Raw genomic sequence first — 230,686 nt, 5'->3', positions numbered from 1 at the left:
TAGAATAGCATCATGTATATGACGATATTGGTGAACGTCAGCGCGTGCTTCTTCGCCTGTAATCCACTTACTTTCACCGGTTACAGTTGCTGTTTTTCCATCTAAGCTTATTGCTGTTTTTATTGTTACAAAGGGACGTTTCGTTTTCATATAGTGAAAAAAGTATCGATTTAATAAAGTGGCTTCCGCCTCAAGAACACCAGTAGTTACCTCGATTCCAACTTCTTCTAATCTCCTTTTTCCATTTCCGGAAACGAGTGGATTGCAATCAAGAGTAGCAATTACAACACGCTGAACTCCTTTTTCAATGAGTAATTCACAGCAAGGGGGTGTTTTTCCAAAATGGCTACACGGTTCAAGTGTTACATAAACGGTAGCGTCTTTTGCTCTTTCACCAGCCATGTGAAGAGCATGAACTTCAGCATGTTCTTCACCAGCACGCATGTGGGCACCCATTCCAACAATTTTTCCATCTTTAACAACAACGGCACCAACCATAGGATTTGGGCTTGTTTGTCCCGATGTTCCTTGTGCTAACTGCAAGGCAATCCTCATATATTCTTGATCTGCCATTCTTTTCACCTCTCCTGAAAAAATCAAAAAACCCCAAGGATTTTATATCCTTGGGGTTTGGGAGACGTGATTTCTAGAAATATAGTTCGAATACGAAAGTATAGGAAAGAAACCTAACGATGACTGATATTTTGGCATAAGGAAAAAACCTAGCAAAATATCAAATTCTTTCAACGCTAGTCGTATCTTTTTATTTCAGTATAGAAACATAACTATACAAAATAAAACATATATAAAGATTCAAAATGAAACTTTAAAAATATGCATACTGAAATAAAAGTGTATTCGCTATATAAAATTACTAGAAAACATATCCTTCTCCCATCCAGACTATACTGTCGGCCCTAGAGTTTCACTAGATCCACCGTTTTCGCGTTGAAAACGGGTCACGGACTTAGAAGCTATCGCTTCATCACCGCCGGTTGGGAATTTCACCCGACCCCGAAGGATGTTGTTTGCTCACATTATAGCACAAAAAAGAAAAAAGCATAGTAAAAAATGTTCGAATGTGAAGAATTGTTTGAAAATATATGCCGATTTGAATGGGGACGAAAGTAATAGAAATGTGGAAAGGGGAAGGGCTGTATAGGCTTTGATCAAAAGAAAAAACATACACAAATAAATGTGCATGTTCTTTAAATATTTATTCTGCCTCTGGTGCTCTAACAACAGACTCGAATTTGCCTTTATGCGAAGCATCGCAATAAGGCATGTTTTTTGATAAACCACAACGACATAAAGAAAATGCTGGTTTTGCTGGGAATACATTCCCTTGTGAGTCAACTAATTCCACGTCCCCTGTAACGCGAAAAGAGCCATTATCATTCACTTTAATTTGTACTTTTGCCAACGTTATCCCTCCTTTCCAAACGCTTACTCTCATCATATAATTAGGGAGAGTACTTGACAATATAAAAAGAGCACTTTGTTTGAGAGAGAAGAGAGTGTTATAATAGTTTGTATAACTGACTAGAGTAAGGTGACGAAAGATGGATAAAAAATTACACGCACTACAAAATATTGCAAATGAGCGCACATGGGCATCATTTTTGAATGATAATCATCCATATAGTTTACTTCATTGGTCAATCGCAGGTGTAGGACAAGAACCGAAAGATGTTTGGTTACTTCAAGATGAGGTAACTTTTCAAACGACGGAATTCCCAACGCTAGACGAGGCAGTAAAGTGGATTTCTGAAAATATGGAACAAGTTACAGACGTTTTAGCGCAGTAAAAAAACAGGCTTATGCAAGCCTGTTTTTTGTTTCTTTTACATATGTGTTTAAAAATTGATCGATGGCATCTTCGTACTCTTCTTTATTTTCATTATAAGAGCAAGCGTGTGCACCATGTTCTGCAATATAAAGCTGTTTATTATTTTCTTTCGCTTCATAAAGTGATTTCGTCATATCAGATAAAATATAGTCATCATCTTTACTATGAATAAAGAGAACCGGATTGTTAATATTTTTTATACAATCAATTGGTGAAACTTCACGAATTGTATAGCCATCACGAACTTTTAAAAAGGCATTTGCTAAAGGTAATAAAGGCCATTTTGGCAAATGAAACTCAACTTTCAAACGATGTTGTAACTGTCCATAAAAATCAGAGAAAGGACAATCAGCAATATAAAAATCAGCACCATCTTCTACAAATCCTGCATATTGAAGAAGAGTTGCAGCGCCCATAGATTCACCATGAATTCCGAGTGTAATATTCGTTCCGAAACGATCCTTTAGCCAGTCAACCACTGACTTTAAATCATGTTTTTCATAATAGCCATAACTTGTTGTTTTACCACCGGTTTTACCATGACGGCGATGATCATAAATAAATACGTTATATCCTCTATTTAAAAATAAGTTTGCATATTTAACGGAATTCATTTTATTTACAGTCACACCGTGGCAAAAAATCATAAATTTATTGGAATGACCAGCTGGCATGTAATATCCGTGAAGTTCGTATCCGAATTGAGAAGGGATGTGAACCTCTTCTTTTTGAATAGCCTTAAAATCGTCCAAATGAAAATGCTTTTTCGTTTCGCGTTCTAAAACTTCTTCCTCTGTTTTTTTCTTCAAGTACATAACTTTATTTGTAAAGAAAATCCCAATCGCAGTTAGTGCACCTAGTATAGTAAACAATGCTGTAAAAAAACGTTTCATACTTTACCTCATCCTCCAAATACCTCTACATGTGATACACTAACATTGTATCACAATGATGTGAAAAGGGGAGAAATCGTGTATGGTTCATATACAAAAAATCACACCAGAAATGAAAGAAGTAATTCAGGATTTTATGTGTGAAAACTGGGGAAGCTCAATGATGGTCTCGCGAGGCAGAGTACATCAATTAGAAGAATTACCTGGTTTTATTGCACTTAGAAATAACAGAATAGTGGGAATTATAACATATAAAGTGATAGAAAACATGTGTGAAATTGTATCGTTAAATAGTTTTGAGGAAGGGAAGGGGATTGGTACAAAACTGGTGGATTGTGTATTGCGAGTGGCAAAAGAGAACGAATGTAAAAAGGTGTGGCTTATTACGACGAATGATAATATGAACGCACTTCGTTTTTATCAAAAACGTAACTTCATGATGACGGACTTGTATATTGATGCGGTAAAGGAAGCACGAAAAATAAAGAAAGAAATTCCGTTTATTGGTTATGATAATATCGCGATTTCACATGAAATTCAGCTGGAGTATATTTTCTCCCGCATTAACGGGCAGTAAAACTCCTACCTCAAAATTCAGTTGGAGCAAAGAAGTTAGGTGGGAGATCCACTGCCCGTAAACGCCCGATTGGTTCAACTAATAATCAGTGGGGGATGAACAAAACCCCCACTGATTAAAGTTTCACTTTATGAGTAGAGTGGAAATTGTGTAACAATTTTCAGAAATATAAAACAATAACCTTGACGAATGTTATATTTTGGTTTAATTTAAAATTGTAATCTATTACCATATTAAGGGGTGACGATGTGGCAACTATACGTGATGTTGCAAAATTGGCCGGTGTTTCAGTCGCAACCGTTTCAAGAGTCATTAACGAAAAAGGATATGTCCATGAAGATACGGTCAAACAAGTAAAAAAAGCAATTGAAGAATTACATTATAGACCGAATGCTACAGCAAAGCCTTTATTTAAACAGCCTTCAACGGTGATTGCATTACTTGTAGATAATTTGCATAATCCATCATACATCACTTTGCTCCGTTTCGTTGAGGAAATAGCATACAAAGAAGGGTATCAAGTAATAGTTTGTAATATAGAAAATAAGAATAGATACATAGATATGTTGGAGCAAAATAACATTGCAGGCGTTATAATGACGAAATCTGTTTTTCGAAGTATAGGAGAAATCTCACTTCCTTTCGCTGTGCTTGAAGAACGACAATCTCTTATGAGCTATTATGAAAGTGGACAGAAAGCTGTTTCTTTATTAAAAGAGAAAGGCTGCCAGTTTCTTGCTTATATCGGTGAGGGAGTAAAGAGTGAAGAAATGGAAGAGCATGTGGCAGGATTTCTAGATACTGCTTGGAAAGAAGGACTTTCTTATCGAGAGGAAATTGTACAAGGGTATACGAATCAACAGTTTCTTGAATTGTTACAAAAGCATCCATACATAGATGGGGTTGTAGCTTCAAGTGATAAGGTCGCTATTGAGCTAATCAGGGCGGCGAAAACTCTTAATATTCATATACCAGGTAAGTTACAAATCATTGGATTTAACGGGAGTGTAGAGGGTGAATGGATAAGTCCATCATTAACGACGATTGGAAGTTATATCGAAGAAAATGGGGAAATAGCTTTTCAACAGTTAATAGGAAAAATAAAGAAGGAACAAGTGCGACAAGAAGAAGTGGAAACAGAATTTAGGTGCATTGAGAGAGAAACAACACTATAAAAGGTGCGTTTTTAAAACGCACCTTTTATAGTGTAATTGCGGCAATAAAGCCGAATATAAGTAACGGTATATTATAGTGTAGAAATGTTGGGACACATGTATCCCATATATGATGGTGCTGACCATCAGCATTTAAACCGGATGTTGGTCCAAGTGTACTATCAGATGCTGGAGAACCTGCATCACCAAGTGCACCAGCTGTACCGATAATTGCGATTGTAGCCATGGGACTAAATCCGAGCTGGACGCATAATGGTACGAAAATTGTTGTTAAGATTGGGATGGTTGAAAAGGAAGAGCCAATTCCCATCGTAACGAGAAGTCCAATAATGAGCATAAGAAATGCAGCAAGCGGTTTATTATTTCCGATTATATGTGCACTCGTTTGCACAAGAGATTCAACATGTCCAGTTTTTCGAAGAACAGCGCCAAATCCAGCGGCAGAAATCATAACAAATCCGATAAAGGACATCATACGCATTCCACTCGTTAAAATAGCATCGGCTTCTTTAAGAGGGAGGCTACCGCTAACTGATAAGACGATAATACCTGCTAAAGCACCAAAAATCATTGATTCTGTTGCTAATTGCACAGTTAATGTAGCGAGTATTGATAATAAACCCAAAGTAATGCTTCTTTTCGTATAGGGAACGATTTCATTCTGTGCAGAATGAATTTGTTCTGTTTCATATGTACGTGGTTTTCGGTATGTAATGAAAACCGCTACACATAATCCGATAATCATACCGATTGCTGGAATAGTCATCGCTTTTGGAATAAGTGCGACATCAAATGTAAGACCGCTTTGCGCAGCATTTGTTTGCAATACGTCATGATAAATTTTTCCGAACCCTGCTGGAACCCACATGTAAGGGGTAATTAACCCAAATGTAATAAGACATGTTACAAGCCTACGATCCACCCTCAGCTCATTTAATACTTTTAAAAGTGCTGGAATTAAGATTGGGATGAAGGCGATATGAACAGGGATAATATTTTGTGAGAAACAAGCCATTGTTAAAATGATAAATAATATAAGTATTTTAGAATAGACTTGTTTTTTCGTGTCTTGTTCGTTGCCGATCCATTTTAAAGCTGATTGGATCATTGCATCAGGAAGTCCTGTTTTTGAAAGGGAAATAGCAAATCCACCGAGCATTGCGTAGCTTAATGCGATAGGAGCACTGTTCCCAAGACCGGCTGTAAAAGTACTGATTGTTTCTGAAATACCGAGTCCGCCGATAAGTCCGCCTGTTAAAGCTCCAACGATAATGGCGACAATGACTTGGACACGTAACAAACTAAGCAGTAGCATGACTGCTACTGCGATGAGTACAGCGTTCATAATAAATGTAATCTCCCTAATTTTTATTCTGTTAAGGCAAGCAAGTGTTTGTAGTGACATATCATTATAAAATGTTTTCTATGAAATGTAAAAGCGCCTTTTGTTATTAATGTTGAAAAGATAGTTCTTGTTTAATTGATTGTAAAGATTTAGCGAATAACTCAGGCTCTTCTAAATCTGGAGAATGTGCCGAGTTTGGAAACCAAATCATCTTTTTAATAGGAGCTTGAATGATATCGCAATATTGTTGAACGAGTGCATAAGGAGTTTGATAATCATAGCGACCAGAACAAAAATAAACAGGAATAGATAAACTTGAAATAGATGAAAAGAAATCGATTGTCAGCATCTCTTCCCATAAAACTCCGGATTTTAAATTTCCTGCGAGAAATTTGAACCAATCTAATAGCGTATATTCAGGAGAAAAGAAGCCTTTTCGTATGAAAGAAAAGGAAGATCCATTTTGGATTGCTCCTCCAAATGTACCAAGCCACTTTCTTTGAATAATGAGGCGTCTCGTATCTAAAAAGGGTGGTTTCCCTAATTTTAAAAGAGAAGCTAATGCCTTTTTATGGTCATGTTTTTTGGCAGAGCTAATTAAATGTTGATATAGTAATTCTTCATTTTGCTTCATATGTACGATTTGACCGATGCCGATGTATGCTTCTATATATTCGGGACATTGATTAGCGATTTGTAGTCCGATAATACTTCCCCAAGAATGACCAGCGAGAAATAGTTTTTGCTTATTAAAGCGTTTGAGAAGATATTGAATAACCTTTTTTGCATCTGAAAAAAATTGATCAATCGTAAGATTTGTTTGGATGTCCCGCCATAAAAAGGATTTACCTGCCCCTCGCTGATCCCAATTAATAACGATAAAGTGCTTTTCTAACTCTTTTTGAAAATGGCGAATAAAGCCGATTTGTGCCATACCAGGGCCGCCGTGACAGCATAATAAAATAGGCTGGTCCACGTTTTGGCCGCGTATAAGGAGAGATTGTTTCCGGTCATTAATCATAACGCTTTCTATCGTAGCGATACTGTTAGGGATTAGTTGCTTCTTTTCGTTGTAAAACTGAGGGGTATGGCTACGGAAAAGCATATGTAAACCTCCTTTTCTTAAATGGTATGAATCGCACAGGCTCTTTCTTTTGCATATACTACTAGAAAATCATTGTATCATAACATACTGGTTTGATTTCAAGTTTAGGCGATTAAGAGAGGAGGGAGAATATGACGATTGGAGAAATTATTGATTCTTTAAATAGACGCGAATCAATCGCTATTATAGCGAAACGGCTTGAAATGAGCCCATATACATTATCAAAGAAATTAAGGGTGATTGGATATGAATATGATGGAGAGCAGAAAAAACGTATCTTTATAGGTGATGGTGAAGAGCCACGTCATTTGCAAATCCAAGAAGCTACTGCCCTTCAATATGCAAAAACAGACTATCAATTACTAATTTATGAACAGTTACAAAGCATTTATGAATTGCTAAGAAAAAGAGAAGAAGTAAGTGTTCAAATTATAAGTAAGAGCACAGAGAAAAAGAAACGAACCTTTTCGATTAATATAGAAGTATTAGCAAGACTAGATGTTATATCGGAATCAAAAGGGATTCAAAAGTCTAAAATTGTAGAAGAAGCACTACAGGAATTTTTGCAACGGTATGATGTTAATCATGAAACGTATCCAGAGAAATAAAAGAAAGGATACTATGTTCCATATAAGAGCGTGTATCCTTTCTTTTATTTCATTTTTTGTTTTGTTTCGAAAAGTAATATAGGAACCAAACGGCATGATTTTGTTCATCAGCTGCTGCGCGCCGAAATGTTTCTTTCACTTGTTGATTTGTCGTTTCGTCAGCAATTTCTAAGTGAAAATCAACTGTTCGTTGCTCATCTTGCCCAATTTCAAGGATTTGAGTTCGTTCATTTATGTCTGGAGCTAAAGTAGCTAATCTAGCATAAAAATGAATGGCGCTATATTCTCCGTTAATTGCTTTCTCAATACTACGAATGTGTTTGTCGTTTCGTCGATACAATGTATCGTCATTGTTTGATAGAAATACATACAAATCTTCCCGTTATAGTTTTCTATATACTACGAAGAAACAAGGGGCTATGTGCGTATCCTTTACTGCACTAGAAGAATGACAATACGTATGACTCTAAAAGAAGAAGCTCCTTGCATATAAAAGGAGCTTCTTCTTTCGAGTGTCACGCACTAGTTTGAATAGTATTTAATTGTTTTTTTGAATACGTCCATCAATAATCGGCTGAATTGGTTCTTTCACTTGTTTTACATAATCGACTAATGCTTCAAAATCGTTTGGACCAGTTTCAGCATTTTTTCCATTTTTAAAGGATACGAATCCATCACCGCCAGAAGCTAGGAAAGCATTTGCAACTACGCTATACGTTTTAGAGGGAACTAATTCTTCACCATTTGTTAAACGGATATTCGTAACCTTTTCGTTATTTGGTTTGTTTGCATCCCAAGTGTATTGAATACCTGAAATTTGAAGCATTCTCGTTGCTCCTTTTTGCCATTGTTGATTTAATATATCACGAATATCTTGACCTGTTAGATCTACTTTAATTAATTGGTTTCCGAAAGGCTGAATGCCGTATAATTCGCCCCATGTAATATCTCCAGCGTCTAGATCATTACGAATTCCACCAGGATTCATAAGAGCGATTTGTGTTTGCATAGTTTGGCGCTGGGCATCCGCAACTAAATTTCCAAGTGTAGATTCACCAGCATCGTTTTGTTTACGGTCGATAGGTGCTGTAGATTTTCCGACTACTTCATTTACAAGAGGTGCGATTTTTTCTTTATATTGATCTAACTTTTGTTTTACTTGTTTATCAGGCTCTACACCTTCATGGTACGTTGTAATAACTTCAGCTTTTTTCTTCACAATATCTTTTGTTTTTCTATCAATCGTTACATCTACATCAGAGAAAGCCATCCCGTAAGAGTTCGCTTGCACGATAAGTTTATTATTTACAGTACCATTTACGTACGTATGACTATGTCCACCGAAAATAACATCAACTTCTGGATCTGTTTCATTTGCAATTCGAGTGAGGTCTCCATTTGTTACACCAGACTCATCAGTTGTTCCGCCTACATGTGCAAGGACTACGATAGATTTAACGCCGAGACGCTTTAATTGTTGTGTGGATTTATTAATAGCCTCTACTTCATCAGTGATTTCTACATTTTTAAGCATAGTAGGCATAACGACATTTGGTGTATCCGTTGTAACAACTCCAATGAACCCTACAGGAACTCCGTCAACCATTTTTACAGTGAATGGTGGTAAAAATAAGCGGCCAGTTGATTTATTATAGAAGTTTGCAGCGACATAAGGGAAGTTTGCTCCTTTGAAATTCCCTGTTTTTTCGTGATATCCACCGTAAATGAGGCGTTTCATTTCATCGATACCTTCATCAAATTCATGGTTTCCGATTGTACCAACATCAAACTTTAAGTCATTTAAAAATTCAATTGTTGGTTCGTCTTGTAATAATGCGGAAACTGGTGGGCTGGCTCCGACAATATCACCGGCATGTACGAGAAGTGTATTAGGGTTTTGTTTTTTGCGTTCTTTTAAATAAGTAGCTAAATAATCAGCGCCACCAGCTTCTTTATTGTTAACTTTTTTTACAGTATCTAGTTGACCATGTAAATCATTAATACCAAGCATTTGTACGTCTATGTATCGGTTTTGTTCGGCAGGAGTCTGAGATGGAGGAGCGGCGAATACGCTTGAAAAAGTAATAGTACTTAAAACAGCAACAGCAGGAATAATTTTTTTCCACATAATTAATTTCTCCTTTTTTTATAATCTGACATCATACGACATAATTTTAATAGATTACTAGGATTATATCCATATAAAAATTTAGTTTTTTCGAAAAATTAACATATTTACAAAAGATAAATAATAGAGTAGGGAACCTTTTTTATTGTCGATTTCGCCATGTATCCTCTATAATGGAGAAAAAAGTAAAAGGTGAATAGTATGAAGAAAAAGAAGCAAAGACAAACACAAAAACACTCTCAAATGAATCAACCAGAGAAAGAATCACTTACACTAGGTGATCAATTGAACGATTCGTTAATGCAACAATTAAAGAATAAGAAAAAAGAGTTGCAAGTGAGAGAAGAGAAAAAAGAGGCAGCAGAACAAGAAAGAAAGCGTAAGGAACAAAAAGAACGTGAAAAGAATAAATCATTTGAAGAACTGTTAAGTGAAAGTAGCCTTACTTGGAAAGACTTTAAATAATAAAAAGATGATCAGTGAAATGCCGCTGATCATTTTTTTGACGAGTGTGTAAGAAAAGGGGAGTTAGAATGAGGAAAATTGTAGTCGTTCCGTATGAAAATCATTGGAGTGAGAAATTCCAAATGGAAGCCGAAAGATTAAAATCGGCGATGCCAGAAACGGTAAAAATCCATCATATTGGAAGTACGTCAGTGCCAGGACTGGCAGCTAAACCAATTATAGATATGATTATGGAAGTAGAGAGTATCGACAGAGTAGATCATTGGAATGAACGTTTTAAAGAGCTTGGTTACATCGTAAAAGGGGAAAATGGTATTTCAAGACGTCGTTATTTTATTCATGGGACTGAGGAAAAACGCTCGTATCACTTACACGTATTTGAAAAAGGAAATCCTGAGATAGTAAGGCATTTAGCATTTCGTGATTATATGATGGCTCATTGTGAAGAAGCAGAAGCGTATGCGACTTTAAAGAAAGAACTAGCTGAAAAATATACATATGATGGCACGTTGTATACAGAAGGAAAAAATGAATTTATACGTAATGTTGATGAAAAAGCGAAAGAATGGAAAGGAAATAAAGTGAATGACTGAGTTCACTTTATTTTTTTAAATGTGTATAAAAGTATTATGTAAACTGTACGTATGTTTTGACTTTTTGGATGAATCTTGTTGAAATAAAGTTGTGGTTTATAAAAATGTAACAATGAAAGGGAGAAAGACTGTGCATATTCCAACAACTACACTTCATAATGGTGTGAAAATGCCGATGATTGGTCTAGGCGTTTATAAAGCGAAAGAAGGCGACGAAGTTAAACAAGCAGTAAAAACAGCGTTAGAAGTTGGATACCGTTCGATTGATACAGCAACTGTATATGAAAATGAAAGCGGTGTCGGAGAAGCGGTTCGTGAATCTGGAATCCCGCGAGAAGACTTGTTTATTACAACAAAAGTTTGGAACGACGATCAAGGGTACGAGGAGACGCTCGAGGCGTTTGAAAAAAGTTTAAAGAAATTACAAATGGAGTATGTAGATTTATATTTAATCCATTGGCCGATAAGAGGGAAGTATGTTGATACGTACCGTGCTTTAGAAAAGCTATATGAAGAAGGTAAAGTGCGCGCGATTGGTGTTTCTAATTTTCATAAACATCATTTAGAACTGTTATTACCAAATTGTAAAGTGAAGCCGATGGTCAACCAAGTGGAACTTCATCCGATGTTAGCGCAATTTGAATTGCGTGATTTCTGTCAAGGTGAGCAAATTCAAATGGAAGCATGGAGTCCTTTAATGAGAGGCGGCGAAGTATTCCAGCATCCAATTATTCAGGCTATTTCTAAAAAATATGAAAAGTCACCTGCACAAGTTATATTAAGGTGGGATATTCAAAGTGGGATTGTGACTATTCCTAAATCTGTTACGCCATCTCGTATTAAAGAGAACCTTACTATTTTTGATTTCTCATTAACTGAAGAAGAGATGGATCAAATTAATACGTTAAATCGTAATTTACATGTAGGAACGAATCCTGATAAATATGATACGTTATAAAAAAAGACTGCCGCCTAGTGTTGGGGGGCAGTCTTTTGCTTTTATCGGTATCAATATTTTAGCGATGCAAAGCATATGAATCATACTTAACAATCTTTTGAAGTTGTACATATTCTTCTTTTGTTAAAGATAACTGTTGGCTAGCTTGTATATTTTCTTGCAATTGTTGAATAGAGCTTGCACCAGGTATAACAGCTGCAACAGTTTCGTTATGTAAGCAATATTGAATAGCTGTTCCTGTTAAAGAGCTTTCCCCGATTATTTCTTTTACACTCGCGAGTGTCGAATATAACTCATCGTAAGAATAAGAGAGGTAATCTTTTTCTTTTACTCTTTCTATCTTTCTTGCATTATTGTTAGTTAAAATCCCTTTTGCAAGTGGTCCGCGAGCAATAACGCTAATTTGCTGTTCATTAAGAAACGGGAACCATTCTTCAGGGCGACGATTTAAAAGGCTGTATTCCATTAATATGCTAACGATATTTGATCGTTTTGCATACTCACGAATGACATTTGGACGTATAGAAGAGATACCATAATGACGAATAATCCCTTCTTTTTTTAATTCTTCAAAGGCTTCAACTGTTTCATCTATAGGATCTTCAATCGTCCCGCCATGCAGTTGATATAAATCAATATAATCTGTTTGAAGTCTACGTAAACTCTCTTTTACTTCGGTCTTTATATAAGCTTTAGAAGGATCCCAAGACCAACCGTTTTTTTCTTCTGTCCATCGATTTCCAACCTTTGTTGTAAGAACAATTTGGTCGCGTTTTCCTTTCAGAGCTTTTCCAACAAATTCTTCATTTAATCCATAATCGTATAAGTCCGCTGTATCAAAAAAATTAATTCCTAAATCGATTGCCTCATCGATAATACGCATAGCTTCAGCCTCAGATGCACCGAGAGACATACAGCCAAATCCAATTTCCGTAACATATAAATCTGAGTTTCCTAATTGACGTTTTTTCATAGGTCAACCTCCTTACCTTTATTGTACGAAAGGGGAAGGAGGTTGACAAACGTTTACTTTTTATTTGCTGTAATCCACTCTTGTACAGTTGTATACTCTTTTCCATATTGTTTTAGCTTATGACGAATTTGCCATGCTTTGCCGACTAAAGTGACGCGATTTGGTAAAATGTAAACTTTCATTTCTATCACGCTCCTTTCAATGTGGTAAAATGTATGAAGAACGATTAGGAAATAGAACAGGGAGATGAAGTAGTATGAGTAATCTTGCAGAAAGAACAGTAAAAACTGAACCGATTTTTGATGGTAGGGTTATAAAAGTTCGTGTTGATGATGTAGTATTACCAAATGGAGAAATGAGTAAACGTGAAATCGTAAATCACCCTGGGGCAGTTGCTATTATTGCTATTACTGATGAGGGGAAAATTGTACTCGTTGAGCAGTATCGTAAAGCTCTCGAAAAGGCAATTGTGGAAATTCCTGCTGGGAAGTTAGAACCTGGGGAAAAGCCAGAGGTAACAGCAGTTCGTGAATTAGAAGAAGAAACAGGATATGTATGTGAAAATATGGAGCTTATTACATCTTTCTATACATCACCTGGTTTTGCAGATGAGATTCTATATGTATATAAAGCGACAGGATTAAAACAAAAAGAAAATAAAGCAGCTTTAGATGAAGATGAATTTGTGGAATTAATGGAAGTGTCATTAGAAGAAGCGATTGATCTTATGAAAGACCTTCGTATACATGATGCTAAGACGATGTTTGCAGTACAATATTTACAATTACAAAAATAAACACTCGCCTAAGGCGAGTGTTTTTAGTTGATTTTTGCATATACACGTGCATCGCGTAAGCTGCCATCGGGTGCTAGGAAATCATTTTCCATTGTACCTTCTAAAATAAATTCTAGACGTTCTGCTAAGTTACATGCGTTTATATTTGTTGCATCAGTACGAATTTCAATTCTTCTAGCACCTAGTTTATCAAATGCAAATTGAATCGCACCTTTAATGGCTTCTGTCATATAGCCATGCTTTGTATAAGCGCTATGTAGCCAAAAGTGAAGTGAAAACTTTGGAATATCCCAGTTTTCAGGCTTGAGCGTAATAGCTCCGATGAATGTACCAGATACTTTATCGTATAAGTGGAAATCAAGTGTTTCACGAAGTAAAAACTGTCCGTGAGCTTCGCGAACAATTTCTTCAGCACGTTCTTCTGTTTCAGCTGTAATTGGCATCCATGGTAATAAGTCTTCTAGCGAAGCTTGGATTGCTTCATATACCTCTGTTCCATCACCTGGAAACGGCTTACGTACTTGCAAGCGCTCAGTTTGAAATAATGTTGGAAAATCTAATAATAATGGTTTCAAGAGAAATCCCTCCTATTCTCTACTTTTTAGTTTAGCAAAGTAGAGCGGAATTTCAATGCTAATTCGTCATACTTTTTTTCTTTCTTTCATACATTTTTAGTAAGAGTGTGAACGGAGGGAAGGAAAATGTGGCGAAAAACGTGGCAAGACCGTGTAATGTCTCACATACAGGAAAATTCTTCACTATATATATTTAATGCGGTTTTATTACTGATGGGAGTAATATTTGGAGCGATTCTTGTGAATAGTTTACAAATAAACCAAAAGCAAGATTTATCATTTTATTTACAGCGTTTTTTTGGACAAGTTTCTAAAGGAGAATTTGCTGTCGCAGGCGAAATGTTCCGAGAAAGTTACTTTTCGCAATTAAAATATATCGGCTTTATTTGGATTTTGGGGATTTCAATTATTGGGTTGCCGCTCATTTTTATCTTACTATTTTTAAAAGGGGTAGTTGTTGGATTTACAGTAGGTTTTTTAGTAAGTCAGCACGGATGGAATGGACTATTATTAGCATTTGTATCTGTATTGCCACAAAATTTAATTATAATTCCTGTATTTCTCGTAATGACAACAATTGCTGCAAGTTTTTCCTTACGCATGATTAGGCATCAATTTATTCGGAAAATAACTGAGCCACTATTACCGTTATTAATTCGCTATACATGCTTTTTTCTCGTGATTGGAGCGGTATTAGCTATTGCTTCCAGTGTCGAAGTGTATGCATCACCAGTTTTAATGAAAGAAGTTGTGGAGGCTATTAACAAACAATAAATACTTTTTGAGAATAATTATCAATTTGTTTTTATTGTTTTTCTTTTGACAGGAGCCCTTCTTCTGATATAATGGTGTAAGAGTGGCGAGGAGGGAGTAGTACCGAATGGAAGAAAGAATTGAACGAATTAAGAAGCAATTACATGCAGCGAGCTATAAATTGACACCACAACGTGAAGCAACAGTTCGTGTGCTGCTAGAAAATGAAGAAGATCATTTAAGCGCAGAAGATGTATACCTCCTTGTAAAAGAAAAGTCGCCAGAGATCGGATTAGCAACCGTTTATCGAACTTTAGAGTTATTGTCTGAGTTGAAAGTTGTCGATAAAATTAACTTTGGAGACGGTGTTTCGCGTTATGACTTACGCCAAGAAGGTGCACAGCGTTTCCATCATCATTTAATCTGTACACAATGCGGTGCTGTACAAGAAATACAAGAAGATTTACTTGGTGAAGTGGAGAATAAAGTGGAACGAGACTGGAGCTTTAAGGTGAAAGATCATCGTTTAACATTCCATGGGATTTGTAAAAATTGTCAAGAAAATGAAACGGATGAAAAATAACCTTTTCCTATTTAACTAGGAAGAGGTTTTTTATTTGAATAAGGTATAAATTGGTGAAAGCTTGGCATATGTTGTAATAACTTATATTTTGGAGGAATTTACAATGCGCCGAGCTTTAAAATTAACTTTTGATGGGATGAAAGTATTTTTATTATTTACAAGTTGTACGATTTTGTTTTATTTCGCTATACTATGGATAAATGAAGAATATGAAAGTTACCATCGTTATGAAAAGCCAAAAGAAGAGACTGTAGAAAAAGTATCAGGGAATGAGGAGCCGGAAAAGGATGCTTTCGTAAATAGAATGATGTTTTTCTATGAAAATGGGGAGTAGTGTAGATTGGAAGATCAATTAAAAGATTTTATTCATTATATGATTGTTGAAAAAGGTTTAGCGAAAAATACAGTTGTATCTTATGAACGCGATTTAAAAAGCTATGTGAAGTATTTGCAAAATGTAGAACAAACGAAGACGTTTCATGAAGTGACACGCTTGCATATTGTTAACTTTTTGCAGCATTTAAAAGAAAACGGGAAATCTTCAAAAACATTGGCGCGTCATATTGCATCGATTCGTTCGTTTCATCAATTTTTACTTCGTGAACGAGCGGTGGAGCATGACCCATCGGTACATATTGAAACGCCACAAGGGGAACGAAAATTACCAAAAGTATTATCAATCGACGAAGTGGAAGCATTGCTTCAAACACCGAAAACGGCAAGTGCTTTTGGGATTCGTGATAAGGCAATGTTAGAGTTGTTGTATGCAACAGGACTTCGTGTTTCAGAATTAATTGCATTAAATTTAGAAGATGTGCACTTAACGATGGGATTTGTTCGCTGTATCGGGAAAGGGAACAAAGAAAGAATTATTCCACTAGGAAGCTTAGCGACAGAAGCGATTCAAAAGTATATTGAAAAAGGAAGAAGAGAATTGATGGGTAAAAAAGCAGTAGATGCGCTCTTTTTAAACCATCATGGTAATCGATTATCGAGACAGGGATTTTGGAAAATTTTAAAACGGCTAGCGAAAGAAGCAAATATTGCAAAAGAGCTTACACCGCATACGTTGCGTCACTCTTTTGCTACGCATCTATTAGAAAATGGGGCAGACTTACGTGCTGTACAGGAAATGCTTGGACATGCAGATATTTCGACGACACAAATTTATACGCACGTTTCAAAAACTAGATTAAAAGATGTATATAAACAGTTTCATCCGAGAGCATAGTCACTATGCTCTTTTTTCATAGATTAAGAAGAGTGAACCATTTCACAGAAACTTCACAAACATTTCGTACATTGTTTTCAGCAGAAGACTAGAATATTACAATGTATTTCCTCTATACTAAGGAAAGTATGAAGGAGGAAATGAAGATGAAAAAACTTATTATTACATTATTTATCGCGATGCTAGCATTGGCTGGCTGTAATACAAACAAAGAAGAACCGAAAAAAGAAAAGAAACTTGAAGCTATAAAAGTAGCGGTTCAAACGAATCCGAAAGAAATTAAACCTGGTGAAAAAACAGAAGTACAAGCACTTGTTACACAAGGAAAAGAAAGAGTAACGGATGCTGATGACGTAAAGTTTGAGATTTGGAAAGATGGCGACGAGAAACACGAGATGTTAGATGGTAAGCATAAAGGAAAAGGTGTTTATGCAGTAGAGAAAACATTTGAAACTGATGGAGTATATCATATTATTCCTCATACAAATGCACGTGATATGCACACTATGCCAGAAGAAAAAGTTACTGTAGGGAATGCGAAAGTAGAAGATGCGAAAAAAGAAGAAGGCCATGGGGATCATAAAAGTGATACGATGATACATCTTATGGCTGGTGATATTAAAGCAAATGCTGAGTCAACAATGAAGGTTCATTTAAAACAAAAAGAAGAAGCGTTAACTGGTGCTGAAGTACAACTTGAGATTTGGAAAGACGGCGTTGAAAAACACGAATTTATTCCGGCGAAAGAAGGGAATAAAGGGGAGTATGAAAGTAAACATACTTTCAAAGAGAACGGTGCTTATAAAGTGAAAGTTCATGTAAGAAAAGGTGAACTACATGAACATAAAGAAGAAACAGTAGAAGTAAAATAAAAAGTAGCTCTTTAGAGCTGCTTTTTATTTTTATATTAGGAAATATGTTATAAAATGATTAGCACTTCTTTGCAGAATGGATTACAATAGAAGGGTAAAGAAAATGAGGAATTCTACGAAAATGTATTAAAAAGAAAGCGTAAACATGTTATGATATCAATATCAGATGTCTGACATCTGACTTGGAAAAACCTAGAAATGTTTTTTATTCGTTTGAAAGTAAAACGAAAAAGTTAGAGAATGATTTAAAGCAGTACTGTTTAATAATGAGGACGAAAGATAATTCCCATTGATAACAGTTTCACTTTATAGCGTTTTGAACATACTACAAGAAGTAGAACTGAACATATAGGAGGTTGCAGTTATGAATAAATATAAACGTATTTTCCTAGTCGTAATGGACTCTGTGGGAATCGGTGAAGCACCGGATGCTGAGCAGTTTGGTGATTTAGGTTCTGATACAATTGGTCATATCGCTGAACATATGAATGGATTACACATGCCAAACATGGTGAAATTAGGCCTTGGTAATATTCGTGAAATGAAAGGAATCTCTAAAGTAGAGAAACCGCTTGGATATTATACAAAAATGCAAGAGAAGTCTACAGGTAAAGATACAATGACAGGTCACTGGGAAATCATGGGCCTTTACATTGATACACCATTCCAAGTGTTTCCTGAAGGATTCCCGAAAGAATTACTTGATGAATTAGAAGAAAAGACAGGTCGTAAAATTATCGGTAATAAACCAGCTTCTGGAACAGAGGTACTTGTTGAGCTTGGTCAAGAACAAATGGAAACAGGTTCTTTAATTGTTTACACTTCTGCTGATAGTGTATTACAGATCGCAGCTCATGAAGAAGTAGTACCACTTGAAGAGCTATATAAAATTTGTAAAATCGCACGTGAATTAACATTAGATGAGAAGTATATGGTAGGGCGTGTTATTGCTCGTCCGTTCGTTGGAGAGCCAGGAAACTTCACACGTACACCAAATCGTCATGACTATGCGTTAAAACCATTTGGTCGCACAGTAATGAATGAACTTAAAGATAGCGATTATGATGTAATTGCTATTGGTAAAATTGCTGACATTTATGATGGAGAAGGTGTAACTGAATCACTTCGTACGAAATCAAATATGGATGGAATGGACAAGCTTGTAGATACATTAAATATGGACTTTACAGGTATTAGCTTCTTAAACTTAGTTGACTTTGATGCCTTATTTGGTCATCGTCGTGACCCACAAGGGTACGGAGAAGCATTGCAAGAATATGACGCACGTCTTCCAGAAGTATTCGAAAAACTAAAAGAAGATGATCTATTATTAATTACAGCAGACCATGGTAATGATCCAGTACATCCTGGTACTGATCATACACGTGAATATGTACCGTTATTAGCATATAGCCCAAGCATGAAAGAAGGCGGACAAGAGTTATCACTTCGTCAAACATTTGCTGATATTGGTGCAACTGTAGCAGAAAACTTTAATGTTAAAATGCCAGAACATGGAACAAGCTTCTTAAATGAGCTAAAGAAATAGGGGGATAAACAGATGAATCGTGAACTAATTACAAAATCAGCTTCATACTTAAAAGAGAAATTTCAAGAGACACCACAAGTAGGACTAATCCTTGGATCTGGACTAGGTGTATTAGCAGATGAAATCGAGAACGCAGTAACAGTACCATACAGTGAAATCCCTGAATTCCCGGTTTCAACTGTAGAAGGACATGCAGGTCAACTTGTATTCGGTACACTTCAAGGTGTAACAGTAGTAGCAATGCAAGGACGTTTCCATTTCTACGAAGGATACGATATGCAAAAAGTAACATTCCCAGTTCGTGTTATGAAAGAACTAGGTGTAGAAACAGTTGTTGTAACGAACGCAGCTGGTGGTGTAAATACATCATTTGAACCAGGCGATCTTATGTTAATTTCAGACCATATTAACTTCATGGGTACGAACCCATTAATCGGACCAAATGATTCTGAAATGGGTGTACGTTTCCCTGATATGTCTACATCATATACGCCAGAACTTCGCGAAATGGCGAAACAAGTTGCAGCAGATTTAAATATTAAAGTACAAGAAGGTGTATATGTTGGAATGACAGGTCCTGTATATGAAACACCTGCTGAAATTCGTATGCTTCGTACACTTGGCGGAGATGCAGTTGGTATGTCAACAGTACCAGAAGTAATTGTAGCTCGTCATGCAGGTATGAAAGTACTAGGTATTTCTTGTATTTCAAATATGGCAGCTGGTATTTTAGATCAACCACTTCACCACGATGAAGTAATTGAAACGACAGAACGTGTTAAAGCTAATTTCTTAGCATTAGTAAAAGCAATTGTAAAACAAATGAAGGGGTGACTTCACAATGAGAATGGTGGACCTAATTGCAAAAAAACGTGATGGACATGCATTAACGACAGAAGAAATTAACTTTATCGTTGAAGGATACACAAATGGTAGTATTCCAGATTATCAAATGAGTTCACTTGCAATGGCAATTTTCTTCCAAGATATGAATGATCAAGAACGTGCAGATTTAACGATGGCAATGGTAAATAGCGGTGATACAATTGACTTATCAGCCATTGAAGGGGTAAAAGTAGATAAGCATTCAACGGGTGGAGTTGGTGATACAACGACACTTGTATTAGGTCCATTAGTAGCTGCTTTAGGTGTACCAGTTGCGAAAATGTCTGGACGAGGTCTAGGACATACGGGTGGTACAATTGATAAATTAGAAGCAGTACCAGGATTCCATGTGGAAATTGAAAATGATGAATTCATGCGTCTTGTAAATGAAAATAAAATCGCTGTTATTGGTCAAAGTGGAAACTTAACACCTGCTGATAAAAAGTTATATGCGCTTCGTGATGTAACTGCAACAGTAAATTCAATTCCTCTTATCGCTAGCTCAATTATGAGTAAGAAAATTGCTGCTGGTGCAGATGCAATTGTTCTTGATGTAAAAACTGGAGCAGGCGCGTTTATGAAAACGGATGAAGATGCAAAGCGTTTAGCAGAAGCAATGGTACGCATCGGTAATAACGTTGGTCGTAATACGATGGCGGTTATTTCTGATATGAGTCAGCCGCTTGGTGAAGCAATTGGTAATGCATTAGAAGTACAAGAAGCAATTGATACATTACAAGGTAAGGGACCAAAAGATTTAGAAGAGTTATGTTTAACACTTGGAAGTCAGATGGTGTACCTTGCTGGACAAGCTTCATCTTTAGAAGATGCACGTGAAAAGTTAATTGAAGTAATGAACAATGGTAAAGCGCTAGAATCATTTAAAACGTTCTTATCCGCGCAAGGCGGCGATGCATCTGTTGTTGATGATCCTTCTAAATTGCCACAAGCACAATTTAAAATTGAAGTGGAAGCGAAAGAAGACGGTTACGTATTGGAAATCGTTGCAGATGAAATCGGAACAGCAGCAATGCTTTTAGGAGCAGGGCGTGCAACGAAAGAGTCTGAAATTGATTTAGCAGTTGGTCTAATGCTTCGCAAAAAAGTAGGCGATAGCGTGAAAAAAGGTGACTCTCTTGTTACAATTTACGCAAACCGCGAAAATGTTGAAGACGTAAAAGCGAAAATTTATGAGAACATGAAAATCGCTAAAGATCACGTAGATGCACCAACTTTAGTACACGGTATTGTAACGAAGTAATAAAGTGAAACTTTAATCAGTGGGGGGCTTTATCCCCACTGATTATTAGCCTTCACCAATCGGGCATTTACGGGCAGCCCGACCCAGACCTAACTTCTTTGCTTTCGCTGAATTTTGAGGTAGGGGTCTTACTGCCCGCAAATAACGGGATAAAAAAAGCTGAGGAGATTTCTCCTTGGCTTTTTTTACTATTTTTTGTTTATAATAGTAATGGGTGAAATTATGATTAGAATTTGTGCAATAACGAAAAAAAATGAAGTTTTATATGATGTTTCGCTAGAAGAAACGAAAAAAGAGAACATCATATGGTATTGGCTTGATTTATATAAGCCAACGAAAGAGGAGTATACATATATTTTACAAGATCACTTCAAGTTCCATCCCCTTGCAATTGAAGATTGTGTAGAGTATGTACAGAGACCAAAGGTAGATTTTTATGATGGATATAACTTTTTAGTTCTTCATGCATTCGGAGAAGACGGATTAGAACCGCATGAAATCGATTTATTTATTAGTGATCGATATATAGTCTCTTTCCATTTCTCTCATAACAATGCGATTGAAAGAGTATGGAAAACGCTCGGTGAAAAGAAACGTATTAAGAAGAGCCCTTTGCATGTAGCACATACAATTATTGACCAAATTGTAGATGATTATTTCGCACCTGTTTATTACATTGAAGACCATTTAAATGCAATTGATGATAATTTAACGGGTGAGACAGCAGGAAGTGTGCTAGAAGAAGTATTTGATATTCGCGCAGATTTATCTAAGCTAAGGCGTACGATTATTCCGATGCGTGATTTATTGTATCGTATATTAAATTCAACACGTTTTTACGGTATAAGCGATCATGAAATTTATTTTAAAGATATACATGATCATTTGCTTAAACTGACAGAGATGATTGAAGCGAGCCGTGAATTAACAGCAGATATTCGAGATAGTTACTTTTCGTTGAATTCCCACCATATGAACAATATTATGAAAACATTAACTGTTTTCTCAACTATTTTCATGCCGTTAACATTTATTGCAGGGGTATACGGCATGAACTTTGCACATATGCCAGAGCTTGGCGGGAAGTATAGTTATTTTATTTGCTTAATTTTAATGGCATTAATTGGCGGCGGAATGATGGCTTGGTTTTATAAAAAAGGTTGGTTTAAGTAAAAAAACACCGAGGATTTCCTCGGTGTTTTTTTCTTAGCCAATAGCGTGTAATACGAACATGGCTAAGAATAAGCATGTAATAATATACATGGACGGTGCGACTTCTTTACGCTTTCCAAGTGCAACTTTCAAGATAGGATAAGCAATAAATCCGAACGCAATGCCATCAGCGATACTATATGTGAGCGGGATCATAACGATAATTAAAAACGCTGGAAATCCTTCTGAAAAGTCGTTCAGAGGAATTTGTTGAATGCTTGTAATCATCAGACCGCCAATAATAATTAAGATTGGTGCAATGGCGCTGTCAGGAATTATTTTGACAAACGGAAGCGCAAACAGTGATGCGAAGAATAACAACCCTGTAACGATAGACGTCAGACCTGTCTTTCCGCCTGCAGTAATACCTGCGGCACTCTCTACTGTTGAAACGGTAGGGCTTGTGCCAAATAGACCACATGTCATTGCTGAAATTGCATTTGCTTGGTAAGCACGTGGGAATTTACGATCATCTTCTAATAAACCATGTAAAAGTCCCATGTTCTCAAAAATAAGCACCATGCTTAAGGAGAATGTTGCAATCCAAAATGGCAAGGAAGAAAGTTTCCCAAATGACATAGCTCCAAACACATCGCCATAATTAGCGAATGAAAACGAACTATTTCCCATTTGACTCGTATCAACAAGACCAAACAGCCATGCAATACCAGTTCCAATTGCAATCGTCCATAAAAAGCTTCCACGTACGTTACGCGCAAATAGTACAAGTGCGACAATAAGAGTAAGTAGTGTGGCAAGAACGACAGGACTACTTAATTTTCCCATTGCAACAGCAGTATTAGGATGCGAAACGACTAAACCACCTTTTTGCAAGCCGATGAAAGCTAAAAACAACCCGATACCGACAGTGATCGCTTCCTTTAATGACTTTGGAATCGATACCGAAAGCACGCGAGCAATCGGTGTAAAAGCAGCAATTGCAAAAATAATACCGGCGATAAAAACAGCTGCCAATGCTTCTTGCCAAGTTAAACCGAGCGTATGCACAGCAGTGTACGTGAAGAATGCATTTACACCCATACCAGGGACAAGAATAGCAGGTGCATTTGCCCAAAATGCCATGAGTAGACATCCGACAAATGAACTAAAAACAGTTGCCAAAATTCCTGCCTCAAGAGGAATGCCGGCATCTGATAAGATTGACGCATTTACAATCATAATATAAACAATTGTGAAAAATGACGTGACTCCAGCTAAAACTTCTTGTTTTGGTGATGTTTGGTGTAAGTCTAATTTAAATGTTCTTTCAAGTATTCCTTTCATGTTAAACCTTCTTTTTCATATCCCTCTCCCACCCGTGATATCTCTTATGTAAGAGCTCACCGTCCTTTATTATATCAGAACATCGTGTTTTTACAACAACGAAAATGATAACGGTTACTTATAAATGAGTTTATTTATAAATACGTAAAAATTGCCCGGATAGATGAAATGATTTCTAGTTCTCCTGATTGAATGGGCGGAGCTGCTTGCGCATGCAAAGTAGCATATGATGCGATCTCCCGTGGTAATTGGGCAGATTCTTCAACGAGTGAGAGGGGAACAGGATTAATATTTAAATTGTAGGTACTCGCAATTGTACGAGCTTTGTCTACTGCTTGTTGCAGAGCTTGAATGAGAGCTTGCTCATAATATTTATTTGGATGAGATATTCGAAAACGTAATCCTTTTGCTACGTTTGCCCCATTTGTAACGGCTATATCATATACTTCCCCTGCTTTTTGCACATTTAAAACGGTAATTTCATACAAATGCTCCACACGGTAGCCTTGTAGTAATGCTTTATCATTTACATATTCGTATTGAGGAGTAATCGTATAAGAAATGGTTTCTATATCTTTATCGGCAATACCTAGCTGTTTGAGTGCATCAAGCAATTGTTTCGATTGCACTGCATTTTCTTCTTGCGCCTGTTTTACATTTTTACTATCTGTTCGAATGCCCAGTGTTAATATGACAACATTTGGTTTTGCCTTTATAATGCCTTCTCCTTGTACAGTAATAGTAGCTTCTTTACCAGTATTTGTCGTACGGATATTATGTAAATACGGATTCATTCCACTTTGCATTTATGCTCACCATCCTTTTTTATATGTATATGTGTGAACAAAAAAGAAAATCTTATGAAAAAAGTTACATAAATGAGAATGTTGAGGGAAGAAAGCATATACAATATAGGTATTTATAGATTATAATATGTGTAAATATGATAAAAAAGGGACGAGGCTAGTGAACGAAAATAGAGAAACACTGATTTTAGATTTATCTGCATCATTTCGAAAGATGATACGTTTATTACAAAATGATATTAATATACGTTTTTCAGAGCATATGCCATATAATGAATTCTCTGTATTACGTGCGTTATTTTTAAAAAGTCCACAGATGGCTTCGCAAATTGCGAGTGAAGTAAACGTAACCTCCAGTCATATTACAGCTGTAACAGATCGTCTCGTGCGAAAAGGGTTTGTTGAAAGAAAACGTTCAAATTCGGACCGTCGTATCGTATACTTAGAAATTACTGAAAACGGAAGAGAAGTAACTGAAAAGCTTGAAGCTGTGCGTAAAGAATATTATAAAGAGAAATTTAAAGGTTGGAGCGACCAAGAGATAGAAATGGTTTTAGAACTATTTGGCCGCGTATTATAATAAATGAGGATAGGAAGCGAGAGCTTTCCTATCCTTTTTCTTTTGAATAAAAATATTTTGAAACTCCGATACTTTAATTAAACAGATCGGAGGAAAGATTATGAAATATATTGCTGCACTTACCATTTTACTTGGAAGTTTTTTCTGCTTTCATACATTCATGTACGCTGATACCCCTATCCAAGTGGTGCAAAAAGAAGTGAAGTACATTGAAAATGATAATACTGTCCTGTATTCGAAATTATGGGTTCGTTCTATGCAAAACGCAGTATTATTTCATCATAGCGATAATGTTCGTAATCAGGACACTTTGCGTAATGTAACAAGTTCATCGCTCGTTAAAGCGAAGCAATTACCATTTAAGAAAGCATCAATGTACATTCCAAGATTATCGCAATACGTATCAAAAGCAGGGAAAGAAAATATTCAAGTGCACTACATTGCGGTGCACTATAATGTGAAAAAAGAAAATGCGTATCAATTAAATGGTATGAACTATTTTCTGCAAGTATTTGTGAAAGAGCGCGGCGAATGGAAAATTGCTGAAAGTGTAGTCGCACCAACAGAGCAAATTGTACAAAATGGTGATGGGTTTGGGATGAAAGAAGAGAGGGGGTATGGAGATAGGAGAGAGAATGTGAAATAACCTCCTCTTAGTGAGGAGGTTATTTTATTTGAAATTCCAAGAGACCTTCAATCTCAATATTTTAGATAGAAGAAAATAGCTAATTATGCTTGTTCCGAATAAACCAACGTAAAAATTAAGCAGCGAATGGGTCCCGCCAATTATTAAACCGCCGCTAATTCCAATACAGAAAATAGCGCAGACCATAAATGTTTTTTGAAGCTTTGGATATAGTAAGAAACTACCATTCCGCTCATTGGCTGAACGAACATATAAATATATACCGAGTGGTAATAGAATAATTATATTTACAATAGGTCCAATTAATGTTTTTGCTGAAGGGATTTTTGAAAAGTTTGGTTCGTTGTGACGCACTCCATCTGAATCGGTATAAGCGCTTTGTGGATCATAACTAAAGTTAATATGAAAATTTTCTGCTGGACCAGAAATACGTATGTTTTCCATAAGACGTTGTATATTGCCATTGTCCTTATGAAATTCAGTATTTGAGTGAACAGCAATGACTCCTGAAATAAGTGATGGAAGTAACACTGGGAACATTAATAGAGCTGCAGTAAGAAATCCTTGCGATATAATATTCCCGGCAATTGTTCCTATACATAAGGCAAGTGTATAAATAGCGATTAATACAATTAACATGTATATAAAGTAACTATGAAATGGAGAAAATACTTGATATTTATTATGAAAAGTCAACTTTTTCATAATAGCAAATAGTCCCCAGTTTAAAACGATCATCGCAACGATATTACAGATTCCAAACAACCACTTTGTTATATAGAGGTGTGACCGTTTAAATGGCATAGACCATAGCAAGTCACTAGAGTTATTTTGTCTTTCCCATCCAATTAACGTACAAGCTAGAATGATAAGTACACTACCTAATAATATGACAGGGTCTATAAGTGTTAAATCAAAGCGGTAATGATATACATAGTTCCACTGTTTATTTTCTTTTAGAAAGTATTGTTGTTGAATAGAATCCATATAGTATTTATATGACAAAGTATAGAAGCTGACGAACCAAAATAGCCATACAACATATTTACTTTGTTGATACGTTCTTAACCATAGTGCTTTTTGAAACATAGGATCTCTCCTTTAAAAAACTTTATAATTTGTTAGGCGTGATAATATAAAATATGTGATGATTCCAGCGGCAAATATACCAATATAGTAACTAAACAAGAAATTTAAACTGTATATTTTATAGCCACCAAGTAAAGCGAAATATAGTGTCGTTCCCCATATCCATATTCGTAAATATTTTTGGAAAATAAATATCTTTTGACCGTTTTCATTTGGCGATCGTGCATATAAATATGTCCCAAGTAGTAAATAAAATATTGTATAGAAAATGGGGACTAACATTGATTTGGCTGAATAATACGCATGAGATGCTGGATCTCTTAAAGTAGTTGGATCTTTCTCACTCTTACGGGATTCTGGATCATACTGATAAGTGATAGAAAAGTGATCAATTGGTGCAACTATATTCGTTTTTTGATTGATTTCATAAAGCTGTTTATATAAATTGGTATTTCTAGTATCTATAGCATTTAAATGGTTTATTGTGAAAGTGTATAATAACGTAGTAAATGTAACCCCCGCTAGTAGCCACGGAATACAAAAAACAATCTGTGAAACAACACTTCCAGTAAAAGTACCGATACATAATGCAGCTGTATATACTGCAACATAAGAAACAATCGCATAAAGAAAGTATCGATGGAATGGACTAAATGATTGATATTCAAAATGGAATGTTGTTCTATAAATAACATACATAAGGATCCAATTTATAAGTAATGAACCTACAATACAAAATGAACCAAAAGCCCATTTAGATAAGAAAATATCTTTTCTATTAAAAGGCATTGCCATAAGTGTGCTATTAGATTGGTTACTACGTTCCCATCCCATTAATAAACAAGCTAAAGCAATGATAAGAACAGTTAACCAAAAACTATTACTTTGCCCTGACCAAAAGGAATAAAAATAATAATAGTGCTTTCCTTTTTCTTGTAATTCGTAATACGTAGTAAGTTGTGCTGCGGCTGCTTTATAGTATCCGACAGATAAAATATAAAATGTACTAAAGAAGAACAGTAGTACAGCATATTTCCCGCGCTTCCAATTCCACATCCACAACGCCTTATGAAACATACCCATCCCCCTCAAGTGTCGTAACGAAGACATCTTCAAGTGACATTGATAATTCTTCAATGAGTATTGGTTGCTCTTTATAAAACTTCTCCAGTGTTGTAGCCACATTTTCCTCAATTAAGATTGTATATACTTTTCCTGTTTGGTTTAATATTTTAATATTGCTTAAGTTTTCTAGTTTTTGAGGTAATGAACGTTCATAAGCAACTTGTATTTTGGCAAATCGTGATTTTGCATCATCTAGTGATGTAATAGAATCTACTGTATGTCCTTTTAAAATAATGATTGTATCGGCAATTTTTTCAACTTCATCTAAATGGTGAGTGGAGATGAAAATTGTAATTTCTTTTTCTGCTACTTCTTCAACGAGAAATTGTAGAATCTGTCTTTTAACGATAGGATCAAGTCCGTTTGTCGGTTCATCTAAAATGACATATTCTGCTTTTGCAGCGAAAGCTAAAATGATCGCAAGCAGTGCTTTCATTCCTTTTGAGTAACTACGAATACGTTTGTTTGGTAAATTAAAACGTTCTAATATTTCATAAAAATATTGTTCATCAAATGCTGTATAAACCGCTTTATAAAACTTTACGATTTCCTTCACTGTATATCCGTTTAATATGTTAGTAGAATCTGGAACGTATACAACTTTTTGTTTAATTTCAGGATGCATATGAACATCTGTATCCTCATATGTAACAGTTCCTTCATCGGGGTCTAAAATGCCGACCATCGTTCGTAATAAAGTTGTTTTCCCTGCGCCATTTCTTCCGAGCAATCCGACGATACTACCTTTTTGTAATGTGAAAGAAACATCGTCTAAAATCGTTTGGTTATCAATTGTTTTCTTCAAGTTTGTCACTTTCAACATCTGTATTTCCTCCAATCTCTTTATAGTATGAATCTATCCAATCGTGAATTTTATCTTTCGTAATCCCAAGATAAGAGGCTTCTAGTAATAATTGATGAAATTGCTTTTCAACCATAGCGATTTTCCTTTCGTCTAATGTTGGGGTAATCGATTGGGCTACAAATGTTCCTTTTCCTCGTAATGTTTCAATAATCCCTTGTCGCTCTAATTCTTGATAAGCTTTACTTACTGTATTTGGATTTATAACGAGCAAAGAAGCAAGTTCGCGTACAGAAGGAAGTTTATCACTTGGAGCTAACATATTTTTTAGTACGAGCTCTTTTATATTTTGAACAATTTGTTCCCATATCGGAGTGTTGCTTCTTGGATCAAGTTGAATATGCAAGAGCAATGTCTCCTTCCTGATGAGTATTAAGTGTACTACTACGTGTAATACACTTAATACAATATAGGTAATGAATTTATTTGTCAACTGAAAATAATAGAAAAATATGGTATTAAAAATGTATAAATTGGAAAAAATAAGTTTGATATAGAATGGAGGGTTAGTCATGAAGCGAGTTTTTGGAATACTTGTTTGTTTCATGTTATTGCTTTCTGGTACTTCAGTTAGTTTCGCACAATCTGAGAAAACGAAGCAGGAAAAAACAGAAGAAACCACGCCGAAGTTAGCGGAACAAGCGTCGTCAGCGATCGTAATTGAGCAAGATACAGGTAAAGTTTTGTTTGATAAAAATCCGAATGAAAAGTTACCACCTGCTAGTATGACAAAGATTATGACAATGCTATTAATTATGGAACAAGTTGAAAAAGGAAAACTAAAACTAAACGATAAAGTTAGAGCGAGTGAACACGCAGCTTCAATGGGCGGATCACAAATCTTTTTAGAACCTGGGGAAGAGATGACTGTAAATGAAATGTTAAAGGGCATTGCAATTGCATCTGGAAATGATGCATCGGTTGCAGTAGCTGAGCATATCGCTGGTTCAGAAGAAGGTTTCGTAAATATGATGAACAAAAAAGCGAAAGATCTAGGATTGAAAAATACACATTTTCAAAATCCGACAGGTCTTCCAGCGAAAGATCATTATTCTACAGCGAATGATATGGCTATTATGGCGAAAGAGTTGATGAAGTATCCACTTATTCGAAAATACACAGGTAAATATGAAGACTATTTACGTGAAAATACGGATAAGAAGTTTTGGCTTGTTAATACGAATAAGCTAGTACGTTTTTATCCTGGAGTAGATGGAGTGAAAACAGGCTTTACGACAGAAGCGAAATATTGTTTAACGGCATCGGCTGAGAAGAATGGTATGCGTGTTATTTCAGTTGTAATGGGAGCACCTACATCAAAAGAGCGGAACAATCAAGTAACGAAGCTTCTTGATTATGCATTTGGACAATACATGACAAAGAAATTATATACACGTGGTGAGAAAATTAAGACTGTACAAGTAGGAAAAGGTAAGGAAGAAAAAGTAGATTTAGTTGCGTCAGACAATGTGTCTCTTCTTATGAAGAAGGGCGAAAATATGGACAAAGTTAAACAAGAAGTGATTGCTGAAAAGAAAGTGAAGGCACCGATTAAAAAAGGTGATGCACTTGGCACACTTGTTATTAAAAGAGATAAAGATGTTTTATTAAAACAAACAATTGTAGCGAAAGAAGATGTTGAGGCAGCGAGCTGGTGGGAGTTATTTAAAAGAAGTTTTGGGATGTTTTCAACATCAAAATAGCGGCGGAAATTTTGATGTTTTTCTGTTCGTATTTACTGAAATAATTGCTGAAAGGTTTCACTTTATGACGAAATAGTTCTTCTTTTGTCAGTAGGAAGGATTCTGATTTTATATCACGAAAATCTTATGTTAATGAGTAAAGTTTGAGCATAAGGAGGAAATCGTGTGAGTCTTTCCATGCATTTAGAAGTAAAACGTGACGTCTTATGTGTGAGGCTAGAGGGCGAGTTAGATCATCATACTGCTGAAGAGTTGCGAACGAAAGTCACAGATATGATTGAGACACATGGTGTTCATCATATTGTTTTGAGCCTAGAGAACTTAACATTTATGGATAGTTCTGGTTTAGGCGTTATATTAGGCCGATATAAACATGTAAAGGGATTAGGTGGAGAGATGGTTGTCTGTGCAATTTCACCGCCCGTTAAACGTTTATTTGAAATGTCAGGTCTATTCAAAATTGTTCGTTTAGAAGAAAGTGAAGCGCATGCGCTCGCTACGTTGGGGGTGGCGTAGATGAGAAATGAAATGAACCTTCAATTTTCAGCGTTAAGTCAGAATGAATCATTCGCTCGTGTTACGGTAGCTGCTTTTATTGCGCAATTAGACCCGACGATGGAAGAACTAACAGAGATTAAAACAGTTGTGTCAGAAGCGGTTACAAATGCAATTATTCATGGGTATGAAGGAAATGCAGAAGGTGTTGTTTATATTTCAGTGATTTTGGAAGAAGCGATGGTGAAACTCACGATTCGAGATGAAGGGATTGGTATCTTTAACTTAGATGAAGCAAGACAACCCCTTTTTACAACTAAACCTGAATTAGAGCGTTCCGGAATGGGATTTACTATCATGGAAAATTTTATGGATGAAGTAGAAGTTATTTCAAACGAATCTTTCGGGACAACAATCCATTTGACAAAATACTTATCAAATAGTAACGCTCTATGCAATTAAGGAGAATAGCCAATGGACATAGAGGTCAGAAATGAGAAGAAGAAACCTCAGTTAAAGGACCACGAGCTAAAAGCGTTAATTCAAAAAAGTCAAGATGGAGATCAACAAGCGAGAGATACAATCGTTCAAAGTAATATGCGTCTCGTATGGTCGGTTGTACAGCGATTTCTTAATCGAGGATACGAACCAGACGATTTATTTCAAATTGGATGTATTGGGCTCTTAAAATCGGTAGATAAATTTGATTTATCTTTCGACGTGAAATTTTCAACATATGCAGTTCCAATGATTATCGGTGAAATACAACGATTTTTACGTGATGATGGATCAGTGAAAGTAAGTAGATCTTTAAAAGAAACAGGAAACAAAGTCCGAAAGATGAGAGACGAGCTTTCGAAAGAATTTGGAAGGGCTCCAACGATTAATGAGGTAGCAGAGGCTCTTGAACTAACGCCGGAAGAAGTTGTCCTGGCGCAAGAAGCGAGTCGTGCTCCTTCGTCGATACATGAAACTGTGTATGAAAACGATGGAGATCCAATTACTATTTTAGATCAAATTGCAGATCAATCGGAAACGAAATGGTTTGATAAAATTGCTTTAAAAGAAGCAATTAGAGAATTGGATGAACGAGAAAGGCTAATTGTGTATTTGCGCTATTATAAAGACCAAACCCAATCAGAAGTAGCGGAGCGCATAGGCATTTCGCAAGTACAAGTTTCAAGACTTGAAAAGAAAATATTAAAACAGATGAAAGATCGAATAGATGAATAGCTATCTATTCGATTTTTTTTATTGTCACGAAAAGGAGAAGATTACAACTATCGCTAAAAAATTTACAGAATTTATTGGTAATTTAGTTAATTTAAACTATAATCCAAATATGAACTTGTCACAAAGGGGGAAGGAAACATGGAAACGAGGCAACAATGGGGAACGAGGGCTGGATTTATTTTTGCAGCAATCGGTTCCGCTGTTGGACTAGGGAATATATGGCGTTTTCCTTATACAGCGTATGAAAACGGGGGAGGCGCATTCTTTTTACCGTACTTATTTGCATTATTAACGACTGGTATTTCATTGTTAGCTTTCGAGTTTGCTCTTGGGCATCGTCATCGTGGTTCGGCGCCACTTACATTCTTCCGTATTCATCGACGTGCTGAATTTATTGGATGGTGGCAAATGTGTGTGACATTTATTGTTTCAACATATTACGCTGTAATCATTGCTTGGTCTATTTCGTATACGTACTTTGCAATTACTGGAGCATGGGGGAAAGACACGCAATCATTTTTATTTAAAGAATATTTACATGTTGCAGATAAGCCAGGACAATTCGGGGGGCTCGTACCAGAAGTATTAATTCCGTTAGCTCTCGTTTGGATTATTGTGCTTGGTGTTGCGTTTAAAGGAGTTAAAAAAGGAATCGAAGTTGTTAACCGCATTTTTATTCCTTTACTAGTTGTTATGTTCCTTATTATCGTTGTTCGTGCAGTGACGATGGAAGGTGCGATGCAGGGGCTAGATGCATTCTTTAAACCAGATTGGAGTCGTATTTTTGATGGGAAAGTATGGCTTGCTGCTTACGGTCAAATTTTCTTTAGTTTATCTTTAGCATTCGGAATTATGATTACGTATTCTAGTTATTTACCGAAAAACTCAGATACAACAAATAATGCTTTTATTACAGGATTTGCAAATTCAGGATTTGAATTATTGGCAGGTATTGGTGTCTTTGCAGCTCTTGGATTTATGGCGAATAACATGGGGGTACCGGTTGAGAAAGTAGCTAGTGCTGGTGTAGGACTTGCATTTGTAGTATTCCCGCAAATTATTAATGAGTTACCGATGTCGCCGTTATTTGGTGTATTATTCTTCTTATCTCTAACTGTTGCTGGAATTACATCACTCATTTCACTTGCAGAAGTATGCTTTGCCGCTGTATCTGAAAAATTCAGCTTGAGTCGTCAAAAGACGATTGGAATTATGGGAACGCTATTAGTATTAGTTTCTCTTGTTTTTGCAACACGTGGTGGACTTATGTTCCTAGATGTTGTTGATTACTTCGCTAACAATTTTGGATTGATTACAATTGCACTCGTTGAAGTAGTTACAATAGGACTAATCTTGCGCCGTTTACCAGTTTATCAAAATCATGCAAATTTTGTATCTGATATAAAGTTAGGAACGTTTTGGAGAGTGAGTTTACTCGTTATTACTCCACTTATGTTAGGGTATATGTTAATTGATGGTACAATCCAAAACATTAAAAAGAACTACGGAGGTTATCCAACAGAGTTTGTTGTAACGTATGGCTGGTCGATAGCGGCAGCGTTTCTTATAGTTGCACTAGTCATTAGTCTGAAGAAATGGAATGCACAAATACATTCAGACTCTGTCCAGCTTGAAAAAGAATGGAAGGACCGAGGTGTTTCATGATGAGTGGATCAGCGATTATGATGATGGTTATAGGTATGGTAGTCATTTGGGGAGGACTTGCATTAAGTATTGCAAATTTATTTAAGAAAAAGGCATAAGCTAAAAACATCTGTACCGAAATGGTACAGATGTTTTTTTTATGAAAAAATTGTATTAGAAAAAATTCCAATAACCATACTACAACTACGAGGAAGAGTGAAGGGGTGAATGAAAATTGGAACAAACGATTTATATTAAAATGCGCAATCGCTTAAAAGTGTCTCCTACGTATGAAGTAAAGCTGAGCGATGTTGCTCAACTTGCCGGAGATTCTTTTGTAGTTGAGTTGTTACAAAATGAAATAGTCTACAAAATAACAGCGCATGATAAAACACATGTTGTAATTGATGTTATGAAAGTGATTGAGATTATTCAACAAAAAGCGGCTCACATACAAATTAATTTACTTGGTTCTGGACAAACTCTTGTTGAAATTATATATGAAAAAAAGAAAGTGCATCCGGTTTTCTTCGGACTTGTATGGTTGTTACTTTTCATTGGAGCGGCCCTTGCGATCATTTATTTCCATGAAGATGTAAGTATGCAACAAGTACACCAACGGTTATATTACATGATTACTGGAGAATTTAAGGCGCAACCACTTTTATTTCAAATTCCTTATTCATTAGGTCTTGGATTAGGTATGGTCTTATTTTTTAATCATGTATTTCAAAAGAGAATTAATGAAGAGCCGAGCCCGTTAGAAGTTGAGATGTTTCAATATCAGCAGTCGCTTGATCAATATGTAATTGTTCATGAAAACAAGGATAATATGAAACAGATTGCTGATGATTGAGTGTGCATTTGTTGTATTAATTGGCTTAGCTGGAGGGATTGCAGTAGGTAGCGGATATGTCGCGTTTTTAGCTGTACTTGGTATAATCCCTCGTTTAGCTCAATTAACGAGAAGTGGAAAGCATATTCAATACTTTGAGTGGGCGGTCATTGCAGGTACTTTAACAGGGGCTTGGTGTAGTTTGAAAAATATTACATTTCAAACGTCACAATATTGGCTTGTTATATTAGGGATATTTTGTGGCACATTCATTGGAATGCTCGCTGCGGCGTTAACGGAAGTGTTAAACGTTTTACCTATTTTAGCGAAACGAGTAAGGGTAGAGGAGAAAATTATTGTTTTACTCGTTGCTCTTGTACTTGGGAAAGTAATAGGCTCGTTGTTTCACTGGATTTATTTCGTAAAGTAGGAGGCAATATATATGGCAGGGCGAAAATTGAAGGACGATTACATAAATAAAGTGAAGGAGTACCATCCAAAACCGAACTATTTCATAAATTGTGTGAAGGCATTTCTTGTTGGTGGACTCATTTGTACAGTCGGAGAAATATTGATGAAATTTTATATACATTATTTTCACTTTAGTGAACAAGAGGCGGGAAATCCGACAGTTGCAACGCTTGTTTTATTGTCGGCGATTTTAACAGGGTGTGGTGTATATGATAAAATCGGGCAGTTTTCTGGAGCGGGATCAGCAGTACCAGTTACTGGATTTGCGAATTCTATGGCGAGTGCCGCACTAGAGCATAGGAGTGAAGGGATTGTTCTAGGAATCGCTACTAACATGTTTAAGCTTGCAGGAAGTGTCATTGTATTTGGAGTCGTCGGTGCATACATTATCGGGTTAATAAGATATACATTTCAAATTTTAATGTCTTAAAGGAGGGGTGGGTATGAGATTGACAGGAAAACAAACGTGGGTATTTCAAAATGATATCTTCGTGAATGCAACTGGTACTGCTGTCGGTCCGAAAGAAGCTGAAGGCCCTCTTGGAAAGGATTTTGATATTTCATATTCTGACTTACATTGCGGAGAGGAAAACTGGGAACTTGCTGAACGAAGGTTAATGTCAGACTCAATTCAACAAGCGATGCAAAAAGGGAATATAAAAAAATCGCAAATTGATTTCTTTTTAGCGGGAGATTTATTAAACCAAACAGTGACAGCAAATTATGTTGCTCGTGAGTATGGTATTCCTTTTTTAGGGATGTTCAGCGCTTGTGCGACGTCAATGGAAACGTTGGCGATTGGATCAGCTTTTATAGATGGTGGATTTGCGAATCGTATTTTAGCTACAGTAAGTAGTCATAATGCGACGGCTGAAAGACAATTTCGTTCCCCAACAGAATACGGAGGACAAAAGCCAGGGACAGCAAACTCAACTGTTACCGGAGCAGGGTCAATATTAATTAGCAATGAGGAGAGTGCAATTAAAATAACAGCAGCAACAATTGGTAAAGTGCAAGATTTAGGAATTGCTAATCCTTTAGATATGGGATCAGCGATGGCACCAGCTGCTGCTCATACAATTCAACAACATTTTGAAGATTTGAGAAGAAGTGCAGCTGATTATGATCTTATTGTTACTGGTGATTTATCGGCTGTTGGGACACCAATTGCGAAACAACTTTTACTTGAGGAAGGGTATGATTTGGGGAATGTATACAATGATTGTGGATTAATGATTTACAATTCAAATCAAGAAGAAGTGTTTGCAGGGGGCAGTGGTTGTGCTTGTTCAGCTGTTGTAACATACGGCCATTTATTGCGTGAAATGCAAAAAGGGAATTTACAAAGAATTTTTGTCGTTGCAACTGGAGCTCTATTAAGCCCCATGATGATGCAACAGAAGGAAACGATTCCAACGATTGCGCATGGTGTTGTGTTTGAAAGCGTTAAAGGAGAGTGAATTGTGGATTTTATATATGCATTTCTTGTAGGAGGAGCTATTTGTGTAATTGGACAAGTGTTGCTAGATTTCGCAAAGTTAACACCGGCACATTTAATGGCAACTTTTGTAGTCGCCGGAGCTATTTTAGACGGATTCGGATTGTACGATCAGCTTATAAAATTTGCAGGTGCTGGGGCAACAGTCCCTATTACAAGTTTTGGACACTCACTATTGCACGGGGCAATGCATGCAGCAGAAAAACATGGATATTTAGGAATTGGAATCGGTATGTTTAGCTTAACGTCTGCGGGGATTTCAGCAGCGATATTATTTTCATTTTTTGTTGCACTTATATGTAAACCGAAAGGATAAATCAAATGAGACGAAGGGTTGTTTTGGTCACAGATGGAGATGAATATGCAAAGCGGACAATTGAGCTGTTAACAAAGGAATTTGGGGGGAGGTGTATTTCAGCATCGCAAAGTAATCCGACCAAATTGACAGGGAAGAAAGTTGTTGAGCTTATTATGCAAACGCCATATGACCCTGTATTTGTCATGTTTGATGACAGCGGATTTATAGGAGAAGGATCTGGTGAAAAGGCGTTAAAGTATGTCGCAACACATAAACAAGTTGATGTACTCGGTATTTTAGCAGTAGCATCTAATACACATCATTGGGAATGGGCGCGTGTAGATGTAAGTGTAGATCGGAATGGGAATTTGACAGAATATGGCGTTGATAAATTTGGACTCCCAGATGGTGAAATTGGCAGGATTAGTGGGGATACGATTTATTGTTTAGATGGTCTGAATGTTCCTGTCATAGTGGGGGTCGGTGATATTGGCAAGATGTGTGGAAATGATGAATGGGAGAGAGGATCACCTATTACTAGAAAGGCGATTCAATTAATTTTGGAAAGGAGTGGCTTTTATGACGAAGCCTAAAAAAGTGAATATCCCGATTTCATCTTTTTTAAGTGATAATGAAAATTATTTAAAGCAAACAGTTGGGCTTGGTGTTACATACGATGTTGGCATTCGTAAATTTCAAATTTTAAATAAAGAAATTGGTGTGTTATTTGTAAATGGACTTTGTGATACGAATTATATTATCCCTATTTTAGAAGAAGCGGTGGATACAAATGAAATAAGGGATGTAGAAGAAGATACAGTAAAGCTTTTAGAGAATCGTTTAATTCATCAACAAGTAAGTAAAGTAAAAACGATGGATGATGTAATGCTCCAAGTATTATCAGGACTCATTGTTATATTTGTGGAAGGTGAAACTGAAGCGTTCGCAATAGATGTTCGTAGTTATCCGGGCCGGACACCCACAGAACCAGATACAGAAAAGGTAGTGCGTGGTGCAAGGGATGGATTTGTTGAAAATATCGTTGTAAATACAGCGTTAATTCGTAGAAGAATACGCGATCCACGTCTTCGAAATGAAATGATTCGAGTAGGGGATAGATCGCAAACGGATATTTGTATTACATATGTACAAGATGTTGCAAATCCGGATTTAGTTAAGATTATAAAACAAGAATTAAATAATATTGAAGTAGATGGGATTACGATGGCGGATAAAACGGTAGAAGAATTTGTAGTGAAACAAGGTTATAATCCATTCCCGCTTATCCGATACACAGAGAGACCAGATGTAGCAGCAAATCATCTGTTAGAAGGACATGTGTTAGTACTCGTTGATACATCACCAAGTGCTATGATCACTCCAACAACATATTTTCACCATTTACAGCATGCAGAAGAGTTTAGACAAAATCCAGCTGTAGGTACATTTTTACGTTGGGTACGTTTTTTAGGTGTTATATTTTCGCTATTCTTACTGCCATTTTGGCTAGTTTTTGTTTTTGATCCGACTCTTTTACCGGAAAGCCTTGCTTTCATTGGACCAAATAAGATGACGCATTTACCGATTTTATTACAAATTTTGATGGCGGAAGTCGGACTCGAATTTTTAAGAATGGCCGCCATTCATACACCGACATCATTGTCGTCGGCAGCAGGATTAATTTCTGCCATATTAATTGGTCAAATTGCAATTGATGTAGGTTTGTTTGTACCAGAAGTTATTTTATACGTAGCCGTTTCTATGATTGGGTCATTTGCAACGCCGAGTTATGAACTTGGACTTGGAAATAAGGTCGGAAAATTGTTTGTCATTATTTTAACAGGCATATTTCATGAAATGGGATTTGTCATTGGAATGACGATGTTGATTCTGTTTTTAACATCTATAAGAAGTTTGCAAACACCGTATTTATGGCCGTTTTTACCGTTTGATTGGGGCGCGTTAACGAAAATTTTACTTCGTCCAACTATGTCTAGTTTAAAGGTTCGTCCAAGTATTGTAAGACCTCAAAATGTGCGAAGACAAAAATAAGCGGGAGTATGCTCCGCTTATTTTTTATTGAAAATTTATTGTTTTTTTAACAAAAATCAAACATTTTTTTTGTACAATTAGAGTAGATATTGTGTATGGAAGGGGAAGAGGACATGATTAAACTATTTGTAAGTGATTTAGATGATACACTCGTTTACAATATGAATGATATGCAAAAAGAAGATGAACGAGCGCTTTGTTGGCTAGCTGAAAACGGGACAAATATTTGTTTTGCCTCTGGCCGTTTTACTCACCGAATTGATGAGGCGGTAAAAAGGTTTTCGTTCCCGTATTACACAACTAGTTTAAATGGAGCGACAATGATACTACCGGATGGAAAAGTATTTCATGAATCGAGTTTTGAAGATGGGGTTGCCCAGGAAATATATCGATATATACATAAAAAGGGACTAGCAGATATTGTTTGTGCAAATGAGCAGCGATATACAAAAAGGAAGAATGAACATCACCATACTTTTGAAGAGTATATGGGAGTGCATATTGCTGAAATCGAAGAGTTAGAAGAGGAATTTGGGAAGACTGTACATCCTGCGAAATTATTTGTTTTTGGCGAAGAAGAAAAAATTGTAGCATTAGATCAAGAGTTGAGAGATACATTTCATAGCGAAGCGGAAGTCTTTATATCGGGTAAGCGATATGTTGACATTATGCCAAGAGGTGTAAGTAAAGGAAGCGCTCTGAAGCGGTTAATGGAACATTTACAAATTGAAGCAAATGAAGTTGCATGTATTGGAGATTCTTTCAATGATATTTCTATGTTTGAAGTAACCCCGCACTCCTTCACCCTCCATCATGCCCATCCGTATGTGAAGGAGAAAGCAAATCATGTTGTCCGTTCGGTTGAAGAAGCTATTATGAAATTACCGTTACTTGTATAAAAAAGAAGCTCGTCACTGGCGAGCTTCTTTTTTTACTTGAATAAAGATTTAACGAAATCAATGATACTAGAGAAGAAATCTTTTACTTTATCTAGGAAACTTTGCCCTTCTTCAGATCCTAAGAAGGCAGACACATGGTCTTTTGCTTTCTCTAATTGGCTACCAACTTGGTTCCAATCGATATTAAGATTTTTCATTTTATCAAATAACGATACTAAGTTATCCAACTGTTCATCTGTTAATGTAATACCGAGTTGATCAGCAATTTTTTTAATTAATGTACGTAAATCTTCAGTTGTTTTTGGCTGTTCTTTTGCAATTTCTTCTTTAATTTTTGCAACAAGTTGAACTGCTTTTTCTTCGCCGATTTTATCACCAAGCTGGGCTGTTTGTACCATTTCTTCATTGGCTACTTTTTTTACTTCTTCAGGAATGGCTTTGTTTGATGTTGTTTCATAGGCCTTCATTAAACCTGTTAAAGCAGCAGTTCCTGAAACTTTAAATGGTGCAGTAATTTGAATCTCTGCATCTTTCACACCTGCTGTAATAAGTGCATTTGTGTACATTGCATCTGTTATCGAATTAATGTTTTTTGAGCGTACAATGAGACCTGACCCTGGTTTTGTGTATGTAATCATAGAAGAGGAAATTGCTCTCGTACCAATTTGCGCTTTTGGAACGATGCCCTCTAGAAATTTATGTTCTTCCGCATTAGATACAGTAATAATTTGTGCATCTTTTGGTGCTTTCATTTCTTTCAAAAGATCTTGTTTCTGTTGTTCAGATAAGTTTTCTCCTAGTGTAACAATTGATTCTCCCTCAATGATGTCTGCAAATGAAGCTGTTGGCATAATAAATACGGCTACAGCTAATAGCAGAGCTAGTAATTTCGTTTTCACGAAAAATCGCTCCCTTTCTCTTTCTTAAATTTTCGGGCAACACAGTTATTATAGTATATTTTTCTTATTTGTCACCTAGCTTCTTCCACATTTCAAAAAAGAAGTATGCAGATTGTCGGATTCTTTTTGTTTCTCGTCATGAATATGGTAATATAGTGCTGAGATAGTTGAAAGGAGACATATACATATGAAAACTTTAGGATACATATTAATGGAAAATGGCGAAAAAATCGATTTAGAATTTTTCCCAGAAGAGGCACCAAAAACAGTAGAAAACTTTAAAAAATTAGCAGAGCAAGGATTTTATGATGGTGTGACATTCCACCGCGTTATTCCTGGCTTCGTAAGCCAAGGTGGAGACCCAACAGGCACAGGTGCAGGTGGCCCAGGTTACTCTATCCCATGTGAAACTGATGGAAATCCTCATAGACATCTTGTTGGATCACTTTCTATGGCACATGCTGGTCGTAATACAGGTGGTAGCCAATTTTTTGTTGTTCATGAGCCACAACCGCATTTAGATGGCGTACATACTGTATTCGGTAAAGCAACAAGCGGTATTGAAACGGTATTAAACATGCGTCAAGGCGATGCAATGAAAGAAGTTAAAGTTTGGGAAGAATAAGTTACGAGAAAAAGAGAGCGATTTTGCTCTCTTTTTTTATTTCCTATAAACAGGGATTGGTATATATTTTAAAGTATATGACACAAATAGGGCGGCTACTAACGTTAAATTATATTGTTCATGAGAACAAACTTTTAACAAAATACATAGGATGGAGTACGAATTATATGCTTCAATAAATGTATTTCTCTTAACATATTGCTTTTGGTAGAACTACTTTGTTCAAAAGTGGTTAATAAGTGAAATGTGATGAGAAAGGGATTTTTCTTTTAGTTCCTATATAGTATTGTCTCTTTTTTGAGCGGTGTAATAGAAAGAAATAGCGTGGAAACATATATTTGACTTTCTTCTTAACGCTTTGTATGATTATCAAGTTGTTTCAGCCCCTTCTCACTCTGGTAAAAATATTGTAGAATGAATGTGATATGAAAAGAGTGATTGAGGGGATAAATAGTTTGTAACTTTTGTAAGAAGGGATAAGGGTTATGTTAATTCGTTTTAAAAAAAGTTATGAAAAAATTGCAATGGGGCTTCTTTCATTTATGCCAACTGAAAAAGATGTGAAAACATTACAATTGACAATGAAAGAGTATGAGGCGAAAGAGGATTGGCAATTGTATTTGTGGAAACAAAATGAAGATTTTGTTGGGATAATGGGGATTATAAAAAAAGAAGATCAGGTATTGGAAATTCAGCATTTGAGCGTGAATCCGTCTCACCGTCATATGGGGATTGGGACGAAGATGGTTCAAGAGCTTAAGAGTAAATTTCTTGAGTTTACAATTTGCGGAAATGAGCAAACAGCAAGTTTTTGCAAAAAGTGTAAAGAGCTTGAACAAAATATACATTCATGAAAGCAGGGATAAGTAGTTTATTATCTCTGCTTTCTTTTTTGTAGTTGTTCGTGTCGTTCAGAAATGACGTCTGTTCGATCACGCAATGTGTGCTTATTTATGATGTATTCACCAGGAATGACGTTCGCATCTTTCCAAGAGAGGTTTTGTTTCTTACATAACTGTATGCATTGTTTTTCTAACGATACGTCTAATAATGGTAAAAATAACGGGGCGAAATTTTCCTTTTTGTGGATAGATTGTAATCTTTCATTTAATAAGAATGTAAGTTGTTTATGATCTATTCCGAATTGATGTAATTGCGCGCTGCTCTTTTCTAAAATTGTTATTGCGCTTTTTATCATCTTCTCTGCACCATTCCAATTGGATCGTCTATGATGGTATGAGGAAACAGCAATTTGAATGAGGCCGACTAAGTAATTGTCACGTTCTCCTCTAGGCTTTAATTTCCAATATTCTTCTAATATTTCATGACATTCAAAATAATCATAGTCTCCGTGAAAATGAATTAAAAATTGTATGTACTCGGTAGGATACATTTTTTTCGCTCCTGTCTAACGGTTATATGTACAGTGTATCATAGAAATATTAACAATAAGCGACTAGGGAAATATCCCTAGTCGCTTTATTGCTTCATATTAGCAGAAGCAAGCTGCTCCTACAATGATTAGTAAAATGAACAGTACAACTAGTAATGCGAATCCACCGCTAAAACCGCAATCAACGTGACCCATAGTTTTTTGACCTCCTACATTGTTCTTACTACATTGTTATCATATGAAGCGGTGGGCATTATGACATGGGCATAGGTCTATTTTTAATTAAATTTCTTAAAAAGGTTGGATAGAACATGAGTATGCTCTATACTTATGGTGTTATAGAAAAAATGTGGTGGGATGCTTTGTGCAGTATAATTTTAAAGTAGAGGCTTTTGAAGGGCCTTTAGATCTATTGTTACACTTAATAAATCGTTACGAAATTGATATATATAATATTCCTGTAGCGAAAATTACAGAGCAATATCTATCTTATGTCCATACGATGAAAGAATTACAATTAGATGTTGCCAGTGAGTATTTAGTAATGGCTGCAACGTTATTACAAATTAAAAGTAAAATGTTGTTACCGAAACAAGAAGAAGATGTACCTGATAACGGTGAAGACTTTATAGATGATCCTCGTCAAGAATTGATGGAGAGGTTAATTGAATATAAGAAATATAAGCAAGTTGCTACTGAGTTAAAAGAAAGAGAACAAGAAAGAGCACAGCTATATACACGTCCGCCAATTGATTTTACATCATTTCAACAAGAAGAGGAGACAAGCTTACCTCTTGATGTTACGTTATATGATATGTTAGCGGCATTTCAAAAGCTAATGCGTCGTAAAAAAGCAAAAACCCCCGTAACAACGCGAATTACTCGCCAAGAAATACCAATTGCACAGCGAATGACTGATATTCTACAACAGTTAGAAGTAAGAGGCGGTCGTCAAAGCTTTTATGATTTGTTTGCTGATGAAGAACGTGAAATAATGGTTGTAACATTTTTAGCGGTTCTTGAGCTAATGAAAAATCAACAAATCATAATTGAGCAGGAACATAATTTTGATGAAATTTTCGTATCAAGCTCTAATAAATCCGTATAGAGTTGATGTGAAGATGGGATAGAAATATTTTATCTCATGTTAGGTTTTAATGTATCGTTTGGAACGAGAGAAGAAATATTGAACCGAACGCATTTACTGTGATTCGGTTTTTTTATGTGTGTTTTTTATGGGAAATAGGAGGAAGGAGTTCGTAAAATGGATAGAAAAGAACAAAAGGCGATTATTGAAGGGCTTTTATTTGTTGCAGGTGACGAAGGGATTTATCCGGAACAGATAGCTAAAGTTCTGGAAGTTGAAGTGGAAGAAGTACTAAACAGTATAGAGGAAATGCAAAAAGAATGCGAAGGATCGAATCGCGGTTTGCAAATTGTACAATATGCAAAAGTGTATCGTTTTGCAACAAAGAAAGAACATGCTTCGTACTATCAAAAATTAATAGATACTCCAACCGCGGCTTCACTTTCTCAAGCAGCTCTTGAAACGTTGGCAATCGTTGCGTACCGTCAACCGATTACAAGGACAGAAATGGAAGAGATTAGAGGTGTGAAAACGGACAAGGCATTACAAACGTTAGTTTCACACTTACTTATAAAAGAAACGGGAAGAGCGGAAGGACCAGGGCGCCCTATTTTATACGGAACGACGAAAGAATTTTTAGATACGTTTGGTTTGAAAACATTAGATGATTTACCACCTCTTTCGGAAGAAAATGAACAAATGAATGAAGCAGATTTATTCTTTGGTTCTTTACAGGAATTATCAAAATAAAAGCTTAGCATTTTGCTAAGCTTTTTTTGTATATCAATTACAGAGCGTGCCATACTAAATGAAAAAAGGAGACGAGTTATGAAAGGTGTACGGAGTATTCTATTGTTGGTTTCTGTTTTATTATGTTTTTCGTTAAACAGCGCATCGGCTAAAAGATATATGATGTCTATTCATACTGCGTCTTCTATACATATGCATCGGCAACATTTTGGTAAAATGAAAGTGAGTTTTTTAAAAGTTGGACAAGGTGATGCGACACTTATTACATTGCCAAATGGTCAAACGATGTTAATAGATGGGGGCCCTTATGAAGCGGGAGAGGTTATTATTCAAAAACTAATTGAAAAAGGAATTAATCATTTAGATGTGATTGTAAGTACTCATCCTGATATGGACCATATAGGGGGGCTTATTCCAATTGTAGAACAAATGCCGGTTTCACTCGTATTAGATAGTGGAAAAACATATAGTTCATTTACTTATCATACGTATCGGAATAATATTAAAAAAAGGGGCATACCTTTCATTTCAGTGAAGGAAGGACAATACATACCGTTAGATCCACATGTTTCTATACAAGTATTAAACAATGGTAAATCGAAAGACGAGAATAACGAGTCCTCAATTGTGTTAAAGATTCGATATGGTAAAGCGGACTTTTTATTAATGGGTGATGCGGATATACGGACGGAAAATGAAATATTAAAGCAATTTGATGTACATGCAGATGTATTAAAAGTTGGGCATCATGGCTCGTATACTTCAACGAGTGAAACATTCTTAAAAAAAGTAGATCCACAATTCGCTATTCTTTCGTACGGGAGTAGAAATCCGTATGGGCACCCTCATCAGAGTGTAGTAAGACGATTAAAACAGCGTGGTATAATGATATATGGAACAAACAAGCGAACTGTGGAAATGGAAACAGATGGTGAACATATTACTATGGGGGCAAGCGGTCTTATGCCATTACTTAAGTAACTAATTATATAAGAGGATATTATCCATTTTGGTAAAAATGGATAATATATATTAGAATGAAAAAGAAATCAATTTCCTTTTTTCGCTGAACGAAGAGGAAATTTCATTAGAATGTATAGACAACTACTTGTGTGTATATTAAGATGGAATTAGGCGAATAAGGTAATAATAATAAGTAGGTATTTCATGGGAAAGGGTCGATGAAAATGAAAACGCAGGTTGTCATCAATGCCGAAATTTATACAGGTAAAGAAGTAGTGGGAAACGGATTTATTCGTTACACAGAAACAGTTAAAGAAATTGGTTTGATGGCTCAATATGTATCACAAGAAAATGAAACTGTGTTAGATGTGGCAGGAAAGATTGTGATTCCAGGTATGATTGATGTTCATATTCATGGTGGATACGATATTGATGCGATGGATGCAAATAGCGATGGATTAGTAACTCTTGGTAAAGAAATGTTAAAAGAAGGAGTTACAACTTACTTCCCAACAACAATGACACAAGCTCCAGAAGCGATTGAAGCGGCGCTAAGTGCTGCGAAGGAAGCGAAAGACAAAGGAGCACATTTCGAATATATTCACTTAGAAGGACCATATGTTTCAAAAAAACGTGCGGGTGCACAACCACTTGAACATATTGTTCCTGCGAGTATCGAGCAATTTAAACAATGGCAGGAAGCAAGCGGCAATCTAATTAAATTAGTAACATATGCACCGGAAGAAGAAGGTGCGTTAGAGTTTGAAAAGTATCTTGCTGAAACAGGTGTTGTTGGCACAATGGGGCATACAGATGCAATTGATGCACAACTGAAAAATAGAAAAATTACACATGCAACACATTTATACAATCAAATGCGTGGATTACATCATCGTGAACCAGGAGTTGTTGGTCATGTGTTATTAAATCCAGATGTAATGGTTGAAGTAATTACAGATGGTATTCACATTCACCCTGATATGGTGAAATTAGCATATAAATTAAAAGGACCGAAAAAAGTAAGTGTCATTACAGATGCAATGCGTGCAAAAGGTCTTGAAGAAGGATTATATGAGCTTGGCGGACAGCCAGTACATGTAAAAGATGGCAGTGCCCGATTAGAAGATGGAACGTTAGCTGGTAGTATTTTAAAAATGGATCAAGCTTTCCGAAATGTAATTGAATTTACAGGATGTTCAATCGAGGAGGCAGTGTTAATGACATCAGTTAACCAAGCAGAAGAATTTGGATTAAATAATAAAGGTGCGTTAGCGGTAGGTAAAGATGCAGACTTTGTTGTTATGACTGAAGAATTACATGTATATGATACGGTTCGTTTAGGAATTCATATGAAGGAAGGGAAGTAATTAGATGAATATTCTAGTTGTAAAAACTCCAGAAGAATTAGCAGAAGCAGGTTATAAGTTAATTAAAGAGGTTGTAAAATCAAAAGAAAATCCAACTTTAGGAATGGCTACAGGAAGCTCTCCATTAGGTATTTATGCAGAAATGCGAAAAAATAAACTTGATACAAGTCATGCAACCACTGTAAACTTAGATGAGTACGTAAATTTACCACACGAAGATAAAAACAGCTATCACTATTTCATGCAAGAACAGTTGTTTGATTATCTTCCATTTAAACAAACTTATGTACCAAACGGGATGGCAAGTGATTTAGAGGAAGAGTGCAAACGTTACGAGAGCATTCTAGCTACTAACCCAGTTGACCTACAGATTCTTGGAATCGGTGAAAACGGTCACATCGGATTTAACGAGCCAGGAACAGCATTTAATTCTCCAACTAACATTGTTGAATTAACAGAATCTACACGCCAAGCAAACCTTCGTTTCTTCGAAAAAGAAGAAGATGTGCCAACTCATGCGATTACAATGGGAATTGGAAGCATTATGAAAGCGAAACAAATTCTACTTGTTGCTATGGGGCCTAAAAAGGCAGAAGCACTTAAAGAGTTATTGCAAGGTGAATATAGTGAAGCGTGTCCTGCTACAGTTTTACAACGTCATCCGAATGTAACCGTAATTGCTGATCAAGAAGCTCTATCTTTATGCAGTGAGGCGATTGCTGATGAACATCGACAAGTATTCACCATTTCCGATCTATTATCAGATTCAAGAGTGGGTGAAACAGCTAATTGAGGACGGCGAATGGAAGCCGGGAGACAAAATCCCATCTGAGAATGAACTTTGTGATAAGTTCGAAGTGAGTCGTATGACAATCAGACAGGCGATTAATAACTTAGTGGAACAAGGTTATTTATACCGGAAACGTGGGATTGGAACGTTCGTCCAACTTCCGAAAGTGGAGCAAAAGTTGCAAGGAATGACGGGATTCACAGAAGATATGATATCTCGTGGTATGAAACCGAGCAGCCAGTTATTAAGTTTCCGCCTAGTTCCAGCTACTGCTAAAATAGCAGACCGGCTGAGAATACAAGAGGGAGAATCGGTTTATGAAGTGAGACGTACGCGCTTAGCTGATGACGAACCGATTGCATTTGAGACGACATATTTGTCGCCAACTCTTGTGAAAGATATTAACGAAGAAATATTACAACAATCTTTATATGAACATTTAGAGAAAAAACTGGGCTTTAAGCTTGTTCGCGCTACTCAATCAATTGAAGCTTCAATTGCAACGGATAATGAAGCTGAACATCTGCATATTCCTAAAAAGGCGCCTGTACTTGTAATGCGTCAATGGTCATATGCAGAAGGTGAGTTACCGTTAGAGTATGTGAAATGTATTTATCGTGGGGATCGTTACAAGTTTATTACGAACATCGCACGTAACAAGTAATATATTTCAGTTTGTGAAGTACAGTGAACTTTGATGTTTTCAACATGTAAAGAAATAAAAATACGACTCATCCTTATAAGGAGTGAGTCGTATTTTTATTATGAGAAATTACGTGGTTAACAGCATCTTTAACCGTATTTACTACATAGTGAGCGTGCTCTTTTACTGCGTCATCTGCTTGAGACATAGCAAAACTGTGAGGAGTTAAAGAGAACATTGGAATATCATTATAAGAATCCCCTATGCAAGCAATTTCCTCTGGTTGTATTTGAAATTCTTTTAATAAAATAGAAATAGCAGAACCTTTACTAATATTAGGTGGCATTACATCTAAACATTGTTCTGCTGAAATGAAGGTGCTAACTTTTCCGTGAAATTTTTCATCAATTTTGTTCTGAAGGAGTTGTAAGCTTTCTTTCGTTCCACCGATAGAAATTTTATTTGGAAAAATTGTATCATCAATTTTCTGTAATAGATTAGGTTCTTCAACAGAAGTCATCGTTACTTGTTGTTCAAGTTCATGAATAAACGGTGTTTTTTCTTCAATGTAGTAGTTATGTTCATCACTTACATAACGGAAATAAGGGTCTTCATTTGTCATAGCTAACAAATCTGGAAGAATGCTGGAATCGAAAGTTGCAGATAATAGCTGTTTATTTTCATGTGTATATACAAAAACACCATTTACACTAATGCGATGGAAATTTGTATTAACCGCTCTCATTAGGTCTGCAATTTCATTATCAAGTCTTCCAGAAGCAAAACAAAGAATTACATTTTGTTCAGCTAAGCTGCGTAAAGCGATAACATCTTTTTCGTCGATAAAACCTCCGTGTTGCATCATCGTTCCATCAATATCACTTACAAACATTTTAATCATGTTGCAATCTCCTTTCTATGTACAGTTGCCCTTACATTATACGCATCATATACAAACATGTCTAAAAAATGAATTTTTATTAAATGGTAGATGTTTTATATTGACGAAAAAGAAGAATGTTCTGTAACATAAAAGTAGGCTATTTAAGTACGAGGGTGGTGTTATATGAGTAATTATCTAGAAATTAAAAAAGTTTTAAATAATAATGTCATCATTGCTAGCCATCCTGAACACGAGGAAGTAGTAGTGATCGGTAAAGGAATCGGATTTGGGAAAAAGGCTGAAGATGTGTTGGAGCAAGAACAAATTGAGAAAATGTTTGTTTTAAAAAATGAGCGTGATCGAGAACAATACAAACTTTTAGTACCACATGTGAGTGAAAAGCTAATTGAATTGATGAATGATATTATGTTATATATTCAAGAAAAAGCGGAGTCTCCATTAAATGAACATATTCATATCGCTTTAACAGATCATATTTCTTTTGCAATTAAAAGGCTGAAACAAGGACTTACAATAGATAATCCTTTTTTAGTTGAAACGAAAATGCTATATCCAGAGGAATATAAAATTGCTGAAGGCGTTGTGCAACTTTTAAATTCTCGTTTGCAAATTACATTGCCAGAAGGGGAAGTTGGCTTTATCGCACTTCACATTTACAGCTCGCTTACAAACTCTGATTTATCTTCTGTTAATCAAAATTCTCGTCTTATTGCACAACTTGTGTCTTTAATTGAGACAAGCCTACAAATTACATTAGACCAAGAAAGCATTCATTATTTACGCCTTATTCGCCATTTACAATATGCTATTGAGCGGGTGAAAAAAGGAGAAAAAGTAGAAGAAGCACAGAGTTTTGCTGATTTATTAAAGTTGGAATATCCAGTTTGTTATAATTTGGCGTGGAAACTAGTCAAAGTAATGCAGAAAGAATTACAACTTCCTGTATATGAAGCGGAGAGTATTTATTTAACGATGCATTTACAACGATTAGTGAAAGTAGAACATGTGTAAAAAGACATATATTTTTGTCTAAAATGAAAACGTTAAAAAAAATGATTGAATCGCTTACAATAGTTATGTATAATAACTATTGCAAAGTTATACAAAATTCGACAAACACATTAAGGTAAATAACGAAAACGTTTGCTTTAATTATAGTGAACTTATACGTAATCCTATTTTTGACACGTGTTACTGATTCGATCAGGCATGAGTGGAGAAAAGTTGGGAATGTAAGCTAAAGAAAGGGACATACTACCCTTTGTATAGCTATCGTTCTATCTTTTTTTTCCTCATGCCTTTTTGGCGTTTGTCGAAAAGTATCAATATAGATAAGAGAGGAAGGGTTTCCATGTTTAAGAAGATCTTTGGTGTTCTTCAAAAAGTCGGAAAAGCGCTTATGCTTCCAGTAGCGATTTTACCGGCAGCAGGTATTTTACTTGGATTTGGTAATGCATTTCAAAATCCACAACTAACAAATGTTATCCCTGCTTTAAAAGCAGATTGGTTCGTAATGGTTGCAAAAATTATGGAACAATCTGGCGATATTATTTTCGCTAACCTTGCGCTATTATTCGCAGTTGGGGTAGCGATCGGTTTAGCTGGTGGAGACGGAGTAGCTGGTTTAGCAGCGTTCGTCGGATACTTAATTATGAACAAAACGATGAGTGTGTTCTTAGAAGTAGATAAACTAGTGAAAGTAACAAGCACTGGAACAGATCCAGTAAAAATTGGATTTTCAGATCCAGCATATGCAAACGTATTAGGAATTCCAACGCTGCAAACAGGAGTATTTGGTGGTATTATCGTCGGGATAGTAGCGGCATATTGTTATAATAAATACTTCAACATTGAATTACCATCATACTTAGGTTTCTTTGCAGGTAAGCGTTTCGTACCAATCGCAACTGCAACATTCTCTTTAGTGGTAGGTATTATCATGTGCTTCATTTGGCCATACATTCAAGGTGGCTTAAATACGTTCTCACATCAAATGATTGATGCAAATAGAACGATAGCAGCATTTATATTCGGTTTAATCGAACGTTCATTAATTCCATTTGGATTACATCATATTTTCTATTCACCGTTCTGGTTCGAATTCGGTCAGTATACAAATGCAGCTGGCGAATTAATCCGTGGTGACCAAAAAATCTTTATGGCACAGTTAAAAGACGGCGTAGAATTAACAGCAGGTACATTTACAACTGGTAAGTATCCGTTCATGATGTTCGGTCTTCCAGCAGCAGCTTTAGCAATGTACCATGAAGCACGTCCGGAAAATAAAAAATTAGCAGCTGGTATTTTAGGATCTGCTGCATTAACATCTTTCTTAACAGGTATTACAGAACCGCTTGAATTTTCATTCTTATTCGTAGCACCAGTATTATTCGGAATTCATGCAGTATTCGCTGGTCTATCATTTATGACAATGCAAATTTTAGGTGTTAAAATTGGTATGACATTCTCTGGTGGTTTAATTGACTTCATATTATTCGGTGTACTACCAGGTCGTACGGCATGGTGGTGGGTAATTATTGTTGGTCTTGTACTAGCAGTGATTTACTACTTCGGATTCCGTTTCGCAATCCGTAAATGGAACTTAAAAACACCTGGTCGTGAAGTAGCGAATGCTAATGAAGGCGCAGGGAAAACAGAAGCAGGAGAACTTCCACGTGAAGTATTAGTAGCACTTGGTGGTAAAGAAAACATTGCTTCGTTAGATGCTTGTATTACTCGTTTACGCGTTCAAGTTAACGAACAAAAAAATGTAAATAAAGACCGCTTAAAAGAGCTTGGAGCAGCCGGTGTACTTGAAGTTGGAAATAACATTCAAGCTATTTTCGGACCGAAATCTGACACATTAAAATCACAAATTCATGATATTATGTCAGGTCGTACACCTCATGTTGAAAAAGAAGCGCCTGTAAAAGTGGAAGAAGCTCCTCAACAGGTTGATGAAAATGAAACAATCGTTTCACCAATTGAAGGGAAAATCTTACCGATTACAGAAGTACCTGACCAAGTATTCTCAGGGAAAATGATGGGAGATGGATTTGCGATTGAGCCAACAGAAGGAACAGTAGTTTCTCCGGTTAATGGTGAGATTGTAAATGTATTCCCTACAAAACATGCGATTGGTATTCAGTCTGAAGGCGGAAAAGAAATTTTAATCCACTTCGGTATTGATACTGTAAAATTAAATGGTGAAGGCTTTGAAGCGCTTGTAGCACAAGGTGATAAAGTGAAGCAAGGACAACCATTATTAAAAGTAGATCTTGCATTTGTAAAAGAAAATGCACCATCTATTATTACACCAATCGTCTTTACGAATTTACAACAAGGACAACAAGTCGAATTGAAAAAAGATGGAAATGTTAAGAAGGGCGAAAACGCTATTATTGACATCCAGTAGGAATTTGACGCAAAATGTTTATAATTATAATAGGCGATGTGGTTGACCGAACATCGCCTATTATATACAATAGATGATGTAGTACTCACGTCTATACAACTAAAAAAATACTGTATTTGAAGGAGATAAATTATCATGGAAAAAATCTTTAAAGTAACTAGCGACTCAGGAATTCATGCTCGTCCAGCAACTCTACTTGTAAACACTGCAAGCAAATTTGGTTCTGACATTAACTTAGAGTATAACGGAAAAAACGTTAACTTAAAATCAATCATGGGTGTTATGTCTTTAGGAATTCAACAAGGCGCGGAAATTAAGGTCACTGCAAATGGTGATGATGCAGCTCAAGCACTAGCAGCTATCGAAGAAACTATGAAAAACGAAGGATTAGGAGAATAATGACTCTTAACATTCAAGGGATCGCTGCATCAAGTGGGATTGCTATTGCAAAGGCTTTCAGACTTGAGAATCCTGAATTTAACATTGAAAAGAAATCAATTACAGACGAAGCTGCTGAAATTGCACGCTTAGACGCTGCGCTTGAGAAAGCAAAATCTGAACTAGAAGCTATTAAGGACCATGCTTTTGCTGAGCTAGGTGCTGATAAAGCTGCTATCTTTGAAGCACATTTATTAGTATTAAATGATCCAGAATTAGTGAATCCAGTGAAAGATAAAGTAAATGGCGAAAAAGTAAATGCTGAATTTGCAATGGATGAAGTTGCATCAATGTTTATTTCTATGTTTGAAAACATGGATAACGAATACATGAAAGAACGTGCTGCGGATATTCGCGACGTAACAAAACGTGTTCTTGCACATTTACTAGGAATTAACTTCTCAAACCCTGGTACAATTTCTGAAGAAGTAATCATCATTGCTGAAGATTTAACACCATCTGATACAGCTCAGTTAAACCGTAAGTATGCAAAAGGTTTCACAACTGATATCGGTGGACGTACATCTCACTCTGCAATTATGGCTCGTTCTATGGAAATTCCAGCTGTTGTTGGTACGAAAGTTGTTATGGAGAAAATCCAAAACGGCGATATCGTAATCATTGACGGTTTAGATGGAGAAGTAATTGTAAACCCATCTGAAGAAACTCTTCGTTCTTTTGAAGAAAAGAAAGCGAAATTTGAAGAGCAAAAAGTTGTATGGGCAAAATTAAAAGACCAAGCAACTGTAACAAGTGATGGACATCACGTTGAGCTTGTTGCTAATATCGGAACACCAAATGATGTACAAGGTATTATCGATAATGGCGGAGAAGGTGTTGGTTTATACCGTACAGAATTCTTATACATGGGCCGTGACAATCTTCCAACAGAAGAAGAGCAGTTCGAAGCGTATAAAGCAGTTCTTGAAGGTGTAAAAGAAGATCAACCAGTCGTTGTTCGTACACTTGACATCGGTGGAGATAAAGAGCTTCCATACTTACATTTGCCAAAAGAAATGAACCCATTCTTAGGATACCGTGCAATTCGCTTATGTCTTGATGAGCAAGATGTGTTCCGTACACAACTTCGTGCATTACTTCGTGCTAGCGTATACGGTAACTTGAAAATTATGTTCCCAATGATTGCAACTCTTGATGAGTTCCGTCAAGCGAAAGCAATCTTATTAGAAGAGAAAGAAAGACTTGTTCAAGCGGGTACAACTGTTTCTGATTCTATTGAAGTTGGTATGATGGTTGAAATTCCAGCTTCAGCGGTATTAGCAGATCAGTTCGCAAAAGAAGTTGATTTCTTCTCTATCGGAACAAATGACTTAATCCAATACACAATGGCTGCAGACCGTATGAACGAACGTGTAGCTTACTTATACCAACCATATAACCCATCTATTTTACGTCTTGTAAAAATGGTTATCGATGCTGCTCATAAAGAAGGCAAATGGGCTGGTATGTGTGGTGAGATGGCGGGAGATTCACTTGCTATCCCATTATTATTAGGCTTAGGTTTAGATGAGTTCAGTATGAGTGCAACATCTATTCTTCCTGCAAGAACACAACTAAGCAAGTTGTCAAAAGCAGAAATGGAAACATTAGCAGAAAAAGCATTAACAATGTCAACTGCTGAAGAAGTTGTTGAATTAGTTAAAAGCATATAATAGTAAAAAAACCTGAGTCGATTCGAAATCGATCTCAGGTTTTTTCTATAAGAAAAGTAAATCTTATTTTGTTACTATAGAGGATAAAGAACAGAATTAGATAGCGACTGCGATAATATCAGTCGGGCATACACGTAAAATGCCAGTAAAAGTATTTTGATTTTGATTGTTCTTATCGTCTTTATTATTATTATTATCTTTGTCGTTATTATTACGAGCTAAAGCAGAGAAAAGAGCAACACCGTTACAGAATCCTTCAAAAATTACATTGCGGAATGATTGATGGCCTCTAATGCTTAAAAGAGAAATTTCTGTTCCAACTGAAATAGTAGCAAGTACGTTACATACAGCAGGTCGGTGTGGTCTAACTTCTTCTCTCTCTTTCTCGCGATGGTCGCGATGGTCACACTCTCTTTCACGATGATGACATTCTCTAAAGTTATCACAGCATCCAAATGATCCAAACATAATCCTCATCACCCCCTTCACACTTATAATCTATGTAAGTTCGGCAGTCGGTGACTGGACAGATAATGGAAATTTTTCTAGGGGATTTTCTCATTTTAAATGACTAGATGGGTATTTAGTATGGAATGATGTTTAAAATAGGGGAAATGTCACAAAAAAATGTAAAGACCACCGAAATGAATGAAATAGGTAGCCTTTACACTTTTTTACTTTTATATAAAACGATGATATATACAGGAAGAGCTAAGAGTAGTGGTGCAATGGATCGTGCAGTATGTTTTTCTGCTTCTAATTGTAACGCTTCTTCTTTAGGGAATTGTAACACTGATATGTTTGCAGCATCGCCAATAAAATATAGCAGTAGTACAGTTACTATGTAACTTAAAAGTGCGATAAAGCTTCCGTATGAACTCAATGAAAATCCCTCTCTTGTTATCTATTTGTTATCATTGTATCACAATTGTAACAAAAATACACGGTTATATTCCGATACTTTAACAAATTTCGACACAAAACGTCATATTTGTTTATGGGGATAGCATGAAAATTACGATTTTTCTATGTATAGATGTCGCATAATACATTGTAATATTACGGATGTGTGACAGAATATAAAAAAACGAAGGTAATGAAATTACCTTCGTTTTTTTATTATTTTGCCCATTCACTCACTTGTTCTACGCTCATGCGCGGTGCAGGGTGACCTTTTAAAGTTGATTCACCAATTGTAATAAGCATAATTGGTACGTAACGAGATGAAACATTGAATTCTTCCATTAATGCTTGTGGGTTGAAGCCACCAATAGCGCAAGTATCCCAGCCAGTTGCTTTAGCAGCAAGCATAAGTTGCATTGCTGCTAAAGCAGCATTTGAAAAGGCAGCATCTCGTGGGTATTGCTCCCGAGTATATGCAGATTCAATGTTTTTAGCTAAGCGCTCTTTTGCTTCTTCATTCATAAATCCTTGTTCTACAATTGGACCGTAAACAGGTTCAACATTTTTGTAAGCTTCTAAATCACCTAAAATAGCGACTACGGCAGAAGCATCAAGAATTTGTTGTTGGTTATAGGCAATTGGGTGTAATCGTTTTTGTACATCTTCGCCTTGGAAAACAAGGAATTTCCAGTGTTGCAAGTTCCAAGCAGAAGGTGCTTGCGCAGCTGCTTTTAAAATTTCATGTAACTCTGTAGATGAAATTTCTTTTTCAGGGTTGAATGCACGTGTAGATGTGCGTTCATATAAAACGTTAAAAAAGTCATTGTTTGTCATTATATATCCTCCAAATTACATATCAACTTAATATAAAATAAATGTAATATACTCTACTTACATTTTGTAATTTATTGAATTTAAGAATATAATACCTTTATTTTAATTGTCAAGTTTTAAATAGTAAGGCAGGGCATTCATACAAACGATACAATTCATATAATCATACACTAAAAAAGGAATTTCCAGAGCAGATAAGCGAAGATAACATTCTCAATTAGCTTGTTAATATGAGTTCCTCACAATTCTTTATAAAATGATTGTGAGGAATTCAGTAGAACAAGATATATGAAGTGAGTGAAGACTAGTGATGAACATACTACATTTTTTATTAGAGAATACTGTTTTCCAAAATGTATTACAAGATCTTCAGTTGAATGTCCTTTATATAGAAGATGGATGTACACATCAACAAACGATAGAAAACGTCCATCCAAAATGTATGTTTATAGCAAATAGTTTTGAAGAAGGAGAAATATTGTTTCATAGAACTAGACCACATATTGTAATTATGTATGTAACAGATTTTGCTCAAATAAAATATATAAAGAATATATATGATTCACGGAGTACATTCATTATCATTTGGGATCAACAGATAAACAATGAGTTTGCAGATTTACTACTGTTAGGAATACGTAATATTGTTATAGCACCAGTAACTCCACAAGTGGTACTAGAGGAAGTGAATAAGAGTTTATATCAACTTACTTTAGTGCGGCAAGTAGGTTTACAACAAGAATTGCTTCAAACGATGTTTGATTTTCAAAATGATTTATTATTTATAGTAGAAGATGATGAGATTGTTGATTGTAATACGAATTTTTTACAATTCTTCGGACATGATAATTTATTTACGTATCGTGAACAACATTTAGTGTTTGCAGAACATCTTATTAGAGAGAACGGATATTATTCGACGACTCACGATATAACATGGCTGGATGATACTTTATCAAATGGAAGAAGAATTAAAATGTACAATTATGAAGGAGAAGCATTTACTTTTCTATTACGTGCGACACCATTACCAGAAGACTTATCACGATTTATAGTAAAATGCACAGAGATTACAGAATTAGATGAAATCTATCAAGAGCAAGAAAGATTGGCTATGATAGATTCATTGACAGAAATATATAATCGCTTGAAATTCCAACAAATATTGGAGACAGAGTGGGAGAATGTATTACGTAATGATGAAAAAGTTGCACTTATTTTGTTTGATATAGATAATTTTAAATCAGTAAATGACACATATGGTCATGATTTTGGCGATTTAGCATTAGTACAACTTGCAGATCTTATGAAATCTAAAGTTGAAGATCAACATGTATTTGCAAGATGGGGAGGAGAGGAATTTATAATATTAGTGACAAATACGGTAGAAAAAGAAGCGTTTCAAGTTGCGGAATCATTGCGATTTTTCATTGAAACAAAGCATTTCTCTGGAATTTCGAAATTAACAGCGAGTTTTGGAGTTGCGTTATATGAGCAAGGGATTACAAGAGAAGAGTTAATGCAAAGAGCGGATATTGCGTTATATGAAGCGAAAAAAAATGGGAAAAATCAAGTATGTATATATAGAAAAGAAAAAATGTGATTTTTCGCAACAAATTGTTGCGATTTTTTTTTATTACTTGATAATAGAATATGGGGGACCATTTTAACCGAGAAGCCCCCACTTCAAGTAAGCTCGCAAGAGAGACTAAGTGGTGGGTAGTTCACATGAAGTAATTACGGAGGAACAATATGATAAAAAAAATAATGGTTATGGCTTCACTGTCTGTTGTAGTTTGCGGCGGAGTATACTATTTTCTCTATAGTCCCGATTCAAAGGAACAAGCAGTATTAACAACAAAGGTAACTCCTGCTATTGAGTCAGAGGTACAGGATAATATAGAAGAAGTACAAAAAATTGATTATGCTAGTATATCTCAAAAGTTAGATCAGTATTTAGTAGGAAAGCAATTTAATGGGACAGTTTTGGTGACAGATAAAGAGCATGTTATATTGAATAAAGGATATGGATATGCTGATGTTCAAAATAAAATAGAAAATACGCCTCAAACAAAATATCGTATCGGTTCTATTACGAAAACAGTTGTTGCTACATCCATTCTACAGTTACAAGAACAAGGGAAGTTAAATATCCAAGATAATGTAAATAAATACATTCCTTCATTTCCAGCAGATAAACACATCACGTTATATCACTTATTAACGCATACATCTGGTTTACCGGAAAATGGGAAAGGGAAGGTTAATGTAGCTTCACGTATAAATTTAGTAACTTGGATTGGAAGTCAAAAATTAGAGTTTCCACCAGGAACAGGTTGGAAGTATACGGATTATAATTATATGGTGCTCGCTTATATTATAGAAAATATAACGAAAAAGCCTTTAGGAGACTATGTAAAAGAAAATATATTTACAAAGGCCGAGATGCATGAATCAGGTATGGGAAATATGGTGCCTGGAGATAAAAACTTCACGAAGGGTTATGTGAAGAAAGACCAAGATCTTGTACCAGCACAAAAATTAGGGATGGACTGGTTATATGGATCGGGTGAGATGTATACGACAGTAGGGGATATGAAAAAATTAGATGAAGCGATTATAAATGGAAAGCTTCTTTCTGAACAAAGTATACAAGCGATGTTTACACCTTCACAAGAAAGAAAATATGCATTTAGCTTTTACATATATCCAGATTATTTCCATAACCATGGTGTACTATCTGGTTGGAACACTTTCAATAATTTTAATAAAGAAAAAGGAACTTTTGTTATTTTATTTTCAAATGTGAAAAATAGTATGGATGATGATTTTAATAAAGAGTTCCGAAAGATGGTAAATGATTTATTAGAACAAAGGGGATGAGAAGATGGAAAATAAAAATTTATCAATAGGTTTCATTGGTATTGGTGTAATGGGAAAAAGTATGGTTAACCATTTAATGCAAAGTGGTTATAAAGTATATGTATATAATAGAACGAAAGAAAAAGCGGATTCTTTAGTGCAAGAGGGTGCGACTTGGTGTGATACACCGAAAGCGTTAGTAAAGCAAGTTGATGTTGTTATGACGATGGTTGGTTATCCTCATGATGTAGAAGAAGTGTACTTTGGGGTAGATGGAATTTTAGAACATGCAAATGAAGGTACGATAGCAATTGACTTTACAACATCTACACCAACATTGGCAAAACGTATTAATGAAGTTGCGAAAAGCAAGAATATATATACATTAGATGCACCAGTATCTGGCGGGGACATTGGGGCTAAAGAAGCAAGACTAGCAATTATGGTCGGTGGAGAGAACAGAATATATGATATTTGCTTACCTCTATTTGAAAAACTAGGAACAAATATTCAGTTGCAAGGCCCTGCTGGGAGTGGACAACATACAAAAATGTGCAATCAAATAGCAATTGCTTCTAACATGATAGGAGTATGTGAAGCGGTAGCATATGCGAAAAAGGCTGGACTTAATGCAGATAAAGTATTAGAGAGTATTTCGACAGGAGCAGCAGGTAGCTGGTCATTAAGTAATTTAGCTCCTCGAATGTTAAAAGGAGATTTTGAACCTGGCTTTTATGTAAAGCATTTTATGAAAGATATGAAGATTGCTTTAGATGAAGCTGAAAAATTACAATTACCAGTACCGGGTTTAACCTTAGCGAAGGAATTGTATGAAGAGCTAATCGCAGATGGAAAAGAGAATAGCGGAACACAAGTATTATACAAAAAGTATATAAGGGGGTAAATGGAATGGATCTCCAAAAGTTTGACGAGATGATTGATGCTGTGCAGCGAGCAACTTGTGTACAGATTAATGATAAGCAAAAAGAAGCTTTTAAACAAAAATACGATTTTGGACCAGATTTTGAATATGGAAGAGATGAGAAAGGACATTATGTTATCCGAAGCTCGAAAAAGATGTTAGAGGAAATGGAGTTTTATTTGGCATTGAAATATGATCGAGATGGAATTGTCCTTTATATGCATGCTGAGATTGAAGGGACATGTCATGTATCCGTTAGCTACAGTGAAGATGCACTTCATTTGCAAGAATTGTTTCAATTTCTAGAAGAAAATAAATAAAAAGTCCTCATTTGAGGACTTTTTATTTATTTAGGCAGGCATAATATTTAAGCTGGATAATTTATAGGCTGGAAGCTCGGCGGCATCGTTCAATTGGGAATGGAATAACTTGTGCAATGTGATTAGGACCAAACTGTTTCGCACGAGCATGGCGTACTATATAAAATGCGCACAGGATAGAAATAGGAATAGCACCGTACAAACCGAAAAATAAAGCGCTTACACAAGATGCGACAAAACCTAAAACACCAACTTCTAATTCTTCCATAATAGCTCCTAAAATAACAGGAATAGCTCCGCATGAAACCCCTAGTATAAGTGCGATAAGTAAACTCATGATTATCCCCCTCTGCTTGCAATATTCTTTTCCTTCTTATTAGTTGTAGTATATCATACACAAAACAGAATTTTCAGAAAAAATTCAAAAAAGTTCAATAAATGTTCAAAAAGTGTTCCGAAATATACTTGATAAAATGGAAGTGTGATTTGAGATATTTGATTTGAATAAACGAAAGGGACAAATTATTTTAGTAAATAAAAAATCAGGCTTACTTCAATGTTATGAAATAAGCCTGTTCCATAGGAGGATGTATATATGTAGAGTGAATAAAAGATTGGAAAAGGGGTTCCAATCTTTTATTCAACTAGCTACCTTAATAAATTGGAACCCAACCTTCTGTTGTAACAAAAATACGAATAGCTACAACTTGGCGATCATCTTGTAAGGTAAAATAATGTCTTGCATTTTCAGGTACAGATATAAGATCACCAGGCTCAAGTTCAACGTCAAAGAATCGATCATCTTTTCCTTCAATAGCGAAGATGCCATGACCGCTGACAATAAAGCGAACTTCATCGTCAGTATGATGGTGTTCTTTTTGGAAATTAATTAATAATTCGTCAAGGTTAGGTGTGCCATTTGAAAGTGAAATTACATCATGAGCTTTATAACCTCGGCGTGCTGAAACATCAGCGATTTCTTTTGAAAACACAGCTAATATTTCAGCCTTGTTTTCATCTGCTAACGAATAATTTTCATTTAAATGAGTAGGAAGCTTAGAGATGTTCCATTTCTCATATAAAACGCCTTCCTCTTGTAGAAATTTAGATACTTCCACTTCATTTTCGATACGAGTATTTACTTCATGAATACGAATTTGCGCCATTAGAAACGCCTCCTTGAATTGATAATAGTTTTATATGAAATTGGAATAAAAACTCATAAGCTTCTAATCTTTTCTTTGCATCAAAGCTATCTCGGCCCCATACGGTAATACCATGGTTACGGATTAATACTGCTCCCGAATCTCCTTGTATATGCTTTCGGAAGTTTTCTCCAAGTGTTGGGATATGGGCATCATTTTCGATAATAGGAATGTTAATCGTTGCACCTTCTTCCCAAATATCGAGAGCTTTAATAATTTCTTGATTTTGAAGTGTGACTGCATCACTATATAAATTTGTGATGACATTATTATCAGTTGTATGAACATGAAGTACGCACCCGGCATTCGTATTGTTATAAATATGTGTATGCAATATTGTTTCTGCTGAAGGGCGTAATTCAGTCTCTAATACGGGAACCCCTAGATGATCTACTAATAAAAAATCATCTGGAGTAGTTTTTGTTTTATCTTTACCACTTGCTGTAATAAGAAAAGTAAGTGGATCATGACTGACTTTTATAGAAATATTTCCACTCGTTGCTGGAAACCAATTCCGAGTTGTTAATTCTTTTTTTATTTCACTTAAGTCATACCATTGACGAAAAAGTTGTTTCATGATTTCACCTCCAACAAATGTTGTAATTCGACTTGAATATCGTGAAATGTGTTAAAGGATGTATAAGCAATATGATTTTCTTCACATTTTGTAATAAGGAAGTCACGGGCGAATACTTTATCTGCTTGTTTTGCTGCTTGTAAATCAGTAATGGAATCTCCTATCACAATATGAAAATCATCTTTAGAGCTTAGTTTACGAATTAATGACGATTTACAGAGACCGCAACTATGCTGACATTGCTCGTCACAAGGGTGCGGCCATTTAACTTCAACAAATTCTCCTGAAAAGTCAGTTGCATTACAGTAAATTTGCTCTTTTGGAATGATTCCTTGTAAGAGTGGATAGACGAAGAAATCCATTCCACCTGATATAACATAAAAAGAAATGTTATTTTCATTAATAAATTGTATGAATTCATGAAAACCTGTACGGATTTCAGCAGTTTCTTGTAAATACTGAATAATATCATCGTGTAGATTAATAGGTATTAATCGGAATAATTGAGAAACACCTTCTTGAATAGAAAGTTCTTGAGATAAAATTTTTTGCTTTATTTCCTCTGCTTCTGGTGGTGCGAACTTTTCCATAATGGACATAATGTTATCATTATTCGTAATCGTGCCATCGAAATCACAAAACACTTGAATACTCATAATTTCACCTCATGTGAGGGATTTCCCCATATTTGTAATGCGCTATGTAAATTCACTTCATCTACCTCATGGAGTGGTTTATTTTGTAAATTAGCATCAATTGCAGTACGGAAAGCTTTACCACCGCCCTGCGCCCCATTCGGATGTCCGTGTATCCCACCGCCAGCATTAATAACAACACCTTTGCCAAAATCTCGTAGAATAAAGGGAACGAAACCAGGGTGAATACCAGCAGATGGAACAGCAAAACTTTTCTTGAAAAATGCATCGTCTTCAGTTAAATGTTTTGAAATGTTGAGAGCTTCTTCTTTTTCTAACGCAACACTTCCGTATGGAGATGGGAATAATGAAAAGTCAGCCCCAGCATAGCGAAGTAGCTTTCCAAGTAACAATGGAGACGAGATTCCATATAACTTCGATGCGGAATAAGCACCACTTACAGCAGGGTGTGCCATAATGGGAACTGGGATTTCATCATCTTCTGCAAGTGATTGTAGTACATCTAGTCCGTAAGCAAATACGTTAAATAATAGAATATCAGCCCCAGCTTGCACTGCGCGTTTCGCATTTTCTTTTAAATCAAAAGTTCGTCCTGTTAAATTTACGGCATATAACGTTTTATGTCCGTATGTTTCATATACTGATTGTAAAACTTCTTTTCCAGATACAATGCGTTTCGTAAGTGGTGTTAATGTATTCTCAAATAATATTTCATCATCTTTTACTATATCTACACCACCACTTGCTTGATCGCGTAATTGCGTTTTCAAATACCCAATATTTCGTCCAATCATGCCTTTAAAAATACTCATTAAAAGGGGACGATCATGCACTTGTAAAAGATTTCGAATACCATCTATCCCGAATTTTGGACCAGGGAAATACTGTTTTAAGTCGTCTGAAAATGTTAAGTCAATTAATTTCACTTCGCCATCAAGTGATAGCTTTCCGAATGTAGTTGTTAAAATCGCTGGTAAATCTGGACTGAAGTTTAATAACGGATATTCGATTTTAATAATCCCGCGCTTTACTTTTTTACGTAAATACAAATTGGTATGTTCTTGTTCAGCTAATTCCTCAACATGGATGACGTTACCTTTATGCTGTTTTAGTTGCTCTTGCAATAAGTGTGGCAAATGAGTCCAAGAGCCAATTGTTAAACCGAGTGCAATTTGCTCGGCCCTTTTTTCTAAGTTATGTGAATCATCATGGATTAAATACGTCGCTATAATTCCGCTCATTGTTATACCCTCCTAGTTAAATAAAAAAACCTCTCAGCTAAGGAGAGGTTTTTTTACAACCAGCTCCTTATCTGTCAGCATAATGCTGCGAGAATTAGCACCGTGTCTACAATTGTAGATCGGTTGCCGGGTTTCGTCGGGCTCGTCCCTCCACCTGCTCTTGATAAGAAGTATTTAGAAATGTTTAAATTTTTAAGATAACTGAATTTTGTCAGATATTTTTTATGTTGTCAATGACTTTTTGAAAAAATTTAATTTATCAATTCGATTAATTGCTTCTCGTAATCTATCTTCTGTATGCAAGAGACCAACACGAACATACCCTTCGCCGTGCTTACCAAATCCAACACCAGGAGCAACTGCAACGTGTGCTTTTTCTAGTAAAATGTCAGAAAATTGCTCAGATGTATATCCTTTTGGAACAGGAAGCCATGCAAAGAATGATCCTGTTGGAATGTTTACTTTCCAACCAATTGAGTGACAAGCTGAAATAAGAGCATTTCTCCGAGATTCATAACTATTAACAAGATCTACCACACAAGACTGCGAGCCTAATAGTGCTTCGCGTGCAGCATCTTGAACTGCACCAAAAATACTAACATACATATGATCTTGCAATAGGTTAATAGTTTCGATGACACTTTCATTTCCTACTGCAAAAGCAATACGCCATCCAGCCATATTGAAAGTTTTCGATAAAGTGTAAATCTCAATACCTGTATCTTTAGCGCCGTCTGCTTGCAAGAAACTAACAGGCTTTTGACCATCGAATCCGATAGCACCGTAAGCAAAATCGTGAACAACTAATATATTATGTTTATTAGCAAAATGAATGGTTGCATCAAAAAAATCTTTTGATGCAGTAGCACCGGTAGGGTTATTTGGATAGTTTAAAAACATTAACTTTGCTCGCTCCGCAACAGGGTCATCAATTTTTGTATAATCCGGTAAAAAATTATTTTCTGCAATAAGCGGCATTGTTTCAAATTGTGCTTTTGCTAAAGCAACTCCTGATAAATAATCTGGATAGCCTGGATCTGGAACGAGAATAGTATCACCAGGGTTTGTAAAACAAACTGGTAATTCTACTAATCCAGCCTTTCCGCCAAACAAAATAGCAACTTCAGTTTTTGGATTTACTACTACATCATATTCACGTTGATAGAATGTTGCCACGGCTTCTTTTAAGCTTTCGTGTCCGCGAAATGGCGGATATTTATGATGAATGGTCTTTTCAGCAGCATCTTGTAAAGCTTTAACGATATGCTGCGGTGTTGGTTGATCTGGATTACCTTGACCTAGATTAATAACATCGTGACCAGCTGCAACGACTTTGTTAACTTTTGCAACAAGTGAAGCGAAAAATTGTGTTGGCAATGATGTTACTATCTCAGAAGGTTGAAATAATTTCATACTTTCCACCTCTTTTGAAAGTTGTTACAATTCTAGTGACAAATGATATAATCTTTCCAGTATTTTGTAAAGAAAAAAATGAGAATGGGGCTGAAAAAATGAAAGTCGCATGTATTCAAATGGATATTGTCTTTGGAGATGTAGAAAAAAATATTGAGAACGCTAAAAAAAAAATAAGTGAAGCGATGAAAGAAAGACCAGATGTTATCGTCTTACCAGAACTATGGACAACAGGATATGATTTAACGAGACTTTCTGAAATTGCAGATACGGATGGATTAGAAACGAAAGAAAAGTTGAAAGAATGGTCGAAGCAATATGGTGTACATATTGTTGGTGGTTCCATAGCAAAGCAAACAGAGCAAGGGGTTACAAATACAATGTATGTTGTAAACAATGAAGGGAATCTAGTCAATGAATATAGTAAAGTACATTTATTTCAGCTGATGGATGAACATAAATATTTAGTTGCTGGTAATGAAACAGGTGAATTTAAGTTAGATGATGTAGAGTGTGCTGGTACAATTTGTTATGATATTCGTTTTCCAGAGTGGATGCGCGTTCATACTGCTAAAGGTGCAAAAGTTTTATTTGTTGTAGCAGAATGGCCATTAGTACGTTTAGCACATTGGCGTTTGCTTTTACAGGCGAGAGCAGTTGAAAATCAGTGTTATGTTGTTGCGTGCAATAGAGCAGGAAAGGATCCGAATAATGAGTTTGCAGGTCATTCTCTAATTGTGGATCCTTGGGGTGAAGTTGTGGTAGAGGCAAATGAAGAGGAATCAATTTTATTTGGAGAACTTAAATTCGAGAAAATTAAAGAGGTACGTAAAGGAATTCCGGTTTTTGCAGATCGTCGTCCAGAATTATACAAATAAAATGTTGACAAGTGATTTTTATTCTTGGTATAGTCTTCATCATAAAGTTAAAAATTCTAAAAATTATAAAACTCTTATCAAGAGCAGGTGGAGGGATTTGGCCCGATGAAGCCCAGCAACCGACCGTAATACCATTGTGAAATGGGGCGTTTATGACGCCAAAAGGCACGGTGCTAATTCCAGCAGAAAGTAAACTTTCTGGCAGATAAGAGGGGAGAAGATAAACTTCAAACCTCTTTCTTTGTGGAAAGGGGTTTTTCTATTTTAGAAAAACCTCTGAATGAAAAGGAGGAGAAGACGATGGGATATTATTCATTAACTGAAACAACAGCTATACAATATGCGAAAGAACACGGTTATTTTGAAAAGAAAGCAAATGTAGTTTGTCATGAAATTGGAGATGGAAATTTAAATTACGTGTTCAAATTAGATGATGGAGAGAAGTCTATTATAATAAAACAAGCACTGCCATATGCGAAAGTAGTTGGTGAGAGCTGGCCACTGTCTATAAAAAGAGCGACGATTGAAAGTAAAGCATTACAAATTTTTGCGAAGTATGTGCCAGATTATGTTCCGGTAGTGTACAGTCATGATGAAGAGTTAGCAGTTACAGTAATAGAAGACTTATCAAGACTAACAATTACAAGAAAAGGATTAATAGATGGAGAAGGATATCCACTTTTATCCCAGCATATCGGTCGTTTTCTAGCACATGTTTTGTTTTATACTTCAGATTTCGGTTTACAGTCAGAAGAGAAAAGGGTACTAGAAGGTACATTTGTAAATCCAGACCTTAGTAAAATTACAGAAGATTTAGTTTTTACGGATCCGTTTGGACATTATGATACGAATGATTATGAGTCAGATTTACAGTCAGTGATTGATGAACTTTGGAGTGACAAAACTTTAAAACTAAAAGTAGCACAATATAAATATAAGTTTTTAACGAGAAAAGAAGCGCTTATTCATGGTGATTTACATACTGGTAGTATTTTTTCATCACCTTCTGAAACGAAAGTGATCGATCCAGAATTTGCAACGTACGGTCCATTTGGATTTGATATCGGTCAATTTATTGCAAATCTATTATTAAATGCTTTATCTAGAGAAGAAGAAAAGAGAAGTGTACTATTTTTCCATATAGAAAAGACATGGAGTTATTTTGTAGAAAACTTTACGAAGTTATGGATTGGAGAAGGTGTAGAAGCATATACGAAAGAAAAACAATGGTTACCAATTATTTTGCAAAATATCTTTACTGATGCCGTCGGATTTGCCGGATGTGAACTGATTCGTAGAACAATTGGCTTAGCTCATGTAGCGGATTTAGATGGGATAGCAAATAAAGAAAATAGAATTCAAGCTAAAAAACAAGCGTTATCCTTAGGTAGAGAACTAATAAAATATGAAGCCAAGTGTGCTGATATTCAACTGTTTCGAACATTATTTCAACAGACAGTTGGAGGCGTAAAAGCATGAGTACAATTATTACTATTCCGAGATCTGTAAGTTGGAAAGGCGATGCAATTGCAGTATTAAATCAAACAAAGTTGCCGCATGTCACTGAATACAAAACATTAACGAATATTGAAGATGTATGGAAAAGTATCATTATGTTAGAAGTACGAGGAGCGCCTGCAATTGGAATTGTAGCTGCGTTTGGTTTGGCGCTTGCGGCAAAGAAATACGATGCTATAAATATCTATGAGTTTCAGAAGAAGTTTAATAGAGATTGTAACTATTTAGGAACATCACGCCCGACAGCAGTCAATTTATTTTGGGCAATCGATCGTATGAGAGAATCTATTCGAGAGATTACTACAATAAAAGAAGCTCAAAAAATATTAGAAGAAGAAGCGCTTCATATTCAGCAAGAGGATGAAATGGTGTGCCGAAGTATTGGAGAACATGCTTTAACATGTTTTAAAGACGGTGATAAAATTTTAACAATTTGTAACGCTGGAAGTATTGCAACTGCTAGATATGGAACGGCATTAGCCCCATTCTATATTGGGAAAGAGAAGGGTGTGCGTTTACATGCGTATGCGTGTGAAACGAGGCCGGTTTTACAAGGTGGCCGTTTAACGACATGGGAATTGAAACAAGCAGACATTGATGTAACGCTTATTACGGATAATACTGCAGCACATGCAATTCGAACGAAAGAAATTAATGCGATTATCGTAGGGGCAGATCGAATCGTTGAAAACGGTGATACTGCCAATAAAATAGGAACATTAAATTTAGCTATATTAGCAAAGTATTTCGGTATCCCATTTTACGTTGCAGCACCGTTATCTACATTTGATACTACGAAACAAACAGGTGCTAAAATTGTCATTGAAGAAAGAGATGAAACAGAAGTTACGAAAATTTTTGGGAAACAAGTGGCGCCAATTGGAACGCCTGTATTTAACCCTGCATTTGACGTAACACCGCATGAATTAATTACAGGAATTATAACTGAGAAAGGTATTTTACGTGGAGATTATAAGCAAGAAATTACATCATTATTTGAAAAAACAGGCTAACTGCTCAGTCGCTATATAAAAAAACGGTAGAAAAGCATGTTTTTAAATGGTCGAGAGGGACTGGCTATGTATAGGAGCGGTAAGTGCCTGTTCCTACCACGCGCAACGTTTTAAAACAAAGAAAGGTAGCAAGGTGTAGGACCATTTGTATCTTCATGGTAGCAATCTATATGCTGAAAAATGAAATGTATGGCTGAGTAGTTAAAAAACAAGCTAATAAAAAATAGCTTGTTTTTTATGCCTTAAGTCTTCGTTTCCTCTTATTTATGTAATGAAGGGAGGAGAGAAAGATGGAAGAGTGGATCGGGATGATAGGTAATGTGGGCTTTCCAATTGTTGTAACGCTATATTTACTCCATCGGATTGAAAGTAAATTAGACGGAGTGATTGTTGCAATTGAGAAACTCCCTAAACAATTACTAAAGTAGAAAGATCCTCGCGATAGAAAGTAAAATAAAGTTTGCTCTTCGTGAGCAAACTTTATTTTTATTGAGCAGTATAGCCACCATCGATAACGACGGCTTGACCAGTGATACCTTTTGCTTTTTCACTCGCTAAAAACATAGCATAATCAGCAATTTCTTGTACTTGTAGCAAACGTTTCTGTGGTACAAGAGGATAAATGACATCTTCTAAAACATTTTCAAGTGGTACATTTCGCGTAGTTGCTAAGTCTTGTAGTTGATTTCGTACAAGAGGGGTATCAACATATCCGGGACAAAGAGCATTTACAGTAATTCCATGAGTTGCTCCCTCTAAAGCAGCAACTTTTGTTAATCCAATTACACCATGTTTCGCACTATTATAGGCAGCTTTTCCAGCGAATCCAACAAGTCCGTTAATCGAAGCAACATTAATAATACGACCATATTTTTGCTTTTTCATAATCGGAAAGGCATGTTTGATGGCGATAAATGGAGCGATTTGCATAATTTTAATAAGAAGCTCAAATTTATCAGTTGGAAAATCTTCAATCGGTGAAACATGTTGCATTCCTGCGTTGTTAATTAATACATCTAATGAACCGAAATGACGAACTGTTTGAGAAAGTGCTGCTGTAATTTCTTCTTCAGATGTAACGTCACATTTTAAACCAATGGCTTGATAGCCTTCTTTTTGCAATTGTTCAGCAGCTTCTTTTGCACGATCTTCAAGGCGATCACTAATCACAACTTTAGCACCCTCTTTGGCAAAGGCACTTCCCATTTCATAACCAATACCGCTCGCAGCACCTGTTAAAAAGACAACTCGATTTGTAACCATGATGAAAAACACTCCTTCATAATAAAAGTTCTCTTATTGCTCTATTTAGAGAGGTGATAATAAAATTCCTGCAAACATTTGGAAAAATATTGCTAGCTATCTTGTTTTGCAAAGTAGCGTTTGCTATACTATTTTGTAAAGCAAGATACTTACGCTTATCTATCTTGTAAAACAAGATAGTGGGAGGATTTGAAATATGTCGACAAGTCAAATGCTGAAAGGGATTTTAGAAGGATGCTTACTTGCTATTATTTCTGAAGGTGAAATATACGGTTATGAAATGAGTGAAAGATTAGCCAAGTATGGTTTCACAATGGCGAGTGAGGGAAGTATTTATCCGTTATTAATACGAATGCAAAAGGAAGGATTAATAACAAGTGTAATGAAGGAGTCTCCATCTGGTCCAAAGCGGAAATATTATACATTAACAGAAAAAGGCGAGGAAGCACTTAATGAATTTATGGATCGCTGGGAAGCGATGCAAAGTAGTGTAGAGCGTCTACTTGAGGGGAAGGGGAGAAAAAAATAATGTTATCAAGTGAAGCACGAAATTTTTTATTAGAAATGAGATTATTTTTAGCGGCAAAGAGTGTGAAAGAAAGCGATATTGAAAATTTTATAGAAGATGCGGAACTCCATTTAATTGAGGGTGAGAGTGATGGGAAAAGTGTAGAAGATATTTTCGGAAGCTCACCGAAAGAGTATGCAAATGAACTTGTAAAAGTAATGGAAAGAGATAGACAGGAAACGTGGAAGCAAATTGGTTTTACAGTAATGAATATTGTATCGTTTTGGATTATTGCTTCTATCTTAATAGTGAATAACGGAATGTTACAGATTTCACTTATTCAGTGCGTTGGGTATAGTTTTTCCTTGATTTTAGTTGTTATAGGTCCTAATTTTTTACTTCGCAAAATGACCTTCGTAACAAGTTTTACAAAAACGTGGTTTTCTATGTGGTTTTTAGTCATGATTGCGCCAATGTTTTTAATAGGAGTTGTTACGATATTAGATGTAATCTATCCTACCAAAATGTTTACATTCACCCAAACGCAAAGTTATATATTAGCTGGAGCTATTTTTATTATCACAGTAGCGATAAATATGTATTTTGAAGGATGGTTTAAAAACTTATATTTAATTATTCCACTTTCTATTATGTTAGTGTTTAAAACATTTATATCAGAAGATCTCGTGCCAATGTTATTTCAAATTATATGTTTATACGGAAGTTTGTTTATTTTAATCTTCCTTGAAATTATGATGAAGGCGAATAGAAGAGTAACGGTTAAATAAGGGAGGAATTCTAATGCAAGTTTCTAAAGAAGGGGAAAAGTTTTTAATCGACACGAAAGTGTATTTAATTACGAAGGGAATTAAAGAAGAAGATGTAGATGCTTTTCTAGAGGATGCAGAGCTACATTTAATAGAAGGTGAGAAAAAAGGAAAGACGGTAAGTGATATATTTGGTGATTCGCCAAAAGAATATGCAGAAGAATTAGCGAATGAGATGGAGAAGGATAAAGGCGGGAGTATAAAGACTATTTTAGGAATGATAATTGGGATAGGTGGATATTGGTTACTTACAAATATTTTATTTGAAAGTCCGAATCATGAATTTACATTAACGAATGTACAATTGATTGGGTACCCAATTGTTTTAATGATAACTATTGTGGCTATTATTTTTGCTTTTAAGATGTCATCATTTAAAAGCAAAATAAAAGAATTTAGCATTATTTATGTAGCAGCTTTGCTACCAATTTTATTACTAGTATTATTAATGTTTATGAATAAATGGTATGGGACACCTGTATTGCAATTAACTACTATGCAAAGTTATATACTAGCTGGAATTGTCTTATTAGTGTTGTTAATTGGTGAAGCTTTTATACTTGGATGGATTGGAATATTAGCTGTTATCGTACCGCTATTAATTATGTTTGTATTTAAAGATTTAGGAAAGCAAAATCCATATTGGGGAATGTTAGAGCCTTTACTTCTGTACGGTAGTTTATATGTATTAATGCGATGGTCTTTGAAAAATGAGGAGAGAAAAACTGTAAGCTAGCTATTATATTAATAGTGCACGAACTGAATTTTTTATTAAGGGGGGAACAAATATGCAAAGTATATTTCTAGGTATATTGTCTATTATATTTTTAGGTTTAACGATTTTTGGGTTATATACTACCTTTTCGGAAAAGGTACACGATGACTATTTCGATACTTTATTAGATGACACATCAGGATATGTTTTGTTCTTCGGCTTAATAGGAAAAGGGCTGCTCTGGATATGCAAAAATTATTTCCAAAGAAATATTATATAGGGATTTTTAGAGGAATTACATTTACGTTTAGTTGGATATTTGCATTCTTTGCAGCCGAAATTTGGTTTGTTGATTTGAATAGATTATTTTAAACAGTAACAAGATCGTTACTGTTTTTTTCTTTGTAATAAGAGACTTTGTAAAGAGAGCGCTTTTTGTTCATTTGTTAATAATGAATTGATGTGAACGTTATTAGGGCTAGGGACTATAGGGTACATAAGGTTCGATGGTGAATGGTGATGTTCAGAACCGGTTGGAGAGTGGGGATCTGCGTGCGTAAGTTTTCCATGAATTCGTCTTGTAAATAAAATATGACCAATTTCGTGAGCGAGGGTGTATATATTTTTCATTGGAGCAGCTGAGTTTGTTAAAACGATGTAACCAGTAAGTTGTTGTTGTTTCGCTAAAGAGTAAGCGCAAGCGATTACTGCGGTTTCTTTGAAATAATCACTACCAATATAACAAATATAAAGGTCGCATTCAGGAGCTTCGTTAACACAAGTTTGAAAAAAAGATGATAATTTTTCCTGACTTTGAATGGAGTTTTTATAACTAATTTCCCGATTAGAAAAACGGAAAAGCTCGTTTAGTACAATTACTTCTTTAATTTTAAATGTAATGGGATGCCAAATTGATTCTGCAACTGCTAAATCTTTTGCAATACGGTCGTCAGAAATATCGGCGCCTGGAGTAATGCAAACACATATATTAACGTATGAATCCATAAGGAACACCTCAAATGAACAAATTCTTCCTATAATATATGTGGGAAAAGATTCTATGTATGGATAAACGCCTTGTTTATCGCACGAATATATATAATACAAGTCGAAAAAATTTCATAGTTCTATAACGTAGTATGGTCTGCTTTTTGATATAGTAAAGAAAAGGGGGAGAATATATGTATACATTAAAAATCGTTTCAGACAGAGAAGCTCTTTATCAATTTGCGAGCTATGTAAGAGTTGTGCAAGGGGTTGAAGATGTATATGTAGAGGTGGGAGAACCTTTATATGAACATCCATTAATGAAGTTTTATGTACATATTACAATTGAAGAAACATATGATCAGCATAAAGCATTGCAAGAAATAGCTAGGTTAGTAGAATTAGGGCGTTTTACATATGTCCATTATCATAATGAGGAAATTGAAGAAGCTTTTGAAGTTGTAAAATACGAAAGCTTTAAGAAATAAAGTGAAACTTTAATCAGTGGGGGTTTTGTTCATCGCCCACTGATTATCAGCCCTCGCCAATCGGGCTTTTATGGGCAGCCCGATCCCCACCTAACTTCTTTACTTTCGCTGAATTTTGAGGTAGGGGTCTTACCGCCCGCAAATAGCAGGATAACGGTAAAAAAAGGAAGTGGAAGCTTCCTTTTTTATTGAAAATTACAGCAACAAAAGAAAGAGAATTTTGTTATGATAAGGAAGGGTGAGGAAAGGGGAGTTTACATATTGGGGTATATTGAAGAGTTACGCAAAGTAGTTGGTACGAGACCACTTATTTTAGTAGGATCAGCAATTATTATATTAAATGATAATCAAGAAGTATTGCTTCAATATCGTTCAGATACATATGATTGGGGCGTACCTGGTGGGGCAATGGAACTGGGAGAAACGACAGAAGAAACTGCTCGTAGAGAATTATTCGAGGAGACGGGACTAAACGCGAAAATTATGCAATTTCTTGGCGTTCTTTCAGGAAAGGAAGTTTATTTCCGTTATCCAAATGGAGATGAAATTTTTAATGTGATTCATCTGTATCAGGCACATCATGTAAGCGGAGAATTAAAGCTCGATCATGAAGGGTTACAACTTCAATATTTTCCAGTAGATAAGTTACCAAAATTGAATGAAACGACGGAGAAGATATTACAAAAATTCTTATACGCATTGACAGAATAGAAGGTTAATTCCTTCTATTTTTATTATATTAAATATTTTGATTTTTTGGTATGTTTATAGTATGATAATTTTAGACATACAACTTATGGGATTTCACCTAAAAACTTACTAGGGTACATAAGAGAGGGGCAAGTACAAAATGCATAATGTTGTCATTACAGCTGCAGTTCGTTCACCTATTGGAACTTTCGGAGGAGCACTAAAAAATATAACACCAGTAGAATTAGCTGTTCCTGTACTTCAGGAAGCTGTAAAAAGAGGCGGAGTAGAGCCACATGAAGTTGATGAAGTAATTTTAGGTCATTGTATTCAAAGAACTGATGAAGCAAATACAGCAAGAACAGCTGCATTAGCGGCAGGATTTCCTGACACAGTTACTGGTTATACAATTCAACGTCAATGTTCTTCAGGTATGCAAGCAATTATGTCTGCTGCAATGCAAATCCAATTAGGTGTAAGTGATATTGTTGTTGCAGGTGGAGTAGAAGCAATGAGCTCGAGCCCTTATGCATTAAAACAACACCGCTGGGGACAACGTCTACAGCACGGAGAAATTCGTGATACGGTGTGGGAAGTTTTAGAAGATCCGATTCACCATATTATGATGGGTGAAACAGCGGAAAATTTAGTTGAACAATATGAAATTACAAGAGAGGAACAAGATGAAGTTGCGCTTCGTAGTCATACATTAGCGCTGCAAGCGATGGAGTCTGGATATTTTGACGACCAAATTGTTCCTATTACAATAAAAGAACGTAGAAAAGAAGTTGTATTTGCAAAGGATGAACATCCACGTGCAGATATTACAGCTGAAAAATTAGCAGGATTAAAACCAGCTTTCCGTAAAGACGGATCAGTAACTGCAGGAAATTCATCTGGTCTTAATGACGGAAGTGCAGTTCTAGTATTAATGAGCGAAGAAAAAGCAAAAGAAAAAGGCTTACAACCGTTAGCTCGAATTGTTGGATACTCAGTAGCGGGTGTAGATCCGAAAATTATGGGTATTGGACCAGCACCAGCAATTCGTAAAGGATTAGAAAAAGTAGATTGGTCATTAGAAGATGCAGATTTACTTGAAATTAATGAAGCTTTCGCTGCACAATATTTAGCTGTAGAGAAAGAGTTAGGGTTAGACCGTGAGAAAGTGAATGTAAACGGTAGTGGTGTAGGACTTGGACATCCAATTGGTTGTACAGGAGCTCGTATTACGGTAAGTTTAATTCACGAATTAAAACGACGTGGATTAGAGAAAGGTATTGCCTCTCTATGCGTTGGAGGCGGTATTGGAGTAGCTTTATTTATAGAAGCATTATAAAAAAGAGGCAGCGATTGCTGCCTCTTTTTTTATGACTCAAATAAGTGATGAAATAATCGATCGCGATTTTCAAAGAAAAGTTTCGTCGTTTGGTAATGCTCCGTTTCTTCTAATGTCGATTCGTGAATCCCTTCTTGAGTTAAAGAGTATATAGTAGATTCAGGATAAGCCATTAAAATGGGAGAATGCGTTGCGATAACAAATTGTGAACCTTGTTCAGCTAGTTCGTGCATGCGAATGAGCATTGAAAGTTGTCTCATTGGGGATAAAGCTGCCTCAGGCTCATCTAAAATGTATAAACCTTGTCCTGAAAAACGATTCATAAATAATGAGAAGAAGGATTCGCCGTGTGATTGTTCATGAAGTGAAACGCCGCCATAAGATTTTATAGCATCTATTTCATCGATATAAGAAGCAACGTTATAAAATGATTCAGCGCGAAGAAAGAAACCGTCTTTTGGTGTATTGAAACTTTTTGAAATTCGAATGTATTCATGTAAAGACGAATGTGAATCGTACGTGTTAAAACGGAAGTTCTTCGTTCCACCTTCTGCATTAAAACCTAAAGCAACTGCAATCGCTTCGAGTAATGTTGATTTACCCGTTCCGTTTTCTCCAATAATGAATGTTACATTCGGATGGAAAAGGAGTGATTGTAATGTTCGTATAGCCGGTAAGCAGTATGGATATGCGGAAAAGCTAGGGATATTTTCTTTTTGTAATGAGACGCTTTTTAAAAAGGGTGTTTCAATCAATATATAAACCTCAATTCATAACGGATTTTGTTTCTAAAAAAGCAGCGAATACAAGTGTAATACAACTTGCTAGTAATATTGTATATTGAAGTGCGCCAAAACCGAGCCCTTCCCAGCTGAAAGTCATTCTCTTCCATATGAAAATGAAAAGAACGCTCATAAAGCCAAAGAGAGCAGGCATATATTTTATAATTTTCAAGTGCTTCCATAGAAAGAAGCCGATGTATGTACTTAAAAACAAGGTAGACAGAACAAGAAAAAATACAAGTGTTAACGACACGTGAACTCCTCCTATTTTCTGAATATTTCATGTGGATTATAACATTTAAACTATCATATTCCAATGTGAAAATAAATATTGCATAGAGATTGTTCATATCGTTATGATAATATGTATTCTATTGGAAATATGAAAAGGAGTTAAAATATGCCGTTTACATTTGCACATCCAGCAGCTGTTCTCCCTTTTGCTAAGAAACATTCTAGTTATATTTCGGTGACGGCTCTTATATTAGGTAGTATGGCACCTGATTTTGAATATTTTTTATATTTTAGGCCATACGGTATTATTGGCCATACATGGGCTGGTTTCTTCTATTTGAATTTACCACTCGTTTTTTTATTAGCATATGCATATCATCGTATTTTAAAAGGACCGTTTATAACACATTTACCTAAGCCTTTTGCTAGTTACTATAAATATGTAGTAGATGCGAAGTGGGGGCTATATACTTGGAAGGACTTTTTTGTATTTTGCTATTCTGCTTTATTCGGTATGGTGACGCATGTCGTTTGGGATGCTTTTACTCATAAGACAGGCTATTTTGTTGTGAAAATACCGCTGTTACAGCAAGAAGTATATAGTATTCCAATTTATAAATTTTTACAGCATGGGAGTACGTGTTTTGGTCTACTATTACTAATATATGTGCTATGGAAATATAGAAGGGAAACTGATCAAGATACTAGTTTAACTTCGGAAAAAAAGAAATATTGGGCTTCATCTATCGTTGTGGCGGCCATTATATTTATCGTGCACGCGTTATTAGACCCCTATTTTCATATTTTCCAAATAGGAGGTATAATAGTATCTGGACTGACAAGTTCGTTTTGTGGACTTCTTATTGTTTCTATAGTTTACAAATCAAGGGACTAATATATTTTAATGAATGATAGTGTTAGGAGAAATTAAATCATGAAAGCATGGAAAAGTATTTTTGTTTTATGTAGTTTTCTTCTTATGTTAAGTGGTTGCTTCCATCAAGAAGAAAAGAAGGCAGAACCTAAAAAGAAAGAATCTATTCCAGAAACAAAAGAGTATGGTGGGCATGAGCTTAAAAAAGTAGGACAAAAAGTGAAAGAAAAAGGGTGGGGGACATTTGAATTAGAACAGATGCATTCTGTGAATCAGACATTTGAAGTAGCCCCAATGAAAATTCACGTACAAGACGTTAAAGTTATCTCATTATCACAAATGAGCAAAGATGCAAAAAATACATTGAAAGTGTATACTGCATTAACTCCTGAAGAAGTAAAGCGTAGATTGGGAGATAAAGTGAGTCAAGAAGACGCTGAATTATATGCATCGTTAAGTGGAACAGAGATTAGCGATACGATTCGGTATGTTGAAATTACATATAAGGTAGAGAATAGTGGAAATAAGAACATGCAATTCTTCTCTATGAATGATGTTATTATTAATGACAAACAGCATTTTAATGTAGCGACTCAAAACTTTTTATATGAAGAAGACACACTTGTAGGCACAAAGAGTGTATCAAGGGAAGATTATAAACCTGGTGAGACACGAGAAGGAATTATCGGTTTAATACTCGATGATGGAAAAGAGAAGGTAAAGGATATTAAGTTTACAACAGATGATTTAGCAGTGGGAGATACTCATGAAGCTGTTAAAGAGCCACAAACTTTCAATATCTCATTTTCTAAGTAAGGTGTGTATTTAAACGAAAACAGTCAGCATAAAAAGTTATGCTGACTGTTTTTTTAGTTCTTTCACATATGAATCTACACTTTGAAAAGGTACTGTAATTTTAAAAGCATCTTTTTGCTCGTTAAATTGTTTTTCATTATAAGGACCGAATCGTTTATTATGCTTTACATCGATAATCCAATAATGTTCACTTTTTTTATTTGTAATTGCTGCGTCAGGATTATTTGGATCTGATTTTTCCTCAATTTGTTTTGTGATAATGTATTTATCGTCCCAAGCAATTTCTGTAATCTTTGCAGGGATGTATTGTGTAGCATATACAGCATCCTGAGAGGGGAAAAGTTCAAATGCATCTCCAGAAGTATGGATGAGTTCATATTCATCGTTAATTGTATAAGTTAAATGGTTTGTATTGCCTGTACAACCTGTTAATAAGAGTGCGGCAAATAGGATTATCCATCTTTTCAATATGGGAACCTCCTTTATAATGCTGTTGTAACACATTGTACAAGAAAAGTAAGCGAAACGCCAGTTTACAATGTTTTTTAGAAGTGGTACGATGAAACGGGTAAAGAAGGATATGAAGGAGTCGACACAAAATGAAGTTAAAGATGCATCGTCCAGCGCTTGTAATGAATCGCATAGGTGCTTCCCTTATTGACATGTTTTTAATCTCGGTTACGTACGGTGCAGTAGTAGCTATTATTACAGGAAACTATAGTGCTATTTTTGATCGTTTTAATATAAGTTTAGGTGACTATAGATATGACCTTACACTTGTTTTCGTATTAATGGCTATAAATTTTATTCTGTTACCTTTTCTTTGGAACGGTTCTACACTTGGTAAAAAGGTAACAAGAACAAAAATAATCTCGTTAACAAGTGAAAAACTAACGTTACAAACATTAATAATACGATTTTTGGTATTATTATTACCAAGCATATTATTACTTGGAGTTCCATTAATATGCAATGTATATATGATGTTATTCCGCAAAGATAATTGTGGCTTCCATGATTTGATTGCAAAGACGAAAGTGATGAGTCTTGTATAATTAATATTTAGATTATACGTGCTACTAATGAAATAAGACTTTTTATCGTTTGTATATAAAAAGTCTTATTTTTAATTTCGTGAAAAATTTCATCATTCTCTTATTTTTTCATAAAATTAGATAAATGGAATTGATATAGGGTGGATATCTCCTATATAGTACCTTCCATATTACGGAAGGATGTTTAAAGAAGCTGTAGCTAATTCAAACATCCTATTTTCGTTTTGAATAGATTGAAAATTAAGAGAATGATATAATGGATATAAATAATATCGTTATATAACAAAGGGGGATTTGGAATGACTGGAGGTAGCTTAATATTTTGGGGAATTCTTATTTTTATTGGTTTAACCTTCGATCAATATAATAGTAAGAAAAAAAAAGAAATAGAAAAGTAATCGCTTACAAGTTGTGGAGTAAACTTTTCCTGCTTGCGGACTAATCTAATAAAGGAGTATACTGAATGACGGTAAGACATATAGAAGGGGTAATGAAAATGAAGCTTGCAGGAAAAGTTGCCATTGTAACTGGTGGTGGCATCGGTATTGGACGTAGTACAGCTCTTTTGTTGGCTAAGCAAGGCGCAAAAGTAATTGTGACGGACATTGATCAAGAAAGTGGACAAGCAACAGCCGAGGAAATTACGGATTTAGGCGGAGAAGCACTTTTTGTATCCTACGATATGGGGAAACAAGGAGATTGGCAACGTGTTATTAGTTTTGCTATGGAGGCATACAGTCGTATTGATATGCTTTTTCAAAATGCTGGTCTATATAAAATAGATTCTATTTTTTCTCGCCAACAAGAGAACGATTCCAATGTACTTTGTATTAATGACGTTTGGATAGAGATAAAACAATTAACGTCATCTTTTATGAAACAGCAAGAAGAAGTGGTGCTTAGTGATTTACCTGTTTTTGGTATTATTAGCACGAGAGGACAATCATTTCATACAATAGAAGCCCTAGTATAATAATGGAAAACCGCCCCCAGTATATATGTGGACGGTTTTTTTGTATGTTCTATTATAGAACTTTATTTTTTAACGAATACGTTGTTCGGTTTGGCTATCAAAGAAATGTGCTTTATTCATATCAAAAGCAAGTTTAATTTGGTCACCAGGTGAAAAAGTATGTCTTGCATCAACACGTGCTGCAAAATCTTGATTTCCAAGTTTCATATATAAAATGGATTCAGCCCCTAACAACTCTGCAACTTCAATTTTCGTTGTGAAAGTAGTAGCTTGTGAAGCTTCTAAAAATAATAGTTCATCATGAATATCTTCTGGACGAATACCTAAAACAATTTCTTTATTTACATAGCCTTGTTCGCGTAATAACTTCATTTTTCCTTCAGATACTTTAAACTTTAGTGAACTGTCTATAACGAAATCGGTTTCAGTTAATTTTCCACGGAAGAAATTCATTGCAGGTGAACCGATAAAACCACCAACGAAAATATTTTCAGGTGTTTCATATACTTCTTTTGGAGTTCCAATTTGTTGGATTTTGCCGTCTTTCATAACAACAAGGCGTGAAGCCATTGTCATTGCCTCAGTTTGATCATGTGTTACATAAATTGTCGTTGTGCCAAGGCGGTGGTGTAATTTAGAAATTTCTGATCGCATTGCAACACGTAGTTTAGCGTCTAAGTTTGATAATGGTTCATCCATTAAGAAGACTTTTGCGTCTCGAACAATTGCTCTACCTAATGCAACACGTTGACGTTGTCCACCTGATAAAGCTTTCGGTTTTCTATCTAAATATTGTTCAAGCCCTAAAATTTGAGCTGCATGTTTCACTCGACGGTCGATTTCATCTTTCGGTATTTTTCGAAGTTTTAATCCAAATGCCATATTATCATACACACTCATATGTGGATAAAGAGCGTAGTTTTGGAAGACCATTGCGATATCTCGATCTTTTGGAGGAACATCGTTCATTAGCTTACCATCAATTGAAAATTCTCCTTTTGAAATATCTTCAAGTCCAGCTACCATTCGTAGTGTTGTAGATTTTCCGCATCCAGAAGGACCAACGAATACGATAAATTCTTTATCTTGAATGTGTAAGTTAAAATCTGTTACGGCTGTTACGTTATTATCATATATTTTATAAATATTTTCTAATTTAAGTTCTGCCATGATATTTCCCCCTAGAAAGTTTATGCAAACGTTTTCTTTGAATTTATTATAAACGAATAGATTCAAAAAAGAAATAAAAACACTATAAAAAAATAAAACGTTTTCATTATTCCTATGAATATATAATAAGTTTCACATGTTTTATTAGAAAAAGAAAATAAATATTGTAAGCGCTATTTTAAATTTGGATAGAATCTGTTATCATTCAGTAATGAAAACGTTTGCGCCTTAAAAAAAAGAAAAAAGAATCAATAGTATAGATGAAATGGGGTAGCATAATGGGAAAACAATGGTGGAAAGAAAGTGTAGTATATCAAATTTATCCTCGTAGTTTTATGGATAGTAATGGTGATGGTATAGGTGACCTTCGTGGTATTCTTGCGAAGCTAGACTACTTAAAAGAATTAGGTATTGATGTAATTTGGTTATCACCAGTCTATGAATCTCCAAACGATGATAATGGTTACGATATAAGTGATTATTGTAAAATTATGAACGAGTTCGGAACAATGGAAGATTGGGATGAACTATTACATGAAATGCATAAACGTAATATGAAACTTATGATGGACTTAGTTGTTAATCATACTTCAGATGAACATAATTGGTTTATTGAATCATGTAAATCGAAAGATAATAAATATAGAGACTATTATATATGGCGCCCTGGAAAAGAAGGGAAAGAGCCGAATAACTGGGGAGCAGCATTTAGTGGATCTGCATGGCAATATGATGAGATGACAGATGAATATTATTTACATCTGTTTTCTAAAAAACAGCCAGATTTAAACTGGGATAATGAAAAGGTAAGACAAGATGTTTATGACATGATGAAGTTTTGGTTAGAAAAAGGAATTGATGGGTTCCGTATGGATGTTATTAATTTTATTTCTAAAGAAGATGGCTTACCATATGTTGAAACGGATGAAGAAGGATATGTTTCAGGGCATAAACATTTTATGAACGGTCCGAACATTCATAAGTATTTGCATGAAATGAATGAAGACGTATTGTCTCAGTATGACATTATGACGGTTGGGGAAATGCCTGGTGTAACGACAGAAGAGGCTAAATTGTATACAGGGGAAGCTAGAAAAGAACTACAAATGGTATTCCAATTTGAACATATGGATTTAGATTCCGGAGAAGGTGGGAAATGGGATGTAAAACCATGCTCACTTCTTACTTTGAAACAAAATTTAACAAAGTGGCAAAAAGCATTAGAACAAACAGGATGGAATAGCCTTTATTGGAATAACCATGACCAGCCTCGCGTTGTATCTCGTTTTGGTAATGATGGAGCTTATCATACTGAATCAGCAAAAATGTTAGCGACAGTACTTCATATGATGAAAGGGACACCATATATTTATCAAGGAGAAGAAATCGGAATGACCAATGTTCGATTTGAATCAATTGATGAATACCGAGATATTGAAACACTAAATATGTATAAAGAAAAAGTTATAGAGCGCGGCGAAGATATAGATAAAGTGATGCAGTCTATATATATAAAGGGCCGAGATAATGCTAGAACTCCGATGCAGTGGGATGATAGAGAACATGCTGGATTCACAACGGGTGAGCCTTGGATTGCGGTAAATCCTAACTACAAAGAGATTAATGTGAAACAGGCAATCCAAGATGAAGAATCGATTTTTTATTACTATAAAAAATTGATTGAATTACGTAAAAACAATGAAATAGTTGTGTATGGAACATATGATTTAATATTAGAAAATAACCCTTCTATTTTTGCTTATGTAAGAACATATGGAGAAGAAAAGCTTCTGGTGATTGCAAACTTTACTGCAGATGAATGTGTATTTGAATTGCCTGAGGACATTATTTATAGTGAAGCAGAGTTATTAATACACAATTATGATGTAGAAAATGTATTGATAGAAAACATTACATTACGACCATATGAAGCAATGGTATTTAAATTGAAATAAGAAAAGCCTTATGCCACCCTGGCATAAGGCTTTTACTATTACCATTTTAAAATAGAGAATCCATACGGTGGAAGTGTAACTTGTAATACACTTGCTTCCGCTGAAAATTCTTCGTTTGTATAAATGTTAATTATTTTCTTCCTGGTAATATGAAGAGGGAGTGAAGTTGTAACTTCACTGTTAGTAGGATTTAAAACGAAAAAGATAGTTTCATCTTCATATGTTTTTGTATAAGAAATATAATTATGTTCATCATTTGCCTCAATGAATTGAAAAGTACCATTTCCTCCAAATGCTTTATGTTGTTTCCGTAATGAAATTAATGTTTGTATATGTGTAAATAAAAGAGTATCTTGTTCTTTTTCATCCCATATCATACATTTACGGCAGTCAGGGTCCATTCCACCATCCATACCGATTTCATCGCCGTAATAAATACAAGGAGAACCGATGAAAGAAAGGTGAAATACATAGAGTAACTTTAACTTATTTTTATCCCCGTTACATGTTGCTAAAATTCTAGGTGTGTCATGACTGTCTAATAAATGAAATGCCGCTTCATTTACATTCATAGAGTAGGAATGTAGAGAATCGGTAATTTGTTTCATAAATTCACTTGCATGAATGGATTCGTTAGCAAAGTAAGAAAGTAGAGCGTTTGTAACAGGATAGCTCATTACAGCATCAAATTGGTCACCTTGTAGCCATGGGAGTGCATCGTGCCAAATTTCACCTAAAATATATACTTCAGGATTTAATGCTTTTATTTCACTTCGGAATTCTCTCCAAAAACTGTGATCGACTTCATTTGCTACATCAAGGCGCCAACCGTCTATATTGAATTCTCTTACCCAATAACGCCCTACTTCAAGTAAATATTCTTTTACATCTGGGTGTGCTGTATTTAATTTAGGCATATACGGTGTAAATGCGAAAGTATCATAATTAGGAAGTGGTTCGGTTATAATTGGAAATTCATGAATATGGAACCAATCTTTATAGGCGGAATTTTCACCTTGTTCCAGCACGTCTTGAAATTTATCAAAGAAGTACCCGCTATGATTAAAAACAGCATCGAGCATTACTTTTATACCACGTTTATGACACGCTTCAATGAGTTCTTTGAAAGTTTCTTTCGTCCCAAATTGTGGATCGATTTCCATGTAATCAATTGTGTCATATTTATGATTCGAATGAGCTTTGAAAATAGGAGTGAAATATATTCCGGAAATTCCAAGCTTCACAAGGTAATCAAGGTTTTGAATAATACCAGCAAAATCTCCGCCGAAAAAATTAGTTGGAGTTGGTTCGGTACTTCCCCAAGAAAGGGTGTTTGCAGGATTTAATGTGCTATCCCCGTTAGCGAATCGTTCCGGGAAAATTTGATACCATACTGTGTCTTTAATCCAGGATGGTGCTCTGAAAACGTCTTTTGCATGAACAAATGGAAAGCAGAAAAAGTTACCGACATCGTCATTTGGAATATTAGAAAAAAATCCTCGTTCTGTATAAATAAAAGTTTCTACGTCGTTTTTTAATTCGAATCCATAACGTAAGCGTTTAAATTTTGGTTTGATTGAAACCGACCAATAATCAAATAACTCAGTAGATCCAGTTTTTTTCATCGGTGTACTCGCTGTAATCCATTTCCCGTCCTGCCATTCGTACGGGTCCCCGTAGATGAGAGCGGCGCTGTGAACATCATCTCTTTTTGTGTGTATTCGGATGTGAATTGTTTTTTCATCGTAAGCGTATGCATAATTATCTTTTGGCCTATGATAGATCGCTTCTTTAAGCATATAGAAAATCCCCCTTTAATATCTCTATACATATAGTTCCCGTAAATGAAATAATAAAGATTATGTTGCAAACGATTGCCTTCCACATAACTTTAATATTGCTTATAAGAGTAGTATTCATTTTATGTAAAGTCAATGAATAAAGAGTGTGATAAGATTATTTTGAAAATTAATATTTGCAAAATGAATAAAAGGATGTATAATGATAGACAAATAGCGCAAACGTTTTCATAGATTTAGATATTGTTTGCGCTTCTATTAAACAATCAAATGCAAACGTTTTCAATTAAAGAGGTACATAGACAATTTAGGGAGGTTTTTGGGATGAAGAAAGCATTATCACTATTAACGATTTCAGCATTGTCAATTGGCATGTTATCTGCATGTGGACCGAAAGATTCAGGAAAAAAAGAGGAAAGTAAAGCGAAGAAAGACTATGATCTTCTCGTTTGGGAAGATGATAAAAAAGGTGTTGGTTTAGAACCAGCAGTGAAAAGCTTTGAGGAAAAATATAAAGTAAAAGTAAAAGTTGTTGAAATGCAAATGACAGATCAAGTGAAAAAGTTACGTCTTGATGGACCAGCGGGGACGGGACCAGATGTTGTAACATTGCCACACGATCAAATCGGAAATGCAGTAACAGAAGGCTTACTTTCTGAAGTAAAAGCAGATGATGCTGTGAAGAGTAAATTTACTGACTTATCAATAAAGGCACAAACATACAACGGGAAATTATATGGTTTACCAAAAGCAATTGAAACACCAATTTTTATTTACAATAAAAAATTAATGCAAAAAGCTCCAGAAACGATGGACGAGCTATTTAACTTCTCAAAAGACTTTACGAAGGATGGCAAGTACGGATTTTTAACATTAGGAGATAACTTCTACTTTGCTAACGCGTTTATGGCAGGTATGGGCGGATATGTATTTGGTGAGAAAGACGGAAAGCCAAATGCAAGTGATGTTGGATTAAATAATAGCGGAGCAGTACAAGGTGCTGAATATCTTCAAAAATGGTACAAAGAAAAGTTATTCCCGAAAGGTATTATCGGTGAATCTGGTGGACCTGCTGCTGATGGATTATTCAATGAAGGAAAAGCAGCATCTATTATGAACGGACCGTGGGCGTTCCAAGCGATGGAAAAGAACGGAATTGATTATGGTGTTGCTCCAATGCCAAAATTACCAAATGGTCAACCGATGAAAACATTTGTTGGGGTAAAAGGATGGCATGTAACAAGCTTCTCTAAACAAAATGATTTAGCTACAAAATTCACTGAGTGGGTAACAAATGAAGAAAACGCAAAAATTAGATTTGAGAAGACAAAAGAGATTCCTCCAGTAAAATCAGTAATGGAAGATCCAATTATTAAAGATAATGAAGCTGCAAAAGCAGTTGCAACTCAATCAGAAAATGGAATTCCAATGCCGAATATTCCAGAAATGCAAGAAGTATGGAAACCAGCTGGAGACGCGCTTCAGTTAGTAGTTACAGATAAAGAAGCACCAAAAGCAGCACTTGATAATGCAGTGAAGCAAATTAAAGGGAATATTGAGGCAAACCACAGCAATAAAAAATAAGGTGAAATTCGTGCCTCTACTATAAGAGGCACGAATTCTCTCCCAGAAAAAAGGGGGAAGGAACATGCAAACATCTATGGAACCAGCAAACGGCTTAAAAGGTTCAAAACATAGGAAAATGGCAACCATGTTATCAATCATTCCAGGCATAGGCCAAATGTATAATAAACAATTTGTAAAAGGCCTTATTTTTCTAGTATTAACAGGTTCATTTATTGTAGCATTTACTGATTTATTAAATATGGGATTATGGGGAATTGTAACACTCGGTACAGAAGTTCCACGTGACCATTCTGTCTTTCTATTAGTGGAAGGGATCTTGGCACTTATCGTCATCGTGTTTGGACTCGGAATATATGGATTTAATTTATATGATGCATATCAAAACGGGAAGAAACGTGATATAGGAACCCCATTAAACTCTGTAAAAGAGCAATACCGTAACTTATTAGATCAAGGTTTTCCATATTTAATGGTTTCACCAGGATTTCTATTACTAATCTTTGTAGTTGTATTTCCAATCATTTTTGTAATTTTAATTGGATTTACGAACTATGACTTATATCACTCTCCTCCAGCTAAATTAGTAGATTGGGTGGGCTTTAAAAACTTTATTGATATTTTCACATTACCAATGTGGAGAGAGACATTTTTAAGTGTATTTTCTTGGACTGTCATTTGGACATTTGTTGCAACAACATTACAAGTTGCACTTGGTATTTTCTTAGCGATTATCGTAAATCAGCCTGGTATTAAAGGTAAGGCAATTATTCGAACAATTTTCATTTTACCGTGGGCTGTTCCAGCATTCGTATCTATTCTTGTCTTCTCGGGTATGTTTAATGAAACATTTGGAGCAATTAATAATCAAGTATTAGCTTTATTCGGGATTGAAAAGATTGCTTGGATGACAGATCCGTTTTGGGCGAAGATTGCTTTAATTATGATCCAAACGTGGCTCGGTTTCCCATTCGTCTTTGCAATGACAACAGGTATATTGCAATCGATTCCAGGAGAATTATATGAAGCTGCTACAGTAGATGGAGCAACTGCTTGGCAACAGTTCCGCAAAATTACATTGCCACTTGTTTTATACGCAACAGCACCAATTTTAATTACACAATATACGTTTAACTTTAATAACTTTAGTATCATTTATCTATTTAATGGCGGAGGTCCTGCTGTAGCGGGGCAAGATGCAGGTGGAACGGATATTTTAATTTCATGGATTTATAAGTTAACGATGACTTCAGCGCAATACGGAAAAGCAGCAGCTCTTACAATGATTTTATCGTTAATCGTTATTACAGTTGCGTTATGGCAATTTAAGAGAACAAAATCATTCCAAGAAGAGGATATGATGTAAATGAATATTAAACGACAAAAGATGTTACGTCTTTCATTAAGTTATTTGGTTATCTTCATAATGTGTGCGATTATTTTCTATCCATTACTATGGATTATTGGTTCATCGTTTAATCCAGGAGATAGTTTGTCTGGTTCTAGCATTATTCCAAAAAATGCTACGTTAGATCATTATCGTAAGCTACTTGATCTTGATTCAAGTAATTACTTACTTTGGTATAAAAATACGTTAAAAGTTAGTGTTATGACGATGATTTTTTCGGTGTTAGCAATTAGCTTTACTGCTTATGCATTTTCGAGATATCGTTTTGTCGGAAGAAAAAATGGTTTATTAACATTTTTAATTCTACAAATGATTCCGAACTTTGCAGCGTTAATCGCACTATATGTATTAGCGCAGTTAACAGGATTAATTGATACACATCTTGCATTAATTTTAATTTATGTAGGTGGAGCAATTCCAATGAATACTTGGCTTATGAAAGGGTATTTTGATACGATTCCGAAAGAGTTGGATGAATCAGCCCGCATGGATGGAGCAGGACACTTCCGTATTTTTTGGCAAATCATTATGCCGCTTGCAAAGCCAATCGTAGCGGTTGTAGCATTATTCACTTTCATCGGTCCATTTACAGATTTCATTTTAGCAAGTATTATTTTACGCACGCCGGAAAATTACACTTTAGCAGTTGGATTATATGAAATGGTAGCGAAAAAATTTGGTAATGAATTTACGACGTTTGCGGCTGGTTCAGTATTAATTGCAATCCCGATTTCGATTTTATTCTTATCACTACAAAAATACTTTATTTCTGGTTTAACAGCTGGAGGTACGAAAGGATGAGAAATGGGACATTATGTCCCATTTTTCTTTTCATCTCTCTATAAAAAAAATTATAGAGAGATGAAAAGAGATTTGACATCGCATATGAAAAGAAGTGAAATAAATAGTATATTATAGTATAGGAAAAAAGAGCTATATCCCTTACAATACATGGAGAGGGAGAATATGATAAGTTTTGCAAGATAGAATAAATAAATGACAGTTTATGACTTCTCCTATGACTTGCAACGGGTGCAAGATAAAATATATGAAAATGGCAGAGAAGTGAAAGGAGGGGATTTTTATGACAGTTACAATTAAAGATGTGGCGAAGAAGGCGAACGTAGCACCATCAACTGTTTCTCGTGTAATTGCTGATAATCCAAGTATAAGTGAAAAGACAAAGCGCCGTGTTCGAAAAGTAATGAGTGAATTAGGGTATCATCCAAATTTAAATGCAAGAAACCTTGCGAACCAAACGACGAAGACACTTGGTCTTGTTATGCCGAGTTCTGCAAGTAAAGCTTTTCAAAATCCGTTTTTCCCAGAAGTTATAAGAGGAATTAGTTCATTTGCACATGTGGAAGGGTATGCGCTTTATATGTCGACTGGTGAAACAGAAGATGAAATTTTTAATGGTGTTGTAAAAATGGTACAAGGGCGTCAAATCGGTGGTATTATTCTTTTATATTCAAGAGAAAATGACCGGATTATTCAATACTTGCATGACCAAAACTTCCCGTTTGTTTTAATTGGAAAACCATATGATCGAAAAGATGAAATTACATATGTAGATAATGACAATTATACAGCTGCAAGAGAAGTAGCGGAATATTTGATTTCATTAGGCCATAAACAAATCGCATTCATCGGCGGTGGATCAGATTTACTTGTAACGAGAGATCGTTTGGCGGGGATGAGTGATGCTTTGAAACTAGCAGATATTCTATTGCCGAAAGAGTATATTTTACACTTTGATTTTTCAAGAGAGAGTGGTCAACAGGCTGTTGAGGAATTAATGGGACTAAAGCAACCACCGACGGCAATTATGGCAACGGATGATTTAATTGGACTTGGCGTGTTAAGTGCGCTTTCTAAAAAAGGATTTGTTGTACCGAAAGATGTTTCGATTGTAAGCTTTAACAATGCTTTATTATCAGAAATTGCTAGTCCACCACTTTCGACAGTTGATGTGAATATTTATCAATTAGGGTATGAAGCGGCAAAAGCTTTAGTTGATAAGGTGGAGCATTCTGAATCTACTTCAAAATGCATTATTATTCCGCATAAATTATTGAAGCGTCAAACTTGTGATCATTATGCAACAAAAAGCTAAGAGTTTAACTCTTAGCTTTTTTCTTTAGAAAGGCTTCTAAACGGTCACAGCCTTCTTTTAAAGTTTCGATACTGTAAGCATAGGAAAGGCGAAGGTAGCCTTCACCGTATTCGGAAAATGCGGTTCCAGGAACAACGGCTAGCCCAGCTTCTTTTACAAGATCAAGTGCAAAATCAAATGATGAAGATGTTAAATGTCCAACATATGGGAATAAATAAAATGCACCTGTTGGCTTCTCAACCGTTAAACCCATTTGAATGAGTCTATTATATACGTAATCACGGCGTTTTTTGTATTGATAGCGCATCATCTTCGGGGCATCTTTAGCAGCTGTTAAAGCTTCGATTGCAGCATATTGAGCAATTGAAGTAGCACATGTAACATTGTATTGATGCACTTTTAAAATGTGTTTTGCTAAATAACTTGGGGCAAATAAAAGTCCGATACGCCAACCAGTCATAGAATGTGATTTTGATAAGCCGTTAATGACAATAGTCTTATCACGCATTTCTGGGAAATGAGTGATAGATGTGTGTTTGTCTTCATATACAAGTTCGCTATAAATTTCATCGGAAAGAACGAAAATATTTTTATCTTTTAAGATAGATACAATATCTTCTAATTCTTCTTTTGATAAGGTAACACCAGTTGGATTAGAAGGATACGGTAAAACGACGCATCTTGTTCGTTCTGTAATTGCATTTCGCAGAGCTTCAGCTGTTAAACGAAATCCAGTTTCACGAACATCTATAAAAATAGGAGTTGCACCACATAGTCGAATAATCGGCTCGTAACCAGGGTAAATAGGAGCAGGTAAAATTACTTCCGTTCCTGGTTCTAAAATAGTTCGGAATGCAACATCGATCGCTTCACTAGCACCGATTGTAACAATGGTTTCGTTTTCAGGTGAATAATGTAAATTGTAGTTGTCCTTTACAAAGTTACAAGCTGCCTTGCGTAATTCTAGTAAACCAGCGTTATGTGTATAGCTTGTATAATTTTCTGTAATGGCCCGTTTAGCTGCTTCTTTTACTAGAGAAGGTGTAGGGAAATCGGGTTGCCCAATTGTTAAAGAGATAAGATTATCATAGTTTTGAATCATATTAGAGAACTGACGGATTCCAGAAATTTGGATGTCCTTCACTCTAGGATTAATGAATTGTTCCATTGTATCTCCCTTTCTTCCGTTTGAAAATTAAGTTCATTTTATCATATTTTCAACTATTACGCTTTGTTTATAAAATTTCCCCCGCTATTTGTGAAAGATAAGAATCGTATCTTAAAATTCAGTGGAAGTAAGAAATTATGTGAGGATTCAAATGTCTATAAGAGTATAAGCTGTGTGAGTTAATTAAAGTTTCACTTAAGCATAAACACAAAAAAAGCCGCTGCAAGCGACTTTTTAATAACCGTATTCCCAATCTATTTCATCTTCGTTCCAAAGTACGGAAGATACTTTGCCAAGATGGACAACGGATTCATTTACAGCACATGTACAGTCTTCGTCCCCTGCTTTATGTTGCAATTCTTCGTATACTGATTTTTCAACGTTTTCTAGCACAACCAAATTTTCTTCTTTTAAAACAAGCGTAGTACCCGCCATATTTATCTTCCTCCTACTAAAGTAATGATCACTTATTTGTAAACATAGATAGTATGGATTATATGCTGTATTTTGCGATAGTTGTCCGTCTAGTGAAGTGTTTTTTATTTTCTTTGTAATCCGTATTCATTGTATACTGCACGAAGGAAATTTGGTACAGGGTTTACAATCATTTCGGAAATTTGTAACATTTATTATTAGTTGTTAACAAATAATTAACAAAGATGTTAAGAAAAATCAAAATTTTGAAACAAATGGACTTATAAAATGATATAATCATATAAAAATACATATAGGGGATGAGAGGCTATGGAGCTGATTCGTGATTTAATGATCCAAATTGCCATCATTATTTTACCACTATTTTTATATGAAGCGATTCGTTTAAATCGTTATCAAGGAATGCTTCCGAAGCCTAATCGCTACTTTATTATGTTTTTATCTAGCGTCACACTCGTTCTCTCCATGACATACTCTATTTGTTTTGGTACCGTTTGCGGATACAATTTTCATCCAGTCCCAATTGTTAGTGGTTTTTTATATGGTGGGATTGTTGGGCTCATCCCTGCCATTATTTATGTTGCATATGAATGGATTTTTAAGGGGCTTAGTTGGTTGCCTATGGTAGAAGTTATATTTCTTTCGATAATTCCATTATTTTTGTCAAAGAAATGGTCTCTTTTTTCAAGAGATAAGAAGCTAATATTAGCTTTTATGATTGCATCATTTTATGTTCTTGTTTCATTAGTAGTCGGGATGTTGAATGTCCTTTTAGAAACAGGTTTTACACCGTACATATCTAATCTATATAGTGGGTATATATTTGCATCACTTATTATGGTTATGACAATGGTATTTCAAGTGTATTTGACTGAGTATTTAAACGAAAATGCATTATTGCGTACAGAAATGCAAAAATCAGAAAAACTTAATATTGTAAGTGAGTTAGCTGCAAGTGTTGCACATGAAGTTCGAAACCCTCTCACTGTTGTACGAGGGTTTATTCAATTGCTAGAGAGTACGGAAGACGTAAAGAACAAAGATTATATGCGTCTCGTATTAGCTGAACTGGATCGTGCTGAACAGATTATTTCAGATTATTTAAATTTAGCAAGGCCTCAAATTGAAAAAAAAGAACATATTTGTTTATCAGCACAATTAATTGAAATGACAACTCTTATGTCATCATTTGCAGCGATGCAGGGCGTTTATTTGCAAGTTGAGATTTCTGAGAGCCTTTATACTATCGGCGATAAGACGAAATTGAAGCAAGCTATTATGAATGTTGTTAAAAACGGTATTGAAGCAATTCAAGGAAACAAAGGGTATTTAAAAGTAACAGCTATTCAAAAAGATGAATTGATAATAATAAGAGTTAAAGATAGTGGTGTTGGAATGACAAAAGAACAGTTAGTAAGGCTTGGACAACCGTATTATTCTTTAAAAGAAAAAGGAACAGGATTAGGCCTTATGGTAACATTTAGTATTTTACAAGCGCATAATGGCACATTGGAATATAAAAGTGAAAGCGGAAAAGGAACTGAAGCTATTATTATATTGCCAGCTGTACGATATAAGGAATAAAAGTTACCGATAGAAGGTAACTTTTTATTTTATCGTGCATTAGAAAAAGATACAAAATTTCATTCATTTATTTTTTCTTGTTTTGTTCGAACGAATAAACTTTTAAATGATTGAAAGAAGCTTTGCTCTTTTGAGGCGGCGACTAATCTTTTTGTTTCTTGAATTTCGCGAATAACTTGCATAAGTTGTGTATCACGGTTGCTATCTTTATTGTAAATTTGATTGACAAGTTTATTCATTTTTTCTTCTTGTTTGGATTCTCGCTTATACATATGATTCATTAATAAGTCCATTTTTTCTTTTTGGAGTGCATCTGTTTGAGCGGCGTGAACAACTAGATCTTGTAACATTTTTTCTTGTGAGCCTTCTTTTACATAAACTTGTTGCATTAGTTCATCTAATTTCTCGTCTTTTAAACGATTTTGTGTAATGAGAGTAGAGTTTTGATGAATAATTGCTTCATTTAATTGAGCAAGCATTTCAAGTTTTAGCATGAACTCCTCAAAGTTACGCCCATCTTCTTTTGGTTGCACTTCTTGTTTATCTTGAATAATAGGTACAGGTGGGGCATCTTTTTCTTTTAAAATAATAGGTATTGTTTCTGAAATGTCTTCTTGTAATGTAGCAGCTCTTTCATGTATAGATTTCAATAGTTTTAAATCATCCAATTTATAAATACGAGCATCAGCTGTTTTTGAAATGATATAACCGTGTTCCTCTAAGAGTTGGCTATATTTTCGGACTATATGTTTTGGGATACCTGTTTTATTTGTAACATCTTTCGTTTTATAAATAGCTTCCATGATAGTTCCTCCCCAAAAAGTATCGTATATATCATTTCAACCTTTTATGTGGACTTCCTTTGAAAAAGAATGTCGGAAGGTTATTAGTTTTCTACAGCATTAGTGAAAAGATGAAGAAAAATGAATGTTTTTGGCGGAATGGAGAGGAAGAGCTAAAATAATGTCTGAAAACATACATAGAAGAAGTTTGTTATAATAACTGAGGAAAAGAAATTGGTAGGAACACGGAGGTACACATGAAGCAATTTAAAGGTATTATCATTTCAATTATTGCAATTCTTTCTCTTTTGGTAGCGGTATATGAAGTACTTGTGCCAGAGGAGACAAGTACTAAAAAGACAACTACGTATGATCAAATTCTAGAGTTCCCGAAAGAACGATATCCAGAGACCGGGAAACATATAACGGATGCTATAAAAGAAGGACATTCGGAAATGTGTACAATTGATCGTAATGGTGCAGCGGATAGAAGGAAATTATCGTTAGCGCCATATCCGACGAAGAAAGGTTATGATCGTGATGAATGGCCGATGGCGATGTGTAAGGAAGGCGGAAAAGGAGCTCATATTGAATATATAAGTCCAGCAGATAACCGCGGTGCAGGTTCTTGGGTAGGGAATAAGCTAGACAAATATCCAGATGGTACGCGTGTGAAATTTGAAGTGAAATAGTAATTGGCATACATTTCATAGTGGAGGAGAGGGATAGTTATGGAATTAACAATTTCATATTCGCAATTAATGATAATGAACTATGATGGTCAGCAGCCTTATGTAGATTGGACTCCTGAAGATTTTGAAAGAGGCTATGCTGAGGTGGATGGAGCTATTATTTTTGAAGCAATCTCTGACTATACTTGTGAAGTGGAAGTTACTTGTGGAAATCATATTGAGAAAGAAGAAGTGGTTAGAACGATATCAGTTCCTTTCACAGTGAAGAATGAAGAAGTATATATAACAAGTATTCTTTCTAATAAATATCATATTCCTATTCCGAACGGAGAATATATGATAGTCTTGCAGGCAACTCCTCTTGAAGAGCCATCAGACGATGAATTGTATAAAGTACAATACGACTTCTATTTTGAGAGTGTAGAATAAAAAAACGTGTTATCCTTCAAAAGGATAACACGTTTTTTTATTATGCGTTTGTTTTTAGGAGAGAACGAGCGTCTTTTGCTGCCTGAACCATGTGCTCTAAAGCAGGTATAACTTCCTCAGTTCTTCGTGTTTTTAAACCACAGTCTGGATTAATCCAGAAATATTTAGGGTCACATACTTGTAAAGATTGTTCTACGATTGTGAACATTTCATCTTTACTTGGGACACGTGGGCTATGAATATCATATACCCCTAGACCAATTCCTTTTTCATATGTTGTATGCTTTAATGTATTAATAAATTCTCCATGACTTCTTGATGTTTCGATAGAAATAACATCTGCGTCTAACGCTCGAATTGCATCTACAATATCTTCGAAGTTACTATAACACATATGAGTATGAATTTGTGTTTCATTTTCTACAGAAGATGTTGCTAAAAGGAATGATTGAACTGCCCATGTAATGTATGCATCCCAATCTTTTTCTTTTAACGGCATACCTTCACGAAGTGCAGGTTCATCGACTTGGATTACTCTAATTCCGGAAGATTCAAGTAATTCAATTTCATGACGAAGTGCTAATGCAATTTGATATGATACTTCTTTTCTTGAAATATCATTTCGAACGAATGACCAATTTAAAATAGTGACAGGTCCAGTTAGCATACCTTTTACTACCTTCTCCGTTAAGCTTTGTGCATATACAGTTTCTTTAATAGTCATTCCACTTATAAAGGCAACATCACCATAAATAACAGGTGGTTTTACGCAACGAGAACCGTATGATTGTACCCATCCGTTTTTAGTAAAGGAGAAACCAGCAAGTCTTTCTCCAAAATATTCCACCATGTCAGTTCTTTCGAATTCACCATGTACTAGTACATCAAGACCAATATCTTCTTGGTAACGAATCCACTTTGCAGTTTCTTTTTCAATGAATTGATTATATTGTTCATTTGTAATATCGCCGTTACGCCACTGTTTACGTGTTTGACGAACTTCAGATGTTTGCGGGAAGCTACCAATAGTTGTTGTTGGTAACAATGGTAATTGTAAAGCTACTTGCTGTAGTTCATATCGTTTTTCAAATGGAAGAGGACGTGAGAAATCATCTTCTTTAAGTGATGTACGTGCCACTTTTACATCTTCACGATTACGTGCAGCTGATGAGCGGATTGCATGATGTGCATTACGATATGTTGTTAAATCGCTACTGATGCTTTCTACACCTTTAGTAAGAGCAGAATGGATAAGGACTAGTTCTTCTAATTTTTGATTAGCAAATGCAAGTGCATCAAATAATTCACTTGTTAAGTGCGTTTCTTCCGTTTTATCAATTGGAGTATGCAATAAGCTACAAGAAGGTTGAACAATTAAACCTTTTGCTGTGATTTGATTTTGTAATGTTGTAAATAAAGAAAGTACATCATCAAGATCAGCTCTCCAAATGTTACGGCCATCTATACAACCGATAGCTAAAATTTTATCAGCTGGGAATCCATATTTTGAAATAGCATTTACATTACCTTCTTTGCCATGAACAAAGTCTAATCCAATACCAGAAACAGGGAATGCAATAATTTCTTCATAGTTCTCTTCTACACTATCAAAATATGTTTGTAGAAGAAGATTCGCATTTGGAACCTCTTTATGAATAGCTTCGTAAAGTTCTTTCGCTTGATTAATTTCATCTTTTGTTAAAGATGCGAAGATTGGTTCGTCAACTTGAATAATTTGTGCTCCAGCTGCGTGTAATTCAGAGAATAATTGTACATAAGGTGCAACTAGCTCTTTTAAAATAGTGGCAAATTGCTCTTCGTTATAACCTTTTGCCAGTTTTAGGAATGTATAAGGGCCTAAAATAACTGGTTTTCCATCAACGCCTAACTCTTTTTTCGCTTCTTCATATAAACGAAGAGGACGATTGTCTTTTAAAGAGATTTGTAATCCTTCTTCATATTCAGGAACAATGTAATGATAGTTTGTGTTAAACCATTTTGTCATTTCAGAAGCAACGTGATCTTTAGAGCCGCGTGCCATTGCAAAATATACATCAAGGTAAGAGGTAAACTCTGAAAAACGTGACGGGATGAATCCTAACATGTAGGCCGTATCCAGAACGTGGTCATAATATGTAAAATCGCCAACTGGAATTAATTCAATTCCCTTTTCTTGCTGTACTTTGACGTGTTGAAGGCGAATTTCTTTCATTGTCGTTAAAAATTGTTCTTCATCAATTTTATTGGACCAAAAAGCTTCCAATGTTTTTTTCCACTCTCGTTGTAGTCCGATACGTGGATAACCTAAGTTACTTGTTTGAATTGCCATTTTAAATTCCTCCCTAATTGAAAGTAAGCATTTCCGTTTACTCGGAAATACCTATAACAAAAAGCATAAAGGCATAGAAAAATAAGCCTTCCTTTTTGTTCTTAACACCTCATCATCATCCGTGAGTCTATCAGTGTTGTTAAAATAGGCAGGTATCCTGACTTATGCTTCATATAATTTCTTTCACCTTCCCGTTTTCACAGTGGCACAAAAAAGAAATCTCAGCATTTACAGTGGCGGGACCGTGTTGGAGTTTCACCAAACTTCCCTTTTAAACACGAAGTGAAATATTCGTGTACCTATTTTCCTTTTGAAAGGAATTTAACAAGCGATATGATATTGAAACAAATTCTAACACAATTTTCGGAATTTTGTCCACTGTTTTAAAATAAGAAAATTCTAAAGTTTTTTATTTCTTTTTATTCGGAAAATTAAGTTTTTTTGATGTTTATTTATTATTAAAATGAGGGTGTTTTGAGTTGCGAGGAATAATTATAGTGTTAAGTTTTTCTAAAAGAGGAGGCACCTCTTTTAGAAAAACTTAATCATTATCTACACCTATTTCTGAAAGACGACCTGCAGTTGCATCTTGTAAGAGCGTGTTTAGCCAATGTAATTCAACATTAATATGCTCAATGACGCTTTGTAGAATATATAGTTGAGCACGAGGAACTAGTTGTTTATTATGATCGTATATCGTTTGCATTGTATGTAAATAGAGCATTGTATCATCTCTCTTTTTTTTCAAAATAGGAACTAGAGCTTGTTCGTCGCTAAAGTGAGCGAAAGAGAGCGCTGAATAAATAGGTTTATATATTTGGTTTTTCGCTTCAAATTGTTTTAATAATAAGGTGTGGAAAAGGGCTTTTCCTTCCTCTGTTATATGGAAGATTGTTTTATCTGGTCTATTCGTATCTCTAACAATATTGGTAATGCTAATCGCACCTTGTTTTTCTAATTGCTCGAAGGCGTAGTATAGCGATCCCTTGGCATATTTAATATAACAATCCATTTGTCTTTCTTTCATTATGTGCTGCACTTCATAGGGATGTTTATCTCCTTCGAGTAACAAGCCGAGAATGACTAACTTCATGCTCATGCTGTCTCAACTCCTGTATATAGAAACTTTATATATATTATAAACGGTATATCCTCTTTCATAAAGGGATATACCGTTTCGTTTTTCTATATTAGCTTACTTGTTTTTGTTTTTGCTTTGTTTTTGGTCCTGTTAAAAGACGTTCATTTCCCATAAGTAAAATACAAATTATACTTAGCGTAGCTGGGATAAGTGCCCAGAAAAATGTATTAGCAATAGATGTTGCAAGAGCCTCTTTAATTCCGCTCAGTACTTCAGGAGGTAGCTTTTCAGTAGCATTTGGTGATAATAAAAAGCTTGTGTCTCCACCTTTAGGAGCCATTTTTTCTAGTTCAGGAGGGAAGACTGCTTTTAATTTATCAGTGAAAACATGATTTTGAATCGTACCGAAAATCGTGACGCCAAGGGTCATTCCAAGTGAACGGAAGAATGAGTTCGTGGATGTAGCAGAACCGCGATCTCTCATTTCTAGTTTGTGGATAGATGCCATACTTAAAACTGAGAAGGAGAATCCAACTCCAAGTCCAGCAAGCACCATAAACATTGTTACGAGTGTACGAGGTGTTTCCATAGTTAAAGTACTTAGTAAATAAATTCCAAGAACGAAGAAAACTCCAGATACTGTCATGATGTTACGATAACTTGTTCGTGAAGCTAATTGTCCACCAGTTTGACTGCCGATTACAGATCCTACCATCATAGGTGTCAAAATTAATCCAGCATTTGAGGCTGAACCACCGAGAACACCTTGAACGAAGATTGGAATATAAACTGTGCAGATGATAAAAGCTGCACCATAGAAAAAGGCAACACCTTGGCTAGCTGCAAATAAAGGTTTTTTAAATAAATGGAAAGAAATAATAGGCTCGGTTGCGTTTCTTTCTACGAAGAAGAAAATAATAAGCAGAATAACAACAGTTGAAAATAAACCAATAATCACATTAGAGTCCCATGCGTATTCTTTACCACCAAGTTCTAAAGCAAACATTAAGCAAACGATACTAATGACAAGCGTAATAGCACCAGCCCAGTCAATTTTTTGTTTTCGATATTCTAGAGACTCGCTATAGTATTTAGTAATGAAGAAGAAGGAAATAAGTCCTAACGGAATATTAATATAGAAGACCCAGTGCCAACTTATATAATCTGTAATGTAAGCACCTAATAAAGGTCCGAAAACACTAGATGTTCCGAAAACAGCACCAAATAGTCCGGTCATTTTTCCTCGTTTTTCAGGCGGGAATATATCATACATAATTGTAAATGCGATAGGCATAAGAGCGCCGCCACCAATTCCTTGAATGGCTCTATAAATACTTAGTTGTTCAATACTTGATGCTGTCCCGCAAAGTGCAGAACCGAATAAGAAAAGAATTAATCCGCCAATAAAAAAGCGTTTCCGTCCGTACATATCAGACAGCTTACCGAAAATAGGCATTCCGGCCATTGTTGCTACCATGTAGGCGGATGTGACCCAAACGAATTTGTCGAACCCTCCTAAGTCTCCGACAATCGTTGCCATCGCAGTTGCGACGATTGTGTTATCCATTGCTGCCATTAGAATACCAAGTAGTAAACCAGCAACAACAAATTTTGTTTTACTTGAATCGTTTTTTGATAGTTGTGCTTCCAAAAGTAGCCCTCCTTTAATAAAAATTAAACTAACTTAAGTTTTTTAGTGCAATGCATAAAAAAACTTTATGTACAGTTTGTATCGTTCCTCTTCATTTTATAAAAAATTGCACTGACATGATATAAAGGATGGAAATCATAAATTATATTATAGTCAAATTTGACTAAAAGGCAAATGTTTTCTAACGCCAAATTATTTTATCGGGCTTTAACTGCCTGTTAAAGCCCGATTGGTAAAAGCTAATAATCAGTGGGGGATGGACAAAACCCCCACTGATTAAAGTTTCACTTTATTATAATGACCAAAAGAGAGTAAGAATTTATTTTGTTATGTAGTCAAGGAAGGAAATTGTAAAAAAATATTTAATAAAGTATAACCTGTGTCAACCTATTAAAAATGGTTTTTTCTTTATATTGTCGAATAGGATAAAAGGAAAAGAAAAATTTGATATGGTTTGTAACAAGCTAAATATTTTTTCTAAGTGTAGTTTATTGCATCGAGAGGCAGAATACAGTTGTATAGATGATATATCTGGAATGAGGTGAATATATTATGAAAATATGGAAACGAATTTCGGATCAAGGAAGGTATTCTATACCGTTACAGCCGGTTTTGTGGATTGATGGTTCTAAAAAGGACACGGAAGCATCCAATGTAGCAGTCACATTGCAAATCCGTAGTATGTATAAAGAAAAATTTTCGTATGAGATGATCTATGATGTTAATGACATACTAATTATTCGACTTGAAGTTGAAAATAAAGGCGTTGAAATGATTTCGCGAGTAGTTGTAAGTCATATGATTCGTGATTATTTCGCGTATATCCCAAACTCTTTAAAAGCAGATAAGGGAATAAGTGAGTTTTTATTTCAGCTTGTAAGGTGGCGAATCGATAATTTATCACCGAATGAAAAGGTAGAATTAATTTGTCAAATAAAAGCAAATAAAGATAAAGCTCCTCCCAATTCATTATTTCAGGCTACATATACATTTCAATATAAAGGTGTATCATATGGACCGCTACAAACAAATGAAGTGGTTGTCAGAAAATGATAAGAAGGAACCTGTGCGAAAGGTTCCTTCTTTAATGAAGATTGTGCTTCTTGAGTAATTTCTTTTGTTCCACTCCCTTTTTTCCAATATAGTTATTTTTGTATCCAAAATATAGAATGAATAGAAATGAAATAACATTTACTATAGCGTCAATTTGATCGTTTGTAATGAAGTTTATTCCGAAAGAGTTAAATAGTAATTTTAATGATAACAAAAAGCCAGCTAGTAAGCGCATAATATCTAATAGATTTTCTTTTTGAGGCATATAGGTCACTCCTTCCTAAAAACGATATATAGTATATATATGAAATAAAATAGAAAAGGTATACAAACTTAAGTAGAAATGTACATTAAATATGTACATTTTTTATTTTATAGAAAAACATTATTGTTATAGAAACATATATTGGTATAAAAGGGGGAGAGTATGAAACATAAAGGGAAAATTAGTGGATTATTACTTGGGAACACAGTTGCGGTTACAGAATGGATTGCACTTCAGGATGTAATTGCTAAGCTAGATTCGAGATCATTTTTAACCGTCTTTATTATTTATATATTGCAAATGATACTAAGCTATTATTTTGGACATTGGTACGATAAAAGAACGAATACGCGTGTAAATATTGAAGTAGGAGGAATGACGAATAACGATTTTGTCGTTGATTTTTTTGGAAAAGTAGCTGCTTTATCAGAAAGAGATTCTCGTAATATCACAGTGTATATTCTTTCCGTAAAAGAATGGGATGTATTAAAAGACACAGTGCAAGAAAAAAAGTTAGATGAGCTAGTCCAAAGAGTAGAACGTACAATTGTAAAGACAGTTCGAAAAGGCGATGTAGTTACGAGGTGGGATGAAAATAAATATGTTATCGTAGCTGTTGATAATGGCTATGAAAAGTCAACAATAACAAGCCGATTAATCAAAAATATTCAAAATGAAATAGCGAATGATTTATTAAGTGTCACACTATTATTTGGGGCTGCAAGTTATCCTATAGAAGGGAAAACTTTTGAAGATTTGTTTAGAAAGGCACAAAATCAATTGTATAATTATAGAAACTTGCAAAGTCATGAATGAAACTTTGATTTGAAGAAGTATGATATAAAGATTTTTTGTAACATTTTTTTGTCTTTTGTTACAAGAAAACTTTTTTTTGTAACAAAAGTCTTTAAAAATATATGAAATCAGCATATAATTGTGTGTGGATGTGTCAATGCATTTTGCACAATGTTTTCAGTTTAAAAGTGTAGAGGAAAACATGCTCTACACTTTTCCTTTTTAAGAAATTAAAAGAATCTTTGTAAGAGTTGCGAGGTCCCCTTTGCAATATGTAAAATGGACAAAGAGGTTATTTGATAGAAAGTGAGAAAGGGAATGATAGACGTGAGAGGTCAACGATCATCTTTTATCAGGTGAAATATTATAGTGTTTCTTGCAGTAGGTAAGATTAAGGTAAATACCTTTATGTTTTAAGACATTACATAATTTCAAGTGCGAAAATTGTACAAGCAGTATAAATAATTATTGATGATCTTCGTAAAAAAGATGCGAGCGTGAAATAGATAAAGAAGTTACATGTTTTTCATGGGATTTTTGGCACGATGGTCGCTTATTAATAGGAGGAAAAGATGTTGAAATATAATAAATTAGCAATTGTAACTGCATTATCAATGACTTTACTAGCTGGTTGTTTCGGCCCAAAACCAGAAGAGGAGCTATATGTTGCATTTGAAAATGCTGCCAAGCAAGAAAAAACAATGTTTGAAGATGCGAAAAAATTGGAGTCATTAGAGAAAGAGGGGCAAGTATTATATAATCAAATTGTCCAAGAAGGAAAAGATAATAATCAGGCTGTTAAGGATAAGCTTGATCAAGCGGTGAAAAATACAGCTGAGCGAGAAAAAGTTCTTATTAAAGAAAAAGAGGCGTTAAATAAAGCGCAAGAAGAAGTGAAGTCAGCGGATAAGCATGTGAAGAAAATTGAAGATAATAAATTAAAAGACCAGGCGGATAAAGTAAAGAGTACTTATGAGAAACGACATGATTCATTCCAAAAGATGTACGATAGCTATAATAAATCTTTAAAGCAAGAAAAAGAATTATATACAATGCTACAAGATAAAGGTACAAAATTAAAAGATATTAGCGAGAAAGTGAAGTTAGTAAACCAAGCATATAAAGATATTGAGACAGAAAAAGATAAGTTTAATGAATATACGAAATCATATAATACAGAAAAAGTTGCATTCTATAAACAAGCGAATATTAAAATTAAGGAAGATAAAAAATAAAACAGTTTGGCCTAATATGGGCCAAACTGTTTTATTTTTTTGTATAGGTACGGCTATACCATGGAACTGCTTCGCTTAATTTTTTTTCTTGTTTTAATGCTTCAGGACCAATATAATCTTGAAGTGTTTTTTTTGCTATTGTTAAAGATAAGGTTGTTTTCGGATTTCGATAGGAGGATTCAAGGTGACCAAGATGCGGTAGGGTGCGAAAATCATCTTTCGTAGGAGGGATATGGAAAAAATAATCACCTAAACGTATAAGAACATCGGATTGTTGTTGACTAAAACGTGGATTTCTAGAAAAATGTAATCCTTCTTTAATAGCCTTTTTTTCAGTAATTAAGCGTTCTAAAGCAGTCTTTTTTAACCAATATAAGTACTTAGGGTTAGTTGCAGCTTTAGCATGACGATTCACAACGAAAATAGATTGAGCTAGTCTATTAATAGAATGTTGATTATGTAATTGAGATTGGGGTTGTGAAGGTTTCATATTGAATCTCCTTTCAATTTTTCCTTATTATAGCATAAATAAAATGGGTTTTTATTATATGCAAAAAGTAATTGTATATATTTTCAATATTAAAGCAATATTGTTACAAAAAACAACTATTTTGTATAATAGTGATAGAATATGTTTCAGAAATTTGATAATGAAAGAGTGAGAAGTTTGAAAGAAATATTAAAATTACAATATGCCATTATAGATATTGGATCTAATACAATGCGTTTAGTTATTTATGAAAAGCAAAATGGAGGCTTTTATAAAGAAATTGAAAATACGAAAGTGGTTGCTCGGTTAAGAAATTATTTAATCGATGGTGTTTTGAATGAAGAAGGTAAAGAAGTATTGTTACAAACATTATTTCAATTTCAAGAAAGTACAAAATTCCATCAGTTGCATCATGTACTTTGTGTTGCAACGGCAACAATTAGACAGGCTGAGAATCAAGAGGAGATTAAAAAACTTGTTGAAGGACAAACAGACTTTACTCTTAGAGTATTATCAGAATATGAGGAAGCACGTTACGGCTATTTAGCAGTTATGAATTCTACTTCGTTTTCGGAAGGAATAACAGTAGATATTGGTGGCGGAAGTACGGAAGTTACATATATTAAAAATAGAGAGATTTTAGAGTACCATAGTTTTCCTTTTGGTGCGCTTTCTTTAAAACATCTATTTATTAAAGGTGATATTCCTACTAAAGATGAATTAGAGGAAATTCGAGAGTATTTAGAGTGTCAATTTCGAACGTTACCATGGTTAATTGATAAGAAATTGCCTCTTATTGCAATTGGTGGTAGTGCGAGAAACTTAGCGAAAATCCACCAAAATTTAACAAACTACCCTATAGCGGGAGTACATTTATACAAAATGAAAGAAGAAGATATTGAAAATGTAAAAGGTGCATTGGAAAAACAATCGTTTATCGAACTTCAGAAAATGGAAGGATTGGCAAAAGATCGAGCTGATACAATTATTCCAGCGGTTGAAGTATTTCATAAACTTGTAAATATTATAGAAGCAACGGCATTTGTATTAAGCAAAAAAGGATTAAGAGAAGGTGTTTTCTATGAAGAGTTGACGAAAGATTTAGGGATTTCATATTATCCGAATGTAGTTGAAGAAAGCTTACATTTGTTATCACACGAATATGAAATGGATATGGAATTTGTCATTCAACTTATTAAACATGGAAGATTGATTTGTAAACAACTCGAAGAAATGGGACTGATTTCTGTTTCAATAAAAGACTGGGAAGCATTCCATCAAGCAGCGAAAGTATTTAATATTGGAAAATATATAGACGAAGAAGCGAGTCGTTTACACACGTTTTATTTATTGGCAAATAAAACAATTGACGGCATGATGCATAAAGATCGAGTGAGGTTAGCGCTTATTGCATCTTATAAATCAAAAATGCTATTTAAACAACATTTATCTCCATTTGAAGGTTGGTTTGATAAAAGCGAACAAAAAAAAATCCGCCTATTAGGCGCTGTTTTACAATTTTCAGCTGCTTTAAATGTAAGACAAAGATCGCTTGTTGATACGATATCCATAACAGAAAATAAAGAAGGATTAACGTTTAGAATTTTATGTGAGCAATCGGCATTAGCAGAAAAAGTACAAGCTGAAAAACAAAAAAAGCAGCTAGAAAGAGTATTGAAAACAAATATTCACTTATCATTTGAATCAAAACGTTAAGTTGTACGGATGTCTTTACAGAAAATTAACACTTTGGAATATTGTAATTTGATAAAATGAAAGTAACTAAATTATAGTGAAAAAGTTTCAAAGGGAAGTGTGAAGAGAATGGAATTGCTAAAGGGGAATTTAGTAAATTTAAATGATACAGCGTATTATAATAATCGTGAATTAAGCTGGCTAGCATTTAATGAACGTGTACTACAAGAAGCGCAAGATGAAAATAATCCACTATTAGAAAGACTAAAGTTTATTAGTATTTTTAGTTCGAATTTAGATGAATTTTTTATGGTGCGCGTAGCAGGTTTGAAAGATCAAGTAAGTGCGGGATTTAATCAGCCAGAAAATAAAGCAGGTTTAACACCAAAGAAACAGTTAAATAAGATTGCGATAAAATCGCATGAGTTAATGACTGTGCAGTATGAAACGTTTAAAAATTATGTATTGCCAGCGCTTGAACTAGAGGGGATTGAGCGTTTAACATTCCATGATTTGACGAAAGAGCAAAGGGAATTTATCGAGGAGTATTTTGATGAACAAATATTTCCGGTTTTAACCCCTGTATCTATTGATGCGTATCGTCCATTTCCAATGTTATTAAATAAAAGTTTGAATTTAGCTACTATTTTATATGATGAGCAACAGGCTGAGGAAGAAAATCGTACGAAGTTAGGAATTGTACAAGTGCCTTCATTACTGGAGCGTTTCATATTTTTACCGAGTGAAGGGCAAAAACATAAATTTATTTTATTAGAAGATGTAATTAGTGGTTTTACTCATAAACTATTCACAGGATATAACGTATCACCTGTTACTCGTTTCCGTATTACACGTAATGCGGATTTAACGATCCATGAAGAAGGTGCACGCGATTTATTAAAAGTAATTGAAAAAGAATTGAAAAAGCGTAAGTGGGGAGCTGCCGTTCGTTTAGAAGTTGGTAAAGAACACATTGATGAAAGAGTGTTAGCGTTATTGTATGATGTGTTAGAAGTAAAAGATGAAGATGTGTACATGATGGATGGACCGTTAGATTTAACATGTTTATTCTCCTTATATAAAAAATTAGCGCCTTTATATGAACATCTAGTATATCCGGCTCTTATTCCTCAACCTCCTCAAGATTTAGGTGATGAGGAAGATGTATTTGAAAAAGCGATAGAACATGATATTTTATTACACCATCCCTTTGAGTCGTTTCAGCCAGTCGTTGATTTTGTCCGTGATGCGGCAGATGACTCGAATGTACTTGCGATTAAACAAACATTATATCGTGTAAGTGGAGATTCTCCAATAATTCAGGCGCTGAAGGTAGCAGCTGAAAAAGGAAAACAAGTGACGGTATTGGTTGAGTTAAAGGCAAGGTTTGATGAAGAGAATAATGTTCATTGGGCTAAAGAATTGGAACAGGCCGGATGTCACGTTATTTACGGAGTAAGTCACTTGAAAACGCATAGTAAAATTACGTTAGTTGTAAGAAGAAGAAACGGAAAAATTGAAAGGTTTGTACATCTTGGAACCGGAAATTATAATGATGCAACAGCGAAGTTGTATACCGATTTTGGATATATTACATCGCGAAAAGACTTTGGTGTAGATGCAACAAATTTCTTTAATTATTTGAGTGGTTATACAAAAAAACCGCATTTTCATCATTTATCTGTTGCCCCGTTTGATATAAGAGAGCAGTTTATGGAGTTAATAGATGAGGAAATCCGTTATCATAGACAATATGGAAATGGATATATTATCGCTAAAATGAATTCGTTAACAGATAAACCGTTAATAAAAAAAATGTATGAAGCATCACAAGCTGGAGTAAGGGTAGAGCTCATCGTTAGAGGGACATGTTGTTTAAGACCTGGGATTCCAAATGTAAGTGAAAATATTCGTGTAGTTAGTGTTGTTGGAAGATATTTAGAGCATAGTCGTATTTATTATTTCCATCATAATGGAGATGAAAAAATATATTTATCTTCAGCTGATTTGATGACGCGAAATATGGAAAAACGAGTAGAAATATCCTTCCCAATTTTAGATATTGAAATGAAAGCGAGAATAAAGGCAATTTTACAGCTGGTTTTGGCTGATAATGTGAAAACACGTGAACAAAATAAAGATGGTGACTATTATTATATAATTAATAGTAGTATAGAAGAAATTGATAGCCAAGTGAATTTATTTAAGATGGCGTATCAAAATACAGACGCTGAATAGTGTGAAAAAAGTAAAAACCTCTTATTGAATTTAAGAGGTTTTTACTTTTTTTCTCTACTCATATATTCTCAAAATGGAAGGATGAGTAGAGAGAATAGTTTTTATTATAGGCGTGTGATGAGTCGGTTCGTTGAGAGAAAAACATTAGAAGAATGGTTGGTTTAAATTAATAATAGTATGGTTGTTGACAAGGCCCTCCGTAACAAGGAAAAGGTGCTGGTGGTGGGAAAGGCGGTGGATAAGGCGGATAAAACGGTCTAGGCCCGAAAGCTAATGCTCCGCCTAGCAGTCCGCCAGCAATTCCAGCTAGAAAGGGAACACCGAAAAATGGAAAGAAGCGTGAGTCGCCTGCTGGGCCAAAAGGTGCTGAACGAACTGGGATCGGTTGATAATATGGATACATGAACAAACCTCCTTTACTGGACTCATTTTTATCATATGGTGGACCAAGCGTGGATGAGCGAGTACAAGGAAGGATATGTAAGGAAATAGGCGAATTGTTACGAATGTTGTAGGATGAAGAGTGTGATTTCAGGTTTTGACATAAAGCGGAATGGGACACGTGTTCTTCCAATACCTCGATTGACATAGAGAGTCAAACCTTGAATGTTATAGAAACCTTCAATATATTCTTTTGCAAGCGACGGGGTAATAATAGCACCTAAAAAAGGAATTTGTACTTGTCCGCCATGGCTATGACCAGAAAGTTGAAGATTGATTGGATATGTAGCGATTTGTGGCGCGATATCTGGTTCGTGAACGAGAACAATTGTATAAATATTTTGTTTTGCATGTTGTAAAGTTTTCGCTATTTTTGGTTTACCCAGTAGCATATCATCGAGTCCGAAAATAGAAATTTCACTATTATCCAGTAAACGAATTCGCTTTTCGCTATTTAGCAAAAGTTCAAATCCAGATTCGCGCATGATGTGATCATAGTATTCAGTTCCATATCCGCCATGGTCGTGGTTACCATAAATAGAAAATTTACCGAAGGGTGCCTGTATATTCTTTAAAATGGATGCAACAAAAGAAGCCTCGGTATATGTTTGGTAATCATCAATGAGATCACCAGTAAAAAGGACAATATCTGGCTTTTCAGCATTAATCTTGGAAACGATTTGAGATAAATGTTGGAGAGAGAAATAGTATCCTAGATGTAAATCGCTAAATTGAAGGATCTTCATACCATGAAAACCTTTTGGTATGAGTGGTGATTTAAGTGTGTGTTGCGTAAAAGAAAGCAAATAGGGCTCTATATATTTAGCATAATAATAGCCGATGCTTGCGGTTATAAATGAACATAGACAAGTGCGCATTCCAGATTTTAAAAAATTTCTTCTTGTAATTTTCTTCATATACAGGTTACTCGAACCTCCCTTCAGTTTTTTTAAAATATATTTTAAATACTAAAAAAGTAGTATAGATTACGAAAAAAATGAACGAAAAGAAACCTCTTTACGTTAAAATATCAGAAAAATTGAAAAATATAAAGATTTCTATCAAATAAAGTGATAAAATGAATGTGTATTCATTTTTTGGAGGGGATGTATGTGAAAGAGAAGGTAGTTATTATAACAGGTGGATCAAGTGGAATGGGAAAAGGGATGGCGATACGTTTTGCGAAAGAAGGGGCACGTGTTGTTATTACAGGGCGTACAAAAGAAAAGCTAGAAGAAGCAAAGTTAGAAATTGAACAGTTTCCAGGCCAAGTATTATCTGTACAAATGGATGTACGAAATACTGATGATATTCAAAAAATGATTGAACATATTGATGAGAAGTTTGGACGAATTGATATTTTAATAAATAATGCAGCTGGAAACTTTATTTGTCCAGCAGAGGACTTATCTGTGAATGGCTGGAATTCGGTAATTAATATTGTATTAAATGGTACATTTTATTGTAGTCAGGCTATTGGGAAATATTGGATTGAAAAAGGTATAAAAGGAAATATTATTAACATGGTGGCAACTTATGCATGGGATGCAGGCCCAGGGGTTATCCATTCGGCAGCAGCTAAAGCTGGTGTATTAGCGATGACAAAAACTCTTGCTGTTGAGTGGGGACGTAAATATGGAATACGAGTTAACGCTATCGCACCAGGACCAATTGAACGTACAGGTGGTGCCGATAAATTATGGATTTCAGAAGAAATGGCTAAGCGTACAATACAAAGTGTCCCACTTGGTAGGCTGGGGACACCAGAAGAAATTGCGGGTCTAGCTTATTATTTATGTTCAGATGAAGCTGCATACATAAATGGAACTTGTATGACAATGGATGGTGGCCAGCATTTGCATCAATATCCATTTTAAAAGGGATGAAAAAAACGAATGATTTATTCATTTCTTTGTGGTAAAATATGACGAAATTGTGACACTTAAAAGAAATGTGTTTACAAGAGGGGATATATACGTTATATTTAAGACCTCTTTTTTCTTCATAGTAGAATTGCTAATTCCCCTTAGCATTTTACCCCTCTAATCCCTTCAGGAAAACTGAAGGGATTTTTTATTATTTTTCCGTAAATATCGTGTTATAATTTTTGAAAAGTAAAGGGAGGGAAGCACGTTGATAGATGCATTAGATGTAATGAGTAACTTGGATAAAGTCCTTCCTTATTATCAAGCTATTTTTAGTGCTGATGAGCATACAATAATTGGATATGAAGTTGTAGGACGAATTCAAACAGAAGAGGGCATACAAAGTTTAGCATCTTTCTTCCATGATGATTCTATTCCGAGTGAGTTCCAACTTGAAGCGGATAACATCATCGTAGAAAAAGCGTTAAATAGGTATTTAGAAACGGATCAAAAATTATTATTATTTATACATCGGAATGCTAATGTATTAATGAATGATGAAGATGAAAGTTTACTTCAACTTTTGCTGATGTATGAAGAACAAGGTTTGAACTTACAACGCATTGTTCTGGAAATAACAGAACATGAATGTAAAGAAGATATAGAACAATTTAATCATTTACTCATGTATTATCGTACATATGGTATTCAAATTTCGATTAATAAAGTCGGAACGGGTACAAGTAATTTAGAGCGTATTAGCGTGTTAGCACCGGATATTTTAAAAGTAGATTTAACAAATTTAAGGCAAACTGCACTTTTACAATCTTATCAAGATATTTTATATTCCTTATCTTTACTTGCTAGAAGAATTGGTGCGACATTGTTATATGAAGAAATTGATGCTTTTTATCAACTACAATATGCTTGGAAAAACGGTGGTAGGTATTATCAAGGTAATTATTTGAAAGAATGTTTACCTGATTTTATTGAAACGAATGTTTTAAAAGAGCGACTTGGTAATGAATGTCATCAATTTATTCTGCATGAGAAGAAGAAGTTGCAAAAAATTTATAATTTAACAGAGATGTTACGTGATCGAATTGGTGATGTTCTGTCAAAACAAAAAAAGAATGAAGATATAAATGATTGGTTATTACAATTTAGCCAAAGCATATCACAATATAGTTTTCGGATATTTATTTGTAATGAAGATGGTTTTCAACAATCGGGTAATATTATGAAAAAAGATGGTGGATGGATCATTATGCCAGAGTATTATATGAAGAACTGGAGCTGGCGCCCGTATTTTCTAGAAAATATAATGAAAATGCGTTTTGAGAATAAGGCAAGACTTTCAGATTTATATGCTGATATCGAAACTGGTGAAATGGTACGAACATTTTCATTCCCGATTGATGATGAAAACTTTTTATTTATAGATTTATCGTACGAATATTTATATGAAGAAGATGTTTTATTTTAATGCACGAAGAGATTCGTGTATTTTTTTGTTTGTTTTTATCATAAATTGGTAATAGTGAACATGATGATGAAAATGCTGTCTATCGTTGTAAAGATTTTACGAACGAAATCATCCCTTTCTTTGCATAATCATTGTTACAATGAATACTACAAAGACAAGCTCTTTTAAAAGGAAGGTGAAAAAATGAAGAAATATGGAATATGGTTTGTTCTATTTATATGTGTTGCCTTTCTAGTTGGCTATAGTGTCACAACTGTTTTAGGAAAAGAAGAAGTGAAAGTGGATCGGAAAGAAGTGTTTACAACGATACAAAAAGGTTATGAGACGCAATTTTCAATCCGCGGGAAGCAAATACCTATGAATAAGATGATAGAGACGTTATCACCATATTTTACAAATAATTTCCTTCAAGTTTTTACAGATGAAAACAGTAGAAATGAAAAACAAAGTGGTGAATATTTACTTCCAGCAAAAGAAGCTCCGTTTTCTTTTAATTCAGAAACAAAAATGTCTTATGATGAAGAACATAAAAATTTATATGTCTATGAGCGGACAAAGAGTGGACAATATCAAATTGTGACATTGCAAAAGGATAATGGAAAATGGAAATTAGCAGGGTATCATGAAAGTCAGGAACTATTGACTGAAATAAAAAGGTTACAACAATTATGAGAATAGGAATAGGTGTTGCCTATTCCTATTCTATACCGAGTAGCTGTTGTAATTTTTCAATTTGAAAACCTGCCACAACTTCTTCGTCAATTACAACTGTTGGAGTTGAATAGGATTCATAGTCATATAAAAGACGATTGCGTGCAGCAGCGTCTTTTTTTATGTCAAATTCTTCATATACAACGTTATTATGTTTTAAAAATTCTTTTACAATGGTACAAGGCGGACAATCAGGTTGTGTATAAACCTCAATTTTTTTCATTGTAATTCCTCCCTTTTTCTGTTGTTTATTATATTCTGCCAGTATAAAAAGCGCAATAAAGAAGTAAAAAGATGATCTTTCATCTTTTTACTTCTTATTTCGACAAATTTTAGTTGAGTTTCTGGCCAAGAACCTTTATCCTAGATTGTGGAACGTTTTTTCTGTTATGACGGATAGAATGAGTATAGCTGTAAAACCTATTGGTAGGAAGATCAGAGAAAGGAGAGATTTCATGTCTCTACTCCAAGGAATTTTAACTCGACTTGTTAGTCTACAAGAACAAGCTGAAAGCGGTGAAGTAGCACAACGCTATTTTGAAGTGAACGGTGAGCGCAAATGTAGCGTGAAATTTTTCGATAAAAGTGAAATGTATGAGTTAGAAGTGTATCAACAAGGTGAAAAACCTCAAGTGTATCAATTCGATAACATCGATATGGTTGCAATTGAGATTTACGATATCATTTCTTGATACATATAAAAAAGGTACTGCCAAATGGCGGTACCTTTTTTAGTTATATTAATTAATGGGCTATATAGGTAGTAGAAGTTGTAATTTAAGTCGCGATTAAATAAAAGAGTTTTTTCAAATGTATATGTATAGGAATTTTTTATTTTCCCTACAATGATAGTAAATATTAATAGGAGGTGCAAAGGATGGAACGCTTACCGATTGTTATTTGTCCTAATTGTCACAGTCATGCTGAAATTAATCACGTATTAACCGCCCAGTCTAATCAAAATGTAATATATACATGTAGATTTTGTAATTATGTAATTCGAAATATTGAAACGAATAAAGGGTAGTAAGTTATAATTTTTGTTTTTGTCCCATACAATGAGAATACGAAAAGTCTGTCTAATTGAAAGGACGTGACTATGTGGACGGTGAGCATACATTTTATAATGTTTCAGAGAGACATTTGAATTTTGATATGGTATTTAACCGTATTTGTAGTTTCATTGAAAAGGATCCGCGAAATTTATATCGATTATCTATTGGGACAGACTCACAAGCGCATCAAAAGGATACGAGGTTTATTACAGCGATACATATTCATCGTGTTGGAAAAGGAGCATGGGGATGTTTGCATCATAAATCAGTGAAAAATAAGCCAGCAACGTTGCGAGAGAAAATATATTTAGAAACACAGTTTAGTCAAGAAATCGCCTATCTATTTACTCCCAATCATATACAAGCGATATGGGATTTATTGCACCCATACGCTCAAGATGGAGCAGGATTCATAATGGAAATTCATTTAGATATCGGGAATGATGGTTTAACAAAAGAATTTATTTTAGATATGACGATGAAAATTCAAGCAATGGGATTAACAGCAAAAATTAAACCAGATGCTTATGCGGCATTTAGTTATGCAAACAGATATACGAAATAATGTGAAATGATGTCTATATATTCGCAGTCGTTAAGTATTTCTAACAAAAACTGAATATTACATCTGTTAAATAGACTGAAAAATTTATATAATGAGAGTGATGATGCGAGTGCAAGGAGAGGAGCATATGGAAAAGGAATTTGTTTTAACAAGAGAAGAAGAAAATTTATTGTTGGATATTCTGTTTCAGCAAAATTACGCGAGCGAAATTTTAGCGGTGGAGCTTACAGACATTGAGAATGGTTTAAAGCAGACAGATGTGACGCAATATAAAAAAATCACAAGATTGTTTTACCGATTAAAAAATAAAGGGTATTAAGCACTACCGGAATGGTAGTCTTTTTTTTATGTTATATGCTAAAATAGTTATGTATTTTTATTTTTATTAGAAGAATGTCAGGACAAAATAATAATATGAAAACGCTATCATAAAATGTGAATAGGATCGGAGAATATTAGCAGGAAAAAGGGAAAATGGGGGATGTAACATGATTAGTATTCCGAAAGACGAGTTTCAACAAATTCTTGTGAAGGATTTAATGATTTCATCAGATAAAGTAGCACATGTACAAATAGGGAATGGTCTAGAACATGCTTTACTCGTTCTTGTGAAATCTGGATATTCGGCGATTCCTGTTTTAGACCCTATGTATAAATTACATGGGTTAATTAGTACTGCTATGATTTTAGATGGTATTTTAGGATTAGAGCGCATTGAGTTTGAAAGACTTGAGAATATGAAAGTGGAACAAGTGATGAAGGAAGAGATTCCAGTTCTTACGTTAGAAGATTCTTTTGCAAAAGCTTTAGAAATGACAATTGATCATCCTTTTATTTGCGCTGTCAATGAAGAAGGTTACTTCGAGGGTATTTTAACACGGCGGGCTATTTTAAAATTGTTGAATAAAAAAGTGAGACAGCATAATCGATAACGTAGGGAAAGTGACTTCACAGAAAAGGCGAAGTCACTTTTTTTCGTGCATATCAGTTGTGTATGTATTATATTTAAAAAGACATAAAGCATAAGAAAAGTTTGAACTAACAAACTGTTCTAATGTATAAAAGTATGCAATTAAATTAAGGATGAAATACTTATTAAAATTAGGTGTATGGAAGCTAAGGAAAGAGGGAGAAAGTTGCAAATTGATGATTTTCAAATGATGGTTGTGTTAGCTCAGGAATCAAATATGAGAAAAGCGGCGGAACGTTTATTTGTTTCCCAACCTGCGCTTAGTCAACGATTACAATCTATGGAGAAACAATGGGGAATGAAATTTTTTATTCGTTCACAAAAAGGATTAACAATTACACCTGAAGGGGAAAAAGTTGCAAATTATGCAAAAGAAATGTTACAACGGGAAGAGGGTATTAAAAGTGAACTGGCTCTTTTTAGAACCGAAACATACGGTACGTTAAAAATAGCTGTTGCATCAGTCATTGGGCAATATTGGCTTCCACCTGTTTTGAAAAAATTTGTGCATAAGTATCCTTCTGTGAAGATATCTCTGTTTACTGGCTGGAGTAGTGAAGTGCAAAAGCAATTTTATGAAGGAGACGTTCATGTTGCTATACTGAGAGGATCACAAGAATACAAAGGGCAGAAACAACAATTATTTGAAGATGAATTATATTTAGTTGATAAAGAAATAAAAGATATTTCGATGTTAAAAGAGACAAATAGACCATTTATTCAATTTAAAAGTGATTCGACCTACTATGGACAAATACAAAATTGGTGGTATGGATTATTTTCAAATCCACCTAAGCGAACAATTGTAGTTGACCAAATTGAAACGTGCAAACAGCTTGTTTTAAATGGAATAGGTTATGCTCTTTTACCTTCGACTGTTTTAAAAGAAGTGCAGGAAAATATGTATAAAACACCTGTTCAATTAACGAGAGAAACATGGTTATTGACGAGTGACTCGGCAAGGCAGTTGAAGCAAGTACAAGCATTTTTAGAAACTATAGAAGAAATTCAAATGGAAAAATAAGATTATTGTCTTGCTACTCGCTCTATCGTTTGGTAGAGTAACATTATAAATGGATTTAGGAGGCAACAAGAATGAAAATGATGGACGCTAACGAAATTATTTCGTTTATTCAAAACAGTGAAAAGAAAACTCCTGTAAAGGTATACATAAAAGGGGATTTAAAAGAGGTAACATTCCCTGAAACAGTACAAGCATTTGTAAATAAAAAATCTGGTGTATTATTCGGAGAATGGTCTGAAATTAAGACAATTCTTGATGAAAATAACAAGCACATTGTTGACTATGTAGTTGAGAATGACCGTCGTAATTCTGCAATTCCAATGCTTGATTTAAAAGGTATTAAAGCTCGTATTGAGCCAGGCGCGATTATTCGTGACCATGTAGAAATTGGTGACAACGCTGTTATCATGATGAATGCAACAATTAACATTGGTGCTGTAATTGGTGAAGGTACTATGATCGACATGAACGCAGTGCTTGGTGGACGTGCAACAGTTGGTAAGAACTGTCACGTAGGTGCAGGTGCTGTACTTGCCGGTGTTATTGAGCCACCTTCTGCAAAACCAGTTATCGTTGAAGATGATGTTGTAATTGGTGCAAATGTAGTTGTTCTAGAAGGCGTTACAGTAGGTAAAGGTGCGGTTGTAGCAGCAGGAGCTGTTGTAACAGAAGATGTGCCTCCATATACAGTTGTTGCGGGAACTCCGGCACGTGTAATTAAAGAAATTGATGAGAAGACAAAAGCAAAAACTGAAATTAAACAAGAGCTTCGTCAATTAAACCCAGAGAAATAAAAAATGAAAAGCGTAAGAGCATGAATGTGCTCTTACGCTTTTTATAGATAGAGGTGCAAAAATGACAGTAAGCAAATTTGTCCAAGTTCGTAGAGATTTACATAAAATTCCGGAGATCGGATTTAAAGAGTGGAAAACACAACAGTATATTTTAGATTATATAGGAACGCTTCCTAATGAATATTTGGAAGTGAAAACATGGAAAACAGGTGTAATTGTTAAAGTAAATGGAAAAAATCCAGAAAAAATAATAGGTTATCGTGCAGATATAGACGGTCTACCAATTACAGAGGAAACTGGATATGAATTCTCTTCTGTCCATGAAGGAATGATGCATGCATGTGGACATGATTTGCATGCAACAATCGGTTTAGGACTTCTAACAGCGGCTGTAAGCGAAAGAATAGATGATGATCTTGTGTTTATATTCCAACCAGCTGAAGAAGGTCCAGGTGGTGCACTTCCTATGTTAGAAAGCGATGAGTTAAAAGAATGGAAGCCTAATATGATTCTTGGACTTCATATTGCGCCTGAATACTCTGTGGGAACAATTGCGACAAAAGAAGGTTTATTATTTGCGAATACATCAGAGCTATACGTTGATTTAAAAGGAAAAGGTGGACATGCTGCATATCCGCATACAGCAAATGATATGATTGTTGCAGCGAGTCATCTCGTTACACAACTTCAATCAGTTATTAGTCGTAATGTGAACCCTCTTGACAGTGCGGTAATTACAATTGGGAAAATTACAGGTGGTACAGTTCAAAACATTATCGCAGAAAAATCTCGTTTAGAAGGAACAATTCGAACGCTATCAGTGGAATCAATGAAACGTGTTAAAAGCCGAATTGAGGCAATTGTTGCGGGAATAGAAGCTTCTTTTCAATGTGAAGCTGTTATTGACTACGGAGCGATGTATCATCAAGTGTATAACCATGAGGAGCTAACGAGAGAGTTTATGCAATTTACACGTGAACAAACGACTATGGACGTAATTACGTGTACGGAGGCAATGACAGGTGAAGACTTTGGTTATATGCTTCGAGAGATACCTGGATTTATGTTTTGGCTTGGAGTAAATTCAGAATATGGTTTACATCATGCGAAATTAAAACCAGACGAAGAGGTTATTGAGAAAGCAATTGTATTTTTAAATCAATATGTGAAGTGGAAGGGAAATAGAAAGTGAACTTACTCGCTAATTGTGCAATAGTTTAGAGTGGGGACTTCTTAGTTCAGAGACGAAAACATCTTTCGTATTCGTTAGTGTTAGACATCTTCATACAAATGAGTAAAGTTGAATTTGACGTCTTAATAATGAGCAGGGGGTTTTTAGCCACTGCTCATTATTAATTATTGCTAATAGGGAAGATAATTATTTAACTACCCTATATATGTTTACTTTTAGTATGAAAAGTGTGTAAAATCAATGTGATACATAGAAAAAAGGGTGGGGAATTACGTGCAAATTAGCAGTGCGATTTTATGTTTCGTCTTATATGCATATGTTATTATTGCGGCGGTTTATTTTGGGATAAGTTTTTACGCCTATCGTTTAGCAAATAATAGTGAATATGAAGAAACATACAAATGGGTGAAAAGATATTTGTCACCTGTACTAGAAATTATGAATGGATTTGTTCTTTTTTTATTTATTGGATTAATTGCTTTCTCGACGAGTTTAGTAGGGAATAAGACTACGTTATTTGTACTAGGTATCATTATTTTTATGCTATTAGGAATTCGGATTGGTAATACGGTGTTTTGGAACGAAAGAAAAATAGATGGTTGGACAGGGATGTTTATTCCATGTATGTTAGCTGCAATTGTGACGAATATAGAACATGAATATTATCAATTACATTTTTGGCTTATCATTGTTTTAACAATCCTCTCTGTTTTGTATATAAGTACTGTCGTGCTAACATACATCGCAAATGAAAAAGGAGATGCAAAAGGTGCGCACTTCTTTAGAGGACGTGCATTATTATGGAGTGTGCCGACGATGGCAGTTATAGGAATTATTGCGATATTAGTAAATGGATATCAATTTACTAATTGGCAATTGTTTTTAGAAACTTGGTGGATCTTCATTGTTTCGCTTGTAGCTTTTTTAGGCGCAACACATTATTTATTTCATCAACATCATTACATATTGGCACTGTTATTCGCATTTACACAACTTTTATTTGCTTTTTTCGGACAAGAAACGCTATTGTTCGTTTTTGAAACATTTAGTTCATTTGGAAATATATTTGTATTTGGTATGTTAATTTTCGGTATCGCGTTTTATTTACAACAGTATTTTTATATGCAAAAACAAAAATAAGAAGTATATACAGGTTTTTGTAGCGAATTTAAAGTATGTTACAATAAAAGTACATAGTATTTGATGTTATTGGAGGAATTCCTGTGGGCGAAAAAGAGAAAGAATTTGCTGTTATTGGGCTTGGCCGTTTTGGTGGAAGTATTTGCCGTGAATTAGCTCAATTAGGTATGGAAGTAATGGCAATTGACTCAGATGAGGATAAAATTAATGAGTTTGCAAATATAGCTTCGCATGCTGTAATTGCAGATTCAACAGATGAGATGGTATTAAAAAGTCTTGGTATTCGTAATTTTGATCATGTAGTTGTTGCTATTGGAGATAATTTGAATTCAAGTATTTTAACAACGTTAATTTTGAAAGAATTAGGTGTGAAAAATATTACTGTAAAAGCTCAAAATGACTATCATGAAAAAGTGTTAAGTAAAATAGGGGCAGATCATATTGTGCATCCAGAACGAGATATGGGAAAAAGGATTGCTAATAATATCGCATCAAGTAATGTGTTAGATTACCTAGAGCTTTCAGATGAGCATAGTATTGTAGAGATTATCGCAAATAAAAAAATTGATGGGCACTCTTTAATTGAATTAGATATTCGTGCGAAGTTTGGTTTGAACATTGTAGCAATTAAACGTGGGAAAGAAGTTATCGTATCTCCTCGAGCTACAGAAAACGTTCAGGCGGGAGATATATTAATTGTAATTGGTCATGACGATGAAGTAGATCGTTTTAAGCATTTTTTAAGATAAGAGAAAAGGACAATGCCGAGGAGGCATTGTCCTTTTTCTTATATTTCCATAATGATTGGTAAAATCATTGGACGACGTTTCGTTTTTTCGTATAGGAATGGTGCTAATGTGTCTGTAATCTCATTTTTAATTTCAGACCATTGTGTTGTTTTTCGCTCCATTACTTTTTCTAAATGTGTTGTAATTAATGTTTGAGCATCGTTGATTAAATCGCTGCTTTCACGCATATAAACGAAACCACGCGAGATGATATCAGGTCCTGCTGCAACTTTAAATTCTTTCATATCAATGCTTACAACTACAATAACAAGTCCTTCTTCAGAAAGAATGCGACGATCACGTAATACGATATTACCGATATCTCCAATACCATTTCCATCGATATAGACAGAGCCAGATGGGATTTTCCCAGCTACGCTTGCTTCATCAGAACGTAAAGCAAGAACATCTCCATTATCCATAATGAAACAATTTTCTTCTGGAATACCACAATCATTCGCTAATTTCATATGCATACGTTGCATACGATATTCACCATGAATTGGCATGAAATATTTCGGCTTAATAAGACGTAGCATTAACTTTTGTTCTTCTTGTCCACCGTGTCCACTCGTATGAATATTTGAGAGTTTACCATGGATTACATCAGCACCAGCGCGGTACAACATGTTAATTGTACGACTTACACTAATTGTATTGCCTGGGATTGGTGAAGAAGAGAAAACAACTGTATCGCCAGGGATAATTTGAATTTGACGATGTGTACCATTGGCAATACGTGAAAGTGCTGCCATCGGCTCCCCTTGACTACCTGTACATAACATAACAACTTTATTAGCTGGTAGGCGGTTTAGCTGAGCTGTGTCTATGAATGTATCCTTTGGACACCGGATATAACCAAGGTTTTGTCCGATTTCAATAGCCGCTTCCATACTTCGACCGAATACAGCTACTTTACGATTGTTTTCAACAGCAGCCTCAACAACTTGTTGTAAGCGATGGATATTCGATGCAAAGGTTGCGAATATAATACGACCGTCTACTTTGCGGAATATATCTTGAATACTATCACCAACGCGGCGCTCAGACATCGTAAAGTTTGGCACTTCACTGTTTGTACTATCAGATAAGAGACAAAGTACACCGTCTTTTCCGATTTCGGCCATTTTTGTTAAATCTGCTGGCTCACCTACTGGTGTGAAATCAAATTTGAAATCACCTGTATGAACGACTTGTCCTTGAGGTGTTTTCACAACAACTCCGTATGAATCCGGAATACTGTGAGTTGTACGGAAGAAGGAAACAGATGTCTTTTTAAATTTAATAACATCATCTTCTTGAATTTCATAAAGTTTTGCTTTACGAAGTAATCCGTGCTCTTCTAATTTGTTTTTTATTAGGGCAATTGCTAATTTTCCGCCGTAAATTGGAATGTTTACTTGACGTAATAGATAAGGAATTCCACCGATATGATCTTCGTGACCATGTGTAATGAATAACCCTTTAATTTTATCTTCGTTTCGCACAAAATAAGTGTAATCTGGTATTACATAATCGATCCCGAGGAGTTCGTCTTCTGGAAATTTAATTCCAGCATCAATTATAATAATTTCATCTTGAAATTGAACAGCATATGTATTTTTACCGATTTCACCAAGACCACCGAGGGCAAAAACGGCAGCTTGATCATTTTTTAGGAATTTCATATGACTATACGATCTCCGCTAATATTAAATCAGCGTTTTGTTTTTCATATTCAAGATGAGCACCAGTAACAGACTGAACGAACTCGATATTATATGCGAACTTATTTAATTTTTTACGAACATCCTTTTGAGACGTAGCCTCTAAATATAAAACTTTTGTATTTTCACGTACTGGGACCTCAGTTAATTTTTCTTGATAAAATACTTTAAAAATCATTTGGAAAACCTCTCCTTGTCTATGTTTTGCATTATCTGTTACTTATTATAAAGCAAACAGTCACGATTTTCATGTTTTTTCGAATGAGAATGAAGAAAAAGCCCGAAATGGGCACAATTTAAGCGATTGTCTTCTTACGGACTAAATCGTTTAAATAACGCTTGAGCTTTTTCTTCAGCTTCTTCAGCATGATTACTCCTTCCTTTCCTTATTTAAAACATGCATATTACTAATGATAACTCTGTCTCCCATACAAGAAAGAAGATTAGAAGTGAATAGTGAATCTTGTTCTTTTTAGTATAGTGTAAGTTATCTTGTAGTAACGATTAGTAGCCGTTAGTTATAGATATAGTATGAGGAAGAATAGAAAAGAAAATTCATCCGAACAAGTATCCACATTTTTTCACTAATAGTATATGCACATTTCATAAATAAGGTCAGAAAGTGAACGCTTTCTTCACAGATGTTTAATATGTTATACTTTTTTTTGAAATTTGAAAAGTGATAATCAAAATAGGAATATAGAGTGCCAGAAAGGATTTTGACAAATGAGTGATAAAATTGTCTTTTTTGATATTGATGGAACATTATTAGATCATGATAAGAAAATTCCGCAATCTACAAGAGATGCAGTAAGAGATTTACAAGAAAAAGGTGTGCATGTAGCGATTGCGACAGGGCGTGCGCCATTTATGTTTGAAGATATTCGTGAGGAACTCAATATACATAATTATGTTAGTTTTAACGGGCAGTATGTTGTATTTGAGGATGAGGTATTATTTAATAATCCATTACATCCTGATGCTCTACATAAGTTTACTCAGTTTGCAAAACAAGAAGGATATCCACTTGTATATCTTGACCATCAAGAAATGAGAGCGTCAGTGGAATATCATGATTATGTAAAAGAAGGTTTTGGAAGCTTACAATTCAATCATCCGGCATATGAACCTGATTTTTATGAGAAACGCGATATTTATCAAACGCTTCTTTTTTGTGAAGTAAACGAAGAAGAAAAGTTTATTCATCATTATCCAGATTTTCATTTTATACGCTGGCATGCATATTCAATGGATATTATCCCTAATGGTGGTTCTAAGGCAAAAGGGATTGAGAAGTTTATTGAGAAAATAGGATTTAATCGTGAACAAGTATATGCATTTGGGGACGGATTAAATGATTTAGAAATGATTGAAGCAGTAGGAACGGGCATTGTGATGGGGAATGGTCATGAGGATTTGAAAAAACTTGCTAATTATGTGACAAAAGATGTTAATGAAGACGGTATTTATCACGGATTAAAGTGGGCTGGCTTGTTATAAGTAAGTGTGGAACCCATTTCATATAATAAAAAGGCGGAAGGTTAACTTCCGCCTTTTTACTATTATCGCTCGAGAGGTTTTGAATCATCGGGAGCCACAAATGGATTGTCTTTATTAATATGGTCATAGAACATAACACCGTTTAAATGGTCGATTTCATGTTGGAATACAATTGCTGGTAAACCTTTTAATCGCAGTTTTACGTCTTCACCGTTAATCGTTGTTGCCTTTACTGTAATTCTCGTGTAACGAGGGACATAACCAGGTACTTCACGGTCTACAGATAGACAGCCTTCACCATTTTGTAAATATGTACGTTCAACAGAATGACTAATGATTTTTGGGTTAAATAATGCGTAGCTATATAACGTATCGTTCGTATCAGTTACATGAACCGCAATCATTTTCTTTGAAATACCGATTTGCGGAGCCGCTAATCCGATTCCGGGGCGTAAATTATATTTTTCAGCCATTTCAGGGTCCTGGCTATTTATTACAAATTCAATCATTTCTTTAAGAGTATTTGTATCTTCCTCGCTAGCAGGTAAGGAGACCTCTTCTGCGACGTCGCGCAAAATAGGATTTCCTTCACGAATTACCTCATTCATTGTAAGCATATGTAATCTCTCCTTTCTCCTTTAGTCTACCAAAGGAGATAAAAAAAGTCATCGGCAAGTAAGGAAGAGCTACTTGGAAACAAATCTTCTACAGATAAGTTATGTAATAAAAAGAAAAGACGGCAAAGCCGTCTGTTTCTTTCCATAGTTGTTTCATTTTACATTAATTAGCGAATGCAAGCAGCACCAACGATAATTAAAAGGATAAACAACACAACGATTAAGGCGAAGCCGCTTCCAGATCCGCCACAAGAACCGCCATAACCGTAGGAAGGATATGAACAAGTTGTTGGATAGCAATATGAGTATCCGTACATGAGATGACCTCCTTTATCATTTCCCGCTAATACTGCGGTTACTATAATGTATGGAGGAATGATCAGAAATGTATAGGTATTTACCTATAAAAGGAAGAAGTGTTTGTATAATTTTCTTGAGAAGAGAGAAAAACTAAGGAGAATTAAATCGTTTACATATTATTCTAAGAGAAAAAATAAGTTAAAAAGGGAATAATATAACAGCAGGTTATTGCTTACTAATACAGATGTGAAAAATAAAAACACGTTTGTGTAGAGGAAACCGGCATATTATTTATAAAAAAACGTATTCAAAGTAATTGACATCGTAATTAGAATAGTTGTAAACTAAAAAACGTGATCAAGATTGTATTAATATGTTTTTGAAAAAACATTAGTACAGATTGTTAGGTACACAAAATTATTCTCAACCGACAAACAAATTTGTTGGTTTACATTGTTGCGCTTTCAGTCTAGCTAATAGATAGTGAAAGCGTTTCAGAATATGGTTCAAGAGAGGAAGAGGTGAACGGAATGGGTACTAAAACAAAAAAGACCCTATTTAATGTTGATGAGCAAATGAAAGCTATCGCAGCTCAATTTGAAACATTACAAATTTTAAATGAAAAAGGCGAAGTTGTGAATGAAGCAGCTATGCCTGAATTATCTGATGATCAATTAAAAGAATTAATGCGCCGTATGGTGTATACTCGCGTACTAGATCAACGTTCTATTTCTTTAAACCGTCAAGGACGTTTAGGTTTCTACGCACCAACTGCTGGACAAGAGGCTTCTCAATTAGCAAGTCATTTCGCACTTGAAGCAGAAGATTTCATCTTACCAGGATATCGTGACGTTCCACAATTAGTGTGGCACGGTCTACCATTATACCAAGCATTCTTATTCTCTCGTGGACATTTCATGGGTAACCAAATGCCTGAGAATGTAAATGCACTTGCTCCACAAATCATTATCGGTGCGCAAATCATCCAAACTGCTGGTGTTGCGTTAGGTATGAAATTACGTGGTAAAAAATCTGTTGCAATTACTTACACTGGTGACGGTGGTGCTTCACAAGGTGACTTCTACGAAGGTATGAACTTTGCGGGTGCATTCAAAGCTCCAGCAATCTTCGTTGTACAAAACAACCGTTATGCAATCTCTACTCCAGTAGAAAAGCAATCTGCAGCTAAAACTGTAGCACAAAAAGCAGTAGCAGCAGGTATTTACGGAATTCAAGTAGACGGTATGGATCCATTAGCTGTATACGCAGCAACTGCTTTCGCTCGTGAGCGCGCAGTAAATGGCGAAGGTCCTACTTTAATCGAGACTTTAACATTCCGTTATGGTCCACATACAATGGCTGGTGATGACCCAACTCGTTACCGTACAAAAGATATCGAAAACGAATGGGAACAAAAAGATCCAATCGTACGCTTCCGTGCATTCTTAGAAAACAAAGGCCTATGGTCTCAAGAAGTTGAAGAGAAAGTTATCGAAGAAGCAAAAGAAGATATCAAACAAGCAATTGCTAAGGCTGACCAAGCTCCAAAACAAAAAGTTACTGATTTAATGGAAATCATGTACGAAAAAATGCCTTACAACTTAGCTGAACAATATGAAATTTACAAAGAAAAGGAGTCGAAGTAAGCCATGGCTCAAATGACAATGATTCAAGCAATCACTGATGCTTTACGCGTTGAAATGAAAAATGATCCTAACGTACTTGTGTTTGGTGAAGACGTTGGTGTAAACGGCGGAGTATTCCGTGCTACTGAAGGTTTACAAGCTGAATTCGGTGAAGATCGTGTAATGGATACTCCACTTGCAGAGTCTGGTATTGGTGGACTTGCAGTTGGACTTGCACTTGAAGGCTTCCGTCCAGTTCCAGAAATCCAATTCTTCGGTTTCATTTTTGAAGTAATGGATTCAGTTTCTGGTCAATTAGCTCGTATGCGTTACCGTTCTGGTGGACGTTGGACTGCTCCAGTAACAATTCGTTCTCCATTCGGTGGTGGTGTTCATACTCCTGAACTACATGCTGATAGCTTAGAAGGATTAGTGGCACAACAACCTGGTCTAAAAGTTGTTATTCCATCTACTCCATACGATGCAAAAGGTCTTTTAATCTCTGCGATTCGTGACAACGATCCAGTTATCTACTTAGAGCATATGAAATTGTACCGTTCATTCCGTCAAGATGTACCAGAAGGTGATTACACAATTGATTTAGGCAAAGCTGACATCAAACGTGAAGGTACAGATGTATCTGTTATCGCTTATGGTGCTATGGTTCATGCTGCATTAAAAGCTGCTGAAGAACTTGAAAAAGAAGGTATCTCTTTAGAGGTTGTTGACTTACGTACAGTTCAACCATTAGATATCGAAACAATCATCGCTTCTGTTGAAAAAACAGGCCGCGTAGTTGTAGTTCAAGAAGCTCAAAAACAAGCTGGTATTGCAGCTAACGTTGTAGCGGAAATTAACGACCGTGCAATCTTAAACTTAGAAGCTCCAGTTGTACGTGTTGCAGCTGCTGATACAGTATTCCCATTCTCTCAAGCTGAGAGCGTATGGTTACCAAACCATAAAGATATTGTTGAAGCTGTTAACAAAGTAATGAACTTCTAATTTTTAGTTTTTCATGTGCAAAAGAAATCAGCACATGCTGGTTTCTTTTGTACATATTCCATAATAATGAAATGAATCAGGGGGCTGAATTCCGTGGCATTTGAATTTAAACTACCAGATATCGGTGAAGGTATCCACGAAGGTGAAATCGTAAAATGGTTTATTAAACCAGGCGATGAAGTAAATGAAGACGATGTACTTCTTGAAGTACAAAATGATAAAGCAGTAGTAGAAATCCCTTCTCCTGTTAAAGGTAAAGTACTTGAAGTACTTGTAGAAGAAGGAACAGTTGCAATTGTAGGAGATACATTAATTAAATTTGATGCTCCTGGATACGAAAACCTTAAATTTAAAGGTGACGATCATGATGAAGCTCCAAAAGCTGAAGAAGCAGCAGTAGAAGCTCCAGCAGCGGAAACTACTCCAGCAGCAACTGCAGAAGTAGTAAATGAGCGTGTAATCGCTATGCCATCTGTTCGTAAATATGCTCGTGAAAAAGGTGTAGATATTCATAAAGTAGCTGGTTCTGGTAAGAACGGCCGTGTTGTGAAAACTGACATCGATGCATTTGCAAATGGTGGACAAACTGTAGCAGCAACTGAGGCTCCAGCAGCAGTAGAAGCTACTCCAGCAGCAGCAGCGAAAGAAGAAGCACCAAAAGCACAACCAATCCCAGCTGGTGAATATCCAGAAACTCGTGAGAAAATGAGTGGTATCCGTAAAGCGATTGCGAAAGCAATGGTTAACTCTAAGCATACAGCTCCTCACGTAACATTAATGGATGAAGTAGATGTAACAGAACTTGTTGCTCACCGTAAGAAGTTCAAAGCTGTTGCAGCTGACAAAGGTATTAAATTAACTTACCTTCCATACGTTGTAAAAGCTTTAACATCTGCATTACGTGAATTCCCAATGTTGAATACTGCTTTAGACGATGCTTCTCAAGAAATCGTTCATAAACATTACTTCAACATCGGTATCGCAGCTGATACAGACAAAGGTCTATTAGTACCAGTTGTTAAAGATACAGATCGTAAATCTATCTTTACTATTTCTAACGAGATCAATGAACTTGCTGGTAAAGCACGTGATGGTCGTTTAGCTCCAACTGAAATGAAAGGTGCTTCTTGCACAATTACAAACATTGGTTCTGCAGGTGGACAATGGTTCACTCCAGTTATCAATCACCCAGAAGTAGCAATCCTTGGTATCGGCCGTATCGCTGAGAAACCAGTTGTGAAAAACGGTGAAATCGTTGCAGCTCCAGTATTAGCATTATCTCTAAGCTTTGACCATCGTTTAATTGACGGCGCAACTGCTCAAAAAGCATTAAACCAAATTAAACGTCTATTGAATGACCCACAATTATTAGTAATGGAGGCGTAATAACAATGGTAGTAGGAGATTTCCCAATTGAATTAGATACAGTCGTTGTTGGTGCAGGTCCTGGTGGATACGTTGCGGCAATTCGTGCAGCACAATTAGGTCAAAAGGTAGCGATTATTGAAAAATCTAACCTTGGTGGCGTATGCTTAAACGTTGGATGTATTCCTTCAAAAGCGTTAATCAATGCAGGTCATCGTTATGAGAATGCAATGCATTCTGATGACATGGGTATCACTGCAGAGAACGTAAAAGTTGACTTTACAAAAGTTCAAGAATGGAAAAACGGCGTAGTTAAGAAATTAACTGGCGGTGTTGAAGGCCTTCTTAAAGGTAACAAAGTTGAAATCATTCGCGGTGAAGCTTACTTCGTAGATGCTAACACATTACGCGTAATGACTGAAGATGCAGCACAAACTTATACGTTTAAAAATGCTGTTCTTGCAACTGGTTCTACACCAATCGAAATTCCAGGATTCAAATACTCTAAACGTGTTATCAACTCTACAGGCGCTTTAAGCTTACCTGAAATTCCTAAAAAACTTGTTGTAATCGGCGGCGGTTACATCGGTATGGAATTAGGTACTGCATATGCTAACTTCGGTACAGAAGTTACTGTAGTAGAAGCTGGCGACGAAATCTTAGCTGGTTTCGAAAAAGCTATGAGCTCTGTTGTTAAACGTGCTCTACAGAAAAAAGGTAACGTAAATATCCATACAAAAGCTATGGCTAAAGGCGTTGAAGAAACAGAAACTGGCGTAAAAGTTAGCTTTGAAGTTAACGGTGAAATCCAAACTGTAGAAGCAGATTACGTATTAGTAACTGTAGGTCGTCGTCCAAACACTCAAGAAATCGGTCTTGAGCAAGTTGGAATTAAAATGACTGACCGTGGCATTATCGAAATTGATGAGCAATGCCGTACAAATATTTCAAACATCTATGCAATCGGTGATATCGTTCCTGGACCACCATTAGCTCACAAAGCTTCTTACGAAGGTAAAGTAGCTGTTGAAGTAATTAGTGGCCATGCATCAGCAATCGATTACATCGGAATTCCTGCAGTATGCTTCACTGATCCAGAATTAGCATCTGTTGGTTACACTAAGAAACAAGCTGAAGAAGCAGGAATGACAGTAGCTGTATCTAAGTTCCCATTCGCTGCAAACGGTCGTGCGTTATCATTAAACAGCACTGACGGTTTCTTACAACTTGTAACGCGTAAAGAAGATGGTCTTCTTGTAGGTGCACAAGTTGCAGGTGCAGGTGCTTCTGATATTATCTCTGAGATTGGTTTAGCTATCGAAGCTGGAATGACAGCTGAAGATATCGCTCAAACAATCCATGCTCACCCAACATTAGGTGAAATCACAATGGAAGCAGCTGAAGTTGCTCTTGGAATGCCAATTCACATTGTAAAATAATTTAAGTAATGTAAATACCCCATCTCTTATTTAAAGAGATGGGGTATTTTTATTTTCATAAAATGACTTGCAAGGTCTTTATATGTACTTGTCGAATGAATATATAATACTTTAAATGAACCGTTAGCATATATGCCGTTATATAATATGTAATTGATTCAAACTTAATCCCATATATTAATAAAATAGAGCATGTCAAAGGAGAAGGTTCCATGAGAATATTACATGTTATATTTTATCATTTTCTATTATGGAGTGGTTTTTCCATTGTATTAACATTATCGAATGGTGATAAGTTTCATTATAAAGTAATTCTCTTTTTCGTATTTCTTTATTTGGCATATGTGATTGCATGTTTTGCATTACACGTAAGAAAGCAGGCATTATTCCTTACGTGTTCAAATTGCATACTTTTTTTAATCATATTCTCTATTTTTTAAATTAACGTTTATAGAAATACATTGTTCTTCCATTAAATAGTTGTAACTCTCCTTCTAATTTCTTCGCTAGAAAACGGCTAAATTCATTTGCTTTTCCTTTATCACCAAATGTTGCTGTAGTAGGCAAAGAAACCTGAATAAAAGATTGTTCCTTTTCTATTCCAATCCCAACATAAATAGAATCATATCGATCGTGACTCGATTGGAGTTTTAATGTTGTTGCTGATGTATCTAATATTTCATAAGGAAAAGCTGTATTTGTATAAGCATAATTAATTTGATCACCAGTCTTGGAAGTAACGGTTTTATAGTTATGAAAAAGGTGTTTAACATCTTCTATTGAAACAGATTGTTGATTGGATTTAGGTACAAGTGTGATAAAGGCGTGTTGCATACAAATTCCCCCTTAGCTTAGTAGAATAATATCATTCTACATCCTACTGAATTTTTTGACAATTAAAAGGAGTATTACTTTTTTTGTTTAATATATTAATGAGTAGGAAGTGTTATTTAGAAAGGTGGAAACTCATGTTTGAAAAATTGTATGATGAGCATGAAAGTGTGAAGGTACGATTTTTAGGATTTATGACGCATGATACACGTTATGATTTTGGAGTTATTTATACAAATATGTTTTTTGGAAAGCCACTTATTGTTTGTATGCAAACAGGGAGATCTACTTTGCTTGGGAGAGATGATGTAGAAAATGTTCCATATATACAGGAAACTTTTAAGTTAGGATCGGAAGAGGAGGCGGAGGAGTTAGCTCAGTTTTTTAAATTTCTTGTTCCGTCTACTTCTTTGCATGCGGAGTATGAAGAATAATTAGCAAGAAACAGTCGTACGTATGAGATATGGCTGTTTTTTTGTGTTAATATCGCATACTAATTTAATTTTAAAATATTTAATGTGTTATACTAAAAACCTATTGACGTAAAAAGTATAACATATTAAAATAAAGACAGAAAGTTAAGCGGTTACAAAAGTTTTTGGGATTATAAACTTAGGGGGAAATGAAAAATGGGAACAATCGTATGTCAAGATTGTGAAGGTACAATTGCACACTTCGAGGATGAGAAAGTAACGGTACTTTACGGGAAATGTGGATCTTGCGGATGTGATCACACAGAACATACAAAAGCCCAATAATTGATAGGAAATTGACAGCTAAAAGTTTTTAGGACCATAAACTTAGGGGGAAATGAAAAATGGGAACAATCGTATGCCAAGTTTGTGAAGGAACAATCGGACATTTTGAAGATGAGAAAACGACAGTACTTTATGGGAAATGTGGTTCCAATTGTGACTGTGCTAGTAGAGACAATGCGAAAGCTTAATCATATATAAGTAGATTATTATTTAAACTCAGGGGGAAATGAAAATGGGAACAATCGTATGCCAAGTTTGTGAAGGAACAATCGCACATTTTGAAGATGAAAAATCAACAGTACTTTATGGGAAATGTGGATCTCATTGCGAATGTGACCATACAGAACATACAAAAGCTTAATAATTAAGAAAAAACGCCTACACATGTAGGCGTTTTTTTAATAGATTGTAGTTGTATGCCCGACTGTTGCAACAATTGCATCATCTCTAATAGGAATAAATCCTATTGATGTTTGTGGCGTGTTAGGAGGGGCATATTGACTCATCATACGGCTATCAATACGAGTAATAAAATCGGTTAAATAAGCTGAAATAAAAGCATAAGGAATCCTTCGTTCATTTAATGAATAAATAATTTCCTCTTTCGTTTTTACGCCTACGCCATGTCCGTAAAAAAAGAAGTTTCCTAGATAGATTGCATTTTCTCCTTGCCACTCAATCGTAGCTGGATTAACTTGTGGATTTTTAAAGTAAACGAGGTCACCTGGAACGATATCGCCACTCGTTTTTGTTATGAGCTTTAAGTCGCGATCGTAGTCCCATGTATAAAGTAAGAGGTTTGCGAATAGACGGTTGAAAGTTTTTTCCTCATATAATGATAGTAATGCTTTGTAAAAAATGATAATCATTGCGGTGGCACATTCAGTTCCATATAGTTTTCCGTTTTTAAAAATATCTTGGATGGCAATGGAAGGGGCTATGTTTGGGAGTAGTTGAAATCCGCCAAGTGATGTTCTTTCCCAAAACTGAGGGTTGCAAAAAGATTGTTGAAACGTACGAAACTGAAATCCACTTTGAAAAAGTTCTAGCGCGGAAGTAATAATATTAACTCGTAAATTAAGATCAAAGCTGAGTTCATCGGCTGTTCGGAAGGAATAAACTTCTTGATTTCCCGCCATTATGGATAAAATCTGTTGTTTTTCAGCTGCAAATGGCTCATATTCATTTGTGATATAAGGGTGTACAATAGAACGGCCTATCACAATCATAATGGTATCCCCACCTATACGTTACAGATTTCGCGATACGGGAAAGCCTATATTGGACTTTAGACATAGGATGAAAGTATCGCTTTTTCATAGAAAAACATTTATCCCGCTATTTACGGGCAGTAAGAATTCCACCTCAAAATTCGGCTGGAGCCCTGCTGCCCGTAAACGCCCGATTGGTGAAGGCTAATAATCAGTGGGGATGAACAAAACCCCACTGATTAAAGTTTCACTTTATATTTTGGTAGACTTTAACTACAGACAAGTACAAGTCTTTAAAACGCCAATGTGTTCTTTGAAAAAAGATAGCATAGGGAGTTCGATAGCCGAATTCAAGCTATCGGTAAAATGATATGTGTCGTCAAGAACAAGACGCTAAAACACCTGAACACGAATCTGTACGGTATGATAGTACAGTAGCTCACGAACCTATACGGTCTGTTGTGAGAGTGGTGATGGCACACCGCAATCTTGCACGTCAGCGATACCAGAAATGGACTTCGCCTTAGGTAGCAAGAATCCCACTGATGTTAGTCAGCTTGCCCCATTAGGGTGGGAATGTCAAATTCTTTAGTATCGTATGAAAAAAAGAGAAAAAAGGTGAAAGAAAAGCCTATCAACTGATAGGCTTGTACTCTTTAATAACACGTAATGTTTGTAATGTCATATCTTCAGGACCTTGTACAGGTAACCCAGCTTCTAAATTTTTAAGAATATACTCTAAGTTATCTTGTGTAATAATTTCCCCCGGAGTAAAGATTGGAATCCCTGGCGGATAAACCATAACAAAATCAGCTATAATACGACCTGCTGCGTTTTCAAATGGAATGACTTCTGTTTCTGAATAAAAAGCATCTCTAGGAGAAAGTGCTAGCACAGGTATTTCTGGTATTTCTACTTGTACTTGAACACCTTTGTCTGCTCTATTTCTATATGTTGCTGCTAAATCTTGTAATGCTGTAATAAGTGTATCTGTTTCACTTTCTGTATCTCCAAATGTGATAAGACAAAGTATGTTATATAAATCAGAGAGTTCTACTTCAATGTTGTAATGTTCTCTAAGCCATACTTCAGCCTGATGGCCTGTAATACCTAAATCTTTTACAGATACAATTATCTTTGTAGGATCATAGTTAAAAGTAGCATCTGTTCCTAGCATTTCTTTTCCGGGACAATAAAGATGCTCAATAACATTTATAGCATCACGAACATGCTCAGCTAATTGTATTGTTTGTTCTATGAGAGCTGTTCCTTCTGTAGCAAGACGTTTTCTAGCAACATCAAGGGATGCTAACAAAATGTAAGAAGTTGATGTAGTCGTAAGCATGCTAATAATGGATTGGACATGCTTTACGTTCACAAGACCTTCTTTTACATTAAGAATAGAGCTTTGGGTTAAAGACCCACCTAATTTGTGAACACTTGTTGCTGCCATATCTGCACCTGCTTGCATAGCTGATATTGGTAGTTCATCATGAAAATGGATATGAACACCGTGAGCCTCATCAACAAGTACAGGAATATCGTAAGAATGAGCTAATTCTACAATCTGCTCTAAATCTGCAGCAAACCCAAAATATGTTGGATTTATAACAAGTAAGCCTTTCGCATCTGAGTGCTCTTCAAGAGCCTTTTTGACAGATTGAATTGTGATCCCATGTGAAATACCGAGCTTCGGATCAATCTCAGGATGCATGAAAATTGGTTTTGCACCTGAGAAAATAATAGCTGACATTACTGATTTATGCACATTCCGTGGCACGAGGATTTTATCCCCAGGACCGCACACGCTCATCACCATTGTCATAATTGCACCACTTGTACCTTGAATAGAAAAGAACGTATGATCTGCACCGAAAGCAGCGGCTGCTAAATCCTGCGCTTCTTTAATCATACCTTTTGGATGATGTAAATCATCGAGCGGCGCAATATTAATTAAATCAATTGCTAATGCATTATGCCCAATAAATTCGCGAAATGTAGGATCCATGCCCTGTCCTTTTTTATGACCAGGAATATGGAATTGAACTGGATTTCGCTTACTGTGCTCAACTAAAGCGGTAAACAATGGTGTTTCGTATTGGGACAATCTATACACCCCTTCTTCTTCGTAATATTTATTAGAGTTTGTTTTATATGATTTCATCTCATTCTAAAAGGAAATTAAGATGACAAACTTTTAGAACTTGACTTGTTTTTCTGCCATTCGCAAAAGCCTTTTTTGGGATGGTAGTCTCACTTTATTCTCTATAAAACAAAAGCATTATATCACCAATAATTATAGATGTATAGAAAAATCGCATTTTCAAGGTGAGTATGTGTAATAGTTATATTTTAAATACTGCAAAGAGGAAGACAATTCCATTGAAATGGATAAATGGTGTATAATGCAGAGTGGCTATAGTGAAGAATAAAAGGTTGTCTTAAAGGTAGCATAATGGAAAAAGAAAGAATACTGAATGAGGTGCAAAAATGGAATATCAATATCCACTTGATTACAATTGGTCAAATGAAGAAATGGTAGCAGTTGTAAAGTTTTATGAAGCGATTGAAAAGGTATATGAAAAAGGAGTTTTGAGAGAAGATTTGATGGAATTATATCGTCGTTTTAAAGAGATTGTGCCATCGAAGGCAGCGGAGAAAAAAATTGATAAAGAATTTCAAGAAGTAAGTGGATATTCTATATATCGTACGATTCAAAGAGCAAAAGAAGTAGCGGAAAAAAAGATCGTAAAAATGTAAAAATATTTTGAAAATTAAAATGCAAAGTGCTATAATGTGATAACAACTAAAAACGGACAATATAAATTGTCCGTTTTCTACTATCGATTACAAAGTGCATATAAAGGAAGGAGTGGTTGCATCGTAGATTCAATCTTAGCAAGGAATTGTTCGTTGGTCATTGCTGAAAACTCCTCTGGTGATATATGAATACCGACTAATAACTCTGCTTTTTTCACAGTAGCTAAACGTTCAATCATCTTTTGTAAGTCTTCCGTTTCAAGCGTTTTATGTAGTTTTACACCTGGTTTAGTATGGTCAATGGACCAAACGAAGTCATTTGGAATATTTGTTTTTAAATCATTTAAATGTTCTAAGAAGGCGTGAGCCGTCTCCACTTTTTGTGGACACTCATAGATTAAACCAAAGTATATGAAGGCGTGAGTACCCCATAAACCAATTTGAAAGTGTGGTAACATTTTATATCCACGTTTATTTGTTGAAAAAGCAACCCAAGTATCGTTTGGTGGATTGACTTTGCGGCGTGCATGTTTTGCTACATGGTAGAAAAAGTTTTCATCAGTTTGTTGTGATAAATATTCTGCAAATTGTTCCCCTAAAGCTTCTAGCTTAGGATGAATATTCGTTTTAATTGCGCTCATTCGTTCTTCAAGACCATCAACAGTAAAGACTTCAAAATCAGTTGATGTGAATGTTTGTAGTGTCATGATTGTTCCTCCAACTCCTATTTTGTTTTAATTTTAGCATAGCTTGTACTATTCATAAAAAAAACATCACAAAAAAATTTAAATAAAAAAATATAATTTTGTTGCATAGATGATTTATCCAACATAGTATAGTATAAAACAAAAAATCAGAAAATTGAATCAATTCTAGTCCGAGGGCAGACGAATATTGGGAGGAGGCAAAAAAATGAGACAGGTGATTAATGCGTTAAAGAGAACAGATGCTGAAAAGAGAATTCCGGTGCTACGTTTGGAGCTAGATTATGAATTAGCAACTTTATATGATGCGATGATGGATAACGACAAACAGAAAAAAGAAGAGTGCGTACAAAAATTAGAAGTGTTAAGACTTGAAATGATCCGTTTAGAAGCGTAATAATAGTATATGTATAAATAATTAGTTGGTGCGAACCTTATAAAGGGTTCGTTTTTTCTGTGAACAGTATAGATCGGAGTGTTTAAACATGCAAGAAGTATGGAAAGACATTGATACACACGCGAAACAGTGGATTCGAGAAGCCGGAGAACAATTAATGGCGTCACTGAAAAAAACACTTATTATAGAAACAAAGTCAAATGCAGCTGATCTAGTAACAAATATGGACCGAGAAACGGAGCAGTTTTTAATTGGGAAAATTAAAGAAACATTCCCACATCATAATATTTTAGGAGAAGAAGGCTATGGAGATGAGATTACCTCTTCTAATGGGGTTGTTTGGTTAATTGATCCAATTGATGGCACGATGAACTTTGTTCATCAAAAAAGAAATTTCGCAATCTCAATCGGGATTTATGAGAACGGTATCGGAAAGATTGGTCTTATTTATGATCCAGTTCATGACGAACTATATCATGCGGTAAAGGGAGAAGGGGCTTTTTGCAATGATTTAGCTATTCCCATGTTGGAAAAAGGAACGGTAGAGCATGGAGTTATAGCTTTGAATGCGATATGGCTTACTGATAATCCATTGCTTAATATGGAAAAAATGATGATGCTCGTTAAGAAGGCGAGAGGTACGAGGTCATATGGTTGTGCAGCGTTAGAAATGGTATATGTTGCCACGGGAAGATTAGACGCATATGTAACACCGCGCTTATCGCCATGGGACTTTGGCGGGGGACAGATTATTGTAGAGGAAGTTGGCGGTAAAGTGACAACGTTCTTGGGAACGCCTCTTTCTATTGTAGAGAAAAGCAGTGTGTTAGTTGCAAAACCAGGAGTATACGAAGAATTATTACCATTTGTATCGTAATAATGAAAAAAAGTAAGAGGCATAAAGAAGCTTCTTACTTTTTAATGTTATTGCGATTTACGCATTTTTCTTTTTGTTACAAAACCGTATCCAACTGTAACAAATGTGCCGATAATGCAAATAATAATGCCGATGGGACTATTTTCAGCAATCATAATTCCGATACCAATTAAGAAGATAACACCGATAATTGCTGTTAATAAAAAGCGATATTGAATGTGTTCCATTTCTTCACCCTCCAATCTTATTTTACTTTCACAAAAGTAAGAATACAACTATATTTTCATTCTTGATTTTATTTTGATTGCCATTGTATCCCCTTCGCTCTTATAATAGAGAAGGATTAAAAAGACATTAGGAGTTGGACATGTTGAAAAAACGACAAGATTTACGAAATATAGCAATTATTGCCCACGTTGACCATGGTAAAACAACACTTGTTGACCAGTTATTACGTCAAGCGGGGACGTTCCGTGCGAATGAACATATTGAAGAACGCGCAATGGACTCAAATGATCTAGAAAGAGAACGTGGTATTACAATTTTAGCGAAGAATACTGCGATTCACTATGAAGATAAAAGAATTAACATTTTAGATACACCTGGTCACGCTGACTTCGGTGGAGAAGTAGAACGTATCATGAAAATGGTTGATGGTGTTCTACTTGTAGTTGATGCATATGAAGGTTGTATGCCACAAACACGATTTGTTTTAAAGAAAGCTCTTGAGCAAAACTTAACTCCAATCGTTGTTGTAAACAAAATTGACCGTGACTTCGCTCGCCCTGATGAAGTAGTTGATGAAGTAGTTGACTTATTCATCGAACTTGGTGCAAACGAAGATCAATTAGAGTTCCCAGTTGTATTTGCATCAGCAATGAACGGAACAGCAAGCTTAGATTCAAATCCAGCAAATCAAGAAGAGAATATGAAATCATTGTTTGACACAATCATTGAACATATTCCAGCACCAATTGATAACAGCGAAGAGCCACTTCAATTCCAAGTAGCACTTCTTGATTACAATGACTATGTTGGTCGTATTGGGGTTGGACGCGTATTCCGCGGTACAATGAAAGTAGGACAACAAGTTGCATTAATGAAAGTTGACGGAAGTGTAAAACAATTCCGTGTAACTAAATTATTTGGTTACATTGGATTAAAACGTCAAGAAATTGAAGAAGCAAAAGCTGGAGATTTAGTAGCTGTTTCAGGTATGGAAGACATTAACGTAGGTGAAACGGTATGTCCGGTTGAGCATGAAGAGGCTTTACCATTATTACGTATTGATGAGCCAACATTACAAATGACATTCCTTGTAAATAACAGCCCATTTGCAGGTCGTGAAGGTAAATTCATTACTTCTCGTAAAATTGAAGAGCGTCTTCGTTCACAATTAGAGACAGATGTAAGTTTACGTGTAGATAATACAGATTCTCCTGATGCATGGATCGTATCTGGACGCGGAGAGTTACATTTATCTATCTTAATTGAAAACATGCGTCGTGAAGGTTATGAACTACAAGTATCTAAGCCTGAAGTAATTATTAAAGATGTCGATGGCGTAAGAAGTGAGCCTGTAGAGCGCGTACAAATCGATGTTCCTGAAGAATACACTGGTTCTATTATGGAATCAATGGGCGCACGTAAAGGTGAAATGTTAGATATGGTGAATAACGGAAACGGTCAAGTTCGCCTTACTTTCATGGTTCCAGCACGTGGGTTAATTGGTTACACAACAGAATTCCTAACATTAACTCGTGGTTATGGTATTTTAAACCATACATTTGATTGCTACCAACCAGTACATGCTGGACAAGTGGGTGGACGTCGTCAAGGTGTTCTAGTTTCACTTGAAGCAGGAAAAGCATCACAATACGGTATTATGCAAGTTGAAGACCGTGGTGTAATCTTCGTTGAACCAGGTACAGAAGTATATGCTGGTATGATCGTTGGAGAACATACACGTGAGAATGATTTAACAGTTAACGTTGTAAAAATGAAACAACAAACGAACATTCGTTCTGCGACGAAAGATCAAACTTCAACAATGAAAAAACCACGCTTAATGACTTTAGAAGAGTCATTAGAGTACTTAAACGATGATGAGTTCTGTGAAGTAACTCCAGAATCAATTCGTCTACGTAAAAAGATTCTTGATAAGAGTGAGCGCGAAAGAGCTGCTAAGAAAAAGAAATCTGTAGAAGCGTAAAAATAAAAAAACAACTACCTTTATAAAAGGTAGTTGTTTTTTTTTATTTTGTTTATTTTTAGAATATTTATTCTTTTTTGTGGACAGTATTTTTTTTGCGAGTTACTCTTGTATTAAGTACATAAAGAAAATTTGTTTTTATGAGAAGGGAGGAAAGATAGTGTTAGAAAGAATGTCATTTTTCGCGAAATTGTGCAAAGTTGATGAAAATCCAGAACTAGGGATGTGGTTACTTTATGGAACAATTATTATATTGAGTGCACTTGTATATAATTTAGGATTTGCAAGGAAGCTATCAGTGCTAAAAAATATAGTAATATACATATCTTTAGCAATTGGATGCACGGTATTAACTTTCTTTGCAGTTTTTTTACCAGTTGGAGAGGGGCTCGTTGTAGCGGCGATTGTACTTGGAATTTATAGATTACGTTTACGTCAAGCGAAACAACAAAAGGCAGGGTGAAAAGGGGGAGTTTCATGCGCTCAGTACAAGATGCACTATATAATTGGTTAACAATTAAAACGGTTGCGGAAGCGCGTCCAGATGATAGCGCTGCACAAGAAACGTATGTATTATTTCGAAATATGATATATGAAGAGCATAAATTACGAAATGTAGAAGTGGAAAAGAACGAGGAAATGTATTTAATTACATATGAAATTGATGGAGAAATAAGGTGTGCAAGATTTCCAGTAGAAGCCATTGATTGTTTTTTGGATCAGATGAATCGTGAACCAGAAAAATACAAATAAGTCCTTATCTATATGATTAAGGACTTATTTACGGTTTACCAATCGTCTTCTACTTTTTTATCACGATATAATCGGAAATTACCACTTGCATGGCGTTCCATAGTACGCTCTGCAATGCGTTCGGTACATTCCATGCACATATATGTATGAATAGGGCGATTACGCAGTTTTTTTGCCATAGGATTTTCGTCATCTAACATATCTTTTTTATCACAAATCATACATTTGACTCTCATTTCGTCACCTCAATACGAATTCTATCAGTATAAGTATATCATGGAAGTATAATGTTTTTGAATAATAGCGGGAAAAAATAATATTTTCGCAATTCGAAAAATAGGTTATGATAAGGATATATAAATAATATTTGGAGGTGGAAATATGGCGAATGTAGTTGAGCCTACATTGACAGGTGATTTAGTACAATCTTTGCGTAAAGAGTGTATCGTTATGATAGCAACAACAGATTTCGAAAAACAAATTCCTAACGTAAGTGCTATTTCTTGGGTATATGCAGTGAGTGAAACTAGTATTCGATTTGCGGTAGATCAACGCTCACGTATTGTGGGGAATATACGGCATAGTGCAGGGGTTGTATTGACTATAATGGCGAATGAATCCGTATTTTCCATAAGTGGTGAAAGTGAAATTTTAACAGATAGAATGGAAGGGATTCCTCTAAAATTAACGGTAGTAGAAGTGAATGTACAAGAAGTTCGTGATGTTATGTTTTATGGTGCGAAACTTGCTACTGAACCAACATATGAAAAAACATATGATCTTCGAGCAGCTAAAAAGCTTGATAACCAAGTATTAGTAGGAATGAAAGAATTATAAAGAAGATGAATAGGAACATCGTTCATAAACTTTTACAAGTGAGTATTGTGATTTAATGTGAAAAATTATAATAAAAAGTAATATATTGAATAGAAATGAATAAAAAATAAAGAAAAGGTTTAATTTCTATGAGTTTCGATTCTACCTCGTTTTTACGGTACATATAATTATAACAATGGTTCGTCCATATTTTATGGATGAAACCCTTGTTCTACAAATTTAAAAGTGGAGTCAGGGGGTAACAGGTTGGATAAAATTTATGTGTTAGATACGAATGTACTTTTGCAGGATCCTTTATCTATTTTTTCATTTGCAACAAATGAAGTAGTGATTCCAGCAGTTGTATTAGAAGAGGTTGATTCGAAAAAACGTTATATGGATGAAGTAGGACGAAATGCTCGCTATGTATCTAAGTTAATCGACAAATTTCGCGAAATAGGAAAGCTGCATGAAAGTATTCCGTTAGAAAACGGCGGTACATTTCGTATTGAATTAAATCATCGCTCGTTTGTTCAACTGCAAGATATTTTTGTAGAAAAAACAAATGATAATCGAATTTTAGCGGTAGCGAAAAACCTCTCTTTAGAAGAACAAGAAAAAGAGGACGGGAAATCAGTTATTTTAGTAAGTAAAGATGTACTCGTAAGGGTAAAAGCTGATGCAATCGGATTGCAGGCCGAAGATTATTTAAGTGACCGAGTAATCGAAGTGGAAAATATATATTCAGGATTTTTAGAAGGGTATATATCAAAAGAACAGTTAGATTATTTTTATGAAAAAGGTGAACTGCCTTTATCTGAAATCGCAAATCATCCTTTTTATCCAAATCAGTTTGTTGTAATGAAAGATGCACTAGGGGGTTCTAGTTCTGCACTTGGGATTGTGGATCATTTAGGTAAGAAGGTAAAAAAACTTATTTTTCACAATGAACAAGTGTGGGGGATACGCCCACGAAACGTGCAGCAAATTATGGGATTAGAATTGCTACTTCGGGAAGATATTCCACTTGTAACGTTAACAGGGAAAGCCGGTACAGGAAAAACGTTACTCGCATTAGCTTCGGGACTAATGCAAACGGAAGATTTAGGGTTATATAAAAAACTACTTGTCGCGAGACCAATTGTACCGGTAGGGAAAGATATAGGCTATTTACCAGGAGAGAAAGAGGAAAAATTAAGACCGTGGATGCAGCCGATTTTTGATAATCTAGAGTATTTATTCAATACGAAAAAGCCTGGGGAGCTAGATGCTATTTTAGCTGGGATGGGTTCGATTGAAGTAGAAGCGCTTACCTATATACGCGGGAGAAGTATTCCAGACCAATTCATTATAATTGACGAGGCACAAAATTTAACGAAGCATGAAGTAAAGACGATATTAACAAGGGTAGGCGAAAAAAGTAAGATTGTATTAATGGGGGATCCTCAGCAAATTGATCACCCGTATTTAGATGAATATAATAACGGTTTAACATATGTTGTAGAGAAGTTTAAAGAACAACGTATTAGTGGTCATGTAAAGTTTGTTAAAGGAGAGCGTTCTAATTTAGCACAACTAGCAGCGGATTTATTATAAAAAGGAGTGAGCTTAAGCTCACTCCTTTTTTGCCTTTTAATTATACAATTTAAATGATTGTAAATTTACGGATGTTACGAATCGGATTTTGTCTATTAGATCCATCATGGAAATATAGATGAACAGGCCCGTCTTCTCGTAATGGTTTACCTTCTTTTGAAAAACCGAGAATAGCTTTATGGGCTGTTTCTAACGGAAGTGTAATTGTATTGTCTGTGGTTGCAATTTCGACATGAGTAGCATCTTCTAAAATTTCAGCATTTTTTAGAAATGGATGAAGTGGTATGCCAAACGTCCCGTTAATAAGCTGTTCTTTTTTATATTTCTTTACACTTTGTTGTATTGGCGGGAAGGCAGCACCATCACGGATTTCGCGATCCCAATGCTCTGAAGTATGTTTTAAGTATGTTTCTAATTCGGATGATGCTTCTCTAGTTTCATCAAAGTAGGTTGTCAAATCTATTTTTCGATCATCGAAAATCCATACAGTTGGATCGATAGTGATTGGAAAACGAACTTTTCCATTAATAAATAAAATTTCGCTCATTGTTGTTCCCCCATTTGTGTTATACTCCCACTTTTCAGTATAATAGTATTAGGCACTGTTGTCACAAAAAATGTTTCTATTGCAATTTATTAAAACTATCGCTAATATTAATAGATATGAGAGAGTAGGACGGAAACGGAGGGAATCAATTTGGCGTCTGAGACAGTATCAAATCATCAGGAAAAGGCACTAGCCCTTCTACAAGCGGATGCAGAGAAGATTTTAAGACTTATTAAGGTACAAATGGACAATCTTACAATGCCGCAATGTCCATTATATGAAGAAGTTTTAGACACACAAATGTTTGGACTATCCCGCGAGGTCGATTTTGCGGTTCGCCTTGGTCTTATTGGAGAAGAACAAGGGAAAGCAATGTTAGGAGAGCTCGAACGTGAGTTGTCTGCACTTCATGAAGCATTTACAAACAAACAACAATAACGGGTTCAAATAAGGGGGCTCAAACTGAAATAGTTTGGGCTTTTTATTTGTATAATAAAGAAGGAAGAACCTATATACATATGGAATACAACAATAATTAAATTGAAACAGAAAGAGGAAATGAAATGAAAAAAGTATGGAAATCGATGGATTATTCCTTATTACTTCCTCTTGTTATCTTATGTGTGTTGGGAGTTATAATGGTATATAGTTCTAGTTCCATTGTTGCGATTTCGAGGCATAACTGGCCAGCAAATTACTTTTTTAAAAAACAATTAATTGCTTTAGCTATTGGAACGATAATGTTAGCGATTATCGTTGCTATTCCTTATAAGTTGTGGAGAAAGCGAATAGTTTTGATCGCAATGGGAATAGGGAGTATTGGTCTATTATCAGCAGCCTTGATTTTCGGTAAGGACGTAAATGGTGCAAAAGGATGGATATTAGGTATACAACCAGCTGAGTTTGTGAAAATAACGGTTATTATTACGTTAGCAAACTTTTTTGCTAAGAAACAAGAAACGCAAACAGCTTTTGTACAAGGGATAATTCCTCCTCTAGCTGTTGTTGGTGGAGCGATGGGATTAATTTTACTTCAAAATGACTTAGGTACCGATTTGTTAATTGCGGGAACGGTAGGAATTATGTTTCTTTGTTCGGGAGTCCGGATTAACTTATGGATTAAACGAATTGTTTTAACTTCTATAGTGTGGATTCCGGCACTATATTTTCTCGGAAATTATGCATTAAGCCCATATCAAAAGGCACGTTTTTCAGTTTTTCTTGATCCATTTAGCGATCCGCAAAAGGATGGATTCCAATTAATAAATTCATTTATTGGAATTGCTTCAGGAGAGCTAAACGGTAGAGGGTTAGGGAACAGTGTCCAAAAATATGGCTACTTACCAGAACCGCAAACAGATTTTATTATGGCAATTATATCTGAAGAGCTAGGTTTTATTGGTGTAGCTGTTATTTTGATTTGCTTGTTACTCATTATTATTCGTTCATTTAGAATTGCACAAAAGTGTAAAGATCCGTTTGGAAGTTTAATAGCTATCGGAATTGCAAGCTTGCTTGGAGTGCAAACTTTTATAAATGTCGGTGGTATGTCTGGGTTAATACCGCTTACAGGAGTACCATTACCGTTTGTAAGTTATGGTGGTAGTTCTTTATTGGCTAATTTACTTGCAATGGGTATACTGTTAAATATTGCTAGTCATGTAAAACGACAAGAGAAATTACAGAATGAAATGAATACAGAAATAGGGCAAGGTGGACCGCATCTTGTTGTTGTAAAATAAAAAACACATTGAGCTCTAGAGTTCAATGTGTTTTTTATTTTGTTAGGTTTTAAATGTGATACAATATTGATTGTTTTAAAATGAAAAGTATATTACATTTAAGTGAATGTGATATACAATATTGTTGTTAGAAAAGGAAGAGGTATGCTATACTATTTTTGTGAAACAAATTGATCAGAAAACTTATCATTTGTTGAAAAATAAGGTATGATGGATAAAAATAAAGTGAAGCTTTCTAAGTATAATATAATGTAGAAAGTGAAGAACTTCACGCTCTTTAGAGTGTGTATGTATTTTATCTCTAGAGTGGTAGGAAAATAGAGGGGGAAAATCATGACAAAGCTGCAACGTATTCAAAAAGTATTGGTAGCTAACCGTGGAGAGATAGCAATTCGTGTGTTCCGAGCATGTTCAGAACTTGGATTAAACACAGTTGCAATCTATTCTAAAGAGGATAGCGGTTCTTATCATCGCTATAAAGCCGATGAGTCCTATTTAGTTGGGGAAGGAAAAAAGCCAATTGATGCTTATCTAGATATTGAAGGCATTATTGAGATTGCGAAAAGTAATCATGTAGATGCAATCCACCCTGGATATGGTTTCTTGTCAGAAAATATTCAATTTGCAAAACGTTGTGAAGAAGAAGGGATTATCTTTATCGGTCCAAAAAGTAAGCATTTAGACATGTTTGGAGATAAAGTTAAAGCAAGAACACAAGCGCAGCTAGCACAAATTCCAATTATTCCTGGTAGTGATGGTCCAGTAAATTCAATAGAAGAAGTTGAAGAATTTGCTGAAAAGTATGATTACCCGATTATTATTAAAGCATCCCTTGGTGGCGGCGGTCGCGGTATGCGTATTGTACGTGCTAGTGAAGAATTAAGAGAATCGTATAATCGCGCGAAATCAGAAGCAAAAGCAGCCTTTGGTAATGATGAAGTGTACGTTGAAAAATTCGTTGAAAAACCTAAACATATAGAAGTACAAATTTTAGCAGATGAAGAAGGTAATGTTGTTCATTTGTATGAGCGTGATTGCTCTGTACAACGACGCCATCAAAAAGTAGTTGAAATTGCACCGAGCGTGTCGCTTTCAGATGATTTGCGTCAGCGTATTTGTGATGCTGCAGTAAAGTTAACGAAAAATGTAAATTATTTAAATGCTGGAACGGTAGAATTCCTTGTAAAAGGTGATGAGTTTTACTTCATTGAAGTAAACCCACGTGTTCAAGTTGAACATACGATTACAGAGATGATTACAGGAGTGGATATCGTTCAATCGCAAATTTTAATAGCTGATGGACATGCATTACATAGCAAAATGGTAGGTGTTCCTAAGCAAGAGGAAGTGGTTGTGCATGGATTTGCAATCCAATCTCGTGTAACGACAGAAGACCCACTTAATAACTTTATGCCGGATACAGGAAAGATTATGGCATACCGATCAGGCGGTGGTTTTGGTGTTCGTCTTGATACAGGTAATAGTTTCCAAGGTGCAGTTATTACACCATACTACGATTCTTTACTTGTAAAAGTTACTACTTGGGCACTTACTTTTGAACAAGCCGCTGCAAAAATGGAACGTAACTTAAAAGAATTCCGTATTCGTGGTATTAAAACAAATATTCCATTCCTAGAGAATGTAGTAAAACATAAAAACTTCTTATCAGGAGAATATGACACTTCATTTATTGACGCGTCACCTGAACTATTCTTGTTCCCGAAACGTAAAGACCGCGGAACAAAAATGTTAAATTATATTGGTACAGTAACAGTAAATGGCTTCCCAGGAGTAGGGAAAAAAGAGAAACCAATTTTCCCAGATGCTCGTATACCAAATGTGATACACTCAGAGCCAATGCAAAATGGAACGAAACAAATTTTGGATGAGCGTGGAGCGGATGGATTAGTAAAGTGGGTACAAGATCAAAAGCGTGTACTTTTAACTGATACAACATTCCGTGATGCACATCAGTCATTACTTGCAACTCGTGTTCGTACAAAAGATTTACATCACATTGCAGAGCCGACAGCGAGAATGTTACCAAACTTATTCTCAGCGGAAATGTGGGGCGGTGCAACGTTTGATGTTGCGTATCGTTTCTTGAAAGAAGATCCATGGGAACGATTACTAGATCTTCGTGAAAAAATGCCAAACGTTTTATTCCAAATGTTACTTCGCTCTTCAAACGCAGTAGGTTACAAAAACTATCCAGATAATTTAATTCAAAAATTTGTGGAATGTTCTGCTCAAGCTGGAATTGATGTGTTCCGTATTTTTGATAGCTTAAACTGGGTAGAAGGCATGAGAGTTGCAATTGATGCTGTACGAGATACTGGTAAAATTGCAGAAGCAACAATGTGTTACACAGGAGACATTCATGATCCGTTACGCAGTAAATATGATTTAAATTATTATAAAAATTTAGCAAAAGAGTTGGAAGCATCAGGAGCTCACATTTTAGGAATTAAAGATATGGCGGGCTTACTAAAGCCAAACGCAGCATATGATTTAGTTTCAGCATTAAAAGAGACGGTGTCGATTCCAATTCACCTGCATACACACGATACGAGCGGAAATGGTATTTTAACGTATACGAAGGCAATTGAAGCAGGTGTTGATATTGTCGATGTAGCGGTGAGTTCAATGGCTGGTCAAACGTCACAACCAAGTGCGAATACACTATACTATGCGTTAGGTGGAAACGAAAGACAACCAGATGTTAATATAGACTCATTAGAAAAACTATCTCATTATTGGGAAGATGTACGAAAATACTATGCTCCATTTGAAAGTGGTATGAATGCTCCTCACACAGAGGTATATATGCATGAAATGCCGGGTGGACAGTATAGTAATCTTCAACAACAAGCAAAAGCGGTTGGCTTAGGAGATCGCTTTGATGAAGTTAAAGTGATGTATCGCCGTGTTAATGATATGTTTGGCGATATTGTAAAAGTAACACCATCATCTAAAGTTGTCGGTGATATGGCATTATTTATGGTTCAAAATCACCTAACAGAACAAGATATTTTAGAACGTGGACATGCTATGGACTTCCCAGGATCTGTTGTTGAAATGTTCTCTGGAGATTTAGGACAACCATATGGTGGTTTCCCGAAAGAATTACAAAAAATTATTTTAAAAGGGAAAGAGCCATTAACAGTAAGACCGGGTGAATTATTAGAACCAGTAGATTTCGATGCTTTAAAAGAAGAGTTATTCCACAAACTTGGACGCGAAGTAACAATTTTTGATGTAGTCGCATATGCATTGTATCCAAAAGTATTTATGGACTACGAAAAAGTTGCTGGGATTTATGGAAATGTGTCTGTACTTGATACACCGACATTCTTCTATGGTATGAGACTTGGTGAAGAAATTGATGTGGAAATCGAGCAAGGTAAAACATTGATGGTTAAACTAGTTTCCATTGGGGAGCCACAGCCAGATGGAAATCGTGTGCTTTACCTGGAGTTTAATGGACAACCGCGTGAAATCGTAGTGAAAGATGAAAACGTGAAATCAACTGTTGCACAGCGTGTGAAGGGGAATCGTGAAAATCCAAATCATATTAGCGCAACGATGCCGGGAACTGTTATTAAAGTAGTTGTAAAAGAAGGCGATGAAGTGAAAAAAGGTGATTCCATGGCAATTACAGAAGCTATGAAAATGGAAACGACGGTTCAAGCGCCATTTAGTGGTAAAGTGAAAAAAGTATATGTAAATGATGGGGATGCAATTCAAACGGGAGATTTACTCATTGAATTAGATCATTAAAATAAAGAAAAAGAGCTGTGCGAAAGCAGCTCTTTTTTGTGTGTAAATAATACCTTGCCGAATTGGCAAGGTATTATAGTTTTACTTATACTTTATTTTGTTTGCTTAGAAGTTGATTCAGTTTCTTTTGCATTGACTGTACTTCTTGTACCTATCATAACTAAATAGCATAGTACAGCAAACAGGCAAGAAATGAAGAGCGAATGTAATAATGCCATTGCTAAACTAGCATTTGTAAATACGACCAAAATCCCTACTATAGCTTGAAGTGTAACAAGGATAAATGAAATAATCCATCCCCAGTATACTACACGCTGCTGCTTGTAATGGCGAATAGCGATAATCATCGCATATAGTATCCAAGCGAAAATTAACATCGCTGCAACTCTATGTCCCATTTGAACCCACTCATGTAGTTGAGTTGGCATAGGTCTACTTTTGCTACATAAAGGGAAGTCTGGACAGGCTAAGGTAGCTCGTTCGTGACGTACTAAAGCTCCTGTGTAGACAACGATATAACTGTAAATTGTTACACCATAAATATGAAATTTCATTTTTTTGTCCATAATAAGTGAACGTGCATCAAATTTCTGATCAATTTCAAAAATAAGACACGTTAACAAGATGACAGAAGCAAATGAAATTAAGGAAATACCGAAATGAATAGCTAATACAGCAGGCATTTGACCCCAAACAACCGCCGCCGCCCCCATTAATGCTTGTGCAACTAAAAATACGAAGGATAAAATTGCTAACGTCTTTGTTTCGCGCACATGTTTATAATATTTCCAGGACAAGATACAAAGAAGAGTAACAAGGATTCCGGCTGATCCAGATGTTAAGCGGTGACTTAGCTCAATAATGGTCTCCATTGATAAATTAGATGGAACAAATTCACCGTTACAAAGAGGCCATGATTTGCCGCATCCTTGGCCTGAACCCGTTTTTGTAACTAAAGCGCCTCCTAGTAAAACTACTAATAAATCGAGACTTGTAATGACTGCTAACCATTTAATAAAGCGTTGCAATCTCTTTCACCATCTTTCTGCTATGAAGTTATTGCGAAATATTTTCATTCCATTATGTATAGAATAAAACGTGCTACAGTCCTATGATATATAAAAAATAATAAAATAGCAAAGAAATGGAGGGCGAGGACAACGTACGTATTATAAAGAAAAAAATGGGATTTAAAATACATATTTTAGGAGGAATTCAGGCTATTTTGAAAAGAAATGGGGAGAATACATGCTAAATATGACAAAATAGTTTATTATAGAAGATAACATCATGTTATGATAAGGATAAATTAGAATAAAGTTTTTTAATGTTCGACACAAAAAGTTCATGTTTTCTTCACAAAATGTTCGGGAAATGTGATTTAATATATTGGAGTATGGGCGTAGATTAGTAGTAGAATGGGTTAACAATATTTCTACTGTAATAATATTGCTATATAGAAGCGAAATATTTCACATGAAATATATGCTTAGAAAGATGATAGGTTTAAGAGGGGGTTAAAGTGATGAACCATGCAACAAGTGAGCTGCATGATGAGTCAGCTGTTTCAATTGTACCGGAAACAACTCGGTTACAAGATTTATCAGCGCTCGTTAAAATGGGGATTGTAAACTCAAATACACTTACTGTATTTACAGGATTTTGGTTGGCTTTACATTTTAATGGATTGAGTGTTATGGACAATCTAGATAAGTTATTTTTCACAATCGTTGGTTCGGCATTAATTATGGCAGGGGTATGTTGTTTAAATAACTACATTGACCGAGATATCGATCCATTAATGGAAAGAACAAAAAACCGTCCAACGGTAACAGGTAAATATAAACCTGGCTTTGCACTTGCATTTGGACTTGTAATTTTACTTCTTGGCTTTGTATTTTTATTACTTACTACACCGATGGCAGTGTTAATCTCATTTATTGGTGCCTTCACATATGTTGTTTTATATACGTTATGGACGAAGAGAAAATATACGTTAAATACTGTTGTAGGTAGTATATCAGGAGCAGTTCCACCTTTAATTGGATGGGCGGCAATTGATCCGTCTTTAAATCATCCAATTGCTTGGATGTTATTTTTAATTATGTTTATTTGGCAAATCCCACATTTCCTCGCATTAGCGATGAAGCGTGTTGATGAATATCGAAATGCAGGAATCCCAATGCTTCCTGTTGTACAGGGATTTGATATTACGAAACGTCAGATTATGATTTGGACAGTATGTTTATTACCACTACCATTTTATATGAGTGGACTTGGAATAACATTCATGGTAATTGCAACATTGCTTAACATCGGATGGATCGCATTAGGGCTTTATGGCTTCCGTCAGCAAGATGACATCAAGTGGTCCGTAAAAATGTTTGTTTATTCCCTGAATTACTTAACAATCTTATTTGTGTCAATGATTGTAGTTACATTCTTCTAAGACAACGACATGATTGGATTTCTTTACGTTGAGATTTACTTTACTTAACTATAAAGTACAATCTAATTCACAAAGAAAGTGGGGGTTGTTTGTATGAAGAAACAGTGGCGACTGCTTTCGTTCGTTTCACTGCTGGCTTTACTGTTAGGGGGATGCGGTAAAGCTTTTCAGTCTACTTTAATTCCGCAAGGGGAAGTAGCAAAAATGCAATATGATTTGCTCTTACTAGCGAGTGCAATCATGGTAGGAGTAGTACTTGTAGTTACTATTATTTTCTTATATGTAATTGTGCGTTTCCGACAAAAAAAGGGTGAGGAAGATTATATTCCAGAGCAAGTTGAAGGAAATCACAAACTAGAAATTATATGGACAGTCATTCCGATTATTCTTTTGTTAATCTTGGCTGTTCCGACTGTTACATATACATTCAAGCTTGCTGATGTAAGTGCGATGGAGAAAAAGAATATTGATAAAGATACTATCGTTGTTGATGTAACAGCGAATCTTTATTGGTGGGAATTTTCTTATAAATCAGAAAAAATAGTAACTTCTCAAGATTTAGTTATCCCCACAGGTAAGAAAGTGTATTTGAATTTGAAGGGTGCCGATATTAAACATTCGTTTTGGGTTCCATCTTTAGCTGGGAAAATGGATACAAATACAGATAATGTAAACAAAATGTGGTTAAAGGCAGATAAATCGGGCACTTATAATGGTTTTTGTACAGAATTTTGTGGCCCATCACATTCTTTAATGCAGTTCAAAGTGAAAGCTCTGGATGAAAGCGAGTACAAAAAGTGGCTTGCTGACATGAAGAAGATTGATGGAAAAAAAGAAGTAGCTTCTACAAAGGCGCAAGAGGGTCAAGAAATATTTAATAAAAGCTGTATTGGTTGTCATGCAGTTGGATCAAATGATAGTAGACCACCTTCTGCTCGTATCGCACCGAACTTAGCAAACTTCGCAGATCGCGATATGGTTGCTGGTATTGCCGAAAATAATGAAGAGAACTTAAAAAAATGGCTCAAAGATCCTGAAAATATGAAACCAGGTAATAAAATGACTGGTAAATATGGCAACTTAACGGATGATCAAATTAATGCATTAAATGCATATTTACAAACGTTAAAGATTGAAAAATAAAGAGGGATCATTTGCGAAGGGGAGGTTGAAAACGTGAGTTCTGTAGCAAAAAAACAGGGGATGGGTGCTGTCATATGGGATTATTTAACGACAGTAGACCATAAAAAGATTGCCATTCTCTATTTAATTGCAGGTGGATTGTTTTTTGTAATAGGTGGAATAGAAGCACTATTTATTCGCCTGCAGTTAGCGATTCCTAACAATGCTTTTCTTGTTGGGGATGCTTATAATCAAGTATTAACGATGCACGGTACAACAATGATTTTCCTCGCAGCTATGCCACTCGTGTTTGCATTTATGAACGCCGCTGTACCACTTCAAATTGGAGCACGTGATGTGGCGTTCCCGTTTTTGAATTCGCTCGGATTTTGGTTATTTTTCTTTGGTGGATTATTTTTAAATTTAAGTTGGTTTTTAGGAGGAGCGCCTGATGCAGGGTGGACATCGTATGCATCTTTAGCTTTAGCCTCTAAAGGACATGGTGTTGATTTTTATGTACTCGGCTTGCAAATATCAGGTATTGGTACATTAATTGGAGGTATTAACTTCCTTGTTACAATTATTAATATGCGCGCGCCAGGGATGACGTACATGCGCATGCCGATGTTTACATGGACAACATTTGTAACATCTTCACTTATTTTATTTGCATTTCCACCATTAACTGTAGGATTAGGACTTTTAATGTTAGATCGTTTATTTGGCACAAGTTTCTTTAATCCGGCACTAGGTGGGAACACGATTATATGGGAGCATTTATTCTGGATCTTCGGTCATCCGGAAGTATACATTCTTATACTCCCAGCTTTCGGAATATTCTCAGAAATCTTCGCCACATTTTCGAAAAAACGATTATTCGGTTATTCCTCTATGGTGTTCGCGACAGTATTAATAGGGTTTTTAGGATTTATGGTATGGGCGCATCATATGTTTACTGTTGGTCTTGGGCCTGTTGCAAATGCTATCTTCTCGGTTGCAACAATGGCGATTGCAGTTCCAACGGGTATTAAAATATTTAACTGGCTCTTTACAATGTGGGGTGGAAGTATTAGGTTTACAACACCAATGATGTGGGCGGTAGCTTTTATTCCATCCTTCGTTATGGGTGGAGTTACAGGTGTTATGCTTGCTTCTGCACCAGCTGATTATCAGTTTCATGATAACTATTTCGTAGTAGCACACTTTCATTATGTAATTGTTGGTGGTGTTGTATTTGGTTTACTTGCAGGTGCGCATTATTATTGGCCACTTATGTTTAATAAAGTATTAAATGAAACATTAGGTAAGATAACATTTTGGTTATTCTTTATCGGTTTCCATTTAACGTTCTTTATTCAGCATTTCCTAGGTCTAATCGGTATGCCGCGTCGTTACTACACATATCTTGAGGGCCAAGGGTTGGAAATGGGGAATATGATTAGTTCTATCGGAGCTGTGTTTATGGCTCTTGGAACGATTGTTCTTTTATTCAATGTAATAAAAACAACGGTATCAAAAGAGAAGGCTGGCCGTGATCCATGGGATGGACGTACATTAGAATGGACAATGCCAGCACCTACACCGGAATACAATTTTAAACAATTGCCATTTGTTCGCGGGTTAGATCCGTTTTGGATTGAAAAACGTGAAGGTAATAAAGAGATGACAGCAGCGGAACCAGTTGGTGATATTCATATGCCAAATGCTTCATTTTCACCATTTATCATTTCTCTAGGCTTATTCATAGCAGCATTCGGTGCGATGTATATGCAGGGTGGCAAAGATAAATTTTGGTTATTAGTAGCGATTATCGGTTTAATCATTACGTTTGGTACAATGTTCCTTCGTTCAGTAATTGATGATCATGGATATCATATTCATAAGGAAGATTTAGATGATAAGGGGGGCAAGGCGTAATGCATGTAGATGAGAAATTAACGAATGAAACATTTCCAGCAGAGCCTGAAAAAGCAACCCTTGAGGGGAAAAATAAGTTTGTTGGTTTTTGGTTATTTCTTGGAGGCGAAACAGTGTTGTTCGCTTCCTTATTTGGCACATATTTAGCGTTAAAGAACTCTACAAATGGTGGACCAACATCTCAAGAGATGTTTCAAATGCCACTCGTTTTCATTATGACGATGCTTTTGTTAACAAGTAGTTTAACGAGTGTATACGCAATGTATCATATGAAAAATTTTAACTTTAAGAAAATGCAACTTTGGTTACTTGTAACAGTGTTGCTTGGCTTAGGATTTTTGGGGTTTGAAATATATGAGTTTTATCATTATACGCATGAATTTAAGCATACTATGAGAAGTAGTGCATTTGGTTCTGCATTTTATGCTCTTGTTGGTACACACGGGCTCCACGTGTTGTTTGGATTATGTTGGATTTTAACATTAATCTTTAGAAACGCGAAGAGAGGCTTAAATTTATACAACGCACCAAAGTTTTATGTTGCATCAATTTATTGGCACTTTATTGACGTAGTTTGGGTGTTTATTTTCACTGTAGTATATTTGATGGGAATGGTGGGATAAACAATGGCGGTTAAGCAAACGAATAATCCTAAGGTGGATCTTGTTTATCGGAAGAGAAAAAGTGCAGAGGAAATGAAGCACCAAGTTGTTACATTTTCACTAATGATTTTTTTAACATTAGTTGCATTTGCAGCGGTGGCATATCCGAAAACATTTAGCCCGATTTTTTCGGTTCCATTTATATTATTGTTAGCAGTCATTCAAGTTATATTTCAGTTATATTATTTCATGCATATGAGTCATAAAGGGCATGAAGCGGCGAGTTTCTTCTTGTACTCTGGATTGTTAATTGGTTTATTAACAATATTAGCCTTTATGACAATTGTGTGGATTTAAACAGTGATAGTAGGGGGCTCTGATATATCAAAGCCCTCTTTTTATATGAAATATAAGAATTTTGAAAAGGTAGGTGTGGAAATGGAAAACTTATGGGTATTTGGTTTTCAAGCTTTATGGAGTCCAATTTTTTTATTATTTATGATCTCGATTCTTATTAGTTATTTTTTAATTATTGGACCGTATAGAACGCGATTTGAAAATGCGACGAAGGTAAGTAAGAAGCAAATTTTTTATTTTACGACCGGGATTGTTCTTTTGTATGTTGTAAAGGGAGGACCTATTGATTTAATTGGTCATATCATATTTAGTGCACATATGTTTGAGATGGCAGTAATGTATATTGCGGTGCCTCCGTTATTACTGCTTGGTATACCTGTTTGGTTATATCGTTATATTACTTCTTTTAAGTTCGTTCAAATTGTGATAAAGTTTTTTGCTAAGCCGCTTATTGCGTTGTTTGTATTTAATGGCCTGTTTTCCTTTTATCATTTGCCAATTGTTTTTGATGCAGTAAAACAAAGTCAAATAGCGCATCCTATTTGCCTTGCTATATTGTTTTTTGCAGCAATGATGATGTGGTGGCCGATGTTAAATCCACTGCCAGAATATCAAACTTTAAGTGATATTAAGAAGCTTGGTTACATGTTTGCTAATGGTATTTTATTAACGCCAGCTTGTGCGTTAATAATTTTTGCGACTGCACCATTATTTGCAACATATACAGATTCGGCCGCTTGGATGAAGGCAATGGAACTCTGTGTACCGGCGGGTACTTTATCAGATTTAAATATAACTGGACCAGAATTTTTACATTGGATGCCGGTAGTACAAGACCAGCAAACAGGTGGTATTATTATGAAAATTGTCCAGGAAATAGTGTACGGTACGATTATCGGTTATGTGTTCTTTAAATGGGCACGTAGAGAGCGTGAAAAGGATAAAGAGCAGCTGCAAGAGTTACCTCCTTATTTGCAGACGAAATAAAAACTAGCGCATCGTGTTAATGCGCTAGTTTTTTTGTTATTCAATAATTTGAAATTCTTTTAACTCTTTTTCAATATTTTGTAGGAGTTGTTCGCTTTTTTGAAGTACATTCGTTGGAAAAATCTCATCATCGCTATATTCAACGCCATGAGGATAATAATGTTTTCCTAATAAGGGTGGCAATAGTTTTACTTGAGCGTGTCTGCCGCCGATGTCACCTTCAACAGCAAATCCTTGTACACGTAAATAATAAATATCCTTTAATATTTCAAATTTATAATCATATGTAACGCGTTCGTAATCCCATTGTCCGGCAAGTACAAAATGATTGTTTTCCATAATCTCAGTTAAAAGAGTTAGATCAACGACTGCATCAGTAAAGTTTGTATTTGTAAATTGCATAGAATACCTCCTTATTTTAATGTTAGTTCATTATTTTTATAATAGTACGAATAATAAGAAAGTGCAATTCGTATTGCGAGAAAAGGGATAATCCAGACTTTTTTCGTGAAAATATGATATAGTGAAAAGAGTACGGTACACACAAAAAAAGGAAATAAAAGGATTTGTGTATATCTCGATTTTATGCTTTGTTCAGGAGGTATATCGTTTGAAGAAATTATTGCGTATCGTAATGATTACATTTTTAATTTTAGCTGTTGATTTATACGGGAAGTTACTCGTGTCACAATATATATTAACCCCATCTCACTCTAAGCAAGAAAATAAAATTGTGAAAAAAAAGAAGCAAGTAAATGAAGAATCCACAGACACTGTTTTAAATATGCTTGGCGGGGACTCTGAGAATTTATTAGCGAAGTGGGGCGAACCATCTCGAATAGAGCCGTCTGCTTATGGATATGAATGGTGGGTGTATAATCAAGATTTAGCTCAGTATGTTCAATTTGGAGTTGCTGAACGTAAAGTTGTAACGGCGTATGTTGCTGGTGAGCAAGTTAAGGTGGCTCCCTATTATATAAATGAAAAGTATGAAGAGGTATATAAAAAGAATCCACTTTCACATGAGATTTCATTAAAAAGAGGAAAGAATAGTTATCAATTTGAGTTATCTGATACGGAAGTAATGGAACAACCGCTAGTACCTGTAGAAGATGGATGGGCACAATTATACTTTGATCACTTTACACATGAGCTTGTTGGTCTTCGTTATATGGATGATGAAACGTTATTACGACAAAGACCATATCAACTTGTTTATTCAGGTGAATTAATAGCGGAACAGCCGCTGACGCCAGAAAAAATGAAGCAAGTAGAAAATGGAAATATGCAACAAATTCTCGATTTAACAAATATTATTCGGAGTCGTCATCAATTACCGTTGTTAACATTGGATCAACAAACTGCAGATGTTGCATTTGGCCATAGTAAAGATATGAAGGATAATAATTATTTTTCGCACGATTCACCTACTTTTGGTACGTTAGGAGATCGCTTGCAACGTGGGCAAGTGGCTTTTCAACTTGCTGGTGAGAATATAGCGGCGCAACATAGTGATGGAATTGCGGCGGTACAGGGTTGGTTAAATAGTGAGGGGCATAGAAAGAATTTATTAAACGAACAATTTACTGGATTAGGTGTTGGGGTATATGATAAATTTTATACTCAAAACTTTATCCGAAAATAAAATGAAACTTTAATCAGTAGGGGCATCCTTCATTGATTATTAGTCTTCACCAATCGGGCTTTAATTGTCCACAAATAGGAAGATAAAAAGGTGCATGAATCGTCTAAAAATAGGCGAACCATGTGCCTTTTTTTTCTTACAATATAGTAGATATACATGAAGAGGTGAGGATTATGCCAACAACAAAAGGGCCGTTACATCCATCGGTTCAACAGTTTAAAGAGTTTGTAAACCATCACCCTAAAATGGTTCATGAGGTTAGAGGTGGTCAAAAAACATGGCAGCAATTTTATGAAGAATGGTACTTACTTGGTGAAGAAGATCAAATATGGACAGCATATAGACCTGATGGAGCACCTGCTTTTTCTTCGGTAAAAGAAAATAAAGAAGAAAAAGAGAATCGAACAGAAGAGGAAAAAACTGCTGATGTGATGGGGCAAATGCTTTCTTTCTTTAAAAAGCTAGACGTAGAACAAATGCAACATCATTTAGCAAATGTAACGAGTGCGATTGGTAGCGTGCAACAAGTTATTCAACAATTTCAAGGAAACCGTGCGCAGCAAGAACAAAGTACTTCTGAAAATAATCCTTTTTTCTTTCAAAAGGATTAGGGGGAAAGAGAATGAGAGCAGAGCTTATGGAGTTTATAAAAGCTGATGAGGATTTAGCTCGCTATATTCGGGAACAGCCATACTGGTACCGGAAATTGACGCGTAACCCAGAAGAAAAAGAAGCTTTTGAGTTAGCTGCCATGCAGCATTTCAAAAAAACGATACCAGATAAAGTGGAAAAATTTCAAAATCAATTGGCCGTTGCTTCAATTATGATTGATATGTTCCAGTATATGAAGCAGCAAAATACGACGTAATTGGAAGGGAAAACTATGTCCGTTATGCAAAACTTTTGTTACAATAGAATCGGATTATTTAAAAAAGGAGTTGCAGCATGACGGAAATTTGTTTAGTACGACATGGACAAACTGATTGGAACTTTCAAGAGATTATTCAAGGGCGCGAAGATATTCCACTCAATGAAGTTGGGAAGAAGCAAGCGAGTCAAAGTGCAGCTGCCTTGCAAGCGGAATCGTGGGATATAATTATAAGTAGCCCGTTAATTAGAGCGCAAGAAACAGCTAAGGAAATTGCTGGGGCTATTGGATTACCATCTATTTTATTAGATGAGCGATTTATGGAACGTAATTTTGGGGAAGCTTCTGGGAAACCAGTTGCGGCCGTTAGAGAGTTAATTACAGAAGGTAATGTAGAAGGAATGGAACAGGATGAAGAAATCGTAGAGCGCTGTTTTACGGCTTTACAACAGGTTGCAGCAGCACATGGAGATAAACGTATTATCATTGTTGCGCATTCACATGCAATAAAAGCTATTTTACACGCAATTGCACCAAATGAAATTACATTTAAAACGCCGTTAAAAAACGCATGTATTAGCTACGTGAAAGAGAATAGCGGGAAATGGGATGTTCTTAAATATAATATTGCGGAGCATATTAGTGTATAAGAGTGCAAGGAGATTGTATGAAAAGTAATTAGAATCATATCTTTCTTTTAGGTGAGACACTTCAATTAGTAGTTCTGTTCCAAATGTGTTATGATGAATACTCGGAGGTGTCTCTCATGATTGTAGCGACGCTGGAAAGCGTATTGATTTTAGATAAGGCAGAGCAGCTTGCAAAAGCGATCATCTGTTCAGATATAGCAGAAGATTACCGTAAGTATTATAAGGATTTACAAGAAGATATAGAAGTCCAGACGCTAATTCAGCAATTTACAGCGATGAAAGAGCGATACGAAGAAGTGCAACGTTTTGGTAAATATCATCCTGATTATACTTTCGTTTCGACGAAAATGAGGGAATTAAAGCGTTCTGTAGATATGCATGATAAGGTTGCAACTTTTAAAAGAGCAGAAACAGCTTTACAGAAGTTATTAGATGAAGTTAGTGTAGCAATTGGTTCTGAGGTATCTTCTTCCGTTAAAGTTCCAACAGGAAATCCGTTTTTTGATGCGGGTGGCTGTGGCGGTGGTTGTGGTACCGGAGGCGGTTGTGGTTGTAAAAAAACGGGGTAATTTACCCCGTTTTTTAGAATATAGAAGAAAACGTATACAGAGTTTGTTCTTTAATGTCATAAATTTATGATTGGTTTTCATAAAATATAAGAATATAAGTTTTTAAAAGGAGAAGATGGAGAAGATTATGTTCGGGCAACGACAAAGTATGATTGTTTATTTACATTCATTGAAACATGCCAAGATTTTAAGGAAATATGGTAACATTCATTACATATCAAAACGTTTGAAATATGCCGTTGTATATTGTGATATGGAACAAATTGAGCATATGATGCAAAAATTGAATAAACTTCCTTTTGTAAAAAAAGTAGAACAGTCGTATCGCCCATTTTTAAAAACGGAATTCGAAAATTCGCGTCCTGATCGGGCAAAAGAATACGATTATAGCTAAGTAAAAAAATCCCCTGCTAAATTTAGTAGGGGATTTTTTACTTGAAATAACGTGTTATTTCATTGGAGGAATGAAATTGTTCATTCGTAAAATACCAATTAGATGATTAAAAAATAGTTCTTTTTCAGGGAAAGTTGTTGATGGTTTTACAGTAAAGGGAGTAACTTTTTTCCCTATTTGTTCCGCCATTTCTTCAAATAAAACGACACGTTTACTTTTTTTATTTTCAAGTACAGGAATGCCTTCACGACATATGTATAATGGTTGGAAATCACCAGTAGTTGTCGGTTTTAGTATTACAACAAGTGAACACACTTTTTTTTCGTTTTTTACAGTTTCGAATTGTAACATATGTGTTACACGTTCTTGGTTTGTTTTGGCAATTTCAAGTAATTCATATAAGTCAGAGTAGCCTTCTCCGAGTTCTATAAAGCGTTGAATCATATTTTTTCCTCCTCTTTCTTTTACTGTACCACCTCACTTTTTAAATGAAAAGTAGACAAATAAAAAAACCCTGCAAAGCAGGGCCCTTCTAATACTAGTATGTACTACTAGTAAGAAGGCAAAGGGAGAGGAGAAACCGGAGGAAGAACTTATGGGGAAACGTAAGTCTTCTCCGCGGTTGGCAACAACATCGAAAATGATGTTGTTATATTTATTTATGTCCAATCTAAAATGAAGATATACATAATGAAATTAAAATTTATGTTAGGCTTTTTATTTTTCTTTTTTTTATTTTATGATAGGATAAAAAAGGTAAAGTGGAACTGATGTACATAGAGGGTTGTTGCTTGCAAATAGTGAAATGGATATGAAAGAAATAGCGAGCGATTATTTTAACTGAGGTTTTCAATTAGTGAAATAACAGATTAATGAAAAAATGTATGAAATAGTATGAATCGGTAGCGGTTACCGAATTGAAATGAATTTGCAGTAATCGCTCTATAGATTGAAATAAAGGTAGTGACAACAGATGAGAGTAGTTTCAGGAAAATGTAAAGGGCACCCACTTAAAGCGGTACCTGGTAATACAACGCGTCCAACGACAGATAAAGTGAAAGAATCTATTTTTAATATGATAGGTCCTTATTATGATGGTGGTATCGCTCTTGATTTATTTGGTGGTAGCGGTGGTCTTGGAATTGAGGCCATAAGTAGAGGGATTGATAAAGCGATTTTTGTTGACCGAGATAGTAAAGCGATAAAAGTCATTCATCAAAATTTAGAAAGCTGTAGACTACAAGAACAAGCTGAAGTGTACCGAAATGATGCAGAGCGTGCGGTAAAGGCGCTTATAAAGCGTGAAATATCATTCGATCTTATACTAATAGACCCTCCATATAAAGCTCAAAAAATTGTGTCTTTAGTTAGTGTAATGGATCAACATGGATTGTTAAATAAAGATGGCATCATTATGGCAGAGCATGGGGATGACGTGGTTTTACCTGATTCTATAGGAGAACTTGTAAAAGTACGGGCAGAAAACTACGGGATTACAGCAATTTCGATTTATAAGTATGAAGGTGAGGGGACAGAATGACAAGTATAGCTATTTCTTCAGGGAGTTTTGATCCAATTACCCTTGGACATTTGGATATTATTAAAAGGGGAGCAAAAGTATTTGATGAAGTATATGTAGTTGTTTTAAACAATTCATCAAAAAAACCATTCTTTTCGGTAGAAGAACGCCTAGAGTTAATTCGAGAGGCGACAAAGGATATTCCGAATGTAAAAGTTGATTCACATAGTGGATTATTGGTGGAATATGCAAAAATGCGTAATGCAAATGCAATATTACGTGGTTTACGAGCAGTTTCTGATTTTGAATATGAGATGCAAATTACTTCAATGAATCGAAAACTAGACGAAAGTATCGAAACCTTCTTCATTATGACAAATAATCAATATTCATTTTTAAGTTCAAGTATTGTGAAAGAAGTTGCGAGATATGGTGGGAGTGTAGTAGACCTTGTTCCTCCGATTGTAGAGCGTGCTTTAAAAGAAAAGTTTAAAACCCCGTTAAAGTGAACGGGGTTTTTCTTTATGAATGCGTAAAAATAATAAGATGACATACAAATATAAACAAAATAAGGTGAAGATTGGTCCGTAGTGTATAAATGATGTCCAAATATCAGTTAGTGTATAAGAATGATTCAATAAAAATACGGGAAGATCTTCTTGCGTAGGCGAGAAAGAATGAACTTTTTCATAAAATGGTCCCCAAAATATAAAAGTGAAAATAGGAGCGAGAATACTTTGGATAATTCGAGCTAAAAAATATGGTTTAAAGCGGATATCTGTCTCCGCTAATATGCTTGCTACTTGTGCCTGAATAGAAAGACCGCTAAATGCTAAAATGAAGCTTGTTACCATCGCTTGTTGAAGAAGTGTTGATTCATTAATTTGACTAATCATTTGGCTTCCGAGCGTCATTTCAAAAATACCGGATAATATCGGAATACTAAATTGGGATGTAAGTTGGAAGAATGATAAAATATGTTGCATAATAAAAGAAAGCGCTTCTGTAATTTTGAAAACAGTAATCATTTTATTTAAAACAGAGAATAAAATAATAAACCCACCAATCATGAGCAATGTTTGAATAGAAGAAACGATAGCGTCACCGAGTAGTTTTCCGATTGGTCTTTTTTCTTGCATACGTGTTTGGTGGAGGATGGAAAAAGGGTTTTGAAAGGCACGCTTTTGATTCGTATGTTTGTCTTTTATGTAAGTATCGTTATTACCATAAAAGCGCATAAGTAATCCGACGATAAGGTTACTTATATAATGTGCTGCTGCTAATACGAGTCCTAATTTCGGATTATTGAAAAAACCAATAGAAACCGCTCCGAAAATAAAAAGTGGATTAGAAGAATTTGTGAAAGATACGAGTCGTTCCGCTTCAATTTGTGTTAGTTGATTGCTCTTGCGTAGTCTAGCGCTTAATTTGGCGCCAGCGGGGAATCCTGAAGCCATTCCCATTGCCCAAACAAATCCGCCTACCCCTGGAACACGAAACAGTGGACGCATTAGTGGTTCTAATATAACACCGATAAATTTTACAATACCAATACTGATTAGAAGTTCCGCAATGATGAAAAACGGTAGTAGTGAAGGGAATACAACTTCCCACCATATATTTAACCCGCGAATTGAAGCTTGCAAAGCATCTTGGGGGTGAAGTACAAGAGAAAAGGTTAAAAACAACATTGATATGGTAAGAAAAGCAGTTTTCCATTTTTCGTACATGTAAGAAAATCCCCCTTTGTCCCAAAAACGTTCATTTCAGTATACGTGGATATGTGGTGAATTTAGACCATAAGTATGAAAAAGGAATGAAAAAAATTAAAGGGTGAGAAAAATGAAGGAACCAAAAATCGGTTTAGCGCTTGGATCCGGAGGTGCAAAAGGTTTTGCTCACATAGGGGTAATAAAAGTGTTAAGGGAAGCTGGCATCCCTATTCACATGATAGCAGGTAGTAGTATAGGAGCATTAATTGGTACATTTTATGCAGCGAGTTGTGACGTTGAAAGACTGTATAGATTGGCAGCTGTTTTCAAAAGGAAATATTATTTGGATTTTACAGTTCCTAAAATGGGATTTATTGCTGGAAAACGTATTAAAGATATGATTAAAATGTTTACATATAATAAAAATTTAGAAGAGTTAGATATCCCGACAGCTGTTGTGGCTACTGACATTTTGAAGGGGGAGAAAGTTGTTTTTACAAGTGGTCCGATTGCGGAGGCGGTTCGAGCTAGTATATCTGTACCAGGGGTGTTTGTTCCAGAAAAAATAGATGGCCGCTTATTAGTGGATGGAGGGGTAATTGACCGTATTCCCGTATCGGTTGTAAAAGATTTAGGTGCTGATATTGTTATTGCTGTTGATGTATCTCCAATTAAGGTGAATGGAGAGGTTACATCGATTTATGATGTAATTATGCAAAGTATTGAAATTATGCAACATGAACTTGTGATGAATCGGCAAATAGCATCAGATTTAATGATGCGGCCAGCAGTGGAACAATTTAGTTCGCGTGCTTTTACACATATTGAAGACATTATTAGGGTCGGAGAAGTGGAAGCGGAACAACATATTTCAAACATTTATTTACTAATTGAGCAGTGGAAGGAGAAACATAATGTTTAAGCGTTTTCGGTTTATATATGCAATTTTAATAGGGGTTATATTGGCGATGCTACTTGTTTATGTGCGCTTGCCGTATTATGTGACAAAACCAGGTATGGCCGCGAAATTAGCGCCGTACGTGCAAGTTGACGGTGGAACTAAAGAGTCTGGTGATTTCATGCTTGTCACTGTCTCAATGGGACCTGCTAATGTGGTGAACTTAATAGCCGCGCAATTTAATAAATATACACACGTTTCGAAGGCGGAAGAAATATTGCAAAAAGGCGAGAGTGATGAAGCATATCAATTTCGCCAAAATTATGCAATGAAAGATTCGCAAAATGCAGCAATCTATAATGCTTATAAACGTGCAAATCGCTCTGTTTCTTTTGAAAATAAAGGTGTACTAGTTGCTGGTGTAGCAAAGGGTATGCCGTCAGAGGGAAAGCTTAAGCTTGGAGATGTTATTATAGCTGTCGATGGAAAAATATTCGACAAGACGGAACAATTTATTGAGTATATGACAGGGAAAAAAGAAGGGGACACAGTAAATATTGAATACAAGCGGGGCGGAAAACAGTTTAAAGAAAATTTAAATGTAAAGACGATCCCTAATGGGAATGGACGCGTCGGTATAGGGGTCTCTATCGTTACGGAAAGAGAGTTAGTAGTAGACCCGAAAGTGAAAATCGATTCCCATGAAATCGGCGGTCCATCAGCGGGGTTAATGTTTACACTAGAAATTTATAATCAGCTCGTTGAAGAAGATTTAACAAACGGACATGAAATAGCTGGAACAGGTACAATCAATGATAAAGGAGAAATTGGTCCAATTGGTGGTATTCAGCAAAAAGTAGTAGCTGCTAGTGATGCGGGAGCTGAAGTGTTTTTTGCGCCAAATGAAAAAGGTGTAGAGAAATCGAATTATAAAGATGCTCTTGAAGCTGCGAAAGATATTAAAACGAAGATGAAAATTGTACCGGTGGACACACTGGATGATGCATTAACTTATTTGGAAAAAATGGGTAAAACAAAGTAAACCTCTCTGAAGAAGAGAGGTTTTTCTTATAGGAATTTTTTCGTTATTTCATCATAACGAATTGGATGATGCGTTGCGTCTTGTTTTAGCAGTTGTGTCCGCAAAGGTTCTTGCATTATGGAGAAATATACAGCATTTGATTTTCGTTCTATGTCTAAAGTTGGATGTTCGAATGTTTTTGTATGAGTAAGGATTGGGAGTTCTATTTTTTTCTTATTTCTAGAAAGATAAGTTTGTCCTTTTTGTGACATTCCGAGAAGACGGATATACGGCGCATGTTGCTCTATATTTGCTTTGTGTATTTCTTCCTTCGTTGTATTTGTTAAAATATGTGTACAAGCTCTTTGCAATCTAGTCCATGTATAACGTTTTGTTTTTAATGCTTCCATGAATGAATAGAAAGATGAACTGTTTTGTATTTTTGATAAAATACGATGCTCTAAACCTTCTTCCATTTCATATATATGTTGTAAGTCCTCTGAAGACATCGTCATAAGTTTGTATTTAAAAAATGAAAAGTATTTTTCCCAGTTATGTAACGTCCCGTAGTTTTGCTTGTAGTTTTCTAAAAGAGAAGCAGTCATTTTCGGGATAAAAGGCTCAATAGTTGTAGAGGAACTGTTTTCATTAAATAGCTGTTTGCGAATACTTGTTGCACTTGCAATATGTTGATCGTGAAATGTTTCATCATGATAATGAGAGGCGAATCTTTTTATAGTTTGTGCTTGCATCGAACTGTTTTGTAAGAGAATTGCTTTAATGTACTGTAAGCCTAAAATGTTATTTGGTTGTGACATATCTATGTTTTTTTCGGGTGGTAAGATGTGTAGAAAGGCTTCAGATGTAGCTTTCGCATAACTATTACCTGCATTCATAAATTGCTTCACAAGACGATTAAAAGTCTCTTCTTCATTTTTTTGTATAGCGATGGTATTGTAGAAATTTTCAGCTTGTCCATCTTCACTACCGAAACAAATTTCAGAAACACCAAGGGCGTTTAAAATCGAAATTGCGCCATTTGCGAAAGTTTCGGCCTTTTGTGTTGCGAATGCATATGGAAGCTCTACAACGAGGTCTACGCCGTTTGTTAAGGCCATTTTGGTACGATACCATTTGGAGATGAGTGCGGGCTCACCACGCTGCAAAAAAGGACCACTCATAACGGCGATAATAATATCAGACTGTGTTAACTTTTTTGTTTGTTGCACATGATAAGCATGACCGTTATGAAAAGGGTTATATTCAACAACAATACCACTGGATTTTATGGTAATCTCTCCTTTCGATGTAGCATCTTTTTGGAAAACGTGATAGTCTATATATTATTTCCTATGATGACTTCATTATAGTGTAAAGAAAAAACATTGACAAATATAAAATGGCTAGCTATAATTTTGTTTGTTGCCTTGAGGTGATATGATATGAAATGGTCCATCCATCAATTGAATAAATTGAGAAATAAAGGATTGACATTAAATGAAATGGTAGATGTAAGTGAGCTAAAAGAGGTCGAGAAAGATATTCGTGAAATTAATCCTGCTCATGTAACAGGAAGAGTTGATTTTGGCTCCGGTAAGTTTACGTTTCATCTACATATAACTGGAAGCATGGTTTTACCATGTTCTCGCTCTTTAGTAGATGTGACATTACCATTTGACATTAAAACAACTGAGGTGTTCCAAACTTCGGAAGAAGAATTTGAAACAGAAGCTGAAATTCATTGTTTAGAAGGAGAAGTACTTGACTTACTGCCCGTAATCAAGGAAAATATACTTTTGGAGATTCCAATGCAAATTTTCAGTGATGATGTTTCTGGTGGAGCACCGATGCAAGGTCAAGACTGGCAAGTGATTTCGGAAGAAAACAAAGAAAAGACTGTTGATCCACGATTAGCAGGACTTGCAAAGTTTTTTGACAAATAATCGGAAGACTGGTTTAGGCCTTCATATGAAAATAACTATTTCTTTTAAGGAGGTGGGAAGAATGGCTGTACCTTTTAGAAGAACTTCTAAAACAGTAAAAAGAAAGCGTCGTACGCATTTCAAATTATCAGTACCTGGTATGGTAGAGTGCCCAAGCTGTGGTGAAGCGAAATTAGCTCACCGTGTATGTAAAGCATGCGGTACTTACAAAGGTAAAGAAGTAATCAGCAAGTAATTGCGGGAAAATAAACGTAGAAGATATCTTCTACGTTTATTTTTTTTTGTCTTATTCTTTATTTGTTGTATTCTATCTTTTCTAGTAACTGCATATGCTTAATAAAAAATGCATAGGGAGGACTAGAGAGATGGCGACAACAAGACAAGATGCTTGGACTGATGATGAAGATTTGCTTCTGGCAGAAGTAGTACTCCGGCATATTCAAGAAGGTGGAACGCAACTTTCTGCCTTTAAAGAAGTGGGGAGACATTTGTCTCGCACACCAGCAGCATGTGGATTTAGATGGAATTCTTATGTTAGAAAGCAATACAAAGAACGTATTGAAGAAGCAAAGCAACTTCGTAAAGTAGAAAATTATGAAGTGAAAGAGACAAAGGTATTAGAGCCTACATCAATTACATTGAATGATGTTATTGAATTTTTGCGAAATTATAAAGATGAAAGCTCTTTAATGGTGTTGCAACAACAAATTGAATCGTTGCAAACAGAGAAAGAACATCTTCTGGAGCGATTATCAGTATATGAGGAAGAATATAGAACATTACTTGATTATATCGATCAAAAAAGAAGTGTAATGGTAGCGGAAAGAAATGGCGCTCGCTCGAATGGAGAATTAGAAAAATTAAAGAAATAAAAACAGCTGCGTAACAGCTGTTTTTTTTGTTTCTTATGCAGATTCTTCGTTTGTAATCGCATTCGAATTTGTTTCTGGATGCCAAATATAAAAATCACCATCAGTTACTGATACTGGCTGGAAACTTAATTTATCCCAAAAACCAGATGACTGGATACGTGCTATCGTTTTAATTGGGAATTGTAGTTGTTTCGCATAATTAACAAGCATTTGTCCGAATCCTTGTTTTTGAAAAGTCGGCAATACTTCAAGTTTATAAAGTTCTAGGTAAGTACCTGTAATTTCAAATGGTTCTCCGCCGTTCCTTTTCATATATAGACTCATACGTGCGATTAGCGATCCACCATAATAAATACCGTAAAATGGAGACTCACTATCATTTTCAATAATGTTTGCTTGTAATTCTTCCAACATGGATAGTTCTTGAGCTCCGCACCCTTTAAATTTTTTAAATTCATCTAATGTTTTATAATTGATGAGCAAGCGTTCAACTTTTGGGAATCCCATTACATCACGTCCTTTTCTTATCTTGTTGAATGCAGAAAAGTTAAAATATTTATAATAATATTATAACTCATTTTTAAATTTTTATGAAGAAGATAGAATATTTCTTTCATTATTTTTTTGAGGATTTGCTAAACTAAGAATAGAACTATGTATATAGGTAGTATATACGTAGTGAAAGAAGAGGTTGCATTTGTTAAAAGGTAATTGAATCCTCAACTATGTAATTGTAATTTAATAAGATATAAAGGGGGAAAGGCAAGGGAACTTATATCACTTGTTAATATGAGTTCTTTGTGTGAAGATGAAAATTGGAATTGTTGGACCGGGAGCTATTGGTCTCCTATATACATTTTATTTACAAAAAAGTAATCAAGATGTTACGTTGTTTACAAGAAACGATAAGCAAGCAGAAGAATTAAACTTAACGGGTGTAACTTGTATTAGGAATGGAGAACGTGAAACGGTATTTCCATCTATTTTACCGATAGAAAGTATGCTGGATAAACAGTTAGATTATATATTTATTGCTGTAAAGCAATATCATGTAACTGATATATTACCTTTTGTGCAGGGAGAATCGTCATTAATCTTTTTACAAAATGGAATGTCACATCTTCACGTTATGCAAAAAATAGGAAATGAACGTATAGCAGTCGGGATTGTGGAGCATGGTGCAAAAAAAGAGGATGGACATACAGTTCGTCATACTGGAATAGGTGTTACAAAGTTTGGTGTAGTGCGTGGTCAATCTAGTTGTTTTAAAAAGGTATTTAATTGTTTTCCTTTTGATTATTTTCCGATTCAGATAGAAGATGATTGGAAGGGGATTATGCGTAATAAATTAGTAGTCAATGTATGTATTAATCCGTTGACGGCATTATTGCGGGTTGAGAACGGGGAGTTAATTTCAAACCCACTTTTTTATCAAATGATGGAGCAAGTATTTCAGGAAGTTGCATTTCTTGTTAAAGAAGAAGATAAGGAAATGCTATGGAAAATGGTATGCCAAGTATGTGAAAAAACATCCCATAATACTTCATCTATGTTAGCGGACGTAAGAGCGAATAGACAAACGGAAGTTAATGCGATTGTTGGATATGTATTAGAAGAAGCTAAGGAACAACAACAATCTGTTCCGACACTTCAATTTTTGTTCAATGCAATAAAAGGAATGGAATTATAAGTGTTTTTCTTTGCTTTTACGTGAAACATTGAATACAATGTGGGTTGGTGAGAGAACAGGATACGAAAGGAAGAATTATATGGAGATAAAAGAAATCTCTGTTCCACTACAAGGTGTTGTAGCGGACTATATGAACGGTAAAAAAGAGATACAGTCATGTTTTGATTATCTGTTAACAGAGGATGCTTTTAAACAGCGTTTACATGATTTACGTGAGAGAGAGTTTTTCCGTCAAGATTTAGTAACGCATTTATTAGAATATAATACACAATTGCAAGCGGGAGAATTTACAATTCAAAATATAAAAGCGCTTGAAGATGAAAATACATATGTAGTTATAGCTGGACAACAAGCTGGGTTATTAACTGGTCCGCTTTATACAGTTCATAAGATCATTTCAATTTTACAGCTTGCAAAAGAAAAAGAAGAGAGCTTAGGGGTTCGGGTTGTTCCTGTCTTTTGGATTGCTGGTGAAGACCATGATATGGATGAAATTAATCATACATTTGTAACGAAAAATAAAAAAATAAAAAAGACCATTTTTCATGATCGTTATCCGAAAAAGGCGAGTGCTTCTGAGTCTGAGTTTTCTATTGAAGACTGTAGAAAATGGGTCGAAGAGATTTTTAAAACATATCCGGAAACGAATTTTACAAAGGATGTATTACAATTTGTTGATGATGCTTTAGGTAAATCGCATACATATGTAGATTTCTTTGCGCACCTTATTACGAAAATGTTCGCAAATTCTGGTTTAATTTTTGTAGATTCACATCATCCTGCATTAAGAAAATTAGAAGTGCCGTTTTTACAACAAATTATAAGTAAATATAAAGAAATTCAAGTAGGGCTTCGTAATCAACAGGAAGTACTTAAGGAATTAGGATTTAAACCGATTATTGAAACGAAGACAAATGCAGTGCATATATTTATGGAAATTGATAATGAGCGAGTATTGCTTGAAGAGAATCAAGGGAAGTTTATTGGAAAAGATGGAGTGCATTCATTTTCGTATGAAGAATTGATGGAAGAGATGGAAAGAAGTCCAGAACGTTTTAGTAATAATGTTGTAACGCGCCCTCTTATGCAAGAATATGTGTTTCCTACGTTAGCGTTTATTGGCGGTCCAGGGGAGTTAGCTTATTGGAGTGAATTGCAACAAGTGTTTCATACGGCAGGTTTCCAAATGCCACCTGTTGTTCCGCGGCTTACAATTACTTATATGGAGCGAGATACAGCGACAGATTTATATGATTTAGATTTGCAAGAAATTGATCCATTTCTAAATAATATAGATAATCTGCGTGACAATTGGCTTTCTAATCAAATAGAGGAACCGATAGACGAGCGATTTATAGAAGCGAAAAAAGAAATAATGGATATTCATACATCATTACAACAATTCGTGAAAAAAATAGATCCAGGGTTAAATGAGTTTGCGGGGAAAAATGAACTGAAAATTAATGAGCAAATTGAACTGTTAGAAAAAATGTTGAAAAGAAATGTTGAGAAGAAACATGAGGTTCAACTGAATAAATTCCGCCGTTTACAATTCGCGCTTCGTCCATTAGGAGCACCGCAAGAACGTGTGTGGAATGTGTGTTATTATTTAAATCAGTTCGGCCTTGATTTTGTTGACCGGGTAATGGAACAATCTTTTTCGTGGGATGGAAAACATCATGTAATAAAACTATAGAATCTTGCTCTTTTGAGCAGGATTTTATTTTTATTCTGTTGAATTAACTGTGAAGTGAAATATTTCTGAATTATCCATCTTATGTTAATGTAATGAATCGCTATGTATCAGGTATATATATATGACAAAATAGCACAAAATGTAAACGGATTAATATCTTTTTCGACAGGTTTTTGTTTAAATTCCCGCAAAAAATGATAAAATTTAGTATATAATAAAATAAAATAGCGATTTGTATAGCGTACTACCTCGTTGGAAGTTAAATGAGTCGTTCTTTAGTAGCATTTCATCCTCTAGTAGTAAATTGTGTTTGTAGAGTGAGAAATGTATTTAACATAATTAATTGGAAAAAGAGTAGGTGCAGCAATGTTCAAACACGTAACAGTACTTTTGAAAGAAACAGTAGATGGCTTAGATATAAAACCGAGTGGTACATATGTAGATTGTACACTGGGTGGAGGAGGACATAGTTCTTATTTATTATCTCAGCTAACAGATGGTGGAAAGTTAATAGCATTTGATCAAGATGAAATAGCGATTCAAAATGCGAAGGAAAAATTTTCTTCTTATGGTGAACAATTTGTAACAGTGAAGAGCAACTTCCGTTATTTATCTGAAAAACTACATGAATTAGGTATCACAGAAGTAGACGGGATTTTATTCGATTTAGGTGTTTCATCCCCACAATTAGATACACCAGAGCGTGGCTTTAGTTATCATCATGATGCACCGTTAGATATGCGGATGGATCAAGATGCCCCATTAACAGCATATGATGTTGTGAACAGCTGGTCATATGAACAACTCGTAAGAATTTTCTTCCAATACGGAGAAGAAAAATTTTCAAAGCAAATAACAAGGAAAATTGAAGCTTATCGCGAGAATAAGGCTATTGAAACGACAGGAGAATTAGTGGAATTAATTAAAGAAGGTATTCCAGCTCCGGCACGTAGAACAGGTGGACATCCTGCGAAGCGAGTATTTCAAGCGATTCGTATTGCTGTAAATGATGAATTAAAAGTATTTGAAGAAGCGTTGGAATCTGCAATTGATATGGTCAAGCCTGGTGGAAGAGTTAGTGTTATAACATTCCATTCTTTAGAAGATCGTATTTGTAAAACGACGTTTAAGCGAAATAGCACAACGCCGCAATTACCACAGGGACTACCGATTATTCCGGATGAATTTAAGCCGAAATTAAAGCTTATTACAAGGAAACCGATTTTACCTTCTGACATTGAATTAGAAGAAAATAATCGAGCGCGTTCTGCGAAGTTGAGAATCGCTGAAAAACGATAAAAAGGAGAGAGAGGTATGACTAATTTAGCTGTAAAGTATAAACAACAGGCGCAAGAAGAGGTACAAATTCAAGCGCCGCCACAGCAGATGGTTAAGCCAAAAGTTAAAACGAAAATTACAAGAATTGAAAAGCTATTGTACGTAACGTTTATTGGGTTTTTATTATATGCTTGTGTAGCTTTTATTGGGAATAAAGCGGGTCTATATCAAGTTAATGTAGAAGCAGCGACGATAGAAGAACAAATTGTGAAAAAACAAAAGGAAAATCAAGAATTGCAGGCTGAAGTAGAGAAGTTAAGTCGTTATGAACGTATCGCTGAAGTTGCAAAAAAACACGGGCTAGAAATTAATGCGAATAATGTGAAAGGCCTAAAGTAAGGCAAATAGGTGTGAAGAAAAGATGAAGAGAAATATGACCAAATTTCATACCAATAAGGGAGCAGGTTATTTTATGATATTTTTCCTCCTGCTCTTTTTGCTGTTATTAGCCCGATTTTTTTACATACAAGTAACAGGAACAGTGGACAATCATGATTTGAAAAAACTTGCTGAGCAGAAACATAGTAAAAAAGGAGTTCTCGAAGCGAATCGAGGAACAATTTATGATCAAAATGGTCATGTACTAGCGCAAGACGCAAATTCTTATAAACTTGTAGCCGAGTTAAAAGGAGCTAACGCCGTTAAGGATAAAGAGGATACTGCAAAGAAAATCGCAGGAGTACTCGGAAAAGATGAAGATAAAATTTTAGCTACTTTAAATAAAGAAGGCAAAAGTCAAGTGGAATTTGGAACATTGGGTAAAGACTTGACGAAAGAAAAGAAAGAACAAATAGAAGCATTGAAATTGCCGGGAATATCTTTTATTACCGAAAATGCGCGAGTTTATCCAAACGGTGATTTTGCATCTTACGTCATAGGTCATGCGAAACCTGATGAAAATGGAATCTCAGTCGGTCAATTTGGCTTAGAAAAGAGTTTGGATAAATATTTAGGTGCTTCTAATGGTGAGGTAGCTTATACAGGTGACCGTAAAGGAGTATCTCTTGACGGTGGGAAAGTGAATGTAAAGGCACCTAAAAATGGAGATAATGTGTATTTAACGCTTGACCAACGTATTCAAAGTTATTTAGAAGACGCAATGAAAGAAGCGAGTAAACATTATGAACCAGAAAATTTAATAGGGATTGTTGCGGATCCGAAGACAGGGAAAATATTAGCGATGTCTAGTAAACCTAGTTATGACCCTAATGATCGTCAAATTAAATATTTCTTCAACGACGCCATTGCAAATGCGTTTGAACCGGGATCAACAATGAAGATTTTCACATTAGCGGCGGCCATTAATGAAGGTGTATACAAGGGACAAGACTTTTATCAGTCTGGTACATATCAAGTAGGTAATCGCAAAATAAAAGATCATAACGGCGGCGCTGGATGGGGTTCTATTACTTTTGACGAAGGGGTAGAGCGCTCTTCAAACGTAGCGTTTGCAATTTTAGGTGATCAAAAGCTTGGTCCAGATCGTTTCCGGAAATATATTCATAATTTTGGATTAGATGAAAAAACAAACATTGATTTACTTGGTGAAGGATCAAATACAATTTTATTTGATCAACAAATACAACAAGTAACAACAGCGTTTGGACAAGGTTCTACAGTTACACCAATTCAACTTGTACAAGCTGCAACAGCGATTGCAAATGATGGGAAAATGATGAAACCTTATACAATTGATAAAATTGTGGATCCAATAACAGGTAAAGTACAGCTAGAGCATAAGCCAGAAGAAGTAGGAAAACCTGTTTCCAAAGAGACAGCAGCGCAAGTAAGACAATTACTAGAACGTGTTGTTACATCACCGAAAGGAACAGGAACTGCATATAAAGTTGATGGGTATTCAGTCGGGGGGAAAACAGGTACAGCACAAATTCCTGACGGGAAAGGTGGCTATATGACGGGAAGAGAGAATTATATATTCTCATTCTTAGGTATGGCACCGATGGACGATCCGCAACTTGTTGTGTATGTGTCCGTTAAACAACCAAAATTAAAAGATGATGAAAACGGGGCTAAACCTTTAGCAGATATCTTTAAATATGTAACGAAAAATAGCTTAGAGTATTTAAAGATTAAGCCGAATGAAGTAAAAGACCCGAAAAAATATGTGAAAGAACAACAAACTGTCGTTCCAGATGTAACCGGAAAAACGATGGAAGAAGCGAAAAAAACAATTGATAAAGCAAAACTTCGTCCAATCGTATTAGGTGAAGGTAAAGTGCAGCAGCAAGTGCCAAAAGCAACTGAACAAACATTAAAGGGTGATCGAGTCTTCTTAGTAGGAGATAAACCTACAATGCCAAATATACAGGGATGGGCACTGCGTGATGTTATGAATTTAGCAAAAACATTAAAGCTTAACTTAAAACCTTCTGGTACAGGATATGTAACTGAGCAAAGTGTAGCGGAAGGGACATTGTTGCAACCTGGTACAGAATTAGGTGTAACACTCGTACCACCACTTGAACCGCAGCAAGAAGCAGAAAAGCCATAATGGTAATAGGGAAGAAGTTCTAATTAAATAAGTACAAGCATATATTGGAACAAGCTAGGCGTAAGGGAGGCTTGTTCCAATATGCGTGTATCAAATGTAACAGTTAGAAAACGACTTATTTTTATACTTATATCGGGTATACTCATTTTTACCATTATCGATATTCGTCTTGGATATGTGCAATTTTTTCTTGGAAATATGTTAACGGATCGTGCGAAGGATTCATGGAGTCGTAATATTACTTTTGAACCAGAGCGAGGGAAAATTTTAGATCGAAATGGTGTGGAGCTTGCTACGAATAAAAGTGCACCGACCGTCTTTGTTGTGCCGAGGCAAATTGAAAAACCAGCAGAGACTGCAGAGAAGTTAGCTGCAGTATTAGGTGTGGAAAAAGATGATGTTTATAAGCGGATTACAAAAAAAGAATCGATTGTAAGGCTTGATAAAGGCGGAAGGAAAATATCGCATGACAAAGCGAAAGAAGTACGCGGATTAAGTTTAAAGGGTGTGTACATCGCAGAGGATTCTATCCGGTACTATCCATTCGGTAATTTTTTATCACACGTATTAGGATTTGCGGGCAGTGATAATCAAGGGCTTATGGGACTAGAGAAATATTATGATAAAGAGCTAAATGGTGATAAAGGTCATGTGCGATTTTTTGCAGACGCGAAAGGACAGAGAATGCCTAACGTTGGAGATGATTTCAAAAAACCAGAAGCCGGCTTGAATTTAGGATTAACAATTGATTCACGCATTACGAGGATTATGGAAAGAGAAATGAATATTGCGGAATCAACGTATAATCCTGACGGTATGATAGCAATTGCAATGAATCCGAAAAATGGTGAAATTTTAGGTATGTCAAGTCGACCAAGTTTTGATCCAGCAGATTTCCAAAGTGTTTCTCCGGAAGTATATAACAGAAACTTACCTGTATGGAGTACGTATGAGCCGGGGTCAACATTTAAGATTATTACATTAGCTGCAGCCTTGAATGAAAATTTAGTAGACTTAGAGAAAGATACATTTTATGATGATGGGGCAGCTGAAGTTGGTGGAGCTAGATTGCGGTGTTGGAAAGCTGGCGGCCATGGTAGCCAAACGTTTTTAGAGGTAGTTCAAAACTCTTGTAACCCAGGATTTATTGAACTCGGTGATCGGCTTGGTAAAGATCGATTGTTTAAATACATTCGCAATTTCGGGTTTGGACAGAAGACCGGAATTGATTTACAAGGTGAAGGTAGCGGGATTTTATTTAATTTAGATAAAGTTGGTCCAGTCGAGCAAGCGACGACTTCATTTGGGCAAGGTGTTTCTGTTACACCGATTCAACAAGTAGCAGCTGTAGCAGCCGCTGTAAATGGTGGAACTTTGTATCAGCCATATATAGCGAAGGAATTTATTGATCCGAAGAATAATCAAGTTGTCAGCAAAAAGACACCTGTTGCGAAAAGGGAAGTTATTTCCAAGGAAACTTCAGAGAAAGTTCGTTACGCATTAGAGAATGTTGTAGCGAAAGGTTCGGGTAAAGGGGCTTATATTGATGGATATCGTGTAGGTGGAAAAACTGGAACTGCTCAAAAGGTGAAAGATGGAAAATATTTAGATAATAACTATATTGTATCATTTATCGGTTTTGCTCCAGCTGACGATCCGCAAATTGTTGTTTATGTAGCAGTGGATAATCCAAAAGGAGTCACTCAATTTGGTGGAGTTGTAGCAGCACCTATTGTTGGGAATATTCTTCGTGACGCACTTCCTGTAATGGGAGTGGAACCGAGAAAAGAGCAAGTTGAGAAAGAATATAAATGGGGCGATACACCAACTGTGGAAGTTCCGAATTTAATTGGTATGAAAAAGAAAGATTTACAAACGCAACTTGTAGACTTGAAGCTTGATATAAGTGGCGATGGTGGGAAAGTAATTAAACAATCACCAGAAGCAGGAGCTAAAGTAAAAGAGGGTTCAAAAGTTAGAATTTACTTCGGGAATTAAAGGTAACTGATTGTGTTTTATGGTACAATTGGTGGAAGTGAGTTCTTTATAGAAAAATTGCTTTACTTGAGACGATAAGTGTCTCATTAATAAATAAATCTATTGATTAGACTATAGTAGCACTTACCTCCTATTTTTATATAACTAGGAGGTAACGTGTTACTTGCTAAAATAAGAGATAAATAAACAATGTAGAGAGGGTTTAGTGAAATGAAGTTGCATACACTTGTATCATGTTTGCATGATTTTCCAGTTGTTCCAACAGAAAATCCAGAAATAACATCTATTGAAGCGGATTCACGTAAAGTGAAAGAGGGAAGCTTATTTATATGTATGAAAGGATATACGGTTGATAGCCATGACTTTGCTAAGCAAGCAGCCGCACAAGGAGCGGCTGCTATTGTTGCGGAAAGACCAATTGATGTTGACGTTCCAGTTGTACTTGTGAAAAATACTTTTCGTTCGCTAGCGGTTTTAGCTGATTATTTTTATGGCCAACCAACACACAAGTTACATTTAATCGGTATTACAGGTACAAATGGAAAGACAACAACATCGCATATTATGGATGAAATTATGCGCGCACATGGTCATAAAACAGGGCTAATTGGAACGATTAATATGAAAATCGGTGATGAAACATTTGAGGTGAAAAATACAACACCAGATGCACTAACACTTCAACAGACATTTTCAAAAATGGTTGAACAAGGTGTGGATAGCACAGTAATGGAAGTTTCGTCTCATGCTTTAGATCTTGGCCGTGTACACGGGTGCGATTATGATGTTGCAGTATTTACGAATTTAACACAAGATCATTTAGACTATCATAAAACGATGGAAGAATATAAACATGCGAAAGGGTTGCTTTTCGCACAGCTTGGCAATAGTTATCATCATAATCGTGAAAAATACGCTATATTAAACAGTGATGATCCAGTAGCAGAAGAGTATATGAGAAGTACAGCAGCTACTGTTGTAACATACGGTATAGATGTTGCAAGCGACATTATGGCACGAGATATCGTAATGACGAGTGGCGGTACAACATTTACACTTGTAACACCGTATGAAACTGTAAATGTTACGATGAAATTAATTGGTAAGTTTAATGTATACAACGTGTTAGCTGCTACAGCAGCAGGTCTTGTTTCAGGAGTGAGCTTACAAACAATTATTGATGTAATTAAAGAGCTTGCTGGCGTTCCTGGACGTTTTGAAGTTGTAGATGGTGGACAAAATTACACAGTTATTGTTGACTATGCGCATACACCTGATAGCTTAGAGAACGTACTAAAAACAGCAAAACAGTTTGCAAAAGGCGATGTATATTGTATCGTTGGTTGCGGTGGTGATAGAGATAGAACGAAAAGACCAATAATGGCAAGTGTCGCAACCGAATATGCAACTCATGCAATTTATACATCAGATAATCCAAGAAGTGAAGATCCGAAGGCTATTTTAGATGATATGGTAAATGATGTGAATGGGAATAATTATGAAGTAATTGTCGATCGAAAAGAAGCGATACGTTCCGCTATCTCGAAAGTAAAAGCAGAAGATATTATTATTATTGCTGGTAAAGGGCATGAAACGTATCAAATTATTGGTAAAGAAGTTCATCATTTTGACGATCGTGAAGTTGCTAAAGAAGCAATCACGGAGCGTTTAAACAACGAAGTGTAACAGCATGAGAGGAGGACTACATGTGCTTGAACAAGGTTTATTAGTAACGGCTGGGGTAGCATTTTTAATTTCTGTTGCCCTTTCGCCATTATTTATTCCATTTTTAAGAAAGTTAAAGTTCGGACAGAGTATTCGTGACGAAGGACCGAAGTCACACCAAAAGAAATCAGGGACACCAACGATGGGTGGTATTGTCATATATGTATCTATGATGGTGACTACGCTTATTATGGCGATTAAATTTAACAATTTAGGTGCAGAAGTATCATTGTTATTATTAGTTACATTTGGGTACGGATTAATCGGATTTTTAGATGACTACATAAAAGTAGTAAAGAAAAGAAATCTTGGTTTAACATCAAAACAAAAATTGATTGGTCAGCTTGTAATTGCTATTGCGTTCTTTTTAATTGGAAAAGGGCAAGCATTTCACACGTATATCATGATTCCAGGAACTGATGTTAAATTTGAATTAGGCTGGGCGTATTTTGTTCTCGTATTATTTATGCTTATTGGTGGATCAAATGCGGTTAATTTAACAGATGGTTTAGATGGTTTATTATCAGGAACAGCTGCTATTGCATTCGGAGCATTTAGTATTATTGCTGTAGCTCAAGAACAATTTGGGGTAGCGATTTTCTGTATGGCAGTCGTAGGAGCTGTACTTGGCTTTTTAGTATTCAATGCGAATCCAGCGAAAGTATTTATGGGGGATACTGGTTCTCTAGCTTTAGGTGGTGCTATCGCAGCTGTAGCGATTTTGTTAAAACAAGAATTGTTACTCGTTATTATTGGCGGTGTATTCGTAGCGGAAACTTTATCTGTTATTATCCAAGTTATTTCGTTCAAAACAACAGGAAAGCGTGTCTTTAAAATGAGTCCATTACATCATCATTATGAATTATGTGGTTGGTCAGAGTGGCGCGTTGTTGTAACGTTTTGGTCTGTAGGATTTTTATTAGCTGTGCTAGGAATTTATATCGGGGTGTGGATGTAATTGAAAACTGTAACTGAATATCAAAATAAAAATGTTCTTGTATTAGGTATTGCTAAAAGTGGTTATGCAGCAGCTACTTTATTAAAAAAGTTAGGGGCAAACGTCATTGTAAATGATGGGAAACCATTAGCGGGTAATGTGCTTGCAGCTGAGTTACAAGCGGAAGGAATGGATGTTGTATGTGGTGGACATCCATTAGAATTGCTGGAGAGAAACATTTCACTTGTCGTAAAAAATCCAGGAATTCCATATTCTAATCCACTCTTAGTGGCGGCGAAAGAAAAACAAATTCCAATTGTAACTGAGGTTGAATTAGCATATTCCATTTCAGCAGCACCGTTTGTTGGGATTACGGGATCTAACGGTAAAACAACAACGACAATGTTAACGTTTGAAATGTTAAAAGAAGGACAAAAGCACCCAGTTATTGCGGGGAATATAGGTACTGTAGCTTGTGAAGTTGCACAATTGGCGAAGGAAAATGAAGTTGTCGTTACGGAACTTTCATCGTTTCAATTGATGGGAGTGGAATCGTTCCAACCAAAAATTGCAGCCTTTTTAAATTTATTTGAAGCGCATTTAGATTATCACGGGACGAAGAAAGAGTATGGTTTGGCGAAAGCGAATATTTTCAAAAACCAAACTGAAGCAGATTATAGTATAATTAACGCAGATGATGCAGATGTCATGGCGTTATCGGCATATAGTAAAGGACAGAAAGTATTATTTTCGACGACGAAAGAAATTGAAGATGGTGCGTATATAAAAGATAACGCTCTTTATTTTAAAGGCGAAAAAGTAGTTAAAGTAAGTGATATTGTTTTACCTGGTAAGCACAATTTAGAAAATATTTTAGCAGCAATGAGTATTGCTAAATTACTAGGTGTTTCTAATGAAGCAATTACTGCTGTGTTAAAAAGTTTTACAGGTGTAAAACATCGCTTAGAATATGTAACAACGATTAATAATCGTAAATTTTATAATGATTCAAAAGCGACGAATATGCTAGCGACAGAAAAAGCATTATCTGCATTTACACAACCGATTGTATTATTGGCTGGTGGACTTGATCGTGGTAATGAATTTGATGATTTAATTCCATATTTTAAACATGTCAAAGCGATTGTGACATTTGGACAAACTGCACCAAAATTAGTAAGAGCGGCAGAAAAAGCAGGATTAGATGTAATTGAAAGTGTCGATACTTTAGATGATGCAGTAGTGAAAGCTTATGCTCATTCTACCGATGGTGATGTAATTCTTCTTTCACCAGCATGTGCAAGCTGGGATCAATTTAAAACATTTGAAGAAAGAGGAGACATTTTTATACAAGCTGTGCATAAACTTATATAAAGTAAATCAAAACATCAGTAGGCTAACACCTACTGATGTTTTGTTACATAGGGCAAAGGTTCTGCCCAAAGAGGTGGTGTTCATGGGTAATGAAGAAAACGCCTGATTTTATTCTCATCATCGTTACACTTGCGTTGTTAACAATCGGAATGATTATGGTTTATAGTGCGAGTGCGGTTTGGGCCTCTTATAAAATGGGGGATTCATTCTTTTTTGCAAAAAGACAATTGTTATTTGCAAGTCTTGGGGTAGTAGCTATGTTTTTTCTGATGAAAATTGATTATTGGGTATGGCGTACGTATTCAAAAGTAATTTTACTAGTTTGTTTCGTTCTTCTTATTCTCGTTCTTATTCCTGGAGTAGGTCTCGTTCGTGGAGGGGCGCGAAGTTGGATTGGAATCGGGGCATTTTCTATCCAACCGTCAGAGTTTATGAAATTCGCGATGATTATTTTCTTAGCAAAATTTTTAGCGGAACGACAAAAATTAATTACATCTTTTAAACGAGGTTTACTACCGGCTCTTAGTTTTGTATTTCTTGCTTTTGGGATAATTATGTTACAGCCAGATCTTGGTACGGGAACGGTAATGATTGGGACATGTATTATTATGATATTTATTTCGGGAGCAAGGGTCTTTCACTTTGCAATGTTTGGTTTGCTTGGTGCAGCGGGATTTGTAGGGTTAATTGCATCAGCGCCATATCGAATGAAACGCATCACATCATATTTAGATCCTTGGTCGGATCCGCTCGGAAGTGGATTTCAAATTATCCAATCGTTACTCGCAATTGGACCTGGTGGTTTATTTGGGCTTGGACTTGGACAAAGTAGACAAAAATTTCTTTATTTACCTGAACCACAAACAGACTTTATATTTGCAATCTTATCCGAGGAATTAGGTTTTATTGGTGGTTCATTTGTGTTATTATTATTTAGTCTATTATTATGGCGTGGGATTCGTATAGCATTAGGAGCGCCAGATTTATATGGTACGTTTTTAGCAGTAGGTATTGTGGCGATGATTGCGATTCAAGTAATGATTAATGTTGGTGTTGTAACAGGACTGATGCCTGTTACCGGTATTACTTTGCCATTTTTAAGTTATGGTGGATCAAGTTTGACCTTAATGTTAATGGCAGTAGGTGTATTATTGAATATAAGTCGCCATTCTCGCTATTAAACCCTGTTTAAAAGACAGGGTTTTTCGTGTGTGTGTGAAAATACAATATGTATATAGAAATAAATACGATTGAATAAGAACAGGGAAGTGGAGGAATCAGTAGTGCGAGTATTAGTAAGTGGTGGGGGTACTGGAGGACATATTTATCCAGCTCTTGCTTTAATTAGAGAAATAAAAAAACTAAATCCGGAAGCAAGATTTTTATACATTGGTACAGAGAATGGATTAGAGAGTACCATCGTACCGAAAGCGGGTATTCCGTTCCAATCTATTGTTATAAGTGGATTTAAACGAAAAATATCTCTTGATAATGTAAAAACCGTGATGCGTTTCCTAAAAGGTGTTCAAGATAGTAAACGATATATTCGTCGTTTTAACCCTGATATTGTGATTGGTACGGGTGGATACGTATGTGGGCCAGTTGTATATGCTGCGGCTAAATTAGGTATTCCGACTATTGTCCATGAACAAAATAGTGTACCTGGTGTAACGAATAAATTTTTAAGTCGTTATGTCGATAAAGTTGCAGTTTGTTTTGAAGCAGCTGCAGAACATTTTCCACAGTCAAAAGTGGTTATGACAGGTAATCCACGTGCATCAGAAGTAATGGACCAAAATGGAATGAAAGGAAAACGTTCGGTAGGACTATCCCTTTCTAAAAAATCCGTGCTTATTTTTGGTGGGAGCCGCGGGGCTAGACCGATTAACGATGCTTTTGTAGAAGCGATGGAACAATTTGGGAATAAAAGTTACGAAGTATTATATGTAACAGGCGAAGTACATTATGATAAAGTTATGGAAGCCGTGAAACAAAAAGGGAATCCGAATAATGTTATTATTAAACCTTTTATTCATAATATGCCAGAGGTACTGACGGGTGTAGATCTTGTTGTTTCAAGGGCAGGGGCTACAACGCTTGCAGAATTAACAGCGTTAGGAAAGCCGAGTGTATTAATTCCAAGTCCGTACGTAACAAATAACCATCAAGAAAAAAATGCACGATCAGTTGTTGATAAAGGAGCAGCTAAAATGCTACTTGAAAAAGATTTAACATCTGAAACGCTTATTCGTGACATTGATGAGATTTTATTGGATACACAAACATTACAAAATATGAAACTGGCTACTAAGCAACTTGGTATTCCAGATGCAGCAAATAAGCTATATGAAGTAATGAACAAGCTTATTAAAAAATAACATTAGGTGAACGCCCCGCATATTACTGTAATAAGGAGACTTGATATGGGGGAGATTGTCTATGGAACAATTAGTAAAAGAGCTTTTAGAAGCAAATGTTGGTCGCGTGTTAGTTAATGAACCGTTAGCGCGTTACACGACTATGAAAATAGGCGGACCAGCTGATATTTTAATTGTACCAAAGCATGTTGCTGGTATTGAGAAGACTCTAGAGTTAGTAAAGAAGTACAAGACAAGGTGGACTGCAATTGGTCGTGGTTCAAATCTTCTCGTATCTGATCAAGGTATAGAAGGTGTGGTTATTCGTTTAGGAGAAGGATTAGACCATTTAGAAGTCGAAAAACATAGAGTAAGAGTCGGTGCTGGATATCCCCTTATTAAATTGTCAACTTTACTTAGTCGACAGGGATTAGCGGGCCTGGAATTTGCAAGTGGTATTCCAGGAAGTGTTGGCGGTGCAGTGTATATGAATGCAGGCGCTCATAAGTCCGACATATCGAGTGTATTAACGAAAGCTCGTATTTTGTTTGACAATGGAACAATTAATTGGTTGACGAATACCGAAATGGGCTTTTCTTATCGCACATCTGTATTGCAAATGAAACGCCCTGGTATTGTTTTAGAAGCTGAATTCCAATTGGAGGTAGGCGAACGCGAGGGAATTGTAAGAAGCATGCAAAAGAATAAAGAGTATCGCCGTGAAACGCAGCCTTGGAATTACCCTTGTGCAGGAAGTATATTTCGAAATCCAGTCCCCTATTTTGCAGGAGATTTAATAGAAAAATCAGGGCTTCGTGGTTATACAATAGGTGGAGCTCAAATTTCTGAAATGCATGGGAATTTTATTGTTAATACTGGTGTGGCCTCAGCGCAAGATGTATTAGACTTAATCGCATTGGTAAAGCGTACAATTAAAGATAAATTTGGTGTTGATATGCATACAGAAGTAGAAATAATTGGAAGATAACGGTTGTTCGTTCCGCTCATTATCATTTATGTTATAATAAGAAGATAAGAACGGCATGAGGAACATGCCGTTCTTTATGTTACATAGGGGGATCGTACATGAAAAATAGTAAAGTGATTAAACTACAAGATCGTGTACCAAAATTAAAGAATCAAAATAAAAAAAATAAGAAACCTGTTAATCATCGGTTAATTTTATACATATCGATTTTATTTTTATTAGTACTCTTTTTAATTTATTTTCGGTCTCCGCTTAGTAATATAAAAAAGATAAGTGTCTTTGGAAATCATTATATGACAGATGAACAAGTTATGAAGGAATCAGGTGTGACATATGATACGAGTTATTTCCGAGTAACAGCACATAAAGCAGAAGAAAACTTAACGAAACGAAAAGAAATTAAAGAGGTAAATGTAAAAAAACGTTTCCCAAACAAAATTGATGTTCATATCGAAGAATATTTAACAATTGGCTATATAAACAAAGATGGGAAATTACAACCGTTATTAGAAAATGGGAAAACACTCGATGTACTTCCGAACGGAAAGCTTCCAGTTACAGCACCAATTTTTGAACCATTTAAAGAGGAAAAAATGAAGGAATTAATTGCAGAACTAGAAAAATTAACGCCAACTATTTTAAGGTCTATTTCTGAAATTCGTTATACACCAACGAACGCAAATGAAGATCATCTTACTTTATATATGAATGAAGGATATGAAGTGAGCACCACTATTCAAAATTTCGCAAAGCGAATGGAAGCTTATCCACTTATTTTAAAAACAATTGAACCTGGTAAGAAGGTTTTAATTGACTTAGAAGTGGGTGCATATACGAAGGAACTAGGTGCTGAAGAAAAGAAAGAATAGAATGATAGTTTTTACTGCGTTATTACGTATGAAATGAAACAAACGTTCTTTTATATGGATGCTAATTTGCAAGAATGCTTAATTTGATGAAAAAAATGTAAATTTTCTTAGATTCATACTAGGATTGGTACAAGTTTCACTTTTCTACAAGTACATCTTAGTGTAGACTTATACTTGGCGGTAATCTTTACACTTGAAATATAATTATTTCAAGATAGAGCAGTTATTCACAGGTTACTGCGATATTCTTAAATGAATGTTAAATAAAAATAAGAAAAATATAGGGTTAAAAAAGGGAAACGTACAAAGACGTTGAATATTTTTCTTATAAATAGTAAAGTTGCGATTGTTGTTCCATATATTGAGTTGTATGGTATAAATAAAGAAGGAGGTGCCAAAGAATGAACAGCAATGAAATATATGTTAGTCTTGACATCGGTACATCCAATGTTAAAGTCATCATTGGTGAAATGGTTAATGATAGCTTAAACATTATTGGTGTTGGAAACGTAAAATCAAATGGTTTGAAAAAGGGATCGATAGTTGATATAGATGAAACTGTTCGATCAATTAAAAAAGCAATTGAACAAGCTGAGCGCATGGTGGGTATCCACATTGAGCAAGTTGTAGTAGGTGTCAATGCAAACCAGGTACAGTTGCTCCCGTGTCACGGAGTAGTCGCTGTTTCAAATGAAGATCGTGAAATCGGGAATGAAGATGTCTTACGCGTTCTAGATGCAGCGCAAGTTGTGTCAATTGCTCCTGAACGTGAATTTATTGATGTGGTACCTCGACAGTTCATTGTAGACGGTCTTGACGAGATTAACGATCCACGCGGGATGATCGGTGTAAGATTAGAAATGGAAGGTACACTTATTACAGGCTCGAGAACTTTACTACATAACCTACTTCGTTGTGTAGAAAAAGCAGGTCTTGAAATTGTTGATATTTGTCTGCAACCTTTAGCGGCAGCGACAGTTGCGTTATCTTCGGATGAAAGAAATAGAGGGGTAGCCCTTGTTGATATGGGCGGAGGATCTACAACCTTATCTATTTTTAAAGATGGAGAGTTGCAAGCAACGAGCGTATTGCCATTAGGTGGAGATCATATAACGAAGGATATAGCGATTGGGCTGAAAACTTCAACAGAAAATGCAGATCAAATTAAGCTGAAATATGGACATGCTTTTTATGATACAGCATCTGAAGAAGAGATGTTTACGGTTCCTATTATGGGAAGCGATCAAACAGAACAATATTCTCAGTTGGAATTATCGGATATAATAGAGGCTCGTGTAGAGGAAATTTTAATGTTTGTTCAAGATGAAGTGCATAAGTTAGGAGTAAAGCAAGCTGCTTCTGGATATGTACTAACTGGTGGGATAGCTTCTATGCCAGGTGTTCTTGATCTTGCATACGATATTTTACATGAAAATGTTCGTATAGCAACTCCTGATTATATTGGTGTTCGTGAGCCTCAATATACAAGTGGAGTTGGATTAATTAAACATTCTTATCAAAAAGCTAAATTACGTGGGAAAAATGTGCAGGAAAAGCAAGAACATTTTGAACCAGTACCAGCACCAATGCCGGTACAACAGCAACCTGCGAAACAAAAAACTCGTAATCAAAACAATACTAATCAAAATGATGACCGCATGATGTCAAAAGTAAAACGTGCATTCCGTTATTTATGGGATTAAAATTGGACACGAAAAATGAGGTTCTAGGGGGATTTCGACATGTTAGAGTTTGATACTACTCAAGATCAATTAGCGAATATAAAAGTTATCGGTGTCGGCGGTGGCGGAAACAACGCTGTAAACCGTATGATTGAACACGGTGTACAAGGTGTAGACTTTATCGCTGTGAATACTGATGCACAAGCATTAAATCTATCAAAAGCTGAAACGAAAATGCAAATTGGTGGAAAATTAACGCGTGGACTTGGTGCAGGCGCAAACCCTGAAGTAGGGAAAAAAGCTGCAGAAGAAAGTAAAGAACAGATTCAAGAAGCGCTTCGTGGCGCGGATATGGTCTTCGTAACTGCTGGTATGGGCGGCGGAACTGGAACTGGTGCAGCTCCAGTTGTTGCTCAAGTTGCAAAAGAACTAGGCGCGTTAACAGTTGGTGTTGTAACACGTCCATTTACATTTGAAGGGCGTAAACGTGCAACTCAAGCTGCATCTGGTATTGCGTCATTTAAAGAAAATGTAGATACACTTATCGTAATTCCAAATGATCGCTTATTAGAGATTGTTGATAAAAATACGCCAATGTTAGAAGCGTTCCGTGAAGCAGATAACGTATTACGTCAAGGTGTTCAAGGTATTTCTGATTTAATTGCTACACCAGGTCTAATTAACTTAGACTTTGCAGACGTAAAAACAATTATGTCTAATAGAGGTTCTGCTTTAATGGGTATCGGTTCTGGTAATGGTGAAAATCGTGCTGCTGAAGCTGCGAAAAAAGCGATTTCTAGTCCATTACTAGAAACATCTATTGATGGAGCTCAAGGTGTTATTATGAACATTACGGGCGGCGCAAACTTAAGTTTATATGAAGTACAAGAAGCAGCAGACATTGTAGCTTCAGCTTCGGATCCAGAAGTAAATATGATCTTCGGTTCTGTTATTAATGAAGGATTAAAAGATGATATCGTTGTCACTGTAATTGCAACTGGTTTTGATGATAGTGCTTCGACACAACCACCAAAACCAATTATCCGTCCGACTGCGAATCACACACAACAGCAACAACAACCAGTAGCTCAACCTTCAAAACAACGTGAAGTTAAGCGTGAAATGAAACGTGAAGAGCCGGTTGTGCATGATCGTCATACAGATTCAGATGACATCGATATTCCAGCATTCTTACGTAATCGTCGTAGACGATAAAAGAAAAGGAGCTTTCATGCTCCTTTTTTTTGTTGTCTAAATGGAAAAGATCTGCTAAGCAGATCTTTTTTTATTATTTTGCATATGGAGAGCCCAGTCCTATTTTTAAGCCATAAGCTGTGATAAATTGAAACTTTAATTAATCGGGGGTGTTCATCCGAAAATGATTGTTAGCCCGACTCCCACTTAACTTCTGTACTTTTTTATAGCTGAATTTTGAGGCAGGGTCTTACTGCCCGCAAATAGCAAGATAAACTTTGTATATATATAATTCAATTATTATGTATACAAGTAAGAAATTTATATTATTCTATGAAAAATACATTTTTATTTTTTACCGACAGATTATGTCTAGAAATCACAAAATAACAAAAAAATCCCTCCACCAATTGACACACTTTCCTATTGGATATGCATTATACTAGTCTCAACTTAAAAAAAGAGGTGAATTGTTTGGTTGTTTACGCCGACATCGTTTGGTTGTTAAACGCCTGCATTGATTTTCTTTTACTTTTATTAACAGCCACCGTGTTAAAAAAGAGAATCAAAAGATGGAGGCTTGTGTTAGGGGCATTTATAGGTTCAACTATTGTTATTTTCGCCTTTACGCCTTTTGCTTCTATGATGACACATCCAATTATGAAACTATTGTACTCGTTACTTATTGTGTATACAGCATTTGGGTTTTCGACATTTAGAAATTATACACAAACTGTTTTTACTTTCTATTTTGTAACCTTTATGGTTGGTGGAGGATTAATTGGAACGCATTACTTTTTGCAAACGAACGAAATGGTAAATGGATTAGTTCAATCTAAATCAGTTTCTTACGGTGATCCAATTAGTTGGGTATTTGTTATTTTTGGTTTTCCAGTAATTTATTATTTTTCTAAAAAGCGTATAGAAAGCGTAGAGGTCACAAAGATACACTATGATCAAATCGTGAAAGTGGAAATTCAATTAGCTGGAGAGGAACTAGAATTAGCAGGTCTAATTGATAGTGGGAACCAACTTTATGACCCGTTAACGAAAACACCCGTTATGATTATGCATATTTCATCATTAGAACATTGTTTGCCAGCTTGGTTAACAGAACAAATTTATTCCAAAACAGAAATTCCTCAAATACCAGAAAATGATTCTGGATGGGCGACGAAACTACGTTTAATTCCTTTCCGAGCAGTAGGAGTAGAGAATCAATTTTTATGGGCAATTAAGCCAGATTGTGTGCGAGTTTATCATGAAGGTAGTTCGGTTGTTGTAAACAAAGTACTGATTGGATTAAGTACACAACAATTATCTACTAATGGAGAGTATCAATGCATTGTACATCCGAAAATGTTGATTTCGCAAAAGATGGTAATTGCTTAATTATGAGAGGCGGGATAATATGGTGAAATTTAAATTTTATTTGGTATACCTTTGGTATAAAGTATTGCTGAAATTAGGAATTAAGACCGATGAAATTTATTATATTGGTGGAAGTGAAGCGTTGCCACCGCCGTTAACGAAAGAAGAAGAGGCAGTTCTTTTGAATAAATTACCAAATGGAGATCAAGCTGCGAGGTCGATGCTTATTGAACGTAACCTAAGGCTTGTTGTATATATAGCAAGAAAATTTGAAAATACAGGGATCAATATTGAGGATTTGATTAGTATAGGAACAATTGGTCTTATTAAGGCAGTGAATACATTTAATCCAGAAAAGAAAATTAAATTAGCAACATATGCATCTCGTTGTATAGAAAATGAAATTTTAATGCATTTGCGTCGAAATAATAAAAATCGTTCGGAAGTTTCTTTTGATGAACCGCTTAACATTGATTGGGACGGAAATGAACTGTTACTATCAGATGTTTTAGGTACAGATGATGACATTATTACAAAAGATTTAGAAGCTACTGTAGATCGTCATCTTTTAATGAAAGCATTGCATCAATTAAATGACCGTGAAAAACAAATTATGGAGCTTCGGTTTGGACTCGCTGGTGGCGAAGAGAAGACACAAAAAGATGTGGCTGATATGCTTGGAATTTCACAGTCTTATATTTCTCGTTTGGAAAAAAGAATTATAAAAAGATTACGAAAAGAATTTAATAAAATGGTGTGAAGAATAAGACCAGTCGGTATCTAGACTGGTCTTATTCTTTTTTTGTGCATTAGGAAATATGATATTTGTGAAAAATGATGGAAAAACCGTATGCATAAAATCCCCTTCAAAGGAAATACTTTACACTGTACAGCAACTCCCGATAGGAGGGAACACTTTGACGAGAAACAAAGTAGAAATTTGCGGTGTTGATACAGCTAAACTTCCAGTACTAAAAAATGAAGAGATGCGTAAATTATTTCGTGAAATGCAAAGTGGAGAGATAAGCGCCAGAGAGAAATTAGTGAATGGAAACTTACGTCTTGTACTGAGCGTCATCCAAAGATTTAATAACAGAGGAGAATATGTTGATGATTTATTTCAAGTTGGTTGCATTGGACTTATGAAATCCATTGATAACTTTGATTTAGGCCAAAATGTAAAGTTTTCAACGTATGCTGTGCCGATGATTATTGGAGAAATACGCAGATATTTGCGTGATAACAATCCAATTCGTGTATCTCGCTCATTACGAGATATTGCGTATAAAGCGTTGCAAGTAAGAGAAAAATTGATTGCTGAAAATTCAAAAGAACCAACAGCAATGGATATTGCGAAAGTTCTTGAAGTGACACATGAAGAGATTGTTTTTGCACTAGATGCGATTCAAGATCCGGTTTCATTATTTGAACCGATTTATAACGATGGAGGAGATCCTATCTTTGTTATGGATCAATTAAAGGATGAAAAACAAAAGGACGAGCAGTGGGTTGAAGAACTGGCGTTGAAAGAAGGAATGAAGCGTTTAAATGATCGTGAAAAAATGATTATTCGAAAACGTTTCTTTCAAGGAAAGACACAGATGGAAGTTGCCGAAGAAATTGGGATTTCTCAAGCGCAAGTATCACGTTTGGAGAAGTCTGCTATTAAGCAAATGAATAAGACGATTCAAGGATAAGGTCCTCACCAGTTATGGTGAGGTCTTTTTTATATATAATATTTTGCGCTCATAGTAGATTGGGTAGGTTCATATAATGAAAATAAAATGGATGTTCTATTAGTAGCGGTTATATACTGTTTATCCGCTTCGAAATTAGGCTGAAGTAAAAAGTTAGATGGAAGCGGGACTGCCCGTAAAAGTCCGATTTGCATGGGTTAATAATCAGTAGGGATGGGGATAATCCCACTGATTAAGGTTTCACTTTATTTGAGAGCGTACTTACGATTCATGATATAAGGGAGAGGATGAATATGATACGGATTTCGGAGTTTCAAATGAAGGATGTTGTAAATGTTTCAGATGGAAAGAGGCTTGGGAATATTGGAGATATTGATATTGATATAGACACAGGAAAGATTAGGGCGGTTATTATTTCTAAGCAGGCACGAATGCTTGGACTCTTTGGGAAGGAAGTAGAATTTGTGATTCCTTGGGAGCAAATTATGAAAATTGGAGAAGATGTCATACTTGTAAAAGTAGATCATGTTAATTCTGTAACAGAATCAATACAAACACCGACAATTTCATAAAGAATATTACAAATTCCTCTTTTTTTTCTGTTGTCATTATGAAAAAATAAAAGTATGGTAAAATAGACAGGAAGTACCATACTTTTTTCTGTTATTTTAATTAAAAGGAGTCGCTTTATGAGAGAACCATTTAAATATGCGGACGGTATACTGTATTTACAAGCGTGGAAAGAACTTGGAAACATTACTGTTGGATTTACGACAAAAGATGGTGGAGTAAGTACAGGCTCCTTTCATGCGATGAATTTAGGATTACATGTGAATGATATCGTGGAGAATGTTCATGAAAACAGACGCATTTTAGCTAATAAGTTACAAAAACCATTAGAAAAATGGATTTGCTCTGAACAAGTTCATGACCATCATGTTGAGAAAGTAGGACTGCAAGAAAAAGGGAAAGGCGTTTATTCATATGAAGACGGTATTCCAAAAACGGATGGCATTTATACGACTAACAAAGATGTTCTCTTAACATCCTGTTACGCTGATTGTGTTCCGCTCTATTTTTATGCACCATCACATGATATGATAGGACTTGCGCATGCTGGGTGGAAAGGGACTGTAACAGAGATTGCGAAAGAAATGATTCAAAAGTGGAATGCAGAAGGTGTTTCAAGTGATGAAATTCATGTCGCAATTGGTCCTGCAATCGGATCATGTTGTTATGTTGTTGATGATCGTGTATTAACAGCAGCACAGCAAGTAGTAAACGGATCTGTTCCTCATAAAGTAATTTCTGATGGTCAGTATGCAATTAATTTAAAAGAAGTTAATCGTATATTATGTGTACAAGCAGGCATAAAAGAAGAACATATTGTAATGTCATCTCTTTGTACAAGCTGTGAAGAACAATTATTTTTCTCTCATCGTCGTGATCAAGGTAAGACGGGGAGAATGTTGAGTTTCATAGGTTTTAAGGAGGAGTGAAGTAAGTGACAGTGCAAGGGAATTTAGCAGATGTAAACGAAGTAATTAAAGAATCTTGTGTACGAGCTGGACGTTCGATGAAAGATATTAAGCTCGTTGCAGTTACAAAAACTGTAGGGATTGAAAAAACAAGCGAAGTAATTGAAACAGGAATTATTGATTTAGGTGAAAATAGAAATGAAGGTTTCTTACAAAAATACGAGCATTTCGGTTCAAAAGTGAATTGGCATTTTATTGGATCATTGCAAACGAGAAAAGTAAAAGAAATCATTAATGAGATTGATTATTTACATTCATTAGATCGTCTTTCGCTTGCAAAAGAAATTCAAAAACGTGCTGATAAGAAAGTTAAATGCTTTATTCAAGTGAAAACATCATCTGAAGAATCAAAGCAAGGATTGGCGATAGAAGAAACAATTTCTTTTATTCAAAGTTTGCAAGAATTGGATAAGATTGAAGTGGTGGGATTAATGACAATGGCTCCGTTTACAGGAGAAGAGGAAGAGATTCGTCGCTGCTTTAAGGAATTGCGCATGCTACAAACAGAGGTGCAGGAGCTAGAATTATTACATGCACCATGTAAAGAATTATCAATGGGAATGTCAAATGATTACACGATTGCAATTGAGGAAGGCGCTACATATATTCGTTTGGGAACGGTTTTAGTAGGAAAAGCGTAGGAGGAAGGAGAAAGTTATTATGAGTTGGTCAAAAGTAAAATACTTCTTTTTTGACACACCGGAAGAAAAAGAAGCAGCTCAATATAGTTATGAAAAGGAGCAAACAGACATGAAAAAGCAACAAGATCCCCCAGAACAACAAGATGTTCCGTTTGCGAAAGTGCAACCGAAGCAAAATGTAGTGAGTATTGAAACAGCGAAGCAATCTTCAAAAGTTGTTTTACTAGAACCACGTACATATTCGGAAGCGCAAGGCATTTCGGATCACTTAAAAGGTAGACGAGCTGTTGTAATTAATTTGCAAAGAATGTCTACAGATCAAGCTGTACGTATCGTTGACTTTTTAAGTGGTACTGTATACGCTATAGGCGGGGATATTCAAAAAATAGGCCCGAAAACATTTATGTGTACACCTGAAAATGTTGATATCGTTGGTGCGATTTCAGAGTTATTCGGTGAAGAAGAAGAGACAAATATAAAGAGGTGGTAATACGCCATGACAACAGTTTTAACAGTGTTACTTACTGCTATCGAGATTTACTCGTGGGCACTAATTATTTACATTCTCCTATCATGGTTTCCTGGCGCAAAGGAATCAGCTTTTGGAGATTTTCTTGCGCGTATTTGCGAACCGTATTTAGAGCCGTTTAGGAGGTTTATTCCACCATTTGGTATGATTGATATTTCTCCACTTGTTGCTATTGTTGCCTTGAAACTTGCTAGAGGTGGTTTAGTGAGTTTATTCAACTATTTTTTATAGTGTGAGGTTAAATACATGAGCATCTATGAGCATTTTAGACCTGATGAAGAGGTCTTTGTGGATAAAGTATTAGAGTGGAAACAGGCTGCTGAGTACCATCAAGTCAAGTTAACAGATTTTCTTGATCCAAGACAGCAACAAATTGTTTCTATGGTAATAGGGCAAGGAGATGTAGCTGTACGGTTTGATGGTGCGATGCCTGAAGCCGAACGGAAAAGAGCACTAATTTATCCAGATTATCTAGAATTAAATGAAGAGGAATTTCAAGTAGAAGTATTAGAAATTGACTATCCTTCCAAGTTTTTTACGCTAGAACATAGGCAAATATTAGGTGCATTCATGTCGCTTGGTTTAACAAGGGAAAAATGTGGTGATATTTTGCTTCAAGAAGACCGTGCCCAAATTGCAGTTGCCAAAGAAGTTGTATCGTATATTGAAATGAACTTACAATCAATAGGGAAAATGAAAGTCACACTCTCTCCTATACAAGTAGAGAAAATTTTGCGTGTAGGTGAAAAATGGGGAGAAAAATCTGGGACTGTTTCGTCACTTCGTCTAGATGTTTTATTAGCTGAAATGCTACATATATCTAGGCAGAAGGTACAGCCTCTTATAAAAGGTGGCTTAGTAAAAGTCAATTGGAAAACAGTAGAGCAAACTTCGTATGAATGTTTTCCAGGGGATGTTTTCTCGGTTAGAGGGTATGGACGAAGTAAATTATTTTCTGTAGAAGGTAAAACGAAGCGCGACAAATGGAGAGTTTTGTATGGTATACTAAAATGATTGGTTTTTTAGAAGGAAATTCTCTTATTTTGTCGAAGAAAAGATATAATTGAAAGAGGAAATTTAGATAACTACTTGGAGGTGGCGTTGTGCCGTTAACACCATTAGATATTCATAACAAAGAATTTGGTCGCGGGTTTCGTGGCTACGATGAAGATCAAGTAAATGAGTTTCTTGATCAAATCATCAAAGATTATGAATTAGTCATTCGTGAGAAAAAAGCTTTAGAAGAAAAGGTTGCACAATTAGAAGGAAAGTTAGATCATTTTTCTAATATTGAAGATACGCTGAACAAATCTATCATTGTCGCACAAGAAGCTGCTGAAGAAGTGAAGCGTAATGCACAAAAAGAAGCAAAATTAATTGTACGTGAAGCAGAAAAAAATGCAGATCGTATCATTAATGAAGCGTTAGTGAAATCAAGAAAAGTTGCTTTTGATATTGAAGAGTTGAAGAAACAAGCGAAAGTATTCCGAACTCGTTTCCGTATGTTATTAGAAACACAACTTGAAATGTTAAACAACGATGATTGGGATAAACTAATTGAATTAGAAGACGAAGTGGACGAACTGTTGAAAAAAGAAGAAACAGTGTAAGCTTGACGTTTTTCTCATTATTACATATAATTTTAAACAGCATATTTATTAAGAAAAACGAAGATAGGGATAAGTACCTTTTTCATACCTTATATAGCGAACTGAGGATGGTGTAAGCTCAGGATAAGGAGATAATGGGAATATCACCCTGGAGTTCCGCGCTGAACAAATTTAGTAAGCGTAGGCGTATATTCGCGTTAAGAATATAAAGAGGACCTTATGCATTTGTATATGGTCTACTAGGGTGGTACCGCGGGAGACTTTCTCGTCCCTTTTTGGGGATGAGAGGTCTCTTTTTTATTCCCTTTTTTAAGGTCTGTCGTTTATATATTTAAGGAGGAATTGAGCATGGAGTACAAAAATACATTACTAATGCCAAAAACAGAATTCCCGATGCGTGGGAATTTACCGAAACGTGAGCCTGCAATGCAAGAAAAATGGGCTGAAATGAATATTTATGAAAAGGTACAAGAACATACGAAAGGCCGTCCTTTATTTGTACTACATGATGGACCTCCATATGCAAATGGTGACATTCATATGGGACACGCACTAAATAAAGTGTTAAAAGACTTTATTGTTCGTTTTAAATCAATGACTGGATACTGTGCACCATATGTACCAGGTTGGGATACACACGGTTTACCAATTGAGCAAGCTTTAACAAATAAAGGTGTAAAGCGTAAAGAAATGACAGTTGCTGAGTTCCGTAAGTTATGTGCAGAGTATGCATATGAGCAAGTAGAACGTCAACGTGAACAATTTAAGCGTTTAGGTGTACGTGCAGATTGGGATAATCCATATATTACTTTAGAGCCAGCTTATGAAGCACAACAAATTAAAGTGTTTGGTGACATGGCGAAAAAAGGTTATATCTATAAAGGACAAAAACCAGTTTACTGGTCTCCAACAAGTGAATCAGCTTTAGCAGAAGCTGAAATTGAATATCAAGATAAAAAATCAGCATCTATTTACGTAGCATTCCCTGTAAAAGATGGAAAGAACGTATTAGAAGGTGATGAGAAATACATTATTTGGACAACAACGCCTTGGACGTTACCTGCAAACTTAGGTATTTCTGTTCACCCAGAACTTGAATATGCTATTGTGAAAGTAAATGATGAGAAATATATCATCGCTTCTGAACTATTTGAGACAGTTGCAAAAACATTAGAGTGGGAAAATGCTGAAGTTGTGAAAACGGTAAAAGGTAGCGAACTTGAGTATACAGTTGCAAAACATCCATTCTACGATCGTGACTCATTAGTTATGCTAGGAGAGCACGTAACAACAGATGCAGGTACAGGTTGTGTTCATACAGCACCAGGACACGGGGAAGATGACTTCGTTGTTGGTAAAAAGTATGGCTTAGAAGTACTTTGCCCAGTTGATGATAAAGGTGTATTAACAAATGAAGCACCTGGATTTGAAGGCTTATTCTATGATAAAGCTAACAAGCCAATTACGGAAAAATTAGAAGAAGTAGGCGCGTTACTGAAACTAACATTCATTACGCATTCATACCCACATGATTGGAGAACGAAAAAACCAATTATTTTCCGTGCGACAGCGCAGTGGTTTGCATCTATTGAAGCGTTCCGTAAAGAATTATTAGAAGCTGTTGCGGAAACAAAATGGGTACCAGCATGGGGAGAAACTCGTCTTCATAATATGGTTCGTGACCGTGGTGACTGGTGTATTTCTCGTCAGCGTGCATGGGGTGTGCCAATTCCTGTATTCTATGCAGAAAATGGTGATCCAATTATTACAGATGAAACAATTAATCATGTAGCAGATTTATTCCGTGAGCACGGTTCTAACGTATGGTTCGAGCGTGAAGCGAAAGATTTATTACCAGAAGGATTTACACATACAGGTAGCCCAAATGGTGAATTCCGTAAAGAAACAGACATCATGGATGTATGGTTCGATTCAGGTTCTTCTCACCAAGCGGTATTAGAAGAGCGCGAAGACTTACAACGTCCAGCTGATTTATATTTAGAAGGATCTGACCAGTATCGTGGTTGGTTTAACTCTTCATTATCAACAGCAGTTGCTGTAACTGGTAAAGCTCCGTATAAAGGCGTACTAAGCCATGGTTTCGTACTAGATGGTGACGGACGTAAAATGAGTAAGTCGATTGGAAACATCGTCGTACCGAAGAAAATTATGGATCAATTAGGCGGAGACATTTTACGCTTATGGGTATCTTCTGTTGACTATCAATCTGATGTACGTATTTCAGATGATATTTTAAAACAAGTAGCAGAAGTGTATCGTAAAATCCGTAACACATTCCGTTTCTTATTAGGAAACTTAGATGATTTTAATCCAAGTGAAAATACAGTAGCGGTAGCTGAACTTCGTGAAGTAGATCGTTACATGTTAGTGAAGTTAAATGACTTAATTACAAAAGTAAAAGATGCATATGAAACATATGACTTTGCTGCTGTATATCATGCAATTCACAACTTCTGTACAATTGATCTAAGTTCATTCTACTTAGACTTTGCAAAAGACATTTTATACATTGAAGGTGCAGATCACGCGGATCGTCGTGCAATTCAAACTGTATTATATGATGTTCTTGTTGCATTAACGAAACTTGTAACGCCAATCTTACCTCATACAGCTGATGAAGTATGGCCATATGTTCCTGGTGCAGAAGAAGAAAGCGTACAGTTAACTAATATGCCAGAAGCTACAGAAGTAGAGGGTTCAGAAGCGTTAAGAGCAAAATGGGATGCATTTATGACATTACGTGATGACGTTTTAAAAGCGTTAGAAGTAGCTCGTAATGAGAAAGTAATTGGTAAGTCATTAAATGCGAGCATTACGCTATATCCGACTGCAGAAATGAAGGCTATGTTAGAGTCTATTAGCGAAGACTTAAAGCAATTATTCATCGTCTCTGAGTATAAACTTGGTGGTACAATTGAAGAAGCACCAACAGATGCACCAAAGTATGAGCATACAGCTGTAGTTGTAGCACAGGCGACAGGTGAGACGTGTGAACGTTGTTGGGTTGTTTCAGAAACAATTGGTAAAGATGTAGAACATGAAACATTATGTGAGCGTTGTGCAACGGTTGTTAAAGAAAATTATGTAAAATAATGAAAAAAAGCTGACTGCTCATAATAGCAGTCAGTTTTTTTTTGATGATATATCAAAATAACTTTCACTCTCTTTCCTATGAAGGAAAAATGTGTGTGAGGTAAGCGTGGAAATTTCGGACACACTAATTGTACATTGCAGCTGGGAGGAATGTACACGTGAATGAAATTTATATGGAAATAAAAGAAGAATTACAATTGATGAGAAAAGAGTTGCAAGATAGATTGGCGAAAGAAGTAATGCACACATACTATATGGAATTTGGGCAAGAACTTGGATACGAAATAAAGGAAGAGACAAAGAAAAAATTGCTATTACATGATATAAAAGAGGATTTAAAAGATGTAGAACGTGCATTGTTTAAAATGGAAATAGATATGTACGGTATTTGTGAAGAAACTGGAAGAGCGATTTCTACAAAACAAATGAAAACAATGCCGACTGCTCGTACTATTCATGAATTTTTCTATGAAAAGGTAAATGTATGAAATACGCACAACGATATTATGTTACCTTTTTTTAATTTATTTTATTCTTCTACAAAGGTTCATTGTGAAAAGGTAGCAGCTATGCTAAAATTTTGAGGTACACTGTCTTTGTGGGGGAAATGAAAATGATATATTATGTAATAGCGTTATTTGTCATTGCCATCGATCAAATATCGAAGTGGCTAATTGTAAAGAACATGGAATTGGGTACGAGCATTCCGATTATCGATAATGTATTATACATAACATCTCATCGAAATAGAGGAGCTGCCTGGGGTATTTTAGAAAATAAAATGTGGTTTTTCTACATTATTACAGTCATTTTCGTAGCATTTATCGTATTTTATATGAAAAAATATGCGAAAACGGACAAGCTTCTAGGTATTTCATTAGGTCTAATTTTAGGCGGAGCAATTGGCAATTTTATTGATCGTGTATTTAGACAAGAAGTAGTGGATTTCATTCACGTGTATATTTTCTCGTACAACTATCCGGTATTCAATATAGCTGACTCAGCATTATGTATTGGAGTTGTATTAATTATTATTCAAACAGTATTAGAAGGAAAGAAAGCGAAGGAGTAATTGAATGAGTGAAGTAGTACAAGTAACAGTCGCAGAAGAACAAAAAAGCGAGCGAATTGATAAATTCGTTGCAGAAATAAACAGTGAATGGTCACGTTCACAAGTGCAGCAATGGATTAAAGATGCTGTTGTGACAGTAAATGGGAAATCAGTTAAAGGGAATTATAAAGTAAAAGGAAATGATGAAATTACAGTAACAATTCCCGAGCCAGAAGAGTTAGATATTCAACCGGAAGATATGAATTTAGAAGTTTATTATGAAGATGCCGATGTACTAGTTGTAAATAAGCCGCGTGGCATGGTAGTACATCCAGCACCAGGGCATACGAAGGGTACGCTTGTAAACGGACTTATGCATCATTGTACAGACCTATCAGGTATTAACGGTGTAATGCGTCCTGGTATAGTACACCGTATTGATAAGGATACATCTGGATTATTAATGGTTGCTAAAAATGATATGGCGCATGAATCACTTGTAAATCAACTTGTAGCAAAAACGGTAACAAGACGTTATAAAGCGATTGTACATGGTGTAATTCCACATGATAAAGGAATAATTGACGCTCCAATTGGTCGTGATAAAAAAGAACGTCAAAGTATGACTGTTGATGAAAATGGTAAGAATGCAGTTACACATTTCCAAGTGTTAGAGCGATTTAAGGATTTCACACTTGTAGAATGCCGCTTAGAAACGGGACGTACACACCAAATTCGTGTTCATATGAAATATATTGGTTATCCACTTGCAGGGGATCCAAAGTATGGTCCGAAGAAAACATTAGATATGAATGGACAAGCACTTCATGCAGGGATTTTAGGTTTCGATCACCCTCGTACTGGTGAATATATTGAGTTTGAGGCACCGATTCCAGAAGTGTTTGAAGAAGCGCTAAATATTTTACGGAAATAGTATTGACAAATCATAAGAAAACTGAGATACTGACAACAGTTAAATAATGATCCTTTAACACAGCCCCGTGAGGTTGAGAAGGTAACGGTTTGAAATACTTAGGGTGTGTTGTACCCTTTTTTCAAAAGTCCTCTCGCACACGCTGAGAGGACTTTTTTTATACCATTACTCTCACGCAAGAAAAAAACTTGGAGGTGTAGAGCATGCAAGAGAAAGCTGTCGTTTTAGATGACCAAATGATTCGCCGCGCTTTAACACGAATTAGTCATGAAATCGTGGAACGAAATAAAGGTGTCGATAATTGTGTTCTTGTCGGAATAAAAACACGTGGAATTTTTATTGCACAACGTTTGGCAGAACGAATTGGTCAAATTGAAGGAAAAGAGATGGAAGTAGGAGAGTTAGATATTACGTTGTATCGTGATGATTTAACACTACAATCGAAACATAAAGAACCACTTGTAAAAGGTTCTGATATTCCTGTAGATATTACGAAGAAAAAAGTTATCCTTGTGGATGATGTGTTATATACAGGAAGAACAGTTCGAGCAGCAATGGATGCTCTTATGGATTTAGGTAGACCATCACAAATCCAATTGGCTGTTCTTGTTGATAGAGGTCATCGTGAATTACCAATTCGCGCTGATTATGTAGGAAAGAACATTCCAACATCTAGTGAAGAGCGTATCGAAGTTGATTTGCAAGAGACAGATCAACAAGATCGAGTAAGCATATACGATAAGTAAAGCCCTTTTAAATGTAGTCCTGTGAGGCTGCCAAAGGGTCTTGGCTTTCATATGTCAAATTTGGCATACGAAAGTGTAGGACTCTTTGTGCACAGGCACAAAGAGTTTTTTTATTGCAAAAATTAAAACTGAAGGAGGATGTAACAATGGAGCAAAAGCCAGTGTTAGACATTCATGAAGTACCGAAACCGGGAAAATGGTTTTTATTAAGTATACAACATTTGTTCGCGATGTTTGGATCAACAGTGCTTGTTCCGTTTTTAACAGGACTGAATCCATCAGTAGCTTTAATATCAAGTGGATTAGGAACGCTAGCGTTTCTTCTAATAACGAAAGGTCAAGTACCAGCGTATTTAGGATCATCATTCGCCTTTATTGCACCAATTATTACAGCGAAAACAGCAGGTGGACCTGGAGCAGCGATGCTTGGAGGAATGCTTGCGGGACTTGTTTACATCTTAATCTCACTCGGAATTAAGAAATCTGGGTCAGAATGGATTATGAAATTACTTCCGCCAATCGTAGTTGGGCCAGTCGTAATGGTAATCGGTTTATCTTTAGCACATACAGCAGTGAACATGGCGATGAACGGTGCGGATGGTAAGTATAGCATTACACACTTTTCAGTAGCATTAGTAACATTAGCAATTACAATCATTTGCTCCATATTCGGGAGAGGATTTTTCAGTATCATACCAGTGCTACTTGGAATCATCGGCGGGTATATATTCGCTTACTTCCAAGGGCTAGTAGATTTAAAACCAGTAGCTGAGGCAAAATGGTTTGTCATACCAGACTTCACAGTACCGTTTGTAACATATACTCCGGAGTTTTCATGGAAAATTGTACTCTTAATGGTGCCAGTTGCACTTGTAACAATTTCAGAACATATCGGACATCAAATTGTACTTGGAAATGTTATTAAAAGAGATTTAATTGAAAAACCAGGTTTACATCGTTCAATCTTCGGTGATGGGATAGCAACATTGATCGCATCACTAATAGGAGGACCACCGAATACAACGTACGGTGAAAACATCGGTGTGCTAGCAATTACGAGAGCATACAGTGTATACTTATTCATCGGTTCAGCAGTGTTCGCAATCATGTTTGGATTTATCGGGAAGATTTCAGCACTGATTCATTCGATTCCAACACCAGTTATGGGTGGTGTATCAATCTTACTCTTCGGTGTAATCGCATCAAGTGGTTTACGTATGATGGTAGACGATAAAACAGACTTAGGTGACAAACGAAACTTAATGATTGCATCAGTTATACTAGTAATCGGTATTGGCGGAGCGGTACTGCACGTAGGTGAATCGTTCCAAGTAGAAGGAATGGCGCTAGCAGCAATTGTAGGTGTACTATTAAATCTACTACTACCAGAGACAAAACAAACAAATAAAACAAAACAATCTAAGCAGATTGCTTCATAAAAATAACCTTTTAATTCAGTCCTGTGAGATAGAAAAGGGTGGCTACTTTAACGCACCCTAGTCTCAAAGACTAGGGTATTTTTATACAGTTATTGTTATATAAATTCAATGGTGTTATCATAAAAAACAGAAAGATGAGGGATGACGATGAGCCATTTGTTAACGATGAGTGAATTATCGGAACAAGAAATTTCAGAAATCCTAAAAGACGCAGAAGATTTCGCGAATGGAAAAGAGAGAAAAACGACAGAGCAAACATTTGTTGCGAACTTGTTCTTTGAGAATAGTACGAGGACGAGATTTAGCTTTGAAGTTGCTGAGAAGAGATTAGGACTTGAAGTATTAGACTTTTCCGCAGATGCATCTAGCGTACAAAAAGGAGAAACTTTATACGATACGATAAGAACACTAGAATCAATCGGAACAAAAGCGGTAGTCATCCGCCATGAGCAAGATCGTTACTTCGATGAATTAAAAGATCAGGTGAATATCCCAATCTTGAACGCTGGAGATGGATGTGGAAATCATCCAACGCAATGTCTACTCGATCTTCTAACAATTAAACAAGAGTTTGGAAGATTTGAAGGTTTGAAGATTGCAATAGTTGGGGATGTTCGTCATAGCCGAGTAGCACGTTCTAATGCAGAAGCATTAACGAAACTGGGCGCGACAATTTACTTTGCAAGCCCAGAAGAGTGGAAAGATGAAGAGAACACATTTGGAACGTACAAGAGTTTAGATGAACTTGTTCCAGAAGTGGATGTGATGATGTTACTTCGTGTACAACATGAGCGTCATGACCATTATGAAACAGACATTATGAAAGAGTATCACGAGCAACATGGGTTAACAGTTGAAAGAGAAAAACGTATGAAAGAAGGAAGCATTATTATGCATCCAGCCCCTGTAAACCGTGATGTTGAAATTGCGAGTGAACTTGTCGAGTGTGAACGCTCACGCATATTCAAGCAAATGGAAAACGGGGTCTACGTAAGAATGGCTGTACTAAAACGCGCATTACCAAATGTATTAGGAGGAATGAAACATGAATTATTTGTTTAAAAATGGTCGTTATATGAATGCAGAAGGAACAATTGTAGCAACAGATCTTCTCGTACAAGACGGTAAAATTGCGAAGGTAGCAGAAAATATTACGGCAGATAATGCTGAAGTAATCGATGTAAATGGAAAGTTAATCGCACCTGGATTAGTAGATGTACACGTTCATCTTCGTGAACCAGGTGGTGAACATAAAGAAACAATTGAAACAGGAACACTTGCAGCAGCAAAAGGTGGATTTACTACAATTTGCGCAATGCCAAACACACGCCCAGTACCAGATTGTAAAGAACATATGGAAGACCTGCAAAAGCGTATTAAAGAAAAAGCACATGTAAATGTATTACCATATGGAGCAATTACAGTACGTCAAGCAGGTTCTGAAATGACCGATTTTGAAACGTTAAAAGAACTTGGAGCGTTTGCTTTCACTGATGATGGCGTAGGCGTGCAAGATGCAAGCATGATGTTAGCTGCAATGAAGCGTGCATCGAAATTAAATATGGCAGTTGTTGCACACTGTGAAGAGAACACACTTATTAATAAAGGATGTGTACATGAAGGGAAGTTTTCTGAGAAACACGGATTAAACGGTATCCCATCAGTATGTGAATCCGTACATATTGCCCGGGACATCTTACTTGCGGAAGCTGCAAATTGTCACTACCACGTATGTCACGTAAGTACAAAAGGATCTGTACGTGTAATCCGTGACGCGAAACGTGCTGGAATTAAGGTGACAGCAGAAGTAACACCGCATCACTTAGTATTATGTGAAGATGATATCCCATCGGCTGATCCTAACTTTAAAATGAATCCACCGCTTCGAGGAAAAGAAGATCATGCAGCGTTAATTGAAGGACTATTAGATGGAACAATTGATATGATCGCAACTGACCATGCACCGCATACTGCGGAAGAGAAAGCGCAAGGGATTGAAAGAGCACCGTTCGGAATTACTGGTTTTGAAACAGCATTCCCGCTTTTATATACAAACCTTGTGAAAAAAGGAATCATTACATTAGAGCAACTGATTCAATTCTTAACAGAAAAACCAGCTGACACATTCGGTTTAGAAGCAGGGCGCCTAACAGAAGGTAGAACAGCTGATATTACAATTATCGATTTAGAACAAGAAGAAGAAATTGATCCAACAACATTCTTATCAAAAGGAAAAAACACACCATTCGCAGGTTGGAAATGCCAAGGTTGGCCGGTTATGACAATCGTTGGTGGTAAGATCGCATGGCAAAAGGAGAGTGCATTAGTATGAAAAGACAACTTATCTTAGAAGATGGAACAGTATTAATTGGAAAAGGTTTCGGAGGAGAAATAGAAAAGTCAGGTGAGGTTGTATTTACAACTGGGATGACTGGATATCAAGAAACTTTATCTGATCCATCATACTGCGGTCAAATCGTAACATTTACGTATCCATTAATCGGAAACTACGGCATTAACCGTGATGATTTTGAATCAATTCACCCATCTGTAAATGGTTTAATCGTAAACGAAATTTGTGATCACCCATCAAACTTCCGTAATGAAATTTCGCTAAATGATTACTTGAAAGAAAGAAATATCCCAGGATTAGCAGGAATTGATACGAGAAAATTAACAAGAAAAATTCGTCAATATGGAACTTTACGCGGACGTCTTTGCAATATGGATGTGGATGTAGAGGACATCGTTAGCCAATTGAAAGCAACTGTCTTTACAGATCATGTGAAACGCGTATCAACAAAAGATCCATATCCAAGTCCAGGCCGTGGACACCGAGTTGTACTTGTAGACTTCGGAATGAAACATGGTATTTTACGAGAATTAAATAAGCGTGATTGTGATGTAATTGTTGTACCTTACAATACAACAGCAGAAGAAATTCTACGCCTTAGCCCAGATGGAATTATGTTAAGTAATGGACCTGGGGACCCAAAAGATGTACCAGAAGCAATTGAAATGTTAAAAGACATTATTGGTAAAGTTCCTTTATTCGGGATTTGCCTAGGACATCAATTGTTCGCCCTGGCATCTGGTGCGAATACAAGTAAGTTAAAATTCGGTCACCGTGGTTTAAATCATCCAGTAAAAAATCTTGCAACTGGAAAAGTAGCAATTACATCTCAAAACCATGGTTACGCAGTAGAAGAAGAATCAGTTGGAAATACAGAACTGGAAATTACACATGTTGCTTTAAATGATGGAACAGTAGAAGGTCTTCGTCATACGAAGTTCCCGGCATTTACAGTGCAATACCATCCAGAAGCTTCTGCAGGACCAGAAGATGCAAATGATTTATTCGAAGATTTCTTAGCAATGATTGAAAACTTCAAGAAAGAAGGGGAAGAGTTATGCCAAAACGCCTAGACATTAACACAATTTTAGTAATCGGATCAGGACCAATTGTAATTGGGCAAGCAGCAGAGTTTGATTACTCTGGTACACAAGCTTGTCAATCTCTTAGAGAAGAAGGTTACAAAGTAATCCTTGTTAACTCTAACCCAGCAACAATTATGACAGATACTGCAACAGCAGATAAAGTATATATAGAACCATTAACATTAGAATTCGTAAGCCGTATCATTCGTAAAGAACGTCCAGATGCACTCCTACCAACATTAGGTGGTCAAACAGGCCTAAACATGGCTGTTGAACTTGCGAAATCAGGCATACTTGAAGAGTGCGGAGTTGAAATTTTAGGAACAAAATTATCAGCAATCGAGCAAGCTGAGGATCGTGATTTATTCCGTACATTAATGCAGGAATTAAATGAACCAATTCCATCTAGCACGATTATTCATACGCTGGAAGAAGCACATGAATTTGTAAAAGAAATTGGTTATCCAGTTATTGTTCGCCCAGCATTTACAATGGGGGGAACAGGTGGCGGAATCTGTAATAATGAAGAAGAACTAATTGAAATCGTATCAGGTGGATTAAAACACAGCCCAGTAACACAATGTTTATTAGAAAAGAGTATTGCCGGTTGTAAGGAAATTGAATATGAAGTAATGCGTGATTCGAATGATAACGCGATTGTAGTATGTAACATGGAAAATATCGATCCGGTTGGGGTTCACACAGGTGATTCTATCGTTGTAGCACCGAGCCAAACATTAAGTGACCGTGAATATCAAATGTTACGAAACACTTCATTAAGAATTATTCGTGCATTAGGAATTGAAGGTGGATGTAACGTTCAGCTTGCACTTGATCCACATAGCTTCCAATACTATGTAATCGAAGTAAACCCGCGTGTGAGTCGTTCGTCTGCACTAGCATCTAAAGCAACTGGATATCCAATTGCGAAGCTAGCGGCGAAAATTGCAGTCGGTTTAACATTAGATGAAATTATAAACCCAGTAACACAAAAAACATACGCTTGCTTCGAGCCAGCATTAGACTATGTTGTTTCAAAAATTCCACGTTGGCCATTTGATAAGTTTGAATCAGCAAACAGAACACTTGGTACACAAATGAAGGCAACTGGTGAAGTTATGTCAATCGGACGTAACTTAGAACAATCATTATTAAAAGCGATTCGTTCTTTAGAGCTTGGCGTTTATCACCTAGAGTTAGACCACTTAAAAGAGCTTGATAAAGAAACGATGAAAAAGCGTATTATAAAAGCTGATGACGAGCGTCTGTTCGTTGTAGCAGAAGCAATCCGTCAAGGTGTAACGAAAGAAGAAATCAACGAATGGTGTGAAATGGACTTCTTCTTCTTACAAAAAGTTGAAAATATCGTAAACATGGAACGCGAAGTAAAAGCGAATGTAGGAAATATGGAAGTGTTACAATCTGCGAAAGAAATGGGCTTCAGTGACCATTACATCGCCAATGCTTGGAACAAAACAGAGCGTGAAATTTACGATATGCGTAAAGAAAGCAATATGACTCCTGTTTATAAGATGGTAGATACTTGTGCGGCAGAGTTTGAATCTGCAACACCATACTACTACAGCACATATGGTGACGAGAATGAATCGATTGTAACAGATCGTAAGAGTGTAGTTGTACTAGGATCTGGTCCAATCCGTATTGGTCAAGGTGTTGAGTTTGATTATGCAACAGTTCACTCGGTATGGGCAATAAAAGAAGCTGGATATGAGGCAATCATTGTTAATAACAACCCAGAAACAGTTTCAACAGACTTCAGTATTTCTGACAAATTATACTTTGAACCATTAACAATCGAAGATGTAATGCACATTATCGATTTAGAAAAGCCAGAAGGTGTTATCGTCCAATTCGGCGGACAAACGGCAATTAACTTAGCGGCTAAATTAGAAGCACATGGTGTGAAAATCTTAGGAACATCACTTGAAGATTTAGACCGTGCAGAAGATCGTGATAAGTTTGAAGCAGCTTTAACAAAGCTTGGTATCCCGCAACCAGTTGGTAAAACAGCAACGACTGTAGAGCAAGCAGTAGCGATCGCTGACAAAATTGGTTACCCAGTATTAGTAAGACCATCTTACGTACTAGGTGGACGTGCGATGGAAATCGTATATCGTCAAGAAGAATTACTGCACTACATGAAAAATGCGGTTAAAGTTCACGCAGATCACCCAGTATTAATCGACCGTTATATGGTTGGTAAAGAAATTGAAGTAGATGCAATTTCAGACGGTGAGAATGTATTCATTCCAGGTATTATGGAACATATCGAACGCGCTGGAGTTCACTCTGGGGATTCAATTGGAGTATATCCACCACAGAGCTTATCTGAAAAACTAAAAGAACAAATTATTGAACATACAATTGGGCTTGGAAAAGGTTTAAACATTGTTGGATTACTAAACATTCAGTTTGTAGTATTCAAAGATGAAGTGTATGTAATTGAAGTAAATCCACGTGCGAGCCGTACAGTACCATTCTTAAGTAAAATTACAGGCGTACCGATGGCAAATATCGCAACGAAAGTTATTTTAGGTCAAAACCTTGTAGAACAAGGATATGGAACTGGCTATCACCCAGAAGAGAAGGAAGTGTATGTAAAAGCACCGGTATTCTCATTTGCGAAACTACGCTCAGTTGATACAACATTAGGGCCTGAAATGAAATCAACAGGGGAAGTAATGGGGAAAGATTTAACGCTTGAAAAAGCATTATATAAAGGACTTGTTGCTTCAGGAATTAACATTCCAACGCACGGATCAGTAATCATCACTGTAGCGGATAAAGATAAAGAAGAAGCGCTGGAAATTGCAAAACGCTTCCATGAAATCGGCTATAACTTATTAGCAACAGCAGGAACAGCACAATCGCTAACAGAACAAAACATTCCGGTGCAAGTTGTAAACAAAATTGATTCTGAAGACTACAACTTACTTGATATTATCCGTCAAGGGAAAGCGCAGTTTGTAATCAATACATTAACAAAAGGAAAACAACCAGCGCGTGATGGTTTCCGCATTCGCCGTGAATCAGTAGAAAATGGTGTGGCTTGCTTAACATCACTTGATACAACGAGAGCAATCTTGAGAGTATTAGAATCTATGACATTCTCAGCTCATTCAATGAAAGAAATTACGCAAACGAAGCGTCACGAGGTGGTACATGCATGATGCAAAAGCAAAATATGATCGTCGTTAACCAAAAAGAAATCGCAAAAAACATTTACGAATTAGTGCTTCAAGGGGATTTAGTGCAGCAAATGAACGATCCAGGACAGTTTGTACACATTAAGGTAGCAGAGGGCATTACGCCCCTTCTGCGCCGCCCAATTAGTATTTGTAATGTCGATCAAGACAAGAACGAATTTACAATGCTATATCGTGCGGAAGGACAAGGAACAAAAACATTAGCGAAAAGAAAACAAGGTGAACTTGTAGATGTGTTAGGACCACTTGGTCATGGATTTCCTGTAGAAGAAGCGGAATCTGGACAAACGGCTCTATTAGTTGGTGGGGGAATTGGTGTACCACCACTATATGAATTGTCACAGCGTCTTGTAGCAAAAGGAGTACGCGTTATTCACATCTTAGGTTTCCAAACGAAAGATGTTGTCTTCTATGAAGAGAAATTCGCAGAACTTGGTGATACGTATGTTGCAACAGTTGATGGTACAAATGGTACAAAAGGGTTTGTAACAGATGTAATCGATAGCTATGGAATTGACTTTGACATTCTCTACTCATGTGGACCTTTAGCGATGCTTCGTGCATTAGAAGGACGCTATAAGGAGAGAAAAGCCTACATTTCATTAGAAGAACGTATGGGCTGTGGTATCGGAGCATGTTTCGCATGTGTATGCCATTTGCAAGCGGATCCGAGTGGACATTCTTACAAGAAGGTGTGTAGCGACGGACCAGTATTTCCAATCGGGGAGGTTGTACTATGAACAGATTGCAAGTTGAATTACCAGGGTTATCATTAAAAAATCCAATCATCCCAGCATCTGGTTGCTTCGGATTTGGTCGTGAGTATGCACAGTTCTATGATTTAAGTGTACTTGGATCAATTATGATTAAAGCGACAACAGAACAACCTCGTTATGGAAACCCAACGCCTCGTGTTGCTGAAACACCAGGCGGAATGCTAAATGCAATCGGGCTTCAAAATCCTGGATTAGAAAAGGTAATGAATTCTGAATTACCTTTTCTCGAGCAATTTGATCTTCCGATTATTGCAAACGTTGCGGGTTCACAAGCTGAGGATTACGTAGCGGTTGCGAAGGCGATTTCAAAGGCACCTAATGTTCATGCGCTAGAATTAAATATTTCTTGTCCAAACGTAAAAACGGGTGGTATCGCTTTTGGTACAAATCCTGAAATTGCTGCTGATTTAACGAAGCGAGTAAAAGAGGTTTCTGAAGTACCGGTATATGTGAAATTGTCACCGAACGTGGCAAACATTGTGGAAATTGCAAAAGCAATTGAAAATGCGGGTGCGGACGGTTTAACGATGATTAATACATTGCTTGGTATGCGTCTAGATTTAAAAACTGCAAAACCAATTTTAGCAAACCGTACGGGCGGACTATCCGGGCCTGCGATTAAGCCAGTAGCAATTCGTATGGTACATGAAGTAAGTCAAGCTGTTAACATTCCGATCATCGGAATGGGTGGTATTGAAACAGCGGAAGATGTAATTGAATTCTTCTATGCGGGCGCAAGCGCGGTTGCAGTTGGAACGGCGAACTTTATCGATCCGTTCGTATGTCCGACAATTATTGAAGAATTACCAGCATTACTAGATGAATTAGGATTTGATCATATTTCGGAATGTCAAGGAAGGAGCTGGAAGCAAACATGTCACAGTCGTTAATCGTTGCACTAGATTTTCCAGGGAAACAAGAGGTAGAACAATTCTTACACCACTTTGAAGGGGAAGAGTTATTTGTCAAAGTTGGTATGGAGTTGTTTTACAAAGAAGGTCCTGCAATTATTACGTACTTAAAAGAAAAAGGACATAAAATCTTCCTAGATTTAAAACTTCATGATATTCCGAATACGGTAAAAAGCGCTATGCGTAGCCTAGCTAGTCTAGATGTAGATATGGTAAATGTTCATGCTGCTGGGGGAAGCAGTATGATGAAAGCTGCGATTGAGGGATTAGAGGAAGGTAAGCAAGAAGGAAAAGAGAGACCGATTTGTATTGCCGTTACACAATTAACAAGCACTTCGGAAGCTATGATGAAAAAAGAGATTGGCATTGAGAAAACGTTAGAAGAAGCGGTTGCTCATTATGCAAAATTAACGAAAGAAAGTGGACTTGATGGAGTTGTTTGTTCAACACTTGAAGTACCAAAATTACGTGAAGTATGCGGAAATGAATTTGTAACAGTAACACCAGGGATTCGTCTTGCAAGCGATGATGTAAATGACCAAGTGCGCGTAGCAACACCGAAACGTGCGAGGGAACTTGGTTCAAGCTACATCGTAGTTGGACGTAGTATTACAAAAGCAGAAAATCCGCTTGAAGCGTATAAAACAGTAAAACAACAGTGGGAAGGTGTAACAGTATGAAAAAAGAAATCGCATCGCATTTATTAGAAATTGGAGCAGTATTTTTACAACCGAATGACCCATTTACTTGGTCTTCTGGTATAAAATCACCAATTTATTGTGATAATCGTTTAACTTTATCTTATCCAAAAGTACGCCAAGCGATTGCAGCTGGATTAGAAGAGTTAATTAAAGAGCACTTCCCAACTGTAGAAGTTATTGCAGGAACAGCAACTGCTGGTATTGCGCACGCTGCATGGGTAAGCGATCGTATGGATTTACCAATGTGCTACGTGCGTAGTAAAGCAAAAGGTCACGGTAAAGGGAACCAAATCGAAGGAAAAGCTGAAAAAGGTCAAAAAGTAGTAGTAGTGGAAGACTTAATTTCAACTGGCGGTAGTGCAATTACATGTGTAGAAGCACTTCGCGAAGCTGGCTGTGAAGTATTAGGAATCGTATCAATCTTCACATACGAGCTTGAGTCAGGAAAAGAGAAACTAGAAGTAGCAAACGTAGCATCATATTCTTTAAGTGATTACAGTGCATTAACTGAAGTTGCAGCAGAAAAAGGTATGATCGGACAAGCTGAAACGAAAAAATTACAAGAGTGGCGTAAAAATCCAGCAAATGAAGCTTGGATCACAGCGTAATACGAAAAAAGACGATCGCGGGGGAACGCGGTCGTCTTTTTTATATCATTGCTAAAATTGTATGTAAAGTTCCATCGATATCAAAGAAAATCATAGTACAATCTCCTCACTAATAACTACTTATTGTTTTCTGCAACTTCATATCCTCTCACAAACAATAGAGTCATATAAGAAATAATAAATGAGAAGATACTATACATACCGACCCAAAAGAAAAACTTTGGAGGGAAGGCGATAGCACCTACTATTAAAAAACTAGCAAACGTTACAATTGGCATTACATAGTACGTTCTCGTTCTACGTGTTCCAATAACAGAAACGATAAAGATAAGTAATGGACAAATTAATAAGACAAAAATCAATTCATTCATAGTTATGTCCCCTTTTCTAATTGAAGTAATCTGTTTCTCGTAAACGTTTTGAAATAAATACTCTCATAATATAATTTCGCTATGTAATAAATAAACCCTTTTGAAGGTTAGTATATTTCAATATTTAACCTAAAAAGGCGTAAGCAAGTATTATCTTGCTTACGTTACAGGATAAACATCACAACGATAGTGGTGACGATTAAGCCGATAATAACTGGCAAAAAATTTCGGCGTGCGAGTTCAAATGGATCTACTTTACAAATAGCAGCGGCTTCACAAGCTGATGTGGTTATGGGAACAAATAGCGCTATTCGTGAGGCAACAATCTTTTTATTTATTGGAAATGAGTTGCTATCACTGTTAGAAAATGCTGGTCGTATGGGAATCCCTTTACCTTCAGCATTAACGAATGCATTTGAAATTTTAGATTAGTATAATGATATTTGTGTAAAATAAAATCTACTTAATTGTAAATAAAGCCTATGTATATGTGAAATAAAGAAGAGCCGTCCTGTTGGGCGGCTTTTTTCTTATTGATTCTCCTAATGTTTCCTTATTCATATTTAAATCTCGATCTCTCTAAGTTTAAAAATTTTTCAAACCTATTTATCAGATCTTCTTTCGTAGTTGGGACTTCTTGAGGCATATAATTAACAAAACTCACCATATCTTCTGGGTAGTGATGATTTCCATAAAACTCTGCAATTTCATTTAATAATTCATTATCTTCTTTACATCTTTCTTTTATTTCAGATAAACAAACAAATCTTAGTTTTCTATTCTCCTCTACTAACATTGTGCTTTCTTCATCTAATTGAGGAAAATAATTAGTTTTTATTTCTAACATCACCTTATCTAAATCTTCACTAGATACTCCCCATGCAAGTTCACTAACAAACTCACTTTCATCACCAATATCCATCAATTCTACCGCATAATCGGAAATGACGTCTTTATTAAAATAATTTTCTTGGATGCCTATAAAAATAGTTTTCCAGTCATACTTAATATGTTTATTTTTTAAATCTTTTAAGTTCATATTATTTACCTCTTACTTTTTTGGAATTTGATTTGGCTTACCCGTCATAACACCATTTTCAATGAATCTCCTGTGGCTCACATCACCATTGGGCTCAACAATCCATTCAAAAACACCTTTATTACCATTGTTACTTCCTGTTATTTGATATAATTCCCTTTTAATACGGTCCCCTCCTACTAGTGGAAACTCCTCCGCAAATCTTGAATAATTATCAATAACATCAGAAAAACCATGTTCCTTTGATACATGAGGGAACTCTTTTTCTATAAAAGGTTTCCCTTTTTCATCTCTTCCCCAAACTGGTTTTACATTATCAACCTTTTTTCCACTTCCAACTCGTTTTCCATCTATAACAGGTCCTTTAAGTTCTTCAATTACTCTAAGATTAGCTCCGCTGTTTGTCCCAGCAGTGACTTTTTTAGCTGTATTTGCAGCCTCAGTAGCCTTAGCAGTCATTTTAACTCCTTTTCCTACTTTAGCTATCTTTCCAAAGGGTGTAAGGCCGGCTACAGCCATGACACCTGCCCCAGCACGCTCCCACCCCGAAAGTTTTTCGCCAGTAGATGGATCAATACCATCCCAAACACGACGAACATCATATTCACCACTTATTTCACCAGCAATATCTCTAGCTAATTTTTTACCATCAAAGCCATTCTCTTCAGAAGAAGGTTTACCACACATTGCACCTTCTTCCATTGTAACATCTTGATTATCTGTATTGCGGAATTTTTCGGCAATTCGTTTCAGATCTTCTTCCACTTGTATAATTGAATTGATAGATGTAAAAGCTTTTGGTCTCGCTTCATTGAACATTTGAATGAACTGTTGATTAGAGGCACCAATCCATTGAAAACACAAATGATCAATTTCATTACATAAATTATTATGTATAGATTCTAATGCGATTCTGGTATTACTTGCACGATTAGCAACTTCTTCTAGCATTTCAGGTGTCACTTTGATTTGAACCATTTCTTTCCTCCCTTTTCCCAATTAAAATTATGAGATAAAAAGAAAAAAATGTAAACACAGAAATTTTAGACTAGTATAGTAATATTTATATAAAATAAAATTTGCTTAATTGTAAATAAAGCCTATGTATATGTGAAAGAAGAGCCGTCCTGTCGGGCGGCTTTTTTTATTTATATGTAATTAAAATTTACTTTTAGATAATGCTTTTAATATAGGTTTAAAGATTTTACTCAATAAACGAAATGCGTGGAAGATTGAACGAATGACTTTCATAAAGGTAGAATCTCTCCTTATTTTAAACACCTACTTTTTGTGTACTAGTTACACTTTTACTGTAGATCAGATATCTTTCTAACTTCTTTTTCCTTCGCTTTAAATTCTCTTTTATATTGCTTGAAATCCTGTTTATCTACTCTGAACGTTTCCCCAGTGGCAACATTTTTTACTAAATATGTTTTAAATGCAAATTCCCTTAATAAAAAATACACCAAAAATAATAGCAAAGATATCCCAAGTGTTGGTAATAGCTCAGTAATGGCGTAAATGAAACTTTGAAAAATACCGCTAATAGCAAGAGGGAGAGAACTTGTAGCGGTTAATGCTAATAAAAAGATAAAAACAATACAAATAATTGTCGTATCTTTTCGAAGAATAAAAAAGGTAATAATAGCGAGTAAACAAAGAATATAGAGAGCATGTAAAAGCGTTAATTCAACTCCCATAACATTCACATCCTTTAGGCATTCGTGTAGTTCATTGTATGAAAGCGGTGAAGGTATGTGAGTATAGGAAAAAGAAAAAAGTGAAATTTCATGTACTGTAATGGTAAGAATAATAAATGGATGTTACAATACAATTAATCCTAAAAATGGAATTAAAGGAGGACTTATGCGCAAAAAAATTGGATTTTGGGGATTCATCATATCTTGTAGTCTATTAATCATTTTAAATCTGTTTACAAGCAATGAATGGATAAGTATCATACCTGTTTTCGGGTTTGTATTTATACTTTTATATAACTGGGATGATATGAAACAATATAGTAAGAAAAGTATCGGGATTATGATAGGTATCACTGTTGTTTGCTCATTTTTCGTAGGGTTTCTTTTAATAGAAGGGCAGAAACAAATGGAGAAAATGTCTATTTTTCAAGAATGGATGTCTTCTGCAAAAGGTCTTTATATTGTACTTGTAGTTGTTATTTTTCTAAGAATTGTTATAAGCATAGCAAGTTACATATTAAAGGAGAAGTAGAATGGGGGAGTACGAATGAGAGAGAAAATAGGGTATTTTGGTGTGCTCGTTTGTTTACTATTATCAGTTATTTCAGGGCAATTTCTTAAAAGTGAATGGGTACCAGTTATATTAAGTATAGGAGTATTGATTTTTGCTCCTATGTATCGCTGGAATGAATGGAAAGCATATAGCCGAAAAAAGAAAATTGTTTTCAGTATCGAGTTTGTTATTATAATTAGCACGATTCCGTTTTTGTTATTGAAAGGAAATGAGATAATAGATGGAATTGTAATGTTTCAAGGGTGGTTGTTTATTGCGAAATTGCTATATTTAATATGCATTTTAATGTCGGTAGCGGTAGTCGCTAAAAAAGTAAATGAAAAGTTATTCGTTAATGAATAAAAGAAAATGCCACCTTATTCGGTGGCATTTTCTCATTTTACTGAATGTGCTTTTTGCATCTTTTTAATTAAACGAATTTGTCCGCGATGATTGATTTCATCTTCAAATACGTGAAACCATTTAAAGTAGTTATTTGCTGGTTTGTCATGCCAAAAGTCTGTCGTTTTAAATAGCCATTCATCAGGTAAAGATTGAAAAGTTTCAATCGTTTTGGAACGTACTTCTTGTAATGTGTTTATGTAAAATTCTATTGGGTTTCCTTTTATTTTCTTGCGTCCAAGATTTCCTAACTCAATAGCAGGTAACCAGCGTTCTAATTCAGCCTCCGTTGGTTCACGATCTTCAAAAGTATGAATTTGGTAGTAAAATTCAATAGCAGCCATATGGTACAATAACATGCCAATTGAATTTGCTTCCTCATCATATAAATAATCAAGTTCTTCAATTGTTAAGCCCTCGACAGCCTGCATTGTTGTATAGCGAGCGTAATTCATCATGGAAACAAGTTTTGAAAATTCAGGCTGTAAACCATCTATTTTATCGATTACAAAGTTCAATTAAAATTCCCCCTCTTTAAACAATTACTCCAGAGAAGGAATTCTATGTGTAAAGAAAAACTCCTGTTAAAAAGCACATGATTTTTAACAAGGAATAACTATTAGTTCCCGATTCGCTTTTGTAATAACTTCATATCCGTCTTTTGTAATGACGATATCGTCTTCAATTCTACAACCGCCCCAGTTCGGAATGTAAATACCAGGTTCAACGGTAACAACCATACCTTCTTCTAAAGTAGCCTTACTTTCTTGGGATAGGCGAAGAGGTTCATGTATTTCTAACCCAAGACCATGACCAGTAGAGTGTCCAAAATATTGACCGTATCCATGTTCTATAATGTAATCTCTCGTTATATCATCGATACTTTTCGCAGTTTCTCCAGGCTTAATTGCTTCAGTTCCACGTTTTAATGCTTCTCGTACAACGTTGTATATCTTTTTGAATTCTTCTGATGGTTCCCCGATTGCTACAGTACGTGTTATATCGGAACAATATCCGTCGTAAAGTGCACCGAAATCTAATGTAACAACGTCGCCTCGTTCGATTATTTTATTTGATGCAACTCCATGGGGAAGTGAAGAGCGAACGCCAGAAGCTACAATAATTTGAAATGATGAGGATGTAGCCCCTTTTTTTCGCATGAAAAATTCTAATTCATCTCGGACATCAGTTTCACTTATTCCTGGTTTTAGAAATGTAAGGATGTGGTGAAATGCTTCGTCAGCAATATTAGCTGCAATTTTCATTGTTTCTATTTCAGGTGTGTCTTTAATAATACGAATATCCTCGATGATTTCGCACACTTGCACCATTTCCGCATGTATGTATTTTTGTAAGTTTTTATATTGTTGTAATGTCATGTTATTTTCTTCAATTCCAAGTTTTTGAATGTTTAATTTCGATACTTGATTTGCAACTTCTTTCTCTAAATTTCCTTTATGCATAACAATTTCAGCGTCTTTTATTTGTGATTTCGCTTGATCTACGTAGCGAAAATCGGTTATAAAAACCGCTTTATCCACAGAGATTAAGACGACGCCAGCGCTGCCTGTAAAGCCTGTTGCATATTGGCGATTTTCTTTTTTTGTAATAAGTAATCCGTCAATTTCATATTTTTGTAGTTGATTTTGGATTTTATTAATTCTTAAAGTCATGTTAATTTCCCCCTTTTCACAGTATTGAATAAAGCAAATAGCGTGCCAAAATGTATATTTGAAGAAAAGATAGTAGGAACTACATATATTTTAGGGGAGATAAAAAATTAGCCGGTTATTTGGGGGAGACGGTTTGTTCATAAAATCAGGATTACTTCAATAATCAGTGGGGGGATGAAAAAATATTGATTGGAGGTGCACTTTATATACATACTGTAAAAAAATTTATACAGATGTGAAATGACACTGTCAATTTTTTTGACAATATTGAAGGGAAGAAAGATGTTATGAATGAGTGAATGGATATATGAACTGAATTGAAACCGTATAAAAAATGCGTCGCTTGCAAGCAACGCATTTTTTAATATTTAAGCTTTTAATTTCATTACAGTATCAGCATCCGGTGTTACATATACGGTTTGCTGATTGTCGTACGTAACAAAGCCAAGTTTTGCGCCACTCGGTTTTTTGACATGACGTATTTTCGTGAAATCAACAGGTACAGAGCTAGACTCTTTTGCTTTACTGAAATAAGCGGCGATTTTTGCAGCCTCTAGTAAAGTTTCTTCAGCAGGTTCTAAAGAACGAATGACAACATGAGAGCCAGGTATGTCTTTCGTATGTAACCAAATTTCATCACGACGGGCAAATTTCGTTGTTAAATAATCATTTTGTTTATTGTTTTTACCGACGAAAATTTCTGTGCCATCACTAGCTAAATATTTGTCCAATACTGGTTTTGTCGGTTTTTTCTTTGTGTTTTTCTTCTTACGATTACGTACATAACCTTCTTCGGTCAGTTCTTCACGAATCTCTTCAATATCTTTTGAAGAAGCAACCTCCATTTGTTGAAGTAAGCTATCGAAATAAAGAATTTCTTCATTTGTTTTTACGATTTGTTCTTCTACAATAGCAACTGAATTTTTCGCTTTTTGGTACTTTTGGAAATAGCGTTGTGCATTTTCAGATGGTGTTTTTAAAGGGTTTAATGTGATTTTTACAGTCCCACCATTTTCGTCGTAATAGTTAACGACTTCTATCTCTTTATCACCTTTTTTCAAAGCGTACATATTGGCTGTAAGTAGCTCTCCAAATAGTTGATATTTATCTGCTTTTCCGGCATCTTGTAATGTTTTTTCTAGTTTAATTAGCTTCTTTTCGTTTTTTGTTTTTTCATTTTGCATAAAGCGTTCTAAATCGTGAGCTTGTTGTTTTACACGATCGCGCTCTGCTTTACCAAAGAAGAAACGATCTAATAATTCACTAACAGATGAAAATGTTTTTTCGTTTCCTTGTAAGTGAGAAAGAGGGAATAGGTAAAAGAACTCTTTTCCATTTGCTGTTATCATTGCTGGCACGTACTGATGTGTTAGCAAAGGTTTTTGCAAGCTGAAGAAAGCTTCAGATAATGCTTTTTCATTTGCCATACCTGCTTTTTTTACAACTTCTTTTGCAAATAATGGGGAAATTCCCATGAATGCTCCGACAAGTTGTTTGTCCATGTTGCCAGATAAAAAGTCTAGCGGTTTAATAAAATCATCTTCTGTTTCGATAAGAAGCGGATTAACTTTATGTTGTGCCGGTGGGGCAACATATTCAGCTCCAGCATATACAGTACGATGTCGGTTTACCGCTAAAGAAACGTGTTTTAAGCTATCTAAAATAACATTTGTTTTCGTATCTACTAAGATAATATTACTGTGTCGTCCCATTATTTCGATTACTAATGTTTTTACTGATTCGTCACCGATTTCATTGCGACTGCGGACTGTAATTTGAATAATACGTTCTAAGTCAATTTGTTCAATTTTTTCAATAAATCCACCTTCTAAATGTTTGCGAAGAAGCATACAAAACATCGGCGGTAGCGCTGGTGAATTGTAGTTTTGATTTGTTAAGTGCATACGCGCATATGTAGGGTGAGATGAAAGAATTAGCTTTTGGTTTTTTCCGTTTGCTCGAATATGTAATAAAACTTCATATTTTGAGGGTTGATATATTTTTGAAATTCTTCCTGTTTGAAGAGAATTTGCAATTTCATGTGTAATTGCTCTTGTAAATAATCCATCGAATGCCATGAATGAACACTCCTTTCTAACTAAAAGTTAATTATAGCATTTTTTTGGACGAGGCTGAATAAGCTTTCATTAGAGTATGTCTGGAATCAGGAGGTCGATGGCAGGATGAACTGGTATGAAATGCGAGCACATGAAGTGGAGGAAAGAACGAATACGAATGTGGAGGTAGGTCTTACAGAGCAAGAAGCAGAGGGCCGATTAAAGAAATTTGGTACAAATGAATTGCAAGAAGCAAAGCGGCCTTCTGCGCTTATGGTGTTTTTAGCGCAATTTAAAGATTTTATGGTACTTGTTTTATTTGGTGCTACAATTATTTCAGCTTTTTTAGGAGAGTATATTGATTCGATTGCAATTGTTGCAATTGTTATTATTAATGGTGTCCTCGGTTTCTTCCAAGAGAGGAAAGCTGAAAAATCGTTGGAAGCTTTAAAAGAATTGGCAGCTCCTCAAGTTACTGTACTAAGAAATGGGAAGTGGATAAAAGCGCCGTCAAAAGCGCTTGTACTAGGTGATATTATTAAATTTTCTAGTGGTGACCGTATTGGCGCGGATGTTCGCCTTGTGGAATCTTCAAGTTTATATATTGAAGAATCGGCTCTTACAGGAGAGTCATTGCCTGTACAAAAGAAGGTAGATGCGTTACAAGGTCAAGATGTTTCAATTGGTGATCAAAAAAACATGGCATTTATGGGGACGATGATAACGAGAGGTGCTGGAACAGGGGTAGTCGTAGCGACTGGAATGAATACAGCTATGGGGCAAATTGCAAATATGTTGCAAAATGCTGAGCAAATGGAAACGCCATTACAAAGAAGGTTAGAACAGCTTGGAAAAATTTTAATTATTGTTGCTCTTATATTGACGGCTCTTGTTGTACTAGCTGGTGTATATCAAGGGAATGAAGTGTATCACATGTTTTTGGCTGGGGTTTCGCTTGCTGTTGCAGCTATTCCAGAAGGATTGCCAGCTATCGTTACGGTTGCGCTATCACTTGGTGTACAGCGTATGATTAAAAAGAGGGCAATTGTGCGAAAGTTGCCAGCTGTAGAAACGTTAGGCTGTGCTTCTGTTATTTGCTCAGATAAAACAGGAACAATGACACAAAATAAAATGATGGTAACACATATGTGGTCAGGCGGAGAATTGTGGAAAGTAACAGGTCAAGGCTATGAGCCAACAGGTTCGTTTATGAAAGGTGAAGAAGTAATTGACCCTACTAAGACGAAATCACTGTATCAACTACTTACATTTGGCTGTTTATGTAATAATGCGAATGTCATTCAAAAGAAAAAGACGTATGTGTTAGATGGAGATCCAACAGAGGGAGCTCTCGTTGCTGCTGCAATGAAGGCGGGAATATCACGTGAAGCTCTTAAAGGAAAGTTTGAAGTCATTCGTGAATTTCCTTTTGATTCAACTAGAAAAATGATGAGCGTTATCGTTCGTGATCGTGAAGGTAAAAAATTTGTTATTACAAAAGGAGCACCAGATGTTCTTTTGCAGATGAGTCAAACAATTTTGTGGGGAAATAAGCAACAGCCTTTAAGTGAAATGTATCGAAAAGAAGTGCAGGCAGCGATTCATAGTTTAGGAAGTCAAGCTTTACGAACGATTGCAGTGGCATTTAAACCGTTAAAAGCTACAGATTCAATTGAACATGAAAGAGAAGTCGAGCAGGATTTTATGCTTGTTGGAATACAAGGAATGATAGATCCGCCAAGACTAGAAGTGGCGCAAGCGGTGAAAGAGTGTAAGGAAGCTGGTATTAGAACGGTAATGATTACGGGAGATCATAAAGTGACGGCAATGGCAATTGCGGAACAGCTAGGGGTTTTACCGGCGGGTGGACGCGTTGTTGAAGGTGTAGAACTTGCGAATATGGATGTAGAGGCATTAGAAGATATTGTAGAAGATACGTATGTATTCGCTCGTGTGTCTCCTGAGCATAAATTGAAAATCGTTAAGGCGCTACAAAATAAGGGACATATAGTAGCTATGACAGGTGATGGAGTGAACGATGCTCCAGCTATTAAAACAGCTGATATAGGGATTGCGATGGGAATTACAGGGACAGATGTTGCAAAAGAAGCTTCGTCACTTGTGTTGTTAGATGATAACTTTGCTACGATTAAATCGGCGATTAAAGAAGGTAGAAACATATATGAAAATATTCGGAAGTTTGTTCGGTATTTGTTAGCATCTAACGTTGGTGAAATTTTAGTTATGTTATTTGCGATGTTACTTGCACTGCCATTGCCGATGGTTCCAATTCAAATTTTATGGGTGAACTTAGTTACTGACGGTTTACCAGCGATGGCATTAGGTTTGGATAAGGCTGAAGGAGATGTGATGAAGAGAACACCACGCCATCCGAAAGAAGGGGTGTTTGCTAGAGGGCTTGCGTGGAAAATTATAAGTCGTGGTTTTCTAATCGGAGCAGTGACATTAGTAGCGTTTATTATTGCATTTAACCAGCATCCGAATGAATTGAAGTATGCACAAACGGTAGCCTTCGCAACATTAGTACTGGCTCAGCTTATTCATGTATTTGATTGTCGTAGTGAACATTCTATATTTCACCGCAACCCGTTTGGAAATATATATTTAGTAGGGGCGGTTATTATTTCTTTACTGTTAATGCTTGTAGTTATATATTATCCACCATTACAGCCGATTTTTAGCACAATGCCGATACAAGCACGAGATTGGTTGTTAATTGGAGGATTATCATCTATTCCGACCTTCTTATTAGTAGGATCCTTATTAACAAGAAAAAAGGAGAAAAAGAAAAAGCCGCTGTTATATAAGAAGGGATTAAACTTGAAATAGTCAATGATATGAAAATATGATATAATTTACAGAAGGTAGTAGAGCCTTGTCTCTATTGCCTTTTTCATTGAGTTATTTCATGGCTTGGATGTGATAAAGATGATTTGTAGTATGACAGGATTTGGAAGATCGAAGGTAGAAAACGATACTTTTCAAATAACAGTAGAAATGAAGTCGGTGAACCATCGTTTTTTAGAAATGAGTATTCGGCTTCCGAAGCAAATGATGGCGTTTGAAGACAAGATTCGTAAAATAATTGCAAAGCAAGTTCGCCGTGGACGTATTGAAGTGTCTATTAGTATAACAGGTGAAGGGCTTGTTGAAAGAAAATTAACTGTGAATTGGGAACTTCTCAAGCAGTACCAATCCATTATGGAAGATATAAAAGGGAAATTTCAATTACAAGATTCTATTACACTCGGGCAACTAATGGGAATGCCAGAAGTAACGGCAGTTGAAGAAATAGAAAATGTAAATGAACAATTTGAAACCGGTTTATATGAAGCTGTTCGCCAAGCTGCTCATATGTTGAAAACGATGAGAGATGGCGAAGGAGAACGATTACATAAAGATATAGCATATCGTTTGCAAGAGATTCATAATTGTGTAAATGCAATTATTCCACATGCACCAATTGTTACACAAAAATATCGTGAACGATTAGAAAATCGCTTAAAAGAATTACATAATCAAGATTTAGATGAACAACGATTGTTGACAGAAGTAGCAATATTTGCAGAGCGTTCAGATATTCACGAAGAATTAGTTCGATTACAAAGTCATTTAGATCAATTTCGTGAAGCACTGCAAATTACAGAGCCTGTTGGAAGGAAAATGGACTTCATCGTGCAAGAGATGCATAGGGAAGTTAATACGATAGGTTCTAAGGCAAATGACTTAACAATTTCAAAATATGTCGTAGAAATGAAAAATAACCTTGAAAAAATTCGTGAACAAGTACAAAATATTGAGTAGCTTTCAAAAAATATATAAAGTTATACGTGGTGGAGAAATCGGATAGACTTACTAGGAGGCGCAAACTATGGCCATGCGGTTTTTAAATATTGGATACGGAAATATTGTATCTGCTCATCGAATTATTGCTATTGTAAGTCCGGAGTCAGCTCCTATTAAACGGACAGTACAGGAAGCGCGTGAACATAATGCTTTGCTTGATGCTACGTATGGGAGAAAAACAAGGGCGGTTATTGTTATGGATGATGGGCATGTAGTATTAAGTCCAATTCAGCCAGAGACGATTGCACATCGTTTGAATAATAAAGAAGATTTAAGTGAGGAAGGGTAGGTTTTACATATTTATGAGAAGTAGAAGAGGATTGCTCATCGTTCTTTCGGGACCTTCTGGTGTCGGGAAAGGAACGGTTCGAAAAGAGCTGTTTAGCCATGAAGACACACGTTTTCAGTACTCTATTTCAGTAACGACACGTAAACCGCGTGAAGGTGAAGTAGATGGTGTGGATTATTTCTTTAAAGAGAGAGAAGAATTTGAAGAAATGATTCGTAATGAAAAGTTACTTGAATGGGCTGAGTTCGTTGGTAATTATTACGGAACACCGATTGATTATGTTGAAAAAACGTTACAAGAAGGAAAAGATGTGTTCTTAGAAATTGAAGTGCAAGGAGCAATTCAAGTTAAGAAAGCCTTCCCAGCAGGTGTATTTATTTTCTTAGCACCTCCAAGTTTATCTGAACTAAAGAACCGAATTGTCGGCCGTGGTACAGAAACTGAAGATGTTATTGAAAATCGTTTAACTGTAGCGAAAGAAGAAATCGAAATGATGGACGCTTATGACTATGTTGTAGAAAACGATCAAGTTGAATTAGCTTGCGACCGAATTAAAGCAATTGTGGTTGGTGAACATTGCCGCCGCGAAAGAGTGGCAAAATACTATAAAGAAATGACGGAGGGTCTATAATTATGTTAAATCCATCAATTGACTCATTATTAACAAAAATCGATTCTAAATATACACTTGTAACAGTAGCTGCAAAGCGTGCACGTGAAATGCAAATTGCTGACAATTGTGTTATTGAAAAGCCTGTTTCTCATAAATGTGTAGGTAAATCATTAGAAGAAATCGATGCAGAAGTATTAAAATATGTACCAAGCGATGACACAATAATTGATTAAGACATTCTTTTCGACAAATTAAAACATAGACTTTATAATTTTCTATGTAACGGTAACAACCTATTTACAAGTAGGTTGTTATTTTTTTACGATAGGGATGAAAAGGAATCGAAAAAGACGGAACGAAATACTGGTACTGACGAGCTGGAAATTCTATTTCAGTAGAATAAGTTTGAAAAAGAAAGAGGACGAGTCATATGCTAAAAGGGAAAAAGATACTTCTATGTGTAACAGGAGGCATTGCAGTTTTTAAAGCGGCTGCGTTAACAAGTAAATTGACACAAGCTGGCGCTCTTGTAAAAGTAATGATGAGTGAGTCGGCAATGAAGTTTGTTACGCCTCTTACATTTCAAGCACTTTCTCGCCATGATGTATATACGGATACGTTTGATGAGAGAGACTCCGCTGTTATTGCTCATATTGATTTAGCGGATTGGGCAGATGTTGTACTTGTTGCACCTGCTACAGCTAATTGCATTGGAAAGTTAGCTGGCGGTATTGCTGATGATATGATTACAACTACTTTGTTAGCTACTACAGCTCCAGTGTGGATTGCACCTGCTATGAATGTGCATATGTATGAAAATAAAATTGTTCAAAAAAACATGATGACGTTAAAAACATTAGGATATACATTTATTGAGCCTGGGGAAGGTTTTTTAGCATGTGGTTATGTAGCAAAAGGAAGACTGGAAGAACCTGAAGCAATTATTGGACGATTAGAAGAGGCTTTCTCGGAACAACAACCATTGCAAGGAAAACGAATATTAATAACAGCTGGACCGACACGTGAAAAGATTGATCCGGTTCGTTTTATGACGAATTTTTCTTCTGGAAAGATGGGGTATGCGATCGCAGAAGTTGCAGCAAGCTTAGGTGCTGATGTCATACTTGTGTCAGGACCGACAGCATTAGAGTCACCATTACATGTCACAACAATACAAGTAGAATCTGCACAAGATATGTTAGAGGCAGTCCTTCAGCATTATCAGAGTGTGGATGTTGTCATCAAAACAGCAGCCGTTGCAGATTACCGTCCGAAATATGTTCATGATAATAAAATGAAAAAGAAAAATGGCGATGCTGTAATTGAATTAGAAAGAACAGTGGATATTTTAAAAACGTTAGGTGAGAAGAAGGACCGACAGTTACTTATCGGTTTCGCAGCTGAAACGACAAACATAGAGGAATACGCAACGAGAAAATTACGTGAGAAAAATGCAAATATGATTGTTGCGAATGACGTGAAAGCGCAAGGAGCTGGGTTTGGTACGGATACAAATATTGTGACAATGTATAGAAAAGATGGAGAAATCATTGAGCTGCCACTTTTAACGAAGAAAGAAGTGGCTCGTGAAATATTAAAGCAAATAGAAATGATGTTAGAAGATGATTATGTATGAAGTTTGCAAGTGTAATTGTTGATGTACCTGCACGTCAAACAGATCGACCGTTTGATTATATTATCCCTAAAAAATGGGAAGATATCGTGCAAACAGGAATGCGTGTAGTAGTCCCATTCGGTCCGAGGAAATTGCAAGGTTTTATTATTGGCATAAAGGATTCGGTTGAACTAGAAAGTAAAAAGTTAAAAGCGTTGTATGAAATATTAGATGTCACTCCGGTTTTAAATGATGAATTATTAAAACTTGGGTATTGGCTTACAAGTGAAACGTTATGTTATATGATTTCAGCTTTTCAGGTGATGCTTCCGACGGCGATTAAAGCAACATATAAAAAGCGTCTGCAACTTCGTAACCGAGAAGAAGTAGCACCAGAAATTCTTTCTTTATTTCAAGGGAAGGAAACGATAGATTGGGAAGTTATCGAAGCACAGCCGCACCTATATCGCACTATTCAACAAGAAATTAAAAATGGTACGACTGAAGTGGTTTATCAAGTAAAGGATAAAGTGCAGAAGAAGAAACAAAGAGTAGTTCAACCGGAGTTGCCGGCAGATAAATTGGAATTAGCAGCATTTGAACTGAAAAGTAAAAAACAACAAGATGTACTCTATTATTTTGTAGAAAACTACAAAAGTGTACCGTTAAAAAATTTAACAGAAGAATTACAAATAACAGATGCTCCAATAAAAGCACTTGTTAAAAAGGGTCTAATCTCAGAAAAGTATGTAGAGGTATACCGGAGTCCGTATGACGATGATGATTTTGAACAAACGAAACCATTTCCGCTTACTGAGGAACAAAAACAAGTAATTACACCGATTTTGTCATCAATTACAAATGAAACTTACAATCCATTTTTACTATATGGTGTTACAGGAAGTGGTAAGACTGAAGTATATTTACAATCTATAGCAGCGGTGCTCGAGAAAGGAAAAGAAGCAATTGTGCTTGTTCCTGAAATTGCGCTAACGCCCCAGATGGTAGATCGCTTTAAAGGTAGGTTCGGTTCGCAAGTTGCAGTTCTTCACAGTGCGCTTTCTGTTGGCGAGAAATATGATGAATGGCGAAAGATATTAAGAAAAGAAGTGAAAGTTGTAGTTGGTGCGCGTTCAGCTATTTTTGCTCCATTCGAAAATTTAGGAATCATTATTATTGATGAAGAGCATGAATCAAGTTATAAGCAAGAGGATAACCCAAAGTATCATGCAAGAGATGTAGCAGTGTGGAGAGGACAATATCATAAGTGTCCAATCGTTCTCGGAAGTGCAACGCCGACACTTGAATCGTTTGCTAGAGCGAAAAAAGGTGTCTATGGGTTGCTTACAATGGAAAAACGTATGAACAAGCAAGCTTTGCCGACTGTAGAAATTGTTGATATGCGTGAAGAGCTTCGTGATGGAAATCGCTCAATGTTTTCAAAGGCACTGCATGAAAAAATAGCAGATCGATTAGAAAAGAAAGAACAAATGGTTCTCTTTTTAAATAGAAGGGGTCATTCTACGTTTGTGATGTGTCGTGATTGTGGGTATGTCGTACAATGTCCGCATTGTGATATTTCGTTGACATATCACAAAATGAACCATCGTTTAAAGTGTCATTATTGTAGTCATGAGGAAAATATGCCAACGGAGTGTCCTGCTTGTAATAGTACGTATATTCGTTTCTTTGGTACAGGGACGCAAAAGGTTGAAGAAGAAATCACAAAACTATTCCCTGAGGCGCGGGTCATTCGAATGGATGTGGATACAACAAGCCGTAAAGGAATGCATGAAAAATTATTAAAGGCGTTTGGTGAAGAGAAAGCAGATATATTACTTGGAACACAAATGATTGCAAAAGGGCTTGATTTTCCGAAGGTGACGCTTGTTGGCGTTTTAACGGCCGATACGATGCTTCATCTACCTGATTTTCGGGCGAGTGAAAAGACGTATCAGCTATTGACACAAGTAAGTGGACGTGCAGGAAGACATGAATTGCCAGGTGAAGTTGTAATTCAAACGTATACGCCTGAACATTACAGTGTAGAATTAGCAAAGAATCAACAATATGATGTATTTTATGAGCACGAAATGAAAATGAGGCAAATGAGACAATATCCGCCATATTACTACGTTGTACTTGTAACTGTATCTCATCCGGAGTTATTAAAGGCAGTCCAAGTGACGGAAAAAATTGTCGGTCATTTACGAACGCATTGTTCAAGGCAAACAATGGTGTTAGGGCCGGTTGCTTCAGCAATTCCAAGGATAAAAGATAGATATCGTTACCAATGCATGATAAAATACAAACGGGAACCAAACTTAAAGAACGTGCTCAAAATGGTAAATGAACATTATCAAGCAGAAATGCAAAAAGAGCTACAAATCTCAATTGATTTTAATCCAACAATGTTAATGTAGCGGAGGGAAATATGGCAGTTTTAGAAATTGTAAAGCATCCAAATGAAGTGTTAGAAACACCATGCGAAAGAGTAATTAACTTTGATAAAAAGTTAGTGAAATTGTTAAAAGATATGCATGAAACAATGTTAATTGCAGACGGAGTTGGTCTAGCTGCGCCACAAGTGGGTGTAAGCTTACAAGTTGCTGTTGTTGATATAGGTGATGATACGGGTAAAATTGAATTAATTAATCCTGTTATTTTAGAAAAACGTGGTGAACAAGTAGGTCCCGAAGGCTGCTTAAGCTTTCCGGGACTTTATGGTGAAGTGGAGCGTGCAGATTACATTAAAGTACGTGCACAAAATCGTCGCGGTAAAATATTTTTATTAGAAGCGGATGACTTCTTAGCGCGTGCAATTCAGCATGAAATCGATCATTTACACGGTGTTTTATTTACATCTAAAGTGAAAAGGTATTATGAAGCAGGCGAATTAGAATAGGTTTAAAAGGAGCGGTTTTTGAATGATGAAAGTAGTATTTATGGGGACACCGGACTTTTCTGTGCCGGTGCTTCGTCGTCTTATCGAGGACGGATATGACGTAGTTGGTGTTGTAACGCA

The 230,686-nt window shown here is 35.8% G+C and carries 251 protein-coding genes, 3 pseudogenes, 4 riboswitches and 1 other annotated feature (2 of these 259 cut by a window edge); of the genes and pseudogenes, 182 read left to right on the top strand and 72 right to left on the bottom strand.

Translation table 11 applies throughout. The annotated features are described in order from the left end of the window. A protein-coding gene (gene ribD, locus MR066_RS10415; RefSeq protein WP_242247025.1) for a bifunctional diaminohydroxyphosphoribosylaminopyrimidine deaminase/5-amino-6-(5-phosphoribosylamino)uracil reductase RibD crosses the window boundary here: on the bottom strand, window positions 1-573 show its 5' portion. It extends 540 nt beyond the left edge of the window; only the first 573 of its 1,113 coding nucleotides appear in the window; the start codon lies at window positions 571-573; the stop codon falls past the left edge of the window. Between the two features lie 309 nt (window positions 574-882). Continuing rightward, a riboswitch (FMN riboswitch) is annotated at window positions 883-1,026 on the bottom strand. A gap of 190 nt (window positions 1,027-1,216) precedes the next feature. Next, complete coding sequence (locus MR066_RS10410) at window positions 1,217-1,423, bottom strand: CDGSH iron-sulfur domain-containing protein (RefSeq protein ID WP_001151582.1); 207 nt, start codon at window positions 1,421-1,423, stop codon at window positions 1,217-1,219. Between the two features lie 139 nt (window positions 1,424-1,562). Here MR066_RS10410 and MR066_RS10405 point away from each other — a divergent pair, with 139 nt between their 5' ends. Continuing rightward, window positions 1,563-1,808, top strand: coding sequence for a DUF2552 family protein (locus MR066_RS10405; RefSeq protein ID WP_002033867.1), 246 nt, complete (start codon window positions 1,563-1,565; stop codon window positions 1,806-1,808). A gap of 10 nt (window positions 1,809-1,818) precedes the next feature. Here the strand turns inward: MR066_RS10405 and MR066_RS10400 are convergent, their stop codons facing one another. Then, window positions 1,819-2,742, bottom strand: coding sequence for an alpha/beta hydrolase (locus MR066_RS10400; RefSeq protein WP_002033868.1), 924 nt, complete (start codon window positions 2,740-2,742; stop codon window positions 1,819-1,821). Between the two features lie 82 nt (window positions 2,743-2,824). On the opposite strand from MR066_RS10400, the gene MR066_RS10395 reads away from it, so the two are divergent. Both MR066_RS10395 and MR066_RS10390 read left to right on the top strand, forming a co-directional pair. Beyond that, entirely contained in the window at window positions 2,825-3,319 is a 495-nt protein-coding gene (locus tag MR066_RS10395; RefSeq protein ID WP_242247023.1) for a GNAT family N-acetyltransferase, read from the top strand. Window positions 3,320-3,567: 248 nt separating this feature from the next. Then, the gene (locus tag MR066_RS10390) at window positions 3,568-4,494 is read left to right on the top strand and encodes a LacI family DNA-binding transcriptional regulator (protein WP_242247021.1); all 927 of its coding nucleotides are present in this window, start codon (window positions 3,568-3,570) and stop codon (window positions 4,492-4,494) included. Between the two features lie 25 nt (window positions 4,495-4,519). Here MR066_RS10390 and MR066_RS10385 read toward each other — a convergent pair whose 3' ends face one another. After that, complete coding sequence (locus MR066_RS10385) at window positions 4,520-5,839, bottom strand: Na+/H+ antiporter family protein (RefSeq protein ID WP_002014950.1); 1,320 nt, start codon at window positions 5,837-5,839, stop codon at window positions 4,520-4,522. 106 nt (window positions 5,840-5,945) lie between these two features. Continuing rightward, window positions 5,946-6,944: an alpha/beta fold hydrolase gene (locus MR066_RS10380; protein ID WP_002143051.1), complete on the bottom strand. Its 999-nt coding sequence runs from the start codon at window positions 6,942-6,944 to the stop codon at window positions 5,946-5,948. A 131-nt stretch (window positions 6,945-7,075) separates the two neighbouring features. On the opposite strand from MR066_RS10380, the gene MR066_RS10375 reads away from it, so the two are divergent. Continuing rightward, window positions 7,076-7,552 (top strand): ribbon-helix-helix domain-containing protein, encoded by a 477-nt coding sequence (locus MR066_RS10375; protein WP_002014948.1) that lies wholly within the window; start codon window positions 7,076-7,078, stop codon window positions 7,550-7,552. A gap of 49 nt (window positions 7,553-7,601) precedes the next feature. Here MR066_RS10375 and MR066_RS10370 read toward each other — a convergent pair whose 3' ends face one another. Then, window positions 7,602-7,925, bottom strand: coding sequence for a ferritin-like domain-containing protein (locus MR066_RS10370; RefSeq protein ID WP_193662404.1), 324 nt, complete (start codon window positions 7,923-7,925; stop codon window positions 7,602-7,604). A 165-nt stretch (window positions 7,926-8,090) separates the two neighbouring features. Further along, the gene (locus MR066_RS10365) at window positions 8,091-9,680 is read right to left on the bottom strand and encodes a bifunctional metallophosphatase/5'-nucleotidase (RefSeq protein WP_113937127.1); all 1,590 of its coding nucleotides are present in this window, start codon (window positions 9,678-9,680) and stop codon (window positions 8,091-8,093) included. A 201-nt stretch (window positions 9,681-9,881) separates the two neighbouring features. Here MR066_RS10365 and MR066_RS10360 point away from each other — a divergent pair, with 201 nt between their 5' ends. From MR066_RS10360 to MR066_RS10350, 3 genes are all read left to right on the top strand, one after another. Next, a complete protein-coding gene (locus tag MR066_RS10360; protein ID WP_242247019.1) occupies window positions 9,882-10,145 on the top strand; it encodes a YqkE family protein in 264 nt (87 codons plus the stop codon). 68 nt (window positions 10,146-10,213) lie between these two features. Continuing rightward, complete coding sequence (locus MR066_RS10355; protein WP_242247017.1) at window positions 10,214-10,738, top strand: GrpB family protein; 525 nt, start codon at window positions 10,214-10,216, stop codon at window positions 10,736-10,738. 130 nt (window positions 10,739-10,868) lie between these two features. Then, window positions 10,869-11,696, top strand: coding sequence for an aldo/keto reductase (locus MR066_RS10350; protein ID WP_002143047.1), 828 nt, complete (start codon window positions 10,869-10,871; stop codon window positions 11,694-11,696). A 58-nt stretch (window positions 11,697-11,754) separates the two neighbouring features. Here the strand turns inward: MR066_RS10350 and MR066_RS10345 are convergent, their stop codons facing one another. Both MR066_RS10345 and mciZ read right to left on the bottom strand, forming a co-directional pair. Beyond that, window positions 11,755-12,669, bottom strand: a complete 915-nt coding sequence (locus MR066_RS10345; RefSeq protein ID WP_016096157.1) for an aldo/keto reductase — start codon at window positions 12,667-12,669, stop codon at window positions 11,755-11,757. Window positions 12,670-12,722: 53 nt separating this feature from the next. Then, window positions 12,723-12,851 carry a Z-ring formation inhibitor MciZ gene (gene mciZ, locus MR066_RS10340; protein WP_000870295.1) on the bottom strand — a complete coding sequence of 43 codons (129 nt, stop codon included), beginning with the start codon at window positions 12,849-12,851 and terminating at the stop codon, window positions 12,723-12,725. Window positions 12,852-12,925: 74 nt separating this feature from the next. On the opposite strand from mciZ, the gene MR066_RS10335 reads away from it, so the two are divergent. After that, on the top strand, window positions 12,926-13,465 hold the full coding sequence (locus tag MR066_RS10335) for an NUDIX domain-containing protein (RefSeq protein ID WP_002014941.1): 540 nt from the start codon (window positions 12,926-12,928) through the stop codon (window positions 13,463-13,465). Between the two features lie 23 nt (window positions 13,466-13,488). Here MR066_RS10335 and MR066_RS10330 read toward each other — a convergent pair whose 3' ends face one another. Next, complete coding sequence (locus MR066_RS10330; RefSeq protein WP_002033881.1) at window positions 13,489-14,040, bottom strand: GNAT family N-acetyltransferase; 552 nt, start codon at window positions 14,038-14,040, stop codon at window positions 13,489-13,491. A gap of 126 nt (window positions 14,041-14,166) precedes the next feature. Here MR066_RS10330 and spoIIM point away from each other — a divergent pair, with 126 nt between their 5' ends. The 9 genes from spoIIM to corA all read left to right on the top strand — a co-directional run bounded on the left by spoIIM (window position 14,167) and on the right by corA (window position 22,347). Further along, window positions 14,167-14,814, top strand: coding sequence for a stage II sporulation protein M (gene spoIIM / locus MR066_RS10325; protein WP_002014939.1), 648 nt, complete (start codon window positions 14,167-14,169; stop codon window positions 14,812-14,814). Between the two features lie 106 nt (window positions 14,815-14,920). Continuing rightward, entirely contained in the window at window positions 14,921-15,376 is a 456-nt protein-coding gene (fur, locus tag MR066_RS10320; protein ID WP_000392654.1) for a ferric iron uptake transcriptional regulator, read from the top strand. A gap of 103 nt (window positions 15,377-15,479) precedes the next feature. After that, entirely contained in the window at window positions 15,480-15,710 is a 231-nt protein-coding gene (locus MR066_RS10315; protein ID WP_002088473.1) for a YqzK family protein, read from the top strand. Between the two features lie 6 nt (window positions 15,711-15,716). Continuing rightward, window positions 15,717-16,607: a site-specific tyrosine recombinase XerD gene (gene xerD, locus MR066_RS10310; RefSeq protein WP_002067028.1), complete on the top strand. Its 891-nt coding sequence runs from the start codon at window positions 15,717-15,719 to the stop codon at window positions 16,605-16,607. Between the two features lie 146 nt (window positions 16,608-16,753). Then, window positions 16,754-17,479 carry a FixH family protein gene (locus MR066_RS10305; RefSeq protein WP_061674471.1) on the top strand — a complete coding sequence of 242 codons (726 nt, stop codon included), beginning with the start codon at window positions 16,754-16,756 and terminating at the stop codon, window positions 17,477-17,479. 364 nt (window positions 17,480-17,843) lie between these two features. Beyond that, complete coding sequence (deoB, locus tag MR066_RS10300; RefSeq protein WP_002014935.1) at window positions 17,844-19,028, top strand: phosphopentomutase; 1,185 nt, start codon at window positions 17,844-17,846, stop codon at window positions 19,026-19,028. A gap of 12 nt (window positions 19,029-19,040) precedes the next feature. Beyond that, window positions 19,041-19,862 carry a purine-nucleoside phosphorylase gene (locus MR066_RS10295; protein ID WP_001078443.1) on the top strand — a complete coding sequence of 274 codons (822 nt, stop codon included), beginning with the start codon at window positions 19,041-19,043 and terminating at the stop codon, window positions 19,860-19,862. Window positions 19,863-19,869: 7 nt separating this feature from the next. After that, the gene (locus MR066_RS10290) at window positions 19,870-21,174 is read left to right on the top strand and encodes a pyrimidine-nucleoside phosphorylase (RefSeq protein ID WP_242247015.1); all 1,305 of its coding nucleotides are present in this window, start codon (window positions 19,870-19,872) and stop codon (window positions 21,172-21,174) included. Between the two features lie 210 nt (window positions 21,175-21,384). Continuing rightward, window positions 21,385-22,347, top strand: coding sequence for a magnesium/cobalt transporter CorA (corA, locus tag MR066_RS10285; protein WP_002067031.1), 963 nt, complete (start codon window positions 21,385-21,387; stop codon window positions 22,345-22,347). Between the two features lie 33 nt (window positions 22,348-22,380). Here the strand turns inward: corA and MR066_RS10280 are convergent, their stop codons facing one another. After that, window positions 22,381-23,670 (bottom strand): NCS2 family permease, encoded by a 1,290-nt coding sequence (locus MR066_RS10280; protein ID WP_002033892.1) that lies wholly within the window; start codon window positions 23,668-23,670, stop codon window positions 22,381-22,383. Window positions 23,671-23,804: 134 nt separating this feature from the next. After that, a complete protein-coding gene (locus MR066_RS10275; protein ID WP_002138209.1) occupies window positions 23,805-24,476 on the bottom strand; it encodes an SIMPL domain-containing protein in 672 nt (223 codons plus the stop codon). A 160-nt stretch (window positions 24,477-24,636) separates the two neighbouring features. On the opposite strand from MR066_RS10275, the gene MR066_RS10270 reads away from it, so the two are divergent. Further along, complete coding sequence (locus MR066_RS10270) at window positions 24,637-25,056, top strand: MarR family winged helix-turn-helix transcriptional regulator (protein WP_242247013.1); 420 nt, start codon at window positions 24,637-24,639, stop codon at window positions 25,054-25,056. A 100-nt stretch (window positions 25,057-25,156) separates the two neighbouring features. Continuing rightward, on the top strand, window positions 25,157-25,702 hold the full coding sequence (locus tag MR066_RS10265; RefSeq protein WP_113937134.1) for a hypothetical protein: 546 nt from the start codon (window positions 25,157-25,159) through the stop codon (window positions 25,700-25,702). Window positions 25,703-25,726: 24 nt separating this feature from the next. Here the strand turns inward: MR066_RS10265 and MR066_RS10260 are convergent, their stop codons facing one another. From MR066_RS10260 to MR066_RS10245, 4 genes are read right to left on the bottom strand one after another with little or no spacing between them, the layout of a single operon-like run. Continuing rightward, window positions 25,727-26,791, bottom strand: a complete 1,065-nt coding sequence (locus MR066_RS10260) for an ABC transporter permease subunit (protein ID WP_242247011.1) — start codon at window positions 26,789-26,791, stop codon at window positions 25,727-25,729. A gap of 12 nt (window positions 26,792-26,803) precedes the next feature. After that, window positions 26,804-27,868, bottom strand: a complete 1,065-nt coding sequence (locus tag MR066_RS10255; RefSeq protein WP_219303477.1) for an ABC transporter permease — start codon at window positions 27,866-27,868, stop codon at window positions 26,804-26,806. Further along, window positions 27,858-28,739: an ABC transporter ATP-binding protein gene (locus MR066_RS10250; protein ID WP_149190883.1), complete on the bottom strand. Its 882-nt coding sequence runs from the start codon at window positions 28,737-28,739 to the stop codon at window positions 27,858-27,860. Before MR066_RS10250 ends, MR066_RS10255 begins: the two co-directional genes overlap by 11 nt. Beyond that, window positions 28,705-29,124, bottom strand: a complete 420-nt coding sequence (locus MR066_RS10245) for a GntR family transcriptional regulator (protein ID WP_002033900.1) — start codon at window positions 29,122-29,124, stop codon at window positions 28,705-28,707. The genes MR066_RS10250 and MR066_RS10245 overlap by 35 nt, the downstream gene beginning before the upstream one ends. A 166-nt stretch (window positions 29,125-29,290) precedes the next feature. Here MR066_RS10245 and dacF point away from each other — a divergent pair, with 166 nt between their 5' ends. From dacF to MR066_RS10175, 14 genes are all read left to right on the top strand, one after another. Next, the gene (gene dacF / locus MR066_RS10240; protein ID WP_002088461.1) at window positions 29,291-30,481 is read left to right on the top strand and encodes a serine-type D-Ala-D-Ala carboxypeptidase DacF; all 1,191 of its coding nucleotides are present in this window, start codon (window positions 29,291-29,293) and stop codon (window positions 30,479-30,481) included. A 165-nt stretch (window positions 30,482-30,646) separates the two neighbouring features. Beyond that, the gene (spoIIAA, locus tag MR066_RS10235; RefSeq protein WP_002088460.1) at window positions 30,647-30,997 is read left to right on the top strand and encodes an anti-sigma F factor antagonist; all 351 of its coding nucleotides are present in this window, start codon (window positions 30,647-30,649) and stop codon (window positions 30,995-30,997) included. After that, entirely contained in the window at window positions 30,998-31,438 is a 441-nt protein-coding gene (gene spoIIAB, locus MR066_RS10230) for an anti-sigma F factor (RefSeq protein WP_001243400.1), read from the top strand. A gap of 12 nt (window positions 31,439-31,450) precedes the next feature. Further along, entirely contained in the window at window positions 31,451-32,209 is a 759-nt protein-coding gene (gene sigF, locus MR066_RS10225; RefSeq protein ID WP_002111619.1) for an RNA polymerase sporulation sigma factor SigF, read from the top strand. A gap of 138 nt (window positions 32,210-32,347) precedes the next feature. Further along, window positions 32,348-33,874 carry a sodium-dependent transporter gene (locus MR066_RS10220; protein WP_242247009.1) on the top strand — a complete coding sequence of 509 codons (1,527 nt, stop codon included), beginning with the start codon at window positions 32,348-32,350 and terminating at the stop codon, window positions 33,872-33,874. Continuing rightward, window positions 33,874-33,972, top strand: coding sequence for a methionine/alanine import family NSS transporter small subunit (locus MR066_RS10215; protein ID WP_000016829.1), 99 nt, complete (start codon window positions 33,874-33,876; stop codon window positions 33,970-33,972). Before MR066_RS10220 ends, MR066_RS10215 begins: the two co-directional genes overlap by 1 nt. Window positions 33,973-34,088: 116 nt before the next feature. After that, window positions 34,089-34,709 carry a stage V sporulation protein AA gene (locus MR066_RS10210; RefSeq protein ID WP_002067040.1) on the top strand — a complete coding sequence of 207 codons (621 nt, stop codon included), beginning with the start codon at window positions 34,089-34,091 and terminating at the stop codon, window positions 34,707-34,709. Next, window positions 34,702-35,118, top strand: coding sequence for a stage V sporulation protein SpoVAB (gene spoVAB / locus MR066_RS10205; protein ID WP_016092269.1), 417 nt, complete (start codon window positions 34,702-34,704; stop codon window positions 35,116-35,118). Before MR066_RS10210 ends, spoVAB begins: the two co-directional genes overlap by 8 nt. Before the next feature lie 12 nt (window positions 35,119-35,130). Continuing rightward, window positions 35,131-35,589 (top strand): stage V sporulation protein AC, encoded by a 459-nt coding sequence (gene spoVAC / locus MR066_RS10200; RefSeq protein ID WP_002088449.1) that lies wholly within the window; start codon window positions 35,131-35,133, stop codon window positions 35,587-35,589. Between the two features lie 13 nt (window positions 35,590-35,602). Then, on the top strand, window positions 35,603-36,619 hold the full coding sequence (gene spoVAD / locus MR066_RS10195; RefSeq protein ID WP_002088448.1) for a stage V sporulation protein AD: 1,017 nt from the start codon (window positions 35,603-35,605) through the stop codon (window positions 36,617-36,619). Between the two features lie 3 nt (window positions 36,620-36,622). Next, the gene (gene spoVAE, locus MR066_RS10190) at window positions 36,623-36,973 is read left to right on the top strand and encodes a stage V sporulation protein AE (RefSeq protein WP_113937140.1); all 351 of its coding nucleotides are present in this window, start codon (window positions 36,623-36,625) and stop codon (window positions 36,971-36,973) included. 5 nt (window positions 36,974-36,978) lie between these two features. Continuing rightward, on the top strand, window positions 36,979-37,548 hold the full coding sequence (gene spoVAEA / locus MR066_RS10185) for a stage V sporulation protein SpoVABEA (RefSeq protein WP_002088445.1): 570 nt from the start codon (window positions 36,979-36,981) through the stop codon (window positions 37,546-37,548). Beyond that, window positions 37,535-39,007 (top strand): spore germination protein SpoVAF, encoded by a 1,473-nt coding sequence (spoVAF, locus tag MR066_RS10180; RefSeq protein WP_113937141.1) that lies wholly within the window; start codon window positions 37,535-37,537, stop codon window positions 39,005-39,007. The genes spoVAEA and spoVAF overlap by 14 nt, the downstream gene beginning before the upstream one ends. A gap of 95 nt (window positions 39,008-39,102) precedes the next feature. Further along, on the top strand, window positions 39,103-39,906 hold the full coding sequence (locus MR066_RS10175; protein ID WP_002067045.1) for a Cof-type HAD-IIB family hydrolase: 804 nt from the start codon (window positions 39,103-39,105) through the stop codon (window positions 39,904-39,906). A 32-nt stretch (window positions 39,907-39,938) separates the two neighbouring features. On the opposite strand, the gene MR066_RS10170 is transcribed toward MR066_RS10175, so the two are convergent. Then, window positions 39,939-40,805: a DUF1002 domain-containing protein gene (locus tag MR066_RS10170; protein ID WP_242247007.1), complete on the bottom strand. Its 867-nt coding sequence runs from the start codon at window positions 40,803-40,805 to the stop codon at window positions 39,939-39,941. Between the two features lie 187 nt (window positions 40,806-40,992). On the opposite strand from MR066_RS10170, the gene MR066_RS10165 reads away from it, so the two are divergent. Beyond that, a complete protein-coding gene (locus MR066_RS10165; RefSeq protein WP_002190570.1) occupies window positions 40,993-41,430 on the top strand; it encodes a peptidylprolyl isomerase in 438 nt (145 codons plus the stop codon). 485 nt (window positions 41,431-41,915) lie between these two features. After that, on the top strand, window positions 41,916-42,284 hold the full coding sequence (gene ribT / locus MR066_RS10160; RefSeq protein WP_000908403.1) for a GNAT family N-acetyltransferase RibT: 369 nt from the start codon (window positions 41,916-41,918) through the stop codon (window positions 42,282-42,284). Between the two features lie 20 nt (window positions 42,285-42,304). On the opposite strand, the gene MR066_RS10155 is transcribed toward ribT, so the two are convergent. Further along, window positions 42,305-42,823, bottom strand: coding sequence for a DUF309 domain-containing protein (locus MR066_RS10155; RefSeq protein WP_002143026.1), 519 nt, complete (start codon window positions 42,821-42,823; stop codon window positions 42,305-42,307). A 99-nt stretch (window positions 42,824-42,922) separates the two neighbouring features. Continuing rightward, window positions 42,923-43,018, bottom strand: a complete 96-nt coding sequence (locus tag MR066_RS10150; RefSeq protein WP_000510194.1) for a YjcZ family sporulation protein — start codon at window positions 43,016-43,018, stop codon at window positions 42,923-42,925. Window positions 43,019-43,187: 169 nt separating this feature from the next. Here MR066_RS10150 and MR066_RS10145 point away from each other — a divergent pair, with 169 nt between their 5' ends. The 6 genes from MR066_RS10145 (at window position 43,188) to phnF (ending at window position 48,444) form a co-directional block, all read left to right on the top strand. Next, complete coding sequence (locus tag MR066_RS10145) at window positions 43,188-43,931, top strand: segregation/condensation protein A (RefSeq protein WP_002143025.1); 744 nt, start codon at window positions 43,188-43,190, stop codon at window positions 43,929-43,931. Between the two features lie 156 nt (window positions 43,932-44,087). Then, window positions 44,088-44,660 carry an SMC-Scp complex subunit ScpB gene (scpB, locus tag MR066_RS10140; RefSeq protein ID WP_012261645.1) on the top strand — a complete coding sequence of 191 codons (573 nt, stop codon included), beginning with the start codon at window positions 44,088-44,090 and terminating at the stop codon, window positions 44,658-44,660. 78 nt (window positions 44,661-44,738) lie between these two features. Beyond that, window positions 44,739-45,641 (top strand): ComEC/Rec2 family competence protein, encoded by a 903-nt coding sequence (locus MR066_RS10135; RefSeq protein ID WP_242247005.1) that lies wholly within the window; start codon window positions 44,739-44,741, stop codon window positions 45,639-45,641. A 206-nt stretch (window positions 45,642-45,847) separates the two neighbouring features. Continuing rightward, window positions 45,848-46,990: an N-acetylglucosamine-6-phosphate deacetylase gene (gene nagA / locus MR066_RS10130; protein WP_242247273.1), complete on the top strand. Its 1,143-nt coding sequence runs from the start codon at window positions 45,848-45,850 to the stop codon at window positions 46,988-46,990. Window positions 46,991-46,994: 4 nt separating this feature from the next. Beyond that, a complete protein-coding gene (gene nagB / locus MR066_RS10125; protein WP_088040084.1) occupies window positions 46,995-47,783 on the top strand; it encodes a glucosamine-6-phosphate deaminase in 789 nt (262 codons plus the stop codon). Then, window positions 47,713-48,444: a phosphonate metabolism transcriptional regulator PhnF gene (gene phnF, locus MR066_RS10120; RefSeq protein ID WP_080118258.1), complete on the top strand. Its 732-nt coding sequence runs from the start codon at window positions 47,713-47,715 to the stop codon at window positions 48,442-48,444. Before nagB ends, phnF begins: the two co-directional genes overlap by 71 nt. A gap of 73 nt (window positions 48,445-48,517) precedes the next feature. Here phnF and MR066_RS10115 read toward each other — a convergent pair whose 3' ends face one another. After that, complete coding sequence (locus tag MR066_RS10115) at window positions 48,518-49,324, bottom strand: Cof-type HAD-IIB family hydrolase (protein ID WP_016100674.1); 807 nt, start codon at window positions 49,322-49,324, stop codon at window positions 48,518-48,520. 165 nt (window positions 49,325-49,489) lie between these two features. Here MR066_RS10115 and glcT point away from each other — a divergent pair, with 165 nt between their 5' ends. From glcT to ptsP, 4 genes are all read left to right on the top strand, one after another. Next, on the top strand, window positions 49,490-50,338 hold the full coding sequence (glcT, locus tag MR066_RS10110; protein WP_002143016.1) for a glucose PTS transporter transcription antiterminator GlcT: 849 nt from the start codon (window positions 49,490-49,492) through the stop codon (window positions 50,336-50,338). Window positions 50,339-50,678: 340 nt separating this feature from the next. Further along, window positions 50,679-52,742: a PTS glucose transporter subunit IIABC gene (ptsG, locus tag MR066_RS10105; RefSeq protein WP_002014901.1), complete on the top strand. Its 2,064-nt coding sequence runs from the start codon at window positions 50,679-50,681 to the stop codon at window positions 52,740-52,742. A gap of 135 nt (window positions 52,743-52,877) precedes the next feature. Continuing rightward, window positions 52,878-53,141 carry a phosphocarrier protein HPr gene (gene ptsH / locus MR066_RS10100; protein WP_002033915.1) on the top strand — a complete coding sequence of 88 codons (264 nt, stop codon included), beginning with the start codon at window positions 52,878-52,880 and terminating at the stop codon, window positions 53,139-53,141. Next, window positions 53,141-54,853 (top strand): phosphoenolpyruvate--protein phosphotransferase, encoded by a 1,713-nt coding sequence (ptsP, locus tag MR066_RS10095; RefSeq protein WP_002066976.1) that lies wholly within the window; start codon window positions 53,141-53,143, stop codon window positions 54,851-54,853. The genes ptsH and ptsP overlap by 1 nt, the downstream gene beginning before the upstream one ends. 96 nt (window positions 54,854-54,949) lie before the next feature. Here ptsP and MR066_RS10090 read toward each other — a convergent pair whose 3' ends face one another. The 3 genes from MR066_RS10090 to MR066_RS10080 form a co-directional block, all read right to left on the bottom strand. After that, the gene (locus MR066_RS10090) at window positions 54,950-55,321 is read right to left on the bottom strand and encodes a DUF3915 domain-containing protein (RefSeq protein ID WP_002088426.1); all 372 of its coding nucleotides are present in this window, start codon (window positions 55,319-55,321) and stop codon (window positions 54,950-54,952) included. 196 nt (window positions 55,322-55,517) lie between these two features. After that, a complete protein-coding gene (locus MR066_RS10085) occupies window positions 55,518-55,736 on the bottom strand; it encodes a hypothetical protein (RefSeq protein ID WP_002088422.1) in 219 nt (72 codons plus the stop codon). Between the two features lie 236 nt (window positions 55,737-55,972). Then, complete coding sequence (locus tag MR066_RS10080; protein ID WP_002192616.1) at window positions 55,973-56,590, bottom strand: nitroreductase family protein; 618 nt, start codon at window positions 56,588-56,590, stop codon at window positions 55,973-55,975. A gap of 310 nt (window positions 56,591-56,900) precedes the next feature. Between MR066_RS10080 and MR066_RS10075 the strand changes: the two genes are divergently transcribed. The 4 genes from MR066_RS10075 (at window position 56,901) to MR066_RS10060 (ending at window position 60,694) form a co-directional block, all read left to right on the top strand. After that, on the top strand, window positions 56,901-58,193 hold the full coding sequence (locus MR066_RS10075; RefSeq protein ID WP_113937149.1) for a GGDEF domain-containing protein: 1,293 nt from the start codon (window positions 56,901-56,903) through the stop codon (window positions 58,191-58,193). A gap of 149 nt (window positions 58,194-58,342) precedes the next feature. Then, entirely contained in the window at window positions 58,343-59,473 is a 1,131-nt protein-coding gene (locus tag MR066_RS10070; RefSeq protein WP_242247003.1) for a serine hydrolase domain-containing protein, read from the top strand. A 4-nt stretch (window positions 59,474-59,477) separates the two neighbouring features. Beyond that, window positions 59,478-60,356: an NAD(P)-dependent oxidoreductase gene (locus MR066_RS10065; protein ID WP_078184384.1), complete on the top strand. Its 879-nt coding sequence runs from the start codon at window positions 59,478-59,480 to the stop codon at window positions 60,354-60,356. A gap of 5 nt (window positions 60,357-60,361) precedes the next feature. Next, window positions 60,362-60,694, top strand: coding sequence for a DUF3909 family protein (locus MR066_RS10060; RefSeq protein WP_002014892.1), 333 nt, complete (start codon window positions 60,362-60,364; stop codon window positions 60,692-60,694). A gap of 61 nt (window positions 60,695-60,755) precedes the next feature. On the opposite strand, the gene MR066_RS10055 is transcribed toward MR066_RS10060, so the two are convergent. From MR066_RS10055 to MR066_RS10030, 6 genes are all read right to left on the bottom strand, one after another. Beyond that, the gene (locus MR066_RS10055; protein WP_002165122.1) at window positions 60,756-61,031 is read right to left on the bottom strand and encodes a hypothetical protein; all 276 of its coding nucleotides are present in this window, start codon (window positions 61,029-61,031) and stop codon (window positions 60,756-60,758) included. A gap of 316 nt (window positions 61,032-61,347) precedes the next feature. Continuing rightward, window positions 61,348-61,860 (bottom strand): 1,2-dihydroxy-3-keto-5-methylthiopentene dioxygenase, encoded by a 513-nt coding sequence (locus MR066_RS10050; protein ID WP_242247001.1) that lies wholly within the window; start codon window positions 61,858-61,860, stop codon window positions 61,348-61,350. Then, window positions 61,838-62,476 carry a methylthioribulose 1-phosphate dehydratase gene (locus tag MR066_RS10045; RefSeq protein ID WP_242246991.1) on the bottom strand — a complete coding sequence of 213 codons (639 nt, stop codon included), beginning with the start codon at window positions 62,474-62,476 and terminating at the stop codon, window positions 61,838-61,840. Before MR066_RS10045 ends, MR066_RS10050 begins: the two co-directional genes overlap by 23 nt. Then, window positions 62,473-63,132 carry a 2-hydroxy-3-keto-5-methylthiopentenyl-1-phosphate phosphatase gene (locus tag MR066_RS10040; RefSeq protein ID WP_242246988.1) on the bottom strand — a complete coding sequence of 220 codons (660 nt, stop codon included), beginning with the start codon at window positions 63,130-63,132 and terminating at the stop codon, window positions 62,473-62,475. Before MR066_RS10040 ends, MR066_RS10045 begins: the two co-directional genes overlap by 4 nt. Beyond that, window positions 63,129-64,373 (bottom strand): 2,3-diketo-5-methylthiopentyl-1-phosphate enolase, encoded by a 1,245-nt coding sequence (gene mtnW / locus MR066_RS10035; RefSeq protein WP_242246987.1) that lies wholly within the window; start codon window positions 64,371-64,373, stop codon window positions 63,129-63,131. The genes MR066_RS10040 and mtnW overlap by 4 nt, the downstream gene beginning before the upstream one ends. Before the next feature lie 64 nt (window positions 64,374-64,437). After that, window positions 64,438-64,543, bottom strand: a riboswitch (SAM riboswitch). Between the two features lie 52 nt (window positions 64,544-64,595). Next, entirely contained in the window at window positions 64,596-65,786 is a 1,191-nt protein-coding gene (locus MR066_RS10030) for a pyridoxal phosphate-dependent aminotransferase (protein ID WP_242246977.1), read from the bottom strand. 14 nt (window positions 65,787-65,800) lie between these two features. Between MR066_RS10030 and MR066_RS10025 the strand changes: the two genes are divergently transcribed. The 4 genes from MR066_RS10025 to MR066_RS10010 all read left to right on the top strand — a co-directional run bounded on the left by MR066_RS10025 (window position 65,801) and on the right by MR066_RS10010 (window position 69,623). Continuing rightward, complete coding sequence (locus MR066_RS10025) at window positions 65,801-66,664, top strand: carbon-nitrogen family hydrolase (RefSeq protein ID WP_002131202.1); 864 nt, start codon at window positions 65,801-65,803, stop codon at window positions 66,662-66,664. Between the two features lie 71 nt (window positions 66,665-66,735). Continuing rightward, window positions 66,736-66,876, top strand: a riboswitch (SAM riboswitch). Window positions 66,877-66,964: 88 nt separating this feature from the next. Further along, window positions 66,965-68,143 (top strand): S-methyl-5-thioribose kinase, encoded by a 1,179-nt coding sequence (gene mtnK / locus MR066_RS10020; protein WP_002190558.1) that lies wholly within the window; start codon window positions 66,965-66,967, stop codon window positions 68,141-68,143. Continuing rightward, window positions 68,140-69,195, top strand: a complete 1,056-nt coding sequence (gene mtnA / locus MR066_RS10015; protein WP_242246975.1) for an S-methyl-5-thioribose-1-phosphate isomerase — start codon at window positions 68,140-68,142, stop codon at window positions 69,193-69,195. Before mtnK ends, mtnA begins: the two co-directional genes overlap by 4 nt. A gap of 290 nt (window positions 69,196-69,485) precedes the next feature. Then, window positions 69,486-69,623, top strand: a complete 138-nt coding sequence (locus tag MR066_RS10010) for a YvrJ family protein (protein WP_002014881.1) — start codon at window positions 69,486-69,488, stop codon at window positions 69,621-69,623. 58 nt (window positions 69,624-69,681) lie between these two features. Here MR066_RS10010 and MR066_RS10005 read toward each other — a convergent pair whose 3' ends face one another. Beyond that, a complete protein-coding gene (locus MR066_RS10005; protein WP_002128918.1) occupies window positions 69,682-70,458 on the bottom strand; it encodes a 3-hydroxybutyrate dehydrogenase in 777 nt (258 codons plus the stop codon). Between the two features lie 196 nt (window positions 70,459-70,654). Between MR066_RS10005 and MR066_RS10000 the strand changes: the two genes are divergently transcribed. The 4 genes and pseudogenes from MR066_RS10000 to MR066_RS09985 all read left to right on the top strand — a co-directional run bounded on the left by MR066_RS10000 (window position 70,655) and on the right by MR066_RS09985 (window position 72,880). Further along, entirely contained in the window at window positions 70,655-70,987 is a 333-nt protein-coding gene (locus MR066_RS10000) for a PadR family transcriptional regulator (RefSeq protein WP_002033935.1), read from the top strand. Beyond that, complete coding sequence (locus MR066_RS09995; RefSeq protein WP_242246973.1) at window positions 70,987-71,754, top strand: DUF1129 domain-containing protein; 768 nt, start codon at window positions 70,987-70,989, stop codon at window positions 71,752-71,754. The genes MR066_RS10000 and MR066_RS09995 overlap by 1 nt, the downstream gene beginning before the upstream one ends. Before the next feature lie 13 nt (window positions 71,755-71,767). Then, window positions 71,768-72,529, top strand: coding sequence for a DUF1129 domain-containing protein (locus tag MR066_RS09990; RefSeq protein WP_113937158.1), 762 nt, complete (start codon window positions 71,768-71,770; stop codon window positions 72,527-72,529). A 52-nt stretch (window positions 72,530-72,581) separates the two neighbouring features. Further along, window positions 72,582-72,880, top strand: a pseudogene (locus MR066_RS09985) (DNA-binding protein). Window positions 72,881-72,895: 15 nt separating this feature from the next. Here MR066_RS09985 and MR066_RS09980 read toward each other — a convergent pair. Then, the gene (locus MR066_RS09980; RefSeq protein ID WP_242246963.1) at window positions 72,896-73,513 is read right to left on the bottom strand and encodes an ImmA/IrrE family metallo-endopeptidase; all 618 of its coding nucleotides are present in this window, start codon (window positions 73,511-73,513) and stop codon (window positions 72,896-72,898) included. A 176-nt stretch (window positions 73,514-73,689) separates the two neighbouring features. Here MR066_RS09980 and MR066_RS09975 point away from each other — a divergent pair, with 176 nt between their 5' ends. The 3 genes from MR066_RS09975 to MR066_RS09965 all read left to right on the top strand — a co-directional run bounded on the left by MR066_RS09975 (window position 73,690) and on the right by MR066_RS09965 (window position 76,009). Further along, window positions 73,690-73,983, top strand: coding sequence for a DUF3928 family protein (locus tag MR066_RS09975; protein ID WP_002088390.1), 294 nt, complete (start codon window positions 73,690-73,692; stop codon window positions 73,981-73,983). A gap of 261 nt (window positions 73,984-74,244) precedes the next feature. After that, the gene (locus tag MR066_RS09970; RefSeq protein WP_033708394.1) at window positions 74,245-74,694 is read left to right on the top strand and encodes an NUDIX hydrolase; all 450 of its coding nucleotides are present in this window, start codon (window positions 74,245-74,247) and stop codon (window positions 74,692-74,694) included. A gap of 139 nt (window positions 74,695-74,833) precedes the next feature. Then, a complete protein-coding gene (locus MR066_RS09965; RefSeq protein ID WP_002128911.1) occupies window positions 74,834-76,009 on the top strand; it encodes an acetyl-CoA C-acetyltransferase in 1,176 nt (391 codons plus the stop codon). 29 nt (window positions 76,010-76,038) lie between these two features. Here the strand turns inward: MR066_RS09965 and MR066_RS09960 are convergent, their stop codons facing one another. Together MR066_RS09960 and MR066_RS09955 are read right to left on the bottom strand one after the other, a co-directional pair. Continuing rightward, complete coding sequence (locus tag MR066_RS09960) at window positions 76,039-76,764, bottom strand: AAA family ATPase (RefSeq protein WP_002190550.1); 726 nt, start codon at window positions 76,762-76,764, stop codon at window positions 76,039-76,041. 10 nt (window positions 76,765-76,774) lie between these two features. Beyond that, window positions 76,775-77,044, bottom strand: coding sequence for a hypothetical protein (locus MR066_RS09955; RefSeq protein ID WP_242246960.1), 270 nt, complete (start codon window positions 77,042-77,044; stop codon window positions 76,775-76,777). Window positions 77,045-77,191: 147 nt separating this feature from the next. Here MR066_RS09955 and MR066_RS09950 point away from each other — a divergent pair, with 147 nt between their 5' ends. Together MR066_RS09950 and MR066_RS09945 are read left to right on the top strand one after the other, a co-directional pair. Beyond that, the gene (locus MR066_RS09950; protein ID WP_002142995.1) at window positions 77,192-77,920 is read left to right on the top strand and encodes a DUF4184 family protein; all 729 of its coding nucleotides are present in this window, start codon (window positions 77,192-77,194) and stop codon (window positions 77,918-77,920) included. A 36-nt stretch (window positions 77,921-77,956) separates the two neighbouring features. Further along, the gene (locus tag MR066_RS09945) at window positions 77,957-78,715 is read left to right on the top strand and encodes a hypothetical protein (RefSeq protein ID WP_242247263.1); all 759 of its coding nucleotides are present in this window, start codon (window positions 77,957-77,959) and stop codon (window positions 78,713-78,715) included. Between the two features lie 36 nt (window positions 78,716-78,751). Here the strand turns inward: MR066_RS09945 and MR066_RS09940 are convergent, their stop codons facing one another. Further along, window positions 78,752-79,183, bottom strand: coding sequence for a DUF3997 domain-containing protein (locus MR066_RS09940; protein WP_002033805.1), 432 nt, complete (start codon window positions 79,181-79,183; stop codon window positions 78,752-78,754). 131 nt (window positions 79,184-79,314) lie between these two features. On the opposite strand from MR066_RS09940, the gene MR066_RS09935 reads away from it, so the two are divergent. From MR066_RS09935 to MR066_RS09925, 3 genes are all read left to right on the top strand, one after another. Further along, window positions 79,315-79,770, top strand: coding sequence for an RDD family protein (locus tag MR066_RS09935; protein ID WP_002033806.1), 456 nt, complete (start codon window positions 79,315-79,317; stop codon window positions 79,768-79,770). Between the two features lie 299 nt (window positions 79,771-80,069). Continuing rightward, on the top strand, window positions 80,070-80,168 hold the full coding sequence (locus MR066_RS09930) for a flagellar motor protein (RefSeq protein ID WP_242246958.1): 99 nt from the start codon (window positions 80,070-80,072) through the stop codon (window positions 80,166-80,168). A gap of 65 nt (window positions 80,169-80,233) precedes the next feature. Next, entirely contained in the window at window positions 80,234-80,743 is a 510-nt protein-coding gene (locus MR066_RS09925) for an SDR family NAD(P)-dependent oxidoreductase (protein WP_002033807.1), read from the top strand. 69 nt (window positions 80,744-80,812) lie between these two features. Here the strand turns inward: MR066_RS09925 and MR066_RS09920 are convergent, their stop codons facing one another. Further along, the gene (locus MR066_RS09920) at window positions 80,813-81,913 is read right to left on the bottom strand and encodes an ABC transporter ATP-binding protein (RefSeq protein WP_002066938.1); all 1,101 of its coding nucleotides are present in this window, start codon (window positions 81,911-81,913) and stop codon (window positions 80,813-80,815) included. Window positions 81,914-82,191: 278 nt separating this feature from the next. Here MR066_RS09920 and malL point away from each other — a divergent pair, with 278 nt between their 5' ends. After that, the gene (gene malL, locus MR066_RS09915; RefSeq protein WP_088034418.1) at window positions 82,192-83,868 is read left to right on the top strand and encodes an oligo-1,6-glucosidase; all 1,677 of its coding nucleotides are present in this window, start codon (window positions 82,192-82,194) and stop codon (window positions 83,866-83,868) included. Between the two features lie 38 nt (window positions 83,869-83,906). Here the strand turns inward: malL and MR066_RS09910 are convergent, their stop codons facing one another. Further along, complete coding sequence (locus MR066_RS09910; RefSeq protein ID WP_242246956.1) at window positions 83,907-85,667, bottom strand: alpha-glycosidase; 1,761 nt, start codon at window positions 85,665-85,667, stop codon at window positions 83,907-83,909. A 324-nt stretch (window positions 85,668-85,991) separates the two neighbouring features. Between MR066_RS09910 and MR066_RS09905 the strand changes: the two genes are divergently transcribed. The 4 genes from MR066_RS09905 (at window position 85,992) to malR (ending at window position 90,775) form a co-directional block, all read left to right on the top strand. After that, a complete protein-coding gene (locus MR066_RS09905; RefSeq protein WP_002142987.1) occupies window positions 85,992-87,251 on the top strand; it encodes an extracellular solute-binding protein in 1,260 nt (419 codons plus the stop codon). Window positions 87,252-87,315: 64 nt separating this feature from the next. Continuing rightward, window positions 87,316-88,617, top strand: a complete 1,302-nt coding sequence (gene malC / locus MR066_RS09900) for a maltosaccharide ABC transporter permease MalC (protein WP_002033812.1) — start codon at window positions 87,316-87,318, stop codon at window positions 88,615-88,617. Next, complete coding sequence (gene malD, locus MR066_RS09895) at window positions 88,618-89,460, top strand: maltosaccharide ABC transporter permease MalD (RefSeq protein ID WP_002088365.1); 843 nt, start codon at window positions 88,618-88,620, stop codon at window positions 89,458-89,460. 283 nt (window positions 89,461-89,743) lie between these two features. Continuing rightward, window positions 89,744-90,775, top strand: a complete 1,032-nt coding sequence (malR, locus tag MR066_RS09890) for a maltose operon transcriptional repressor MalR (protein WP_002014809.1) — start codon at window positions 89,744-89,746, stop codon at window positions 90,773-90,775. 4 nt (window positions 90,776-90,779) lie between these two features. Here malR and MR066_RS09885 read toward each other — a convergent pair whose 3' ends face one another. Together MR066_RS09885 and MR066_RS09880 are read right to left on the bottom strand one after the other, a co-directional pair. Next, the gene (locus tag MR066_RS09885; protein WP_242246954.1) at window positions 90,780-91,943 is read right to left on the bottom strand and encodes an aminotransferase A; all 1,164 of its coding nucleotides are present in this window, start codon (window positions 91,941-91,943) and stop codon (window positions 90,780-90,782) included. Window positions 91,944-92,177: 234 nt separating this feature from the next. Next, complete coding sequence (locus MR066_RS09880) at window positions 92,178-92,378, bottom strand: hypothetical protein (protein WP_000929276.1); 201 nt, start codon at window positions 92,376-92,378, stop codon at window positions 92,178-92,180. Window positions 92,379-92,687: 309 nt separating this feature from the next. Between MR066_RS09880 and MR066_RS09875 the strand changes: the two genes are divergently transcribed. Beyond that, window positions 92,688-93,962: a sensor histidine kinase gene (locus tag MR066_RS09875; RefSeq protein ID WP_002014814.1), complete on the top strand. Its 1,275-nt coding sequence runs from the start codon at window positions 92,688-92,690 to the stop codon at window positions 93,960-93,962. Between the two features lie 59 nt (window positions 93,963-94,021). On the opposite strand, the gene MR066_RS09870 is transcribed toward MR066_RS09875, so the two are convergent. After that, entirely contained in the window at window positions 94,022-94,765 is a 744-nt protein-coding gene (locus MR066_RS09870; protein ID WP_242246945.1) for a DUF3967 domain-containing protein, read from the bottom strand. Between the two features lie 236 nt (window positions 94,766-95,001). Here MR066_RS09870 and nucA point away from each other — a divergent pair, with 236 nt between their 5' ends. Beyond that, on the top strand, window positions 95,002-95,436 hold the full coding sequence (gene nucA, locus MR066_RS09865; RefSeq protein WP_002014817.1) for a DNA-entry nuclease: 435 nt from the start codon (window positions 95,002-95,004) through the stop codon (window positions 95,434-95,436). Window positions 95,437-95,475: 39 nt separating this feature from the next. Next, on the top strand, window positions 95,476-95,865 hold the full coding sequence (comJ, locus tag MR066_RS09860) for a competence protein ComJ (protein ID WP_002088359.1): 390 nt from the start codon (window positions 95,476-95,478) through the stop codon (window positions 95,863-95,865). 40 nt (window positions 95,866-95,905) lie between these two features. Here the strand turns inward: comJ and metE are convergent, their stop codons facing one another. The 3 genes from metE to MR066_RS09845 all read right to left on the bottom strand — a co-directional run bounded on the left by metE (window position 95,906) and on the right by MR066_RS09845 (window position 100,926). After that, window positions 95,906-98,194 (bottom strand): 5-methyltetrahydropteroyltriglutamate--homocysteine S-methyltransferase, encoded by a 2,289-nt coding sequence (gene metE, locus MR066_RS09855; RefSeq protein ID WP_002014819.1) that lies wholly within the window; start codon window positions 98,192-98,194, stop codon window positions 95,906-95,908. Between the two features lie 130 nt (window positions 98,195-98,324). After that, window positions 98,325-98,512: riboswitch (cobalamin riboswitch) on the bottom strand. A 223-nt stretch (window positions 98,513-98,735) separates the two neighbouring features. Continuing rightward, entirely contained in the window at window positions 98,736-99,293 is a 558-nt protein-coding gene (locus tag MR066_RS09850; RefSeq protein ID WP_133059844.1) for a PadR family transcriptional regulator, read from the bottom strand. 91 nt (window positions 99,294-99,384) lie between these two features. Continuing rightward, window positions 99,385-100,926, bottom strand: a complete 1,542-nt coding sequence (locus MR066_RS09845) for an MDR family MFS transporter (protein WP_002014821.1) — start codon at window positions 100,924-100,926, stop codon at window positions 99,385-99,387. Window positions 100,927-101,478: 552 nt separating this feature from the next. Here MR066_RS09845 and MR066_RS09840 point away from each other — a divergent pair. Next, window positions 101,479-101,979 (top strand): hypothetical protein, encoded by a 501-nt coding sequence (locus MR066_RS09840; RefSeq protein ID WP_002088356.1) that lies wholly within the window; start codon window positions 101,479-101,481, stop codon window positions 101,977-101,979. A 31-nt stretch (window positions 101,980-102,010) separates the two neighbouring features. Here MR066_RS09840 and MR066_RS09835 read toward each other — a convergent pair whose 3' ends face one another. Next, window positions 102,011-102,244 (bottom strand): phage holin, encoded by a 234-nt coding sequence (locus MR066_RS09835; protein WP_002014824.1) that lies wholly within the window; start codon window positions 102,242-102,244, stop codon window positions 102,011-102,013. A 162-nt stretch (window positions 102,245-102,406) separates the two neighbouring features. Between MR066_RS09835 and MR066_RS09830 the strand changes: the two genes are divergently transcribed. Further along, window positions 102,407-103,060, top strand: a complete 654-nt coding sequence (locus MR066_RS09830) for a diguanylate cyclase domain-containing protein (protein ID WP_002033822.1) — start codon at window positions 102,407-102,409, stop codon at window positions 103,058-103,060. A 551-nt stretch (window positions 103,061-103,611) separates the two neighbouring features. Further along, window positions 103,612-104,274, top strand: coding sequence for a YkyA family protein (locus MR066_RS09825; RefSeq protein ID WP_002066948.1), 663 nt, complete (start codon window positions 103,612-103,614; stop codon window positions 104,272-104,274). 31 nt (window positions 104,275-104,305) lie between these two features. Here the strand turns inward: MR066_RS09825 and MR066_RS09820 are convergent, their stop codons facing one another. Next, window positions 104,306-104,764: a YkyB family protein gene (locus tag MR066_RS09820; protein ID WP_002066920.1), complete on the bottom strand. Its 459-nt coding sequence runs from the start codon at window positions 104,762-104,764 to the stop codon at window positions 104,306-104,308. A 141-nt stretch (window positions 104,765-104,905) separates the two neighbouring features. On the opposite strand from MR066_RS09820, the gene MR066_RS09815 reads away from it, so the two are divergent. Both MR066_RS09815 and MR066_RS09810 read left to right on the top strand, forming a co-directional pair. After that, window positions 104,906-106,480, top strand: coding sequence for a Ppx/GppA family phosphatase (locus MR066_RS09815; protein WP_044442827.1), 1,575 nt, complete (start codon window positions 104,906-104,908; stop codon window positions 106,478-106,480). A gap of 108 nt (window positions 106,481-106,588) precedes the next feature. Then, window positions 106,589-108,697, top strand: coding sequence for a polyphosphate kinase (locus MR066_RS09810; RefSeq protein WP_002014829.1), 2,109 nt, complete (start codon window positions 106,589-106,591; stop codon window positions 108,695-108,697). Window positions 108,698-108,863: 166 nt separating this feature from the next. On the opposite strand, the gene MR066_RS09805 is transcribed toward MR066_RS09810, so the two are convergent. Together MR066_RS09805 and MR066_RS09800 are read right to left on the bottom strand one after the other, a co-directional pair. Continuing rightward, window positions 108,864-109,100 carry a hypothetical protein gene (locus MR066_RS09805; protein ID WP_002014830.1) on the bottom strand — a complete coding sequence of 79 codons (237 nt, stop codon included), beginning with the start codon at window positions 109,098-109,100 and terminating at the stop codon, window positions 108,864-108,866. 97 nt (window positions 109,101-109,197) lie between these two features. Next, complete coding sequence (locus MR066_RS09800; protein WP_242246942.1) at window positions 109,198-110,055, bottom strand: metallophosphoesterase; 858 nt, start codon at window positions 110,053-110,055, stop codon at window positions 109,198-109,200. A 195-nt stretch (window positions 110,056-110,250) separates the two neighbouring features. On the opposite strand from MR066_RS09800, the gene fadH reads away from it, so the two are divergent. The 3 genes from fadH (at window position 110,251) to MR066_RS09785 (ending at window position 113,161) form a co-directional block, all read left to right on the top strand. Further along, window positions 110,251-111,015 carry a 2,4-dienoyl-CoA reductase gene (gene fadH / locus MR066_RS09795; protein WP_002142976.1) on the top strand — a complete coding sequence of 255 codons (765 nt, stop codon included), beginning with the start codon at window positions 110,251-110,253 and terminating at the stop codon, window positions 111,013-111,015. 256 nt (window positions 111,016-111,271) lie between these two features. Continuing rightward, window positions 111,272-112,489, top strand: a complete 1,218-nt coding sequence (locus MR066_RS09790; protein ID WP_002033827.1) for an EAL domain-containing protein — start codon at window positions 111,272-111,274, stop codon at window positions 112,487-112,489. 183 nt (window positions 112,490-112,672) lie between these two features. Next, the gene (locus MR066_RS09785; protein ID WP_002014834.1) at window positions 112,673-113,161 is read left to right on the top strand and encodes a DUF3993 domain-containing protein; all 489 of its coding nucleotides are present in this window, start codon (window positions 112,673-112,675) and stop codon (window positions 113,159-113,161) included. A 25-nt stretch (window positions 113,162-113,186) separates the two neighbouring features. Here MR066_RS09785 and MR066_RS09780 read toward each other — a convergent pair whose 3' ends face one another. Further along, the gene (locus tag MR066_RS09780) at window positions 113,187-113,423 is read right to left on the bottom strand and encodes a glutaredoxin domain-containing protein (RefSeq protein ID WP_002014835.1); all 237 of its coding nucleotides are present in this window, start codon (window positions 113,421-113,423) and stop codon (window positions 113,187-113,189) included. Window positions 113,424-113,655: 232 nt separating this feature from the next. Between MR066_RS09780 and MR066_RS09775 the strand changes: the two genes are divergently transcribed. From MR066_RS09775 to MR066_RS09730, 10 genes are all read left to right on the top strand, one after another. Further along, the gene (locus MR066_RS09775; RefSeq protein ID WP_000055151.1) at window positions 113,656-113,892 is read left to right on the top strand and encodes a YkuJ family protein; all 237 of its coding nucleotides are present in this window, start codon (window positions 113,656-113,658) and stop codon (window positions 113,890-113,892) included. A 185-nt stretch (window positions 113,893-114,077) separates the two neighbouring features. Then, entirely contained in the window at window positions 114,078-114,227 is a 150-nt protein-coding gene (locus MR066_RS09770) for a hypothetical protein (RefSeq protein WP_002033828.1), read from the top strand. 74 nt (window positions 114,228-114,301) lie between these two features. After that, entirely contained in the window at window positions 114,302-114,820 is a 519-nt protein-coding gene (locus MR066_RS09765) for a ribonuclease H-like YkuK family protein (RefSeq protein WP_002033829.1), read from the top strand. 127 nt (window positions 114,821-114,947) lie between these two features. Beyond that, window positions 114,948-115,139: an antirepressor AbbA gene (abbA, locus tag MR066_RS09760; RefSeq protein ID WP_002145987.1), complete on the top strand. Its 192-nt coding sequence runs from the start codon at window positions 114,948-114,950 to the stop codon at window positions 115,137-115,139. Between the two features lie 169 nt (window positions 115,140-115,308). Then, window positions 115,309-115,752: a cyclic-di-AMP-binding protein CbpB gene (cbpB, locus tag MR066_RS09755; protein WP_002014839.1), complete on the top strand. Its 444-nt coding sequence runs from the start codon at window positions 115,309-115,311 to the stop codon at window positions 115,750-115,752. A gap of 177 nt (window positions 115,753-115,929) precedes the next feature. After that, entirely contained in the window at window positions 115,930-116,814 is an 885-nt protein-coding gene (locus MR066_RS09750; protein WP_242246939.1) for a LysR family transcriptional regulator, read from the top strand. Between the two features lie 71 nt (window positions 116,815-116,885). Next, window positions 116,886-117,608 (top strand): 2,3,4,5-tetrahydropyridine-2,6-dicarboxylate N-acetyltransferase, encoded by a 723-nt coding sequence (dapD, locus tag MR066_RS09745; protein ID WP_002014841.1) that lies wholly within the window; start codon window positions 116,886-116,888, stop codon window positions 117,606-117,608. A gap of 61 nt (window positions 117,609-117,669) precedes the next feature. Then, window positions 117,670-118,800: an N-acetyldiaminopimelate deacetylase gene (locus MR066_RS09740; protein ID WP_002033831.1), complete on the top strand. Its 1,131-nt coding sequence runs from the start codon at window positions 117,670-117,672 to the stop codon at window positions 118,798-118,800. Window positions 118,801-119,073: 273 nt separating this feature from the next. After that, window positions 119,074-119,940 carry a hypothetical protein gene (locus MR066_RS09735; protein ID WP_002014843.1) on the top strand — a complete coding sequence of 289 codons (867 nt, stop codon included), beginning with the start codon at window positions 119,074-119,076 and terminating at the stop codon, window positions 119,938-119,940. Between the two features lie 83 nt (window positions 119,941-120,023). After that, window positions 120,024-120,689: a potassium channel family protein gene (locus tag MR066_RS09730; RefSeq protein ID WP_000504033.1), complete on the top strand. Its 666-nt coding sequence runs from the start codon at window positions 120,024-120,026 to the stop codon at window positions 120,687-120,689. 38 nt (window positions 120,690-120,727) lie between these two features. Here the strand turns inward: MR066_RS09730 and rnjA are convergent, their stop codons facing one another. Continuing rightward, on the bottom strand, window positions 120,728-122,395 hold the full coding sequence (gene rnjA / locus MR066_RS09725; protein WP_002033834.1) for a ribonuclease J1: 1,668 nt from the start codon (window positions 122,393-122,395) through the stop codon (window positions 120,728-120,730). A 4-nt stretch (window positions 122,396-122,399) separates the two neighbouring features. Then, complete coding sequence (locus tag MR066_RS09720) at window positions 122,400-122,612, bottom strand: DNA-dependent RNA polymerase subunit epsilon (protein ID WP_000576436.1); 213 nt, start codon at window positions 122,610-122,612, stop codon at window positions 122,400-122,402. A 548-nt stretch (window positions 122,613-123,160) separates the two neighbouring features. Here MR066_RS09720 and MR066_RS09715 point away from each other — a divergent pair. Next, a complete protein-coding gene (locus MR066_RS09715) occupies window positions 123,161-123,934 on the top strand; it encodes a Cof-type HAD-IIB family hydrolase (protein WP_242246937.1) in 774 nt (257 codons plus the stop codon). Window positions 123,935-123,996: 62 nt separating this feature from the next. Here MR066_RS09715 and def (MR066_RS09710) read toward each other — a convergent pair whose 3' ends face one another. Together def (MR066_RS09710) and MR066_RS09705 are read right to left on the bottom strand one after the other, a co-directional pair. Beyond that, entirely contained in the window at window positions 123,997-124,551 is a 555-nt protein-coding gene (gene def, locus MR066_RS09710; protein ID WP_002014846.1) for a peptide deformylase, read from the bottom strand. 167 nt (window positions 124,552-124,718) lie between these two features. Further along, window positions 124,719-124,868 carry a YjcZ family sporulation protein gene (locus MR066_RS09705; RefSeq protein ID WP_002014847.1) on the bottom strand — a complete coding sequence of 50 codons (150 nt, stop codon included), beginning with the start codon at window positions 124,866-124,868 and terminating at the stop codon, window positions 124,719-124,721. Between the two features lie 513 nt (window positions 124,869-125,381). On the opposite strand from MR066_RS09705, the gene pdhA reads away from it, so the two are divergent. The 5 genes from pdhA to MR066_RS09680 all read left to right on the top strand — a co-directional run bounded on the left by pdhA (window position 125,382) and on the right by MR066_RS09680 (window position 130,722). Continuing rightward, window positions 125,382-126,497, top strand: coding sequence for a pyruvate dehydrogenase E1 component subunit alpha (gene pdhA / locus MR066_RS09700; RefSeq protein ID WP_000536893.1), 1,116 nt, complete (start codon window positions 125,382-125,384; stop codon window positions 126,495-126,497). Between the two features lie 3 nt (window positions 126,498-126,500). Then, window positions 126,501-127,478 carry a pyruvate dehydrogenase complex E1 component subunit beta gene (pdhB, locus tag MR066_RS09695; protein WP_002033837.1) on the top strand — a complete coding sequence of 326 codons (978 nt, stop codon included), beginning with the start codon at window positions 126,501-126,503 and terminating at the stop codon, window positions 127,476-127,478. A 93-nt stretch (window positions 127,479-127,571) separates the two neighbouring features. Further along, window positions 127,572-128,864 carry a pyruvate dehydrogenase complex dihydrolipoyllysine-residue acetyltransferase gene (gene pdhC / locus MR066_RS09690; RefSeq protein WP_002033838.1) on the top strand — a complete coding sequence of 431 codons (1,293 nt, stop codon included), beginning with the start codon at window positions 127,572-127,574 and terminating at the stop codon, window positions 128,862-128,864. Window positions 128,865-128,869: 5 nt separating this feature from the next. Beyond that, on the top strand, window positions 128,870-130,282 hold the full coding sequence (gene lpdA / locus MR066_RS09685; RefSeq protein ID WP_002014851.1) for a dihydrolipoyl dehydrogenase: 1,413 nt from the start codon (window positions 128,870-128,872) through the stop codon (window positions 130,280-130,282). A gap of 212 nt (window positions 130,283-130,494) precedes the next feature. Next, window positions 130,495-130,722 (top strand): hypothetical protein, encoded by a 228-nt coding sequence (locus tag MR066_RS09680; RefSeq protein ID WP_242246934.1) that lies wholly within the window; start codon window positions 130,495-130,497, stop codon window positions 130,720-130,722. 1 nt (window position 130,723) lies between these two features. Here MR066_RS09680 and MR066_RS09675 read toward each other — a convergent pair whose 3' ends face one another. Next, entirely contained in the window at window positions 130,724-131,116 is a 393-nt protein-coding gene (locus MR066_RS09675) for a DUF1885 family protein (RefSeq protein WP_002014853.1), read from the bottom strand. Between the two features lie 134 nt (window positions 131,117-131,250). Here MR066_RS09675 and MR066_RS09670 point away from each other — a divergent pair, with 134 nt between their 5' ends. From MR066_RS09670 to MR066_RS09655, 4 genes are all read left to right on the top strand, one after another. Beyond that, window positions 131,251-131,547: a DUF3055 domain-containing protein gene (locus MR066_RS09670; protein WP_000462037.1), complete on the top strand. Its 297-nt coding sequence runs from the start codon at window positions 131,251-131,253 to the stop codon at window positions 131,545-131,547. 195 nt (window positions 131,548-131,742) lie between these two features. Further along, window positions 131,743-131,871: a GapA-binding peptide SR1P gene (locus tag MR066_RS09665; protein WP_000536778.1), complete on the top strand. Its 129-nt coding sequence runs from the start codon at window positions 131,743-131,745 to the stop codon at window positions 131,869-131,871. A 59-nt stretch (window positions 131,872-131,930) separates the two neighbouring features. Further along, entirely contained in the window at window positions 131,931-132,059 is a 129-nt protein-coding gene (locus MR066_RS09660) for a GapA-binding peptide SR1P (RefSeq protein WP_002033839.1), read from the top strand. A 44-nt stretch (window positions 132,060-132,103) separates the two neighbouring features. Beyond that, window positions 132,104-132,232, top strand: coding sequence for a GapA-binding peptide SR1P (locus MR066_RS09655; protein WP_002142969.1), 129 nt, complete (start codon window positions 132,104-132,106; stop codon window positions 132,230-132,232). Window positions 132,233-132,269: 37 nt separating this feature from the next. Here the strand turns inward: MR066_RS09655 and MR066_RS09650 are convergent, their stop codons facing one another. Both MR066_RS09650 and speA read right to left on the bottom strand, forming a co-directional pair. Next, on the bottom strand, window positions 132,270-133,100 hold the full coding sequence (locus tag MR066_RS09650; protein ID WP_002014859.1) for a protein-glutamine gamma-glutamyltransferase: 831 nt from the start codon (window positions 133,098-133,100) through the stop codon (window positions 132,270-132,272). A gap of 616 nt (window positions 133,101-133,716) precedes the next feature. Further along, complete coding sequence (speA, locus tag MR066_RS09645; RefSeq protein ID WP_002142966.1) at window positions 133,717-135,189, bottom strand: arginine decarboxylase; 1,473 nt, start codon at window positions 135,187-135,189, stop codon at window positions 133,717-133,719. A gap of 383 nt (window positions 135,190-135,572) precedes the next feature. Here speA and MR066_RS09640 point away from each other — a divergent pair, with 383 nt between their 5' ends. Further along, window positions 135,573-135,842, top strand: coding sequence for a UPF0223 family protein (locus tag MR066_RS09640; RefSeq protein WP_002014862.1), 270 nt, complete (start codon window positions 135,573-135,575; stop codon window positions 135,840-135,842). An 80-nt stretch (window positions 135,843-135,922) separates the two neighbouring features. Here the strand turns inward: MR066_RS09640 and MR066_RS09635 are convergent, their stop codons facing one another. After that, window positions 135,923-136,549, bottom strand: a complete 627-nt coding sequence (locus MR066_RS09635; RefSeq protein WP_002014864.1) for a YktB family protein — start codon at window positions 136,547-136,549, stop codon at window positions 135,923-135,925. A 205-nt stretch (window positions 136,550-136,754) separates the two neighbouring features. Between MR066_RS09635 and MR066_RS09630 the strand changes: the two genes are divergently transcribed. Together MR066_RS09630 and MR066_RS09625 are read left to right on the top strand one after the other, a co-directional pair. Next, complete coding sequence (locus MR066_RS09630; protein ID WP_002121995.1) at window positions 136,755-136,943, top strand: hypothetical protein; 189 nt, start codon at window positions 136,755-136,757, stop codon at window positions 136,941-136,943. An 88-nt stretch (window positions 136,944-137,031) separates the two neighbouring features. Further along, window positions 137,032-137,820 (top strand): inositol monophosphatase family protein, encoded by a 789-nt coding sequence (locus tag MR066_RS09625; RefSeq protein WP_242246932.1) that lies wholly within the window; start codon window positions 137,032-137,034, stop codon window positions 137,818-137,820. 47 nt (window positions 137,821-137,867) lie between these two features. On the opposite strand, the gene MR066_RS09620 is transcribed toward MR066_RS09625, so the two are convergent. After that, window positions 137,868-138,047: a DUF5325 family protein gene (locus MR066_RS09620; RefSeq protein ID WP_000400127.1), complete on the bottom strand. Its 180-nt coding sequence runs from the start codon at window positions 138,045-138,047 to the stop codon at window positions 137,868-137,870. A gap of 140 nt (window positions 138,048-138,187) precedes the next feature. Here MR066_RS09620 and typA point away from each other — a divergent pair, with 140 nt between their 5' ends. The 3 genes from typA (at window position 138,188) to MR066_RS09605 (ending at window position 140,785) form a co-directional block, all read left to right on the top strand. Further along, window positions 138,188-140,032 carry a translational GTPase TypA gene (gene typA, locus MR066_RS09615; protein ID WP_002014867.1) on the top strand — a complete coding sequence of 615 codons (1,845 nt, stop codon included), beginning with the start codon at window positions 138,188-138,190 and terminating at the stop codon, window positions 140,030-140,032. 160 nt (window positions 140,033-140,192) lie between these two features. Next, entirely contained in the window at window positions 140,193-140,495 is a 303-nt protein-coding gene (locus MR066_RS09610; protein ID WP_000893662.1) for a YlaH-like family protein, read from the top strand. Window positions 140,496-140,509: 14 nt separating this feature from the next. Next, window positions 140,510-140,785 (top strand): hypothetical protein, encoded by a 276-nt coding sequence (locus MR066_RS09605; protein ID WP_002033723.1) that lies wholly within the window; start codon window positions 140,510-140,512, stop codon window positions 140,783-140,785. Between the two features lie 35 nt (window positions 140,786-140,820). Here MR066_RS09605 and MR066_RS09600 read toward each other — a convergent pair whose 3' ends face one another. After that, window positions 140,821-141,021: a YlaI family protein gene (locus tag MR066_RS09600; RefSeq protein WP_002111485.1), complete on the bottom strand. Its 201-nt coding sequence runs from the start codon at window positions 141,019-141,021 to the stop codon at window positions 140,821-140,823. Between the two features lie 145 nt (window positions 141,022-141,166). Here MR066_RS09600 and MR066_RS09595 point away from each other — a divergent pair, with 145 nt between their 5' ends. Further along, complete coding sequence (locus tag MR066_RS09595) at window positions 141,167-141,622, top strand: PNPOx family protein (protein ID WP_002014791.1); 456 nt, start codon at window positions 141,167-141,169, stop codon at window positions 141,620-141,622. 246 nt (window positions 141,623-141,868) lie between these two features. Then, window positions 141,869-143,197, top strand: coding sequence for a PhoH family protein (locus MR066_RS09590; protein WP_002088317.1), 1,329 nt, complete (start codon window positions 141,869-141,871; stop codon window positions 143,195-143,197). Between the two features lie 49 nt (window positions 143,198-143,246). Here the strand turns inward: MR066_RS09590 and MR066_RS09585 are convergent, their stop codons facing one another. Then, window positions 143,247-143,744 carry a molybdopterin-binding protein gene (locus tag MR066_RS09585; RefSeq protein WP_002142965.1) on the bottom strand — a complete coding sequence of 166 codons (498 nt, stop codon included), beginning with the start codon at window positions 143,742-143,744 and terminating at the stop codon, window positions 143,247-143,249. A 150-nt stretch (window positions 143,745-143,894) separates the two neighbouring features. Here MR066_RS09585 and MR066_RS09580 point away from each other — a divergent pair, with 150 nt between their 5' ends. The 3 genes from MR066_RS09580 (at window position 143,895) to pyc (ending at window position 149,266) form a co-directional block, all read left to right on the top strand. Beyond that, a complete protein-coding gene (locus MR066_RS09580) occupies window positions 143,895-144,182 on the top strand; it encodes an Fpa/YlaN family protein (RefSeq protein WP_002088314.1) in 288 nt (95 codons plus the stop codon). Window positions 144,183-144,307: 125 nt separating this feature from the next. Further along, a complete protein-coding gene (ftsW, locus tag MR066_RS09575; protein ID WP_002138114.1) occupies window positions 144,308-145,486 on the top strand; it encodes a putative lipid II flippase FtsW in 1,179 nt (392 codons plus the stop codon). A 333-nt stretch (window positions 145,487-145,819) separates the two neighbouring features. Next, complete coding sequence (gene pyc / locus MR066_RS09570; protein WP_012261618.1) at window positions 145,820-149,266, top strand: pyruvate carboxylase; 3,447 nt, start codon at window positions 145,820-145,822, stop codon at window positions 149,264-149,266. 92 nt (window positions 149,267-149,358) lie between these two features. On the opposite strand, the gene ctaA is transcribed toward pyc, so the two are convergent. Further along, on the bottom strand, window positions 149,359-150,294 hold the full coding sequence (gene ctaA, locus MR066_RS09565; RefSeq protein ID WP_002088309.1) for a heme A synthase: 936 nt from the start codon (window positions 150,292-150,294) through the stop codon (window positions 149,359-149,361). A gap of 497 nt (window positions 150,295-150,791) precedes the next feature. On the opposite strand from ctaA, the gene cyoE reads away from it, so the two are divergent. From cyoE to ctaG, 6 genes are all read left to right on the top strand, one after another. After that, window positions 150,792-151,715 carry a heme o synthase gene (gene cyoE, locus MR066_RS09560; RefSeq protein WP_002142959.1) on the top strand — a complete coding sequence of 308 codons (924 nt, stop codon included), beginning with the start codon at window positions 150,792-150,794 and terminating at the stop codon, window positions 151,713-151,715. A 93-nt stretch (window positions 151,716-151,808) separates the two neighbouring features. Further along, window positions 151,809-152,858: a cytochrome c oxidase subunit II gene (coxB, locus tag MR066_RS09555; RefSeq protein ID WP_002088304.1), complete on the top strand. Its 1,050-nt coding sequence runs from the start codon at window positions 151,809-151,811 to the stop codon at window positions 152,856-152,858. A 60-nt stretch (window positions 152,859-152,918) separates the two neighbouring features. Beyond that, entirely contained in the window at window positions 152,919-154,754 is a 1,836-nt protein-coding gene (gene ctaD, locus MR066_RS09550) for a cytochrome c oxidase subunit I (RefSeq protein WP_002014777.1), read from the top strand. Then, the gene (gene ctaE / locus MR066_RS09545; RefSeq protein WP_000557861.1) at window positions 154,754-155,377 is read left to right on the top strand and encodes a cytochrome c oxidase subunit III; all 624 of its coding nucleotides are present in this window, start codon (window positions 154,754-154,756) and stop codon (window positions 155,375-155,377) included. The genes ctaD and ctaE overlap by 1 nt, the downstream gene beginning before the upstream one ends. Window positions 155,378-155,380: 3 nt before the next feature. Then, on the top strand, window positions 155,381-155,713 hold the full coding sequence (ctaF, locus tag MR066_RS09540) for a cytochrome c oxidase subunit IVB (protein WP_002014776.1): 333 nt from the start codon (window positions 155,381-155,383) through the stop codon (window positions 155,711-155,713). Between the two features lie 81 nt (window positions 155,714-155,794). Continuing rightward, complete coding sequence (ctaG, locus tag MR066_RS09535) at window positions 155,795-156,700, top strand: cytochrome c oxidase assembly factor CtaG (RefSeq protein WP_012261616.1); 906 nt, start codon at window positions 155,795-155,797, stop codon at window positions 156,698-156,700. A gap of 36 nt (window positions 156,701-156,736) precedes the next feature. On the opposite strand, the gene MR066_RS09530 is transcribed toward ctaG, so the two are convergent. Then, on the bottom strand, window positions 156,737-157,102 hold the full coding sequence (locus MR066_RS09530) for a YugN family protein (RefSeq protein ID WP_242246923.1): 366 nt from the start codon (window positions 157,100-157,102) through the stop codon (window positions 156,737-156,739). Between the two features lie 208 nt (window positions 157,103-157,310). Between MR066_RS09530 and MR066_RS09525 the strand changes: the two genes are divergently transcribed. The 6 genes from MR066_RS09525 (at window position 157,311) to MR066_RS09500 (ending at window position 160,826) form a co-directional block, all read left to right on the top strand. Next, on the top strand, window positions 157,311-158,345 hold the full coding sequence (locus MR066_RS09525) for a CAP domain-containing protein (protein WP_002142956.1): 1,035 nt from the start codon (window positions 157,311-157,313) through the stop codon (window positions 158,343-158,345). A gap of 173 nt (window positions 158,346-158,518) precedes the next feature. Beyond that, window positions 158,519-158,956, top strand: coding sequence for a YlbD family protein (gene ylbD / locus MR066_RS09520; RefSeq protein ID WP_002014771.1), 438 nt, complete (start codon window positions 158,519-158,521; stop codon window positions 158,954-158,956). 11 nt (window positions 158,957-158,967) lie between these two features. After that, window positions 158,968-159,213, top strand: a complete 246-nt coding sequence (locus tag MR066_RS09515; protein ID WP_002014770.1) for a YlbE-like family protein — start codon at window positions 158,968-158,970, stop codon at window positions 159,211-159,213. Between the two features lie 77 nt (window positions 159,214-159,290). Further along, window positions 159,291-159,863 (top strand): histidine phosphatase family protein, encoded by a 573-nt coding sequence (locus MR066_RS09510; protein ID WP_002014767.1) that lies wholly within the window; start codon window positions 159,291-159,293, stop codon window positions 159,861-159,863. Window positions 159,864-159,979: 116 nt separating this feature from the next. After that, complete coding sequence (locus MR066_RS09505) at window positions 159,980-160,432, top strand: YlbF/YmcA family competence regulator (protein ID WP_002014765.1); 453 nt, start codon at window positions 159,980-159,982, stop codon at window positions 160,430-160,432. A gap of 127 nt (window positions 160,433-160,559) precedes the next feature. Further along, window positions 160,560-160,826, top strand: coding sequence for a YlbG family protein (locus tag MR066_RS09500; RefSeq protein ID WP_002088292.1), 267 nt, complete (start codon window positions 160,560-160,562; stop codon window positions 160,824-160,826). Between the two features lie 54 nt (window positions 160,827-160,880). Here the strand turns inward: MR066_RS09500 and MR066_RS09495 are convergent, their stop codons facing one another. Next, window positions 160,881-161,270, bottom strand: coding sequence for a DUF7147 family protein (locus MR066_RS09495; protein ID WP_002014762.1), 390 nt, complete (start codon window positions 161,268-161,270; stop codon window positions 160,881-160,883). Between the two features lie 529 nt (window positions 161,271-161,799). Between MR066_RS09495 and rsmD the strand changes: the two genes are divergently transcribed. Together rsmD and coaD are read left to right on the top strand one after the other, a co-directional pair. Further along, window positions 161,800-162,366, top strand: a complete 567-nt coding sequence (gene rsmD / locus MR066_RS09490) for a 16S rRNA (guanine(966)-N(2))-methyltransferase RsmD (protein ID WP_001266992.1) — start codon at window positions 161,800-161,802, stop codon at window positions 162,364-162,366. Then, complete coding sequence (coaD, locus tag MR066_RS09485; RefSeq protein WP_002142952.1) at window positions 162,363-162,854, top strand: pantetheine-phosphate adenylyltransferase; 492 nt, start codon at window positions 162,363-162,365, stop codon at window positions 162,852-162,854. Before rsmD ends, coaD begins: the two co-directional genes overlap by 4 nt. Here coaD and ylbJ read toward each other — a convergent pair. Further along, window positions 162,846-164,075 (bottom strand): sporulation integral membrane protein YlbJ, encoded by a 1,230-nt coding sequence (ylbJ, locus tag MR066_RS09480; RefSeq protein WP_012261614.1) that lies wholly within the window; start codon window positions 164,073-164,075, stop codon window positions 162,846-162,848. The two genes, coaD and ylbJ, sit on opposite strands and share 9 nt — an antisense overlap. Window positions 164,076-164,187: 112 nt before the next feature. On the opposite strand from ylbJ, the gene MR066_RS09475 reads away from it, so the two are divergent. Together MR066_RS09475 and MR066_RS09470 are read left to right on the top strand one after the other, a co-directional pair. Next, entirely contained in the window at window positions 164,188-164,979 is a 792-nt protein-coding gene (locus tag MR066_RS09475) for a patatin-like phospholipase family protein (RefSeq protein ID WP_002138096.1), read from the top strand. Continuing rightward, complete coding sequence (locus tag MR066_RS09470; RefSeq protein ID WP_242246922.1) at window positions 164,972-165,997, top strand: SepM family pheromone-processing serine protease; 1,026 nt, start codon at window positions 164,972-164,974, stop codon at window positions 165,995-165,997. Before MR066_RS09475 ends, MR066_RS09470 begins: the two co-directional genes overlap by 8 nt. A 26-nt stretch (window positions 165,998-166,023) precedes the next feature. Here the strand turns inward: MR066_RS09470 and MR066_RS09465 are convergent, their stop codons facing one another. Continuing rightward, entirely contained in the window at window positions 166,024-167,265 is a 1,242-nt protein-coding gene (locus tag MR066_RS09465; protein WP_313954295.1) for a nucleotidyltransferase, read from the bottom strand. A 153-nt stretch (window positions 167,266-167,418) separates the two neighbouring features. On the opposite strand from MR066_RS09465, the gene MR066_RS09460 reads away from it, so the two are divergent. From MR066_RS09460 to MR066_RS09450, 3 genes are all read left to right on the top strand, one after another. Then, window positions 167,419-167,919 (top strand): YceD family protein, encoded by a 501-nt coding sequence (locus MR066_RS09460; RefSeq protein WP_002014753.1) that lies wholly within the window; start codon window positions 167,419-167,421, stop codon window positions 167,917-167,919. Between the two features lie 61 nt (window positions 167,920-167,980). Beyond that, complete coding sequence (rpmF, locus tag MR066_RS09455; RefSeq protein WP_001984764.1) at window positions 167,981-168,154, top strand: 50S ribosomal protein L32; 174 nt, start codon at window positions 167,981-167,983, stop codon at window positions 168,152-168,154. A 130-nt stretch (window positions 168,155-168,284) separates the two neighbouring features. After that, window positions 168,285-168,791, top strand: coding sequence for an RsfA family transcriptional regulator (locus tag MR066_RS09450; protein ID WP_061674434.1), 507 nt, complete (start codon window positions 168,285-168,287; stop codon window positions 168,789-168,791). A 33-nt stretch (window positions 168,792-168,824) separates the two neighbouring features. Here the strand turns inward: MR066_RS09450 and MR066_RS09445 are convergent, their stop codons facing one another. After that, the gene (locus MR066_RS09445) at window positions 168,825-169,298 is read right to left on the bottom strand and encodes an N-acetyltransferase (RefSeq protein WP_002014751.1); all 474 of its coding nucleotides are present in this window, start codon (window positions 169,296-169,298) and stop codon (window positions 168,825-168,827) included. 295 nt (window positions 169,299-169,593) lie between these two features. Here MR066_RS09445 and panE point away from each other — a divergent pair, with 295 nt between their 5' ends. From panE to pyrE, 39 genes are all read left to right on the top strand, one after another. Beyond that, window positions 169,594-170,481: a 2-dehydropantoate 2-reductase gene (gene panE / locus MR066_RS09440; RefSeq protein WP_033709393.1), complete on the top strand. Its 888-nt coding sequence runs from the start codon at window positions 169,594-169,596 to the stop codon at window positions 170,479-170,481. Between the two features lie 79 nt (window positions 170,482-170,560). Next, a complete protein-coding gene (bshC, locus tag MR066_RS09435; RefSeq protein WP_242246917.1) occupies window positions 170,561-172,177 on the top strand; it encodes a bacillithiol biosynthesis cysteine-adding enzyme BshC in 1,617 nt (538 codons plus the stop codon). 366 nt (window positions 172,178-172,543) lie between these two features. Then, window positions 172,544-173,476, top strand: a complete 933-nt coding sequence (gene rsmH / locus MR066_RS09430; protein ID WP_002014746.1) for a 16S rRNA (cytosine(1402)-N(4))-methyltransferase RsmH — start codon at window positions 172,544-172,546, stop codon at window positions 173,474-173,476. Between the two features lie 15 nt (window positions 173,477-173,491). After that, window positions 173,492-173,854 carry a cell division protein FtsL gene (gene ftsL / locus MR066_RS09425; RefSeq protein ID WP_002014745.1) on the top strand — a complete coding sequence of 121 codons (363 nt, stop codon included), beginning with the start codon at window positions 173,492-173,494 and terminating at the stop codon, window positions 173,852-173,854. 22 nt (window positions 173,855-173,876) lie between these two features. Continuing rightward, on the top strand, window positions 173,877-176,027 hold the full coding sequence (locus MR066_RS09420) for a penicillin-binding protein (protein WP_472927092.1): 2,151 nt from the start codon (window positions 173,877-173,879) through the stop codon (window positions 176,025-176,027). Between the two features lie 81 nt (window positions 176,028-176,108). After that, a complete protein-coding gene (locus MR066_RS09415) occupies window positions 176,109-178,025 on the top strand; it encodes a stage V sporulation protein D (RefSeq protein ID WP_002014741.1) in 1,917 nt (638 codons plus the stop codon). 210 nt (window positions 178,026-178,235) lie between these two features. After that, window positions 178,236-179,711 (top strand): UDP-N-acetylmuramoyl-L-alanyl-D-glutamate--2,6-diaminopimelate ligase, encoded by a 1,476-nt coding sequence (gene murE / locus MR066_RS09410; RefSeq protein ID WP_002014740.1) that lies wholly within the window; start codon window positions 178,236-178,238, stop codon window positions 179,709-179,711. A gap of 22 nt (window positions 179,712-179,733) precedes the next feature. Further along, complete coding sequence (gene mraY, locus MR066_RS09405) at window positions 179,734-180,708, top strand: phospho-N-acetylmuramoyl-pentapeptide-transferase (protein ID WP_002014738.1); 975 nt, start codon at window positions 179,734-179,736, stop codon at window positions 180,706-180,708. After that, window positions 180,709-182,061, top strand: a complete 1,353-nt coding sequence (gene murD / locus MR066_RS09400) for a UDP-N-acetylmuramoyl-L-alanine--D-glutamate ligase (protein ID WP_002142942.1) — start codon at window positions 180,709-180,711, stop codon at window positions 182,059-182,061. Window positions 182,062-182,150: 89 nt separating this feature from the next. Further along, the gene (gene spoVE, locus MR066_RS09395; RefSeq protein ID WP_002014736.1) at window positions 182,151-183,242 is read left to right on the top strand and encodes a stage V sporulation protein E; all 1,092 of its coding nucleotides are present in this window, start codon (window positions 182,151-182,153) and stop codon (window positions 183,240-183,242) included. Window positions 183,243-183,344: 102 nt separating this feature from the next. Then, on the top strand, window positions 183,345-184,439 hold the full coding sequence (gene murG / locus MR066_RS09390; protein ID WP_242246913.1) for an undecaprenyldiphospho-muramoylpentapeptide beta-N-acetylglucosaminyltransferase: 1,095 nt from the start codon (window positions 183,345-183,347) through the stop codon (window positions 184,437-184,439). A 61-nt stretch (window positions 184,440-184,500) separates the two neighbouring features. Then, window positions 184,501-185,406 carry a UDP-N-acetylmuramate dehydrogenase gene (gene murB / locus MR066_RS09385; RefSeq protein WP_078184358.1) on the top strand — a complete coding sequence of 302 codons (906 nt, stop codon included), beginning with the start codon at window positions 184,501-184,503 and terminating at the stop codon, window positions 185,404-185,406. 98 nt (window positions 185,407-185,504) lie between these two features. Further along, entirely contained in the window at window positions 185,505-186,275 is a 771-nt protein-coding gene (divIB, locus tag MR066_RS09380) for a cell division protein DivIB (protein ID WP_242246911.1), read from the top strand. A gap of 401 nt (window positions 186,276-186,676) precedes the next feature. Beyond that, window positions 186,677-187,978: a cell division protein FtsA gene (gene ftsA, locus MR066_RS09375; protein ID WP_002014731.1), complete on the top strand. Its 1,302-nt coding sequence runs from the start codon at window positions 186,677-186,679 to the stop codon at window positions 187,976-187,978. A 39-nt stretch (window positions 187,979-188,017) separates the two neighbouring features. Next, on the top strand, window positions 188,018-189,172 hold the full coding sequence (gene ftsZ, locus MR066_RS09370) for a cell division protein FtsZ (RefSeq protein ID WP_002014730.1): 1,155 nt from the start codon (window positions 188,018-188,020) through the stop codon (window positions 189,170-189,172). A 453-nt stretch (window positions 189,173-189,625) separates the two neighbouring features. Next, on the top strand, window positions 189,626-190,543 hold the full coding sequence (gene spoIIGA, locus MR066_RS09365) for a sigma-E processing peptidase SpoIIGA (RefSeq protein WP_002142939.1): 918 nt from the start codon (window positions 189,626-189,628) through the stop codon (window positions 190,541-190,543). A gap of 19 nt (window positions 190,544-190,562) precedes the next feature. Then, the gene (sigE, locus tag MR066_RS09360) at window positions 190,563-191,282 is read left to right on the top strand and encodes an RNA polymerase sporulation sigma factor SigE (RefSeq protein WP_002128857.1); all 720 of its coding nucleotides are present in this window, start codon (window positions 190,563-190,565) and stop codon (window positions 191,280-191,282) included. A gap of 157 nt (window positions 191,283-191,439) precedes the next feature. After that, the gene (gene sigG, locus MR066_RS09355; RefSeq protein WP_002014725.1) at window positions 191,440-192,219 is read left to right on the top strand and encodes an RNA polymerase sporulation sigma factor SigG; all 780 of its coding nucleotides are present in this window, start codon (window positions 191,440-191,442) and stop codon (window positions 192,217-192,219) included. Window positions 192,220-192,512: 293 nt separating this feature from the next. Beyond that, window positions 192,513-192,791 carry a YlmC/YmxH family sporulation protein gene (locus MR066_RS09350; RefSeq protein ID WP_012261605.1) on the top strand — a complete coding sequence of 93 codons (279 nt, stop codon included), beginning with the start codon at window positions 192,513-192,515 and terminating at the stop codon, window positions 192,789-192,791. 117 nt (window positions 192,792-192,908) lie between these two features. Further along, window positions 192,909-193,718: a peptidoglycan editing factor PgeF gene (pgeF, locus tag MR066_RS09345; RefSeq protein WP_002128855.1), complete on the top strand. Its 810-nt coding sequence runs from the start codon at window positions 192,909-192,911 to the stop codon at window positions 193,716-193,718. Between the two features lie 5 nt (window positions 193,719-193,723). Continuing rightward, a complete protein-coding gene (locus tag MR066_RS09340) occupies window positions 193,724-194,398 on the top strand; it encodes a YggS family pyridoxal phosphate-dependent enzyme (RefSeq protein ID WP_002033757.1) in 675 nt (224 codons plus the stop codon). 19 nt (window positions 194,399-194,417) lie between these two features. After that, window positions 194,418-194,888 carry a cell division protein SepF gene (locus tag MR066_RS09335; protein ID WP_002014721.1) on the top strand — a complete coding sequence of 157 codons (471 nt, stop codon included), beginning with the start codon at window positions 194,418-194,420 and terminating at the stop codon, window positions 194,886-194,888. Window positions 194,889-194,894: 6 nt separating this feature from the next. After that, window positions 194,895-195,158 (top strand): YggT family protein, encoded by a 264-nt coding sequence (locus MR066_RS09330; protein WP_002014720.1) that lies wholly within the window; start codon window positions 194,895-194,897, stop codon window positions 195,156-195,158. A gap of 15 nt (window positions 195,159-195,173) precedes the next feature. After that, a complete protein-coding gene (locus tag MR066_RS09325; protein ID WP_002033759.1) occupies window positions 195,174-195,941 on the top strand; it encodes a YlmH family RNA-binding protein in 768 nt (255 codons plus the stop codon). 89 nt (window positions 195,942-196,030) lie between these two features. Continuing rightward, complete coding sequence (gene divIVA / locus MR066_RS09320) at window positions 196,031-196,537, top strand: septum site-determining protein DivIVA (RefSeq protein ID WP_001131609.1); 507 nt, start codon at window positions 196,031-196,033, stop codon at window positions 196,535-196,537. A 51-nt stretch (window positions 196,538-196,588) separates the two neighbouring features. After that, window positions 196,589-196,813, top strand: a binding site (T-box leader). A gap of 72 nt (window positions 196,814-196,885) precedes the next feature. Further along, window positions 196,886-199,651, top strand: a complete 2,766-nt coding sequence (gene ileS2 / locus MR066_RS09315; RefSeq protein ID WP_242246909.1) for an isoleucine--tRNA ligase — start codon at window positions 196,886-196,888, stop codon at window positions 199,649-199,651. A gap of 158 nt (window positions 199,652-199,809) precedes the next feature. After that, entirely contained in the window at window positions 199,810-200,139 is a 330-nt protein-coding gene (locus tag MR066_RS09310; protein WP_002014715.1) for a TraR/DksA C4-type zinc finger protein, read from the top strand. A gap of 125 nt (window positions 200,140-200,264) precedes the next feature. Beyond that, window positions 200,265-200,723 carry a lipoprotein signal peptidase LspA gene (gene lspA, locus MR066_RS09305; RefSeq protein WP_002128849.1) on the top strand — a complete coding sequence of 153 codons (459 nt, stop codon included), beginning with the start codon at window positions 200,265-200,267 and terminating at the stop codon, window positions 200,721-200,723. A gap of 4 nt (window positions 200,724-200,727) precedes the next feature. Next, window positions 200,728-201,636, top strand: a complete 909-nt coding sequence (locus MR066_RS09300) for an RluA family pseudouridine synthase (RefSeq protein ID WP_002033761.1) — start codon at window positions 200,728-200,730, stop codon at window positions 201,634-201,636. Between the two features lie 203 nt (window positions 201,637-201,839). Continuing rightward, entirely contained in the window at window positions 201,840-202,382 is a 543-nt protein-coding gene (gene pyrR / locus MR066_RS09295) for a bifunctional pyrimidine operon transcriptional regulator/uracil phosphoribosyltransferase (protein WP_001156489.1), read from the top strand. A 146-nt stretch (window positions 202,383-202,528) separates the two neighbouring features. Then, complete coding sequence (uraA, locus tag MR066_RS09290; protein ID WP_061689332.1) at window positions 202,529-203,821, top strand: uracil permease; 1,293 nt, start codon at window positions 202,529-202,531, stop codon at window positions 203,819-203,821. A gap of 147 nt (window positions 203,822-203,968) precedes the next feature. After that, the gene (pyrB, locus tag MR066_RS09285) at window positions 203,969-204,883 is read left to right on the top strand and encodes an aspartate carbamoyltransferase (protein WP_002128846.1); all 915 of its coding nucleotides are present in this window, start codon (window positions 203,969-203,971) and stop codon (window positions 204,881-204,883) included. Continuing rightward, window positions 204,867-206,153, top strand: a complete 1,287-nt coding sequence (gene pyrC, locus MR066_RS09280; RefSeq protein WP_002088243.1) for a dihydroorotase — start codon at window positions 204,867-204,869, stop codon at window positions 206,151-206,153. Before pyrB ends, pyrC begins: the two co-directional genes overlap by 17 nt. After that, window positions 206,150-207,247, top strand: coding sequence for a carbamoyl phosphate synthase small subunit (locus tag MR066_RS09275; protein WP_002121861.1), 1,098 nt, complete (start codon window positions 206,150-206,152; stop codon window positions 207,245-207,247). Before pyrC ends, MR066_RS09275 begins: the two co-directional genes overlap by 4 nt. After that, the gene (carB, locus tag MR066_RS09270) at window positions 207,232-210,450 is read left to right on the top strand and encodes a carbamoyl-phosphate synthase large subunit (protein WP_002165154.1); all 3,219 of its coding nucleotides are present in this window, start codon (window positions 207,232-207,234) and stop codon (window positions 210,448-210,450) included. Before MR066_RS09275 ends, carB begins: the two co-directional genes overlap by 16 nt. After that, window positions 210,447-211,226 carry a dihydroorotate oxidase B electron transfer subunit gene (gene pyrK / locus MR066_RS09265; RefSeq protein WP_242246907.1) on the top strand — a complete coding sequence of 260 codons (780 nt, stop codon included), beginning with the start codon at window positions 210,447-210,449 and terminating at the stop codon, window positions 211,224-211,226. The genes carB and pyrK overlap by 4 nt, the downstream gene beginning before the upstream one ends. Then, window positions 211,223-212,152 carry a dihydroorotate oxidase B catalytic subunit gene (gene pyrD, locus MR066_RS09260; protein WP_002088238.1) on the top strand — a complete coding sequence of 310 codons (930 nt, stop codon included), beginning with the start codon at window positions 211,223-211,225 and terminating at the stop codon, window positions 212,150-212,152. Before pyrK ends, pyrD begins: the two co-directional genes overlap by 4 nt. After that, window positions 212,137-212,853: an orotidine-5'-phosphate decarboxylase gene (gene pyrF, locus MR066_RS09255; protein WP_000083510.1), complete on the top strand. Its 717-nt coding sequence runs from the start codon at window positions 212,137-212,139 to the stop codon at window positions 212,851-212,853. Before pyrD ends, pyrF begins: the two co-directional genes overlap by 16 nt. Next, window positions 212,850-213,482 (top strand): orotate phosphoribosyltransferase, encoded by a 633-nt coding sequence (pyrE, locus tag MR066_RS09250; RefSeq protein ID WP_002142936.1) that lies wholly within the window; start codon window positions 212,850-212,852, stop codon window positions 213,480-213,482. The genes pyrF and pyrE overlap by 4 nt, the downstream gene beginning before the upstream one ends. Before the next feature lie 116 nt (window positions 213,483-213,598). Here the strand turns inward: pyrE and MR066_RS09245 are convergent, their stop codons facing one another. Further along, on the bottom strand, window positions 213,599-213,853 hold the full coding sequence (locus MR066_RS09245) for a YbeF family protein (RefSeq protein WP_002033769.1): 255 nt from the start codon (window positions 213,851-213,853) through the stop codon (window positions 213,599-213,601). A gap of 164 nt (window positions 213,854-214,017) precedes the next feature. After that, a pseudogene (locus MR066_RS09240) lies at window positions 214,018-214,125 on the bottom strand (MFS transporter); the annotation flags it as partial. Here MR066_RS09240 and MR066_RS09235 point away from each other — a divergent pair. After that, window positions 214,109-214,285: pseudogene (locus tag MR066_RS09235) on the top strand (phage holin family protein); the annotation flags it as partial. The pseudogenes MR066_RS09240 and MR066_RS09235 overlap by 17 nt on opposite strands. 121 nt (window positions 214,286-214,406) lie before the next feature. Here MR066_RS09235 and MR066_RS09230 read toward each other — a convergent pair. The 3 genes from MR066_RS09230 to MR066_RS27295 form a co-directional block, all read right to left on the bottom strand. Then, a complete protein-coding gene (locus tag MR066_RS09230) occupies window positions 214,407-214,892 on the bottom strand; it encodes a DUF2247 family protein (protein ID WP_193651961.1) in 486 nt (161 codons plus the stop codon). A gap of 12 nt (window positions 214,893-214,904) precedes the next feature. Continuing rightward, a complete protein-coding gene (locus MR066_RS09225) occupies window positions 214,905-215,870 on the bottom strand; it encodes a WXG100 family type VII secretion target (protein WP_000249934.1) in 966 nt (321 codons plus the stop codon). 329 nt (window positions 215,871-216,199) lie between these two features. Continuing rightward, window positions 216,200-216,592 (bottom strand): hypothetical protein, encoded by a 393-nt coding sequence (locus tag MR066_RS27295; protein WP_313954283.1) that lies wholly within the window; start codon window positions 216,590-216,592, stop codon window positions 216,200-216,202. Between the two features lie 100 nt (window positions 216,593-216,692). Here MR066_RS27295 and MR066_RS09210 point away from each other — a divergent pair, with 100 nt between their 5' ends. Further along, complete coding sequence (locus tag MR066_RS09210; RefSeq protein WP_193651960.1) at window positions 216,693-217,124, top strand: YoqO family protein; 432 nt, start codon at window positions 216,693-216,695, stop codon at window positions 217,122-217,124. A 15-nt stretch (window positions 217,125-217,139) separates the two neighbouring features. Continuing rightward, window positions 217,140-217,508, top strand: coding sequence for a YoqO family protein (locus MR066_RS09205; RefSeq protein ID WP_012261594.1), 369 nt, complete (start codon window positions 217,140-217,142; stop codon window positions 217,506-217,508). Window positions 217,509-217,540: 32 nt separating this feature from the next. Here MR066_RS09205 and MR066_RS09200 read toward each other — a convergent pair whose 3' ends face one another. The 3 genes from MR066_RS09200 to MR066_RS09190 form a co-directional block, all read right to left on the bottom strand. Continuing rightward, on the bottom strand, window positions 217,541-218,065 hold the full coding sequence (locus MR066_RS09200) for a DinB family protein (RefSeq protein WP_012261593.1): 525 nt from the start codon (window positions 218,063-218,065) through the stop codon (window positions 217,541-217,543). A gap of 84 nt (window positions 218,066-218,149) precedes the next feature. Next, window positions 218,150-219,220: a M24 family metallopeptidase gene (locus MR066_RS09195; protein WP_193651957.1), complete on the bottom strand. Its 1,071-nt coding sequence runs from the start codon at window positions 219,218-219,220 to the stop codon at window positions 218,150-218,152. A gap of 368 nt (window positions 219,221-219,588) precedes the next feature. Continuing rightward, window positions 219,589-221,298, bottom strand: a complete 1,710-nt coding sequence (locus MR066_RS09190) for an Rqc2 family fibronectin-binding protein (RefSeq protein WP_242246905.1) — start codon at window positions 221,296-221,298, stop codon at window positions 219,589-219,591. A 105-nt stretch (window positions 221,299-221,403) separates the two neighbouring features. Between MR066_RS09190 and MR066_RS09185 the strand changes: the two genes are divergently transcribed. The 9 genes from MR066_RS09185 to fmt form a co-directional block, all read left to right on the top strand. After that, window positions 221,404-224,127, top strand: coding sequence for a calcium-translocating P-type ATPase, SERCA-type (locus MR066_RS09185; protein ID WP_242246896.1), 2,724 nt, complete (start codon window positions 221,404-221,406; stop codon window positions 224,125-224,127). A 99-nt stretch (window positions 224,128-224,226) separates the two neighbouring features. After that, entirely contained in the window at window positions 224,227-225,102 is an 876-nt protein-coding gene (locus MR066_RS09180; RefSeq protein WP_002088227.1) for a YicC/YloC family endoribonuclease, read from the top strand. Between the two features lie 67 nt (window positions 225,103-225,169). Continuing rightward, window positions 225,170-225,433, top strand: a complete 264-nt coding sequence (gene remA, locus MR066_RS09175) for an extracellular matrix/biofilm regulator RemA (protein WP_001251456.1) — start codon at window positions 225,170-225,172, stop codon at window positions 225,431-225,433. Between the two features lie 13 nt (window positions 225,434-225,446). Then, entirely contained in the window at window positions 225,447-226,064 is a 618-nt protein-coding gene (gene gmk / locus MR066_RS09170) for a guanylate kinase (protein WP_002014492.1), read from the top strand. Window positions 226,065-226,066: 2 nt separating this feature from the next. Beyond that, window positions 226,067-226,279 carry a DNA-directed RNA polymerase subunit omega gene (rpoZ, locus tag MR066_RS09165; RefSeq protein WP_016100710.1) on the top strand — a complete coding sequence of 71 codons (213 nt, stop codon included), beginning with the start codon at window positions 226,067-226,069 and terminating at the stop codon, window positions 226,277-226,279. Window positions 226,280-226,476: 197 nt separating this feature from the next. Then, window positions 226,477-227,682: a bifunctional phosphopantothenoylcysteine decarboxylase/phosphopantothenate--cysteine ligase CoaBC gene (gene coaBC, locus MR066_RS09160; protein WP_088034469.1), complete on the top strand. Its 1,206-nt coding sequence runs from the start codon at window positions 226,477-226,479 to the stop codon at window positions 227,680-227,682. Next, window positions 227,679-230,084 carry a primosomal protein N' gene (priA, locus tag MR066_RS09155; RefSeq protein ID WP_242246894.1) on the top strand — a complete coding sequence of 802 codons (2,406 nt, stop codon included), beginning with the start codon at window positions 227,679-227,681 and terminating at the stop codon, window positions 230,082-230,084. The genes coaBC and priA overlap by 4 nt, the downstream gene beginning before the upstream one ends. Window positions 230,085-230,095: 11 nt before the next feature. After that, entirely contained in the window at window positions 230,096-230,566 is a 471-nt protein-coding gene (def, locus tag MR066_RS09150) for a peptide deformylase (RefSeq protein ID WP_002014496.1), read from the top strand. A 22-nt stretch (window positions 230,567-230,588) separates the two neighbouring features. Beyond that, window positions 230,589-230,686: the start of a methionyl-tRNA formyltransferase gene (fmt, locus tag MR066_RS09145; protein ID WP_002014498.1), read on the top strand. The gene runs 847 nt beyond the window's last position; the window shows 98 of its 945 coding nt (coding positions 1-98); the start codon lies at window positions 230,589-230,591; the stop codon falls past the right edge of the window.

The organism is Bacillus cereus group sp. BfR-BA-01523, assembly GCF_022662615.1.
Lineage (GTDB): Bacteria > Bacillota > Bacilli > Bacillales > Bacillaceae_G > Bacillus_A > Bacillus_A mycoides.
Note: the sequence above shows the minus strand (reverse complement) of the source record. Positions and strands in the feature narration are given on the sequence as shown.

What these genes read in the sequence shown, in the direction of transcription:
- rpoZ (WP_016100710.1), top strand. Translation starts at nt 226,067, where the DNA reads ATGTTAAATCCATCAATTGACTCATTATTAACAAAAATCGATTCTAAA.
- phnF (WP_080118258.1), top strand. Translation starts at nt 47,713, where the DNA reads ATGAACATCGACAAGTATTCACCATTTCCGATCTATTATCAGATTCAA.
- MR066_RS09350 (WP_012261605.1), top strand. Translation starts at nt 192,513, where the DNA reads ATGATACGGATTTCGGAGTTTCAAATGAAGGATGTTGTAAATGTTTCA.
- murE (WP_002014740.1), top strand. Translation starts at nt 178,236, where the DNA reads ATGAAGTTGCATACACTTGTATCATGTTTGCATGATTTTCCAGTTGTT.
- MR066_RS09670 (WP_000462037.1), top strand. Translation starts at nt 131,251, where the DNA reads ATGTTTGAAAAATTGTATGATGAGCATGAAAGTGTGAAGGTACGATTT.
- pyc (WP_012261618.1), top strand. Translation starts at nt 145,820, where the DNA reads ATGACAAAGCTGCAACGTATTCAAAAAGTATTGGTAGCTAACCGTGGA.
- MR066_RS09225 (WP_000249934.1), bottom strand. Translation starts at nt 215,870, where the DNA reads ATGGTTCAAATCAAAGTGACACCTGAAATGCTAGAAGAAGTTGCTAAT.
- MR066_RS09705 (WP_002014847.1), bottom strand. Translation starts at nt 124,868, where the DNA reads ATGTACGGATACTCATATTGCTATCCAACAACTTGTTCATATCCTTCC.
- MR066_RS10380 (WP_002143051.1), bottom strand. Translation starts at nt 6,944, where the DNA reads ATGCTTTTCCGTAGCCATACCCCTCAGTTTTACAACGAAAAGAAGCAA.
- MR066_RS10030 (WP_242246977.1), bottom strand. Translation starts at nt 65,786, where the DNA reads ATGAAATTATTTCAACCTTCTGAGATAGTAACATCATTGCCAACACAA.
- MR066_RS09460 (WP_002014753.1), top strand. Translation starts at nt 167,419, where the DNA reads ATGAAATGGTCCATCCATCAATTGAATAAATTGAGAAATAAAGGATTG.
- mtnW (WP_242246987.1), bottom strand. Translation starts at nt 64,373, where the DNA reads ATGAGCGGAATTATAGCGACGTATTTAATCCATGATGATTCACATAAC.
- MR066_RS09330 (WP_002014720.1), top strand. Translation starts at nt 194,895, where the DNA reads ATGACAACAGTTTTAACAGTGTTACTTACTGCTATCGAGATTTACTCG.
- nucA (WP_002014817.1), top strand. Translation starts at nt 95,002, where the DNA reads ATGAAGCAATTTAAAGGTATTATCATTTCAATTATTGCAATTCTTTCT.
- MR066_RS09230 (WP_193651961.1), bottom strand. Translation starts at nt 214,892, where the DNA reads ATGAACTTAAAAGATTTAAAAAATAAACATATTAAGTATGACTGGAAA.
- ctaE (WP_000557861.1), top strand. Translation starts at nt 154,754, where the DNA reads ATGCATGTAGATGAGAAATTAACGAATGAAACATTTCCAGCAGAGCCT.
- MR066_RS09635 (WP_002014864.1), bottom strand. Translation starts at nt 136,549, where the DNA reads ATGACACTACAAACATTCACATCAACTGATTTTGAAGTCTTTACTGTT.
- MR066_RS09825 (WP_002066948.1), top strand. Translation starts at nt 103,612, where the DNA reads ATGTTGAAATATAATAAATTAGCAATTGTAACTGCATTATCAATGACT.
- MR066_RS27295 (WP_313954283.1), bottom strand. Translation starts at nt 216,592, where the DNA reads ATGGGAGTTGAATTAACGCTTTTACATGCTCTCTATATTCTTTGTTTA.
- MR066_RS09925 (WP_002033807.1), top strand. Translation starts at nt 80,234, where the DNA reads ATGACGGTAAGACATATAGAAGGGGTAATGAAAATGAAGCTTGCAGGA.
- MR066_RS10215 (WP_000016829.1), top strand. Translation starts at nt 33,874, where the DNA reads ATGAGTGGATCAGCGATTATGATGATGGTTATAGGTATGGTAGTCATT.
- glcT (WP_002143016.1), top strand. Translation starts at nt 49,490, where the DNA reads ATGAGTAATTATCTAGAAATTAAAAAAGTTTTAAATAATAATGTCATC.
- MR066_RS10385 (WP_002014950.1), bottom strand. Translation starts at nt 5,839, where the DNA reads ATGAACGCTGTACTCATCGCAGTAGCAGTCATGCTACTGCTTAGTTTG.
- MR066_RS09420 (WP_472927092.1), top strand. Translation starts at nt 173,877, where the DNA reads ATGAAGAGAAATATGACCAAATTTCATACCAATAAGGGAGCAGGTTAT.
- MR066_RS09885 (WP_242246954.1), bottom strand. Translation starts at nt 91,943, where the DNA reads ATGGAACAATTCATTAATCCTAGAGTGAAGGACATCCAAATTTCTGGA.
- MR066_RS09595 (WP_002014791.1), top strand. Translation starts at nt 141,167, where the DNA reads ATGGCGAATGTAGTTGAGCCTACATTGACAGGTGATTTAGTACAATCT.
- MR066_RS09995 (WP_242246973.1), top strand. Translation starts at nt 70,987, where the DNA reads ATGTTATCAAGTGAAGCACGAAATTTTTTATTAGAAATGAGATTATTT.
- MR066_RS09415 (WP_002014741.1), top strand. Translation starts at nt 176,109, where the DNA reads ATGCGTGTATCAAATGTAACAGTTAGAAAACGACTTATTTTTATACTT.
- ctaD (WP_002014777.1), top strand. Translation starts at nt 152,919, where the DNA reads ATGGGTGCTGTCATATGGGATTATTTAACGACAGTAGACCATAAAAAG.
- MR066_RS10060 (WP_002014892.1), top strand. Translation starts at nt 60,362, where the DNA reads ATGGATCTCCAAAAGTTTGACGAGATGATTGATGCTGTGCAGCGAGCA.
- pgeF (WP_002128855.1), top strand. Translation starts at nt 192,909, where the DNA reads ATGAGAGAACCATTTAAATATGCGGACGGTATACTGTATTTACAAGCG.
- def (WP_002014846.1), bottom strand. Translation starts at nt 124,551, where the DNA reads ATGCTTACAATGAATGAGGTAATTCGTGAAGGAAATCCTATTTTGCGC.
- MR066_RS09530 (WP_242246923.1), bottom strand. Translation starts at nt 157,102, where the DNA reads ATGCAATTTACAAATACAAACTTTACTGATGCAGTCGTTGATCTAACT.
- MR066_RS09675 (WP_002014853.1), bottom strand. Translation starts at nt 131,116, where the DNA reads ATGCAACACGCCTTTATCACACTTGTACCTAAATCCAATCAACAATCT.
- MR066_RS09870 (WP_242246945.1), bottom strand. Translation starts at nt 94,765, where the DNA reads ATGGAAGCTATTTATAAAACGAAAGATGTTACAAATAAAACAGGTATC.
- MR066_RS09625 (WP_242246932.1), top strand. Translation starts at nt 137,032, where the DNA reads ATGCAAGAAGTATGGAAAGACATTGATACACACGCGAAACAGTGGATT.
- spoVAF (WP_113937141.1), top strand. Translation starts at nt 37,535, where the DNA reads ATGACGAAGCCTAAAAAAGTGAATATCCCGATTTCATCTTTTTTAAGT.
- MR066_RS09585 (WP_002142965.1), bottom strand. Translation starts at nt 143,744, where the DNA reads ATGAGCGAAATTTTATTTATTAATGGAAAAGTTCGTTTTCCAATCACT.
- gmk (WP_002014492.1), top strand. Translation starts at nt 225,447, where the DNA reads ATGAGAAGTAGAAGAGGATTGCTCATCGTTCTTTCGGGACCTTCTGGT.
- MR066_RS10165 (WP_002190570.1), top strand. Translation starts at nt 40,993, where the DNA reads ATGAAAACTTTAGGATACATATTAATGGAAAATGGCGAAAAAATCGAT.
- MR066_RS09750 (WP_242246939.1), top strand. Translation starts at nt 115,930, where the DNA reads ATGGAAGCTAAGGAAAGAGGGAGAAAGTTGCAAATTGATGATTTTCAA.
- MR066_RS09720 (WP_000576436.1), bottom strand. Translation starts at nt 122,612, where the DNA reads ATGATTTTTAAAGTATTTTATCAAGAAAAATTAACTGAGGTCCCAGTA.
- priA (WP_242246894.1), top strand. Translation starts at nt 227,679, where the DNA reads ATGAAGTTTGCAAGTGTAATTGTTGATGTACCTGCACGTCAAACAGAT.
- coaD (WP_002142952.1), top strand. Translation starts at nt 162,363, where the DNA reads ATGACAAGTATAGCTATTTCTTCAGGGAGTTTTGATCCAATTACCCTT.
- MR066_RS10250 (WP_149190883.1), bottom strand. Translation starts at nt 28,739, where the DNA reads ATGTTGAAAGTGACAAACTTGAAGAAAACAATTGATAACCAAACGATT.
- MR066_RS09630 (WP_002121995.1), top strand. Translation starts at nt 136,755, where the DNA reads ATGAGACAGGTGATTAATGCGTTAAAGAGAACAGATGCTGAAAAGAGA.
- MR066_RS09805 (WP_002014830.1), bottom strand. Translation starts at nt 109,100, where the DNA reads ATGTATCCATATTATCAACCGATCCCAGTTCGTTCAGCACCTTTTGGC.
- mciZ (WP_000870295.1), bottom strand. Translation starts at nt 12,851, where the DNA reads ATGAAAGTTTACATTTTACCAAATCGCGTCACTTTAGTCGGCAAAGCA.
- MR066_RS10260 (WP_242247011.1), bottom strand. Translation starts at nt 26,791, where the DNA reads ATGTTTCAAAAAGCACTATGGTTAAGAACGTATCAACAAAGTAAATAT.
- MR066_RS10010 (WP_002014881.1), top strand. Translation starts at nt 69,486, where the DNA reads ATGGAAGAGTGGATCGGGATGATAGGTAATGTGGGCTTTCCAATTGTT.
- MR066_RS09905 (WP_002142987.1), top strand. Translation starts at nt 85,992, where the DNA reads ATGAAGAAAGCATTATCACTATTAACGATTTCAGCATTGTCAATTGGC.
- cbpB (WP_002014839.1), top strand. Translation starts at nt 115,309, where the DNA reads ATGATTAGTATTCCGAAAGACGAGTTTCAACAAATTCTTGTGAAGGAT.
- MR066_RS10315 (WP_002088473.1), top strand. Translation starts at nt 15,480, where the DNA reads ATGCGCCGAGCTTTAAAATTAACTTTTGATGGGATGAAAGTATTTTTA.
- murB (WP_078184358.1), top strand. Translation starts at nt 184,501, where the DNA reads ATGGAACAATTAGTAAAAGAGCTTTTAGAAGCAAATGTTGGTCGCGTG.
- MR066_RS09850 (WP_133059844.1), bottom strand. Translation starts at nt 99,293, where the DNA reads ATGAGCATGAAGTTAGTCATTCTCGGCTTGTTACTCGAAGGAGATAAA.
- MR066_RS09965 (WP_002128911.1), top strand. Translation starts at nt 74,834, where the DNA reads ATGCATAATGTTGTCATTACAGCTGCAGTTCGTTCACCTATTGGAACT.
- sigE (WP_002128857.1), top strand. Translation starts at nt 190,563, where the DNA reads ATGGTGAAATTTAAATTTTATTTGGTATACCTTTGGTATAAAGTATTG.
- MR066_RS10355 (WP_242247017.1), top strand. Translation starts at nt 10,214, where the DNA reads ATGAGGAAAATTGTAGTCGTTCCGTATGAAAATCATTGGAGTGAGAAA.
- MR066_RS09980 (WP_242246963.1), bottom strand. Translation starts at nt 73,513, where the DNA reads ATGGATTCATACGTTAATATATGTGTTTGCATTACTCCAGGCGCCGAT.
- ileS2 (WP_242246909.1), top strand. Translation starts at nt 196,886, where the DNA reads ATGGAGTACAAAAATACATTACTAATGCCAAAAACAGAATTCCCGATG.
- MR066_RS09495 (WP_002014762.1), bottom strand. Translation starts at nt 161,270, where the DNA reads ATGATTCAACGCTTTATAGAACTCGGAGAAGGCTACTCTGACTTATAT.
- scpB (WP_012261645.1), top strand. Translation starts at nt 44,088, where the DNA reads ATGGATAGAAAAGAACAAAAGGCGATTATTGAAGGGCTTTTATTTGTT.
- MR066_RS10115 (WP_016100674.1), bottom strand. Translation starts at nt 49,324, where the DNA reads ATGATTAAAATGTTTGTAAGTGATATTGATGGAACGATGATGCAACAC.
- spoVAB (WP_016092269.1), top strand. Translation starts at nt 34,702, where the DNA reads ATGATTGAGTGTGCATTTGTTGTATTAATTGGCTTAGCTGGAGGGATT.
- MR066_RS09300 (WP_002033761.1), top strand. Translation starts at nt 200,728, where the DNA reads ATGAGTGAAGTAGTACAAGTAACAGTCGCAGAAGAACAAAAAAGCGAG.
- typA (WP_002014867.1), top strand. Translation starts at nt 138,188, where the DNA reads ATGTTGAAAAAACGACAAGATTTACGAAATATAGCAATTATTGCCCAC.
- ftsA (WP_002014731.1), top strand. Translation starts at nt 186,677, where the DNA reads ATGAACAGCAATGAAATATATGTTAGTCTTGACATCGGTACATCCAAT.
- remA (WP_001251456.1), top strand. Translation starts at nt 225,170, where the DNA reads ATGGCCATGCGGTTTTTAAATATTGGATACGGAAATATTGTATCTGCT.
- MR066_RS09605 (WP_002033723.1), top strand. Translation starts at nt 140,510, where the DNA reads ATGCGCTCAGTACAAGATGCACTATATAATTGGTTAACAATTAAAACG.
- MR066_RS09245 (WP_002033769.1), bottom strand. Translation starts at nt 213,853, where the DNA reads ATGAATGAATTGATTTTTGTCTTATTAATTTGTCCATTACTTATCTTT.
- MR066_RS09190 (WP_242246905.1), bottom strand. Translation starts at nt 221,298, where the DNA reads ATGGCATTCGATGGATTATTTACAAGAGCAATTACACATGAAATTGCA.
- malC (WP_002033812.1), top strand. Translation starts at nt 87,316, where the DNA reads ATGCAAACATCTATGGAACCAGCAAACGGCTTAAAAGGTTCAAAACAT.
- comJ (WP_002088359.1), top strand. Translation starts at nt 95,476, where the DNA reads ATGGAATTAACAATTTCATATTCGCAATTAATGATAATGAACTATGAT.
- MR066_RS10175 (WP_002067045.1), top strand. Translation starts at nt 39,103, where the DNA reads ATGGAAGGGGAAGAGGACATGATTAAACTATTTGTAAGTGATTTAGAT.
- MR066_RS09815 (WP_044442827.1), top strand. Translation starts at nt 104,906, where the DNA reads ATGTTTCAGAAATTTGATAATGAAAGAGTGAGAAGTTTGAAAGAAATA.
- MR066_RS10150 (WP_000510194.1), bottom strand. Translation starts at nt 43,018, where the DNA reads ATGGGTCACGTTGATTGCGGTTTTAGCGGTGGATTCGCATTACTAGTT.
- ptsH (WP_002033915.1), top strand. Translation starts at nt 52,878, where the DNA reads ATGGAAAAAATCTTTAAAGTAACTAGCGACTCAGGAATTCATGCTCGT.
- MR066_RS09515 (WP_002014770.1), top strand. Translation starts at nt 158,968, where the DNA reads ATGAGAGCAGAGCTTATGGAGTTTATAAAAGCTGATGAGGATTTAGCT.
- MR066_RS09205 (WP_012261594.1), top strand. Translation starts at nt 217,140, where the DNA reads ATGAGAGAGAAAATAGGGTATTTTGGTGTGCTCGTTTGTTTACTATTA.
- spoVAC (WP_002088449.1), top strand. Translation starts at nt 35,131, where the DNA reads ATGGCAGGGCGAAAATTGAAGGACGATTACATAAATAAAGTGAAGGAG.
- MR066_RS09180 (WP_002088227.1), top strand. Translation starts at nt 224,227, where the DNA reads ATGATTTGTAGTATGACAGGATTTGGAAGATCGAAGGTAGAAAACGAT.
- MR066_RS09840 (WP_002088356.1), top strand. Translation starts at nt 101,479, where the DNA reads ATGAAAATATGGAAACGAATTTCGGATCAAGGAAGGTATTCTATACCG.
- bshC (WP_242246917.1), top strand. Translation starts at nt 170,561, where the DNA reads ATGGAGATAAAAGAAATCTCTGTTCCACTACAAGGTGTTGTAGCGGAC.
- MR066_RS10280 (WP_002033892.1), bottom strand. Translation starts at nt 23,670, where the DNA reads ATGAAAGGAATACTTGAAAGAACATTTAAATTAGACTTACACCAAACA.
- coaBC (WP_088034469.1), top strand. Translation starts at nt 226,477, where the DNA reads ATGCTAAAAGGGAAAAAGATACTTCTATGTGTAACAGGAGGCATTGCA.
- def (WP_002014496.1), top strand. Translation starts at nt 230,096, where the DNA reads ATGGCAGTTTTAGAAATTGTAAAGCATCCAAATGAAGTGTTAGAAACA.
- MR066_RS09500 (WP_002088292.1), top strand. Translation starts at nt 160,560, where the DNA reads ATGTTCGGGCAACGACAAAGTATGATTGTTTATTTACATTCATTGAAA.
- MR066_RS09740 (WP_002033831.1), top strand. Translation starts at nt 117,670, where the DNA reads ATGACAGTAAGCAAATTTGTCCAAGTTCGTAGAGATTTACATAAAATT.
- MR066_RS10265 (WP_113937134.1), top strand. Translation starts at nt 25,157, where the DNA reads ATGAAATATATTGCTGCACTTACCATTTTACTTGGAAGTTTTTTCTGC.
- ftsL (WP_002014745.1), top strand. Translation starts at nt 173,492, where the DNA reads ATGACTAATTTAGCTGTAAAGTATAAACAACAGGCGCAAGAAGAGGTA.
- MR066_RS10065 (WP_078184384.1), top strand. Translation starts at nt 59,478, where the DNA reads ATGGAAAATAAAAATTTATCAATAGGTTTCATTGGTATTGGTGTAATG.
- deoB (WP_002014935.1), top strand. Translation starts at nt 17,844, where the DNA reads ATGAATAAATATAAACGTATTTTCCTAGTCGTAATGGACTCTGTGGGA.
- MR066_RS09660 (WP_002033839.1), top strand. Translation starts at nt 131,931, where the DNA reads ATGGGAACAATCGTATGCCAAGTTTGTGAAGGAACAATCGGACATTTT.
- MR066_RS09680 (WP_242246934.1), top strand. Translation starts at nt 130,495, where the DNA reads ATGAGAATATTACATGTTATATTTTATCATTTTCTATTATGGAGTGGT.
- ylbJ (WP_012261614.1), bottom strand. Translation starts at nt 164,075, where the DNA reads ATGTACGAAAAATGGAAAACTGCTTTTCTTACCATATCAATGTTGTTT.
- MR066_RS10255 (WP_219303477.1), bottom strand. Translation starts at nt 27,868, where the DNA reads ATGTTTCATAAGGCGTTGTGGATGTGGAATTGGAAGCGCGGGAAATAT.
- MR066_RS10220 (WP_242247009.1), top strand. Translation starts at nt 32,348, where the DNA reads ATGGAAACGAGGCAACAATGGGGAACGAGGGCTGGATTTATTTTTGCA.
- MR066_RS09930 (WP_242246958.1), top strand. Translation starts at nt 80,070, where the DNA reads ATGACTGGAGGTAGCTTAATATTTTGGGGAATTCTTATTTTTATTGGT.
- pdhB (WP_002033837.1), top strand. Translation starts at nt 126,501, where the DNA reads ATGGCTCAAATGACAATGATTCAAGCAATCACTGATGCTTTACGCGTT.
- divIB (WP_242246911.1), top strand. Translation starts at nt 185,505, where the DNA reads ATGAAAAATAGTAAAGTGATTAAACTACAAGATCGTGTACCAAAATTA.
- MR066_RS09335 (WP_002014721.1), top strand. Translation starts at nt 194,418, where the DNA reads ATGAGTTGGTCAAAAGTAAAATACTTCTTTTTTGACACACCGGAAGAA.
- malL (WP_088034418.1), top strand. Translation starts at nt 82,192, where the DNA reads ATGGGAAAACAATGGTGGAAAGAAAGTGTAGTATATCAAATTTATCCT.
- MR066_RS09620 (WP_000400127.1), bottom strand. Translation starts at nt 138,047, where the DNA reads ATGGAACACATTCAATATCGCTTTTTATTAACAGCAATTATCGGTGTT.
- MR066_RS09910 (WP_242246956.1), bottom strand. Translation starts at nt 85,667, where the DNA reads ATGCTTAAAGAAGCGATCTATCATAGGCCAAAAGATAATTATGCATAC.
- MR066_RS10070 (WP_242247003.1), top strand. Translation starts at nt 58,343, where the DNA reads ATGATAAAAAAAATAATGGTTATGGCTTCACTGTCTGTTGTAGTTTGC.
- pyrD (WP_002088238.1), top strand. Translation starts at nt 211,223, where the DNA reads ATGAACAGATTGCAAGTTGAATTACCAGGGTTATCATTAAAAAATCCA.
- MR066_RS09785 (WP_002014834.1), top strand. Translation starts at nt 112,673, where the DNA reads ATGAAGAAATATGGAATATGGTTTGTTCTATTTATATGTGTTGCCTTT.
- MR066_RS10155 (WP_002143026.1), bottom strand. Translation starts at nt 42,823, where the DNA reads ATGTATCCTACCGAGTACATACAATTTTTAATTCATTTTCACGGAGAC.
- MR066_RS09770 (WP_002033828.1), top strand. Translation starts at nt 114,078, where the DNA reads ATGGAACGCTTACCGATTGTTATTTGTCCTAATTGTCACAGTCATGCT.
- MR066_RS09470 (WP_242246922.1), top strand. Translation starts at nt 164,972, where the DNA reads ATGTTTAAGCGTTTTCGGTTTATATATGCAATTTTAATAGGGGTTATA.
- MR066_RS09195 (WP_193651957.1), bottom strand. Translation starts at nt 219,220, where the DNA reads ATGACTTTAAGAATTAATAAAATCCAAAATCAACTACAAAAATATGAA.
- MR066_RS09875 (WP_002014814.1), top strand. Translation starts at nt 92,688, where the DNA reads ATGGAGCTGATTCGTGATTTAATGATCCAAATTGCCATCATTATTTTA.
- MR066_RS10040 (WP_242246988.1), bottom strand. Translation starts at nt 63,132, where the DNA reads ATGAGTATTCAAGTGTTTTGTGATTTCGATGGCACGATTACGAATAAT.
- MR066_RS10345 (WP_016096157.1), bottom strand. Translation starts at nt 12,669, where the DNA reads ATGAAAAAACGTCAATTAGGAAACTCAGATTTATATGTTACGGAAATT.
- pyrK (WP_242246907.1), top strand. Translation starts at nt 210,447, where the DNA reads ATGATGCAAAAGCAAAATATGATCGTCGTTAACCAAAAAGAAATCGCA.
- MR066_RS10295 (WP_001078443.1), top strand. Translation starts at nt 19,041, where the DNA reads ATGAATCGTGAACTAATTACAAAATCAGCTTCATACTTAAAAGAGAAA.
- carB (WP_002165154.1), top strand. Translation starts at nt 207,232, where the DNA reads ATGCCAAAACGCCTAGACATTAACACAATTTTAGTAATCGGATCAGGA.
- MR066_RS10400 (WP_002033868.1), bottom strand. Translation starts at nt 2,742, where the DNA reads ATGAAACGTTTTTTTACAGCATTGTTTACTATACTAGGTGCACTAACT.
- ptsP (WP_002066976.1), top strand. Translation starts at nt 53,141, where the DNA reads ATGACTCTTAACATTCAAGGGATCGCTGCATCAAGTGGGATTGCTATT.
- spoIIM (WP_002014939.1), top strand. Translation starts at nt 14,167, where the DNA reads ATGTGGCGAAAAACGTGGCAAGACCGTGTAATGTCTCACATACAGGAA.
- MR066_RS09275 (WP_002121861.1), top strand. Translation starts at nt 206,150, where the DNA reads ATGAAAAGACAACTTATCTTAGAAGATGGAACAGTATTAATTGGAAAA.
- MR066_RS09505 (WP_002014765.1), top strand. Translation starts at nt 159,980, where the DNA reads ATGATTGTAGCGACGCTGGAAAGCGTATTGATTTTAGATAAGGCAGAG.
- ftsZ (WP_002014730.1), top strand. Translation starts at nt 188,018, where the DNA reads ATGTTAGAGTTTGATACTACTCAAGATCAATTAGCGAATATAAAAGTT.
- coxB (WP_002088304.1), top strand. Translation starts at nt 151,809, where the DNA reads ATGAAGAAACAGTGGCGACTGCTTTCGTTCGTTTCACTGCTGGCTTTA.
- nagA (WP_242247273.1), top strand. Translation starts at nt 45,848, where the DNA reads ATGAAAACGCAGGTTGTCATCAATGCCGAAATTTATACAGGTAAAGAA.
- rpmF (WP_001984764.1), top strand. Translation starts at nt 167,981, where the DNA reads ATGGCTGTACCTTTTAGAAGAACTTCTAAAACAGTAAAAAGAAAGCGT.
- ylbD (WP_002014771.1), top strand. Translation starts at nt 158,519, where the DNA reads ATGCCAACAACAAAAGGGCCGTTACATCCATCGGTTCAACAGTTTAAA.
- ribT (WP_000908403.1), top strand. Translation starts at nt 41,916, where the DNA reads ATGTTAATTCGTTTTAAAAAAAGTTATGAAAAAATTGCAATGGGGCTT.
- ctaG (WP_012261616.1), top strand. Translation starts at nt 155,795, where the DNA reads ATGGAAAACTTATGGGTATTTGGTTTTCAAGCTTTATGGAGTCCAATT.
- rnjA (WP_002033834.1), bottom strand. Translation starts at nt 122,395, where the DNA reads ATGAAATTCCTAAAAAATGATCAAGCTGCCGTTTTTGCCCTCGGTGGT.
- MR066_RS09510 (WP_002014767.1), top strand. Translation starts at nt 159,291, where the DNA reads ATGACGGAAATTTGTTTAGTACGACATGGACAAACTGATTGGAACTTT.
- MR066_RS10365 (WP_113937127.1), bottom strand. Translation starts at nt 9,680, where the DNA reads ATGTGGAAAAAAATTATTCCTGCTGTTGCTGTTTTAAGTACTATTACT.
- MR066_RS09880 (WP_000929276.1), bottom strand. Translation starts at nt 92,378, where the DNA reads ATGGCGGGTACTACGCTTGTTTTAAAAGAAGAAAATTTGGTTGTGCTA.
- mtnK (WP_002190558.1), top strand. Translation starts at nt 66,965, where the DNA reads ATGGGATATTATTCATTAACTGAAACAACAGCTATACAATATGCGAAA.
- mtnA (WP_242246975.1), top strand. Translation starts at nt 68,140, where the DNA reads ATGAGTACAATTATTACTATTCCGAGATCTGTAAGTTGGAAAGGCGAT.
- nagB (WP_088040084.1), top strand. Translation starts at nt 46,995, where the DNA reads ATGAATATTCTAGTTGTAAAAACTCCAGAAGAATTAGCAGAAGCAGGT.
- MR066_RS10405 (WP_002033867.1), top strand. Translation starts at nt 1,563, where the DNA reads ATGGATAAAAAATTACACGCACTACAAAATATTGCAAATGAGCGCACA.
- MR066_RS10080 (WP_002192616.1), bottom strand. Translation starts at nt 56,590, where the DNA reads ATGACAAACAATGACTTTTTTAACGTTTTATATGAACGCACATCTACA.
- MR066_RS10275 (WP_002138209.1), bottom strand. Translation starts at nt 24,476, where the DNA reads ATGCAAAGTGGAATGAATCCGTATTTACATAATATCCGTACGACAAAT.
- MR066_RS09775 (WP_000055151.1), top strand. Translation starts at nt 113,656, where the DNA reads ATGTCTCTACTCCAAGGAATTTTAACTCGACTTGTTAGTCTACAAGAA.
- dacF (WP_002088461.1), top strand. Translation starts at nt 29,291, where the DNA reads ATGAAGCGAGTTTTTGGAATACTTGTTTGTTTCATGTTATTGCTTTCT.
- MR066_RS10135 (WP_242247005.1), top strand. Translation starts at nt 44,739, where the DNA reads ATGAAAGGTGTACGGAGTATTCTATTGTTGGTTTCTGTTTTATTATGT.
- ftsW (WP_002138114.1), top strand. Translation starts at nt 144,308, where the DNA reads ATGAAAAAAGTATGGAAATCGATGGATTATTCCTTATTACTTCCTCTT.
- MR066_RS10055 (WP_002165122.1), bottom strand. Translation starts at nt 61,031, where the DNA reads ATGAGTTTACTTATCGCACTTATACTAGGGGTTTCATGCGGAGCTATT.
- MR066_RS09800 (WP_242246942.1), bottom strand. Translation starts at nt 110,055, where the DNA reads ATGAAGAAAATTACAAGAAGAAATTTTTTAAAATCTGGAATGCGCACT.
- MR066_RS10045 (WP_242246991.1), bottom strand. Translation starts at nt 62,476, where the DNA reads ATGAAACAACTTTTTCGTCAATGGTATGACTTAAGTGAAATAAAAAAA.
- MR066_RS09600 (WP_002111485.1), bottom strand. Translation starts at nt 141,021, where the DNA reads ATGAGAGTCAAATGTATGATTTGTGATAAAAAAGATATGTTAGATGAC.
- MR066_RS09450 (WP_061674434.1), top strand. Translation starts at nt 168,285, where the DNA reads ATGGCGACAACAAGACAAGATGCTTGGACTGATGATGAAGATTTGCTT.
- MR066_RS09640 (WP_002014862.1), top strand. Translation starts at nt 135,573, where the DNA reads ATGGAATATCAATATCCACTTGATTACAATTGGTCAAATGAAGAAATG.
- MR066_RS09650 (WP_002014859.1), bottom strand. Translation starts at nt 133,100, where the DNA reads ATGATTGTGATAGGCCGTTCTATTGTACACCCTTATATCACAAATGAA.
- dapD (WP_002014841.1), top strand. Translation starts at nt 116,886, where the DNA reads ATGAAAATGATGGACGCTAACGAAATTATTTCGTTTATTCAAAACAGT.
- pyrB (WP_002128846.1), top strand. Translation starts at nt 203,969, where the DNA reads ATGAGCCATTTGTTAACGATGAGTGAATTATCGGAACAAGAAATTTCA.
- MR066_RS09920 (WP_002066938.1), bottom strand. Translation starts at nt 81,913, where the DNA reads ATGGCAGAACTTAAATTAGAAAATATTTATAAAATATATGATAATAAC.
- MR066_RS10395 (WP_242247023.1), top strand. Translation starts at nt 2,825, where the DNA reads ATGGTTCATATACAAAAAATCACACCAGAAATGAAAGAAGTAATTCAG.
- MR066_RS10375 (WP_002014948.1), top strand. Translation starts at nt 7,076, where the DNA reads ATGACGATTGGAGAAATTATTGATTCTTTAAATAGACGCGAATCAATC.
- abbA (WP_002145987.1), top strand. Translation starts at nt 114,948, where the DNA reads ATGGAAAAGGAATTTGTTTTAACAAGAGAAGAAGAAAATTTATTGTTG.
- spoVAEA (WP_002088445.1), top strand. Translation starts at nt 36,979, where the DNA reads ATGAGACGAAGGGTTGTTTTGGTCACAGATGGAGATGAATATGCAAAG.
- MR066_RS09820 (WP_002066920.1), bottom strand. Translation starts at nt 104,764, where the DNA reads ATGAAACCTTCACAACCCCAATCTCAATTACATAATCAACATTCTATT.
- MR066_RS09325 (WP_002033759.1), top strand. Translation starts at nt 195,174, where the DNA reads ATGAGCATCTATGAGCATTTTAGACCTGATGAAGAGGTCTTTGTGGAT.
- MR066_RS10090 (WP_002088426.1), bottom strand. Translation starts at nt 55,321, where the DNA reads ATGTTTGGATCATTTGGATGCTGTGATAACTTTAGAGAATGTCATCAT.
- MR066_RS09950 (WP_002142995.1), top strand. Translation starts at nt 77,192, where the DNA reads ATGCCGTTTACATTTGCACATCCAGCAGCTGTTCTCCCTTTTGCTAAG.
- ctaF (WP_002014776.1), top strand. Translation starts at nt 155,381, where the DNA reads ATGGCGGTTAAGCAAACGAATAATCCTAAGGTGGATCTTGTTTATCGG.
- MR066_RS09780 (WP_002014835.1), bottom strand. Translation starts at nt 113,423, where the DNA reads ATGAAAAAAATTGAGGTTTATACACAACCTGATTGTCCGCCTTGTACC.
- MR066_RS10050 (WP_242247001.1), bottom strand. Translation starts at nt 61,860, where the DNA reads ATGGCGCAAATTCGTATTCATGAAGTAAATACTCGTATCGAAAATGAA.
- MR066_RS09990 (WP_113937158.1), top strand. Translation starts at nt 71,768, where the DNA reads ATGCAAGTTTCTAAAGAAGGGGAAAAGTTTTTAATCGACACGAAAGTG.
- MR066_RS09835 (WP_002014824.1), bottom strand. Translation starts at nt 102,244, where the DNA reads ATGCCTCAAAAAGAAAATCTATTAGATATTATGCGCTTACTAGCTGGC.
- pyrF (WP_000083510.1), top strand. Translation starts at nt 212,137, where the DNA reads ATGTCACAGTCGTTAATCGTTGCACTAGATTTTCCAGGGAAACAAGAG.
- MR066_RS10005 (WP_002128918.1), bottom strand. Translation starts at nt 70,458, where the DNA reads ATGGTTACAAATCGAGTTGTCTTTTTAACAGGTGCTGCGAGCGGTATT.
- MR066_RS10290 (WP_242247015.1), top strand. Translation starts at nt 19,870, where the DNA reads ATGAGAATGGTGGACCTAATTGCAAAAAAACGTGATGGACATGCATTA.
- MR066_RS09655 (WP_002142969.1), top strand. Translation starts at nt 132,104, where the DNA reads ATGGGAACAATCGTATGCCAAGTTTGTGAAGGAACAATCGCACATTTT.
- MR066_RS09475 (WP_002138096.1), top strand. Translation starts at nt 164,188, where the DNA reads ATGAAGGAACCAAAAATCGGTTTAGCGCTTGGATCCGGAGGTGCAAAA.
- spoVAD (WP_002088448.1), top strand. Translation starts at nt 35,603, where the DNA reads ATGAGATTGACAGGAAAACAAACGTGGGTATTTCAAAATGATATCTTC.
- pyrE (WP_002142936.1), top strand. Translation starts at nt 212,850, where the DNA reads ATGAAAAAAGAAATCGCATCGCATTTATTAGAAATTGGAGCAGTATTT.
- MR066_RS09810 (WP_002014829.1), top strand. Translation starts at nt 106,589, where the DNA reads ATGGAATTGCTAAAGGGGAATTTAGTAAATTTAAATGATACAGCGTAT.
- MR066_RS09830 (WP_002033822.1), top strand. Translation starts at nt 102,407, where the DNA reads ATGAAACATAAAGGGAAAATTAGTGGATTATTACTTGGGAACACAGTT.
- MR066_RS10360 (WP_242247019.1), top strand. Translation starts at nt 9,882, where the DNA reads ATGAAGAAAAAGAAGCAAAGACAAACACAAAAACACTCTCAAATGAAT.
- MR066_RS09975 (WP_002088390.1), top strand. Translation starts at nt 73,690, where the DNA reads ATGTATACATTAAAAATCGTTTCAGACAGAGAAGCTCTTTATCAATTT.
- lspA (WP_002128849.1), top strand. Translation starts at nt 200,265, where the DNA reads ATGATATATTATGTAATAGCGTTATTTGTCATTGCCATCGATCAAATA.
- cyoE (WP_002142959.1), top strand. Translation starts at nt 150,792, where the DNA reads ATGAACCATGCAACAAGTGAGCTGCATGATGAGTCAGCTGTTTCAATT.
- spoIIAB (WP_001243400.1), top strand. Translation starts at nt 30,998, where the DNA reads ATGAGAAATGAAATGAACCTTCAATTTTCAGCGTTAAGTCAGAATGAA.
- MR066_RS10000 (WP_002033935.1), top strand. Translation starts at nt 70,655, where the DNA reads ATGTCGACAAGTCAAATGCTGAAAGGGATTTTAGAAGGATGCTTACTT.
- uraA (WP_061689332.1), top strand. Translation starts at nt 202,529, where the DNA reads ATGGAGCAAAAGCCAGTGTTAGACATTCATGAAGTACCGAAACCGGGA.
- rsmD (WP_001266992.1), top strand. Translation starts at nt 161,800, where the DNA reads ATGAGAGTAGTTTCAGGAAAATGTAAAGGGCACCCACTTAAAGCGGTA.
- MR066_RS09715 (WP_242246937.1), top strand. Translation starts at nt 123,161, where the DNA reads ATGAGTGATAAAATTGTCTTTTTTGATATTGATGGAACATTATTAGAT.
- ptsG (WP_002014901.1), top strand. Translation starts at nt 50,679, where the DNA reads ATGTTTAAGAAGATCTTTGGTGTTCTTCAAAAAGTCGGAAAAGCGCTT.
- MR066_RS09445 (WP_002014751.1), bottom strand. Translation starts at nt 169,298, where the DNA reads ATGGGATTCCCAAAAGTTGAACGCTTGCTCATCAATTATAAAACATTA.
- rsmH (WP_002014746.1), top strand. Translation starts at nt 172,544, where the DNA reads ATGTTCAAACACGTAACAGTACTTTTGAAAGAAACAGTAGATGGCTTA.
- MR066_RS09935 (WP_002033806.1), top strand. Translation starts at nt 79,315, where the DNA reads ATGAAGTTAAAGATGCATCGTCCAGCGCTTGTAATGAATCGCATAGGT.
- MR066_RS10335 (WP_002014941.1), top strand. Translation starts at nt 12,926, where the DNA reads ATGAGTAATCTTGCAGAAAGAACAGTAAAAACTGAACCGATTTTTGAT.
- sigF (WP_002111619.1), top strand. Translation starts at nt 31,451, where the DNA reads ATGGACATAGAGGTCAGAAATGAGAAGAAGAAACCTCAGTTAAAGGAC.
- malR (WP_002014809.1), top strand. Translation starts at nt 89,744, where the DNA reads ATGACAGTTACAATTAAAGATGTGGCGAAGAAGGCGAACGTAGCACCA.
- pyrR (WP_001156489.1), top strand. Translation starts at nt 201,840, where the DNA reads ATGCAAGAGAAAGCTGTCGTTTTAGATGACCAAATGATTCGCCGCGCT.
- fur (WP_000392654.1), top strand. Translation starts at nt 14,921, where the DNA reads ATGGAAGAAAGAATTGAACGAATTAAGAAGCAATTACATGCAGCGAGC.
- MR066_RS09185 (WP_242246896.1), top strand. Translation starts at nt 221,404, where the DNA reads ATGAACTGGTATGAAATGCGAGCACATGAAGTGGAGGAAAGAACGAAT.
- MR066_RS10075 (WP_113937149.1), top strand. Translation starts at nt 56,901, where the DNA reads ATGAACATACTACATTTTTTATTAGAGAATACTGTTTTCCAAAATGTA.
- MR066_RS10305 (WP_061674471.1), top strand. Translation starts at nt 16,754, where the DNA reads ATGAAAAAACTTATTATTACATTATTTATCGCGATGCTAGCATTGGCT.
- malD (WP_002088365.1), top strand. Translation starts at nt 88,618, where the DNA reads ATGAATATTAAACGACAAAAGATGTTACGTCTTTCATTAAGTTATTTG.
- MR066_RS09665 (WP_000536778.1), top strand. Translation starts at nt 131,743, where the DNA reads ATGGGAACAATCGTATGTCAAGATTGTGAAGGTACAATTGCACACTTC.
- MR066_RS09210 (WP_193651960.1), top strand. Translation starts at nt 216,693, where the DNA reads ATGGTAAGAATAATAAATGGATGTTACAATACAATTAATCCTAAAAAT.
- pyrC (WP_002088243.1), top strand. Translation starts at nt 204,867, where the DNA reads ATGAATTATTTGTTTAAAAATGGTCGTTATATGAATGCAGAAGGAACA.
- spoVE (WP_002014736.1), top strand. Translation starts at nt 182,151, where the DNA reads ATGAAGAAAACGCCTGATTTTATTCTCATCATCGTTACACTTGCGTTG.
- lpdA (WP_002014851.1), top strand. Translation starts at nt 128,870, where the DNA reads ATGGTAGTAGGAGATTTCCCAATTGAATTAGATACAGTCGTTGTTGGT.
- pdhA (WP_000536893.1), top strand. Translation starts at nt 125,382, where the DNA reads ATGGGTACTAAAACAAAAAAGACCCTATTTAATGTTGATGAGCAAATG.
- metE (WP_002014819.1), bottom strand. Translation starts at nt 98,194, where the DNA reads ATGGCAATTCAAACAAGTAACTTAGGTTATCCACGTATCGGACTACAA.
- corA (WP_002067031.1), top strand. Translation starts at nt 21,385, where the DNA reads ATGGGTGAAATTATGATTAGAATTTGTGCAATAACGAAAAAAAATGAA.